The organism is Methylotenera oryzisoli (genome assembly GCF_004661485.1).
GTDB classification, from domain to species: Bacteria; Pseudomonadota; Gammaproteobacteria; order Burkholderiales; family Methylophilaceae; genus Methylotenera; species Methylotenera oryzisoli.
In genome coordinates this window covers 115,344-298,237 of record NZ_PQVH01000002.1, presented here as the reverse complement: position 1 = coordinate 298,237, position 182,894 = coordinate 115,344, and the positions used below count along the sequence as shown (strand labels likewise).

Below are 182,894 nucleotides of genomic sequence, written 5' to 3'. Positions count from 1 at the left end.
CAAGCACCTACACTGGCTTTAAGTGAAACCTATATGTAGCCTGATTTTACATACCCTTACTACAGCGATTTAGAGTAATTAAAATACAGGGAAAATTCTTTAACTAATGATAGTCGATAAAATTCCTAAAGTTTACGCAATGAATTGACGTTAAAGTTTAAATGATACAACTATAAAAACAATAACGCTTTCATCCAATACACACTTATCGGCAGCACTTTTGAAAACTTTAGGGTAATTTATAAAAATATTTAAAATAATTTTATAAAAAATTATAACTTATTGTTTTTATTATTTAATTTATTTTAAATATTTTTTAAAAATTTAAAATAAAAGCTAAAATTACAAATAAACATGCTCAGCTACTCTATTACCTGCAAGAAAGAAGGGTTTTCACCCCCTATTCTCAAGATGCAATGGTAAGGTTTCAATCAATAATTTAGTTATTGAAATAGTAATCACATTTGTATTAATAGATCTACTAGCAACACCAAACAACAGGACGCGTAATGGCTGAAGAAAGTGACTTAGAAAAGACGGAAGACGCCTCCCCCAAGCGCTTAGAAAAAGCGCGTGAGGAAGGCGATGTTCCGCGCTCTAGGGAGCTCGCAACGGTAACTGTGCTGTTAGCCGCAGGCTTTGCCATGCTAATGATGGGTGGGCAACTTGCAGATGCGTTAAAAACCTCCATGAGTTCTGGCCTCAGTTTTCAACGTGCGTATGCTTATGATCCGATGCTACTTCTGATGAAAATCTCAGATAACATTTATAATTTATTGCTGGCATTTTCGCCACTAGCGCTTATATTATTTTTTGTTGCAATTGCATCCCCAGCACTTATCGGCGGCTGGGTATTTAGCGAGAAAGCGCTTATACCAAAATTTGGAAAATTAAATCCAATTACAGGATTCAGCAACATGTTTTCCAAAAACTCCGTTGCTGAACTCGTTAAATCGATAGCCAAGGCCATATTAGTTGGCCTTGTTTCTTATGTGGTTATCTCACATGACATGGAGTCGATCCTTTCGCTATCACTGTTACCTCTGAACGAAAGTATTGCCGAAGTAAACCATTTACTGCTCACCAGCTTTTTGGCTATTGTGAGTGCGCTGGTGCTGATTGCGGCTATCGATGTGCCGTTTCAACTGTACCAGTATGCAGAAAAACTAAAAATGACCAAAGAGGAAATCAAGCGAGAGTCTAAAGAGTCAGACGGCAACCCTGAAATTAAATCAAGAATCCGCCAACAGCAGCGTGAGATGTCAAGGCGCAGAATGATGTCGGAAATTCCCAATGCGGATGTCGTGATTACCAACCCAACACATTACGCCGTAGCTATTAAATATAAAGAAGGTGGTATGCTAGCGCCTGTTGTTGTAGCTAAAGGTGCAGACGCTGTAGCGCTGAAAATTCGTGAAGTCGCGGATGAACACAAAGTTCTGATTGTAGAGTCACCAAAATTAGCACGTGCCATCTATACTCACACGGAGTTAGAGCATGAAATTCCTGAAGCGCTATATACAGCTGTTGCTGAGATATTGGCTTACGTCTTTCAGATGCGTATTTTCAATAAAAATGGTGGTTACCAACCTGAAGTACCAAGCACCCTTCCGGTGCCTGATGAGCTAGACCCCCACAGCCTGATACCGCTTCCGGGTGTGGAAGATGTATAAACTGAATCTGGAGCAATTGTTTAATGAATCCAATTAATTTACCAGCTTGGATGAACAATCTCGGTAGCCGCACAGTTGCAGCGCCGCTCATCATTGTTTTGCTTTTATCAATGATGATTTTGCCGCTGCCGGCTATCGCACTGGATGTGTTATTTAGCTTTAATATCGCCTTATCTATCATGGTATTGCTGATTGGTTTGCAAACCAAAAAAGCGCTGGATTTTATCGCGTTCCCTACCGTGTTATTAGTCACCACGATGCTGCGATTATCATTAAACGTAGCATCTACACGTGTAGTACTCACCGAAGGTCATACTGGCCCCGATGCGGCAGGCAAAGTAATTGAAGCGTTCGGGCACTTTTTGATTGGCGGCAATTACACGGTAGGTATCGTAGTATTTGTTATATTGACGATTATTAACTTCACTGTAGTTACAAAGGGCGCGGGCCGTATTGCTGAAGTTGGTGCACGGTTTACATTGGACGCAATGCCAGGCAAACAAATGGCGATTGACGCCGATTTGAATGCCGGCCTAATCGGTGAAGATGAAGCAAGAAAGCGCCGTACTGAAATTAGCCAAGAATCAGAGTTCTACGGCGCAATGGACGGTGCGAGTAAGTACGTACGCGGTGATGCAGTCGCAGGTATTTTAGTCACCATTATCAACATCGTAGGCGGCTTATTTGTTGGCATGATTCAACATGGTCTTGCCTTTGATGATGCAGTCAAAATTTACACGCTACTGGCGATTGGTGATGGTTTGGTTGCACAAATTCCTTCCCTAGTGATTTCTGTCGCAGCTGGTGTGGTGGTTTCTAGGGTAGCAAACAGTGAAGATATTGGTGGCCAGTTAACCACGCAACTGTTTTCCAACCCTAGAGTCATTTATGTCACGGCCGCGATTGTTGGCGGTATGGGCATTATTCCAGGTATGCCTAATGTTGCATTTTTAGCATTAGCTACCTTTTTAGCTGGTATTGCTTATCTGGTTGACGAGCGCCAGAAAATCACAAATGCAGAACCTCAGGTTGAAGAAGTACCAATTGCACCAGTAGAAGTAGAAGAAGCCAGTTGGGATGACGTAACGCCCGTAGATACTGTAGGATTAGAAGTTGGTTATCGCTTGATTCCACTGGTTGATAAGTTGCAAGGTGGTGATTTACTCAAGCGAATTAAAGGCCTACGTAAAAAGTTTGCCAATGAAATTGGCTTCCTCGCCCCTACTGTGCATATTCGCGACAATCTTGAACTAAAACCGTCGGGCTATCGCATCACCTTAAAAGGGGTTGAAATAGCGACTGGTGAGTCAAACTACGGTCAATTCTTAGCCATAGACCCTGGCATGGTCACAGGCCCACTTGCGGGGCAAATTACTACAGATCCGGCTTTTGGGTTACCTGCAGTATGGATTGACGCAGGTCTTCGTGATGAGGCGCAAAGTATGGGTTATACCGTAGTAGATGCTGGAACGGTGATTGCCACCCACATCAACCACATCATTTCTATGCATGCTGCCGAGTTATTAGGTCGTCAAGAAGTACAGCAACTACTAGACCACATTAGCAAAGAATCTCCAAAACTGATTGAAGACTTAGTACCTAAACTCATGCCACTGTCTGTAGTGCAAAAGGTGCTGCAAAACCTGCTGATGGAAGGCGTGCATATCCGCGATATGCGCACAATTATTGAAACCCTTTCAGAGCACGCAAGCCAAACTCAAGATACAAACGACCTAACTGCATTGGTACGTGTGCAGCTAGGACGCGCTATCGTCCAGCAACTATTCCCTACCGGCAATGAAGTAACGGTAATGTCTCTGGATAATAACTTAGAGCGTCTGCTGTTACAGGCAATGCAAAACAATACTGGCGGCTCCGCGATGGAGCCAGGCATGGCAGAAACTTTATCTAGACAAGCTGAGGAAGCCGCAAGGCAGCAAGAGCAAATGGGTTTAACACCAGTGTTACTGGTCTCTGCCCCATTAAGAGCTGCACTTGCCAAGTTTCTGCGCAGAGCTGTACCAAATTTACGTGTACTTTCACACGAAGAATTACCTGATTCAAAAACAATACGAGTTACTAGCCTGATTGGAGGTTCTGCATGAACATTAGACGATTCTTCGGCAAGAGTTCGCGTGAGGCACTGACTATAGTCCGTCAAGAACTTGGTGATGATGCGGTGATTCTATCCAACCGAGCGGTTGCTGGCGGTAATGAAATTATGGCGTTTAGAGAAGTAGAAATGAACGCTATGGTCAACGCTACCCCAGCACATACTACAAGTGAACTTTCTGACGCAACGCCATGGCTATCATTGCTAAATAAAAACGCTAGTGAACAACAGCAAAGCGTTACAGCTGACAGTATGGACAACACTATCAAGACAAGCAATCCTCGCCAAACACCCCTCAACCATGATGTGGATGCACACAACAATCTACAAGCCAATAAAAGTAATGCGGCAACCAGCAAACAAATGGTGTGGATGCTAAAAGAGATGCGCAGTATGCGCAATGTAATTGAATCACAGCTAGCGACCATTGCATGGGGTAACATTCAGCAGCGCGACCCTATTAAATCTGAAGTATTAAGTGGCTTGTTAGGTGCCCGATTTAGCCCGGCACTCTCAAGATATTTAGCAGAAAAATTACCGTCAAATTTAGACAGTAAAAAAGCGCAGGCATGGGTGAAATATATCCTGAGTAAAAATCTAAACACGATAGAAAATGAAGCTGAAATATTGGACCAAGGTGGTGTATTTGCGCTCATTGGCCCAACTGGTGTCGGCAAAACCACAACCACAGCAAAATTGGCAGCGCGTTATGTGATGAAGCACGGCACACAAAACCTAGGCTTGATTACAACTGATGCATATCGGGTTGGTGGGCATGAACAACTGAGAATTTACGGCAAAATTCTAGGCGTAGTAGTTTACGCCGTCAAAGATGAAACAGACCTTGCGCTTGCGCTCAATGAGTTGAAGAATAAGCACACAATTTTGATTGATACTGTTGGTGTCAGTCAGCGTGATCGCATGGTCACTGAACAAATCGCACTACTCTCAAGTAGCAAGGCCACCATTAAAAAATTGCTATGTTTGAACGCCACTAATACTGGTGAAACTTTAACTGATGTAATTAGTGCTTATAAGGGTAAAGGACTAGATGGTTGCATCATTACCAAACTGGATGAAGCTGTCACTATAGGTAATACACTTGATGTGATTATTCGTGAAAAATTAAAACTTTATTACACAGCTAATGGGCAGCGCGTTCCTGAAGATATCAATCTAGCTAATAAAATCGCGCTGATTGAGTTAGCACTCTACTCAAAATCACCTGCGAATCGCCCTTTTGAATTTTTAGAGGAAGAGTTGCCATTTGTAATGGGGAAAACCTACAACTCAGACCATATCTCTCAATTAGCGGAGATTTAATCATGTCTAATTATAAAAATGGCGTCATGCCTAACGACCAGGCTGCCGGGCTAAGACGTATTATGGCAAAACCGGAGCCTAGAATATTATCAGTACTATCAGCGTCCTCGACGCAAGCGCAACAACGCCTTATCACCAATCTTGCAGCCTCAATGGTTAATCAAGGCAGTGAGGTATTGGTTATGCATGCATCAGAACACACGCTGGAGCATCATTATGAGTTAGACCACTCCCCCACGCTACAGGATGTAATTGCTGACAAACACACCTTGGCGCAAGCAATCAAAGCGACTACACATGGTTTTTCTAGTGTGAAATTAATGCACAAAAACTTGTTAAATAAAACAAGTGATGACCATACGGCTAGCCAACTTAACCTTATGTTTAATCAATTAAGTCAGCAGTATGACATCGTGCTAGTGGATACCATGCTTAACTCAGCCAATGTACTGCCTTTACATAAACTCAACGAAAGTGAAATTATTATCCAGCTTTCACGCAAGCCAGAATCGATTACTGAGGCGTATTCATTGATTAAACAAGTTTGCAGTGAGCTTGGTCGGCGTTCTTTTGGTATCATTGTCGACGATTCAACTGAAGCACAGGCGCAAATAGTATTTGGTAATATAGCGCAGGTTGCAAAACGCTTTATGCAAATTGAATTAGAGTTTTTTGGTGCAATTCCTGCTGACAACCATATCAGCCGAGCTTCTAAATTAGGTCGTATAGTAATTGATGCCTTCCCGCTCGCAATCGCATCAACCGCATTAAAACAAATTGCACAACGCTTAGATTACAAGCATGATAATATTTTTAACAATAAGCAGGCACAACTAAGCTAAAGACGATTTATGTACACAGCGCTCGGGAAAAAAGATCAAAAAGACGTTTTGCTGGATCAGCACGCTATCTTAGTTAAAAAACTCGCCTATCAGTTAAAAGCCAAGCTCCCACCTAGTGTAGAACTTGATGACTTAATTCAAGCTGGCATGATGGGCTTGCTAGACGCAGTTAATCGCTATGAAGACACACATGGCGCCCAATTTGAAACTTATGCTGCACAGAGAATCCGTGGTGCGATGCTAGATGAGCTACGTAGCTCGGACTGGTTGCCGCGTAGCATCCGTAAAAACATGCGCGATGTTGAACATGCCATCAGCCAGCTTGAGCAGCAACTTGGCCAACCCCCTACAGAAAACGATGTAGCCAAAAAACTTAACTTATCACTGGCTGAATATCATGAAATGCTAGGGGACTGCAGCGGGCACCAACTGATTTATTACGAAGACTTTCATGAAGCAGACAGTGGTGAGCACTTTTTAGACCGCTTTCAAACAGATCATGATAGTGACCCCATTAAAGGCCTGCTCATCGGCGACTTTAAAGATGCGTTGATTTCCGCTATTGATTCACTACCTGAGCGAGAAAAGATCCTGCTAGGTTTATATTACGAACAAGAACTAAATTTAAAAGAAATTGGTGCGGTCATGAGTGTTTCAGAGTCCCGCGTATGTCAACTACATAGCCAGGCGGTTGCTAGGCTGCGTGCCAACTTAAGAGAGAAGTCATGGACTGGGGCAGCATAATCGGACTAATCCTTGCTCTTGCAGGGATTATACTAGGGCAAAAACTTGAAGGTGGTAACGTTGGCTCGCTGTTGCAATATGCAGCCTTCCTTATCGTGATGTTTGGTACTTTTGGTGCGGTACTTGTACAAACCCCACCAAAAACCTTCGCACAAGGTTTAAAAATGCTAAAACTAGTATTTAAAAAACCGGTTGATGACAAACAAGAACTAACTAAACGTATTTTAGTTTGGAGCAATTTTGCACGTAAAGAAGGCATTTTCATGCTGGAGCCTTTCTTAAAAAGGGAAACTGATCCTTTTATCATTAAAGGGATGCGCTTAATGATTGATGGCACACCACCAGAAAAAATTCGTGAGATATGCGCAATTGATATCTATTTTCATGAAGTTCAAATGCGCAATGCTGCAAAAATTTGGGATGCAGCCGGTGGCTATGCGCCAACTGTAGGTATTTTAGGTGCTGTGCTCGGCCTGATTCATGTGATGGAAAATTTATCTGACCCAAGCAAGCTAGGTAGCGGCATTGCTGTTGCATTCGTTGCCACAATTTATGGCGTTGGTTTTGCCAACTTGATATTCCTGCCCATTGCCAACAAATTAAAAACACACATTCAAGCAGAGCTAAAAACACGTGAAATGCTGCTGAATGCATGGGTGTCTATTGCCAATGGTGACCATCCTAGAATTGTTGAAGAGCGCTTAGATAGCTACTTAGATAAACCGCACTAATCACGCATCCATACAATAAAGCTATTTGAATATAGACCATGTCGAAACTCATCCGTAAGAGAGTAGAAGAAGATCAGGAGAACCACGAACGGTGGCTGGTCTCTTATGCTGACTTTATCACGCTTTTATTCGCATTTTTCGTGGTCATGTACTCGATTTCATCTGTAGAAATAGGCAAATACAAACAACTCACGAACTCTATTGGCACCGCATTTAGCGGCAACGGCAGTTCTGGTGTTAACCAGACAAGCACAGAAAAAGGCCTAGGTGCACGCGGCGTTACGGAAGCTAATACATCGATTGTCAAACCACTGCCACTCAGCCATTTATATTCAGAAAAAATGCGTAGAGAGCGTGACTCTATGGCTAAAACAGGTGCTGAAGTATCTAATAAGTTAGCGCCTATGATTACCGAAGGCAAGATTCAAGTCATACAAACCAGCCGTGGCATTCGTATTGATATACAGGATAATCTGCTATTCGGAGCTGGATCGGCTGATTTATCACCAACAGCCAATGCAATCATCAGTGAAATTGTGCCGCTCATTAAAGATAATCAACGGAAAATTCAAGTGGAAGGCCACACGGACAACACACCGATTCATACCGCCACGTTCTTCTCAAACTGGGAGCTTTCTGCGGTGCGCGCCAGCAGCGTTGTACGCTTACTGAGCAGCTTGGGTATCAGTGAGCAGCGCCTGAGTGCCACTGGCCTAGGTGCATCACAACCCATCAGCGAAAATGAAACAGAGGCCGGACGCGCAAAAAATAGACGGGTATCTATTATCATTACCTATGAAATGCCTGCGCAAGAAGACACCTCCAACGTGATTACACCGCAGGCATCCGCTCCACTGCCTAAAGCGCAAGCGGCACAGTAGGCTTAACTAATAGCATAGCTGCTTGAATCGATGACCTGCTCTATTTATGTTGATTCGCACGACAGTTATAAAATAAAAGCCAGCATATGCTGGCTTTTATTTTGTATAGTGTTTAATACACTTTTACGGATTACTCTTTACCGATTTGGTATTCTTCGTAGCTAACTTCAACAATCTTACCGGTAGTCGCATCAACCTCTACCTTAACCTCTTCTTTGTCTGCTTCTAAAATATCAAACTCATAAGATGCTTTACCATCAGACTCAAGTTCGTACTCTGTTTCAACAACTGTTCCAGGGTGTGCAGCTAGTGCCGTTGCCTTAGCATCTGCCTCTGACACTTTAGCTAGTGCTTTGAATCTAGCATCATCAGCTTTGACCTCTTCTTCAATTTCAGTCACTTTGCCTGTTTTAGCATTGCATTCTACATCCCACGCTTTGCCATCTGCAGTTTCAATATCAAACTCATAAACGCCCACTTTATTCTCTGACTTGAACTCTGCCTTTACGATGGTACCTTCGCGTTTAGTTAATGCCGCTTTAACGCATTTACCTAGGCTGTCATATGCTTTTGGTTTGATTGTTTCATGGCCTGCGATTGCAGCGTTTGCAAAAAATACCGTCGCGATTAAAGTTGATCCTAAAGATAAACGAAACATTGTTAACTCCTATTGTTGTTAGTGAAGTATAAAAATTAAGTAGCTAGATAAATCTATTACTTTTTTAATTCTACCAAAACAGCGCTAACCACTTGATTGTTTTACAAAATTATTACATTTCTGGTTGTAATCAACCAATACTTGGGACGATTACGGCACGATCAGTACTTATTACTAGCTAACTATCACTCAATCAAACCTGCACAATAAAAAACCCAGCACTTGGCTGGGTTTTTTATGACATCAATTACTCTTTTGATGCACGTTTACGCTCATGCTCTAGCAAGTAACGCTTACGGATACGGATGTTTTTAGGTGTAATTTCTACCAACTCGTCATCATCAATAAATTCAACTGCTGACTCTAAAGACAAAGCGACTGGTGGGATCAAACGCACTGCTTCATCAGTACCAGATGCACGCACGTTAGTTAATTGTTTACCTTTTACCGGGTTAACGATCAAATCGTTATCACGGCTATGGATACCAATCACCATACCTTCGTATAATTTATCACCAGGTACTGAGAACATACGACCACGGTCTTGTAGTTTCCACAGTGCATAAGCAACCGCTTCACCATGCTCAGCTGAAATCAATACGCCATTGCGACGACCAGGCATATCAGCTTTAACAGGTGCGTACTCATCAAAAATATGTGCCATTAAGCCAGTACCGCGCGTTAAGGTTAAGAACTCGCCTTGGAAGCCAATCAAACCACGTGCTGGAATCTTGTACTCTAAACGTGTACGGCCATTACCGTCTGATTCCATATTTTGCATCTCACCACGACGACGGCCTAACTCCTCCATCACGCCACCTTGGTTTTCATCTTCTACGTCTACCGTCAAGATTTCATATGGCTCACATTTTTCACCATTGATTTCACGGTAAACTACGCGTGGTTTACCTACAGCCATCTCGAAACCTTCACGACGCATATTTTCTAAAAGAATCGTCAAGTGCAACTCACCACGACCAGAAACGCGGAACACATCAGCATCTTGTGTATCTTCAACACGCAATGCCACGTTAACCAACAACTCTTTAGTTAAACGGTCACGGATTTGACGTGAAGTAACAAACTTACCTTCTGTACCAGCTAATGGTGAAGTGTTCACCATAAAGTCCATGGTCAAGGTTGGCTCATCCACGCCTAAGTGTGGCAAGCCTACTGGGTTCTCACGGTCACAAATAGTGAAACCGATACCAATGTCATCAAGGCCGGAAATAATCACGATATCGCCTGCTTCAGCTTCTTCCACTGGCACACGCTCAAGACCTCTAAAACCTAGCACCTGGTTAATACGACCTTGTGCAATTTGGTTGTTTTCGTTCATTACCACAACAACCTGACCAGGCTTGATTTTACCGTTACGCACACGGCCTACACCAAGGCGGCCAGTGTAAGTAGAATAATCTAGTGCAGAAATTTGCATTTGCAATGGTGCACTGCTGTCGCCAGATGGAGATTCCACGTGGCTTAAAATCGTTTCAAACAATGGACGCATATTATCGCTAGCAACCTTCATATCAAGGGTTGCAAAACCATTCAATGCAGAAGCAAACACTACTGGGAAGTCTAATTGTTCATCTGTTGCACCTAAATTAGCAAACAGATCAAATGTTTGGTCGATTACCCAGTCTGGACGGCTACCTGGACGGTCAACTTTATTGATTACTACAATAGGCTTCAAACCTAAAGCTAATGCTTTTTTCGTTACGAAGCGAGTTTGCGGCATTGGACCCTCTACAGCGTCCACTAGCAATACCACACCATCCACCATACCTAATACGCGCTCTACTTCACCACCGAAGTCAGCATGGCCTGGAGTATCCACGATATTAATATGTGTACCTTCGTAGTTCAGCGCTGTGTTTTTCGCCAAAATAGTAATGCCACGTTCTTTTTCAATATCGCCACTATCCATCACACGCTCAGACACTGCCTGATGAGATGAGAATGTGCCTGCTTGATGTAGAAGTTTATCAACCATAGTTGTTTTACCATGGTCAACGTGGGCAATAATTGCGATATTTCTTAAATTACGAGACATTGTCTTGCTACCAGTTCATTGAAAGGCGGCGATTTTAACACATTAACCCCCAAGAATGATTTAACAATATGCAAATATAGAAAAAACTCTTTGACAAAGTGTAATTAATGCATATAATGCGCACAACTTAGAACTTTAAATAGCTAAACAAATAGCTCTAAAAGTTTTAGATTCATCGCCCTGACCCTCAGTCACTCGTGAACTTTTGAAGTGACTATCTTTAGATTTAATATTAAATCTATCTTTACTGGTTAGCGGCTATGCCCGTGCGCTGGTAAATAAAGCATCTCGAAACTAAATATTTGAAACTTGCTTTTTGCGTTATGTTGTTTTTTACAACATCACTGTAAACATACATGTATTTGCTCGCGCCCTTTTATTGTTTTTATAAAACTGCTTTTGAAAGGGACTACCTTGTCTTTTGAATCATTAAACCTTAACCCTGCCATCCTTCGCGCTATTGAAGAAACAGGCTACACCACTCCTACTCCTATCCAAGCACAGGCAATTCCTGTGGTAATGGAAGGCCATGACTTGATGGCCTCTGCACAAACAGGTACTGGTAAAACAGCAGGCTTCATGCTGCCAGCACTTAACTTACTTGCAACTCCGCACGAATCAAAAAGCCGTGGTCCACGTATTTTGGTGTTAACTCCTACACGTGAGCTTGCTACACAAGTGAACGAGGCTGCGCGCAAATACGGTAAATTCCTACGTGCACGCACTGTAAGTATCGTAGGTGGCATGCCTTACCCACTACAAAACAAATTACTATCACAACCATTAGACATTCTAGTTGCTACACCAGGCCGCTTATTGGATCACATGGAACGTGGTCGTATTGACTTATCACGTTTACAAATGTTGATTTTGGACGAAGCTGATCGCATGCTGGACATGGGCTTCTTACCTGATGTTGAGCGTATTTGTGAGCAACTTTCTGCTGAGCGTCAAACACTATTGTTCTCAGCGACATTAGATGGTGACATCGCACGTATTGCAAACAAGATTCTTAAGAACCCTAAAACAGTGCAAGTAGCTGCACAACGTGAAAAACATGCCAACATTGAGCAACGCTTGCACTTTGTTGATGACATGACACACAAAAATAAACTACTTGAGCATTTATTGATTGCTCCAGAAGTGAACCAAGCCATCATTTTCACTAGCACTAAACGTCATGCTGATGTTCTGGCAGAAGATTTGTACGCTGCAGGCCATAAAACAGCTGCACTACACGGTGATATGACACAAGGCGCACGTAACCGTACATTGACTAAATTACGTCATGGCGATGTAAAAATCTTGGTAGCGACTGACGTTGCTGCACGTGGTATCGACGTACACGGCATTACACACGTCATCAATTACGACTTACCAAAATTTGCAGAAGACTATGTGCACCGTATCGGTCGTACTGGCCGTGCTAACAATACTGGTATCGCGATTTCTTTTGCATCAAATATGGATAGACATATTTTACGTAAAATTGAGCAATTCACTGGCAACCGTATGGAACCAGCAGTGATTGAAGGCTTTGAGCCAAAACGTGCGATGAAGATGGATGGCCCTAGCGGTAGCCGTCGTGACGGTCATAAACCAGGTGGTCGCGGTGGTTTTAAACCACGTGATGACCGTGGTGGCTATAAAGGCCGTGATGATCGCAATGGTGCTAGCCGTGATAGCGCTCCACGTAACGAAAACCGTTTTGAAAATCGTGGCAACCGTGATTCAGCACCGCGTGAAGTGAATGGCAACTCAGCTGGTTATGCTGGCAGATCTGATGCTAACCGCTCAGAAAGACCTGCAGGCGATCGCGCACGTAGCTTTGGTGACCGTCCAGCGTTTGATAAGAGCTCTGGTGACCGTAGCCGTGGCAGCAATGCAGGCGCGCCTAACCGCAGCTTTGGCGATAGCGTAGCTTTTGGTAAAAAACCATATGCACGCGACGGTCAGCGTAACGAAAGCCGTAACGATCGTGGCGCAGCACCGGCACGCCGTGATGGTGCTCGCAATGACAGCCGTAGCCCAGCACGTAGTGGCTTTGGCGGTGCAAACGCAGGCTCAGGCAATGGCGCACCACGTCGCTCACGTAGTTTTGCATAATTTAAGTAAAGACTTTAATTGAACAGTACCCAACAAATGACAGAAATCGTAACGACTGACAGCCCAAGTTTCAGCACATTAGGACTCGCACCTGAGCTCTTACGTGCATTAACTGAATCTGGTTACACTATTCCAACCCCAATTCAGGCACAGGCAATTCCTGTTGCCTTAGCGGGCGGGGATTTAATGGCAGGTGCACAAACAGGCACAGGTAAAACTGCGGCTTTTTCACTACCCCTGCTACAGAAGTTACTACCGCTAGCTAATAACAGCACCTCCCCAGCTAAGCACCCAGTGCGGGCGTTGATTTTGACGCCCACACGTGAGCTTGCGATTCAAGTGGAAGAGAGTGTAAAAGCCTATGCTAAACATACGCAATTACGCTCACTGGTGGTCTATGGCGGCGTAGATATCAAAACACAGACACCTCACCTTAAAACCGGGGTTGAAGTGTTGGTAGCGACGCCTGGCCGTTTGTTGGATCATATTGAACAAAAAACACTGCAACTTAATCAGGTACAAATGTTAGTACTTGATGAAGCAGATAGAATGCTGGACATGGGCTTTATGCCTGATTTGAAACGCATTTTGGCATTATTACCAAAACAGCGTCAGAACTTAATGTTTTCAGCAACATTCTCAAATGAGATTAAAAAATTAGCAGATGACTTTTTAACCAAGCCTCAACTGATTGAAGTGGCGCGCAGTAATGCAACCAATGACAATGTGACGCAAAAAGTATATCAAGTTGCGCAATCAGATAAAGAAGCTTTGCTGATTCAACTATTAAAAGATGCCGATGCAAAACAAGTCATCGTCTTCACCAAAACAAAATTAACCGCTAGCCGTTTAAGCCGCAGCCTAGTACGTGAAGGCATTGCCGCAGACGCGATTCATGGCGATAAAAATCAACAAGAACGTATTAAAGCTTTGGATGCGTTTAAAGCTGGTACAGTTTCAGCACTTATCGCTACTGACGTTGCTGCACGCGGTTTAGATATTAGTGAGTTACCAATGGTAATTAACTATGAGATTCCTAGCGCACCAGAAGATTATGTACACCGTATTGGCCGTACCGGACGTGCTGGCGCATTAGGTGTCGCGATTTCTTTTGTCAGCGATGATGAAGAAAAATATCTCGTTGAAATCGAGAAGTTAATTAAACGCCAAATTAGTAAAGAAACCGTCGCATTAGATAGACCAAGTTCACGCGCACGCAGTCACGGTGCTAGCCAAGTGAAAGAGCGTGAAACATCCACAGCTAGACGCATCCCGAGTAAGAAAAAGAGCGCTGACCCATGGTTTGACAAACCATACGAACCGAACACACAGCAGGACAAAAACGTTGTCGCTACTCGACAAATTAACACGAAGAAAGCACCGGTCGCAGCATTACTTGGTGGCTTATCTAGAAAATAATTGACGAGACAATCTGCAATTTAACGTTGCAACACAATGAAGGGCACGCAAGTGCCCTTTTTTAATGCCCCTGCTTGTTGCGCATAAAGTCAGCAACCCCATACAACTGGTTCGCCAACTTCTTCATCAGGTCGTCGTCATACGCCAGCTGATGCATGGCCTTAATCATGCAATACATCCATTGATCACGCGCAGACTCACCAATCTCAAAAGGCATATGCCGTTTACGTAGCATGGGATGACCATAGCGCTCGATATATAGCTGTGGCCCACCTGTCCATCCAGTTAGGAACATAAAGAGCTTCTCGCGTGCAGAAGTTAAATCTGGCTGATGCATATCACGCAAAGGCTTGGCCTTAGGGTCACTATCCATGATGTCGTAAAACGTTTCAACTAGCAGGCGTATATTTTGTGTCCCACTTTCCGCACCGCCAAGCAGTTCAAAAAAAGTACGTTTATCACTGCCTGCTTCTTCTATTTCATTCAACATTGTCTTAAAACCTTGATTGCAGGGCATTACCAGCCTCAATCACTAAAATCAAGGCTGCCAATTCTGCACTTAATATTTACATGCGTGTGGCTGTTACATCTCGACTGGTGTTACCAAGCTAGCCGCCAATTTTGCACGAGCTCTAGCTTCCGCAACATCTTTACCAGACGCTAACGCAACACCCATACGTCTTTTAGTAAATGACTCTGGCTTACCAAACAAACGAATATCTGCGTTAGTGACGGCCAAGGCTTTTTCCACGCCTTCAAAAGCCAGCTGCTTGGTGTTATGACCACCGTAAATCACAGCGCTGGCGCCCGCTTCACGTAAACTTACATCGACAGGCAAGCCTAAAATTGCACGCGCATGTAAATCAAACTCACTAAAGCGTTGTGTAGCCATCGTCACCATGCCTGTATCATGTGGACGCGGGCTAACTTCACTAAACCATACCTGGTCGCCCTTCACAAACAGTTCTACACCAAACAAGCCTAATCCGCCTAAGCTGTCAGTCACAGCTTTCGCAATACGTTTAGATTCTTCCAGTGCTTTGCTTGCCATTGGCTGCGGCTGCCAACTCTCTACATAGTCACCTTTTTCTTGCACATGACCAATTGGATCACAGAAATAAGTGTTAATTTCACCTTGCGCGTTTTTAGCACGTACGGTTAATAAAGTAATCTCGTAATCAAAATCAATTTGTCCTTCAACAATCACCACACCTTGATTAACGCGGCCCGCTGAAGCAGCATAACTCCACGCGGCAGGCACTTCACTGGCTTGTGTAAGACGCGACTGCCCCTTACCTGATGATGACATGGTTGGTTTAATAAAACACGGGTAGCCGATACCAGCATCAATAGCGGCCTGAAGTTCCGCTTCGCTGCGCGCAAATGCGTAAGGAGAGGTCGGCAAATTAAGCTCTTCAGCGGCAAGTCGGCGAATTCCCTCGCGATTCATCGTCAGCTGTACGGCTTTAACGGTAGGAATTACGGTTGCAATGCCTGACTTTTCAATATCAGCAAGGGTAGCCGTGTTCAAGGCTTCAATTTCAGGCACAATTAAATGCGGTTTTTCAAGCGCAATGAGCTGACGCAAGGCTTGATCATCTGTCATATCGATGACATGTGCGCGATGTGCAACTTGTTGGCCTGGCGCATTTTCGTAGCGATCAACCGCAATCACTTCCACACCTAAGCGCTGCAAAGCGATAATCACCTCTTTGCCAAGCTCACCACTACCCAAGAGCATGACACGGGTTGCATTAGGACTTAAGGGAGTTCCGATTCGCATAGGGATTCTTTCATTTGATGATTGCTCGAATCATACCACGCAGCTATTTTTAAGAAAATTGCAGATGTGTGTTAATTCACAAGAAAATCAGAAATAGAAGCGAATCTATGGCAAGTAGCTGTGCCGTGTAAGTAAGACCATCACGTAATGATACAGGGCTTATGATGCTAACCTTGGGCGTACTAAACTTTTGGCACAAAGCTCTAAGCGTAGCGAGCGTAGAATACACTAGGGTTTGATTTGATGCTTATCCATACGATAGCGCATAGTCATGCGTGTTATGCCTAGCTTTCTCGCCGCTTCAGAAACATTAAATTTAGTTTCTGTTAACACCTGTAGCAATATCGCCCGCTCTGCGGCATCCAAAGCAGATTGATGCGAGTCTAAAGACATCAACGGTAAAGGCTCTGCAGGTCGAGTGTTTGGCAATGCCAAATCTATATCCGTTAACTCACCGTTGTGGCAAAGTAACATGGCGCGCGTCACCTGATGTTTTAGCTCTCGCACATTGCCAGGCCATCTGTAAGCTTGCACAGTGCTAATCGCCTCACGTGTAAAATGCGGGCTAGTCAGGCCGTAACGCCTTGCAGTTTGCGCAGCAAAATGCTGTGCTAATAACATAATATCCTGCCCGCGATCACGCAACGGCGGCATAGAGATACTCATCATGTTCAGTCTGTAGTATAAATCCTGCCTAAAGCGCCCGCTCTGCGACATTTCATGCAGATTGCGATTGGTCGCAGCGACGAATCTAGCAGGTACAGCACGCTCTTTGGTTGAACCAATGCGCCTAACCACACGCCGCTCCAGTACATTAAGTAATTTGGCTTGTAAGGCTAATGGCAACTCACCGATTTCATCCAGAAACAAAGTGCCGTCTTCAGCTGCTTCAATCAAACCGGGCCTGGCGCCAACTGCACCAGTAAACGCGCCCTTCTCATGCCCAAACAGCTCACTCTCCATCAACTCAGCTGGTAATGATGCACAATCAACCTGTACGAAAGGCTTTTCACTATTGGCGCAGGATAAATGCAATAAACGTGCAGCCACATCTTTACCCGTACCAGTTTCACCACCAATGAGCACCGTGGGCGGCACACTGTCATTGGAAACCAGTTGTGCGATGCGTGTAATCTGCATTTTTACATTCTGCATGGCAGGGCTATCACCCAGCAACTCAACCCCTTCCGATGCGTGCGCATTGCGCTGACGTGAATAATCCAAACTCTTGCTCTGGTTCGCCGCGGTTTCAGCTTTTTGAATCGACAATAGCAACTCTTCTAGATCAATCGGTTTTTTAAGGTAATCAACTGCACCCTGTTTCATGGCGTTGACCGCATCGCTAATTTCACCATGCGCAGTCATCACAATCACCACAGCGCCTTTTGCGACAAACTCCGGCAGCAGATCTAGCCCATTACCGTCTGGCAGACGCATATCCAGCAACACAACATCTGGCGTAAACTGTCTCACGATATTACGTGCATCTTGCAAGCTTTCCACATGCGCACATTCATAACCGGATTTTTGTAGACGACGCACCACTGCACGTGCAAACAATGCCTCATCCTCAACAATCAGTACTTTTGACTGCTGTTTTCCTGTTATTAAGTTGTCGTTGATACCGAGGTGCCCTAATTGCAATGCTTACTCCTGAAATGCAGATATGTGGTTGTTATTTACCAGCCAACGTTAGCAAGAAACATTCCAAACAGTTTAAATATTGAAGTTCAGTTAAAATTTAACCTAGCCTTTACTATGCCAACTTATACAAAAATGCGCACGGCACGTTGCCTATTGCGCTCAAGTTAACAAACATTAAAAAGCATTCAGCTTACTTTTACCCAATAGTTTATTCATCACGCCACCACATATTCAACCAAAATATGGTTTATTACAACCACATTTTGGCTACCAACAACCAATTAATGGTTATTAACAACCAGCAATCGATGCTATCAAATGTAGCATTTGGTGATGAAAAATAAATATACGCTATAAAATTCAAATGGTTAAATAAACCACATTGCAATAAATGCAATATGGAATATTTATTGCATGTATATAGATAACAACCACATGACGATAAATGTAATTTTTTATTGAAAGTAGCAAAATGAAGAAACCAGTAATGAAACTCAGCGCTGTTGCCGTGATGCTTGCATTTGCAAACACATCAGCATTTGCAGACGATACACCAATGACACTTAAAAAAGTTGAGGTGTATGGAACAACACCACTGCCTGGCATTGGATTACCGTTAAACAGAGTGCCGGCTAATATTCAAATGGCATCACCTAAAGATGTTAAGAATCAATCTGGCGTGTCAATTGCCGACTACATGACAAATAATATGCAAGGCGTTACCGTGTCTGATATGTCAGGTAACCCATGGCAACCAGAGATTAACTTCCGCGGCTACTCTGCATCATCATTATTAGGCAATGCTCAAGGTTTATCTACTTATGTAGATGGCGTGCGTGTTAATGAACCATTTGGTGATGTGACCCTTTGGGACAAAATTCCTAGTTTTGCTATCGGTAATATGCAGATGGTACCGGGCTCAAATCCTTTGTTCGGCTTAAACACTTTAGGTGGTGCAATTGTAGTCCACACAAAAAGCGGGCGTGACAACCAAGGCATGGCGTTAGAGTACGAAGCTGGCTCATGGGGGCGCCAACGCGCTTTAATCGAAGCTGGTGGCGTATCAAAAGATGGTTCAGTTGACTACATGCTAGGCTATCAACATACAACAGAGGACGGCTGGAGAAAAAACTCACCATCTCACCTGAATCAGTTATTTGGTAAATTTGGCTGGCAGAATGAATCCACAAAATTAGATCTTACCTACATCGGTACAGATAACAATCTGATTGGTAACGGTTTTTCACCTGAAAACCTGTTGAGCGGTGATCGTGATCAGATTCACACTCGCCCAGACTTAACCAACAACTACTCACACTTTCTGGCACTGAACGGCTCACATTGGATAAATGAAGATACCATGTTCTCCGGTAACGTTTATTACAGAAAGTCTAATCGGCATACAAAAAATGGCGACTTGTGGGAAGGAGAATCTGATGGCACTGGCACAATAGGAAGTTTCGTTGGCCAATTTGATGCCGATGAGGAGTACACCGGTTCAGTGATGAATCGCAGTAAAACCACACAAGATACTTATGGTGCAACAGGCCAAGTAACGTTTGATCAAGACTGGATGGGCAAGAAAAACCAATTTGTTCTTGGTGCAGGTTATGACTACACATTAATGCGATTTAAGCAGTCAGCGCTAATTAACGTTTACGATGAAACTAACAATCCAGATGTGTTTAACTCTAGCCGTGCGCCAATTTTCAACAGCCCAGCTTATGACCCATCCAATGAGTTTGGTGTATTACCTAACACTCAAACCACGGGCCTCACCGGTAAGCAATATACAGCTCGCTTATTTGCCACAGACACATTATCGCTCAACGATAAATGGCATTTAACTGGTGGTGCCAGTTGGAACTTCACCCGTGTTGATAACGTAGATACACTAAGAGGTCCTCGCTCAGACACAAACCCTAATAGCCTCACAGCAAGAGATAGCTATACACGTTTAAATCCAAGTATCGGCCTGACCCATACGCCTAACGACAATTTAACGTTCTATACTTCTTATAGCGAGTCTAGCCGCGCGCCAACAGCTATTGAGCTTGGCTGTTCCAACCCAGCAGCACCATGCTTACTCCCATCAGCAATGGCGGATGACCCGCCATTAAACCAAGTGGTTGCAAAAACCTATGAGTTTGGTGGTCGTGGCTTACTCACAGAGAGCATCCGTTGGAATGCTGGTGTATATCAAGCCGTTAACCACGATGATATTCAATTTACTGCCGCAGGTTCATCAAACGGTGCAGGTTACTACAAAAACGTAGGTCGTACTAAACGCCAAGGCTTGGACATGGGTCTGGCTGGTGACGTAGATAAATTCAAATGGAGCGCTTCATATAGCTACGTGCGTGCCACTTATGACTCTGATGTATCATTTGTAAGCTCTTCAAACTCCTCAGAAGATGGTGAAGGTATTATTTATGTAAAACCTGGTGATCGTATTCCATCTATTCCAGCGCATCAGTTAAAACTACGTGCTCAATATGCTGTCACACCAGCATGGACAATTGGTACAAATGTGATTGGTTATTCAAGTGCTTATGTATGGGGCAATGAAAACAATAACCATCGTGCCAACACTGCTGCTTGCTCTGATACGGCGCAAGCTGACACCTGTGCTCTTGGCAATGGTAAAGTAAGCGGCTATTTCATTGTGAACTTAGACACGCAATACAACATTGGTAATGGTTGGAAAGCGTTTGCTAAAGCTACTAACATTTTTGATCGTGAATACAATGTAAGCGGTCGTTTAGCGGAAACAATGTTTGCAGCTGATGGTACATATGGTACTGAATCAAAACAACTTGGCCTGTTGCCTGGCGCACCGCGTGCGGCCTGGATTGGTGCTCGCTATGAGTTTGGCGGCCCAAAAACATCAGCAAGTAAATAAACAGTAATAAATATTGGCTTGGTCATTTTAACGAATGACCACTGATGAAAAAAAGGGGTTACAGTTCGCTGTAACCCCTTCTTTATATCAGTTTGTACTCATCAACATCTGGTTAACGCAATCCCCTGTGCCTTAAATGCTATTGAGTAATTGTCTTGGCGGGATATTCAAAAAGCCTCGTAAGCCTAGCCATGCAGCAGCTGGGATAACAACTGTAGCAATGACGATACCTATCAGCATCACACTCAGATTAAACTCAAACGGAATATCAAGTACACCCACGCTAATATAATAGGCTAAGAAATTTGCCGCAATAGAGGCCACTAATGCAGAAATAATGCCTATACAGGCAAATTCAGCAATGTAAGCGACACTCACTTGCTGGCGTGACGCACCAAACACACGCATTAGCGTTGCCTCCTTAACACGCTCCTCTCGAGTTGCAACCAGAGAAGCATACAACACAGCAACCCCAACCAACAGGCTAAAGGCAAATACATACTCAACGGCCTGACTCATTCTTTGCATAATGCTGCGCACTTGCTGCATCAAGGCTGCAATATCGATCACCGTTAAATTAGGGTACTGTTTAATCAGTTGATTGAGTGAGTTTTCGGCACCTATCGGCAAATGAAAACTACTGATATGGCTGGCAGTAAATTGATCCAGTACACCTGGTGGTGTTACAGCAAAAAAGTTAGCGCGCATGGTATCCCACTCTACTTTTCTGAGGCTGCTTACAGTCAATGTGAGCGGGCTTCCAGCCACATCAAATTGGAGTTCATCTCCAAGTTTAATATTAAGACTTTTTGCCAACCCCTCCTCTAATGATATCAATGGCCTGCCATAGTCCTGACTCGGCCACCAACGCCCTGCGATTAGTTTATTATCGCTTTGCATTTCCGCCGCCCAAGATAAATTAAACTCTCTTTCAGCAAGCCTTTTGGCACGCTCATCTTGCCACTCTACCGTTTTAATCAGCTGTTTATTTTTACTAACTAAGCGTGCCCGCACCATCGGGAAAATCGCCGCATCTTTAATGTGCTGGGCAGTAAAAAATTGACTTACGCTATCTATCTGGTCTGGCTGAATGTTAATGACAAATCGATTCGGCGCGTCTGCAGGCAAAGAGGCTTGCCAATTACGGATAAGATCACCACGTATCAATGTGAGCAGCATAATGACCATCAAACCCATACAAAAGCCTATCATTTGCACGGTAGATAAGCCTAGCCGCCGCTTTAAGTCTTGTATACCCAAGCTTACTGAAGCTAGCAGCTTGGTTCGGGGAGTTGATATCAAAAAACGCTGCACCAAAAATGTCAGAACGTAAATAAAGCCCAGCACAACCAAGCTCAATCCCAGCATTGCCACAATAGTGAATAGCGCAATATTCATATCATGTGCCTGCCAGAAAATCATCAGCACCATCATCAACGCAGCAGGCAAAAACTTGGCTTGGGCTGATAGTGGCAGCATCAACGTGTCTAGCCTCAGTATATTCATCGCGGACAGATTTCTCATTTGCCAAGCATGCGGCAACACCACGGCAATCATCATGCCTATACTCGCGCAAATACCTATCAGCACCGGCGCGAATGAAGTAGGCGGTAATGTTTCAACAAAAAGACTACCCGCCAATTGTGCCAAACCCATCTGCGCGATAAAGCCGAGTAAAGCACCAAGCAATGCACTGAGTAAGGCGATGATGAGGGTTTGAATTGTCAAGATTTGTAGCACAGTAGCTTGCTGGGCGCCAAAGCAGCGCATCAAGGCAAACGTAGTTAGGCTTTGCTTGATATAAGGCAGACTAGACAGCAACATGGCCACCATCGCCAGCACCACGCTCACCATGGCAGATAAGCCCAGAAACTGCTGCGCTTTATCCAATGCCGTTTTAATTTCCGGACGCGCATTACGTACATCATCGATGCTCTCCCCCCGACTCAACTTAGGTTTGGCTTGTACAGAATAGTCATTAATATTTTCAGGTGTAGATGCCAGCAATAGCTGATATTTCACGCGGCTACCGTATTGAATCAGCTTGGTGGTCGCTAAGTCCCTGGCGTTCATCATCAGGCGCGGTGCAAAGCTAAACATATTGCCGCCACGTGAAGGCTCGCGCAGTAATATTGCAGTAACAACTAAGCTACGTTCGCCAACCTCCAGTTGGTCACCTACTTTAACATCTAACAACGTGGCTAAACGTGGCTCTATCCAAACCTCACCGGATTGTGGTGCAGATTGCACAGACTGCCCTATATCACCGGCATGCTGAGCAATAGTTAAATGACCACGTAACGGAAAATTGGCCTCAATCGCCTTAATTTCAACTAACTGGCTAGACTCTCCACGCATTACCATACTAGGAAACTCATAGGTGCGCGTTGTTGAAATTTTCTGCGTTACTGCTGAGTCAATCAGTGCTTGCGGAATGGGATGATCTGACACAACCGCTAGGTCGCCGCCTATCAGTAAACTCCCCTGTTGATTTAAGGCAGATTCAATGCGCTGTGTAAAGAAACTCACGGCAGTAATGGCGGCAACTGCCAGCACTAGCGCAAACACCAGCACCCTTAAAGCGCCTGCTCGCCACAAACTGAGGGTCTGCGACCAAGCTAATTTAATAGCAAGCATCATGATGGTGTCACTTCACGTAGAACACCAGCATCCAGCTTAAACAGGCGCTTACAGCGATTTGCCAGTTGTATGTCATGAGTCACTAACACCAAAGTAGTACCGGCCTCTTGGTTCATATTAAACAGCAATTCGATAATCATTTGTCCAGTGGTACTATCCAAATTACCGGTAGGTTCATCTGCAAACAAAATACTAGGCTGTGTGGCAAAAGCACGCGCAATAGCTACACGTTGCTGCTCGCCGCCGGATAATTGTTTGGGATAGTGTTGCACACGATGGCTAAGACCCACTTTATCCAAGGCCTCTAAGCTTAGTCTTTCTGCCGCTGCATGGCTTTTTAATTGCAAAGGCAGCATCACGTTTTCCAGCGCGGTCAGTGCGGGCAATAATTGGAATGACTGAAACACAAAACCCATATCGGCAGCACGCACGGCGGCACGGCCATCTTCATTTAAGCTACTAAATGCGCTACCTCTAATTTGAACGCTTCCACTGGTTGGGATATCCAACCCTGCAAGCATACTGAGCAATGTTGATTTACCTGAGCCTGAGCTACCGATGATGGCGATTTGGTCGCCTTTTGCAACGCTGAGATTTAGGCCACTGAGTATGCGAATTTGGTTATCATGGTTAGTAATTTCGTAATGTAAATCTTGTGCTTGAATCAAAGGAGGCTGTTGCATTCATGTCGTTCCGTTTATTGTTGGTATTTAAAACCGTACTACTTAGTTTGTTGTTCTTGAATTTCGTTGCATGGTCTGCCCCGGTTTTTGCAGAAAATGCAAAAATCATGGTGTATGGAGATAGCTTATCTGCGGCATATGGCATTCCACAGCAACAAGGCTGGGCATCATTACTGCAAAAAAAATTAGATGCGGAACGCTATCAATATCAAGTCGTTAACACCAGCATAAGCGGAGAAACCACCAGTGGCGGAGTTAGTCGTATCCAGCACGCCCTCGACCAGACCAAACCCAATATCATTATCCTTGAACTTGGCGCCAATGACGGCCTTCGTGGTTTACCTATTCCGGAAATGACAGCCAATCTCAATACCATCATTCAGCAAAGTAAGAAATCTGGCGCGAAAATATTATTAGTAGGGATGAGAATCCCACCTAATTATGGGCCGCGATACACAACAAACTTTAGCCAAAGTTACGTAAATCTTAGCCAAAAACACAATATCCCGCTGGTGCCCTTTATGTTAGATAATATTGCGGCAAAGGCTAACCTCATTCAGGATGATGGACTACACCCAAACGCCATTGCGCAGCCATTGGTTTTGGATAACATTTGGCCGCACCTCAAGCAATTACTTAAGAAATAATTTGGCTTATCAGCCTTATGTCGCCTCAAAGTAGCCGGCCTAAACTAAGCCCGTGTCTGATGTGCTTCAAATGCAGCGGGTTGCCAGGTTACCTCTACGCCCAACTCGCCCACAGCGGCTTTTAGCTCGTGTGCAATGCCTATCCCTGGCACGCATGCCAGCGTGTCCTGCCAGTATATCAATGGCAAATGGTCACGCTGCCAAGGCGGAATATTGCCAGCTTGCAAAAGATGCTTCAATGTTCGTGTTGGCCTTGTAACATCTGGTTTAAAACGCTCGCCACCACGGCGATTAGTAATTCTAAGCCGGGCCATACCAAATTTAAGTGCTAAGCCAGCACCTTGCACTTGCTTGAATGTAAGTAAACCACCATCAGGCACCATCAATGTAGCCTCGCCATTCCACATCATATCAAATGACTCACTCACTTGTGGTATGCAAAGGTAAGCACGTTGCTGGTAGCGCCTTAGCGTGTAATGCTGAATGTTAATGCTCAACTCAGCATCTGGTTTAGCATTCAGCAGCTGCGTCAACATCTCGGCAAGGTGATCTGAAGTAGGCATCGCAAGCTTATGCTGGGCAAACCACCACCGTAATAAATTCTTGGCACGTACCATGCCTAACTGCGCTAGACCTTGCAAACAAATACTGTCGTTAACAACTAAATCTTGCGCATCTATTTCAGCTAACACCTCTAGTAATGTACTCGCCTCCGCAAGATGTGAAGCGGTGCGGGCAATGACAGATTGCACGCTAGGGTAACGCGCCTGCAAAACTGGCATGACATCATGACGTATAAAATTACGCTCATACTTAGTGTTGTCGTTACTCTCGTCATCACACCACGTCAGGTTATGCTGTATCGCATAATCAAAAAGTGACTGCCTAGCTACACCCAGCAACGGCCGCATCAGGCTACGTGTTTGATCCACGGTTGCCATACTACTCAGACCCTTCACACCGGCGCCCCTTAACAGTTGCAGGAGCAAGGTTTCTGCCTGATCATCCTGATGATGCGCAGTGACAACAAAATCTGCCTGAATGGCACGCAATTCATCAAACAAAGCCTGATAACGGAGCAAGCGCGCTGCCGCCTCAACCCCTAATTTACTGGCTTGATCCACCTTCACGTGGGTAATAGTGATAGGAACTTGAAGCAACTGGCACTGCTGCTCACATAAAGCGGCCCAAGCGTCTGCATTTGGACTCAAACCATGGTGTACATGCAAGGCGTGCAGTTCAAACCCAAGCGAGGGCATAAGTGTCGCCAATAAGTGTAGCAATACGGAAGAATCTAAACCGCCACTTAGTGCGAGCAACAGTTTAGGCGTTGCTGCTAGCGGCTGGATTAGTGAATGTGCATCAACAGCTAGGCACTTGCTCGAAAATAAGTGCTGGCTTAAAAAGGAGTGTAGTTCAGATAATACAGGATGAAGTGCATTAGAATCAGGCTGGCTTGCTAACGCTAGCTTACCAGCCCGTTTGACAGAAGCCTTACTTTTCAGCAACTTCTTTGAATTTGCCATAGCTCATTAAGCGCTCATAACGGCTCACTAATAATGTTTTAATTGATTTAGATTTAAAGCGAGTCAACTCTTCTTTCAGCGCTACCTTTAATGATGCCATCATCTCTTCAGGGGCACGATGCGCGCCACCCATAGGCTCCGGGACAATTTTATCGATTAAACCTAGTGTTTTAAGCTTATCAGCCGTAATAGCCAATGCTTCCGCAGCTACAGAAGCTTTATCAGCGCTCTTATATAAAATAGAAGCGCAGCCTTCTGGCGAGATTACTGAATAAGTACCATATTGCAACATCAGCAGTTGATCCACGACACCCAATGCCAATGCGCCACCAGAACCACCTTCACCGATAATCACACCGATGATAGGCGTTTTCAGCTCAGCCATCACATATAGGTTACGTGCAATCGCCTCAGACTGACCACGTTCCTCAGCACCAATACCAGGATAGGCACCCGGAGTATCGATAAACGTCACGATTGGTATATTAAACTTTTCAGCCAAGCGGAATAAACGTAACGCCTTGCGGTAGCCTTCAGGGCGTGGCATACCGAAGTTACGATACTGACGCTCTTTGATATCACGGCCTTTTTGGTGACCAATCACCATCACTGGCTGGCCTTCAAATCTAGCGATACCACCTACAATTGCAGGGTCGTCTGAAAATGCACGGTCGCCATGCAACTCTTCAAAATCAGTAAATAAAGCCTGAATATAATCTAATGTATATGGGCGCTGTGGATGGCGTGCCATTTGAGAAATCTGCCAAGCAGTCAAATTGCCATAAATATCTTCAGATAGCTTTTTGCTTTTCTTTTCTAGTGCGGTCAATTCTTTTGAGATATCCAAATTATCGTGGTCATCATGTGATGAGCGTAGGCTCTCGATTTTCGCTTCTAATTGAGCGATTGGCTGTTCAAAATCTAAATAAGTAATTTTCATATCGTTATGTTTTGTCTCAAATAATCTGATTCTATAATGCCTAAATTTACTGTCAGGTGCAGGTTTGCGTTAATCGCAAACCTATTAAAGAAACGTTAAGTTTGCATAAATCCGTCATTATCAGCGGTGTGACCACTTATATAGCATTATCCACAATGCGCTAATTATATAGGATTTTTACATTATTCTTACTCAACCATTCGCTTAAACTCGCAATCAGCTCATCATGCAAATCCACGCGCCAATCATTGCCTAGCATCAGCTCCACTTTGCTGGTTTGATTATGGTACTCAATTTTAATCGGGCAGCCACGCACCTCATCAGATGCACTCACACAGTACGGTTTTAATAATGTCTTTAACTTAACTGCGTCGGACTGGCCATTGCACATGATTTTTAGAAAACTAGCACGGGTATTTCTTAATGCAGAAAGGTCATATAGTTTGCGTGCATTCACGCGCACACCGCCAGAAAACTCATCATGGCTCACACGCCCTTCTACAATCACCAACTGGTCATCCTTCAGCAGTTGCTGCGATTGATTTAACAAATCATTGCCAACTACCACTTCAATCCTGGTTGTGCCATCATCCAAACCAACAATCGCCATTTTTCCACGCGCCGTCATGCGGTTACGTACGCCAGAGACGATACCCGCTAATAGTTGCGGCTGATCTTTTGGTGCTAAGTTCGCTAATGTTGTACTGATAAACTGGCTTAAATCTTTTTGGTAAGACCAATATGGATGACCGCTAAAATAAAAGCCCAATGCAACCTTTTCTTCTTGCAGGCGCTGCTGTTCCGGCCATGGTGCAACGCTAGGCAGTACATGTACCGATTGGTCTGACGCCTCGCCAAACAAACTATTTTGATTGCTGTTGGCATTGGTTTGCTCAGCGGCACTAATTGCCAAGGCAACCCCTGCTAATAAAGCATGCCGGTTAGGCTCAAGCTTATCAAATGCGCCGGCTCTAATCAGCGACTCAATAACACGTCTATTTACTTTACGTAAATCTAAACGGCTGCAAAAATCAAACAAACTAGTGAATGGGCCATCTTTGGCACGCGCTTGTAAAATCACATCAATCGCAGCTGAACCAGTCCCTTTGACGGCACCCAAGCCATACAAGATTTGATTCTTGCTCACAGGCTTGAACTTGAACTCACTTTCATTCACATCCGGTGGCAGCACTTCAACCTGATTCGGTGCGCAATCATCGTAAAAGATATGCACACTGTCCGTGTTATTCATATCAGCAGACATAGTGGCAGCCAAAAACGCCGCTGGATAATGCGTTTTAAGATAAGCGGTATGGTAGGCAACCAAAGCGTAAGCTGCCGCGTGAGATTTATTAAAACCATAACCTGCAAACTTTTCCAGCAAGTCAAACAAATCACTGGCCTGCTGCTCAGTCATGTTGTTTTTGGTCGCACCCTCGGTAAATATCTTACGCTGGGCATCCATCTCTTCTTTTTTCTTTTTACCCATCGCGCGACGGAGCAAGTCAGCGCCGCCTAGGCTATAGCCAGCCACCACCTGCGCAATCTGCATCACCTGCTCTTGATAAACGGCAATTCCATAGGTTTCTTTTAAAATTGGCTCGGTAAGCGGATGCGGGTACTCAACACGTTGCTTGCCATGCTTACGGCGGCAATAATCCGGAATCAAATCCATTGGGCCTGGGCGGTACAATGCCACCAAAGCAATAATATCCTCGAAGCAATCCGGCATCGCCTGTTTAAGCATATCCTTCATACCACGCGACTCCAACTGGAACACCGCTGTGGTATTGGCTGTTTTTAAGAGTTGAAAGGTTGGCTTATCATCGATCGGTAGGGTTTCAAACGATAGTGGCGGCAACTCACGCTCGGCACGCTGTTTATTCGCATTTTCCAATGCCATATCCAGAATAGTCAGCGTACGTAAGCCCAAAAAGTCGAACTTCACCAACCCTACGGCTTCAACATCATCCTTGTCGTACTGACTCACCAAGCTCGCGCCGTCTGGCTGACAGTACACGGGTGAAAAGTCTGCAATCTTGCTGGGGGAAATCAACACACCGCCCGCATGCATACCGATATTACGCACCAAGCCCTCTAGTCGTAGCGCAAGCTCTAGCAACTCTTTTACTTCTTCTTCATTTTCACGGCGTTCAGCTAGCTGCGGTTCTTTTTCTAGCGCATCGGATAAGGTAATACCCAACTCTAGCGGAATGAGTTTTGCAATGCCATCCACAAAGTTAAACGGCAAATCCAGCACACGTCCAACGTCTCGAATCACGGCCTTTGCCGCCATGGTACCGAAGGTTGCGATCTGTGAAACAGCATCAATCCCGTATTTTTGTTTTACGTAATCAATAACGCGATCCCGCCCCTCCTGACAGAAGTCAATATCGAAGTCAGGCATAGATACGCGGTCTGGGTTTAAGAAGCGCTCAAACAGTAAGTTATATTCCAGCGGATCCAAATCAGTAATGCCTAGGCTATAAGCAACCACAGAACCAGCACCAGAACCCCGCCCGGGTCCTACTGGAACACCATTATTTTTTGCCCAGTTAATGAAGTCTGCCACGATTAAGAAATAGCCGGCAAAACCCATCTGGTTAATCACATTGGTTTCAAAATCTAAGCGTGCGGCGTAGGCATCCTGCTTACTAGCTCGTACCTCTTCATTAGGAAACAACACCTCCAGACGCTTAGCCAGCCCTAGGCGCGCCTCGGAGATTAAGTAATCATTCAGGCTTTCATTATTAGGGGTAGGAAACTGCGGTAAGTAGTTTTTACCTAGCGTTAGGTTTAGGTTACAACGTTTTGCGATTTCCACAGTATTGGTAAGCGCTTCTGGCATATCGGCAAACAATGCTGCGATATCTGCCTGCGTTTTAAAATACTGCTCGGTAGTGAAGTTTTGCGGACGTCTTTTATCCGCCAGCACATAACCTTCAGCAATGCAGGTTCTTGCCTCATGTGCGCGGTAATCATCAGGTGAGGTAAACTGTATCGGGTGCGTGGCAACAACTGGTAGGTTTAGCTCGTGCGCAATACGGCGAACATGCTGAATATACTGCTCTTCACCTGCTTTGCCTGCATCAGTCGCAATGCGTTGTACTTCTAGATAAAAGCGGTCTGGGAATAACTGATGCCATTCATTTGCAAGCCTTTTCGCCAAACCTACATTGCCTTGTGTACAGGCCTGACCCACGTCACCGGCAAGTCCACCAGACAGCAGCAGCAAGCCTTCAGTCCCCATTTCAGAGAACCATGCACGCTTAAACTCGGCACGCCCGCGATATTGGTTGCTTAGATAGGCGCGACTCAACAAATGACATAGCGTTAAGTAGCCAGCGTGGGATTGGCACAGCAATAACAAACGTGAAGGCTGTTCTCGATTATCCGTATTTTCTAACCAGACATCACAACCTATGATAGGTTTAACACCCTTGCCGCGGGCAGTTTTATAGAACTTGATGGCACCGAACAAATTGCTCAAATCAGTCAATGCAAGCGCTGGCATTTTGTCATTCACCGCCTGTTTGACGTAGTCGTCTATGCGCACGATACCATCCACAATCGAATACTCGCTATGGCAGCGCAAATGGACAAAACTAGGAGAAACTGAAGGGGATGGTGTCGTTTGTAGCATAAGGTAATTTTACCTTATTGACGGGTATCGTTGTAGGCAATGTAGGTGTTTAACACTACAAATAAATTACTAAATACAGCATATTTTTGATGGTTTAAGGCTTGCTAAATCATGCATTTCAATAGTGAATACAAGGTAAGCACCTTACCAGCATAGGATATTACCCTATGCCAGCACTTGAGCTTAAAACTTCATGCTATAACGTGAGTATTATCAATGATTAAGCAAAGCATGCACTTGCTCAATCAGCACCTCATCTTGCACAGGCTTACCCAAGAAAGCATTCACGCCGATATCTGTTGCCACATTACGATGCTTCTCTGCTGTACGTGAGCTAATGATAATTAATGGCGTATGCGAGGTTTGTACGTTATCTCGCACATAGCGTGAGAACTCAAAACCATCCATGCGCGGCATTTCGATATCGGTCAGAATAATCGCTGGCGATATTAGCTGCAATTTCTGAATCGCATCCATACCATCATTTGCCGTCACCACTTCAAATCCATCACGCTCTAATACGCGTGACAGCACTTTACGCATCGTGAGGGAGTCATCCACCACTAGCGCTACTTTCTTCAATTTTTCCACTACTGGGGCTACATTGGTAACCTTAATCGAGCCGCTGGCTAATTCTTCCCTATTGGCTAACAACACTGGGTTAATCACCAAAATAATCGCGCCATCGCCCATCACAGTTGCACCAATCATGCCTGGCACATGGGAAAGCTGGGTACCCATAGGCTTCATCACCACCTCTTGGTTACCAATCAACTCATCTACATGCAACGCTGTGCGGTAAGCACCACTTCGCAGCAGCACGACAGGCGTATAAGTATGCGCTTGCGCAATATGATCAACATCGCCAACGAGTTTTGACAAGAAATGTAATGGGTACTCCCTGCCTGCCCAGCTAATTTTGTTTGCGTTATAGGCATCGCTTAAATCTAATGATTTAAGCTTTTGCACCTGCTCAACCATTACTGATGGAATTGCATAAATTTGAGTACCTACCCGTGCAAGCACCACTTGTGCAACAGACAGCGTTACGGGCAAGTAAATGTTAAACATTGCACCTAAACCAGATGCATTACTTACATCAATACGGCCACCCAGTGCGGCAATGTCGCTACGCACTGCATCCAAGCCCACACCGCGCCCTGCAATCTGTGAAACGGTGTCTGCCGTTGAGAATCCTGGCTCAAAAATAATCGTCATCAGCGCTTGGTCTGAAACTTCTTGATCTGCGCTAAACAGCCCCTTCTCAACCGCTTTCTGTTTAACTTTAGCCAAATTCACACCTGCGCCATCATCGGTAATTACCAGTGTAATTTCGTCGTTTTCCAAGCTGATTTTCAGCTTAATATGGCCAACCTCAGACTTACCTAACTTGACGCGCTCACTGGTTGACTCCAGCCCATGCGCAACAGCATTACGTAGCAAATGCTCTAACGGTGCACCCATTTTATCCAGCACACCACGATCCAGCTCAATGCTTTCACCTTCAATGGTCATTTCTACGCGTTTATTCAACTCTCTGGCAGTTTGGCGCACGATACGCTGCAAGCGCTCAGAAATAGTCGAGAACGGCAACATACGTACTGTCATCAAGCCTTGTTGCAACTCACGGTTCATGCGATTTTGTTGCTGCAACGCTGCATCTGTCTGATCCAGGTTAAGCAACAAACCATGTTGAATGGTAGCCACGTCGTTAACACTCTCGGCCATCATACGGGTCAGCTCTTGCAAGCGGGTAAATCGGTCAAACTCTAGCGGGTCAAACGTTTCATTGGCTTCTTGTAGCAAGCTCATACGAGATTGCAACTGTGTTTCTGCTTCAATTTCCAACTCACGCAGATAACTACGCAGCCTGCTAATACTGTCAGTCAAATCAGTAGAAGACTGTTTGAAGTTCTGCATTTCTCTATCCATACGAGAACGCATAATAGAAACTTCACCGGCCTCATTAATCAATCGGTCTAGCACATCGGCACGCATACGCAGGAACTGTGTTTTACGCTCACTCTGCCTGGTTGATTTTGGAGTCGCTGCTTTTACTTTGGCTTGTGCTGGCGTATCGCTCGTCACAGCGCTACTCATATCACCCACTATGTCTTCTAGCATGTAACCGATACGGTCAAACTCGACAAACATCGCATCAAAGTCATCTACCGTTACTTGATGCCTTAACGCGCGAATCACGTGGTCTTCCATCCCATGCACGCTATCGCCAATCGCGGCTTGTCCAGCCATACGCGCACTACCCTTCAGCGTATGCAGTGCACGCTGTAAGGAGTCTGGGTACTCAGCCTCTTTAGGGTTAATGCGCCAACCTCTTAAATCTTTACCAATTTGCGGAATAAGCTCACGCGCCTCTTCCACAAACAGTGCCAACAGCTCATCATTAACGATAGCATCTTTTCGCAGCAACGCTTGTTCTGCTGCCAGCAGTGCGCTCGGCTCCACTGGCAACTCAACCAATGGTTCAGCCGACACAAGTTCATCTTGAACAAGGTCAACTAGCGCAAGGTTAGCTGCTTCAAGGCCAATTTCTGGAGGCACATCCTCTTGTACAGCTTCCACAGGCACTTCCGCCGCTTTAGCTTTTGACTTGGATTTTTTCTTAGATTTCTCTGCACGCTCGATTTCAAGCACAGCAGCTTCTGCTTCTTGCGTAGCAGATGCCTGCATTGCAGCGGTGGATTCACTCAAGGCTAAAATCAACGCACGTGATGATCTTGGGTTTTTAAGCGCCTTGGCTTTTTCCAAACCATCTGCCAGCGCTTTAACTACATTGCCATACAGTGCAATGTGCTGCGCAGTCCAGGTACTATGATGCTCATCTAGCCAATGTTCTAAAGCGCGCGCCAAGTCACCAATCGCTTTAAATCCGGCGGTAAGCGCATTACTACCCAAGGTATGTGCGGCACGGCAGCTTTCTGGTGTAGGCAAATCGGTAGAGTTCTCCACTAAGGCCGCATGCGCATCAATCAATGCTTGTAAATGCTGTTGCGCTTCACCCAAGAATATATTAAAGAATGCTTTACTTAACTTGCGAGTGCCACCTATCAGTACTTCTTCTTTTTGAACGACAGGTTTAGCCTCGGCAGCATTCTGCTCGAGCTCACTAATCAAAGCCGCCGCTTGCTGCTGGAATGGCGCTGGATTAAGCGCAACTTTTTGCGCTTGCTGTAGTTCTGCTACCCAATTTGCAAATGCAGCGCTGACTTTCTCAACAAAAGCCAATATGGCCGACGTTGGAAAGGTTTTGCGCTCTAAAACCACATTAAGTAGATTCTCCACCGCCCAAGCCACTTCACCCAAGCCTAACAAACCAACCGTTCGCCCGCTACCTTTGAGTGTGTGATAAGAACGACGCACCTCAACAAATGCTTCACTATCAGTTGCATTAACACGTAATGCCTGTAAATTTTGCGCTAAGGCGGCAAGCACCTCTTCAGCCTCAGCTAAGAATATATCTAACAACTCAGCATCAAATGCCTGATCCAACACTTCGTCAGCAACATTTTCGGCTACCCTAGCTGGCATTGCTTCAGCTTGAGCCTCAGCATCATCGCTTAAATTCAAATCGATTGCTGACAGATCAACTGCCAGCACATCCTCTGTAGGGCTAGAATCTGCCAGCACTAGCGCTGGTGTAATGAGCGCTGACGAAGTAAGTCCAAGCCTATCTGCCGCTTGTTCTAAACGTAACAATGCATCCGCCAATGCGCGTTCAGCCTCGCTATGTACATTTGGCAATTCTTCCGCATACAAACCTAACATACTTAGGTTTTCAGCAATCAGCTCAAATACTGGCAAGTGACCTGTACTATCATGGTCTCTAAAGTGCTCAACGAAATTAACGCTCAATTGTGCAATGGATTTTGGCACAGGCATTTCTAACATATCAAACGCTGCGGAAATTTGCTGTAATGGTTTGCTGGCTTCTTCTAACTCAGCAGTGTTTTCTGGGTTTCTGAAGAAACTATCTAATGCTTTTTCAACAATTTCCAGCGCTGCCAACACTTGTTTAGCAACGGCCTCTACTAAAGTGGCGTCATGCTGTGCCTGCGCAAATTCATCCACAGCTGGTGCCAAGGTCTCGCCACGCATGACGGCATGCAGGCGTGAAATTTGCGTATTAATTTTCTGGTTAGCTTCTGCATCTAGCTGCTGGTAATGATCGCAGCTAGACTCTAGCAAATTCAACGAAGCGGCAACCTCGATAAATGCTACATCATTTAATTTAGCAGCATCATGCTGCAAGCCTTCTGTAGTTTGATACGTAGTATTAAATAAACTAACGACCCCCACATGATTGAGGCCTTGCTGGACAGTATTGAGAATATGTTCAAACTTATTGACCAATGTAGTCAAATCAAGTGCACTGGCTGCCACATCATTAACACTAATATTCGACCATAAATCTTTAAGTGTTGGGATATCTGCAATCAACTGCGCCAATGCTGCCTGCTCGGCTGCATTAGAGCTAACAGCCTCTGCTGCTTGCGTCACAGAAGGTAAAGCAGCGTCCAGCTCGAATGTATTTTTAACTGCCGCAATTGTGTCTGTGCTTCTATCACTAATCGCAACGTAATAGAGCAAATCCCGCAATAAGCGTGATGGGACTTTAGCATCACCCATCGCTACATTACGCAACTGACGATCCAGCTTGCTACACAGTTTCTTTGCACCGGGATTGTCGGCTACTTTTTCTTGTGCAAGTGCATCGGTAAAGGCAGAAGCAGTCCACCACAATGTTCTTGGTGCACTTTTAGATTGCACTTGTTGCACTTTGGCAACGGCATCACGCATCCCATCCAATGCCATCGCATCTTTAGTGCGTAACCAATCTAGTAAAGACTTTTGAAAAGCGGCTCTTTGTTCTGATACAAAAATCGGAATTGAAGACTCTTCAATCGGGTTGCTTGGTAAATCTTTAGGCGCACTATTATCTACATCTGGGAAGAACAATTCACTTTCATCCAGAGTCTCGCCTTGCGCTTCAACGATAGGCTTGAGTGGTTTATAGAGCCGGATGGGTTGGTCTGGTTGACCATTTAGCAAATCCTGCAAATATTTAGACAACGCCTCCACAGCGCTAATCAAGTGATCCATTACTTCTTGGCTCACTGCAGTTTGCTGCTTTGCCAAACGATCAGCAAGTTTTTCCAGCTCGTGACAATAGCGTTTGCAACCTTCTAAGCCAACCATATCGAGCGCACCGCTCACCTGATACAGATGCGCAATGGTAAACCTCAAGTTAGCGAACTCACTTGGGTTCTGATTGACCTCATTAAAGCTTTCCAGCACTTTTTGCAGTGACTGATCAATCTCATCTTTAACCCAAGACAACGGGCCAGTATCAAATGCTTCAGGCATTATTTACTTCCATTTTCGGTGTGTAGTTTTTCATGGCGGTTTATGTGTCTTATGCTAAAAATTAAACTTCTACGCAAAGCATTTCGTGTCTTAAAGTTTAAAACCAGCTACTGAGTCACGTAACTCTTCCGCCAATGAGGTGAGCTGACCTACAGACTCAGCAGTCAGTTTTGTACCTTCTGTTGTCTGCGTTGTAATCTCCTGAATCATCTGCATGTTGTTTGCCACGGTAGTGGCTGATTCAGTTTGCGCGTTGGTCGCGGTAGAGATTGATTGAATCAATCGTGCAAGATTGGTAGTAACAGACTCAATCTCGTTCAACGCTTGTCCTGCAGCATCCGCAACGCGTGCCCCTTCAACCACACCCTCGGTTGATTTCTCCATCGCCGCCACAGCGCCGTGGGTATCAGTCTGAATTGTCTTCACAATCGCACTAATCTGCTTAGTCGCCTCAGATGAACGTTCCGCAAGACGCTGAACCTCCTCCGCAACCACCGTAAAGCCTCGCCCTGCCTCACCAGCAGACGCAGCTTGAATCGCCGCGTTCAACGCCAGAATATTAGTTTGTTCGGTAATGTCGGAAATCAGCTCCACGATTTCACTAATCTCTTGTGAGCTCTCGCCCAAGCGTTTAATACGTTTAGAGGTTTCCTGAATCTGGGTACGAATCTCATTCATCCCTGAAATAGTGTTCTGTACCGCTTGTGAACCTTGAATTGCCGCCTCTAGTGAGCGCTGCGCCACCTGAGAAGCCTGTTCCGCATTGCTAGATACTTGCAAAATAGAACGAGTCATGTCGTTAACTGCTTGTGTTGTCTGTGTAATCTGTGCGGCTTGTGTTTCAGCAGCTGTTAGCAGCTGTTCAGAAGTACCTTGCGCAACAGAAGTTGCAGAAGTCACTTGCTCGGTAGCACGGTTAATCTCAACTACAAGGTCGCGCAAACTATCAATTGTATAGTTAATAGAGTCTGCAATCGCCCCTGCAATGTTATCGCGCACTTCCGCTTTTACCGTTAGGTCACCGTCCGCCAAGTCACCCATCTCATCTAGCAACTGTAATACCGCCTCTTGGTTTTCCTGGCCTTCTTTTGCAAGTTGGCTAGTTAAGGTAACTGACTGTACAGCCTGTTTCTTACCATAAAAATACATCAAACCTAGCAATACCAAACCCAGTAACAGCAAACCAACCAATACAAATCGGATAAAGCTGGTTTGTGACTCGATCAATGATTTATTCTCTTTGGCAATCATTTGGGTAAACGTATTACCGGCCTGTTTAGAAGCTTCAAAAGCAGCTGTTAACTCCAGCAATGGGGCTGATGCGGCCACAGTTCCTAAAGGTAATGCTGGAACATAGCGTTTATTTGCCACCTCAAAAAAGTTAGCACCGGCACTAATCACCTCTTCCAACGGTGCGGCCAATTTCTTATTACTTAAATTCTTACGCCAGTATTCTGAACGCTCCTTGAACATGGCTTCACTTTTAGCAGCATTTGCCAAGGCATTATCACGTTTTTGATTATTAAAACTGGTAGAAGCAACATAAGCTTCGTTATATGACGCAAAAGCATCCAACGGGAACATTGGTGGCGGATTAGTATCTGCCGTAAGTCGGTCATAAGTATCTAGAATATTATAAATAGGGCCGTTCACACGCACCTGATTAATTACCCAGAAACTCAGCAAGGCAAACAAAATAAACGCAACAATCTGCAAGAAAAGCTGACGGTAACCAGCACTCATGCTTCCGCTATCTGAGCTGGTTTTTTTAGCGATGGTTGAGTTAGAAATTTTTTCCTTAACGTTCGTCAAGAACCCACCCATCAACGAGCCTATTTGTGGTGGCAGGCCTTTTATAGCTGCAAGATTTAATGCCATTGTTAACCCCGATTTCTAAATTTATTTGCTTACTTAACCACTATTTGCTTACTTAATCACTAGGATATCAACACTAAGTTACCTTACTTATACATCACCAATTATATTGGCTGTACAAAGTTTTTGTTTTGCACTAGCGCCTCTATATCAAGCTCTAGCCAATCTCCACCTTCAGCATCTTTATACAAATTTAAGCTAAAAAAATCTGCTTCATCTTCTGCAGACTGAAGCTGCATGCCTTGAACGCTTCGCAAACCAATCAAACTATCAACTAGCAGCGCTACCTGCGCGGTAGATTCTGTACTGAGCAATAAAATACGATTATTGGTAGATTTAGATGTTGCAGGCATACCCATAAACTGCGCTAAATCTGAAATACTGTATAAGTTACCGCGGACGTTTGCAACGCCCAAAAACCATGGTTTTGTAAATGGCACCAATTGCATTGGAGGCACTGGTAATACTTCTTTTACGTCCTGCAAGTTGACTAGAAATCTTTTGTCACCGACAGTAACACCTAAACGGGACGAAGACTCACCTCCGACTTGGTTAGCGGCGTCTTTCAGCTTAGAAAGTATCGCTTCTTGAAACTCACGTAAATTAGAGGTTTGTGCCACGATTAATTATTAATCCTAATCAGAACCATATAAAAATATAAAAAAACGCATGATTAACATCGCAAACTCATCAAACTCAGGTTAATTAACCTATCGTTTTAATAATCGCCAGTAAATCCGCTTCTACTACAGGCTTAGTAACACAGGCTTTAGCACCCATCTTCAATGCCCAAGCCAAATCTGTTGCCTGCGATTTACCCGTACATAACACAACCGGAATATGTGCAGTTGCAGGGTTTTTTGTCAGCGTGCGCGTCACCTGAAAACCGGTCAAGCCAGGCATCACCACATCACACAACACTAGGTCAGGCGGATTAGCGCTCACTTTAGTTAAACACTCTTCGCCGCTTTCAGCCCCAATGACACGGTAGCCTGCTGTCTCCAGCATTTCGGTTAGAAAAAAACGGTCTGTTGCAGAATCATCAACGACTAAAATAGTTTGTATTGCCATATTCAATCCACCTCTTTTTGATTACTTTTAGCCTTTGCAGCATAGATTTGTACTGCTTCTATCAGTGTTTCTTGGGTAAAGGGTTTGGTAAGGTATTGGTCTGATCCGACCATGCGACCACGTGCCCGGTCAAACAAACCATCTTTGCTAGATAGCATAATGACAGGCGTTGCCTTGTAACGGGCGTTTCTTTTAATGAGAGAACAGGTCTGATAGCCATCAAGTCTGGGCATCATAATATCAACAAAAATCAAATCGGGATGTTCATTCGATATTTTTGCTAACGCATCAAAACCATCTTCAGCGAGTATCACTTCACAACCAGACGCCTTTAGGAAAATCTCCGCACTACGACGAATCGTATTGCTATCATCGATCACCATTACTTTGATTGTTGAGAGCTGATCTAATGTCAGCTTTTCTTGAAACGGCTTTTCCTGGCTCACCAGTAAGCTCCTTTATTTTGTATGCATCGCTACTTTAGTATCATTTCTGCACTTGTTATATTTCATTTTATATACAGTCTGTCTTAATAAGCAATACCATTATTATATTAATCAAAAAAATAATAATATTTATTTCAATCACTCTAAAGGGTAATCTATAATAAAATTACAATTTATTACAATTCATTACAATTGTCAGAATACAATAAAAATCTTAGACAGTAATAAATATTTTTAAAGATCGATGCAGGTCACCAAGGGATAAGCATGATAATTAGACAGGAATCATTAACAGCTAAAATGTCGCTCAAAGATTTAGCCTCCACTTCACCCTTACCATCCGCTAATTTGGTATTGGTATTTGGATCAGTCAAGCGCTTTAGTGAAGCAAAACTTCAAAGCACATTAAAAGCACGTTACCCAACAGCGCAAATCATTGGCTGTTCTACCTCTGGTGAAATCACCGCCACTGGCGTTTATGATGATAGCTTGCAAATCACTGCGATCTTATGGGAAAAGGCAGTACAGCGCGTTACCCATACCAAAATGACTGGCATGCAGAACTCGTTTGAAACCGCAGTCACTCTGGCAAAACAATTAAAATCTGACAGCTTAAAAGCCGTGCTTGTGTATTCTGATGGCTTAAATGTGAACGGCTCCGAGCTACTGGAAGGCTTTAAAAGCGAACTCGGCGAAACGCCAATTATGGGCGGCATGGCTGGAGATGGCTTTAACTTTACTAAAACCGTACAACTATTCAACGACACAGCTTCAGATGGCTTGGTGATTGCGGTAGGCTTGTATGGCAATAGCTTAATCGCCGCCACTGGCGTTGGCAGAGGTTGGAAGCCTTACGGCCCACCGCGCAAAGTGACTAAATCTGACAAGAACGTGGTGCTGGAGCTTGATGGCAAGCCTGCGCTACCACTTTACAATATGTATATAGGTGCCCACTCAGCCAAAGAACTGCCAGGCAGCGGCTTGAAATTTCCATTTGCGGTCATTGAAGAAGGCAAGCGTGATATTGAGAAGATTCGCACCCTGCTCGCAATTGACCCAAAAAACAACAGCCTGACCTTTGCCGGCAACGTAGATGAAGGTGAAACCGTGCGTTTATGCCAATCTACGCATGACCGCTTGGTAGAAGGCGCCGGCGATGCTGCACACTTGGTTTCTAGCCATGCTAATGTCAACCAAACAGGCTTAGCCATCTGTGTCAGCTGTGTTGGCCGCAAAGGTGTAATGGCAGAACTAGTGGCGGACGAAGTTAAACTAGTACAGCAAATTTTAGGTAACCAAACAGCTATTACTGGCTTTTATTCATACGGTGAATTTGCACCAAGACCAGACACTAACGACAGCGTACTGCATAACCAAACCATGACCATTGGTTATTTGAGCGAAGACCTACTGGCCTAAGCAAGCCCATAAAATTAATGAATCAGGTATGTAAACAGGCTACAGCAATAGTAAGCCTTTCACTAACCCACAATTAACTTATGGTTGATTGCTTTAACTATAAACGATAAAGTTAGCCACTTTAAACATAAGGAGAATTAAGCATGGCAACAGTGACCCTCAAAGGCGGCCCAGTTAACGTAGGCGGTAACCTGCCACAAGTAGGCCAAACAGCACCAAACTTTGAACTAGCCGATGCAAAACGCGTGACACAATCACTCGACGCATTCTCTGGTAAACGCAAAGTGTTAAACATTTTCCCAAGCATCGACACACCAACTTGCGCAACTTCTGTACGCACATTCAACCAAAAAGCCAGCAGCCTAGCTAACACAGTAGTGTTATGCATCTCTGCAGACTTACCTTTCGCACAAAGCCGTTTCTGCGGTGCAGAAGGCATTGAAAATGTAGTGACCTTATCTACATTCCGCAACACTGCTAAATTTGCAACAGACTACGGTGTATTCATCACTGACAGCAGCCTAGCTGGTTTAACAGCACGTGCAGTTGTAGTACTAGATGAACACAACAAAGTATTGCATAGCGAACTAGTGGCTGAAATCGCAGACGAGCCTAACTACGAAGCAGCTTTAGCTGTTTTATAATTGAGCAAGCTTTGAATGACTAAAGCCTAGCAGATTAATCTGCTAGGCTTTTTTGTTTAATCCTTCACTCATTTCTTTTATCGCTAAAAATGAGATTGGTTAACCCATAGAGCTGTTGCAACACTTTACTCAAATTAGCACTCTACTAGTAGCGATGAAGCAAAAAGAACATAATCTATCATTCAAACGAGATTAATATAGTGCACCCCTTATGCCAAACGTTGAGCACCGTTATAAATAAACTCTCTAGGATCATTTTGTGCATATGCCTACTTATACCGGCAACTCACTATGCGGCTGAAAATAAAGCAGAAATAAACTGGGATAAGTGTGCAGAACAAGCGGCAAACAGCACCCCACCAGAACTCGGGATTGCCGGAGGAAATGCAAGTGTTTCAACACAATGCGGAACAAGACCCACCGTAAAAACAGTTAACGGTACTCGCCTACTTCGTTCTGACTGTGATTGGTTATACAAACATCCATTGAATGAGTGCGCAAGTTACACACCCAAGAGTAAATGCAATATTGAAGCTGACAGTAACTTACTGCCTTTTGACTTAATCTCAATGTCATCTTATCGGAGCATGTTTGATTTATCAGAAAAAACTTTCTCAAAAGAAAAATTCACCGATTTATGCCGTAATTCATGTAATTCGGGAGCGGCCCCGTCTAGAGAACAATTTGGACGAGAGCTCTGTGGAGAATGACCTAAGCGCTATACGCAACCCATTCGCCAGATGATACGCCTAATGGTGCTTTAACCCTAAACCTCGACCTTAATAAACTCACCTTCATCAGCACCTGCAAATAAGGTCAATAAGGCATCGGCGTTAAGTGCAAGGGCATATCCCAACACCCCACTGCCTATGGCGACATGGTCATAATTGCGCACGCTTTTATCTACCAAGACACGCACTGTTTCTGGCAGTGCAATCGGCGGCACAGCACCCACCACATAGCCTGTGGCTTCTGGCACTTCGTCATATTCTGCCATTCGCAATTTACGCTCATTCAGGTGTTTGCGTAGCACACCCCAATCGGCACGGCCACCACCAGCCACCGCCAACAATACAAACTGCCCAGATTCACCCCTGAACACAACGCTGCGTACGACAGCATTGGGGTTTAACCCTTTGCTACTAAGTAGTTCTTCTAAGCTGCGTATTGGTTTTTTATCTTCACTTAAGGGGATTTCGATGACGTCAAAAGGAATGGCATGTTGCTCAAGGAGCGTGGCTACTGGAGATTGAATTGCATTGCTCATCTTTTGCTCCTAAAACAATCGTGCTAATCAATATGCTGGTTATTCATACGCGCTATATTTAGCGTTGCTGCCTTTGCACTTTTCTACTGGATATTTTTGCGCGTTCAGGTCTATTTTTTTATTGGCAGCTTCAATTAAATCAATACCGCAAACTTCGGCGATCCGTAACAAATAGACCAAAGTGTCAGAGAGCTCTTGCCCAACCTGCTCTTTAGTCTCGGCGTCTAGATTGCGGCTTTCGTCTTCTGTCATCCACTGAAAATGCTCTACCACCTCGCCCGCCTCTACGATCATGGCCATGGCGAGGTTTTTGGGTGAGTGAAACTGCGCCCAATCACGCTCAGTGACAAATGCATTGACGCGGGCTCTTAGTGCATCTAATGAGTCTGCCATTTGGTTTCCTTATGCCTCTGGTTTATCTTTTCGGTTAGACCCTGCCACCATTTTAATTTCAAATAAGCGGCACTCTAACGGGCCGTTAAAAAGCGGTGTTTTTTTACTTGGCGATAAGCGCATCAGCTTAGGCATCCGTAAATCATTGGTGAGGAAGTAAGTGTTCCAGCCCGCAAATTTGTGTTTAAGCGTTTCACCCATTTTTGGGTAGAGCAAGGTGAGTGCTTCATCTTCACCAATACGCACGCCGTAAGGCGGGTTAGCCACTAATACACCATGATCAGCTGGTGGAATCACGTTTAACATATCAACATGTGATACCTGTACGGCCTCTAACAAACCAGCGGCTTCTAGGTTTTGCTTGGTCACGCGGACTGCGCGTAAATCCATATCGGAACCGTATATTTTTTGGAAACTAACTTTTTTAACTTTGCTCAACGCTTGGTTTTTAATCTTTTTCCAAGTGTCTGATTCAAACGTTTTAAGTTTTTCAAAACCAAACTCACGCTTAATGCCTGGTGCCATATCGAGTGCTACCATAGCGGCTTCTAACAGGAAGGTACCGCTACCACACATTGGGTCTAGCAACGGCTGCCCTGCTTGCCAGCCTGTAAGCTTTAAAATGCCTGCTGCTAAGTTCTCACGCAATGGCGCTTCAATACTCGCGCCGCGGTTGCCACGCTGATATAGGGCTGCGCCCGAGGTATCAACATAATATTGATATTCATCTGTGGTGAGGTAAGCATGGATGCGCACACTTGGTGTTTTAGTATCAATGTAAGGACGGCTACCTACCGCCAACCTGAATTTATCGCAAACCGCGTCTTTAATTTTGAGTGTTGCAAATTCCAGACTCTTTAACGGGCACTTAACGCCTGTTACTTTCACCATAAAGTCATGCTTTACATCAAACCACTGCGGCCAGTTCATTTTGTAGGCGGCGTTGAATAAGTCTTCTTCATTCAGGTATTTACCACGTCCAACCTGCCACAAAATACGGGTGGCAATGCGTGAATGCAAATTAGCCGCATAGCACACTGACCAATCACCATCAAAGCTCACTCCGCCATCGGTCACGTTCACCACTTTAGCGCTGATTTGCTTAAGTTCATCCGCCAACAGTTGTTCCAAGCCGCGTGGACAGGTAGCAAAGTAGCGGTTAGGCGCTTGCCTGCTTGGCTGTGCCGGTCTATTTTGCTGCCCCTGAGGCTCACGTGGGCTTTGTTGATCACGCGAGTTGTTTGGATCACGTGGGTTGTTTTTATAAAGTGCCATAAATTAACGATCGCTTTTCATAAATATTCGGTTATTGCTACTATTGTTATTGTCTGCCAGTTTCTCTACAAACTGCATAAATTCAATTTTGTGTGTTTTTTCTAATACTTTTGCGCGGTCACGCAGGCTGCTTAGCCTTAAATCTGCAATACTTTGCTTAAAACCAAATACGGCAATATTGCCAGGTTTACCAGTACGCAATATCAATACGCGCTGATTAAAACTTTGTTCGATTCTAGCCAAATACACGTCAAACTTTTTATCACTACCCCAGAGGTTAATCACAAATACGCCATCATCTTTTAGCGTATTGGCACATTGGTCAAAAAAGTCCTGGCTACAAAAGTTTGGAGGAATGCCATTGCTATCAAAAGCATCAATAAACAGCACATCAGCGACTTCTGTATGTTCAGCCAAATAAACTAAGCCATCACCCTCGATTACCTCAAACTTTTCATCGTTATCTGGTACAAAGAACTGATTTTTAGCCACTTGGATGATTCTAGGGTTAATTTCAACGACGGTACCCATAATCTCTGGGCAATGTGCATAGACATACTTAGCAACAGAGCCGCCACCCAAACCTATCGTCAGCATGTGTTTAACGTTACTATGAAACAATAAAAAACACATAATGGCACGTGTATAGGTGAGCTCCAGCTCAAAAGGCTCTCTAATTCGCATAGCACTTTGTACGGTAGCCGAGCCTAAATGTAGTGCGCGCACCCCGTTTAGCTCACTGACGTCAACCGCTTCACTCAACGCCGCATGCGCAAAGCCTCTTAGCATTTTTTTTGCCGCAGTAAACACTTAAGCCGCCTCCACTTCAGTTCCCTCATCCTCGGCAGGTATTTCGGTAACGACAGCTTCATTCTCTAACACTTGAAGGAACTTAGTCCGCAGTTCCATCATTAGCGTATCTACCTCTTGCACTTGCAAGCTCACACGCGTACCGACCTTTAATTCCGGCAAGCCATAGACCTTGGTCATAAAAGGTAGATTATCCAAACGCACCAAGTTTTCGCGCCATACCGTGGCATGCACTTCTTGAATGTCTTCTTGAATCAAATACTGTAAGCACCAATAGCGCTCCATACGTATTTGAAACTCACTGTAAGCTTTGTAAGTAAGCTCAAAATTACGCATATGCGTGGTGAGTGCATCGCTATTTTGCGGATAAACCGGTGGTTGATTCTGTACCACACTGATAATTTGCCTTTGATTAATCAGGTCAACTGCGCGGCGTAAAGGCGATGTACTCCATGAGTATTGTGCAACACCCAAGCCTTGATGTGGCTCTGCTTTAGTGGTCATGTACACCTTGCCGCCCATTTGCGCACGGTATAAGCCCGGCACCTGGTGGCTTGCTAATAACGCTCCCCATTGGCTATTGGCTTCAATCATTAACTCGGCCACTAACTTATCCATAGGCGAACCACGATGGCGCCCTACTATGCTCACTTTGCCGTCATTCACGTAAAAGTTGTAATCTACCTGTGGCGGTTTTGTGGGGTCATACTTACCACGTGCTTTTTCCAAAGATTCTGCTAGGTTGAATAAGAACAATAATTTAGACCAATACGGGTGGCCACTATCTGCCGCCAGTGTAGTTTCGTTAAAGTATGGTTCCAGCGCATCATGTCGCAGGTTTTCTGCCACCTTAATCAACTCCACTTTACTGTGACGCTGCACAATCGTTAGATCAGGATTCACATGCAGATACATGGATAGTACTGGCTTAATCTGCCCTTCATCCAAGCTAAACGGACGAATAGCCGACTCCGGCAGCATGGTGATTTTATGACCAGGCATGTATACCGTAGATAAACGATGCATCGCAGCGAGGTCTAAAGGGCTATCGATATCAATACCCAGTGCCGGCGCTGCAATATGTATGCCTACGCATATTAGGCCATCGTCAAGCTGGCGGATAGAGAAAGCATCATCAATCTCCGTCGTAGTGCTATCGTCGATACTAAATGCTTCAGCTTCTGCCATGGGTAAATCAAAGCTGATACCTGCAGACAATGCCGATATTTGCTCATCGGTAAATGCCTCGCCTTTTGCAAAATACTCGCGTAAAAAAGCCCCCAAGTGATAATCATGCACAGAAGGAATTGCACCGCAGGCATGTAACAATTTCAGGTGGCTTAAATGCAGGGCAGCCGCCGCAGTATCTAGCACTTTATATTCAAATGCGTTCTTATCAGGTTCATACAGCAGCATATCGCGCTTTTGCATAATCTCCTCTGGCATCGTCAGCGCTTTTAGCTGCTCCACGTATCCAGCCATTTTTTCTGCTAATAAGCGCTTTTTTTCCAAACCGGCTAATGCTGCTTTTAAAATATCCGCCGGCGCAGCCTTATAACGACCTTTACCCTTTCGGTTAAAATAAACTGGGGCGCTGTGCAGACGAACAGCAATGGCAGCCGCCTCTAAGTGCGTTGGTTTTTTACCGTAATATTCCTGTGCGAAGTCTTCAAAGTTAAACTCAGCCTCGCCGCAGCACTCCCATAGGAAATCAAGCTCGAGTTTATCGGCTTCGGCTTGTGCGGTTTCTAAAAAGCCAGATAATGGCGCTTCAAAGCGAAGCAACACATTAGCCGCCTTGATTTTGCTACGTTTTCCGCTAATTGACTCAACTTGCATCGAGCTTTCAGCCTCGCTCATGATGCTGGCAACCCTAAAGTTGCCGTCTTCTTCGTAAAATACGTTCATTCCGTTTTTTCTATTTCCAATATAACCGCAATGATACATGAGGCAGCCTATGATTCACTGCAAAAAATTGTAACTTTAAGTAAGCCAAACCATCTAAAATGCAGGTATGAGAACACTTAATTTTGATAATCGCTTTTACAGAGAACTCCCCGGCGACGCAGTTACCGCCAACTACACACGCCAAGTAAAAGATGCACTCTGGTCTAGCGTTATGCCTACGCCGGTGAAAGCGCCCTCTCTGATGGCCTACTCAACGGATGTTGCTGAGATGCTAGGGCTATCCGATGAAGATATGCACGACCCAGCCATGGTAAGCGCTTTGGGCGGCAACCAGCTACTGGAGGGAATGCAACCTTACGCTACTTGTTACGGCGGACATCAGTTTGGCAATTGGGCCGGACAGTTAGGCGATGGACGTGCAATTTATTTAGGCGAGCTGATACACAATAACCAACGTTTTGAGTTGCAACTCAAAGGTGCCGGAGAAACACCGTATTCCCGCCGTGCCGATGGCCGTGCCGTATTGCGCTCTTCATTACGTGAGTTTTTATGCAGTGAAGCTATGTACTACTTAGGCGTGCCAACTACCCGCGCATTAAGCTTGGTAAGAACAGGCGACCAAGTCGTACGTGATATGTTTTATGACGGCAACCCCCAAATGGAGCAAGGCGCCATTGTTTGCCGTGTAGCATCATCATTTACGCGCTTTGGACATTTTGAGCTATTGGCCAGCCGTGGCAACCATGCGCTTTTAAAACAAATGATTAGCTTTACGATAGACCGCGACTTTAGCGACTGGCTAAAACAACAAACGCATACTTTAGCCAAAGAAGAGCCTTCTGCAGCACTCATTGAAGCATGGTTTACAGAAATAAGCGAACGTACAGCGCGCATGATTGCCCACTGGATGCGCGTAGGCTTTGTGCATGGTGTGATGAACACAGACAACATGTCGATTACCGGCCTCACCATTGACTATGGCCCTTACGGCTGGGTAGATAATTTCGATCCGGGCTGGACGCCTAACACAACAGATGCACAAGGCAGGCGCTATTGCTTTGGCCGGCAACATGATATTGGGCGCTGGAACTTAGAGCGCCTTGCCGACGCACTCTCGACCATTTTGCCAGATGCCGTTGGTTTAAATCACGCGCTTGACCAGTATGAGGCTGTATATAACCAAAGCTTGATAGACGCATTAGTCGGGAAGTTCGGGCTTGATGGTTGGCAAGAGACTGATGGTGAAATGATTAACCGCTGCTTTGAGTTGATGACTCGTGCCGAAGTGGATATGACCTTATTTTTCACCCATTTGCCGCATCTCAATTTAACTGCACCCAATATCGCAGATTTAAAAATCGCGTTTTATACCGAGCAAGGCTATACAAACTTTGAAGCAGACTTTAACGATTGGTTAGCACAATATGCAAAACGCATATTGCAAACTACGGAGTCAGTAATCGCAAGGCACGCACGCATGGCAAGCCACAACCCGCGTTATGTGTTGCGTAATTACCTCGCCCAAGAAGCGATTGATTTAGCCGAACAAGGCGACACCAGCATGATTGAAGCGCTGCTAAAATTGCTACGCAACCCCTACACCGAACAAGCTGGTATGGAAAGATTTGAACAAAAGCGTCCAGATTGGGCAAGGCATAAAGCAGGTTGTTCCATGCTCTCCTGTAGTTCATAATGCGCCCCTAACTCACTACAGTTGCTCATGAATACACAACAAATTTTTACTGATGCTGGCTTACGGTCAACCAAAGCGCGCCTTGCCGTACTAACAGTGCTTACCAGCGCGCGCACTGCACTAAGCCATTCTGAAATCTTAGAGCAAATGGCCAGCCAAAAAGAGTTTGATCGCGTCACTATTTACCGTGTGCTGGATTGGCTAACGGAACACCATCTAATTCATAAAATTTCAGGTGAAAACCGCGCATGGAAATTCCAGTTTTCACACAATACTTACACACGCAGTGAAGCCAATGCAAACAAAAAGCAGCTACTACCGAACGCGCACCAGCATGCACACCTGCACTGTACTTCGTGCGGTGAAGTAACCTGCATACATGAGTTGAAGCCACAGTTTCCAAAACAAGTACTGGAGCTGTATCATGTTGAATCTATTGATATTAACATCAAAGGCTTGTGTCAGCACTGCAACACGCAAACACGCTGACATTTAACTTGAGCAAGCCCCCAACAAACTCAACACCAGATAAATTGAATATTAAGATAAATCTCAACCTATGGATAAACGCATCCCCGTTACATTGCTCACAGGCTTTTTAGGCTCTGGTAAAACCACGCTACTCAACAAGCTGCTGAGTGACCCTAAAATGCATGACTCTGCCGTCATCATTAATGAACTCGGTGAAACAGGCCTAGACCACATTCTGGCCACACAGGTAGATAGTGAACACATTGCAGACAACACGGTATTATTGAACTCAGGCTGCGTCTGCTGCACCTTAAAAAACGAGCTAGCAGATACCATGCGCGATTTATTCTTTAAGCGTGCATTACAGGCGATTCCGCAATTTAATCGCTTGGTGATAGAAACCACCGGCATGGCTGACCCCGGCCCGATTTTGGGCAACTTAATGAATGAACCAGTGATTGAATCAACCTTCAGGTTAGATGCAGTTGTCGTCACAATTGATAGCGTTTATGGACTAAGTCAATTAGAAAACAATGTAGAAGCCCTCAAACAGGCAGCGGTAGCCGATGTTCTGTTACTGACTAAAACCGATATCGCAGCACCGGCACAGATACAGGCACTACAGGAAAAACTTGCAGAAATTAACCCGGGGGCTAATCAGCATTTGATTAAGCATGGCGAAATCAACCCGGATCACATCATTGATGTTGGCTTATTTGACCCCACAGGCAAAACTGCAGCACCGCAACGCTGGTTACGCACGCCAAGCAAAGCCAGCGCACCTAAGGGCACGTTGCCGCAAAAACCACATCAAGATGGTATTACCAGCTTTACCGTCACCATGCCCAAGCCCTTGAACTGGCGCGATCTAAAACCTGTAATTTTGAAGCTGTGCCAAACCCATGGCGCCAAACTATTACGCTTAAAAGGCATTATTCACGCAGAAGACCAGCCAGCACCGCTAGCGATTCATGCCGTGCACTTCACTCCCTATCCACCCACGTTGCTAGAGGGTTGGGATGAAGAAGATGCAATGTCGCGCATTGTCATTATTGGTAAAGATATTGATGAGGCTGAAGTGAGAAAGGCATTGATGCAGATGTAACCAACCGGCAATTCAAGCCATTACTTGAAGCTACCGAAGCCACGCAACATCTCAATCACTCAACATGCCCACGCTGGCTGGGCTTACGTTGTGTTGGGCGTACTACCAAATTTGGTTTTACTGGCGCAGTTTTCCAGCTAGGCTTAAGAGGCGTCATGCCTACCACGCGTTTTTTGGCCACAATAAAATATACGCCGCCAATTGCCGAGAGCCACTTTGCGCCAAGCTTATCCATAAAGCTAAAGCGGCGATGCCAGGACTCCTGCTCACACGGTGGCGTATGACAGCACATTTGTACCGAAATCACCTCAAACCCCAGCAATGCTAACCAGTCTTTTAATCGGCCTAGGCCAATAAAACTGGCATTCCACGGAAATGTCTTCGCAGCGGCATCATTGTTGTGCAGTAAATTTCTTAAAAATAACGCCATGCCCCATAAACTCAGCGGATTAAAACCTGATATCAACAAATGTCCTTCCGGCATCATCACGCGCTCTGCTTCACGCAGCGTTTGATGAGGGCGCTCACTAAATTCAAGCCGATGCGGTAAGATCAATAAATCCAAACTCGCATCTGCGACAGGTAGAAAGTCATCACAGCAATACAAATGTGGGAACTCTGCCGCGTTCATATACTCTGTAGATTTGTATCTGTTGGCGATACGTGAACTACGCAGCAAATCCATTTGCAAACAGCCAATTTGCAGTGCGTTAAACCCAAATAAATCGACCACCGCCTGGTCATACAGCACCTGCTCTTCCTGTTGCAAGTAACGACCAAGCGCTGAATTTAGCCATTGATGCTCTGGATGCAGCGGTGCTGATGTATTTAGTTGCTGGCTCATAGCGTTGATGTCACTTTAATGGAATTAAAACAAACTATATTTTAGTAAAGTAATATACTTAAGCAGATGATAGACGATATACAACATCCATTACAAATTATTCCAATCCCCGCTTTCAGCGACAATTACCTGTGGCTTATACATAACCAGCACAAAGCCATTGTCGTTGACCCTGGAGATGCTACACCTGTCATTAACACCCTAAGACAACTGGATTTAGATTTACAAACCATCCTAATTACTCACCACCATCAAGATCATATCGGTGGGGTCGATTTACTATTAAGAACATATCCTGATGCAGAAGTTTTTGCCCCAAAATTAGAGCAATACACATTTGCACACAAACCAGTAAGTGAGCCCGAGCAACTGTATTTGGGTGATTGGATCAGCAGTGCTAAAGTGATTGATGTACCTGGGCATACGCTCGGGCATATTGCTTACTACATTGAACATCAGGCACAACAATGGCTGTTTTGCGGTGACACCCTATTTGGCGCTGGCTGCGGCAGGCTGTTTGAAGGAACACCTGCACAAATGATGGCATCATTACAAAAACTGACAGCACTGCCGGCGAGCACGCAAGTGTACTGCACACATGAGTACACATTACACAACATTAACTTTGCGCTTGGTTTAGAACCCGGCAACATGTCGCTAGTTAAGCGTCAGCAGGATGCAAAAGTACAGCTTACATCAGGACAGCCGACCTTACCCTCTACCCTTGCTTTAGAGCTGGAAACTAATCCATTTTTACGCTGCCATATGCCTGAAATTCAAGCATCCTTACATACTAAAAATGCGAACCTCTTACAAACATTCAGCGCAATGAGAGCGCTTAGAAACTCATATTAATCATGAAGATAGACAATTTTTATAAAGTAATTTACGGTGATTTTAACTTGACTTTACGAACGCACGTTCGTTACTATGTTGCATTATGATGAACAAGAGCGTTTTTATGGGTACTCAATTTTTCTTACGCATTGGTCAATCCATCCAAACTCCTGTTAGCTTCGTGCGCACACTTCAGTCCACACTTTTCATCAGCCTAGCCACTGCTGGTATGATGTTTAGCAGTACATCGCAGGCAGAATCCAACACTATTTCCAATGTCGCTGGTGATGAGATTATTATTTTCTCAGACGACTCGTTTAAACCAGCCATGCGAGATTTGGGCAGCAAAACCGAAGCCACTAAAGAACTGCAAAGCCAAAAACCTTTACGAGGCGGCCGCCTAGCAGATAGCCTTGAAATCACGATCAAAGACAATAAAACCAACCCTAGCACTGAAACCAACACCGCAACATTAGATCAGTCTGCACCGCAGCACGATGACCTGTGGCAACGCATCAAAAATGGCTATGCCATGCCAGACTCAACCTCAGCCCTCACCACTAAACATGAGGAGTGGTACAGTTCACGCCCGGACTACGTACAACGCATGGTCGAGCGTAGCCAACGTTATTTGTTCCATATCGTTGAAGAAGTAGAAAAACGTGGCATGCCAACCGAGATTGCGCTATTGCCCATGATTGAGAGTGCATACAACCCTAAAGCTTACTCAAAAAGCAGTGCTTCCGGCATCTGGCAGTTTATTCCATCTACAGGCAAACACTTTGGCTTAAAGCAAAACTGGTGGGTAGACAACAGACGCAACATCACCATGGCGACCGACGCAGCGCTTACTTATCTGCAAAAGCTACATGCCATGTTTGGTGCCTGGGATTTAGCACTCGCCGCCTACAATGCAGGTGAAGGCACGGTTGGGCGAGCCATCGAGCGCAACCGTAAATTGGGCCTACCCACAGACTACGAAAGCCTAAACCTCTCTGACGAAACCAAGAACTATGTGCCTAAGCTACAGGCCGTCAAGAACTTGATGACAGACCCAAGTAACTACGGGCTAAAAATACCTACAATTGCTAACACGCCCTACTTTGCTAAAGTAAGCGCACCAGCGCGTATTGACACCCATTTGGTTGCAAAGCTTGCGGAAATTAATCATGAAGAGTTTCTTGCACTCAACCCAAGCTATGACCGCCCGCTGATTAATAGCGACCGTGAAAACCTAGAACTACTGCTGCCGATCATGGCCGCACAAACCTTTAGAACCAACCTGGCTAACTACGAAAAACCTCTAGTAAACTGGCAAACGTATCAGGCAAAACGCGGTGAGAGCATGGATAAAATCGCCAACAAGTTTGGGATGAATCTAGCCCAACTAAGAGACGTTAATGATTTGTCCGCGCAAGCTAAAATGAAAAAAAGCACTACCATATTGGTGCCCAAATCTGACGCCAATGACGATGCACCACTAACAGTGATTGAGGATCAGGAAGTAGAAAAAGAAGCGCCACAAAAACAAACCATCATGCACAAAGTAAAAAAAGGTGAGGTGATGCAATCGATTGCTAAATACTACGGCGTGAGCGTAAAACAAATATTGGCAGCTAACGCGCTACGTAATGGCAAACTAAAAACCGGACAAGTATTGAGCATTGATGTTTCAGACGCTAAAGACACGGTTGGTGCTAAAAAATCTGCAAGCAAAAGTAGCATTGCAGACAAAAAGCAAACTTATATCGTTAAACGTGGTGACACATTACACAGCATTGCTGATAAATTTGATGTGGCAGTGGCCGACCTTAAACGTTGGAACAAAAAATCATCCAGCCATATTACCCCTGGCGCCAAGCTGATTATCCAATAACAGCTAACGTTAATAGATAAATACTGCCTATGCCGCCACTATTCAGTCTACACAACTCAAGCATCCTGTTACTTACCTTACTGATTGCAGGGTGTGGTGCGCCTAGTGACCAACAAAATCAGATTGACTATAACGTCAGCGCACCGAAAGCCTCTGGTGGCACATTGATTAACGCAATGACTGGTGAGCCTAGTGGGCTCATTTCCATGATCGCAGGAGAGTCAGCATCCTCAGCAATCAGCAGCAACATTTTTAATAGCTTACTCAAATACGACAAGAACCTTGAGCTAGAAGGTGACCTGACTGAAAGCTGGCAAATATCTACTGACCAGAAAACAATCACTTTCAAGCTGAAGCCCAATCTAAAATGGGCAGACAACCAGCCACTCACCAGCGCAGACGTACTGTTTACTTGGCAAGCCGTGACCGATGAAAAAAACGCCAGCCCCTATGCTTCAGATTTCTTACTGGTAAAAAAGGCAGAGATACCGGATCCGCAGACGTTCCGTGTCACCTATGCGCAGGCCTATGCACCAGCCCTAGATAGCTGGGCCGGCCTGCAAATACTACCCAAACACCTGCTTGAGGGTAAAGACCTGCACACCACCGCATTCGCGCGCAAGCCAGTGGGCAGCAACTATTACAAACTAGACAACTGGAAGCACGGCGAGCACCTGATGCTTTCCAGAAATGCCAACTCTGTCCTTGGGCCCGCACAAATCGACAATCTGGTTACGCGCATTATTCCTGACAACTCCGCACAGTTTTTAGAGTTAATGGCAGACAACATCGACCTGATGGGTCTAGACCCGATCAAGTACTCGCGCATCATCCCTGCGCGTCCTGAATTGCTCAAAAAACTCGCCTTGTATAAAGAACTCGGCAACAGTTACACCTATATGGGCTTTAACCTCAAACACAAACCTTTTGATGATGTGCGTGTACGGCGCGCCATCAACTACGCCATCGACAAACAGGAAATCATAGACGGTGTTTACTTAGGGCTAGGTATTAACATTGCCTCGCCATACAAACCGGGTACGCGCTGGAGCAACCCTGCCCTGCAACCTTACCCTTACGATCCAGCCAAAGCGCGTGCTTTGCTGCAAGAGGCTGGCTTCAATGACAGCAACAGCGATGGCATATTAGAACGTGACGGCAAACCATTTAGCTTTGAAATTATCACCAACCAAAATAAAGAGCGTGAAAAATCAGCAGTACTGATCCAGCGCAGACTGAAAGAAGTTGGCATTGATGTCAGAATCCGCGCTATTGAATGGGCAAGCTTTATTAGTCGTTTCATTAAAACCGGTGATTTTGATGTAGTCGTATTAGGTTGGGGGCTGGGCTTAGATCCGGATCAATACAACATTTGGCACTCCAGCCAGCAAGCACCTGGCCAATTTAATTTTATCGGTTACAACAACCCTAAAATTGACGCACTGCTTGAGCAAGGACGGCTAGAACTTAACCCGGATAAGCGCATGGTGATTTACCATAAGTTCGCGGAAATACTGCTTGAAGACAGCCCAGTCATCTACCTCTCTGCAGGTTATGGTTTAACCGCAATACATAAACGCGTTAAAGGTATTGACGACCCTGCACCACCAGCCGGCATCGGCCATAACTCACAAGATTGGTATATTCCACAATCTTTAAGAAGAAATGAAATTAACACTCAATAACTATTATGATTAAATATCTAGTCAAACGTGTGTTGTGGATGATACCGATGCTCATAGGCATCAGCCTGATCTCATTTTTTATCATGCATCTGGCACCTGGTGATATCACCAACAATGAAGCCGCTTTTAACCCTAAAGCGAGCGAAGAGTCTAGGCAAAAACTACGTGAGATGTATCATTTAGATAAACCTGTCATCGTGCAGTATGGTTTATGGTTAAAGCGCATGGCCACATTGGATTTTGGCAATTCGTTTGCATCACACCAAAAACCTGTGTTTTGGCAAACCGTAGATGCTGATGGCAATGTGACTGAAGGCATGATTCAACAAGCTTTACCAATCACCTTAATGATTAATGTCATCGGCCTAGTTATCACCTTAGCGCTAGCAATACCATTGGGCATTATTGCCGCGCGTAAATATCAAGGCTGGCAAGACCGTTCAATCACCCTATTTAACTTTATCGGCTTCTCTATCCCTAGCTTTTGGCTATCTCTACTGCTGATGTACTGGCTGGGTGTAGTACATAACTGGTTTCCTATCTCCGGCCTGCACAGCCTCAATTACGACTCATTAGATACCTGGCATAAAATCAAAGACTCTTTCAGCCACTTATGGCTGCCTGTGATTATTCCATCAATCACAGGGCTTGCAGGCATCACCTTATTTGTGAAAAACGGCATGCTAGACGTGCTGCAGCAAGACTACATCACGACTGCACGCGCTAAAGGCTTAGGTGAACGTAAAGTAGTCTACACACACGCCTTACGCAACGCGTTGCTACCGCTCATTACCATTGTAGGCTTATCAATCCCAGGCCTTATTGGCGGCTCAGTGATTGCAGAAACTATTTTCGCCATCCCAGGCATGGGCAAATTGTTTTACGATGCAGTGCTGATGCGCGACTTCCCCGTGGTCATGGGCATACTCACGATAGGCTCCGCACTAACACTTATTGGCAATCTGCTTGCCGATGTTGCATATGCATGGGCAGACCCACGTGTGCGCCGCGGCGTAGCAAAGGCATAGCACTCATGAACATGCAGACCAGCCTAATTAAAAAAGCCTTATCTAACCCACTTTCTTTAGCGGGTTTCATCATCATTATGTTTGTGTTCGTATTATCGATGCTCGCCCCCGTAGTTGCACCATACGACCCTAATTACATAGATGTAAAAGCCATTCTATTACAGCCCTCTATGCAACACTGGATGGGCACCGATGGATTAGGGCGCGATGTACTGAGCCGTATGCTGTTCGGCGGCCGCATATCATTACTCGTCGGTCTGGTGGCTGTCGGTATATCAACGGCTATCGGCATATTACTTGGTGCGCTGGCTGGCTTTTATCGCGGCTGGGTAGATACATGTATCATGCGTATCGTTGACGTCATGCTATCTATCCCTAGCTTTTTCCTGATACTGGCCGTGATTGCATTTTTAACGCCCTCTATCATTAACATCATGATCGTGATCGGCCTTACTTCATGGATGGGTGTTACAAGGCTGGTACGTGCGGAGTTCTTGAGCTTAAATGAACGCGAGTTCGTCATGGCTTCGCGTACACTAGGCGCAAAAAACGCTAGACTCATCTTCACCCATTTACTGCCTAATAGCTTAACCCCTATTATCGTCAGTGCAGTCTTAGGGGTAGCTGGTGCCGTGCTCATGGAATCAGGCTTAAGCTTTTTAGGTTTAGGCGTACAAGCACCTCAAGCGTCATGGGGCAACATTCTTACCGATGGAAAAGAATACATTCAGTTTGCTTGGTGGCTATCGTTGTTTCCAGGATTAGCGATTTTAATTACCGTGTTAGGTTATAATCTGCTCGGTGAGGGTTTGCGTGATGCACTAGACCCACGAAGTGGAAGCAATCGATAGTTCCATATATCAATCTGAATCTAAGCTATCACGCAGCTATCGAGTTTAGCCGATGCTAAACCACCCCTTCCTCTAATGACAAGTAAATAGGAAATAACTATGGGATTCTTAGCTGGTAAAAAAGTACTCATCGCGGGCTTATTAAGTAACCGCTCAATCGCTTATGGCATTGCTGCCGCTATGAAAAGAGAAGGCGCAGAACTCGCATTCACTTATCAAATTGACAAACATGAAAAGCGCGTTGCAGATTTAGCCGCAGACTTTGACTCAAAAATCGTATTGCCATGCGATGTTGCTGAAGACGCACAAATCGACGCACTATTCCCTGCACTAGCTAAACACTGGGATGGTTTAGATGCATTGGTCCACTCTGTTGCCTTTGTACCTAAAGTCGCACTCGCTGGTGACTACCTAGAGGCAGTTAATCGCGAATATTTCCGCATTGCACACGACATTAGCTCATATAGCTTCTCAGCACTGGCCAAAGCAGCTTATCCGATGATGGAAGGCCGTAAAGGCAGCCTATTAACACTAAGCTATCTAGGTGCAGAACGCACGATGCCTAACTACAACGTAATGGGCTTAGCCAAAGCGAGTTTAGAGGCAAACGTACGTTATTTAGCGCAAAGCCTAGGCCCACGTGGCATCCGTGTTAATGCGGTGTCTGCAGGCCCGATTAAAACGCTTGCAGCATCAGGTATTGCAGATTTTGACAAAATGATTGGCTTTAACGAGAAGCACGCTGCATTACGTAGAAACGTCACGATTGAAGAAGTTGGTAATGCTTCAGCTTTCCTCTGTAGTGACTTGGCTTCTGGTATAACAGGCGAAATCACTTATGTAGACGGTGGTATGAATATCACTGCTGCAGGCAGCATTGATTAAGTTAAGCGATTAACGCGCAATAAAAAAGGCACCTAGGTGCCTTTTTTATTGCCTACTGAAAAGAATGACCTCATTCCGAGGCCATCCATATCATTAGTGGTTAGTATTTTCTAACAACAAACGTTGGTTAACAGTCACTTTAACTTTTTCACGTAGCGATTGTTTATACGCTGATAAGTACTCATCTGATAACACTTGGCTTAGCTCGCCTTTGGCCGTTTTCACAGACTCGGCATCAGCAACGCTAGCAGTATCTACTTCAATGATTTTTACAATCAAATAACCCAATTTGCTATCTGCCAAACCAGAGTAAGCCGGTAACTTGCTTACATCAGTTTTAAACACCTGTGTCATTGCAAGCTGTGTTAAGCCCTGTGCATTTTTACGGTCTACCTTCACCTCAGGGATCCAGTCTAAATTAGCAACTGAACCGCCAGCACGCAAGGTTTTCAGTGCCTCTTCACCTTTAGCAATTGCTAACTTTGAAGCCGCCTCAAGTTTAAGCAAATCTTCAATACCTGCTTTTACAGCATCAAATGATTTTGTTGCTGCTGGCTTGTACTCAAGCACACGCGCAGAAACCAGATTATTAGGTGAAATCTCAACAGCCTCAGTATTGCGGTGTTCTTTGATAGATTCTGGTGAGAAAATCAAACTAACGATTTTATCGTTCTTGAAGAACTTAGCCGCTTCTTCACGTGAAGTCCAACCAGAAAGCTGTAACTGACCACCAAACATTTTAGCAACCGGTGCCAAGCTTTCAGATTGCTCATAAACCGCATTACTGAAGCTCTCGGCTTTTTCAACAAACTCAGCTTGTGCCTTTTGGAAAATCAAGTCACCTTTAATTTGCGCTTTCAATGATTCAAAATCAGAGCCTTGACCAGTAATCTCTGTGACTTTAATGATGTGATAGCCAAATTCAGATTCCACTAAATCGCTAACCTCACCTACCTTCATTTTAAATGCTGCTTCTTCAAATGGCTTTACCATTGCGCCACGGCCAAAGCTGCCTAAATCACCACCTTTAGTTGCAGAGCCAGGGTCTTGTGAGTTCTTAATTGCTAACTCTTCAAAAGATTTTGGGTTCTTTTTGATAGTTGCTAACAAAGCTTGCGCTTTATTCTTAGCCTCTTCTTTTTGCTCAGGCGTTGCGTTCACACCAAAACCAATCAAGATATGGCTAGCGCGTCTTTGCTCATCACCTTTAAATTTAGCTGAATTCTCATCGTAATAACGCTTCACATCAGCATCATCGACTTTAATGCCAGGCACTAAACTACTTGCTGATAACAATAAGAATTCAATTTTCACCTGCTCAGGATCACGCAACTTATCCTTATGCTTATCGTAATAAGCTTTTACCTCTTCAGGAGATACTTTAACTTGGTCTAGATAGTCTTTAGTTTTAAGCTCAGACACTGTGACTACACGCTTTTGATTTAAAAGCTTTAAAGTCTTGTCAGCACGCGCGGTAGAAATAAAACCAAGCTTAGCAATGCCATCCTGTGCTTGCTGCGCTAATAAAGTTGCACGAATCTCGGCTTCAAATTTTTTCGGGGTATATCTGTTTTGCTGCAACAGTTCATCATACAACTCTTGTGAGAACTTACCGTCCTTTTGGAAAGATGGCATCGCAGTAATATAAGTGGCTAATTGTGCGTCGCTAATTTTATAGTTTGCGCGCTGAATTTCCTTTTCTAGCAACTGCTCATTAATCAACTGATCCAACACCATTGCTTTCACTTCTGGGCTGTCTAATTGCGCCTGGTCTGCTTTTCCTTCACTTTGCATCCGATTACGCAAATTCTGCATTGCATTTGAGTATGCTTGCACAGAGATTTCGCTACCATCAACTTTTGCAATTGCCGCATTATTACCGGCCTGACTCAAATAAGAGTCAATCCCAAATAAAGCAAAAGGAACTGTAATGAAAGCCAATATAGCTTTCCCTACCCAGCCTTTAGCTACAGAACGGATACCATCTAACATAAAGTTCTCTTCTTAAAAATATGCTGAAAAATCATTAAAAATGTAAAAGCTTACAATCAATATCAACCATAAGCCAAGGGTCATTAATATATCACAAGTTATAGTTGAAACATGACTTGAGTGAGTGATGACAATAGATTAAGGGAACAAGTTCGGATGAGGAAGGATAGGATTAACGCCTAATGAAAGTATTGGCGAGATAGAAATAAAAAAGCGAGCCTAGAGGCTCGCTTTTTTATTTGGCGGAGTGGACGGGACTCGAACCCGCGACCCCCGGCGTGACAGGCCGGTATTCTAACCAACTGAACTACCACTCCATAACTCAGTATATTATTAAATAACATACTTAAAAATTTGCGCTTCTAGTCACTGCAGTCATTAACTACTGCAGATTTTTTACAAAATAAAGAGCGCTTAAACTACCAGCACTCTGAATTTATAAAATTAGAAACGGCTTAGTCACATTATCGTTGGTTTTTGGTGGGTGCTAACGGGGTCGAACCGCTGACATTCGCCTTGTAAGGGCGACGCTCTACCAACTGAGCTAAGCACCCTGCATCACCAACGAAAACGCTAGTTTACAGCATCTTTAAGCGCTTTACCAGCCCTAAATTTAGGAGAATTTGCAGCTTGAATTTTAATTGTTTCGCCTGTGCGTGGGTTACGGCCGTTACGAGCCTCACGTTTACCTACATAAAACGTACCAAAGCCAATCAATGTTACTAGATCACCTTTTTTAATTGCTTTTGTAATTGCAGCAGTTGTTGCATCTAGCGCACGACCAGCAGCAGCTTTTGAAATACCTGCGGCACTAGCAATCTCGTCAATTAGTTCTGATTTATTCACGTGTAATCCCCTCTCAAGGTTTATTAAATAAAAAACTTCGGCAGACAGTCTGGGTAACAAACCACCCGTATCAACTTTATATCAAGCCAACAAAGGCTATGTCAAGCGTTAATACGGGTTAAAACGCACTTATTTTTTAATGCTTAGTTGTTTCTTGTGCAACGTCTGACTTTTCCTTTGAATTATCAGTAGGTTGTACATCTTTTGCGACGTCAGCCTCCTCAGAACGCGGCACTGGTTTTGAAGCTAAGGCTAGCGCCAACACGTCATCAATCCATTGTACCGGGTGTATATCCAGATGATTTTTAATGTTTTCCGGTATATCAGCCAAGTCTTTCACGTTTTGCTGTGGAATCAATACGGTTTTAATACCACCACGATGTGCAGCCAACAACTTCTCTTTCAAGCCGCCAATTGGTAACACTTCACCGCGCAAGGTAATCTCACCCGTCATCGCTACATCAGCACGCACAGGAATGCCCGTCAGAATTGAAACTAAGGCAGTAGTAATAGCAATACCTGCACTTGGTCCATCTTTAGGCGTAGCGCCCTCAGGGAAGTGGATGTGAATGTCATGTTCTTCGTAGAAGTTACCTTCTATACCTAAGCGCTCAGCTCTACTACGCACAACGCTCATCGCGGCTTGTGTAGACTCTTTCATGACATCCCCAAGCTTACCTGTAGTCGTAGTTTTACCTTTACCTGGTAACAACACTGCTTCAATAGTCAGCAACTCACCACCTACCGATGTCCAAGCAAGCCCAGTTACTTGTCCCACTTGGTTTTCTTTGGCTGCAACGCCAAAGTCATAGCGCTGAACACCTAAATATTTATCTAAGTTCTTCGGTGTCACATTAATCTTTTTAGGTGCTTTTGTGCCCTGCTTCGCTTTGGTCGTGAGTAGCTCTTTGACCACTTTACGGCAAACTTTTGCCACTTCTTGCTCTAATCTACGTACACCAGCCTCACGTGTGTAAAAGCGTACGATATCGCGAATCGCTGGCTCTGAAATATGTACCTCTAGCTCGTTGAGACCATGAGATTTAAGCTGTTTAGGCAGTAAATAGCGCATCGCGATATTTACTTTCTCATCTTCGGTATAACCGGAAAGATTAATGATTTCCATACGGTCCAACAAAGGCGCAGGAATATTCATCGAGTTAGCAGTCGCCACAAACATGACGTCTGACAAATCGTACTCAACCTCAATGTAATGATCGGCAAAGGTATGGTTTTGCTCAGGGTCTAGCACTTCTAGCAAGGCTGAAGAAGGGTCACCTCTAAAGTCTTGCCCTAATTTATCCACCTCATCCAGCAGGAACAATGGGTTTTTCACGCCAACTTTAGACATGCTTTGCAGAATTTTACCTGGCATAGAGCCAATATAAGTACGTCTGTGACCACGAATTTCAGACTCATCACGCACGCCACCCAACGCCATACGGATGAATTTTCTATTCACCGCCTTAGCAATACTTTGCCCTAACGAGGTCTTACCAACACCAGGTGGCCCCACCAAGCATAAAATTGGTGCTTTAATCTTATCGACACGTTGTTGCACCGCGAGGTACTCAACGATACGTTCTTTTACTTTCTCTAAACCAAAATGATCATCATCCAATATCGCTTCGGCCTTGACTAAATCTTTACTGATTTTAGTTTTTTTCTTCCAAGGTAAATTGATGAGGGTATCAATGTAATTACGTACAACAGAAGCCTCTGCTGACATTGGTGACATCAGTTTTAATTTTTTAAGTTCACTCGACACTTTGGCAAGCGCTTCTTTTGGCATGCGGGCTTCATCAATGCGCTTTTCGAGCTCATCCATTTCAGCATTTTCATCTTGCTCGCCCAATTCCTTCTGAATCGCCTTCACTTGCTCATTCAAATAATATTCGCGCTGTGTTTTTTCCATCTGGCGTTTTACACGACCGCGGATACGTTTTTCTACTTGCAGAATGTCAATTTCGCCTTCCATTAAGCGCAGCAAGTGCTCCAGACGCTCGGCAACATCAATCATTTCCAGAATTTTCTGTTTTTCTTCTAACTTTAATGTCAGGTGCGCAGCGATGGTGTCAGCTAAACGGCTAGCCTCATCAATGCTAGCGAGCGAAGTTAAAATCTCCGGCGGAATCTTTTTGTTCAACTTCACGTACTGATCAAACTGTGCAAACACCGTGCGCATTAGAGCCTGTATTTCTACGTCACTGACAGATTCAGCGATTAGCTCTGCACGAGCAGCAAAGCATTCGTCAGTTTCGGTAAACTCGCTGACGCGCGCACGCTGCACGCCCTCGACTAACACCTTTACCGTACCATCAGGTAACTTAAGCATTTGCAGTACAGTTGCTACCGTACCGACTTCATGCAAGTCGCTAGCTTCAGGGTCGTCTTTATTCGCTGACTTTTGCGCAACCAAAAGAATTTGCTTATTGCCTTCTGATGCAATCTCAAGGGCTTTAACAGACTTCGTGCGCCCAACAAAAAGAGGGATAACCAAGTGCGGATATACAACGACATCACGCAAAGGCAATAATGGCAATAAGCCACTATCTGGATTGTATGAAGGTAATGATTGTGCCATGTGTCAACTTCCAAAATTAAGCTAAGAGTTAAGCCCAAGTGAGCTTATATATTGATTGATGGGGATAACTATTAACAGTTCAAGTATTTATTAGTATTTAACACTAAATTTAACAAGTAATTGTAAAAAGTTTAAAGAAATTTATAGCTAGAGATCCAAATATAGTGAAACACCAATGCTACAGGGCTAGATTGATGGCAATACTGGGTGTAACTAACGTGGTATATGCGTTTGGTGAAAATATCTGTGCGCATGCAAATAACAAGTACACGGCACAAAAACTAAAAAGCCAGCAATTTTAAGTTGCTGGCTTTTTAGTTAAGCTGAGACCTCGTCGGCTGGTTTATCCGCATAAATTAATAGCGGCGGCGTATCGCCTCGAATCACACCCTCATCAATCACAACTTTACTCAAGTTCTTTAATGATGGTAATTCGTACATCACCTCTAGCAGCGAATGCTCCATGATAGAACGCAGACCACGCGCACCAGTCTTACGCTCTAATGCTTTCTTCGCAATTAGCAGCAGCGCTGATTCTCTGAACTCTAAATCAACACCTTCCATTTTAAACAATTTAATATATTGTTTAGTCAGTGCATTTTTTGGCTCGGTTAGGATCGTCATCAAAGCCGCCTCATCCAGCGACTCTAATGTAGCAACGACTGGTAAACGACCAATAAACTCAGGAATCAAACCAAATTTAATCAGGTCTTCTGGTTCTACATCACGCAGAACCTCACCCACAGCGCGAACATCTTCTTTGCTCTTCACTTCTGCGCCAAAACCAATACCACCTTTTTCAGAGCGCAAGCGAATCACTTTTTCCAAGCCATCAAACGCACCACCACAAATAAACAAGATGTTCGTAGTATCTAGCTGCACAAACTCTTGATTAGGATGTTTACGACCACCTTGTGGCGGGATTGAAGCAACGGTGCCTTCAATCAGTTTCAGCAAAGCTTGTTGTACACCTTCACCTGACACATCGCGTGTGATAGATGGATTGTCTGATTTACGTGAAATTTTGTCTACTTCATCGATATACACGATGCCGCGCTGCGCTTTTTCAGTGTCGTAATCGCACTTTTGCAACAGTTTCTGCATGATGTTTTCAACATCTTCACCCACATAACCTGCTTCAGTTAATGTAGTTGCGTCAGCCATCACAAACGGCACATCTAGTAATCTTGCCAATGTTTGTGCTAATAAAGTTTTACCTGAGCCAGTAGGCCCGATTAGCAGAATATTGCTTTTTGCAATTTCCACTTCATCTTTTTGGCCGCCGTTAGATAGGTTGTTATGACCAAGACGCTTGTAATGGTTGTAAACAGCAACCGCTAGATTTTTCTTCGCTTGTGTTTGACCAATCACATACTGGTCTAATATTTTACAAATTTCTTGTGGCGTAGGCAGGCTAGTGTCAGTGGATTTTAATCCATCTGAGTTTTGAATTTCTTCTTTAATGATGTCATTGCACAAGTCCACACATTCATTACAAATGAATACAGATGGACCTGCTATCAGTTTTTTTACTTCATGTTGGCTTTTGCCACAAAATGAGCAATAAAGTAATTTATCGTCGTCGGCTTTAGTCGCCATTTAGTATTTCCTAACGTAGTGTTACGCGTGGATTAACGGGCACCTAATTCGCTGAAATTAGGCGCCTATAATCAAATTAATAGTTTAAACAGCTTCGTTACGATTACCGATTACTTTATCGATTAATCCATAAGCGACAGATTGCTCTGCACTCATAAAATTATCGCGCTCAGTATCACGGTCAATTTCTTCAGCTGTTCTACCTGTATGATGGGCTAATATATCATTCAGTTTCGCACGTAAGTAAAGAATTTCTTTCGCGTGAATCTCGATATCTGATGACTGCCCTTGGAATCCACCAGAAGGCTGGTGAATCATAATGCGAGAGTTTGGCAAACTATAACGTTTATCTTTCGCCCCAGCCGCTAATAAAAATGCACCCATACTTGCCGCCTGGCCAATACATAAAGTGCTTACGTCTGGTTTGATGAACTGCATTGTGTCGTAGATAGACATACCAGCTGTTACTGAGCCGCCTGGTGAGTTAATGTAGAGCGAGATATCTTTATCTGGGTTTTCGGCCTCTAGGAACAATAACTGCGCAACCACTAGGTTTGCAGACATATCGTTCACAGGGCCAACCAAGAAAATCACGCGCTCTTTCAATAAGCGCGAGTAGATATCAAATGAACGCTCACCGCGACCACTTTGCTCAATCACCATAGGGATGTATCCCAACCCAGTGGTGATTAATTCAGATTGAGCTTGAGGTTGCAGGTGCTTATTCATTTACGCGTTTCCCATTAGATCATCAAATTTAACTTTTTTATCAGTCACTTTAGCTTGAGACAACACCCAGCTCACTGCGTTCTCTTCAGTTGCTAATGCAGCAGGTTCGTCTAAACGTTTGTGGTCAGCATAGTACCAAGTGACTACGTCAGCCGGACGCTCAAAACTTTGTGAGAACACATCTACCATTGCACGTACTTGATCTGCATTTGCATGCAGGCCATTGGTGTTAATCAACTCACCAAGCAACAGACGTAATTTAGTGCTACGTTTTGCTTGATCTTCGAACATGCCAGGCTCTAACTGGATATTAGCCAAATCTGCACCGCGTTGTTTCAGATTTTGCTCAGTAGTTTGCATCATGCGGTTGATTTCAGTTTCCAGCAAGATACGCGGAATATCAAAATCAGCTGATTCCACTAGTGCTTGGAATACTTGCTCTTTTAATTTTGCACTTACGCGCTTAGCAACTTCTTGCTTCAGGCTCTCTGCAACTTCTGCTTTCATTTTTTCAACATCACCATCTTCAACGCCTAGGCTTTTTGCAAAGTCCGCATCTACTTCTGGCAACACTGGTTGTGAAACAGAAACGAAGGTGACCTCGTAACCAACTGTTTTACCTGCCAATTGTGCAGGATTATGGTCTTCAGGGTAAGTGATGTCGAATTTCTTAGTTGCGCCGGTTTTACCGCCAATCAACTCATCATCAAACGCAGACATACGGCCAGCTTCACCAAGCACCAAATCGATACCATTGTCGCCAGTAGATTCTACTTCTTCACCGTCCATGAAGGCTTTTAACGTTACATTAACGCGATCGCCTTTTTTAGCTGCACGTTTTACTGGCTCAAACTTCACACGTTGCTTAACTAGCACGTCTAATGTTTTTTTCACATCAGCGTCGCCAACTTCAAGCACTGGACGCTCGATTTTAACTTTTGACAAATCACCCAACACAACTTCTGGAAACACTTCAAAAGTTGCTGTGTATTCTAGTGTTTCTGATGCAGCATCAAATGGTTTGTGCTGAATGTTAGGGAAGCCAGCAACACGCAATTTTGCTTCATCTACCGCTTCACCAAAGCTTTTTTCTACCGCTGCTGAGTAAACTTCATCACGCACTTGATTACCGTAATGTTGGTTAACCAAGCCCATAGGAGCCTTACCTGGTCTAAATCCAGAGAATTTTGCAGTACGTGCAACTTGATTTAATCTTTGTTTAATTTGCGCCTCTAGCGGTTGCAAAGGAACGCTAATAGTAATTCTACGTTCAAGGTTGCTGAGGGTTTCAACATTCAGAGCCATGCTGTCATTCCTAAATTCTTAACTGCACATCACAAATAAGCGCCCGTTATGAAGCGCTATCTACAATCATGCTATTTATAAAGTAAGTGGGGACGAAAAAGTTATCGTTTGCTATCACGCCATATGGCAACAAGATATCAAACTAGCCTTTAACGCCTACAACCTATTTGTCGCTTAATGTTTTAATAGACTCAGGTAGATTACCTGAAAAATTCAAAACCTTACTAAACAATTAAGGTTGAAAGACTGTGGATGTTACACAAGAAAACCCATGAAGTCTAGATGAAATAAGCAAGATAAAAACATATATAAACACAGGCATTAAACCTACTTAAGGAAATTGCTGCACACTGTGAATCCGTTTTGGCAAATCAGCAGTTTAAGTGCTGATTTTTGAGTTGTCGCCAGTGCATTTTGGCTGCAACATCGAGTATGCCTCTTGCCTAAGCATCATTTAAAGAACGCTGATATATACCTTTACACAACCTTACATAAGTTTACATTCATTTCAATAAGATACCATTTGTCGATATTACGGCCACAAACAATCTTAACTCATCACGCTGACTTAACAAGACTCAAGTTATTTTTGAGTAATTACTCAACGTAACCTGCTTTAAAAACCGATTATCGACATTGCTTCACGCCACTGATTAAACATGCATGCATTCATAACGCACAAGATTAAGCACTGCGATCTGTTTGATTTAGTACGAGTAGCATTTTTAAAATTTCATTTAATTAGGAGCGATTATTATGACAAGCATTAACAATGTTTCATCTACTAACAGTGTATACCAAACCTCTCAAGTGAGCTCAGGCACTACAGATGCGCGTTTTAAGCCAGAAGATGAATCACGCCATGGCAAAGATGGAGGTGGATTGCTAGGTGCAATTGACAGTGCACTCAAAGCAGCAGGCATTAGCGGTGGTCTTTCATCTATATTAAAAGATGCCGACAGTACGAACACCTCAACCAGCGACACAGAATCAAGCTCAGATACAACATCAACCACTGACGCTAGCTCTGCCCTAAGTGAGTTTATGGCCAACTTGATGGCAGCGCTGCAATCACAAAATGGCACAGGCGTGGATTCATCTGCAGAAGCCGGCAACATGCCACCGCCTCCACCAATGGGCATGGGCATGGGCGACATAGAAAGTAAACTGCAAAGCCTGATTGCGCAACTTAGTAACACGAGCAGCACATCTACTGACAGCACTGATGCAGAGAATGACGCTTTAAGCGCTAGCTTTAGCGAGCTAATGAGCGCATTGGGGAAGCAATCCTCTACCAGTAGCGATCTTGAGTCATTTTTACAAGCATTATCAAGTAAGCTATCAGGACAAGGGCCGTCTGGCAATGTGATTAACACAACAGCATAAAGCTGGTACTGCGCATTACTATGTTTTGTTTTAAATAAATATTGCATCTGGGTGCTTGGTGGATTGTTACTCCCCAGCAAACACCTAGATGCAGTCAACATCAGTCACGACCAGTTACAATCAAGAGTAAGCGTGATCGCTTTATTACTTACATGCTTAACTTACAGCAAGCGCTCTAGTTTTTTTGCTTGATCTGAGCCATGATGAAATCTGCTTCTGCTAAAACCATCAGCATGATGCGGCTTTATTTCAGCCAACTGCTTACGTTGCTCAGGGCTCAGAATCAAAAATATCTGATTATCTGTAGCTGCACGGTTAAACATTGCTTCTTGTTCAATGTCAGCTAATTTTTCTGTAATCTGCTTAGCTTTATCACTATCAAAAGAAGCAGAGCTTGAGAGGGCTTTAAGCTCAACCATTAACTGTTCACGCTGTTTCTCTGATTGCCTAATTTGTGGTACTTGCGGATAGATTAACTCGAACACTTTATCTTGCTGGCTATCTGATAGATTCAGAGCAGCCAGATGCCGCGGCAAGCCTCTTGTTGCAAACGCATCGTGCGAGAACCTTCCGGCACTATGTGATTTTGCAGCATGCTCGCAATGATCACGTTTTGCAGGCTCTGCATTTGAGGCGAATGGAATAGCGATTGCAGCCAATGCTAATACTAAAATTGGGGTGGTGATTTTCATTTACAGTCTCCAGATGAATAAATTAAGTATCATGGTTGGAAAATAACCAATCAAATGACAGTTGCATTTTGCCTTGGTCGCTTGTAAATGCAGGTTAAGCAATAGTAAAGTTAGGTAAATGTCCCGCGATGCTATTGTCGTGGACTTATTGTCATCGTTATGATGTCGCATCTATATAATCAAATCCCTATGTCACCATGCACAAAATATTACTGATTGATGATGATGTTGAACTCACAGCTATGCTTAAAGAGTTTTTATGCACTGAAGGGTTTGACGTGACAACAGCTAACGATGGCATTACCGGCGCACAACTAGCCCTTAGCAATCAATTTGACCTAGCAGTGCTGGACGTGATGATGCCTAAAATGAATGGCATTGAAACACTGGGACTCATTCGCAAAACAAGTCATATACCTGTCATTATGCTCACCGCCAGAGGGGATGAGTCTGATCGTTTTTTCGGCCTGGAATTAGGTGCAGATGACTATGTGCCTAAGCCGTGCACGCCGCGTGAACTCACCGCGCGCATTCGTGCAATCTTAAGGCGAGCCAAACCAGCGCAGGACAATTTACAGGTTGACAGCGAGCTCACCGTAGGTGACCTAACCATATGGCCAGAGCAGCGCCGCGTAGAGTTAGATGGAAACGAAATCAATCTGACCAGCACCGAGTTTAACCTGCTGGAAGTACTGGCTAAAAATGCCGGTCACGTTGTAAGCAAAAAGGAATTAGCTAAGCTCGGCATGGGCAAACCTCTAGCAAGGTTTGATCGCAGCATAGACGTACATATGAGTAGCATCAGGCAAAAAATTGGCACGCTAAAAGATGGTAGAGACTGTATTCAGACCGTCTACCGCATGGGTTACCAATTGATTAAAACACTGCCGATCAAATCATCATGAACAGGCTGTTTTGGAAGTTCTTTATGTTTCTCCTTGTGGCCCAACTCACTGCGGTTACAGGAGTCAGCGTTGCAATTTGGCTACAGCATCGCCATGAAGCTTTGCAAAGCACCGGTGTAGAGATATCACCGCCTGCACGCTCACTGGTTGAAGCTGCCGCATCCACATTACAATTTGGCGGGGTAGATGCGCTCAAGCACTTGCTACTAAACTGGCAAAAACGCCCAATGCCGCCGCTCATGGCAATCGATAGCCAAGGCAAAGAGCTGTTAGATCGCAGCTACAGCAAAGCAAGCTTTGACACAGCGCTGGAGTTAGTGCGCGACGACCAGTACCAACGGCATGTAAAACGAATAGCATTAGGCAACGGGCAATCATTTTTGCTTTTTGTACCGGACAATGGACGCAACTCTGCCCCTAGCCCTACCGCTAAATCTTCAGAGCGTAATCACAGCACGCCAAATGTAACAGGCAACGCACACTTGCCGCCGCCTGACAGCATAGCGCAATACAGAGGCACTCCGCGCAAACCACATGCGCGCTTCCCAACAATGCCGCTACTGGGCGGCGTGGTTGTCAGCTTTTTATTTGCGGCGTTATTAGCTTGGTATTTTTCAAAACCGATTAACATTTTGCGCAGCGCATTTGAGCAGGCGTCACATGGCAAGTTAGATGTACGTGTCGCCAATGCAATGGGTGGGCGACGTGATGAGCTCTCGGATTTGGGCCATGATTTTGATGCAATGGCATCGCGCCTGGAAAGTTTACTGCAAAGCCAAACCAAGTTACTGCATCATGTTTCACACGAGTTACGCTCTCCACTTGCCAGAATTCAAATGGCACTGGGGCTAGTCAAACAAACACCCAACAAAGTTAATGCGTTTATTGACCGCATCACGCTGGAAGCTAACCGCATGGATGGATTGATTGGGGAGCTATTAACACTATCCAGACTGGAATCCGGCGCAGTACAAATCAAAAAGGAAACACTGGCGTTAAATCAGCTTCTGCACAGCATTGTAGAGGATGCACAGTTTGAGGCAGCATCCAAAGATATCAAGCTGCGTATGGAGCTAGCACATGAACACAACCTAGAGGGGCAAGCTGACCTGTTATACAGAGCAATAGAGAACGTGGTGCGCAACGCCATTAAATATGGGCCTAACCGTAGCGCCATCAACATTAGCTGCTATAAAGACACGACTGACAACTGCCTGCATATTGTCGTTACAGATGAAGGCGCTGGTGTTGATGCGCTAGAGCTGGAAGATATATTCAAACCGTTTGTTAGAGGGATTTCGGGTAGTCAAACCGTGGGGCATGGCGTTGGGCTGGCAATTACAAAACAAGTGATTGAGGCACATGGCGGACATGTATGTGCACATAACCTTAACCCCACAGGCTTTTGTGTTGATATAACACTGCCCTGCTAGCGACGAAGCTACTTACCACTAAGTATGTAACTAACTACGCTAGACTTCTCATCAACACGCGTAATGCGATGATAATTTCAAGACTATCAATTCCAAGCCTAGAAATAAGAAAAACCCCATTACTAAATGACAAAAGTCACAAATATATGGGGTTTTAACTTTTACTGCTAATTCTGGTGCGAAAGGAGAGACTCGAACTCTCACGCCTCACGGCGCTGGAACCTAAATCCAGTGCGTCTACCAATTCCGCCACTCTCGCTAGGCATCTGAACAACGTTTAAATGCTGTCGTTCAAACAAGGACGCCATTGTATATCAAGTTATCCCATTCCGAAAAGGGATAATATAAAAAATATGCTAATTTATTTTCGAATTGTTATTTTCAGTCACTTTGAATATTGAATAACTAACAGTGCGGTCAATGATTGTGAGAAAATACACTTAGTACTATACTCAATTTATAAATAAAAGTTATTCAATATATGCCAAACACAATCAATCAAAACGAAATCAACATGCTGCGCACGGAGCTTGAGCTCTTAATGCGCGAGCGACAAGCTTTATTAAAGATTGCTGGCGTTGCTGCTGGGCTAATTGCTGAAATGGATAGTCATAACCTACCTATTTCTACTGTTGAAGCAGCTGATATTCTTGCAACATCCATCAATCAATTAAATGAAGAAACGCTACAGGATGCATTGGATGCAGTTCATGCAGAAATTGTAAGTTAGTTTTAAAAGTACGGCTAACGCAATCAGCGCATGCATTTAATCTCTAGCAAAGTTAGATTTCAGCTTATGCACACTAGACTTTGGCTGGTATGCCTGCCACTGGCACTATCTGCATGCGGCTTTCTGGAATACATCGCCAAGCCGATTGATCAGCAAGCGCTCATTCATAAGATTGAAAATAAGCATCCCGATAGCGCTCAGTTCAAGCAATATTTGGCTGACAATAATTACACCCCAAGTACATTTCCGATTACACAATGGAATTTAGATGAGCTCATCTATTGTGCACTGTTCTTTCACCCTAATTTAGACGTTGCTCGTGCACAATGGCATGCCGCAGAAACCGCGCAAGCAACTGCAGGTGCTAGGCCATTGCCCACATTAAGTGGCAATTATGGCAAAAGTGATAACGCCAATGGCGATATTAGTCCCTACACATACGGCTTAAGTATCGACATACCGGTTGTAACCGCTAATAAACGTAGCATTCGCATTGAGAATGCACAGCATTTGTCTGAATCCGCCAAGCTGGAAGTAGCACAAACCGCATGGAATTTACGCGCACAAGTTGCCACAACTTATTACGAGCTTCAATTTAACCAAGCGCAATTGCGTGCGCTAGCGCAAGAGCTGGCATACAGGCAAGATATTGTTGCTATGTATCAAAAGCGACAGGACTTAGGACTGGCTTCAAAAGTTGAATTAAGCCACGCCAAACTGTTGCTACAAACCACAAATACTGATTTAAACACGCAGCAACAAAATAAACTGGTGCTCACCACAAAGTTAGCCAGTAGCTTAGGTTTGCCGTTAAGCGTAGTGCAGCAAATGACATTTGCAGATGCACCTAACGCTGAAAAGATTATCGAGAGTGCGAACCCTAGCTTGGTAGCCAATCCACAATCAACTGCGTTATTAAACCGCTTGGATTTACGCATTGCACTAGAACGCTACGCAGTTGCAGAAGGCAAGCTCAAACTGGAAATCGCAAAGCAATACCCTGACATCACTGTCAGCCCTTCCTATACTTATGAGTTTGGTAGTCAAGTATGGTCATTAGGCTTGTCTAGCCTAATGACCATACTTAATAAAAATAAATACGCCATTGCTGAAGCAAACCAATTGCGTGAAGTCGAGGCAGCGCAGTTTGAGTCTTTACAGAGTCGCATCATTAGCGAAACACATGCGGCACAGGCTAAATTAACGCAAACCCAGCAATCGTTGGCGGATTACAAAAGGCTGTACACACTACAGCAAGACAATACCAACCGTATGCAACGCCTATTTGCGGGCGGTGAGATTGACAGACTTGAACTCACCATGGCAAAACTAGAAGACTTAATGTCTCAGAAAAGCCTAGCGCTAGCCAACTTCCAGCTATACGCATCCATTAACAATCTGGAAAACACATTACAGCACCCTTTGAATGAACGCGGTATTCAACCTAATGCTTTTAATGCTGTACGCAAGGATTGATAGGCTTTGCAGCGTAAAACTTAGCCGCATGATGGAGATAACCTGAATGAATCGTAAACTTGCCATTATTATTGGCTTACAAGCTTTTTTAATTATCATGCTGTTTTGGCTACTGGTCTTTTATGGAAAAGATGAGTTTGAAGCCATTTCCGAACAAACAGAAGAAGAGATTGAAACAATCAATCGTGTGGCCAATAAAGACGGGCTTGCAGTCGTTAGTATTAGCCCTGCCGCACAAAAGCAAAGCGACATTTTCACTGCGCCACTCAAAGCCAGCGCTCACCAAGCTAGCATCAGCACTTATGGCAACGTAGTGAACATCGATACCTTAATTGAACTACGCAATCGTTATCTGACAATAAAATCAGAAATCGATGTTTTAAAAGCTTCGTTTAACCATAATAAAAATGAATTAGAACGCTTCAAAACACTCAATCAAGATAACAAAAATGTTTCAGACAAAGTGGTGGCTAACGCAGCAGCCAATGCCAAAGCGGATGAAACGAGAATCGCTGCAGCTGAGTCCAACGCCAAAAACATTGCAGACAGCATGCGCCAACTATGGGGTGATACACTTGCACAACATGCTACCAATCCCAAAGCCAGTGATTTACTACAAGCGCTCATCTCAAACAAAAAAGTGCTGATTCAAACCACGCTGCCGTTTGATGCAGCTGAACCGCAATTAAACAGCAGCATTACCATTGCGCCAACCGCGGCACCTTCGCACACCATGCGTGCAGATTACATATCCCCTGCCCCTATCACCAACAGCACGATACAAGGCAAAACCTACTTCTATCACGCCGTTACTAATGAGTTACGTACTGGCATGCAGGTCAATGCCATTACTGCTACTTCCAGTAAAAAAAGTAGTGGTGTCGTGATCCCGAACAATGCCATCGTTTGGTACGCAGGAAAACCATGGGTTTATCAAAAAACTGGGGATGATGCGTTTAGACGTAAACCGATTCATACCGATATTGAAGTAGAAAACGGTTGGTTCTATCAAGGCAACCTAAAAGCTAATGATGAAGTAGTCGTCAGCGGTGCACAGCTATTGCTATCTGAAGAGTTTAAATCACAAATCATGAACGAGAATGATGATTAAAATAGCCTCTGCTAGCTACATTTAGATAAAAAATAATACAGCGCATCTAACCATAACGCTGAAAAAAACAAGGGACTAGCCATGCGAACAATTACTTCAGTTCACCGCTTCCATCATTTAGATTGCATCAAGACCTCACTAGAGGCTTGCTCACTATGATGCAAGCATTAGTTCGCTTCTCAATCCGTTTTAGTGGCGTCATTATTGGTTTAGCCACGCTGATTATTGTGTATGGCTTATTTAGCCTAACGCGCAGCAACCTTGATGTATTTCCTGAGTTTGCTCCAACCCAGATTATTATTCAAACCGAGTCGCCTGGCTTATCCGCAGAGTTAGTTGAAAGCTTGGTCACCCAGCCCATCGAGATTAGCGCTGCTGGCACAGTGGGCATTAAGAGTATGCGCTCGCAGTCAATTCCGGGCTTATCTATCGTCACGATTATCTTTGATGAATCAACCGATGTTTACCGTAATCGCCAAGTGATTGCGGAACGCCTTGCAACGCTAGCGAACAAATTACCGCAAGGCATCACGCCTAATATCACTCCGCTCACTTCCTCAGCGAGCACCGTACTAGGATTCGGCCTCACATCAAAAACGCGCTCACTTACAGAAATCCGCACCGTAGTGGATTGGACCATCGTGCCGCATTTGCTTGCGATTCCTGGGGTTGCAGACGTGAATGTGTTTGGCGGCAAGGTCAAGCAACTGCAAGTACAGGTTGACCCTGAAAAAATGATTCGTTACGGCATCTCGCTCCTGCAAGTGGAAGAGGCCGTTAAAAAAGCCACGGGGGTGCGCGGCAGTGGTTATATCGAGAACAAGAATCAGCGCATCGTCATTAACACCGAAGGTCAATCCACTACCCCAGAAAAACTGGCGCTCGTCACATTACTTCATAAAAACGGGCAAACCATCAGGCTAGGAGACATTGGCAAGGTGGTTGATGGCGCGGCGCCATCCATCAGTGCAGCAGCTATTAATGAAGAGAGCGGTGTTTACCTTTCAGTACAAGGCCAGCTTGGCGCCAATACACATGGCGTAACGCTAGCAGTCGAACGCGCATTGAAAGAACTAGAACCTAACCTAAGCGCTGAACACATCAAGCTACACCAAGGCTTATTCAGGCCAGCTAATTTTATTGAAGTAGCCATTAGCGGGGTACGTGCGGATATTTTAATTGGCTCAGTGCTGGTGATTACCATTCTTTTCTTATTCTTATTCAATGTGCGCACCGCTTTTATCTCTGCGACTGCTATCCCATTATCACTGCTCACTGCGATTGTGATCATGAGCTACTTTAATATTGGTTTAAATATTATGGTATTGGGCGGCCTTGCCATTGCGCTGGGTGAAGTGGTGGACGATGCGATTATTGATACCGAAAACATTTTTAGACGGTTGCGTGAAAACCGCTTGCTTGAGCAGCCGTTACCTACCTATCAAGTAGTATTCAATGCCTCAATGGAGGTGCGTACCTCCGTCGTCTATGCCACATTTATTGTGGCATTAGTATTCTTACCCTTACTCACCTTAGGTGGCGTTGCCGGAAAATTATTTGCACCACTTGGTTTGGCTTATATTGCAGCCATTATGGCTTCGCTGTTTGTTGCGCTCACATTGACCCCTGCACTGTGCTACCTGATGTTGGGCAATGCGGAACTGGATGAAAAAGATCCACCACTCATTCATATGTTCAAAAGCATGTATGTCAAAGTGCTGATGAAAGTTGATGCGCACTACAAAGTGGTGATTGCCACCAGTTTCATTTTAATTGCTATTGGCCTAGGCACTTTACCGTTATTTAAAAGCCAGTTTATTCCTGCATTGCATGAAGGCCACTACATTATGCATATGACAGCGGTACCTGGTACCTCGGAGCAAGAGTCGTTACGTATTGGTAAAAAAGTCTCCGAGACCATACGTAAAATTGACGGTGTGAAGTCAGTCACCCAATGGGTAGGCCGTGCACCGAATGCTGCAGACACTTTTGGCACACACTATAGCGAGTTTGAAATTGAAATCGGTGCAATCTCGGGCCAAGAACAGCGCCGCATCCTCACGGATATTAGGGAAGAGTTATCTGGCGAAGATATTGATCACGATGGTGACGGCGTGGCCGAAACTGGCTTTGTCGGGGTCAACTTTGCCATTAACACCTTTTTAACCGAGCGTATTGAAGAAACCATCTCTGGTTACGCTGCCAGTACAGTGATTAACATTTACGGACAAAATCTGGACGCTTTAGATAGCGATGCCAATAACATCGCGAGAATCCTAAATGATATTAAAGGTGCGGCTGATGTTACCGTACAGTCGCCGCCTGGCACCCCGCAATTAGTGGTGCGCCTGCGGCCCGAAAAAATGGCGCAACTGGGTTTATATCCAACAGACGTGCTGGATAACGTTCGCACAGCCTATGAAGGCGTACCTATTACTCAGGTTTATGAAGGCAACCGCGTGATTGGCGTTAGCGTAGTATTAGATTTAGAAGCGAGAGATGACGTACAAGAAGCTGGTAATCTGCCGCTATTTAATGCCGAAGGCAAACTATTCAGATTACGTGATGTTGCAGACATCGTACAAGAAAACGGCCGTTCTAAGATACTACACGCTGGGGCTAAACGCATCCAAACTGTGACGGCTAACGTCTCTGGCCGCGACATTGACTCATTCACCAGTGAGCTGAAAACGCGCTTAAACTCGGAACTCACGCTAAGCCCAGGTACTTATTTGGAGTTTACTGGTGCCGCGGAGGCCAATGCGAAATCTAGGGAGAAACTCATTCTGCAATCAGCACTGGCTGGCGTCAGTGTGTTTTTAATGCTGTATATCGCATTTGGACGTTTGCGCAACCTACTGCTCACGTTTGCCAACCTACCCTTTGCTCTAATTGGCGGCGTACTTGCCGTCATGCTAACAGGTGGATGGATTTCATTAGGCTCATTAGTTGGCTTTGTTACGCTGTTTGGCATTACCCTGCGGAACTCGATTATGATGGCATCGCATTTTCAGCACTTGGTCGATGAAGAGAATTGCGTATGGGGTCTAGAAACGTGCATCCGTGGCGCCTCTGAACGCCTGCCATCCATTTTGATGACAGCGCTAGTTACGGCCTTAGGCTTATTACCACTAGCAGTTGGCAGCGGCGAACCTGGCCGAGAGATTGAAGGTCCAATGGCCACGATTATCGTCGGCGGCTTGGTCACCTCGACGATACTTAACTTATTGATATTGCCAACGATTATGCTGCACTTTGGCAAATTTGAGCGTAGCGATAAGTTCTAAAAAGACAGAAAACTGGAGGACAGCAAAGCAGTTAAATACTATTTATCGTCGTATTTAATATATTTAAATCGCACATCATCGTTTGGTGTGCCTGTTAAAGCACCACCCTCTTTAGCTGGCTGCCATGCGATGACTGATTCAATCTTCTTTGCTAACTCAAAGTCTTTTTCGGTAATGCCTTTCGCATCATGCGTGCATAATTTCACGATAACAAACGCATAAGATACCGTTAAGTCTGGGTGATGCCACGCCGCCTCTGCTAAATGCCCAACCGTGTTTACCACCATGAGCGTGGCTTTCCAGCCGCTAGTTTTATACTTGCGTCGTATCCAGCCGTTTTCCAAATACCAGTGCGGCAGCTCCGCAGATAATCTTACTTCAACTTCTTGCGCAGAAAAAACAGGAGATGCAGACATAATACAACTTTCTTTTAACGACCAACTTAATAATCAACAAGCAGCACATGCTCTGAGGCAACACTAGCATCATCCATGCGGCGCTTACTCAATATCGGCTCAACAGCGGCATAATTGGTTTTATGTACCACATAGGTTTGAAATCGTTGCTCAAGGCAATAATCACTAAATGCAACATCCACCAACGCATCCTGCACCAAGGTTTGCAGTAGCACCGATGTTGAATTTGCGTAATCACTCAGGGGTTTAGATTTCACCAGAAGCAAACGTTCTGCGCCAATTTTATGGGCTAGCCATGCACTTAAACTATCAGATGTCACTTGCCAGTTTTTAGCAATCGCATCATCAGCCAAGACCATTTTACTCGGCAACCAGACAATCGCCCTATGCTGCCAGCCACGCTCGGCAAGCTCCAGTTCGCTACTTGCCGTAACCAAACCAGGGTTAATCCCAGTAAGTAGTAAGCCAAACTGGTCCATGGCTAGTAGCGCCAAGTGATGCGCAAGGGCATCACTCACCCCAGACCGCTGTTGCGCCACACGCACAGCATCGGCAAAAACACTACCCCCCGGCACGATAATGACTTTACCATCGCTAATCTTAACCAGCATTTCCAGCCAGCGCGACAACTCTGGCGAGCCCAGTAAACTACCCCCTAATTTTACTACCCACATAGGCGACCCCTTTTAAACTTAGGGCTTAAAGTTAATCAGCCTTACGGCTGAAACACCCCACTACTTTTAGCATACTGGAGGCTTTATCCCAAGTTTCCACGTACTCTTTTTCAACATCTGAATCTGCAACGATACCACCGCCAGCGTAAAAGCTGATTTCACCTTCGCCATTTTGTTTTTCCACATATACCGCTGTACGTATCGCAATATTGGTATCCATATTGCCATCAAAGCCGATATAACCAATCGCGCCACAATATACGCCACGTTGATGTGGTTCTAACTCTTCTATAATTTGCATGGCGCGTAATTTTGGTGCACCAGTTATTGAACCACCAGGAAAACAGCCACGTAATAAGTCGATTGCAGTTTTATCCTGCAACAACTCTCCCGTCACGATGCTCACCAAGTGATGCACATTGGCAAAACTTTGTAGTTGAAATAATTTATCGGCTTTAACCGAGCCGGTCTTACAGTTCTTGCTAATGTCATTGCGTAGCAAGTCTACAATCATCAGATTCTCTGCACGGTCTTTCAGACTGGTGAGTAGCTCATTTGCATACAGCGCATCCTGCGCTGCATCAGCAGCGCGCGGCCTAGTGCCTTTAATTGGCCGCGTCTCCACATACCCATCTACCACTTGCAAAAATCGCTCTGGCGACCCAGAAACCACCTGCATATGCCCAAAATTCATATATGCCATAAAGGGTGCCGGGCTTATTGCTCTTAGTTGCTGATAAAAAGTCCAGGCATCACCGCGCGCCATCGCCGAAAATCGCTGCGCCAAGTTAACCTGATAGCAATCGCCTTCATGAATATAGGTTTTGATTGCATTAAAAGCTGCGGCATAAGCCACTTTATCCATGTTGGAACGTACCGCAGACGTCACTTCAAAACTAGCCAACTTTGTAGTATCGCCTTCGCTAACGCCGTCAAATAATGTACATAGCGACTGCCAATCATCGCGAGTTTGGCGGTCAAAACCATTTGAAACCAAATGCGCTGTTTTGGCGCGGTGATCCACGATAACCGCCCAGTCATAAATACCGATTTGCATCTGTGGGATTAAGCCATCATCTGCTGCTGTATTTTCTAGTTTTTCCAGCCGCCTGGCTAAATCATAGCCAAAATAACCAACTGCTCCGCCGGTAAACGGCCACGCTGATTGATCAGCATGGCGCGGCGTTAAAGCATCATTCACTAACTTGAACGGATCCTCGAGCGATGTATGCTTATTATCTTTACTTACTACCTCTGTGAACTCACGATTGCTGGTGAATGTAATAAACGGCTTAGCCACCAGAATGTCGTAATGGCCATATTGGCTACCTGCTTTCCCCGTTACTGGGTCCGGTAACTGCCCACTATCTAAAAACATTGCCCAAGGCATGTGTGCAATACGTGCAAAATACTGTGCACTATCTGCGAGATAATGCAATTGATGCGTTAACAAACTCATCTGGACAGCCCCAGTGAAGCGACTGCAAAAGCCGGGAAACAAACCTTCGCCATATTCTTGATCAAACCACTTTCTGCACTAATAAAATCACTGGCTGAGCGATAGGGAACATCTAACTGCTGTGCAAGTGATGCAGTTAAAAACTCACCAGCACCTGCGCCTATCAATTGTAAAGTAGGCGCTGTATTTTGTTTAGATGACAACTTCGTTAATACAGCCTGCCGCACCAAATTAAGTTGTGCATGCTTAAACGCATGGGCTAGCGCTATCCAAGTAGCTAAGGGTGCGTCATGGGCATCCCAACCCACCATTCTGGCAATACGCCGTGCGCTGGACGCCACACTTCTATCTGTACCATCTGCTGTGTCTGCCATATTTTCATCTGCTGATAACTCACCAGTTAAGGTGTAAACATCAGCTGTGGTCGCAAAGTGCTCGGCAGCGACATTGACTAATTGCCCAGCAAACGGTATTTTTTGCGCCAAAGCCATCAGTGGCGTGCGCACAACCCCAGTATAAACCAACTCATCAAACTGCATGCGTGTTGCATCGGTTAAACCCAACACGTTTGGCTTACCGTCACTTAACAGTGCAATGTCTGTCGTGGTACTGCCAATATCAATAAAAATAGCTTGCGGTAATTTTTGTGCCAAATATTGCATGCTGGCTAACCAGTTCATCGAGGCAATATCACTTGTCACCTGTGCAACCTGCTCCAACACTACAAATCCCTGCTTGCCTGCAAAAAACCTCAGCTGCACTTCACAGTTAACGGCACTGAGCTTGCGCTGCATAGTCTGCGCAATCGCCAACACGCCGCTGTGCCGATCTGGAAATATGTCAGCCAATTCACCTGTCATGGTCACCACGTGCGACTCAGCCTGCATTTCAGGCAGAATCGCATCTATGGCTGACCCCAACTCGTCTAGCCCACGCCACAAAGGGCAATAGACCTGCTTGGCATTCAACACATGACCTTGCGCGTTGATTAACACCGCTTTCAGGTGTGCCCCGCCAACATCCCAACCTATGATACGTTGCTGATTCATAGTGGAATGAATACCTGCTTTCTGGCTAGATTCGGCATAGAGAATTTATCGCTTAATACACAATCCATGATTAATTGAGCAGGATTATAATCTATCGCCTGCTCCAACCCTACGTAGCTAGTAGTTAGGCGCGGATTAATTTCAATCACATAAATCTTATCGTCATGCTCAGTGTCAACAATCACATCCACGCCAACATAACCCAGTGCATCTGGCAGCATTTTGGCAATTTTTCTGGCAATCGTTTCAAAGCGTTGCCAATAGGCTGACATGCCATTAATCGTAATTCCAGACAACCTAAAATGATCGTCATCGCGTGTAATATGCTGCTCATTACAACTTAACAGCCAAGCCTTGCCATTACGGCACAACATAGAAAAGCTGGCAGCGACTCCAGCCTGATAAGGCTGTGCTAAATAGTTCAAATAGCGCTCATCTTGCTTAACCCAACGCGTTAAATCATCAATGGAATCAAATAAGCGAATACCATCGCAACCGGCGCCATCCTCTGGTTTAGCGACCCAAGAATTGATATTTTCCGTACTGAGTTGTTCACACTTGCCCGCAACCAGGTCTTCCCCTGCATATACTGGTAAGGTATAAATTTTAGCTTCGCGCAAGGCCTCAAAGCACAACGTCTTACTAGTGCCAATTAAGGTGGCATCAAAGCCACAGCCTAGAAATAAGGCACCTTTGTCATGGCTTGCGTAACATAACTCACTTAACTCCAGTAAAACACCATTAGTTTCCGGAGCAATCAGCCACACTTGCGCCACACTAGACAGCGCTTCGGTAAAAATATGATTAAATTGTCCAGCTGCTACTGCAATACTATGGCTCGCTAATGGCGACGGCGGAAGTCTGGCATCATGCAAGGTGACAATCTCAAATTGATTTATCTCAGCCAGATGACGCAGCAAAGCATCCCGCATCAGCGTGCCTTCTTTCACCAAAGAGTCAGAGAGTGCTTCGGTACCAAGGCCGCCACCGGTAATGTACTCACAAACTAGTATTTTTTTTAATGCTTCGATGATGAATATTCCTCTTAAATTACATAATTTGGCATATGGCACATATATGGCTTACAAATAGGAAAGCCGCCACGGTATTGCTTAGTTGTATGCCAAAGCACACAGAAGCTGAGATAATACGCGCTGAATCACCAATATCTATAGCCATTGAAAGTGTAGGCTAAGATATAGATTAAACAAAGTGGCTAGCACTAAAAACATATAAGCCAAGCATCCCAACCATTACGCCTCCTGAGATATTAATGCAAATAATTCCAGTGATTGATCTTTTAAACGGTACTGTCGTTCATGCAAAGAAAGGTGAGCGTCACAACTATCACCCAATCGCATCCGCACTTACCCCCTCAAGCCAACCTTTAGATATCGTTGCCGCATTGCTTGCGCTTTACCCTTTTGAGCAGCTCTACATTGCAGATCTGAACGCGATACAAAAACTTAGCAACACACAAGACTGCACACAAACTAACAACTTTAGTGTGATTACATCTATCGCGCAGCACTACCCTAACTTAACACTATGGTTAGATGCGGGCATCAGCAATACAAATGAACTTGATTTATGGTCGCAACTGCCTGCAAAACTCATTCTAGGCAGTGAAAACTTTTCAAGTATCGAGCAATACCTTGATATCTACCATGCCAGTAGCAGCAAAACCATACTCTCGCTTGATTTCATGCCAACTGGCTATCAAGGCCCAAAAGCCTTACTAGAAAGCACAAGGTATTGGCCGGAAGAGATTATTGTCATGTCGCTAGCGCATGTAGGCGCCAACCAAGGCGCCAACCAAGCACTACTATCAGACCTCAAAGCAATGGCAGGAGATTTTAACTTATATGCAGCCGGTGGCGTTAGAGATATAGCAGATTTAAATACGTTAAAGGCATTAGGCGTAAATGGCGCGCTGATGGCCACAGCCCTGCACGCAAAGCAGCTAACCCACCAACAGCTAGTATCACTCAAGTAATAAAAAAGCCCGACTAGTCGGGCTTTTTTAACAGATATAGCAACTACAGCTTGCGACTATTCCAAGTTTGCATGGATAGCGCGCATACCTTCTTCAGTTAAGCCTTTTGCAAAAATCAAATCTGCAATCGTAGCTTCCAAGAAAAGTAATGTTGAAAGCTCAAATTGTGAGCCCATTGGCATACCGTTAGTTAACGGGAAGCTGCTGTCATTACCAATTTGAATCGTTAAATCAGCTGCGTCAGCCATAAGTGAAGATTTCTTCATAGAAATCACTACTAATTTAGCACCAACTGATTTTGCTTTTTTCACGAATGGTAATAATGTTTCTGTACCGCCTGAACCTGAAACCAAAATCAACAAATCGCCTGCTTTAATTGCTGGCGTTACCACTTCACCGATCATGCTTACATTGTAACCAGCATGTACTAAACGCATCGCAAAGAAACGTGATACAAGTAAAGAACGGCCAGCGCCACCGATAAATGTACGGCCTGCGCCTTCAACCAGCTTCAATAGCTCAGCTGATTTAGAGTTGTCTGTTTCAGCTAGGATGCTTGTTAATTTGTCTAAAATTAATTTTTGACTACTACTCATGATATTTCCTTATCGAATCAATGATTTTAGAGAATACTTAAAATGCCAAAAAAAATCCCGACCCATTACTGAGTCAGGATTTTTTAATCGTTCATTTCAATAAAAACTTATTGAAAAGAGCTTAAATTAAGCGTGAACGATAGCTGTGATTTCAGCAGCAGCAGCAGCTGGGTCAGCAGCGCCGTAGATTGCAGCACCAGCAACGATGATTGTTGCGCCAGCGTCTTTAACTTGTTTAGCTGTAGCAGCTTTAACGCCACCAGCAACTGAGATTTCAACGCCTAGGTTCAAAGCAGCAACCAAAGCTAAGTCAGCAAATGGTGTTTGACCAGCAGCTTGTTGGTCTAAACCAGTGTGCACGCCAATGATGTGTGCGCCAGCAGCAGCAGCAGCTTTAGTAACAGCAGCTTTGTCAGCAACGTTGATCAAGTCGATTTGTGCTTTTTTGCCGTATTTGTTAGCAGCATCAATTACACCTTTGATTGTACCCATATCAGAAATACCTAATACAGTAACGATGTCAGCACCAGCTTTGTAGAATGGCTCAGCTTCGTAGAAACCAGCGTCAGCTGTTTTCAAGTCAACTAAGATTTTGTTGTTTGGGAATTTAGCACGTAATGTTTCAAGCAATTTGATACCGTTGTGCTTGATGCATGGTGTACCGATTTCAAGAATGTCCACGTGTGGAGCAACTGTTGTTGCTAATGCAACTGTTGCGTCGAAATCTAATGAATCTAATGCCATTTGTGTTAATGCCATGGTGTTTCTCCGTTTAATAATTTTAAGAATTACATTTTATTGCTATTTTGCGAAACTCGCTCCACATCACACTTAACTAACACTCGCAATTTATGACGAGATAATCAACTAAGATTGACTGTGCTTCGACTTTCACTAGTTCGAATTTAAGTGCCTAAATTCGGCCTCATAAAAAACTGGACACTTATGTTAAATGCCCAGCTAACTTATGTCAATTCTAAAGCGATACGATTACGCTTTAATTACAAAAATAATACCAAAGTATTAAAGTTTTTCGCTTAATGCTGCTTCAAGTTTGTTTTGGTCAACAACGAAACCACGAATACCTTCAGCAAGTTTTTCTGTTGCCATTGGATCTTGGTTTAATTCAAAGCGGAACTCAGCTTCAGTCATTTTTGCTGGAGCTGTTTTAGTCGCGCCTGTATCTTTCAACACTTGTGTCAATGTACCTTCTGTAGCAGCTAGGTCTTGCAACAAGTTTGGTGAAACTGTCAAACGATCACAACCAGCCAAAGCAACTAGCTCACCAGTGTTACGGAATGAAGCGCCCATTACCACTGTTTTATAGCCATGCTCTTTGTAGTATTGGTAGATAGCACGCACTGAAACCACGCCTGGGTCTGTTTCTTGTGTGTATTCTGTTGTTGGGTTTTTAGCTTTGTACCAGTCTAAGATACGGCCAACGAACGGAGAAATCAAGAACACACCAGCTTCAGCACATGCACGCGCTTGGCCGAAACCGAACAACAATGTTAGGTTACATTGGATGCCTTCTTTTTCTAAGATTTCGCCAGCTTTAATACCTTCCCATGTTGATGCTAATTTGATCAACACGCGATCTTTACTTACGCCTGCATCTTCGTAAAGTTTGATCAATTTACGGCCTTTAGCCACCATTGCATCCAAGTTGAAAGATAGACGTGCGTCAACTTCTGTTGAAATACGACCTGGTACTTCTTTAGTGATTTCTGTACCAATCAATACTGCCAATTTATCAGCTGCATTGTCAATTTGCTCAGCCTTAGTGCCGCCTTGTGCTTTTGCGTATGCAATAGCAGCGTCGATTAAAGGTGCGTATTGTGGCAATTGGCTTGCTTTTAGCACTAATGATGGGTTTGTTGTTGCGTCAACAGGCTTAACAGCCTTAATCGCTTCAACATCACCAGTATCTGCCACGATAGTGGTCATAGATTTTAATTGCTCTAACAAATTAGCCATTACTGCCTCCTAAAAAATTATCTGAATACAACTCATATACAAAATCAAGAGCAAGATTATATCTTAAAAGTAATGATGTTAAAAACTATATGGTGTCATTAAATGGCGACACATGATGCTTTCTGCGATCGTATTCAATAGGTCGATTAATTTTACGACGCTCCAACGGTAGCGAAACGATAAAAGTAGCTCCACGCCCTTCTTCACTATGAACAGAAACGCTGCCACGATGCTTCTTGATAGTGACACTCACAAAATATAAACCTAAACCACTGCCTTCCTGCGCCTGATGCTCGCCCTCTGCCCGACTAAAGCGTTTAAATACTTTGGCGATTTTTTTTGCAGGGATTCCAGGGCCCTGATCAATCACTTTCAGCACCATCGATTGCTCATTGCTGTTTAAGATTACACTGATCACGCCGCGCTCTGGTGAGTATTTAACTGCATTCAGCAGGATATTTGAAACCGCCCTCAACAGCAAACCAAAATCGCCTCTTACCCACACGCACTCTTCCGGGAAGTCTTTGTGCAGCTTAAGTTTCTTTGCCATCGATATTTCATACACATCATCAATCGCCTGCTGCGTGAGGCTCACCATATCCAGCTCATGGAACCTGTTCACATTTGCCATCTCCGCACGTGATGCCTGCAAAAATCCTTCAGCCATACTATGCGCGCGGATTAACATTTTGCTCATACGCTGTGAGTACTTATTGGCTTCGAACTTATCTAGCAACATCATTGCGGCACCGAGCGGTGCACGAATATCATGTGAAATGAATGCTAAGGTATCGTTTCTACTTTTGTGCAAATTTCGCAAGTGCTGTGCAGTTAAATTCACCTTTAAAATTCTTGATTGCAACGGGTCAACATTAGCCTCGTCTAAGCTATCCTCTGTCACCATCCCCAAGGCCGCCAACTCATCACGTAATCTTTGCAACTCTTTATCTAATGATAATTGAGCAGAATTAAGCTTGCGCCAACTCCAGATTGGATACGCCAACAATACAGCGGCTAATGCACCTGAAGCGGGAATCCATACACTCCACCAATGCATAATAGAAAGTGAAGCTAAGATAATCGTAGAAAAATATATTGCAATCAATGCAACAGATTTCAAAGGTGGCATTCTAGGCAGCCACAATAGAGGCAACATCGCCAATAATGCACATAGCATAGTGACGACCCAGCTTGGCGCATCCACCACCAATGAAGAGTCCTGCATGGCGGCTATTGCATTAGCATGAAACTCTATACCGGGCATTGGTTGTGAGTAGCTTGAAACTGGTGTGTACAATACATCACCGCCCCCTAATGCCGTCACACCGACCAGTACAATCTTATCCTTGAAAAAACCAGATGAATATTTATTGGCCAATACATCTACATAAGATATCTGATCAAAGTGTCTGGGTGGTCCGAAGAAATCAACTTTACGCGGCGAATAAGAAACCAAGCGTTGCGCAGCATCATCTAGAGCACTCAACTTCGATGGGTGAATAACAGGAGGAACCGTATTTATATAAGCAGGGAGTAGGTGAGCTACTTGCAATACTGATTGTGAAAAGTGTGGCAAGCCTACCGTGGATAAGTCAGCTGCAGACACACCTTCCCATAAGTAAAGGCTGCGTGCAACGCCATCGGCATCTAGCGAAACGTTCAGGCGACCTAAGCCAGCCACAGCAGAAGCCAACGGCGGAATAGGTAGACTTTGCTTAACGGCTCCGCCCACGTAAGGAGCCTCAAGCAAAACAGGCAAGACGACATTGCCGGCACGTTTAATCGCTTGCGCAAAAGCGTAGTCGACCTCTTTAGCATCGCGCTCTGGCTCAGAAAAGACAACACCAAAGCCTATTGCCTTAGGTTTCTGATTGATTAAATGATTGATAAGCTCAGTATGGAACCGCCTAGACCAAGGCAAGTTACCAATCGCATCGATACTCGCCTCATCAATTGCAACAATCACGATATTGTCTGGTGCATTTTTAAAACTTAGGCGCTGCCCTAAATCATAATAAAAATGATCAAACCGAACTAAAACTTCGCTTAAACTAAAGGTACAAGCTATGAGGGCAAGTGCAATGGCTGTAAAAAACCGATCGTTTATTTGCATAAATCATTTACAGATTTATAGTGATTGTGTGAATGAGTTGCAACAACGCAAGATTGAAATCTCTCATCCGCAACGGCAATACTTGCCAAGCCGAATGGCAAATCTACTATACAGTGGGAAAGTTTCTTTATTTTTATGGTTATCATGCAGGTTATTTTTCAAACTGTAACTGACGCACAAAATACCATGAACCATCCTATTTTTTTCAATATCTAGCAATACTGATTTGTTAAGTTTTGTAAATTGTCTGCATCTAACAATAGCAACTCGCTAACGATTACGCTCTAAGCGATAGCCCTGCTGGTAAATTGAAGTTAATCTCCAGCCATATTCTGACGTCAACTTTAGTTTCGTGCGTAAATGACTAATATGTACATCTACCTTGCGCGTCTCTACCTCAGAAGTGGCACCCCACACCACATTCATCAAATGCACCCTTGATAGCAAAGCGCCTTCATTTTTCAAGAAGTACAATGCCAAATCAAACTCTTTGTCAGTTAACCTTACCTCTTCTCCAGCAAGTGTTGCTACCCTCAACTTAGTATCAAATGTCAATGCACCGAATTCATAATTCGTTTTATCAACCAACTGATTGGATGTGCGTCTTAATAGTGCATGAATACGCGCCATTAAAAGAGGGCGACTGGCTGGCTTGACCACATAGTCGTCTGCGCCAGCTTCAATCACACGAACAATATCCTGCTCTTCAGACCTGCCAGTAAAAAAAATGATGGGGGGTAGCTTTTTAGCTCTAAGCTTAATGCTCACCATGACATCTGGTCCTTCCATGTCTGGCAAAGCCCAATCAAACACACATAAATCATATTGCTCATGTGAGAACTGGCGTAAGAAATCTAGCCCAGTTTTAAAATGATCCACCTCAAAATTATCTTGTTGTAGCCACTCTACCAACACCTCGGCAAATGCCAAATCATCTTCCAACAATGCAATTTTCATTTATATTTTTTATTCCGAATGGTTGATGTTTACTGCGTAAATACACTTAATTATCTGTAGCATCTGAGCAACGCCTGACAGTAAATAGCTAGAACGAGATAATTATGATGACGTGCTTTTTATGTTGCAAGTGCCAAATCACTCGCCAGCAAGGTAGCCACAGTTAAGTCTGCACTCGTACCCGGGTTGATTTTTCTTGCTTTAAGTGAGGCATCCCAAACAAGCAGTTGCTTCTGCATCAGTTTAGGATTGTGCGTAGCCCAATAGTTAGATTCCATCTCCTTAGCCTCCTGCATCAGGAGGTTAGCCATTTGCTCTCCATGCTTGCGTAACACATGCGTATCGGCATATCTGGTCAAAAAACCTAAATATAAGGCAGTGGTTGCCCAAGCCGCATTTTCCCACTTTAGTAAAGCATCGGCATATAAATTAACGCCAAAGTCCACTATATCCTGAAAGTAATTCGCATACTGCCAGGAAATGCGATCCTTATCCTGTGCTGAACGCATCATCTCCAACAGACTAATCTGAGGGGACTCATGTACGTCATGCTGATCAGAGGCACCCAAACCGCCTGGGTTTGCCAGCACAATCGCCTTAGCAACCCAAACTGCATCATCTACGCTCAGCTGATCTAACGTTTTGTGCAACTGCCCCCATAGCGATTGATTAGCTTGCAAACTAGAAGCCGCATGTAGCAACGGAGCGCATAGCAAAAGCATGCCTAAATTGGTATTTTGTCCGACTGCACTTTGGGTCGCTTCCACCGAGTAAAAAACACGCTCTCCTACAGAAAGTCCTACCCTAGCAATAGGCTCTGCCGTTACATCAGCACTTTGAATAAAGTCCTGAATCGTCATACCATGACCATCCGAGAACGCATGCACATTGCCAGGCTTTAATGCTTGCAGCTCACCCATACATGCGTTTTTATAGGCTTGCGCTAATTGCGCAGGTGTCAGCTGATTAGACATCACTCACCACCCTCGCTCAACTTTTGCAAAAAATCATCCACCAAAACTTCTGCAATATTAAAATTCGTCACGCTTTGCAGGCCGCGCCATGCCGGAATACTGTTGACCTCCAACACATAATATTCACCAGTCGCAGCTTGAATCACATCTACGCCGCAATAATCTATATCAACCGCTTTAGCGGCCTTCAAAGCAATCTCCGCCATTGCATCATCAGCCTCAACCGCCTCACAGCGCCCGCCGGCCGCAACGTTATTGACAAAGCCACTACCCAATCTGCGCATGGTAGAAACCACTTTACCAGCTACGACAAATACACGGTAATCGTGCGGCGCATCTGCTGTTTCGATGAACTCTTGGAAGTAATAGACACCATCCACGTATTGCTGCATCGGCACGGGCAAAGCTTCTTCTGCCTCTAATTTACGCACACCCTGCCCTTGCGAGCCGAACAGTGGCTTTAATACTAACTGTTGATTATTCCGCGCAGCCTGCTGACGTACGGTTTCAGCCTGCTGCCTAGACTCACATGCCCAAGTAGCCGGCGTCATTACCTGATGCTGACGCAACAGGAAGCTAGTCATGGCTTTATCTACAGTACGCTCAATTGCACGCGCTTGATTGTAAATGCGCACGCCTTGCATAGTTAAGAGGTGCAACACATTTAGGCGTGTAATTACCTGCTGTAGGCTACCGCCTGCCACACCACGCACGAAAGCTGCGCGTGGGTTGGTATCAAAACCTGGAATATGAATCTGCGAACGTGGTTGTGAAAGATCAATCACGCAATCTTGTAGTGACACAAAGCTGGCTTCAATCCCACGCTCTGCAAAGGCAAGCTTGAGCTGGTTGCCCTGCCAACCAGCATCATCGGTAAAAATAGGTATATTCAAGTGTGCGTAAAACTAATAATTAAAATGACTCAGGGTTCAATCCACACGCTAACACTTAACGAAACGAGATATTAATCAAATCCGCATTTAACTGACCAGCTTCAAACACATTGCCGGTATCAACGTTTGTAACAGCCACTTTAGCTGGGCTAAACAACATTGGGTCAATTTTATAAAAATCCATCTCGTAGAATTTAAATACCTCTGCAAAGGTTTTACCATAGTCTTTAGACGCACTACTTGGCAAATCTTGAGCCAACTTCGCAGCCGCAGCATCATCCCCCTTCACCTGCAAGCTCACAAAACCGCCAAACAAGATAGCATCGTTGGTTCGGCCCATGCCGGTCATGAAGTCATTCGCGACAGGTGGCAATACTGCTAAACCTGTACCGCTCACGATATTTTCAAGCGGGAAATGCAATGTGTGTGCTTTATGCAAAGCAACTTCCAATACACGGCCTACAATTTGCACCACACCTGCAACACTGGTGGTTGGCGTCAAAATAATCGTTAATTGCTCTGCAGACATTTTCGTGTCGCGCAAGATTTTTTCAATCACTTCAACTGGTGGTACCTTATCCGTTTCCAGCACGATGCATGTGCTGGTGCCGCTATCAACATAAGCCAGTTCTTTAAACAAATCTTCACGCTGTGCCAATGCTCGTGCCGGACCAGAGCCTAATGAAAAGAACTTCTCATGACTAAGCGCCCAACCCGCATATTGGCTAGCTAGACAGGCAAATACAGGTTGTGTTGAGCTTACAGCAATTGCGTCGTGCCAATCAGCAAAACGGTCATCCGCCTGCAAACTCACCTCACCTAAGCCACCCATACAAATTTCGGCAATTAAACGGCCTGCTTCAGCACAGCCTGGAAACTGGATACCAGCATCGACAATAGTACAACCAGAGGCGTGTTTAGAAACACCAACGTGCAAAGTTTCCGCTTGTTCTATTAGCTGTTTTACCAATGGTGCACTAAGCTGATTAACGCTAGGATTTGTCGCCAAGGTTTGGGTTGAAGAGGTATTTTGCATTTTTTTCCTTTGCACTACTCATTTGCCATTGAGGCAAATTTTTTAATAAGTAGATTGTAATAAATTTTTAATCTGCTGCACTCTAGCCAGCACTACTTTTTTTGCTGCTACTGCATTATCTGCATAGGCAAGCACACTGCAAACTGGAGCACCAGCCACAATCTTTAATGGGGTACTTAGCTGAACGGGGGTATCTGTTACCCAGTCTGGCCAAACCATCTCTGTATTTAACATTACATCAATATCGGTATACACAATAGCATGCGCTTTAGATACCGCTTCATACTTATCTCGAAGCTGGCTAGCACCTGCCAATTGCCGATATCTACACGCTTGCATATGACACTCAAACAAAACGCCATCACTATGATTGTACAAATCAACCGTTGCGCTTAGCCTCGGGTTAATTTCCAGCACGTACACCTGCTCTATGCCTGTGCCTGTTGTGCGCACAATGGCATCTAAACTATTTAGCCCTAGCAGGTCAAATTGAGTGGTTAACTGCCTAGCTGCATCCAACAATTGCTGTTGTACAGCAACAGATAACACCGCATGACTTACCGCACCGCCATAACGAAACGGCATGTCAGTACTAGCATTTACCCACTGCTCATTAAAACCCACCACCTCAATCTCTGTACCATTGGCTAAAAATAATAGCGAAACTGGTAAGCCTTCAAGTTTGCGTTGAAAGTAATGCTGCTCTAGCCAATCATTTTGCACCAACACTGCTGGCTTGATATGTACGCCACCACTACCGCCACAAAACTTATGTAGATACAAACTTGAATCAACATCGACAGGTAACTGTTCAAAAGTCTCAGGGTGCTCGATATTCAGTTTTTGCATGACTGCAAAAAACACACTTAAATCTTTGACCGCAGCTAAAGTGGCAGAGGAGTTGCCAATCACGGGAATTAACGCTGCCACTTGTTGCAGTAAATCTGGTTGCGCTTCAAAACCGCTACCGTAAACAAAACCTGCAAACTGATTTAGTTGCGAGTCGCCGCTATTTATACGCTCATTTTCTAACGTATGAAGCGCTTGCAACAGGTGTTCTGCATCAAACCCACCATTATCATATTTCACTATCAGCGCTGCCTCTGCCAACGCAATGGTTTGCGCATCGGAAAATGCATCAATCGCTACAACCCTATAGCCAGCATTGACCGCGGCCTCAACAAAAGGCCGCGCTGATAGGGCAATGATTAAGAGTGAACTTTTAATAACTCACGCGCCAACTTAAATGCCGCTGAAAATTCCAAGTATTTTGGTTTTTCAAATGGTTGGTCTGTTGGTAGCATTTGTTTAAGTAGTTGATGTTGTGTGTTGTATTTCAACTGACCTACAGCAATTGCACCAATGCCGTAGATGTTAGTACCTTCAATTTTCACGCCGTCATCACTTACACTCACGCCTTCCACGCCAAGCGGTGCAACAGCATTAACGTCTGCAACCACTTTTAAGTTCTTAGCAAGAGCCAACTGCGCCTTGCTAATCACTTGAATACCCGCAGCTGCTGAGCAAATCACGATATCAGATTGTGCAAGAATCTCTTCTTTTTTAGCTTCTGTTGTACCGTCAACCACCTTCATGCTGACTTGATACTTTTCATTCCATGCAGCAGCCTTAGGCTCTACAGAAGCCACTGAGCTATGCGCAACCATTTGCACATTAGCACCTTGTTGTGCTGCAATAATTGATGCACAGCTACCAACTGGGCCAGTAGAACCAAATACGCTTAATGTTTTGCCAGTCAAGCTCTCACCAAAGTTTTCTTTGAGGTGTGCTTCTACTTTTGCAATCATCGCTGCCGCAGTAGTAAACGCGCCTGATGGATCAGCAAATGCTGAACATGCAAAAGGTGCGAACATTGCTTTTTTAGCCGCGCTTAGCATATCCATTGCCAAATCAATATCGCGACCGCCAATAAAAATACCTTCACGTTTAACACCAGAGAGCCCGCGTGAGAAAATTGCATCTTGCGTTAAACCAGTTACCTCAGAGAGCTCAACATTGGTATACGGCACAATTTTATCAAAGCCAGCGTCAAAGGCCATATTGACATCGAACGGACTTGCGTTCTTAGCGGCCGTGAATACATGCAAAATGCTAGCTTTTTCCATTGTTACTTTCCTTAATTTTAGTTTGTTTGTGTTAATTTTCACTAACCTAACCATTGTCAATTTTATACGGTTACGTCGAATTTATTGAATTTTGCACCATGATTGCACGCACTGCAAATTTTCCATGAAAGTGCGCGATCGGTGAAAGTTGTTTTTAATTGCTGTAAATGCTGCTCTGCTTGGTTTTTATTCGCAAAAATAGCAAAACCGGTCGGCCCCCATGAGCTTTGCCCAAAACATGGAACCCCCATGGCTTCAAGGCGTTCAAGTACAGCACTGACCAATCGGCTTGCGTACCTGCCGCCTTGTACAGGTAAAAAGTAATCTCCCACATGCTGTTGAAGCACCTGGATACTTTGCCCAAAAGCAATTAGGTCACGCTCTACCAGTGCCGGCATGGCTTGCATTAGTACGTGCCTACACAAATGGGCTGCCAGACTTTCTGGGAAAGTTGGCAATTCATTAAACGCAACTTTCTCTTGATCTCCATGAATACCCGGCTCACTTGCATCAAAGATTAATAATATAGCCCACTCTTCAGGAAAATCATACCTTGCCAACATCGGTGGCGGGCTTGAATGTGAAGCAGACACTGCACGCCCACCATCCACCAGTAAACCACCATAATCAAATGCAGAGATACCAACGCCAGAACGCCTACCGCGTCCAGTTAATGTGGCTATCTGCATGCTCGTTAAATTAAGCTGATACAAATGACTAATAACAGAGCCAGTAGCCAGCGCCATTTGGGTACCAGAGCCTAAACCTGAATGTTCAGGCACAGCCTCGCTGATATTGACTTCAACTGACTCAGCAATATTCATTGCACTCAAAATCTGCTGAGACACTTTAGAAATTCTCGCAATCACAGACTCCGGCACATTGCTTACCCCTGATACCTGTAACGATTTAGAGCGCTTAGCACTTAGTATCAGGTTAGGCTCCGTAAGACTCAAGCCTATACTGCCGAATTTGCGCCCAAGCCCACCATGCAAATCAAAAAAACCCATGTGCAAGCGACCACTGGTTGACACCCCAACACTAGCGGTCATTAATCATTCCTACTGAACTGATTTTTAATGGAATGCGCTTAGTTACTGCGCTTTGTCCTGTGTAAGATTGCATAGTGATGTTCGTATTAATAATGATAATTAGTTTCTTATTTTATTTTAGCTTAGGCTAAGCAATTTTCCTACGGTATAACATTACATGTACCAATAATTTTAGTGTTAAAGCGCATTTAAAAAAGCAAAGATTTTATTCAATGTGCAGTTTTTCAGGTGACAACCCCAACATAATTAGGCAAAATGAGGGATTATTAAAATAATCTAACGCATTCACCTCCCCTTTTACCTACAAGGCATCACCCTAACGGGGTAACAAGCCTTAATTGAAGCGCGAGTATTGAGTAATATAGTTAGAAAATTAATCATTTGTTTGAAACTAAGGAACTATCATGTCAGCCCACGTTATTCCATTTGAAAATTTACGCAACGTAGACGTCCCTTCAGTCGGCGGTAAAAATGCATCGCTAGGCGAAATGATTTCTCAGCTGTCTGCAAAAGGAGTACGGGTCCCTACTGGCTTTGCTACTACAGCAGATGCCTATCGTGAATTTTTAGCTCAAAATGGCTTGGATGCCAAAATCAATGCTGAGCTTGATAAACTGAACGTCGATGACACGCAAGCTCTCGCCGCCTGTGGCAAACAAGTGCGCGAATGGATTATGGCTGCACCATTTCCAGTTGCACTGGAAAAAGCAATTGCAGAAAACTATGAAATCCTGATTGCTAAATCAGGCAACGGCGCCACATTTGCTGTTCGCTCATCTGCAACTGCAGAAGATCTGCCAGACGCATCATTTGCTGGCCAACAAGAGTCATTCCTTAACATCCATGGTTTAGATAACATTCTTCACGCAATTAAAGAAGTGTTTGCTTCTTTATACAACGACCGTGCAATTTCATACCGTGTGCATAAAGGCTTTGTCCACGCCGATGTTGCACTTTCAGCAGGCGTACAACAAATGGTACGTAGCGACATTGGTTGCGCAGGCGTCATGTTTACAATTGATACTGAGTCTGGCTTTAAAGATGTCGTGTTTATCACATCATCTTACGGCTTAGGTGAGACAGTGGTGCAAGGTGCGGTGAACCCTGATGAGTTCTACGTACACAAACCAACACTAGCACAGGGCAAACCTTCTATCGTACGTCGCACTATGGGTTCTAAACTCATTAAAATGGTATTCAGTGACGCAACACGTGCAGGTAAAAGTACACACACTGTGGAAGTGGATCAAGCAGATAGTGACCGCTACTCATTATCAAATGAAGACGTACTAGAACTAGCACGTTACGCAATGACAATTGAGGCGCACTATGGCTGTCCAATGGATATCGAGTGGGGCAAAAACGGTGTAGATAACAAACTCTACATTCTGCAAGCTCGTCCTGAAACTGTTAAGTCACAAGAAGCGGCCAACAATGTCACAGAGACATTTAAGCTCAACAAACACAGCGAAAAACCATTAGTGGTAGGCCGTGCTGTTACTCAAAAAGTAGGTGTAGGCCCAGTACGTATCGTGCTAGACCCAGCAGATATGCACCTAGTGCAACCAGGTGATGTATTAGTGGCTGACATGACAGACCCTAACTGGGAACCAGTGATGAAACGCGCGAGCGCTTTAGTTACCAACCGCGGTGGCCGTACCTGCCATGCAGCAATTATTGCGCGTGAATTGGGCATCCCGGCGATTGTTGGTGCAGTGAACGCAACCGATGTCTTACGCGAAGGTGAAATCGTTACCGTGTCATGTGCGGAAGGTGAATCAGGCTTTGTTTACCACGGTGAAATCGAGTATGACGTAAGCACACAAGCTGCTGCTGCACTTAAGACTGCACCATGCAAAATCATGATGAACGTTGGCAACCCAGACATGGCATTCAGCTTTGCCAAAACACCGAATGACGGCGTAGGCTTGGCACGTTTAGAGTTTGTGATCAACAACATGGTCGGCATCCATCCAAAAGCAATTTTAAATATGGATGCAATGCCAACCGCGATTCAAACCACAATTAAAAACCGTTCACGTGGCTACGCTACACCTAAACAGTTCTATATCGACAAAGTAGCAGAAGGCGTTGCAACCATTGCAGCAGCGTTCTATCCAAAACCAGTGATTGTGCGTACCTCTGATTTCAAATCAAATGAGTACAAAAAATTAGTTGGCGGCGAAATCTACGAGCCAGATGAAGAAAACCCAATGATTGGTTTCCGTGGTGCGGCACGTTACATGGCAGAAGACTTCAAAGAGTGTTTTGCGATGGAATGTATCGCCATGAAAAAAGTACGTGACGAAATGGGTTTGACCAACGTTGAACTGATGATTCCTTTCGTTCGCACTCTGGCTGAAGCCAAAGCGGTCACTGAGATTATGGCTGCCAATGGTCTTAAACGTGGTGAAAATGGCTTACGCCTGATCATGATGTGCGAGATTCCATCTAATGCATTACTTGCGGAGCAATTCTTGGCTTACTTTGACGGCTTCTCAATTGGCTCAAACGACCTTACCCAACTGACATTGGGTATGGACCGTGACTCAGGCATCCTTGCAGATGGCTTTGATGAGCGTAATGACGCGGTGAAAGTATTACTCAAAATGGCAATTAGCACCTGTAACCGTTTAGGCAAATATGTAGGTATTTGCGGTCAAGGCCCATCAGACCATCCGGATTTTGCAGAGTGGTTAGTAGCGGAAGGCATTCAGTCTGTATCACTTAATCCTGATACGGTTGTTGCAACTTGGCAGCGTCTTACAAAGTAGTCAACCAACAATAATGGATAGACTGTCATGATCAAGCGCACCGCATTCTTCGTTTCTGACGGCACAGGTATTACAGCAGGCGCATTAGGTAAGTTGCTGGAGCACTTCCCCAGCACTCACTTTACACAAGTGCGCTTACCGTTCACCAACACGCTAGAAAAGATTAAGCTAGCACAAGAAGCCATCGTCCATGCGACAGAAGAAGACGGCGGTCGCCCAGTTGTGATTATGACCTTAGGTGACATTGCTTTACGCAACTCGCTTAAGCAATGTAACGCCTACTTTATTGATCTATTCAATACGTTTATTGACCCTTTGGGCCTAGAGCTCGATCAAAAACCCCTGACTGGCGCAGGTATTGCGCATAGCGTCATGGGCAGTAGCTACAATGAGCGTATGGAAGCCATTAACTTTACGCTAAACCATGACGATGGCATGACCAACAACGGCCTGGAAGAAGCTGAAGTGATACTGGTGGGTGTATCTCGTTGTGGTAAAACCCCAACCAGCGTTTACCTCGCGATGCAGTTTGGTGTGAAGGCTGCGAACTACCCACTGATTCCTGAAGACTTTGAGCGTGGCACACTACCAGCAGTGCTTCATAAGCATATAGGTAAAATTTTTGGACTGACCATTAAAGCTGAACGCCTGCACGCGGTACGTAACGAGCGCAGGGCTGGCAGTTTTTATGCTTCATTGGATAATTGCCGTCAGGAAATTGCAACGGCCGAGACGCTCATGCGCAATGCAGGCATTACTTGGGCAGACTCGACAAGTCGCTCAGTAGAGGAGCTTTCTGCAATTATTCTAGAAAAAATGCGTCACCCCGCCATTAGCAAATAGTCAGTTTAACGTTAACACAACAATAAAAAAGGTGCTTATCGCACCTTTTTTTATTGCAGAAACACGACTACTTTAGACTAGGTTTAATCTTACTCAGAATCTCAGCTGCATTTGGCTTTACGTCACTACTAAAAGCGTAAACATCATTGCCACCAGGCAAAACAACATATTTGAAGAAATTCCAACTGGGCGCTTGCCCTGTTTTTGCAATCAACTGCTGATAAAATGGATTTGCTGTTTTACCACTCACTGAAGATTTACTCATCATTGGAAACTTAACTGAATAAGTTAACTTACAAAAATCACCGATTTGCTTGTCGTCACTCAACTCCTGCTTAAAATCATTGGATGGAAAGCCTATGACTAACAGCCCTTGATTTTTGTATTTACTATACAAGCCCTCAAGCGCTTCAAACTGTGGGGTAAAACCACACTTGCTAGCAGTATTCACCACTAGAATGGGTTTATCTTGATAATCACACAAGTTGATTTTTCCACCCTGCAAGGTAGAGAACTGATGGTTGTATAACGCAGAACAAGCAGCATTCGCCATATTTGTCACTGATAACATTCCTATTGAAAGTAACGCTAATAAGCCGGTTTTTAAAGCACTAGATGAAAAGTACATTTCTACTCACTTAACAATCAATAATATAGATGATACTGTGACTGGGCTTTTTATATTAAATTCCATCACTAATCCTTAATGCCTAAGATACTGCACAGCAGCAACACCTAATGCGGCCATTATAAGAGCGCCAAACATATGAGTAAATGCATGAAGCGCTGCTAAATAATAATCATGCCGGTGCAGCAAGGATAAACTTTCCCCGGTAAAGGCAGAAAACGTAGTCAAGCCGCCCAAAAAACCAGTCGTCACAAATAGACGTACACTTGGGTTATCCAGTTCACCTAACCCAATCAGCCCCATCGCAATTCCCATCAGCAAGCCACCACTCAGGTTAGCAATAAGCGTACCTAGCGGCAAGCTGGGCATGATTGCGTTAAAGGCAATTCCTAAGCCCCATCGGCACCAAGCACCCAGCGCTGCTCCTATGCCAACAGCAAACGTGTTCGTAAAATTTATTGTGGAATTCATATTCTTAAACCCAGATTTAGCATCGTCGTATAGTAAAATCTTTTTATCAGTTTTAGCCAATACTAAAATAAACATAAGAACTTTAGCGAGAAAATCATGGCAATGAAAGTGTTATTTGTGAGCTCTGAAGTTTTTCCACTGATTAAGACCGGTGGATTAGCAGATGTTAGCGGCTCCCTGCCCACTGCATTACAAGGACTAGGTGTTGATATTCGTATACTGGTCCCAGGCTACCCTGCTGTATTAGCAGCATTAAAAGACCTAAAAACCATTGCATGGGTAGACCATCTACCACATATTGACCAAGCTGAGATACAGCTTGGCACAATAGAGAGCACACAAGTCAAAGTATTGGTAATCAAAGCGCCTAGTATTTATGAACGTAATGGCGGGCCGTATGCAGACCCACAAGGATTGGAGTGGCAGGACAATCCGATTCGCTTTGGCGTGTTATCAAAAGTTGCGGCCATATTAGCTAGCGACCATTCACCGCTTAAAGATTGGCATCCAAACATTGTCCATTGCAATGACTGGCAAACAGGCTTAACGCCGGCCTATATGCAACTCACTGAACACGCCCGCGCTAAATCTATCATCAGCCTGCACAACATGGCATTTCAAGGATGTTATCCGCCACATTGGGTAACCAGTTTGGGCTTACCTAGCGCAAATTTCACGATAGAAGGCTTTGAATACCACAACCAACTCTCATTTTTAAAAGCAGGTATATTCTATGCCGATGCCATCTCAACAGTGAGCCCGCGTTATGCACAGGAAATCCAAACAACAGCTTTTGGCTTTGGCTTGGAAGGCCTGCTAAGCAAACGCGGCCATGAAATTAAGGGGATATTAAATGGTATTGAAACCGATGAATGGAATCCGGCAACTGATCAGTATTTAGCCAAGCATTACAGTGCTAACAAACTGGCAGGCAAGAAGCAAGTTAAAAAGGCATTACAACAACAACTTGGGCTCGATATCGATGCAGATGCACCATTATTGGGCGTGGTAAGTCGCCTCACTCACCAAAAAGGCTTGGATATGCTGTTACCTCATCTGCAAAGCCTAATCAATCAAGGCTGCCAGTTTGCATTGTTGGGTGGGGGTGAAACTGCGTTGGAATCAGCATTTTTAGAGATTGCAGCACAAAACCCTAGCCGTGCCAGCGTCACGATTGGCTATAACGAGCCACTATCTCACCAAATCATGGCTGGCTGCGATATGTTTGTGATGCCCTCACGTTTTGAGCCTTGTGGCTTGAATCAGTTATATGGCTTAGCCTATGGCACACCACCTATCGTTAACGCCACTGGCGGACTTGCAGACTCCATTATTGATGCAGATGCAACACACTTAAGCAGTAAAACTGCCAATGGTTTTGTAATGGTAGAAGCGAGTGCTGATGGCTTAATCGCAAGCATCCAACGTGCTTTAGATATGTTCAGAGCTGAACCGAAAGTTTGGAAACAGCTGCAAACAACGGGAATGTCTCAGGATTTAAGCTGGGATAAAAGCGCTCAAGAATACTTAGCTTTATACCAAACCCTCATTTAAATACACCTAAAAAAGAAGGGGTGAAAGTTGGCATGCTTGATGCTTATATAAAATCAAGCTTACATATCTCCTAAGCCGATTTCTCCCCTTCAGGCGCCTTTAGTTGGCGCCTTTTTTTATCTGCGTTTTCAGTGACGAATCAATTGAGTCATTAATCCGTTGACAGGCATTCGCCACTTAAACCCACATTACTTCACAATAAAGTGTTCGCGGTAGTATTTAAGCTCATCAATCGACTCATAAATATCAGCCAATGCCTCATGACGGCTTGCCTTTTTAAATCCTGAATAAATTTCTGGTTTCCATCTGCGTGCAAGCTCTTTAAACACACTTACATCTAAATTACGATAATGGAAGAAGCTCTCTAACTCTGGCATATATCGCGCCATGAATCGTCTGTCCTGACAGATTGAGTTACCGCACATCGGTGACTTGCCTGATGGCACATGCGCCTTAAGGAACTCTATCATTTGAGCTGAAGCTTCAGCTTCACTTAATGTAGATGCTTTTACTTTGTCGATCAGACCAGAGCGGCCATGCGCACCTTTATTCCAAGCATCCATGCCATCCAACACCTCATCAGTTTGATGCACAACAAACACAGGTGACTCTGCCAATACATTTAAATCTGCATCGGTTACCACCGCTGCCAATTCCAAAATACGGTCAGAATCTGGAAGTAAGCCACTCATTTCCATATCAAGCCAAATTAAATTATTCTGATTCGTCGTATTGTCTGCTGCTGCCATCATGATTTCCATTAAAATGAGTGTTATTGAGTAAACTGGGTGAACCATCACATATAAAATGCTTCACAATACGTATATTAACTTAATTCAATTCTTAAACGAACGATAAAATGGCTCACACTCTCACCATCACTTTTATTAGCTTGCTGATTGCAACCACATTTGTACGTATATGGCTGGGCAGACGTCATATTGCACATGTGCAATCTCATCGTAACCAAGTACCTCAAGCTTTTAGCGAAAATATAGCATTAGAAGCGCATCAAAAAGCGGCGGACTACTCTGCTGACAAAACAAAATTAGCCCTGCTGGAAGCCACAGTGCAAGCCGTCTTATTGGCAGCACTAACTATTGGCGGAGGCTTGCAATGGATAGATGATGCATGGCGCAATCTGATTTTAGATCATGAGATTGCACGTGGTGCACTTGTGATTGTGAGTGCAATGCTGGTGAGCAGCATGATTGATTTACCGTTTGAATACTATAAAACATTTGTCGTGGATGAAAAATTCGGCTTTAACAAAATGACGCCAGCGATGTTTTTTAGCGACTTAGTGAAACAAAGCGTTGTAGGAATCATTCTAGGGGCACCAATCCTGTTTGCTGCACTATGGTTGATGCAAGGGGCTGGTCAATACTGGTGGCTTTATCTTTGGATAATCTGGAGTGCTTTCAATTTGATTATGCTTGCGGTATACCCAACGTTTATCGCCCCATTTTTCAATAAATTCACACCACTAGAAGACCAAGCGCTAAAACAAAGAATCGAGTCACTCTTAACCAAATGCGGCTTTAAGTCTCAAGGCCTTTTTGTGATGGATGGCTCAGCACGCAGTAGCCATGGCAATGCTTACTTTACCGGTTTTGGTGCATCAAAACGTGTTGTATTTTTCGACACTTTATTAGACAGATTAAATGCGGATGAAATTGAAGCGGTATTAGCACATGAGCTTGGCCACTTTAAGCACCACCATGTGATTAAGCGTATTGCCATGATGTTCTTTGTAAGCTTTCTCGGTTTAGCGTTACTTGGCTGGCTGATGAATCAGGATTGGTTCTATATGGGTCTTGGTGTCAGCGAGGCAAGCAACCATATGGCGTTAGTACTATTTTTGCTTGTTTCACCGGTGTTCTTATTTATCTTAAGACCAATCATGGCGAGCTACTCGCGCAAAAATGAATTTGAGGCAGACAGCTATGCTGCGCAACATGCAAATGCTAAGTACTTGATTGAGGCTTTGGTCAAATTGTATCGTGACAACGCGTCTACTTTAACGCCGGATCCACTACACTCTGCGTTTTATGACTCACATCCACCAGCAAGTATACGAATTTCGAAATTAGCGGCGTATACTAGTTAGCATCCTCTTAAAAAAGGTGAGCGAAATGAAGTTACTGCGATATTTAGTGTTACTGTTCATTAGTTGCAGTGCGTTTGCCGAGCCTTTTCAAAATGCAGATGCAGCGGCAGGTCAATCACTGGTTAAACAGCATTGTATCCGCTGTCATGCCGCTAGCTTTGGTGGTGATGGCTCGGGCATTTACACACGTGAGTTTCGTAAAGTAAAAAATTCGAGCGCATTAGCTGCACAAATACGTAATTGCAACACCATGTTAGGCCTGAAATGGTTTGAAGATGAAGAGCTTAACGTTGCAAAATACCTTAACCAACAATACTATAAATTTACAGAATAGCGGGCACGTGAGTATCTCAATTAATACGCAAGATGAAACAGGCTTGCAAGGCACTGTGGTTGCCGCTTACGGCAAACGCTACCAAGTAGAACTCACGGATACCAAGCAGCGCATCAGTTGCGTTACTCGTGGTAAAAAAACCGATCTTGCTTGCGGTGATTTTGTTTTAGTTAAACTCACGGATAAACACGAAGGTGTGGTTGAGTCTACCTTGCCCCGCAAAACGCTGCTGTTTCGTAGCAACGCGTTTAAAAGCAAAATGCTGGCTGCCAACGTCACACAAATTATTATCGTATTAGCGACACAGCCTAGCTTTTACGAAGCCCTACTCAACCGCTGTTTGATTGCAGCAGAAGCGGCCGGCATTAAAGCACTGATTGTACTCAACAAGTGTGACCTGACCGATAACCATGATGCTCTGAACAAGTTGGAGCTGTATACCAAACTGGGCTATCAGGTATTACCGTTATCAGCAAAACAAGATATCTCTAGCCTGAGACCATATCTGCAAGATGAAATCAGTATTCTGGTCGGGCAATCGGGCATGGGCAAATCCACTATCATCAATGCACTATTACCATCCGAAGCCGTGCGCACGCAAGAGGTCAGCCAAGTGCTGGATAGTGGCAAACATACCACTACGGCAGCGCACTTATATCACCTAGACGCAAGCAGCCAGCTCATCGACTCGCCAGGTTTGCAAGAGTTTGGCTTACACCATTTGAGCACTGGTGAGCTGGAACATGCATTTATTGAATTCAGGCCATTTCTAGGAAAATGCAGGTTTAACAACTGCAAGCACCTGCAAGAGCCTGATTGTGCGATTACCGGAGCGCTGCAACAAGATAAAATATCGGCAGAGAGATTAGCGATTTATAAAATGTTACGTACTGAGATTTCTCACCAAATATAGCAATCAATCACAGGTATGGTATGACAACCGCTTTCATTACTCACCCTGACACTTTATTGCACATCATGGATGGCAACCATCCAGAATCGCCGGCGCGTATCACTGCCATTAAGAATGCACTGGTTAAGCAAGGCATTTACCAGCATTTAGCCGTATACGAAGCACCAGCTGCAAGCGATTCGCAATTGGCACGCGTTCACCATCCGGATTACATTAAGCACATTCGTGCACTGTCACCCAAGGCAGGCCTAGTGCGACTGGATGCAGATACCGCCATGGGCCCGATGAGTTTATCCGCTACCCTGCATGCCAGTGGCGCCGCAGTGCTTGCAACCGACTTAGTCATGCAAGGAAAAGTAGATAACGCTTTCTGCTGTGTTAGACCGCCAGGCCACCATGCGGGTCGTGCCAATAGCGCAGGATTCTGTATTTTTAACCACATTGCAGTTGGCGTTGCTCACGCCTTAGCCCTATATAAAGTGCAACGTGTTGCGATTATCGATTTTGATGTGCACCATGGAGATGGCACAGAAGATATTTTCAAAAGCAATCCACAAGTTATGCTTTGCTCAACATTCCAGCACCCGTTTTACCCTCACCGTGGGGCTGATACACGTACAGCAACCATGATTAACATACCTTTGGCAGCAAATGCAGATGGAAAACAATACCAACAAGCGTTTAACCACGAGTTTTTACCTGCACTCAACCAATTCAAGCCTGACATCATTTACGTTTCAGCGGGGTTTGACGCACATGTCGATGATCCACTGGCAGACATGCATTTAATTAATCAAGACTATGCGTGGATAACAACTTTTATTAAACAAGTGGCTAAACAGCATGCACAAGGACGAGTCGTTTCATTACTAGAGGGTGGCTATCATTTACCTGCATTAGGACAAGCCGCCAGCACGCACATCAGTGTTATGATGCAGCCATAAAATAAGACGTTGAATGATGCGTGGAATGAAACGATAATGTTTACTGTGCATCGAGTATGAGTATGTATTGCCAACAGCAATGCGTTAAAACTATGCGTACGCAGATTAAGGTAAACCATACAGTTCATGTATAAAACAACTTTCAGGACCTTATCAATTGAGTGACATTCGCAAAGAACAGACTCCAGTACATGCACTGGCAATTGGTATGTTTGTGTGCGAGCTTGACCGACCTTGGCTTGGCACGCCTTTTTTATTAGAAGGCCTATTAATCGAAAATGCAGAGCAGATTGCTACGCTGACGGCTTTGTGTGAGTTTGTTTATATAGACCGTACTGTTTCTCTTGGTGAGCACTATTTGGCACCGCAAAAGAAATCGATTGCAGTGCAACACCATGCTTCAAGCAACATATATCAATCAGCGGTATCAAGCCTGCCCACAGCAAGCGCTCGCCCACAAGGCAGTAAACTTAGCCAGAGCAAAGAGCAGCTTTCCTTTTTTAAGGTGATGCGTGAGATTCAAGACTTCAAACAGGATTTCAATCAGAGTGCAGCGCAAACGGCCAGCCACAACAGCACGAACGTCAACCTGAGCTATTTAAGCCAAGAAGCCGAACTTGATACTGAAGGCGCCCTCACGGACCTGACTTTATCCAAACAAATTAAAGCAGATTTATCACGCTTTGTATCTGGGCTAAAAGGCTGGCGACCAAATTTAAAAAGAAGGATGAACTCTCTTTCTACCCAAGCTGATCAAAATAAAACGCTTGCCGATTTAGACACCGCCACACACCTGCACTATACACTGCTTGAAGAAAAACACCCGGTAGAGCAAGAAATCAGCACAATCTACCCGACTTATGAGAAAACACAGCAAGTCACGCGCGAGTTCTTTAATGCAATGGCAGAGGGCCAATTGGTAGATTTAAATAAAGTGGATGAAACCCTCAATGAGATGGTCGATAGTATTGAGCGTAATTCAGATGCACTGTTGTGGTTGGCACGTTTAAAACAAACAGATGACTACTCTTACAACCATGCGCTCAATGTTTCTATTATGCTGATGGCGCTCGCCAACTTCATGGCCCTGCCCAAAAAGCAGATTAAAGACCTAGGCTTAGCCGGTCTATTACAAGATATCGGCAAAGTAAAAATTCCTAAAGACCTGCTACAAAAGAGAGAGAAAATCTCGGCAGAAGAATATGAAATATTTAAAAAACACGTAGATTACGCATTAGCATTATTGGAGGTTACTAGTAGTATTTCCAGCACCACCATGATTGCTATATCCCAGCACCATGAACGCATCGACGGCAGTGGATACCCATTTCAGCTGAAAGGTAAGCAAATCAGTCTACCAGGACAAATGGCCGGGCTGGTTGACACATATTGCGCACTCACTAGTAACAAGGCTTATGCCAAAGGCGTTTATAATCAATCTGCACTAGAAAAAATACATGCACTGCGCGACAGCAAATTTGACGGGCATTTAATTGATCAATTGGTGCAGTTCTTAGGTATGTATCCCGTAAGCTCCTTGGTTGAACTCAACTCAGGAGAAGTGGGCGTTGTGATTCAACAGAATAGTGTGCGCCGCCTGTTGCCCAAGGTGATGATTTTACTCAACCCAGATAAAACAAAAAACGAATATCCACCCACACTCAATTTAATCAATGCACCATTAACACCTAGCGGTGAACCATACAAAATCGTCAGGGGGCTACCTCCTGACAGTTATGGTCTCAATATCAATAATTATTTTAGCTAACCTATCACCGCCCAATGAAGAAATTACAAGAAGAAATCTACAGTTCAATAGATCATGAATTCACACTGAATATATCCCCTAATGATTTACTGAACATCATGCAGGCTTATGAATTAAGCCCTAATGACCTTGCTGGACCTTACCATTACACCTCGCCAACAGCAGCAGTTAGCTTCAACGTTAACGCTGTTGGTCTCATACAGCTATTGCAACAATGGCCAAGGCAATTAAATTGGTCTCAACTCAATCAAGCCATCGATGAACTACTACACCATTGGTTGCAGGATTACAAAACCGGAGCAAAGTTGGGGGATGCACTCATCCTTTGCCAATCCATAAAATTACACACAGAAGACGCAACGCTATCTCGATACGACCATCAGTTTCATCTGGTGCTGACACACTTATTAGCGCTTGCAACTAACGAGTTTGATCAATATCGGTATAACTATTCCAAGAGCTTTGATTTAACCACTGGCTTACCTAACCACCAGCTAATGCTTAAGCTGATTAAAAAGGCAGAGGCTGAACATATCAATCTGGGTCTGCTTTTACTTAACCTGAATATCAATGCAGATAAAGAAAGAAAGATAAATACTAATCAATCCACACTCGAACTTGCGGCCGTTGATCTCATTCAGCAACACCTGAGCAAAGATACCAGACTGTTTCATATTGGCCCCAATGAATTCGCAATTGTTATTGAAGACTTACACTTCCCAGCACAGCTCAACCTGATTGCCTCAGAGCTCATTCACGCTTTTGAGTCATCATTGCCACTGGTCAATAACAGCCTGATTGTAAAACCTTACTTTGGTGGCGTCACCACGTTTAAACATACCTCTAAAGTGCACTCGCTGTATGAATGCGCTAAATTGGCGTTGCACCATGCAATGATTAATCATTATCAGATTGAAATGTATGATCAACACATTACCAGCGTATTCTCCAGCACACACTCATTAGAGGAGGCGATTATTGAGGCCTTGCAGAATAATGAGTTAGAAGTCTATTTGCAGCCTATTGTAAGCCTGCCTAAGCATGACGCGGCCTACGCCACTTGTGTAAGTGCAGAGATGCTCTTACGTTGGCACAATGCAGAGTGGGTTGGTATTTCGCCGATGCGCCTTATCGACACCATCTACAAAAAAGGCTTTGGTAAAATATTTATCCGCTGGCTCATTAACACTGCATGCCAACGCATCGCCGAAATTATCGCCACGCACCAGAATAGCTTTGCATTGACAGTAAATCTGTCCTCGCCTGACCTGCTAGATGCAGACTTGCCAGAGTTGATTGCACAATCCATTGCACTGTGGGATATCCCGGCTAAATCATTGGTGATTGAAATCACAGAAAGTGATTTGCTATTGGATGAGAAAAAAGCGATGTCTGTGATCAATCGGATCTCGCAGCTGGGTTGCTCATTTGCGCTGGATGACTTTGGCACGGGTTATTCCTCTATGACCAGGCTGCGTAATATGCCGATTAGCCTGGTTAAAATTGATCAGTCCTTTGTGAAACAGATTGAGCAATCTCCGCAAGATAGAGAGATTGTGCTCTCTATTATCCAGTTGGCGCATAGCTTGGGTAAAACCGTAGTGGCTGAAGGCGTAGAAGAATTAAGTTGCCTAAACATACTCATGGAAATGCAATGCGACAAGATACAAGGTTATTACTATTCAAAATCAATGTCACTCAACGACTTTAATATATGGCTTTCCAACTTTCAAAATCAACATGCACTACTTACACGCAGACATGAATAATTGTTAGTCAATAATCACTGGTAAATAATCGCCTGCAACTCCCTAAGCCAATCATCTATCAGCCAACAACTCCACGGAGTGAGGGTATAATGACGATTGTTTATTACGTTCAGCATGTTTGAACGTGCTACTAAAATCACTCTTTGATGACATCAATATGCACATTACTACCCGCCTTGAATTTGACGCAGGCCACCGGATTCCTAACCATAAGAGCCAATGCAAAAACTTGCATGGTCATCGCTATGCAATCGAAATCACGCTATCTGGTGACATCATCACTGCAGAAAATACGTCCGATAACGGGATGGTGATGGATTTTTCTGATGTAAAAGCGATAGCAAAAGACGCTGTCGTTAACGTGTGGGATCATGCGTTTTTGGTGTACCAACATGACACAGACGTATTAAACTTCTTGAATACCCTGCCTAACCACAAGACCGTTGTATTCCCAACGGTGCCTACGGCAGAAAACATGGCGGCAGAGGCTTTTAGAATTCTAAAAGCGCGTTACCAAGATACTTACGGTAACCATCTCAAACTAGAAAAAGTACGCTTATATGAAACGCCTAACAGCTGGGCAGATGCTTTAGGCTAATCACTGATTTGGCAGTGCCTGAAACTCTGCCATTAATGCCTCACGCCAATCTGGCAGCTGCACTGAAAAATCTGCACTTAACTTTGTACAATCCAAGTATGAATTAGCGGGACGCACAGCAGGGGTTGGGTAGTCAGCGGTTGTAATCGCTTCAATATTGGCCACTAAGGCCTTAAGAGGCTGCCAGTGGTGTGTTAACTGCAATTGTGCATAAGCATCCACGATGGCCGTTGCAAAACCATGCCAGGTCGTGTGCCCGGCATTCACCAGATGATATACGCCAGAACGCTCGCCATCCCATCGCGCAAGCACCTGTAACACCGCTTGTGCAATACAAAGGCTACTCGTGGGCGCACCGACCTGATCAGCCACAATGCGTAACTGTTCACGCTCTTTAGCTAAACGCAGAATCGTATGCAAAAAATTCTTGCCGTAAGCCCCATATACCCAAGAGGTTCTAAAAATCAGCGATGGCAACCCCACCGAACGAATCGCCTCTTCACCGGCCAATTTAGACTTCCCATACACGCTCAACGGTGCTGTGGCATCATTTTCCACATAAGCACCCACTTTATTACCCGCGTATACGTAATCTGTAGAAAAATGTATTAACTTAGCCCCTAGCTTGGCCGCTTCTTCCGCGAGCACACCAGGCGCAATAGCGTTAATCGCATAAGCTAAGTCTGGTTCTGACTCCGCTTTATCAACGGCAGTATAAGCAGCCGGGTTAATAATCAAGTCGGGCTGTATCGCTTGTACTGCCCCGCGAATTGCCTGCGGATTAGATAAATCCAGTTTGTTTCTATCCAAACAAACCAGCTCACCAAACAAGGCTGGCTGCTTAGCCAAGGCTTGCTGTAATGCATGCCCAACCTGACCATTTACGCCGGTCAATAATATTTTTTTATAGTGAGGAGATTGCATTGCTAATGAGAAACCTTATTCAAATACATCCGCATCAGCCAAACTAGCGCCGAGCTGATCTTTAGCTGAAAGTACGGGCGCAGAATGGAGCGGCAAGCTAGCGGTTGGCCATTCAATTCCAATGTCAGCATCATCCCAACGAATGCAGCGCTCATGCTGCGGTGCGTAGTAATCCGTTGTTTTATATAAAAACTCCGTATTATCTTTCAGCACTAGGAAGCCGTGCGCAAACCCTTCTGGCACCCACATCTGGCGTTTATTATCTGAAGATAAAATCGCGCCAACCCATTGACCAAAGGTTTTAGACTGCTTACGTAAATCCACTGCAACGTCAAAAACCTCGCCAGCTACCACACGCACCAACTTCCCCTGCGGCTGCGCAATTTGATAGTGCAAACCGCGCAATACATTAGCCGCAGATTTAGAATGGTTATCCTGTACAAACTCTGTTTTAACGCCAGTTAACTGCTCAAACTTTTGCTGATTAAAGCTTTCGAAAAAGAAACCTCGTTCATCACCAAACACTTGAGGCTCTAATATGAGCACATCAGGAATTCGAGTTTTAATTACTTGCATTTAGTACACCTGTTCCGTCAGCAACATTTTTAAATATTGCCCATAGGCGTTTTTAATGTAACGATTAGCCAGTTGCTCTAACGCTGTAGCGTCAATATATTGCATACGATAAGCGACTTCTTCTGGACTAGCTACTTTTAAGCCCTGGCGTTTTTCTATGGTTTCAATAAACAATGAAGCCTCTAACAGCGACTCATGGGTTCCGGTATCCAGCCATGCAATACCGCGTCCCATCACCTCCACTTGTAAATCTCCACGCTCAAGATAAGCACGGTTCACATCCGTAATTTCCAATTCGCCTCGTGGCGATGGTTTTAACTGCTCTGCAATACGAATCACATCGTTATCATAGAAATACAAACCAGTAACCGCGTATCTAGATTTAGGCATGGTCGGCTTTTCTTCCAAGCTCACGGCTTGACCTTGCGCATTGAACTCAACTACACCATAACGCTCAGGGTCACTTACGGGATAGGCAAAAACGGTAGCCCCTTTATTTAGGGTTGCCGCAGCCTGCGTTTTAACTGCTAGCTCATGGCCGTAAAAAATGTTATCGCCAAGTACCAGTGCACAGCTATCTTTACCAATAAACGATTTACCAATAATAAACGCTTGCGCCAAACCATCAGGTGATGGCTGCACTGCAAATTGAATAGAAATCCCCCATTGACTACCATCGCCCAACAGTTGCTGAAAACGCGGTGTGTCTTCTGGCGTTGAAATCACTAAAATATCACGAATCCCGGCCAGCATCAGCGTGGTCAACGGATAGTAAATCATCGGTTTGTCGTAGACCGGCAATAACTGTTTAGAAACAACCTGTGTTACTGGATGCAAGCGCGTACCAGAGCCACCTGCTAAAATAATTCCCTTCATGCCATTTCCTCACCACGTTCTGAATAATGTGTTTGAATCCAATTGCGGTAATCGCCACTGGTAATATTATTAACCCAGTCTTGATGTGCCAAATACCAGTTCACTGTTTTCTCTATACCAGTTTCAAATGTCTCTGCTGGTTTCCAGCCTAACTCTGTTGCAATTTTTGTTGCATCAATTGCATAACGTATATCATGCCCAGGGCGATCAGCCACATAAGTAATGAGATTGGCGTAAGACTGCCCATCAGCGCGGGGCTGTTTAGCATCCAACATGCGGCACAGCATTCTGACAATATCAATATTGGTTTTCTCGTTCCAGCCGCCTACGTTATAAACCTCGCCAACCTTGCCAGCCTCAAGCACGCGCCTGATTGCCGCACAATGGTCTTCCACGTAAAGCCAATCACGCACTTGCAAGCCATTGCCATATACTGGTAGTGGTTTACCAGCTAAGGCATTATGAATGACTAGCGGGATTAACTTTTCAGGGAAATGGTAAGGCCCGTAGTTGTTTGAACAATTAGTCGTTAAGGTTGGCAAACCATAGGTGTGGTGGTAAGAACGGACTAAATGGTCTGAAGATGCTTTAGAGGCTGAGTAAGGACTATTCGGTGCATACGGCGTAGTTTCTGTAAATGCAGGGTCGTCTTTACCTAATGAGCCATAAACTTCATCGGTAGATACATGTAGGAAGCGGAAACTTGCTTTATCCGCAGTATTTAAAGCACCCCAGTAAGCACGCACTGCTTCTAACAAATGGAACGTGCCCACAATGTTGGTTTGAATAAAGTCTTCCGGTCCATGGATGGATCGGTCTACATGACTTTCTGCAGCAAAGTTAATTACCGCACGAGGCTTATGTTCATCTAGTAATTTAGCAACCAAATGCTGATCACCAATATCGCCATGCACAAACACATGATGTGCGCTATGCTCTAAACTCACTAAGTTGTCTAAATTACCGGCATAGGTCAATTTATCCAAATTGACCACAGTGCCTAAGCCTTGATTTACCCAAGCCAGTACAAAATTAGAGCCAATAAAACCAGCGCCGCCCGTCACAAGAACTGTATTATTCATTATTTGCTACTTTCCTAAATTTACCAATCATTTGTTTTGCTGGATAACTACTGATTAACCATTCCACACGCAGTTACCAGATTTTGCCAGACCCGCCAAATACGCCTCATGATCTGCAAGCTCAGCATCACTGGCATGCTTCACTAGCACTGGCGCATGGCTCACGGCAGTCATTTCCGCCATTTCATGATTAGGCTGATCCAATGAAATCATCAAGCTCTCTTGACCGCGCGTCATCGCCATATAGACATCTGCTAGCAACTCAGCATCCAGCAATGCACCGTGCAAGGTACGTTTTGAGTTATCTATCCCAAAATACTTACACAAAGCGTCTAGGTTATTACGCTGCCCCGGGCGCATCTCTTTTGCAATTTTAAGCGTGTCCGTGATTTTAGCAGTAATCGCCTCTACTTTTTTTTGCCCAATTAAACCGAGTTCGCAATTCAAGAAACCCACATCAAATGGTGCGTTATGCATAATGAGCTCTGCATCGGCAATAAACGCTATCAGTTCATTCGCAATATCAGCAAACCGAGGTTTATCTTGCAAGAACTCCAGCGAAATACCATGCACCTCTTGTGCACCTTGGTCAATTTCGCGGTCTGGATTTAAATAATAATGAAAATGATGTTTGGTTAAGCGCCTGTTTACCACTTCTACAGCTGCGATTTCAATCACACGGTGCCCTTGGGCATGATATAGCCCGGTAGTTTCCGTATCTAAAAAGATCTGTCTCATGATGCACTAACTCCCTTTTGCAATACTTGGTCCACACCTTTATTTGCCAACATATCCGCACGCTCATTGCCTACGTTTCCGGCATGTCCTTTTACCCATATCCACTCTACGGTGTGCTGCTGTGCCAATACATCCAGCACGCGCCATAAATCATCATTTTTAACAGGTTTTTTATCTGCAGTGCGCCAGTTACGAGCTTTCCAGCCGATAATCCATTCAGAAATACCCTTTTGTACATAGACAGAGTCAGTAAAAACTTTTGCATGGCAGGCACGCTTTAAAGCTTCCAGTGCTCGAATCACCGCCGTAAGCTCCATGCGATTATTAGTGGTCACTAGCTCTCCACCAAACAACTCTTTTTCATGCCCATCATAACTGATCCACGCCCCCCAGCCACCAGGGCCAGGATTACCTTTACATGCGCCATCTGCATAAATTTCTACGGTAGAACGTTTGGCTGCCACTTCTGTTGTCATCAATTAAATTTCACTTTACGCTAAATTAATGATGATTATAGAACATCACAGCGTCTAGCATGGTTAAAGCATTTAAATATTCATACAGCCAGCATAAATTTCAGTACCAAAACTTGTGCTACAAATTTGCATGGCAAAGATGTGTAATTTTTATTAAACAAATGCGTAATTCAGCCGTTAAATGAATATAGATAAACTTAATATCACTTTCAGCAATACTAAATCAGTGCCCAATTTAAGTTAAAAGCTAATCAACGATAGGCATTCATAATAAAGTCGGAACGTAATATGCAAAAAGCAGTCACTTACTTCACGCTATCTCTCGTTTGTTTTTTTATAAGCATCAGCACATGCTCGGCCGCCAATTGGGCAAAAGTTAATGAGAACAGCACCTCTAAATTAATGATAGACAAACAATCTATCTTAGAAAAAGATAAACTGAAGCGCGCCTGGGTGAAAATTGAATACAAAGCTGTTCAAAAAAACCTAGAATCACCAGATACACAATACAACCTTTCCAAATTACTCTGGTATTTTGACTGCCCGTCACAGAAGTCTGCGGCGACTCAGGTATTTCAATACTTTAATAATGAGCTTGTGCACTCGGCTGGCATCGATGATGTAAAGAAAGCTAAGTTCATTGAACCTGTTCCAGAATCAGACTTTGATCGCGCAATGCAGTATGTATGTGCAAGCCATAAAACCCCAACACCTAAAGCTGTGACGCCAGCGCCAGCCAAAGCGCCACCTACTACAGAAGCAAAGACCGAGGCCAACACGAGTGCCAAACCGGCAGATGCAGAAAGCAAAGCTACAGAAGCCAAACCAGCTGAAGCAAAGCCAATAGAAAAAAAACCAGCAAAACCTAATAACAAGGCTGAGGAAGCGAAAAAACCCGTAGCCTGGGGTTACGATGGTAAAGAAGGCCCAGAGCACTGGGGAAAGTTGAGTGAGGAATTTTCCATGTGCAGTGCTGGCAGCACCCAATCACCGATTGATATAGAAGAGAGTCTGGATGCCAATTTAAAACCATTGAAACTGCTGCAGAAATTTCCAGCAAAAGAAATATTGCAAACCAATCACTCAATACAGTTAAACTTTAGAGATGGCAATATTGTTGCTATCGATAACATCACTTTCAAGCTAAAACAGGCCAATTTCCATACGCCGAGCGAGCATAGCATCCAAGGCAAATCATTCCCGTTGGAAGCACAGTTTTTACATAGCGACATCAAAGGCAACACGGCAATTGTTGCCGTACTATTCAGAGAAGGCAGGCCTAACCCCGGTTTGGAAAAGGTTTTAAAACAACTACCTAACGAGAGCAACAAAGCCGTTACGTTAAAATCAAGATTGCTTGCAAGTGAAATGATGCCGAGTAATCAAGATTACTATCGCTTTAGTGGCTCGCTCACCTCCCCGCCTTGCACAGAAGGTATACGCTGGATATTGATTAAAACGCCAATGACCGCAAGCAAAGAGCAAATCGATGCATTAGCAGCGCTGACGCAGCATAACAACCGTCCGCTACAGGCGCTCAATGGTCGCCTGATTGTTGATTAAGCTACTTTAACCATTTACCAGACACCACGAGTTTAAAACAAAAAAGCACCTAGTGTTAGCTAGGTGCTTTTTTAAGTATTTACTGCTCACTTAAGTGCATTTAAGTGCATTACTAAATTTTAAAGAGTGATTAACATAGGCCCATCACTTTTTAAAATATCCACACTTAAATTTAGTGCCTACTTTTTATCTCTTAAATTTGCCGCGATACGCATTCTCAATGCATTTAGCTTAATAAAGCCACCTGCATCTTTTTGATCGTAAGCGCCTTTGTCATCTTCAAAGGTTGCAATGTTAGGGTCAAACAATGAGTTAGTTTTACTATCACGGCCTGTCACAATCACATTACCTTTGTATAGCTTCACGCGCACCCACCCGTTTACAGTTTTTTGCGTATGGTCAATCAGCGTTTGCAATGCAAGGCGCTCAGGACTCCACCAGTAACCGTTGTAAATCATGCTAGCGTAGCGTGGCATTAGGTCATCTTTTAAATGCGCCACTTCGCGGTCTAAAGTAATAGACTCAATCGCACGGTGTGCTTTAAGCAAAATCGTGCCGCCCGGTGTTTCATAGCAGCCGCGTGACTTCATGCCCACATAGCGGTTTTCAACCAAATCTAAACGACCTACTCCGTGCTTACCGCCAATTTTGTTTAAATGCGCAAGCAAGTCATGCGCTTTCATAGGCTGACCGTTCAAGCTCACTGGGTCACCGTTGACGTACTCAATATCTAAATACTCAGCAGCGTCTGGCGCCTTCTCTGGACTTACACTCCAACGCCACATAGAATCTTCAGCCTCTGCAGCTGGGTTCTCTAAATGACGGCCTTCATAAGAAATATGTAGCAAGTTCGCATCCATGCTATATGGGCTGCCACCTTGCTTATGCTTCATATCGACAGGGATACCGTGCTTTTCAGCGTATGCCATGAGTTTTTCACGGCTGAGTAAATCCCACTCACGCCATGGGGCAATAATTTGAATGTTAGGGTTTAATGCATAAGCACCAAGCTCAAAACGCACTTGGTCATTACCTTTACCTGTTGCGCCATGTGAAATTGCATCTGCATTGGTATCACGTGCCACTTCAATCAAACGTTTAGCAATGAGTGGACGTGCAATAGACGTACCTAATAAATACTCACCCTCATATACGGTGTTAGCGCGGAACATTGGGAATACAAAATCACGCACAAACTCTTCACGCACATCATCAATAAAAATCTCTTTTACACCAGCCGCTTTTGCTTTTGCACGTGCGGGCTCTAACTCTTCACCCTGACCCAAATCAGCTGTGTAAGTCACAACCTCACATTGATACTCGTCTTGCAGCCATTTCAAAATAACTGAGGTATCTAAACCGCCTGAATAGGCCAACACTACTTTATTTACTTTACTCATGATCTCTTTCTATCTATAGATATTTCGCAACTCACCAGCGATGGTTCAACCCCTATGCTTACAAACACAGCATTCAACACAACAGCCTGTCAATTGTTAACTAAAGTTTTCCTAACAACAAATATTCCATTAGTGCTTTTTGGGTATGCAGCCTGTTCTCCGCTTCATCCCACACTACACTTTGCACACCATCAATCACTTCGGCAGAAACCTCTTCACCACGATGTGCTGGCAAACAATGCATAAATAAAGCATCTTTCGCTGCTACGCGCATCATGTCGCTATCTACCTGCCAATCAGCAAAGTCACGCATACGCTCTTCGTTCTCAGCTTCAAAGCCCATGCTGGTCCACACATCAGTGGTCACCAAATCTGCACCGCGCGCGGCATCCATAGGGTCTGCAAACACTTCAAAGTGATCTGTACCGTACAAATTAGCACGCTCCGGCTCAACTTCATAACCTGGCGGCGTAGAAACATGTACGTTAAAATCCAGCAACTCAGCAGCTTGCAGCCATGTATGGCACATATTATTACTGTCACCAATCCAAGCCACGGTTTTACCTTTGATAGAGCCACGATGCTCAATGTAAGTAAAAATATCCGCCAAAATCTGACACGGATGATACTCATTGGTTAAACCATTAATCACTGGTACGCGTGAGTTGGCAGCAAAGCGCTCGATGATTTCTTGCTCAAAGGTGCGAATCATCACCAAGTCACTCATGCGCGAGATCACTTGTGCTGCGTCTTCCACCGGCTCGCCACGACCCAGCTGCGAGTCTCTGGTATTGAGGTAAATGGCAGAACCGCCCAGCTGCTGCATACCTGCCTCAAACGACAAGCGTGTGCGTGTACTGGCTTTTTCAAAGATCATCACCAACGTACGGTCTTGTAATGGCCAATATTGCTGATAATCCTTGAATTGGCTTTTGATCCAACGAGTACGCTCGAACACATACTCAAGCTCGTCACGGTTTAAATCATTAAATTGTAAAAAGTGTTTTATTGCCATCATCTTTGGTAGTTCAAGTTTTATTAAAACAGACTACAGTTAGTTATGTTGTAAATGATTTATTGTGATAAAAATGTTTTGATTAAGGCAGATAAGCGTTGCACCAGCTCTTTTGCCTCAGCTTCATTCATCACGAGCGGAGGTAACAAACGCACCACTTTATCTGCCGTCACATTGATCAGTAATTTAGCTGCCAAGGCCATTTTCACTAGGTCACCACATGGGCGATCGAACTCAATACCGATCATCATGCCTGCATTGCGCACAGTCACGACACCTGGAGTGCCTTTAAGCTCAGCAGTAAAGCCTTCACGAATCAAATTACCAATCTTCTCAGCATTCTCGCGTAATTTTTCTTCTTCAATAATATTGAGGGTCGCCAAACCAGCCGCTGTCGCTAAAGGATTACCACCAAAAGTTGAACCATGTTTGCCATAGGTGAAGACTTCTGCCGCCTTACCACTAGCAACACACGCGCCAATCGGCACACCAGAGCCCAGACCTTTAGCTAGGCTCATGACATCAGGTTTGATGTTCGTGTGCTGGAATGCAAACCAAGTACCAGTGCGTGCAATCCCTGTTTGTACTTCATCTAGCATTAACAGCCAACCATTGGCATCACATATCTCACGCAACTGTTCTAAATACGCACCAGCATCTTTAGGGATGTTGACGCCGCCTTCACCCTGCACCGGCTCCACAAGCACCGCAACCACATTAGGATTGTGTAATGCCACTTGCTTCACCGCATCAACATCATCATAAGGTACGCGAATAAAGCCGCTCACCAGCGGCTCAAAGCCGGCCTGTACTTTACGATTACCCGTTGCAGACAACGTGGCTAACGTACGTCCGTGGAAAGATTGATCCATCACAATAATTTCCGGGTTGTGGATCCCCTTATTATGCCCGTATAAACGTGCTAATTTAATTGCCGCTTCATTGGCTTCACAGCCAGAATTACAAAAGAACACTTTGTCCATGCCAGACACTTCACATAGCTTATCAGCCAGTGCTGATTGCTCGGCAATTTGATAGATGTTAGATACATGAATCAAATTAGCGGCTTGCTTGGCAATAGCATCTACCAATTTGGGGTGGGCATGGCCTAAGCCGTTTACCGCAACGCCTGACAATGCATCAAGATATTGTTCATTATGGTTATCCCATAGCCAAACGCCCTTACCTTTGACAAAAGTAACAGGCTGACGCATATAGGTATTCATTAAATGGTCTGACATTTTTTTTATTTACTCAAATACAAGTTATTTAGACGTACAAATTATTAGGCAATACAAAACCTCATATAGGCTGCATTGCTGAATCCTACAAAAAATAAAAATCCCGCAATTCATAAATTGATTAAGAATCGCGACAACATCTTCGGTTTATTTAATTTAAAAAGATGGTATTTAAATTTTAATTGAAGGGTAAAGAAACTCTCACGAGAGTAGCCGAAAACCTCACTATTGGCAAGTTTTACAGCACAAAACTTATAGATAATTATATAATAATGACTTGATAAAAATAGCAATTTAGGCAAAAATCGCCATCCCTAAAATTTTAACTGCCAATCATTTTTTCTTATGGCATCTTTAACTTTGGTTTCCCAACAAGACACAGCATCACAACTACCAGTCTCATGGTATGTTGATGAAAACACTTATGCCATTGAACAAAGGCAACTGTTCGCCCATGCGCCTCACTATCTTGGCCATGAGCTGATGGTGCCCAACGTTGGTGATTACCATGTATTAGACTGGATGGGGCAAGCGAAAAGCTTGGTGCGCCAGCAAGATGGAATTAACGTACTCAGTAATGTATGCAGGCATCGACAAGCATTAATGCTTAAAGGCCGCGGGCACACGAAAAACATTGTGTGTCCTCTGCACCGCTGGACTTATGACCTAGAAGGCAAGTTACTAGGTGCGCCACACTTTGAGCAAAACCCTTGCTTGAATCTTGATAAAAAAACCTTACAAAATTGGCAAGGTTTATTGTTTGACACCAAGCGTGATATTGCAAAAGATCTTGCAAACTTAGGTAGCAAGCAAGATTTTGATTTTACAGGCTATATGTTGGATCGCGTCGCGGTTGAAGAATATAACTTCAATTGGAAAACCTTTATTGAGGTGTACTTAGAAGACTACCATGTTGGCCCGTTTCACCCAGGCCTTAATCAATTTGTAAACTGTGACCAGCTCAACTGGGAGTTTGGCGCTAACTACAGTGTACAAACCGTAGGCTTCAAATCTTCCGTGAACAAAGCAGGCTCGCCAACTTATCAGGCATGGCAACAGCAAGTGGCACAATATCATGGCGACAAAACACCTAAGTACGGTGCTATCTGGATGGTGTACTACCCATTCTTGATGATTGAATGGTATCCCAACGTTTTAGTGGTGTCGCATATTATTCCACGTGGCGTTAACGCGTGTACCAACGTGGTTGAATTTTACTACCCGGAAGACATTGCTTTATTCGAACGCGAATACGTTGCCGCGCAACAAGCCGCTTATGATGAAACTGCAGTGGAAGACAATGACATTTGCCAGCGCATGCATGATGGCCGCCATGCGCTGTTTGCGCAAGGCATTGATGAGCGCGGACCATACCAGCACCCAATGGAAACCGGCATGGAGCACTTTCATCAATGGTATCGCAAACAAATGCAGCAACACCTCACGCCCGCTTAAGCATGACGCTATCCGGGCATATGCATGAAAAAGCTTAGCTTTAACCTACCTAATCTAGGTAGCTTATGGATGCTCGTTGCCGCATTAGGCTTTGCTATCATGGGGGCGCTGGTTAAGCTCGGCGCCCAAAAGTTCAGCAGCGCCGAGCTCGTGTTCTATCGTTCTTTATTTGGTTTGGTATTTATCGGCCTGTTCATTGCCTACAATAAACTGCCGCTTGCCACACCCGTAATGCGCAAACAAATGTCGCGTTCAGCGGTTGGCTTTACCGCCCTGATTTTATTTTTTTATGCGATCGCAAATTTACCATTAGCCACCGCTATCACTCTCAATTACACCTCCCCTTTGTTTTTGGCGGTACTTACGCCGATGTTACTTCATGAAAAACCCAAAAAAATACTATTCATCGCACTTGCCATTGGCTTTACTGGCGTGGCGTTGTTATTAAAACCCACCATTAACCAATCACAGTGGCTAGCTGGCTCTTTAGGTTTACTGTCAGGAGCCGGAGCCGCACTGGCTTACATTCACGTTAAGCAACTAGGCCAAGCAAATGAGCCTGATTGGCGCACGGTGTTTTATTTCACTTTAGTTTCTACAGTTTGTGCGGGCGCATGGATGCTGTTTGACCACTTTCACGCCTTAGCGTGGTCTGATGTAGCCACCTTGGCAGGCTTAGGTGCTTCAGCCACCATTGCGCAGCTTGCACTCACTCGAGCCTATCGCACTGGAGACACATTGGTGGTGGCTAGCCTTGCCTATGTGACGATTTTATTAGCAAGTATATTTGGTGTAATTTGGTGGCATGAGCACCTGAGTGTGGACGCATGGCTGGCCATCAGCCTGATTATACTGAGCGGCATTATTAGTATACGTGGCGGCCCCGCTAAGATTAAAACTGATTCTGCTTAAAACCAATTGCAGAGACTAGGGCAGGCTGCCGCCTTCACAATTTTTTATTTAATTAAGCGTCGAGCAAGCCGCTACGCATCGCGATTAAAGCGATTTCCGCCGAATTATTGGCATTTAACTTTTGCTTGATATTGTATAGATGCGTACCTACAGTACGTGGACTTAAAAACAAAGTCTCGGCGATTTCGTTGGTGGTTTTACCCTTAGCCAGCGCCATAAACACTTCAAACTCACGAGGCGAGAGTACGTCAACTGGATTTTGATCGCCAGAGAGTTGCTGAATCGCCATTTGCTGCGCAACACTAGCCTCTAGATACTTCTTACCGCCAGCGACTGTTCTGATTGCCTTGATTAGCTCTTCTGCCGCACTGCGCTTAGTGAGGTAACCCATCGCCCCTGCATTAAGCACACGTTTAGGATGTACAGAGTCCTCATGTGCAGACAGCACTAAAATTTTGGCTGTGCTATCTTTTGCCAAAATACGCTCTATCGCCTCTAGGCCACCAATACCAGGCATTGTAATATCCATCACAACCACATTAGGCTTGTGCTCAACATAACGCTGAATCGCTAGCTCACCACTTTCAGCCTCTGCCACGACCTTAATATCGACATCAGACTCAAGCAGCATTTTGAATCCCATACGAACAACTGCGTGATCATCGACTAACATCACATTAATTTGACTCATTGACTGACTTTCTGCCCTAGGGCACATAAATTACATTAACTTGCTGTACTTATTAACTCGCTGTGCTTGTTAAGTCGCCGCACTTGCAGGCACCTTGATTGTGATTGTGGTGCCCTGACTAGGCGCAGACGCTATCACAAAAGAGCCATGCAAAGCCTGCACGCGCTCGCGCATACCAAGCAAACCAAAATGGCTAGTTTGGTCAACAGCATCAATATCCATACCGATGCCGTTATCTTTGATGGTTAATTGCAACTCACCATCAGACATTTTGTTTAGCCGCACTTCTATTGTACTGGCCTTGGCATATTTTAAAGCGTTATTCAGCGACTCCTGCACTATTCGATACAGATTAATACTGATAGTTTCACCTAAGCTCTGCAAGTTGCCTGATTGCAAGTTTTCAGACAAATATAGCTGGATATGGAGTTTAGGATGCTGCACCTGATGGCTACTAACCAAATCTTTCAGCGTTTCTGCCAAGCCCAGGTTATCAAGTGCCCCAGGCCGCAATTGACGCACAATATTGTGCATACCATCATAAATTTGATTAGCTGCCGAAACAATCACCTGCGCACTAGATGCAATCTCTGCCATCCCAGTACCACTGCTATTTGCCTTGGCTTTATTGGAAATACCGACGGCAAAAGTTTTAATCGCAGTGACGTACTGACCAAGCTCATCATGCAGCTCACGCGCCAAACTACGACGCTCTTCTTCTATATGTTTTTGAATCAAATGGGTAAGCTGCCTATTCTCTTCCAACAAACGCTCGGCAGTTAACGACTCAGCCATGCGGTTCAGGCTATGGCCTATGGTGTCGAACTCAGGCAATGAGAAAGCAGGCAAACGCGTTGTTAAATCGCCCTGCTCTATGCGATTAATGGCACCTAAAATGCGGCCTATCGGCTTAAGTGAATGACTTAATAGCAAGTAAACCAACGTGTTCAGTATGATAAAAAACGCTAAGCCAACCCACATCAACTGATTAAATCCAGCCCACGCCTCACGTATAGAGCCTGCAGCGCTAGACTGCACAACCAAAGTACCGTAACGAATCCTGCGCTCCACCGTTTCAACCTTAGGCTGCACTAACTTCACAAACCATTGTGGTGGGACAACATCACTTTTAAAGGTAGATTCAGGTGAGCGATACAGCTCATAGCCACGATAGTCATAAAGCGTGATGTGACTACTGCGCACATAACCCAAAGAGGCCAAGAAACCCTGCAGCACAACGTGTGTAGGCCCCATTTCCGGATTTAACGTCGAGCTAATAATGACTGTATCCAGCAACTGCACCGTCACCCGGCTGGCAGCCTCAACGCGCTCACGGATTGAAATTCGGGTATCTGTTACCAAGATAGACCCTACCACCAAGATGAATGCCAACGACAATAAGGTAATCAGTAAATTTAAACGGAAACGTAAGCTCATGAGTTGAAATCACTTTATGACATGTGTAGAGTTTAACAACTTTAATCAATTCGCTATATAGTGTTATTCATGAAAACATCATTTATCTTATCTGCGTCTGAATCCATACGAGACGCCATTCTTAACCATGAATCAGAGCTAGAATCACTAGATCGCGCCATTGGAGATGGTGACCACTATATCAATATGAAGCGCGGTGCAGCAGCGATTACTGAACTACATGCAGAGCTTGCAGCGCTCACAGCCGATGCAGCGCTCAATAAAATAGGCCTTAAATTACTCAGCACCATAGGTGGCGCATCAGGCCCCCTACTGGCGAGCTTTTTTATGAGCATGGCTAAAGTACTCAAAGAAAAAAACGATGACACAACCACCACCTATGCCGCAGCTTTTGCCACAGGGGTAGAGGCGATTCAGCAACGCGGCAAAGCCGGCTTGGGGGAGAAAACCATGTTAGATGTACTGATCCCTGTGGCACAGCAATTTTCTACGCTAGCGTCAGCTAATACCGAAATCAATGCCATCTGCTATGCACTGATGCAAACTGCCGAAGAAGGCATGCTCGCAACAAAAACATTAATCGCCACTAAGGGCCGTGCCGCTGGCCTAGGTGAGCGTGCGATTGGACATATAGATCCAGGCGCAAAAAGCTGCCAGCTAATGATTAATGCAGTTTGTAACCAAGTACTATCGAGCCAACATTAAAAAGGTGCGTGATAAAAGGGGCATGTAATGAAAAAATTTATTAATAAAATTGACGATGTATTAATTGAAAGCCTCAGCGGCTTTGCCTCAGCACATCATGATTTGGTTGAGCTAAATACAGACCCGCTATTTTTAACACGTCAGCACAAAGCGCCCAACAAAGTTGCCATCATCTCCGGCGGCGGTTCAGGGCACGAACCATTACACGCAGGTTATATTGGTTATGGTATGTTGGATGCTGCCTGCCCTGGGCATGTATTCACCTCCCCCACCCCGGATCAAATGTTAGCAGCCGCCGAAGCGGTGCACGCAGACAAAGGGATTTTATTTATTGTGAAGAATTACGCAGGGGATGTGATGAATTTTGAAATGGCAGCAGAAATGCTGCCATTTGAATCGGCCACTGTACTTACCAGCGACGACTGCGCTGTGATTAATAGCACCTACACAACTGGTCGGCGTGGTGTAGCAGGCACTGTGATTGTAGAAAAATGTGTAGGTAGCCTAGCTGAATCTGGCGCCGATTTACAAACATGCAAAGCACTGGGAGATAAAGTAAACAGCCGCACTGCTAGCATGGGCGTTGCACTCACCAGCTGTACGGTACCAGCCGCGGGGCGCCCTACTTTTGATATTAGCGACAACGAGCTTGAAATGGGTGTGGGTATTCATGGGGAACCAGGCCGCAAACGCGAACCTATGCGTGAAGCTGATGCAATTGTTCAAGATGTAGTGAGCGCCATTCTGGATGCGTTAAAACCGGCATCGGACAGCGAAGCGCTGCTCCTGATCAACGGCTTTGGCGCCACCCCATTAATGGAGCTATACCTAATCTACAACACGGCCTCTAGGTTATTCACCGAACACGGCATTAAAATTACTCGCTCTTTAGTTGGCAATTACACAACCGCTCTTGATATGGCGGGCGCATCTATTACGCTATGCCTATTAGATGAAGAAATCAAACAATATTGGGATAGCCCAGTGCATACTGCAGCGTTAAGATGGGGGCGTTAAGGTCAGCAAAAAAACCGAAAACTATCATTTGCGACAATAAGTTACCACCCGAAAGGGTTAGGTGAAAAATTTATTTCATCATACTCACCAAGATGTCATTTACTTAAGCTCAGCAACGTGAAAAGTTATGATAGTATGAGCATCAATCAGTCATCAATTAACTTGATTATGATTAAGTTTTTAGGCATTTAATCACCAATATCAAATAAAAATCTTGCAAACATACTGCATCAATTCGTTATTGAGTAAGTTAGTAACACTCACAAAAGAGCGCGATGACCTATCCCTGCAAGTTGCGCTGATCAAGACACTCACAGACTTCATCAACTTCAACCATAACGAATCGAAAAGAATCGTCGTTATCTATCATGTGAGTGACTTAAAAAAACAATCCATCACCGCATTAACTGATGACAGCAACACAAGCAGCGTAGATATGCCTGCTGACTTTAAGCAGGCGATTCTCAATTGCCTGCAAACTGGCACCCCGCATACGTACAAAATTGATGCACAGCGCGCGATAAAACTTCACCCGATTACTGGCACCATGGGGCATGTGGACAGTGTGATTGCCATTGATGCCGACCATACCAATGAGCACTTATACAACTCCGTTTGTATGATATTGGATATTTATCAAAACTTCATTTTGCTCAACAATGAAAACGAGTGCGACACACTCACTGGTTTACTCAATCGCAAAACTTTTGACTTTAAAATCAATAAGATTCTTGCCCAAATGCATAGCGGCACTAATCGCAAGGAAGATAAAGCTAACCAAAAGTACTTTTTAGCGATTTTTGATATTGATCACTTTAAAAAAATTAACGACCAGTTTGGCCACTTAATTGGCGATGAAGTGCTGTTAATGTTCTCTCAGCTTATGCGTCAAAGCTTTAGGGAGGCTGACCCACTATTCCGCTTTGGCGGAGAAGAGTTTGTTGGCTTTTTTGAGTGCAGTAGCACGGTTGATATTCAAAATATTTTTGAGCGTTTTAAACAAAAAGTCGCCAATTTTGAGTTTCCACAGGTTGGCAAAGTTTCTGTCAGTGCTGGTTTCACCGAGATATCAACCTTTGACACCTCCAGCCAGATTATAGACCGTGCAGACACCGCACTGTATTACGCCAAGAATCATGGCCGCAATCGTGTGGATTCTTACGAGCTACTGATCGCCAATGGCAGTTTACAAGACAATAAAAAAGAAGGCGAAATCGAGCTATTCTAAGCCGATGCAGATCGCTTTTAGCCTAACACTACACTGCTTACCGCCCCATTTAAGTGAAACTTAACTCGCTAAAATCTAATTGCCAAAAACCCGATTCCATAACTCCGTGACTTTAGCGATTTGAACAGCAATCTCTTCTGCTTTAATGTTCAACTGTGTAGCACCTTGCAATTTAAGCCTGTGCTGCATGTGACGGTAATCTCTATAAGCTGTGGCCACACTTTCTGCTAACTCTGCATCGATAATTTTCAGGGTTGCCATCTGCTTAAGCAAACCGATGTTACCAATGTTACCCGTCAGTACTGGATAAGTAGGCGCATGCAATAACACTAAATACTGCACCAAAAACTCCACATCAATAATCCCGCCAATACCCTGCTTTAAATCAAACATGCCTGCGCTCACATGCTGGGCTTTGCGCATGCGCTCACGCATCGACAGCACTTCGGTTTTAAGTACCGTTGCATCGCGTGCCTGCGTCATGACCTCGGCACGAATTGCATCAAAAACTTGACCAATTGCGGCATCGCCAGCAACAAAGCGGGCGCGTGTCAGCGCCTGATGTTCCCATATCCAGGCTTTATTCAGCTGATAATCCCTAAAGGCATCTACCCTGCTCACTAACAACCCGCTGTTACCATCCGGGCGCAGCTGCAAGTCTGTTTCATACAGCAAACCGGCTGAAGTTAGGCTGTTAAACCAGTTATTGATGCGCTGTGCAAACCGTGCATAAGCCTCACTGGCTTCTGGAGCTTCATCATCATATAAAAATATGATATCTAAATCTGACGCGTAACCTAACTCCTTACCACCCAGCTTTCCATACCCAATCACTGCAAACTTAGGCACGTCTAAATGTTTGCCACGCACATTGGGCCATATAATTTCTAAAGCCACACTCAAAATCAAATCAGCCAATGCACTCAAGTAGTCTGATATGGTTTCTAACTGCAACTCGCCGTTAATGTCCTGTACCGCAAAGCGAAAAATATAAGCATGCTTGAAATGGCGCATCACATCCATTTGCCGCTCCACATCGCCAGTTACTTCAGCTAATCTTTGCAACAGCTCGCTACGCATGGCTGCAAAATCTGGCGCAGCATGCAATGTGCGGTCATCTAAAAGCTCATCCAGTAGTATAGGGTGGCTGGTTAAATAATTAGCAAGCCACGGGCTACTACTGCACAATTTAACCAGCAGCTGCATGGCTTGCGGATGCTCAGCCAACAGTGCCAAATAGCTTGCCCGCCTGCAGATACTTTCCAGCAAATCAGTGACCCGAGTTAAGGTAACATCTGGATTACTCACTTTTCCGGCCTGCGAGATAACATGCGGCATCACTGCATCAAAACGCTGGCGGCTAAGCTCAGGCAACTGTTTGTATCGGCTACTTTGGTGCAAAATATTTAAACGGCGATATGTTTCATGCGGCTCTGCAAACCCTATTTGATGCAAGCTCTCAACTGCTTCAGCCTCGCCCACTGATGCGTTCCAAACAGATTTTTCTGCCTCTAGTGTGTCATCAGCCGCCTCTGCATCATTAAACGTAGCATCAAAATGTTGCTGAACTTGGGCGCGATACTGGTCTAATTGATGTAAGAATGCGGACCAATTTTCATAATTCATGGCTTTGGCAATACGCGCTTTAGCATCATCTGACTTAGGGAGCTCTTGTGTTTGCACATCATCCACATACATTAAACGATGCTCTAGGTTTCTTAAGAACACATAAGCCTCGCTCAGCTCCGCCACAGTTTGCGCAGGGAGTAGCCCTTTATTGCTTAGTAAGCCAAGTACGGACAACGTTGGCTTGATTTGCAAACTCACATCTTGCCCACCACGTATCAATTGAAACACCTGCGCAATAAACTCAATCTCACGAATACCGCCACGCCCCAGCTTGATATTATCGTGCATGCCTTTGCTGTTTACATCGCGCTGAATCTGAATTTTCAAATCACGCATACTGGCAAATGCACCAAAATCCAAATACTTGCGGAACACGAATGGTTTTAATAAACGTGAAACTTCATCTCCGCCAGTCACCTCGCGGCCTTTAATCCATGCGTAACGCTCCCACTCTCGCCCATTGTTCTGATAATAATCTTCAAGCGCGTCGAGATTGCATACAATGGCGCCTTCTGAGCCAAATGGTCGCAAACGCATATCGACACGAAACACAAAACCATCCTCAGTGATTTCATCAATCGCGGCAATCAGCTTTTTTGCTAAGCGCGCAAAGAAATCTTGATTGCTGATTGATTTATCTCCCTGTGTTGCGCCGTCTGACTCATACGCAAAAATCAAATCAATATCAGATGAAACATTGAGCTCACCACCGCCTAGCTTACCCATACCAATCACAATCAGCTGCTGTAGCTTACCCTGCAAATCCACAGGCTGACCGTAAACGGCTGCCTGCCAATCATGCAGATAATTAATCGCAGTATTGATAACACATTCGGCCAACTCAGAGGTCGTGGTCATCACTTCTTGTAAATCAGTTAAACCGTTCAGATCTCTCACAATCATCCGTGCCATGACACGACTACGCAGCAAACGTAGGGATTTTTTTAAGCTAATTTCATCAACAATATGCTGTGTTGCTAAAAAATTTTGCATGTCACCCAACAGGTAGGGTTTCTGATGATTTTGTAACGAATCTTGCAGTAAAAGCGCATCTTTTCGAAACAATCTTTCGACAAATGGACTACAAGATACCGCATGCAGTACATAAGCCTCATCACTAGCATGGGCGCGGTTTAGAGATAATAAATTATCGAGTGTTAGCATAAGATTTTTCATGTAATATGGCGTAGTTACACATACGTAACTAACTTACTTTTAATGGTTATCTATCTTTTATAAGTTAGATGTCCTTGCACCAAATTATAAACGGGTCATAAAGATTTAAGGGGATTTTAAGCATGTCAATCGAATCAGTTCTTCACGAAAACCGTGTATTTGAGCCTAGCGCAGACTTTGTTAAAAATGCAAATGTCTCAGGCATGGCCGCTTACAACCAGCTCTGTGCAGAAGCTGCAGCAGATTACGAAGGTTTCTGGGCAAAGCTAGCGCGTGAATTACTGGTCTGGAACAAGCCCTTCACCAAAACCCTTAACCAAGAAAACGCACCTTTCTACAAATGGTTTGAGGATGGCGAGCTTAATGTCTCTGCCAACTGCTTAGATAAACACTTAAACACAATTCCAAACAAAGTTGCCATTATTTTTGAAGGCGATGATGGCGCCACACAAGAGGTAACTTATAAAGATTTATACCATCGCGTTTGCCAGTTTGCAAACGGCTTAAAAAAGCTGAATTTAAACGTAGGTGATCGCGTCATTATCTATTTACCAATGGGCATTGAAGCCGTGGTAGCGATGCAAGCCTGTGCACGTATCGGCCTAATTCACTCTGTAGTATTTGGTGGTTTCTCAGCTAAAAGTTTAAACGAGCGCATTATTGATGCTGGCGCCAAAGCAGTCATCACCTCTGACGGGCAATTCCGTGGTGGTAAAACACTGCCATTAAAGTCAGCCGTAGATGAAGGCATTGCCATGGGCGGCTGTGAGGTTATTGAAAAAGTAGTTGTGCTGAAAAAAACAGGGCTAGAGATTGCATGGAACAGTAATAACATTTGGTGGCATGACCTGATTGCAAACGTAGCTGACACATGCGAACCAGTAATGGTGAATGCAGAGCATCCGTTATTCTTACTCTATACATCAGGCTCTACTGGCAAGCCAAAAGGCGTGCAACACAGCTCAGCGGGTTATTTGCTACACGCTATGAACACTATGCGCTGGACATTTGATATTCATGAAAACGATGTATTCTGGTGTACGGCCGATGTGGGCTGGATTACCGGCCACTCCTACGTGACGTATGGCCCACTTGCGATGGGTGCAACACAAATTATTTTTGAAGGCATCCCAACCTATCCAAATGCTGGCCGCTTCTGGCAAATGATAGAAAAACACAAAGTTTCTATCTTTTACACTGCACCAACGGCAATTCGCTCACTGATTAAGGCTTCTGAAACTACGCCAGAAGTAGCGCCAAAAAATTACAACTTATCCAGCCTGCGCTTGCTTGGTTCGGTTGGTGAACCAATTAACCCAGAAGCTTGGATGTGGTACTTTGAACAGGTTGGCGGCAGCCGTTGCCCAATTGCCGATACCTTTTGGCAAACAGAAACAGGCGGCCATGTGATTACACCATTACCGGGTGCTACACCGTTAGTGCCGGGCTCTTGTACCCTGCCTTTCCCTGGCATTGATATTGATGTAGTGGATGAAACAGGTAAAGACGTCCCTTGGGGTACTGGCGGCCTGTTGGTGATTAAAAAGCCATGGCCATCTATGATACGCACTATTTACAACGACCCAGAGCGCTATAAAACCAGCTACTATCCTGTGGATTTAGGTGGCAAGATTTACCTAGCGGGCGATGGTGCAATACGCGATGCCAAAACAGGCAACTTCACCATTATGGGCCGCATTGATGACGTACTAAACGTGTCTGGTCACCGCTTAGGCACAATGGAGATTGAATCTGCCCTAGTTGCTAACCACCTAGTGGCTGAGGCCGCTGTAGTGGGCAAACCGCATGATGTGAAAGGTGAATCTGTTGTTGCCTATGTGGTACTAAAAGGCCCTCGCCCAGAGGGTGACGAAGCAAAAAAAATCGTTGCAGAACTACGCGAATGGGTAGGTAAAGAAATTGGCCCAATCGCCAAACCAGATGAAATCCGCTTTGGCGACAACCTACCTAAAACGCGCTCAGGCAAAATCATGCGCAGGCTGTTACGTACACTAGCAAGAGGTGAAGAAATTACTTCAGATATCTCAACACTAGATAACCCAGCGATTTTGGAGCAATTGAAAGAAGTGGTGAAGTAATAAAAGCTGGGCGGATGCTTTGCTGCATCCGCCTATGATCATGTTAGGCATTCACTCAAATGGAAATAGCAAAAGTATTCAGTCTGTTTATAGTTACGGCAATCGCTGAGATTGTAGGGTGCTATTTACCTTACCTATGGCTCAAGCAAGGTGGCTCTGCTTGGCTGCTCATTCCAGCCGGTCTCAGTCTTGCCATATTTGCTTGGTTACTCACACTACATCCTACTGCTGCTGGTCGCATTTATGCTGCTTATGGTGGCGTTTATATTGGGGTTGCTGTTGTGTGGCTTTGGCTGGTTGAGTCTATTAAGCCATCTATCACCGATTGTGTTGGTGTTTTAGTCTGTTTCATCGGCATGGCAATCATTATGTTTGGTGCTAAGCATGCCTAACCCCTCATTCAAGCGGGACGCCTAACGGCGCCTCTTAATTCAAACGTTAGCCATATTCAGATGAGCGCAAAAATAACCATCGAGAGAGCAACTGTGGGTGACTCCGATGAAGTCGCCGTAATGGTCGGTGAGTTACTGAGTGAAATTATGAATACTATAGGTGTTCAAGCATTTAGTTTCGATCTGGAAGAAACTACGAATAGGCTCAAAGACTTTCTCAACCTCGAAAAATACTTCGTATTTGTCGCACGCGCAGATGGTGGAAATTTAGTTGGATTCGTAGCGTTGTATGAAAGCTACGCTCTTTATGCTGAAGGCTCTTTTGGCACTATGCCAGAGCTTTATGTTCGTCCAGAGTTCCGCTCCAATCATGTTGGGCTTCGTCTGGTATCACAAGCAAAATCTTTCGGCACATCGAGAGGCTGGAAGCGGCTCGAAGTCACAACGCCACCCATACCGCAGTTCGATAAAACGTTAGCATTTTATGAACGTGAGGGTTTTGCTATTACAGGCGGTCGCAAATTAAAGATAGCTCTATGAGTATTCAACCTAACACACGTATCAAGCGAGGCACTTAATTACACCTCTTAACTCAAGCGGGTTAAATCTATACTAAAGGAAAATCATGCTTACCAAAATCGCCGCACTATCCCTTGCATCTTTACTAACTGCATGTGCTAGCCCGTTCTTTGACGTGAGGCGCACAGAAGCCGTCTTGCCATTGAGTCGGGCTTGGGTAGATAACCAAATCGTGGAGTATGTCACGACAGATATATCTGATCCCAATATGGCAAGAATGTTGGGGATAAATTATGTGCCTCGACTAGCTGGAGCCGTGCGCTCACAATCTAATCAATCTATTGTTGAGCGTGTTTACAAATTTCCTAACGAAGAGCAGATAAGCATTTTTCAATCTGCACCCAATCCTGTTGGCGCTAAAAATGATGACAAAAACTACAGCCCTCTTTGGCAAGTAATACAAGTGCGTTGGAAAAAGCCATCCGTCATTCAGGAACTCAAGTCTGAGGAGGCTTTGCTAGCCGCGCAGGAGCGTGAAGAGGTGGAGCTAGAAAATACCAATATTGTGGTAAATTGCCCAGTCATACGGAGTGCAACTGGCCATAAGCTCAAAGGTGTGCGTTGATGTCTAACCCGGCTGATGAGTGTCTACAAAATTAGTGGCGATTCATATGCCAAATAAAAATAGTACTTTAGGCGTTAAATTCTCGGTAATATTTTGTGCATTTTTAGCACTCTCGGTACTGGTAGGTTGGGCTCCATTAACGCTATTGTGGTTATACCTAGCGTTAAGTACGGTGACGTTTATTAATTACGCCTTGGATAAATCAGCCGCTAAGCATGGCCGCCGGAGAACACCAGAAAGCCAATTGCACTTATTGAGCTTGATTGGCGGATGGCCTGGTGCGGCAATTGCGCAAAGCATATTGCGCCACAAATCGGTTAAAAAAGAATTTCAGGTAATGTTCGGTGTTACCGTCATCATGAACTGTGCTGTTCTCGGCTGGTTAATGTTCTCAGAAACTGGCACTCACTTTATTAGCACCGTGGTCGGTGGGTAACTCATATTGTCGATTGTGGCGAACTCAATAATGTATTGAGTGCCTTATGAATAATTATTTGTGGCCTAATAACCACTTCAGGGGCGTGGGCGTAACGCGCACTACAAATCAAAGATAGATAGGCTTCACAATGAACTGGTTTTATTTAGCAATTGCAATAGTTTCAGAGGTTATTGCTACATCTGCACTTAAAGCGGCCGAAGGTTTTACACAATTAGTGCCATCAATCGTGGTGGTGGTCGGCTATGCTGCTGCATTTTACTTTCTATCGCTCACCCTGCGCACACTCCCTATTGGCATTGCTTATGCAGCATGGTCAGGTATCGGCATTGTTCTGGTTTCGCTGATTGGCTGGTTTGTGTATCGCCAGCCACTTGATGCGGCCGCTATCATTGGCATTAGCCTCATTATTATTGGAGTTGTGATACTGAACTTTTTTTCCAAATCTACGCCACATTAAGCGTATGCCTAAGCTGTTGCTCTAAGTTAGCGTGCGTCTAATTGTGACGTTAAAACTCAAAAGGAATGATTGTATGCGTAACAATGTTTGGTACTCTCGTTTTGCCAAGATTGCCGCACACTACTGCGGCCGTCCGCGTGTTTTTTCTATGGCGGTTGCCGTGATTTTAATTTGGGTGATAACCGGCCCGATATTTCACTTTAGCGATACTTGGCAGTTGGTAATTAATACCGGCACAACCATCATCACCTTTTTAATGGTATTTTTGATTCAGAATACTCAGAATCGCGATACTGAGGCGATTCAACTCAAGCTTGATGAGTTGATTAGGGCAACTAAAGGGGCTCATAACGCATTATTAGATCTAGAGGAACTTGAAGAAGAAAATCTGGATGCATTTAAGTTTAAATATCAAGCACTTGCAGCCACTGCACGCTCAGAGTTAGTTCATGGCAACCAAGATACCGGTACACCAGAACCATGAAACCAAAAAACATGAAAAAAAGCATGGTATTGCTAGCTGTCGGCTTATTGGTTTCGCTCGCCGCGTTGTCAGCACCCGCAGCTTGGTACAAATGGAAAAGCAAGCTAAACGGTGAAGTGTGGTGCACTCAAACCAGCCCCGGTGATGGCTGGATAAAGTCTAGTGGGCCATACAAAGATGCAAACTGCAAGGTTGATGGGCGCCCTGGTAAACAGTAGTAAAATACACGGGGGGTATTTGTATATGACATAGTCACCGCTTTGAAGCACTAGTCTTTAAAGCAATGACTATTATGATGATTAGCGTCGTTTGCTCTCTGTAATATCAAAGCTGCCACGAATATAAAAAGCTACTCGACCATACGCCACCAAAATACTAGTTTGGCGTGTTTATTTTTGCTGATGGCGACTAATTGCGTTTTAACCTCACCGTTATACTCAGCGCTAACAAGGTATTTACCTTGTGGTAAGTTTGCTAAAAAATATGGCCCTTGTGTATCAATATCCAGCACGCTATTTTTACTGCTGTCCTGAATCTGTAATTTAACCTCTGATAAATACTCTTCCAAGGCACCAGACTTTTCTACAAACACAATTTCTAGTGCATAGTTTTTTGCACTGCCGCGCATAGCAACTGATTCTGATTTACCTATACCGCCTGAGAGGTAAGTAACATCCCCTACAGTGACAGGGGCTACTGCACTCATATCTGGTTCTGCTGCGTCTTCAGGCACCATTTCTTCTGGCACTACTGTATAAGCGTATGTATGCATTGAAACTGATACAGCTAAAAGTGCACTGGCGGCTACGATGATATGCTTTAAATAGTTCATTAGTATTCTCCTTATTAACTTAAAAGCAATAAAACCTTACAACCCTTTATATCATAGATATTTGATTTATATATTATTTTTTAATTCAATTATCTTTCGCATAAAGACCATATATCATCATTATTCACAGAAAAAAGCATGGCTTTAATTAGCCATGCTTAAACCATGAATATGTTTTACAGAAAAAAATATACATCCGGTTTGATATGAGAACAACCTACAATATTATCAATAAATACTTATACAACTTATATGGGCTACTAGAGCAAAGAGTACTGAGGCTCAACCGGACGGAATATCACTCTTAAATAATGTTTACCGGAACACTCTATCTCATTAAAAAACAAGGCGCATGTAATGTGTGCGCCTTGCATGTCAATCACATCAAAATGATGACCGATGTGAGACAAGAACCTTAAGTTAGGGTTAATTTTTCCGCCCTTTGTAATTGCCATCTCTGATAATTGCGGAAGAAATATCGATATATGACGCCACCTGAGCTTATCTAAGGAACAACCGAGTAACTCACTGGCGACATTGCTGCAACTCCGAATGATGCCATTGTCATAAATGGTCAACTCTGGCAGATTTAACCCAGAATCTTCATATTGCGCATGACTAGCTAAAAGATTACTGGGCATCATGCCTTTAATTTGATGTGTGGTTGATGATGCATTCATTGCGCCACCTCAACTTCCGCCTCCAGCCAGTCTTGCAACTCATGCCCTGGTTCAAACCCTCTTGATTCAGCTTTGTAATACGCAGCCACCGCAATACGCAGTAATTTATCAGGGTTATCTGCTAGGTTTAATTCAGTATGCTGCTCCAATTTGCGAGGACGCACCGTCTTGATGGCTGGTTTGATAGCTTGGGCTAGTGATTCTATTGATTTTTTACCTTTAACCGTAGTTGTTTCAAGCACCATGAGTAACTCCTCATTGATAAATTGAAAAAACAGAAGCACCACTTGATGCGACATTGCGCTATCGACCATCAATTTGGAACTACTGAGATTGAGGTGACAATTTACCTTGATTAATGAATTCAGTACATCAGGGCTAGCCCTTATATCAACAAAATAGTATTGATGAGAGATGTTAAATAAACGCGACTAATCTTTATAAAAACAACTACACTACTGACTAATAATTTATTAATTATCAATAAGATAAATACAAATTAACATCTAAACACACATACTAGCATTTGCTATATCATGCTTTTTATTAAAATCAATTATTTAGTCAAACGTAATATCTCACTTGCAATTTTACTAAAGGCATCATCACACTGTGCAATGGTTGCTGCTGAAACATAAATACCAGTAGGTTGCGCTGCATTATAGGAGGTAGAGTCTGTGGTGTTTGCCAAACGTTTCAGAATGGTCACCCCAACCTCACTGTTAGTGCTACAGCCTCCACTAAAGTTAGTTTCAGGGTTATTAACAGCAGCACCTAATGCCGCGGAGTGTACATATATACCCTGGTTGCGTGCTGTATTGGCCGCATTTTCCACCATGTTTCTTGCCGCTTTATTAACATTGCACCGCGTATTGGTAATTGGGCTACCGGTTAAGGTACGCGCACCATTGTAGCTAGCAAGTGGAATATCCCCCACCCCGGTAATATTAAAACCAGTATTTCTCAATACGTTAATATTGTTGTAACTGGCTCGTAAAGTATCGCGCCTATCTTCACGATACAACTCTGTTGCACGCGCAGTTGCAACTCCGCTTGTTTCAGACTCTAAGTCGCCGGAAACTGGGTTGGGAGTGCCTGATAGGCGATCAAAAGTGGCAGGTAATGCATTAGGTGCACCATCACTAAAAAACACGATGACTCGCAAGCTAGAGCGAAGTGATGGCGGAATTGCATTAATCTCATTAAGCGCCCTACGCATGCCCTCCGCAGAACCTGTCCAGCCGCTAGAGGTAAATGCATCAATCGCGTTATTCATCTGGGTTTTACTGAACCCTCTTGTTACGTCTTTGTTGATTGGTACATCTAGTACAGCTCCTGATGCAAAGCTAACCAAACCTAACCTATCACCACCTGGACCTTCAATAAACTTATTCACGAAAGAGTTTTTGGCGCAATTTTTAAGACCAGCCATCGCAGACCCTATAGAGCCTGAAGTATCCATGACTAAGACAATATCGACATCTCGCCTGACAACCTCTCCAGCAGCGTTAAGAGTTAATTCATTCTGACCGAGTACTCGCATAAATGTGGTGGGCATATTTGCAGTCGCAGTGACATTGACCTGCCAGTAACCATCGACTTTATGTACAGCTGTGGTGCTAAGCGAAGTAGGTGTTGAGCCCAAATAATTATTAGGGAAATTACCATTAAAGAACTTTTGTGCGGCGACTTGCGCATTAGCAATACGCTCGGCGTCATCATCCCCTACCGTTAAACCACGTGCAGCTGCAATGGCAGCAGCATCCACAGCGGCACTTAACTTGGCTTTTACCCCATAACCACGACCTGAATCTACAGCAAGACCAACCATACCAATCAACACAACAAGCGTTATCGCGACAATAATCGCAATCTGGCCTTTGTTGCTATGTGGATAATAGAGTTTCATATTACCTCCTACAGTCGGCAGCGTGTTACAGCACCGTCAGCGAATAAAGTTTTGGTCCTGTTTGCATCACATAGTTGACGATCACGTTATAGTCATAGAGCGTTTCTACTGCAAACACCTCTTCACCGTCACTGAGAGTCATCGGAATAACTGCACTAGCGTTAGCTGGTACAAAAGTACAGTTGCCACTACCGTTCCAACCTGCTGCACAAGACCATACTTTACTTGTGAGCGCTGCAGCACCAGAAACAGCTCTAGTCTGAGCTTCTACATTAGCAAAGGTTGTACAGAAAGTTGGCGGCGCATCCACACAGGTTGGCACTACTTTTTTACCGATAATGCGCGTAATGAATATGCGCCCCCGGGTGTTCATCACCAAAGGGTCTGCAGTGACATTTAATGCACGAATAATATCTTGAGGTAGCGCACTTGTTCTGGATGCTAAATTAGCGCCCTCACGACTCATTGCTACAAGAATATTGTTAAATTGAATCGCTCGTGCATAATCAATAACACCAAACACTAACATTAATAGCAAGGGTAACAGTATTGCCAGCTCAATGAGGCTCTGCCCTTGCGATGCTATTTTAATTTTACATTTAGAATAGTTAATCATTTGAATGCCTCGTTTCTCATCGCAGCACTAACAGAAAAATGATAATTACCATCTGTGAAGGTACTCGTGCCTAACACGGCTAACAACTGAGTAAACGGAGTAATCAGCGGAAGCGTACAGTCAATATGCGTAACAACAATTTGCTGAGCGGCACCACAACCGCTCCCAATGTTAACTACGTTTCCAGCGGCATCGACCGTTTTAAACGTCACCACAGGTGAAACACGGGCATAAAATCCCATTGAGTTATCTTCAGTATATTGAACCACTCTGTCACAGCGTTCTTGTATCGGGTCCGGCTGCGTTGGGTCAAAGCCTGCAACTGCCGCAAAACGCGCACCTTCTCGCACGGCATGCTGCATACTCAAGTTTCCCCAAAAAAGATAGCCAAACTCTATGATAGAGAACAGTATGGTAAAGAACATCACCGCTACTAGCGCAAACTCGACTAGAGCCGTTCCTTTCTCTTTAATGTTCATAGCATCATCCTTTTTGGATGGTTAATCTGTGATACAAATCAACTCATTAAACGTCAAACATGCATCGCAACAAATTACCAAACTATGATTTACGATAGATAATCCAGCTTTAAATTTATCTAAGCTTAAACAAGCAATCCAAAACTGGCCCCATTAAACATAAACACACCAACTGATAACACGCTAACTTCCTTAATTAATTTCTAAATTCAGCACATTCAAAAATGTCTCTGCCCAATAAACCGTTGCTAAACAACATCAAAAAAACTAGATAATTCCCCATATACCATATGACTTAAATCACCAAAATAAGTGCTTTAACACTACTTTTCAGACCAGCATCTATGCTGTATCGGTAGATTCAACATGTGCTGAAAATATTGCTTGTTGGTAACTTTTCTGCACATGTTGAATAACCAAACCACAGGTTGATGACTACTCCTGTACTGCTGCAGATTCTGCTGGTGCAGCAGCTGCGGCTGGCGGTGCTTTGCCTGCTTCTAGTGCCTCAATTTTACTGTGAATTAATAGTAGCTCCGTTTGCGTCATGTACATCAAATCATTATTACGAGTAACTCCAACAATTGCGATGACTAATGCGAGTAACGCAAGAATGAAAGTTGCCGCAACCCAGATACCTTGTCTGTCCGGTTCTATAATATTGTCCATATTAGCCATTTCACGCTCCCTTTAAATTAAAGAATTAAACAACCCATCGACTTACTACACCACACTACAAAAACAGTTTAAAAAGTCCTCAAGCAAAATTTATCTAATATGCAATACCATGTTTAGGCTCATCTACTACCAACGCTAATTGCGTTTTCTGTTGTTGAGTACCAAAGTATGCTAAGTGTGTGCTCATATCTTTTCCAAGTACTAAACGCACACTAATATCCGCACGCATGTCACTGCGCTGAATTAGCTCGGTAGATGCTGGCAAACTATCTTTGATGAGCTGAGCTTCTGCATAGTGACCATCTCTATACTGAATTTGTGATCGCCTCACAGTAAAAGGCTTTTGATTAGTGAACCGCGTTGCCGGGTATCCTTGCCCAACTAAGTATTTTCCCACTTTACCTGCCATACCAGTCACGCCATTACCGTTAGCAACCTCAACGCGAGATTGCGCCCAGCTCATTACTGCAGGCTGTTCAGATGCGTGCATAGGCATTGCAGTCAACTGCTGAGATTGCAGCTCAAACACATTAGATGTCAATTGTACTAACTTAACGCTGCTACTAACCACTGGAACAGCCCCGGGTAAAGATGCGGGTCTAATTACCCCCTCACTTTTAGGAAGTTGTAGCTCCTGTAAATTAACCTGTGGAGTAGCAACCTTAGCAGTAAAAATTTCAGTCATATTGGCAGGCTTCACCTCGGCTGAGTCAGCAGAATTTTCTTGTGATAATGCATTTTGTGCAGGCACAGCTATATTGGCAGCCTTAGCCTCCACACTAATCGCCTGAGTAAAGGCCTGAATGGACTCACCCTGACTACCAGCTTTAGCATAGGCCATACCTAAATTATTAAGTGCGCGTTGATTTGATGGATCCAGATTCGTTGCTTGTTTTAGTGTAGAAACAGCCTCTGCATACTGCCCTTGCAAATAATAGGCATAGCCCATATTGCTGTACAAATGGGCTGCTGCTGGTGAATAACTGAGCGCAGACTTAAATGCCTCAATAGCTTTTTGATATTTGCCTTGCCTTGCATAAACCACACCTAAGCCGTTGTAGGACTCTACGTAACTTGCATCTGCATAAATAGATTTTTGGTAAGCCTCTATCGCCAAGTCATCACGCCGCTGACCCTGATAATATCGGCCTAACTTGTACATCGCGCTAGCGCTGGCTTGTGCGTTGCTTGTTTTAATATTGGGGCTAATCATCCATGACGGTACTTCTACTGCCTTCTGATTAGATGCACATGCACTCAGCACAGCAACGCAACATGCCATAGATAATATTTTGCGTTTGCTTTTCATCATTCACCTCCTTACTGCTATTTAAGCTACAACTTAACTAACGTGGCTTATCAACTTACTGCCCTGCGAGTGTTGGTAACAAAACGTTGTGTATGCTAATAAAGGCTGGCCCCAACAAGACCAATAACATCGACGGGAAAATAAAGAAAATAAGTGGAAATAACAATTTAACTGCAATTTTTGCCGCGGCCTCTTCAGCCAATAAACGGCGTTTAGTACGTAAACTATCAGCATGCACTCTTAATGAGTCTGAAATATTGGTACCAAAACGATCAGACTGCACCAACATGGCTACTAGCGTATCAATTTCTTCTACCCCTGTGCGCAAAGCCAAATTACGTAATGCGCGTTCACGTGAGCTACCGGCGCGCAGCTCCAGATTAATTAAATGCAACTCCTCCCCTAGTATCGGGCTTCTTACATGCATTTCTTCACCCACCCTCGCCAATGCTGCGTCCAATCCTAATCCGGCCTCTACACACACAATAATCAGGTCTAATGCGTCTGGAAAGCTCTCGAAAATTTCACGTTTACGTTTATCAATACGATGCGACAACACTGCGTTTGGCAGGAAATAACCAATCGCCGCCAGTAAGATTAGCAACATCATTAAATCATCCGGCCTAATAACAGCACCAGAAATAACGGTGTATAAGACAAACAAGCTTGGCAATGCAAAGGTAAGAATAGTTTTAGCCGCAAAGAACAAGATTGGCACACTTGGGCTACGTAGCCCAGCGTTCATAAAGCGAATACGTAGCTGTGATTTCTCCCACCCCTCTTTAGGCAAAGATAGCTTGGCAATTGGGCCCGTTAACTTAACAATACGGCTCACCCAAGCAGGATAATCCTCTGTTGACTCTGCATTATCATCTTTTAAAATTTGCAACCTGGCCTCTAAGGGGCTGGCGCTAAACTGTCCGAAGATGACCATCGCAACAACAAACACTGTAATAAAAATAAGAACCAGATAAATTATTTGAATTGTGTTCATGATGTTCTCACTTATTTAATATGTATCAGACCCTAATTTTGATAATCCGCCACATCACAAAAATACCAAAAACCATCAAGATTAGAGCGATCACCACCATTCTCAGACCGTTGGGATCTGTCCACAGCACGCTCACAAACTCAGGATTAACCAGTTGCAGCACGGCACCCAACACAAATGGTAGCAGTGTTAGAATCCAAGCCGATAAGCGCCCCTCCGCAGATAAAACACGCACAGTTCCTAACAGTTTCAAGCGAGCTCGAATCAACTCACTAATATTCCCCAAGAGCTCCGCTAAATTACCGCCTGTTTCACGTTGTATCAGCACCGCAATCACGAAATAACTCACATCAGTGCTGGGAACACGCTGAATTAAGTTCATTAATGCCTCTGATGTTGGAATACCGTAGTTAATTTCATCAAACACAATGCGGAACTCGGAAGCAATCGGCTCTGGCATTTCAGTGCCAACCATCTGCAAGGCGCTAGGAAAAGCATGCCCAGCCACCATCGCCCTCCCCATTAAATCAAGTGAACTTGGTAATTGCTGCTCAATCGTAGCAATGCGTTTTTGCTTGGCGCTCAACATATAAAGAAATGGCAAGCATGCCAAGACAGCTGCAATAACAACTGCCACCTTGAAATTTAATCCAAACAACATCGCAACTAAAAAACCTGCAGTTGCTAGTATCAAGCAAACTCCCAGAAACCTTGCCACACTATAATTAAGCCCAGACTGCAAAAGCACTTTATCTATCTGATTAATCCTAGGGAATTTTTGCAAAAAGCTAGCAATCCCGGGTGATTTGGCAAGCACGCGCTGCTTAACCAAGGTGCTTTCATGTTCTTTACCTAGTGTCATCGCCTCCAAGCGTCTTTCAATGCGTTTTGCTTCCGGCCCCTTGTAAGCGTTCCAAGCCATGTACGCGCCTTCTAAAAATAGCACTACCGCCAAAAACGCTAATACTGCAAATAGATAGTAGAGATAGTCCATATTAAGCTCCTACTCATACAGTTTTGTTGGGTCAAACAGGCTGTCAGATATTTGCACACCATGCACCCGCAAACGCTCAACAAATTTCGGCCGAATTCCTGTTGCTTTGAGATGTCCTTGGACCACGCCTTTATCAGATACACCGGTTTGCTCGTAAACAAAAATGTCCTGCATGGTGATAATTTCGCTTTCCATGCCGGTAATTTCTTTAATGTTGGTCACTTTACGCTGACCATCACTTAAACGAGTAATATGAACAATGGCAGTCAGTGCAGAGCTAATTTGCTCACGCATTGCCTTGGTTGGCAGATTGAAACCAGCCATACCCATCATATTTTCTAGGCGAGTTAAGGCATCACGCGGTGTGTTGGCATGCACAGTTGCCATTGAGCCTTCATGGCCGGTGTTCATCGCCTGCAACATATCAACTACTTCAGGACCACGCACCTCACCGACGATGATACGGTCAGGACGCATCCGCAAGCTGTTTCTCACCAGCATGCGGGGTGTTACCTCACCCTTACCTTCAATGTTGGGTGGACGTATCTCTAGGCGTACGACATGAGGCTGTTGTAATTGCAACTCGGCTGCATCTTCAATAGTGATAATGCGCTCGCTTTCTGGAATATAGCCAGACAGCACATTAAGCAATGTTGTTTTACCGGTACCGGTACCGCCGGATATCAAAATATTCACTTTTGCTTTGACTAAACCTTCAAGTACTTCTGCCATTTCTGGTGTTAAGCTTTTATAGTGCAAAAGATCTTTCATCATCAATGGTGTGATGGCAAAACGACGAATGGATAAAATAGCGCCATCGACAGCCAAAGGTGGAATAATCGCATTCACACGAGAGCCGTCAGGTAAGCGCGCATCAACCATCGGGCTAGACTCATCCACCCGCCGACCTACGCCTGAAACAATCTTATCGATAATTTTCAGCAAATGCGCTTCACTCTCAAAACGCACATCACTCAGCTCTAACTTACCTTTACGCTCTATGTAAATCTGGTTGTAGGTATTGACCAAAATATCTGAGATCGTTGGGTCTGCCATCAGAATTTCCAATGGACCTAATCCTAGTACTTCATGTTGAATATCGCGCACAAGATTCATGCGCTCCACATCATTAATTGCCACCGCCTCTTCTGTAAGCAGGCGCTCCACCAACACTTTCAATTCGGTGGTTAATAGCTCCGGTGCCATGTTTTCCATCATGGACAGGTCAACGCGATCTAACAACTTACGGTGAATACGTGACCTTAACTCCTGATACACTTTATTACCCATCAGACCATTAGCTTGGTTGCCCTGCGGTTCAAGCACGGCATCATTTTTTACATCTTCTAATCGATCACGTAATGACATAATTAAATTCCTTCCTTAATTCAGCATTTATTCTTATCCACATCCCGTCAATCGTGTATGCCGCAACCTCGTTCAAAATAATGACGCATGGTGTAGTAAATTTTCTAACCAGCCAGTTTTTTTGGCTTTGGAGACTTCTACCAAGCTTTCTGCAACTTCCTGCAAGGCTTTAGTCACCGCATCATTCTTAGCAACTTTCATGATAGGGACACCTTGGTTAACAGAGGCTGAAACTGCAAGATAGCTATTTGGTATAGTTTTATAGACCTTCATGCCTAGCGCAGTTTCCACATCAATTAATCGGATGTCCCCACCTTTCTCATGCCGATTAAGCATGATATTAATTTTTTCTTTTGCGTAACCCAATGAGCGAAAAGCATGTAACAGCCGTTTTGAATCACGTATAAAAGGCAATGTTTCTTGCAGTACGATAAATATCAAATCTGCATAATCCAGAGCTTTAACCCCTGTGGCATTGAGCGTTCTGCCAATATCCATCACGATAAAGTCATACTCAGATGCGGTCAGTTTAAGTAGCGCATCTATATGCTCTGGTTTCACATCCTGTGCTGATTCAGCATCTTCCGGCGCGGCCAACACACTAAAGTTTGGCAAGATATGCACCATAGAAGACTTCAACAATGAGGCATCTAACCGCCTGATATTTTTGGCGACGTCTGCGAGCGTATTGGGTGGAACATGATCATTCACAAACAGTACGGCATCACCAAACTGTAGGTTCAAATCTAACAATGCCACCTTGGCACTGCTGATTTCTGCCAATATATAAGCTAGGTTACATGCAAGAAACGTCGCACCGCTGCCACCTTTACTGCCCACAAACGCAATGACCTTACCTTTTTTACTTTTTTGTGAGGACTGCTTCAACTTAAGCTCAACTCGCCCCACTGCCGCTTGCAAATCATTCGCCTGCAATGGCAAACTCAACACGTCTTTCACGCCGCTACGCATGGCCGACATCAAGAACTCTGATGAGGCATTTTGCGATAACAGAATGATTGATATCTGGTGGGAACGCAGACTAATCCCCTCTAAAATACTGAGGTTACCGTTCTCTACACAAACACTATCAATAATCATTAAATCTGGGCGCTCGGTATCCACCATTTGCCCCAAGTGACTAAACCCATCCCCAAATACCAAATCATGCCCAGACGCATCCATCCCTTTAATGCTAAGTAGAACCTCTTCTCTCAACACCTTGTTAGGCGAAATTACGATTATTTTCATTTTTTTGCCGCCATTCTATTTAACCGGTATAACCTAAACTTTCCGCTGGCATCGTAACTGTAGATGCCGGAATCGGTAAATTTAGAAACGGGAACAACCCAACCATTGGCACATAACTTGCGCCAACGATAGAAACCTGAACTAATGCAATACAGCCCGCGGGGCCAGTTAAACAGGCCGCGATATTATCAGACGCACTTAATGGAAACGGGCTAGGCACGCTACCACTGGCAGTTAAGTATTGAATATCAATATTAGCTGCTGTAATTTCAGCGCCAGCTGGTAGTGAGGCCCCTCCAAACAGTGCCAATACTTTTGCCGGGCTAGTGCTGGAGTTATCAACCCATCTCACCACAGCCTCACGCGCGGCATGGCGCGTAACTTCCTGCACCGTGTTATAGATATAAAACAGACGTCCAAACTCTAAAATGCCAAACAGTAAGATAAATAGCAGTAAGGCAATAATCGCAAACTCAACCGCTGCCGCGCCTTGCTGCTGCCTTTGATGTCTGCTGTAATTTTTCATCATGTTAAGCATCATCAATTCCCTTCAGCGCATGTACCGCATAGCAGTAGAAGGCGATAGCGTAGTAACCCAAGTTGCTGTACCGACTGGCAGGAAGATTGGAACCCATCCACCAATCGTAAGGGGGTACGCATTAATCGCAACTTTTACATAAAGTGGCGCGTCACAATTTGGCTCGCAAGTAACTGCAACTTGTGCTGTGGTAAAACTTGGCACTTGCGCCTGCGTAGCTGCATTAACCACCATTTGTTTGGCCTGATCTTGTGTTGCAGCATCAAGCGCCACTAAAGCACTGACTCTAATATTAGAAAGGTATCTCGCGCCGTCACGTGTGGCCTTGGTTAAGGCATCGTTGTACCAAAAGGCTCGACCAAACTCCACAACACCTGTCACAAACATCAGCAATAGCACCAATAGCAAGGCAAGCTCAATTGCAGCAGCGCCTTGCTGCTTAACATGCCATAACTTACTTTTAAATTTTAGTTGTGTGGTTTTCATGATTATCTGTAAAGCTTAATATCACTGGTTGGTAAAGGAGTTGGCAATAAACCGCCAAACTCTACGAAAACATCACGATCACCCGCCACATCAGATCTGCGCTGCATCAAAAACCGGCCAACCGCCAACACTGGCGCTGGCCTGCAAACACCGCCTGCCGTTGTACAGTCGACAATCACCATATTGAGCACCCGGCGCCCAGCTTTGCCTGGTTGAGCAGACGCAGGTGGCGCTGTATAGAAGCTTCCACTTGCTTGCGCATATGGTGATGGTTCAGGATAAGAGGTCGCAGTGTTTCCGCTATATAAGGTTGGCCACTGTGAAACAACTGCACCAGTTTTTCTATACCCTGACCATAAAACACCGTAATTTCCCACTGTTCTTAAGCCATATGGCTTAGACATACAAGGGCGACTTGGTGGTCCGCAAAGATTGTTAACGTTGGTTCGCTGAACAAACGTTACCGTTTGTTGTACAGGGTCTGTGCCCATCCAGTTTCTAGGTGAGCCAACCCCTGCATTGTTATACCTATACTCTTTGACATTGGTATCAGGTGGGGCGGTAGATACATCACATTTATTTTGAGGTGTATAGTCACCAAACCTTGAATCAAGCGCAGATAATTGTGGAACAGATATCCCCGTGTTGGTGTTAACGGTACCGCCAACAATTGGTGTAAACCCAACTTTACCTGCACACACATAGGGAAGTGTGTCGTTCGTGCTGGTTGCAGGGCAAACCCCAGGTGTATTTGACTCAGGGTCTATCCAAAACATGGTACCAGGGCCAATTGGGTTAGCCTCGCTTACTTTGTATGACACACCACGTTCATAGCCAAACTCATGCGTTGTGCCTGGGTCTGGCAACTCACAGATAGCTATAGGTGTAATATCAACGGCATATTTACCGGCTACCGCCAAGCCGAAGGTCTGTGTGGTATTAGCAACACTTGGCAACACCTGAATAAACCAGGTGTTGATAGTGCGTAAACCTGTATCTACTTTTAAAAAAGTCTTATCACCAGCTAAGGCATCACTGGTGACCGAGCTAATCGGCACCATACAGCCATCACTTGGGCAGCTACCTACCCACATATTGCTGGCAGTCACGGTTACCGCAGTGCTATTCAGGTTGTATTTATTTTTACCTGCGGCTTCAATTGCTCTGGTAATCGCGTTATTAATGCCGGTTACTTTACCGTTAAGCTCTTTAGCACCACTAAGCGAAGAAGAGTCTGCTGCGTTTTGTAGTTCAGTTCTAGTCACATAAAGGTGGCCTAAATCTAATACCAAACCCAGCATACCTACGAGAGACACTAAGCAGATTGCAACGATTAACGCTACTGCACCTTGCTGGCGTTGCATGCCATACAGATTACATTTTATATGCTTGCTCATGTGGCTCTCCTTCGTTGCCCAGTGGGCGCCAAAGCCTTACCTTGTCCCACTACTACTGCTACTTCCAGTTCCGCCGCCAGTATTACCAACCCCAATGTTAAACACATTAGTGGTGGCTGGTGGCTGCGTAAAGGATTTATGGTACGTGTCTACCGCGGCATCTGCGGCTGCCCCATCTACACCAAAGACAGCTTCATTAGTCGTTGATGCATCGGGGTTGATCGTCTGCTGCGCTTTCGCAGCATTCACTGCCTCACCAAAATGATCATCCAGCATTGGCGTTTTAGTGGCGCAACCAGCCATGGCGACAGATGCGATCAAGGCAGATAGAATGTATTTAAATGTTGAGGTGTGCATGACTATCTCCTTATTTCAATTCAAAGCCATCTTTAGCACCACTTTGATCAGGCGCTGCCGTATTAGGCTGAGATGCAGGTGCTCTTTGTGTTGGGTTGTCATCTGCAGCTGGCTCAGCTGGTTTACCTTCTAACTTACCATTCAAGAAGAACTCTGTTTTACTTGGTGGGGTAAAGTGATCAGTAGGTAATGCAAAGTCAGGTGGTAGTGGTTTAACCAAGCGTGGTGTGACTACGAATAACAGCTCAGTTTTATCTTCTTGAAAAGAACTACTACGGAACAGTGCCCCAATAATTGGAATCTCTCCTAAAATTGGGAAGCGACGGATGTTCTCTGTCACATTGTTTTTGATCAAACCAGCAATCGCAAAGCTTTGACCATCACGCAATTGCACTGTGGTAGATACACGTCTCACCGTAAATGATGGGAATACACTACCGCCCACTGTGGTGCCACCCTGATTAAGCTCTGATACCTCTGGTGCTACCCTTAAGTTAATCATCCCTTCTTCGAGCACGGTAGGTGTAAATTTTAGACCTACACCAAAATCACGCTCTTCTAAGGTAAGTACAGAAGCGCCGCCACCTGTATTATTTTGTGGCACTGGAATAAATATTTTACCGCCTGCCAAAAAGCTGCCTTCTTGACCACTAATGGCGATAATATTAGGCTCCGCTAAAATCTTAACGATACCATCTTTATTTTCAGCATCAATTTTAATGGCTGTATTGCCCTTGGTAATCGTCAACAAACCACCGGGAGATAATGGATCAGCGCTGGTAAGGCTTAAAAAACCAGATGCAATCGCATAAGCCACGCCACCATTAGCACGGGAGGCGCCAAAAGATGCACCTAGTTTATCTAATATGTTTTTCGAAACCTCAGCCATTTTCACTTCAAGCATTACCTGTTGCGGCGCTGCTACCTGAAGCATATTAATAACTTTTTTGTCCTTATCTTTGCTGCCATATGCCTCTGCCAGCGCCATGGCCCTATCTGCTTTCACTGCATCAGTCACGGTGCCGCTCAGTACTAAAGAGTCTGCTGCGGTGCTCACCTTAATGCCTTTTTCATTAGGCATGATTTGCTGCAATTTTGTTTGCAAGGATGCAGCATCCATCATTGTGGTCACTGCAACCACCCTTACATCCATCACAGCAGACTGACCAGACTTATCCAAGATAATCACCATGGTTGAGCCTAGTGCTTTAGCATGCAGCACCACCTCTCGAGGACTGGTGACGTCTACCTGTACAATTTTCTCATCATCTACCTTAACACGTTGCAAGTTCACACCTGCAGGTAACCTCACTAAATGCGATTGCCCTAAAGATAACTCAACGCTAGGCACAATCTCAGTAGAGGATGGCGTAGGTTTAGCTGCCTTTTTAGGCGTGACCGCAGCGACCAAGATATTCTGCATATTTGCTTGAGGCTCAGCTGCATGTACAGGTACCATTGAAAGTAGCGTCATGCCTAGCATAGCAGCCAGAAGATTACTGACACAGAACCTTAATTGGCTGTGTAAAAACTGATCACGTTTGATCTTGTGCTTGTTCATCTCATTTCTCCCTGACAATATGCCGTTTCTCTTTCAAATTTCGATACGAGCTAGGTTTTGCTTAAGTCTGGACTTAACTCATCACCGCTTTCTCGATCTCACTATCCTTTGAAACTAAGCGCTTTCATTCGTAGATGCTTCATTAATTACACTGACTACATTCACGGTTTTACTGAACCGATGGCTTAAACTCCTCTACGGTTTTGGTCGCGCCTCGCACAACCTCAACCTGCTCGTAGCTTTCTCTTTGCATTGATGGTTTACGTGCCGCAGATTTTTTCACCACATGTTTAACCTCGGTTTTAACAACAGGCTGTTGTGTCGCTGCTGCCATTACTGGAGGCTCATCTACACGATTAAGCAAGTTTTTCTTGGTTGACCCTTCTGTAGTCACCACGCTCTTATCAACCTGATTACGCAACACCAATGACAAAGTACCAACACTGCGTGCCAAATCTAATTTTTCAGCCTGTGCTGGTGTTACCTCAAGGGTTACTGCATTCACCACTTTTGGTTTTGTTTCATCTCGGTTCTGCTCTTGCGCTACAGCCAACACCATAATGTGCTCAAGTACAATTTTTGAAATACTCTTGTTCACATTTTCAGCCTTCACGCTTTCATCTTCGGTATTCACTACAATGTCTACATAGTTACCTGGTAAGGCAAAGCCTGCCACACCCACCACATCATTCACCCTGACAGTCATTGCGCGGTTTCCCTCAGCAATTACTGCAGATAGACCACCGGTTGCGCCAAGTGGAGCTAATTTAGACTCCAGCACAGGCTCACCTTGTAATAAACTGGTTTTTACTACCCTCGCATCTAAAGTTTTAATATCATCAGCCGCACCAGCAGGTACGCTGCCTCTTGGCCAATCTGCCAACTTAAGCATTTGCGGTGTAAGCGGTGTGCCTAAATCAATATTGATGGCAGCCACAACCACCTTGCTAGAAGCTACCGAAGCAGCTTGTTGAGAGATCCAGCGTGAGGCTAACACTACAGCACCTAAGCCTATGCCGACTGAAACCACAATCATCAAAAATGCTCTTGGATTTTTCATCTGTCATCCCCTTTATTTTCTGTTCTCATCAACATATCGTGATGCATTCAAACATTAATCGTGGGCAAAATAATTATTCCAGGCCCAATCCAGCAACTCTCTACTCATAATTGCCGGTTTACCTTCATATCGTGCAATATCTCTAAGCTGCTCCAATATATCTCTAGGAATACAGGCAAAAAGTGGTCTGCCTGTCTTGTAGTGATGTTCATGCAACAAATAATTAAAACCATCCTCACTGAAAGGAATATTAATTTCCTCGCAAACCTGTTGAGCGATTACGCGATACTCATCTTCGCTTAATGGCCCAACATAAATCTTGTAGCCAAGCCGACGCAAAAATGCTTCATCGGTTAGTTTGCTAGGAGCTAAGTTAGTGGAGAACACCACAATCACATCAAATGGCAACATGAATTTTTTGCCGGTATGTAACGCTAAGTAGTCCACATGGCGATCTAGCGGTACAATCCAGCGATTCATAATATCCACGGCAGGTGTCAACTGGCGACCCAAGTCGTCAATAATCAATAACCCATTATTGGCCTTGACTTGTGGCGGCGCCTGATAGAAGCGAGCGCTCTCATCAAAATCTAAATCCAGCATGGAGAGCGTCAATTCACCGCCGGTTTTAATCACTGGACGGTGACATGTCACCCAACGTTGGTCAGACATTACCCGACGATCCAATCCCAACCCACCAACTTCATCGGCTGGTACGGATGGGCGATGGGTCAGAGGATCAAATACCTGTATTACCTCATTATCTACGACGATGGCATGTGGTATCGCTACGTCGCCAGATAACAATTTGGCTAAATGCTCTGCGATAAATGTTTTACCGCTACCAGCTGGCCCATATACAAAGATTGCTCGGCCGGAGTTCATGGCTGCACCAAACTGTTTGAGTAAGCCTTCTTTAATCACTAATCCATCAAAAATTCTTAATAGATTCGGCCGAGTCACATGCATATTGACGATAGACTGTTGACGCACTTGCTTGATATAGGCCAATAAACTGACAGGCGCTGCGCCTACATATTGATTTTTACGTAAATAATCTTCTGCACGTAATCTGCCTAACTCTGTCAGATTGTAGGCAATCGCAGTTTCAGCCTCACTATTACGCACAGCCTCACACATGCGCTCTGTACGCATAAAGGCGAGCAATGGCTCTAGGACTGCTACTGGAAGTTTTGCGTAAGAAACCAGATCCATCAATCGCATCTGGCCACGCAAGAATAATGCTTTTGTTAAAAGCTCTACAATAAACTGAAAACCTAGGCCCGTTTCTTCAATAGTACTAGGCTGCATGGGAACCAGTGTATGACGGCGTTCTTCATGCGCTTCTCTCTTATATTCTGCCATGCCTATTGTCATGATTTCATTCACTTTTTCGGTTAATTTTATTTATTTGTATTATCTTTATTCTTTCGGGGTTACACCCACACTTAACCAATACGTAAACTTACATCAGTAGCGCTTATTTACTCTCCATGAACTTCACTCATGAACACTCCGCTCTAACAAACACAACCCATTACTACAAGCGCTGCCAAATCAGGTAAGTAAAGGTACCTAAAGTAATTGCTACTGCGTAAGGTAACTTTCCTACCGAAACTGGTAAATCATTCATCAACGGCGCTTCTCCAGCACTCAATTTAACCGCACTACCATAAAGAATCAGTTTGACGTTCTGCAACATAGGCTTGAGCTGTTTTGACCACATCACCACCAATAACGCCATCACACCACCCACTACAAATATTGACAAAATAGCGCCTAAAACATCATCCGGCCCCAAAAACGCACCTACCATACCAATCATTTTCACATCGCCAGCACCCATCGCACGTAACCAATAAATTGGTAAAAACACGCCCATACCGACTGCTAACCCTTTCAGTGAAACCCACCATCCTAATGCACCTGGTATCTGTGAATTAAATCCCCAGCCCTCAGGTAACACTCCGTTTAAAACGACCCCAATCACTATGCCAATTAACACTATTTTGTTAGGGATCCGATTGCTGCTAACATCATGCCTCGTTGCCAACAACATCAACACACCTAGTGGCAGTAACGCTAAGAATCCCATTAGCCGCGGCGTCATTTTGCTACCTCTTCCTTGCTATGTTTTTATAATATCAACACTGCTAGCAATCGTAGTCTTGACTGGCGTTACCTAATACCCCTTGAAAATTCCAAGCAACATTGGTTTATTGCTACTCATCAAGACTGCGACTGCTTGCCCGTATCGTCTTAACAAGCTGCAGGTGTGCCACCAAGCGCAGTTGCAACACTTCTGAAAGTTTCACAAACACGGGTACCTGTTGTTCTTACGGCGGCAATAATCACCACAGCAATAAGCGCTGCAATCAATGCATACTCAATAGCAGTAACGCCTTCTTCATCGTTAATAAAACGCTGCATACCTAAATATAGATTTTTCATTTTAAAACTCCTTTTTATTGAAAATCACGTCATACAAAATTACAATTGATTACTGCTCTTGTGTCTTTCACTTTAGGGCAAACCTCCCTAGTGCTTATTGTTCTTTTATCAGCTTGATTTCTTTGCCGATATGCGTAATCTACTGCAATTGATTGACGACTAATATACGAGCGAACCCTTAATCTGTTAGGGGTATATATCCCCTCTATTTTCTAGCATGCTCATAAGCTTGCGCATATTTTCAATTGCATAACTTCCCCCTTAAAATGCGGGATGAACATGCACAATTCGTGCACTCAAGAATCAATCCACCTATACCAACATATCAGCGCATATCAACGCTAATCATGCCCCTCGCGTAACTCTCTACTAAGGACAAGCTGCTGGGGTACCACCTAGCCTCGTTTCAAGATCTCTGAAAGTCTCACAAACACGAGCACCTGTAGCCTCGACCGCTAGGATAATGACCAACGCAATCAGTAAGGCAATCAAGGAATACTCGATAGAAGTCACGCCTTCTTCATCGTTAATAAAACGCTGCATACCTAGATATAGCTTTTTCATTTTAGATCTCCTCTTAATCAAAAAAACAAAGCTGCGTTGATTGGCAACTGCTTCAGTTTTATTATTAAAAGTACTTGTTATTTAGCTTCTTATCCAACCTAGCTGCCAAATGTTCAATCTACTGCAATCAAATTACTACTTATATACGAGCGAACCCTTAGTCTATTAGAGGGTATTTAAGTGGCACACACCCTTTTATTTTTAATCTATAATCATTGATGTAGCCGTACTAGATGTGTCTTGTTAAAGGACTTTTCTTGGCCTATCCATTACAAAGTTTAAGTTTTCAAACACTGTTTGATGCAGTTGCAGATGCCATGTTGCTCATTAGCGACACTGGCAAAGTTACAGAGGCAAACACGGCCGCACTCTCCCTACTAGGCTACACAGCCCAGGAGATTATTGGCCTCCCAGTTGAAGCACTCGTCCCCCAGCGCTATCAAGCGCAGCACATTAAACACCGAACAAAATTCGCAAAAAATCCAGAAAAGCGGCCGATGGGTAGTGGCAACGAGCTTGCTGTTCTAACGAAAGAAGGCAAAGAGCTAGAAGTCGACATTGGCCTGAGTCCGATCAGCTATCAAGAAAAGCCCTATACATTAGTCACCTTTTATACGGTGGCTAAGCGCAAAAGCGTAGAACAAGCCTTACGGATTAGTGAAGAAAGCTTAAGGCTGGCAAAAAAAGCAGCAGGTCTCGTTGTGTTTGATTTTGATGCTGACCTTAAAATGCGTGATGCAAATAAACAGTTACTCACATATTGGGGAGCAGAACCAGATCAGACCGAACAAAACACAGAAAAAAACAGTAGCACTGTTTTACCTCAGATTCACCCAGATGACAGCGCGATTAGAGCATCTGCCCTCCGTCATGCGACAGACCCGTTAGGTAATGGTGAGCTTAAAGTGGAGTACCGCATTATTAACCCGACTACTGGTGATTTGCGTTGGATATCAGCCACAGGACGCGCCCACTTTAGAGATGGGCGTGCGACTAGGCTATTAGGCGTAGTAAGAGATATTACTGAGCAAAAAATAATAGAAAAAAAACTACAAGACCAACATGCTGAAACCGAAACACTTTTCGCTAAAGAAGTAGCCACACAAACTGCATCAGCCATTGCACATGAAATCAACCAGCCACTAACTGCCATTTCAGCTTACAGCGAAGTGGCATTACACGCATTAAAACAAAAGGTCATAGACTCAGCCAGTCTCAAACGCGCACTTGAAGGCTGTGTAGCACAAGCACAGCGTGCAGGTAGTAGCCTGCATGAGCTACTTTCGTTTCTGCATAAAGGCGAGATGACTCGGGAGCAGTTAGATATTAACAATGTGGTCAAAGAGGCGCTCGTGGTCGCAAAAAGTTATGGTTACTCTGATTTTCATCCTGTACTACAATTAGAAAACAATATAAGGCTCGTGCTCGGCAACAAAACACAAGTGCTCAAGATAATTGTCAACCTGCTTAGAAACGCTGTAGAAGCAATGCGCGAGGCAGAAATAGCACCCTCTGAAATCAGCATTACCGTACGGACTAATGCAAATATCAACATGGCGCACGTGTCGGTGCAGGATGTGGGGCCAGGTCTCAACCATGAAGTTGCAAAACATATTTTTGAGCCATTTTTCACTACTAAATCCAAAGGCATTGGCATGGGGCTTGCCATTAGCCGATCCTTAGCAGAGGCAAATGGCGGGCAGCTCTGGTTAGATCCTGATTTCAAATTAGGCGCAACCTTTCACTTCACACTTCCATTCTCACCATGAAAACTACTCCTCCTACCGTTTATATTATTGATGACGAACATGCGATTCGTGACTCATTAGCCCTCATGATTGCGCAAGAGAATATTCCTGTCATGGCATTTGAAAGTGCACAGGCATTTTTAGAGGTTTGCCCGCAGGAGTGTTCCGGCTGTGCAATTATTGATTATAGAATGCCAGAAATGGATGGGCTCGAACTGCAGGCTGAGTTAGCTAAACGTGACATCACGCTACCCATTATCTTTTTAACAGGCCATGGCAATATTCCTACCAGCGTTAAAGCGGTGAAAGCTGGTGCGATTGATTTTTTAACCAAGCCGGTACGACGTGAAAAACTCATCAGCGTGGTGGTTGCCGCCATGATGGAATCAGAAAAGATACTCGCAGAAAATGCCAGTTACAAAGAGGCGGTAAAATGTATAGCAAGCCTGACCGAGCGAGAATACGATGTCATGCTACTAGCGATTCAAGGCTACCATAACAAAGACATTGCACGTCAGCTTGGCATTAGTCACCGCACTGTAGAAATCCACAAGTCAAATATCATGCATAAAACCGGTGCTAGCCATGTGCTAGATTTAGCACGCATCGCCCACAAAAGTGGTTTAAAAGAATAAGCTTTTATTGCAACCCGGCGGCTAAATAGCAGCCATTTTCTAGCACGTAAACTTAAGAAGTTAAGCCGCTAGGGTAAGTAGAGGATTATTTAGGCTACATTCTGCCCCCTCTGCCAGTATTAACTCAAACTCATTTATTGGTAGAGGTTTACTAAAATAATACCCTTGATAATGATCACAACCATAATTCCGCAGGAAAGCAAGCTGTGCGTCAGTTTCCACCCCTTCAGCAATAATGTCTAGGTTCAACGCACGCGCCATCGCAATAATCGTCAGTATAATTGTCCGATCACTACCATCACTCGACATATCGTTTATAAAAGACTGATCAATCTTAAGTTGTGAGAGTGGTAGTTTTTTTAGATATTGCAATGATGAATAACCCGTACCAAAATCATCTAATGAAAAGCGAATCTTCATGGCATTCAGCTCACTCATTTTAGTAATGATGTCATTAATGTTATCGACCAACATGCTTTCGGTAAGCTCAATCTTAAGCATAGATGGATTGATGTGATGGCGCGCGATAGATTGACGCACTTGCTCCACGAAATTGACTTGATTGAACTGTTTTGCACTAACGTTAACAGCCAGCTCAATATGACTGGTGAATGATTTTTTTTGCCAAAGCGCCAGTTGAGCACAGGCTGTATCTAGCACCCACGCTCCTATCGGTATGATGAGTCCGGTTTCTTCAGCCAAAGGAATAAAGTGGGCTGGCGAGATCATGCCACGCTCCGGATGTCTCCAACGAATCAATGCCTCAGCGCCTACTGGGAGGCCTGTACTGTCAACTTGAACTTGATAATGCAACTGGAACTGCTTTTCATTCAGTGCTTTGCGCAAATCTCTTTCTAGTGCTACCCGGCTGTTAATCGTGTCTTGCATTACTGGATCAAAAAATCTAACCATATTCCGGCCAGCCTTTTTGGCTTGATACATTGCAATATCTGCCTGTTTCAGCAAGTCCTCTTCCGTCTGTGTTTGACTATCCAACATCGCCACACCAATACTGAGCGTACTGATATATTCATTACCATTCAGCAGATAAGGCTGATTGAGTATATTTAACAATTTTTCCCCAACCACTTCAGTTTGACCGGCAGCCTCAATAATGTCCTCATTAAGCTCGTCCAGTAACACAACAAACTCGTCCCCACCGATTCGCGCAACGGTATCGCCTTCCCGTATGGCACTCTTCAGCCGGCTTGCCACCTGTTGCAACAGCATGTCGCCAATATGATGACCTTGCGTGTCATTGAGCGTTTTAAAGTAATCTAGATCAAGAAACAATAGCGCGCTTTTACGCCCGAAACGTTTACTAGCGGTGACAGCCTTGGATAATCTATCCACAAAATAGCGTCTGTTAGGCAATGTGGTAAGCGGATCATAAAAAGCCAACAGGTGATTCTTCTCATCCACCGCCTTACGCTGGGTAATATCGGTACGAATGGAAATGTAACTTTCAGGTTTACCATTGTCATTCATAAAGGGGACGATTGTCGTATCCATCCAATACAACTGCCCGTCTTTCGTGCGATTGCATATTTCGTTATGCCACGTCTCGCCTTTGGCGATAATACGGTACATTTCCTTAAAGAAACCTTTAGGATGCTGACCAGAATTCATGATGGAATGATTCTGACCAATTAACTCATCTTGGGCATAACCGCTAATTTCACAGAACTTAGCATTAGCATATTGAATGCGCCCCTGAGTATCAGTGACGACTACATGGGCATGCTTATCTAATGCAAATTTCTGATACTTGAGTTCCGTTAGTGCAGACTTCCAGTACTCCTCTGCCCGCTGACGTAGAGAAACCTCTTTACGTAAACCCTTATGTGTCTTCAAGAAAATAGACACCCCAAGTAGCAAACTGACCAACATGATAATTTCAGAAGCCAAGCCACTGAGACTGGCATACTTTTGCTGCTGCTGAGAAGACTTCTGTAGTCCGCTATCAAATTCACGCAATCGTTCAATCATGACGGCATATAACTGGTTAATTTCACCATCAGACACTATCGATATAGTAGGGCCTAATAAGTTTAGCCCCCCCTTATTGATCAACGACTTATTAGACTCATGAATAAATGTTTCTAAAGCAGTACGTACCTCCACTACTTGCTTCTGCTGAGCTGGATTATCAGCAGTAATCTTTTGCATCTGGATGAGGTTATCTAACATACGCTCAAGTGTATTATCCACCGCTTTTGCAACGCCTTCATTGCCTGGCAGCAGGCGAGACTTAAAACTATCATTTTGGATAATTGGTATCGTTTGAATATTTTTTGATAGATTCAGTAAGGTATACGTTCGCTTTAGCATTGCGCTATCGGCTTTACTTTTATTGATGCTATGCACCATTGCTACGATTGAGATACACACTAGCGCTAGTGGCAATAAAGTGCTGCTCTTAAAATTAATTATTTTGTGCATCGTTTATTAAAACCTTTCAAACTCCATCACTCATTATTTAATACTGTTCCAGCTTTATCGAAACACTCTCTAACTTCACTACTGCCTATTAGTCAACCAGTGACTTGCCATTACCGCCTGCGCGATGCTACATGCTGTTTATTTCAATAAAATGAATGAATTAGCTTTTTTATGAATACTTTTGGCAAATAAAAAAAAGGCGTCTGATAACAAACCAACTCCCGATCCATCAGAAATTAATTCAATTATCAAGACACCTTTGCCTTGTGCTACCTATAAATACGAGCCAGCGTTGACTCTAAACTTAAACTTTATCTCACAGTATTCTTAAATCATCAGCCTTTTGTTCGCCTTATATACAATTACCTAACATCCTGATTAACTCACTTAACAAAAAGATAATTTTTCAGAATTTAAAAATATAAAAGCAATCAACATGCCAACCTTAAACATGCCAATGATTACAACGAATTTATTCAAAAAGCCTCAATATCGATAGGGAATATCTGTCATTGAATAGGTCTTGAATGCACACCCTGTATGCGCCTACATTATCTAAAGCACCAAAAAAGTGCGGTCTATGACCGCGCAGTAACGCCCAATATCTGCATTTCAAGTTTTCAATTTCCACTATCACCTAGAGCGGGATATCAACAGACAATCTGGAGTGGCACGATTTATTCTGTTGATTTATACGTGCTCGCGCGGATTACTTAATGAATTTATTCTTGGTAGTGTGTTAGAACAAAAGCTAAAACAAAAAATATCCGAATGATTATTGGGAGTATGTAGAGATGGCAGTGCTCGAAGTGGAAATGAGCCTTTACGAAGCCATATTAGCTAGGCGTTCCGTACGTAGCTACTCAACACAAAAGCTAGATAAGGAAACGATTCCTAGCTTACTGGAAGCAGCTATACGTGCGCCTACGGCCATGCATGGAGAGCCTTGGGCTTTTGTCATCATACAAGACAAGAAAATACTGAAAGAACTCTCTGATCAGGCCAAAACCATGTTAATGACCAGCACATACTCGGACCAACAGCAGCCATCAGTTAAGTTCTTTGAGCAATTAATTAATCAGGATTTTAATATTTTCTACAACGCAGGCACGCTCATCTTAATTTGCAGTAACACCAATTTAACGGCGTCTGAAGCGGACTGCTGGTTAGCAGCTGAAAACCTGATTTTGGCAGCATGTGCCATGGGCTTGGGCACATGCATTATTGGCTGCGCTTCCCCTATTTTAAATTTAGCTGAGGTCAAAACCAAGCTAGGCATTTCTAGTGAATTTACAGTGGTTGCACCGATTATTGTTGGCTACCCCAGCGACACGCCAGTACGCAGCTCACGTAAGCATCCAAGAGTTTTGGCAAATATTCAAACTAACTAAATGCATAGAATGTTGTTACCAAGTTAGGCCATGAATAATAGTAATGGAGAGGATGTAAATAAAAATGTACAAACAAATTCTCTGCCCGATAGATGGAAGCAACACTTCAAACTGTGGCATGACAGAAGCGATTAACCTTGCCAAAATCCATCATGCAAAGCTTAGGTTCTTACATGTGGTTGACACCTATTTCCCCATTTTAGATGCTAATGGAGACCTTAATGTCTTGTACCTCGCCGACATTCAACGTAGCCAAGGCGAGAAAATACTCAAAGCCGCTGAAGATAACGCGCTTCAATCTGGCGTATCTGCCGATAGAAAAATCGCAGAAAGCATAGGCGATCGGGTCTCAACACTGATTATTAAGCAAGCAGAAGAATGGCCCGCAGATTTAATCGTCATGGGCACGCACGGCTTACGCGGGTTTGCACGTTTTATGATGGGAAGTGACGCTGATGCGGTTGTGAAACAAAGTCATGTACCCGTGCTTTTGGTTAAAACGCATAGTTAAAATAATCTTTAACAAAAAAAGGAAACCATCATGTCAATAAGCACAATTTGTAATCACGAAGTGGTGACAGTTAGAGCTGATGCCACCGTTTTTGAAGCAGCCAAATTAATGCGTAATCACCATGTTGGCGATGTTGTGGTGGTCAAAGAAAGTCAAGAGCAAACCATACCATTAGGCATCGTCACAGACCGCGATTTAGTCATAGAGGTTGTAGCAACTGAATTGGATTGTAAAGTCATTACGGTAAGTGACATTATGGTCAGGCATTTATCGGTAGTCACAGAAAGTGCTGGGGTATTTGAAACGATTAAAATGATGACCTCAAAAGGTGTCCGGAGACTACCTGTTGTGGACAAACATGGCATGCTTACTGGCATTGTAACGCTAGATGATTTATTAATACTGCTCTCCAACGAGATTGGCTCATTAACCAAACTAGTGACGCGCGAACTTAAAAATGAAGCGTCATCAAGACGTTAATACCATGGTTGATTTTGAGCTAACCATCTCAAATATAAACCATGCGTCATCAACTGACAGCAAAGCCTGCTCAGCCGATACCCGTTTTTACGAGTTAAGCCATATTTCAGGTAAAATAGCGCTTTTAAATCAAATCCATTAAAACATGTCATCGCTTCAAGACGAAATCTCCCGCCGCCGTACTTTTGCTATTATTTCTCACCCCGATGCTGGTAAAACCACACTGACCGAAAAACTGCTTTGGTTCGGTGGTGCAATTCAGGTCGCTGGTGAGGTACGTGGCCGTAAAGCAGCACGTCATGCGACATCAGACTGGATGGAGTTAGAGAAACAACGCGGCATTTCCGTCACGTCGTCTGTCATGCAGTTCCCTTACCGCGAGCACATGATTAACCTGCTGGACACCCCGGGCCATGATGACTTTTCGGAAGATACTTACCGCACATTAACCGCTGTAGACTCTGCAGTGATGGTGATTGACTCTGTAAACGGCGTGGAAGCGCAAACCATTAAACTGTTAAACGTGTGCCGTATGCGCGACACACCTATTATCACATTCATTAATAAACTAGACCGTGAAAGCCGCCCGCCCATTGAGTTGCTGGATGAAATTGAAACCACACTAGGCATGGAATGTGCGCCAATGACCTGGCCGATCGGCATGGGTAAAACTTTCCGCGGTGTGTACCATCTGTATAACGATGAAATCTCATTCTTTGACCCGCGTGCAGAAAAAGGCACCTCAGAAACCATCAAAGGTTTGGATAACCCACGCGTTGATGAGCTATTAGGCCGTCAAGCCGAGGAACTGCGTATTGATATTGAGTTGGTGCGTGGTGCATCCCATGAGTTTGATAAAGAGCGCTATCTAAACGGTAAACAAACACCAGTATTTTTTGGCTCTGCAATTAACAACTTTGGCGTGCAGTCATTGCTGGATGCTGTGGTAGATTTATCTCCGCCGCCACAATCTCGTAACACGGCAAGCCGCCCTGTAGAGGCTAATGAAGGTAAGTTTTCAGGCTTTGTGTTCAAAATTCAAGCGAATATGGACCCGAAACACCGTGACCGTATCGCGTTCTTGCGTGTATGTTCTGGCCGTTTTGAACGTGGCATGAAAGTGAAGCAAGTGGCCACCGGCAAAACCTTGAGCGTGAACAACGCCATCACCTTTATGGCACAAGACCGTACCACCATGGATGAAGCTTACTCTGGCGACATTATTGGTATTCCGAACCACGGCACTGTGAAATTGGGCGATACATTCTCTGAAGGCGAGAACCTTAAATTTACTGGGATTCCATCATTTGCACCTGAGTTTTTCCGCCGTGCGCGCATTAAAAACCCAATGAAAATGAAGCAACTGCAAATTGGCCTAAAGCAGTTGGCAGAAGAAGGTGCCGCACAACTGTTCCGTCCTCTACTTTCTAACGATCTGATTTTAGGTGCGGTTGGTATGCTGCAGTTTGAGGTGGTCGCCCATCGTCTGGAGCATGAATATAGCGTGGATATGGTGTTTGAGCCATACGACTGCTACACCGCACGCTGGTTACGTGGCTCTGATGCCGATTTGAAGGCCATTGCAGATAAATACGGCTTTAACGTGGCATTAGATGGTGCCGATGATTATGTGTACTTGGCGCCTAACCGCGTTAATCTGCAAATGGCACAAGAACGTTATCCAGATATTCAATTTTTAGAAACACGTGAAATTGCCTAACTTTAGCCTCAAGACAGCCTGACAATAATGAGGTGATGCATCAAGCATCATCTCATCTCAGGCAGAGGCCAATTAGCCTTGAGGCTATCCTAGAAAGCATACAATCATGACACCGTGCCCATGCGATAGTGGCAAACCATATCATTTATGCTGCGAGATTTACCACCTAGGCACGCCGGCCCCCACTGCGGAAGCGCTCATGCGTTCACGTTACAGCGCCTATGCGCTTGCAAGCAGCAAGCCTGATTTAAAAGATTACCTGCTACGCACTTGGCACTCGAACTCCAGACCACAAGACCTGAATTTAGAAGGTCAAGAGGCAATCAAATGGTTAGGCTTGCAGGTGAAGCAGTATCAAAATATAGATGCAGACAATGCAACGGTCGAGTTCGTTGCGCGTTATAAGTATGCCAACAATTTGGGTGGAAAAGCAGAAAAACTACAGGAAACCAGCCGTTTTAAACGAGTTGATCATTGCTGGTTTTATCTGGATGGCGATTACCAGTAGTCAACGCAAATGCGCGATGTTTGGCAGTCACTACTTAACTAAGCAGCACGCAATCTAAATGACAACCGTTTTAATTCACACAATCGTCATTAATGTGAAATAAAAACATCACCTTAACTTCACATTCACACACTAAGATGCACCTCATTACGCGCTTACCCCATTGTATGTCGATGGCGGCGCTCACATGAGATCAACATCATGGTGTATGAAAAATCCACGCGTGGTTTTAACGAGTTTGCCAGCAATCAACGCACATTGAGTGTGCGCGAACGCCAAGTGTTATTACTGGTGAATGGCGTACGCAATCTGGATGATCTGAACAAGTTTTTTAAGCAGGACCAACTGCTAGACACGATTAAAAAGCTGGAGTCCGAAGGTTATATCCAACGCCCACGGGGTCAGCAAGCCATATCAGCCGCCACACAAACATCTCCAATCACAATCTCTTTACTCGAAACGACAGATCAAGTAACGCCAATCTGCCCGACGAAGCTCGCTACAGTGAAAAGCATACTGATTGAAGCCACCGATGACTATCTGGGCATGATGGGGCGCGGCATTAAAACTAAAATTGAAAGCTGCGAGAATGAAACCAGCTTAAGGCAGTGCATTTCAAGCTGGCATATGGCAATGCGCGAATCTAAACTTGGGCGTGAATCCGCCAGTTTTTTAATGGAGCAGATTCACCAAACTCTAGAAGGCAATATCATCGATACGATAAGCAGCGCGCAACCCCAGCATTAATATGACAGAGGCACGCTGCTTATAAGGCACTGTGAGTCAGCGCGCTCATTGCACGATAATCAGGCGCCTTCAAATGCCTCACATAATTGGCTTAGCAACTGACCAAAGATTGGCAACACATCTTCCACACCATGCGGGCTATCATCGTCCGTACCAGCGACAACCAATGCAATCACCAACTTATCGACATTTTCTCTAAATTGCGTCCAGTGCTCTACTTCTGCATCGGCAATTAACTGAAACTTATTAAGCCCAGATTCCACAATCTCAACCAGTTCTGCATCAGGCAAGCCTGCAAACAACGTTTTCGCAATGGTAATTTGCGCGGTTGAAAAATCAGGTTTTATATCTTCCTGCACGAGTGGCGCTGTAAAGAATGCATAACTTAGTAACGCAAACGCTTGATATACGCTCAGCATATCAAAATTGTCACTGCGCTCAGCTAAAGGTGAACGGTCAGCAGATTGAATCGCCTTAAATGTCACATAGCAGCTCAAGTAATCGGCTGCGTTCAATGCATCGTATTCATCTAAATTAGTATTAGGTGTTTCGTCATCGCGATGCGTTGCCGCCAAGCACAATGCATGCATCAGCTTTAAGCGTTGTGAATACGTCATTTCCATTTGGGGTCCTTATTAATCTTAAACAAAATAAACTGCCATTTAAACTGATAATTAATCATACTGCTGTTAATCAAGTGCAGGTATTGCCTCTAGCATTTCATGCAACACCAACCATCGCTCTTCTGCGGTTTCTAACTGCTGAGTTAAAGCCGCTTGCTTTTTCAACAAAGCTTGCAAAGCAGACTTATCGGCACTGGTGTAAAGCTCGCTATCATTCAACTGCTCATCACACACTTTTTTATCTGCCTGCCACTGTGCCATATTGCGCTCAATTTGCTCAAGCTCTTTCAGCAATGGGCGGCGCTCAGCAATTCTGGCCTGACGCTCCGCTTTATTCAGCGCACGGTCATTTTTATTAGGTTTATCAGTGGCAACCGCCTGCGTGGCTTGCTTTTCTTTTAGGCGCTGCTCATTTAACCATTGACTGTAATCTTCTAAATCACCATCAAATGGCGCCGCTTTGCCATCTGCAACTAAAACAAACTCATCGCATGTCGCACGTAACAAAGCACGATCATGCGACACAAGTATCACACCACCTTCAAAATCCTGTAAGGCAAGCGTGAGTGCGTGGCGCATTTCAAGGTCTAAATGGTTGGTCGGCTCATCGAGCAATAGTAAGTTCGGGCGAGTCCAAATCAATAAAGCCAATGCTAGTCGTGACTTTTCACCACCAGAAAAATTAGCGCAAGGTGACCTTGCCATATCGCCTTTAAAGTCAAAACCGCCTAAATAGTTAAGGTGCTCCTGCTCGCGCGTAAGCGGGTCTAATTTCATCATGTGCTGTAACGGTGAGTCATCCGGGCGTAATTGCTCCAGCTGATGCTGTGCAAAATAACCAATATTCAGGTCTTTGCCTTCTACCCGCTTGCCGCTTAACGGCGCCAGTTCATGGGCCAATAGTTTAATCAGTGTGGTTTTACCTGCGCCGTTTTTACCTAGCAAGCCAATACGTTCACCTGGCCTGATGGCTAATTCAATATTGCTGATTAAAGGCTTATCGTGATAACCGACACTCATACCATCCAGCACGAGCAAAGGATCTGGCGCAGCAATCGGTGCTCTAAACTCAAACCCAAACTGTGAGTCCACATGTGCAGCAGATATCATCTCCATACGTTCAAGTGCTTTAATGCGGCTTTGTGCCTGACGTGCCTTAGTAGCCTGCACACGGAAACGGTCAATATAACTTTGTAAATGAGCAACCTTACGCTGCTGCTTCTCAAACATGGCTTGCTGCAATGCAAGCTTCTCCGCACGTTGGCGCTCGAAATCTGAGTATCCGCCACGGTACAGGGTCAGTGTTTGCTGCTCAATATGCGCAATGTGATTCACAATCGCATCTAAAAAATCCCTATCGTGAGAGATAAGCAATAAAGTACCACGATAGCTCTGCAACCAGCCTTCCAGCCAAATCACCGCATCCAGATCCAAGTGGTTAGTAGGCTCATCCAGTAATAGCAAGTCTGAGCGGCACATTAATGCACGCGCTAAATTCAAGCGCACACGCCAGCCACCAGAAAACGTAGATACGGGCTGCTGAAGCGCAGCTTGGCTAAAGCCCAAACCATTGAGCAGTTCAGAAGCTCGCGCTCTTGCGCTGTAGCCCTCAATATCGGTAAGGCGTTGATGCAACTCTGCAATCAGCTCACCTTGATGGTTAGCCTCTGCGGCAACTAAAGCGGCCTCAATTTCACGCAACTCAACATCGCCATCCAGCACAAACTCAATGGCAGGCATGGCTAACGCAGGAGTCTCCTGCGCAACATGCGCCACCACCCAACTTGCTGGCATTTCCAAATCGCCCTGCTCAGGATGCACTTCGCCGCGCAACATAGCAAATAGAGAAGACTTACCAGCGCCATTGGCACCAGTCAAACCAACTTTATGGCCTGGGTGCAGTTGCATGGATGCACCTTGAATTAAAATTTTAAGGCCGCGTGTTAATGTAAGTTGTTTAAATTGAATCAAGTGATAACCAATGAATTAAATTGAGCCCCACCGGTCAACATGCGGTTGGCTTAATGTATGTATTTAAGGTAGCGAAAATGTGACTATTAATAATCGCTAACCGACTAAACCCGTTATTCTAAATGATTAACGTGCATAGTCTTAAACACTCTTTTATTTTTAAGCTAGATTTGTATCAATTTACCTAGTTTTACAACTGCATGGCCTTGAATATCAATTAATACTGTCAATATTCAAGTAAAATGTGCGGTCTAAACATTTAACAATAAAACCCACATAATCAATGGTTAAAAAATCTCTACTTTGGGTTTATCGAGCGCTACTTTGGCTAGTTGGCATTTCAGCCGTGATTGTGACGGCTATCGCACTCACGATTCATTTCTGGCTGATGCCAAATATCGGCCAGCATAAAGATGAAATCGCCGGTTTTGCAAGTAAGTCTGCCAAGCAAAAAGTCACTATCGGCGATATCAAAGCTGACTGGCAAGGAATCAATCCGCACTTACTGCTGAATAAGATTGATATCTTTGACACAGAAAACCGCATCGCTCTACAGTTAAAAACCATTGATGTTCGTTTGTCTTGGTTAAGCGTACCATTACTAGAGCCACATTTAGCCGAGCTCATTATTCGCGAGCCAGCACTCACGGTACGCCGCACCGCCAATGGCGAAATCTTTGTGGCAGGCATCAGCATGGCTGGGGAGTCCAACCCTGACCTAACCAACTGGTTATTAAGGCAGAATAAATTAGCCATCACTAATGCAAAAGTATTATGGCTGGACGAACTTAAACGCGCACCAGAGCTAAGCCTAAACCAACTAAATGTAGAAGTGCTCAGCCCGCCGTGGAGAAGTTTAGTCCGAAACCATAGTTTCACGGCAAATGCATTGCCATCGACTGGTAGCCGCCACCCGCTGCAAGTCAGCGGCAGTTTTTATGGTAGCGATGTCCGCCAAACCCAAAACTGGCATGGCAACTTACACTTAGAACTCAAGAATGCAGACCTAGCCGCTTACAAAGCCTGGGTAGATTACCCGGTTGACCTTAAGTCTGGCATCGGTAGCACCAATGTTGATATTGATTTCTCACATCATCAGGTGCAATCCATCAATAGCCATGTTGCACTAGAAAACATCCAGCTACAAACTAAGCATCATCTTGCACCACTGGTACTAGACAAGTTATCAGGGAATATTATTTGGAAAAATCTAAGCAAAAACCAGCTACTCGGCACTCCTGCCAAATTTGGTCAGTCGCTAAGCGTGAGTGAGCTCAACGCCAGCGCAATGAATGGCCTCAACCTGAAAGATGTAAAAGCCAACTACACACAAACCATTGACGGTAAACAAGATTTTAATTTAGCCATGCCTAACTTGGGTCTGACTAACATTCAGACAAGCTTGTCGCAATTACCACTCCCTGAACAGCTCATTGCGCCTATCAGCGCGATTAATCCGCAAGGCGAGCTGACAGACCTGAATGTGATATGGCAGGCTCAAAACAACATCACCAAAAGTTACCAAGTAACGACCAAATTTAACCGCTTGACCACCAACGCTTACCAACAAATACCAGGCTTTAGCAATTTATCCGGTGAGTTTAAGGCAAATCAAAAATCAGGATCCTTGTTACTAGATAGCAAACAAGCACACGTGGATGCAAAAGACACATTACGCTGGCCTATCCCTTTCGATACACTGGAGGGAAAAATCACATGGAACATCAACCCCAATAACACCAAAATTGACGTTAACGCACTGACGGTGAGCAGTCCGCATTTATCAGGCACGCTAAATGCAAGCTATCTGATGGATGGTAAAAAAGGTGGTTACTTGGATTTAAAGGGTAAGTTCAATAACGGCAATGCTAAATATGCTAAATTTTATTACCCTAATATGCTGGGTGAAGCCACGATCAACTGGTTAGATACTTCAATTCTAGAGGGCAAGGCTAACGATATTAATGTAACCGTTAAAGGCAGGTTAGCAGACTTCCCGTTTGTAGATAGTAAAAACCACCCAGACCCAAAACTGGGGATATTCCGAGTTACCGCCAAGGTGAGCGATGCGCTTTTAGAATACGGGACAGACTGGCCCGTGATTGAAAAACTAGGCCTGGACCTGCTGTTTGAAGGCAACCGCATGGAACTCAATACACATAGCGGACATATATTTGGCAACCAAATTATTAAGAGTAAAACCACCATCGCACAACTGGATGCTGACTATCCTATTCTCAATGTACAATCCGAGCTACAAGGCCCGGTGAGCGAAGGCATTGTTTTTGTAAATAAAAGCCCGGTACACACGCTTACAGAAGGCTTTACCGATACACTTAAAACCAGCGGCACAGGCAAACTTGGCTTAGGCTTAAGTATCCCGCTTGCGGACATAGATGCATCTAAATATAAAGGCATTTACCAAATTACCAACGGCAAAATGGAAAGTGAAGACATTCCGACACTGACGCAAATTAACGGTAACTTGGAATTCACAGAAGCGAGCCTGAGCGCTAAAAACATGAAGGCTTACGCCTTTGGCTCCCCGCTTGCATTTAATTTAAGCTCAGGGAAAGACAAGTCCGTACGTGTACAGGTAAGAGGCAGACTGAGCGACAGTAGCGTCAAACAGATGCTAACTGACCACTCATTGGCAAAAGCTAATGATTACATCAGCGGCGGCACCGAATGGTTAGGCGATATATTGATTCAAAAGCCGCGTGTCAGCATAGGCATTCGCTCTGATTTAGTCGGCATCACCTCAGCCTTACCTGCACCATTTGATAAAAATGCCAACCAGCCACTCAGCTTACGTGTTGATAAAAAAATAGACACAAACACCAGCTATATTTTTGTCAATATTGGCAATAAAGCTGGCGCTAAAATCACCAGTATTTTAAAAGATGGTAAGTTTGAGCTGAATAATGCCAACATTCAGCTTGGCAGCGACATTAAAGTAGAGCCTGCCGTGAGCAACGACTCTGGTAGAGCGGCTGGCATTGCTTTAAACGGTAACCTAGATTATCTCAATGCAGATGCATGGCGTTATGTTGCGAAGAATCTCGCAGACTCATCCAGTCAGTCAATGAAGCTGCCAATTCAAAAAGTAGCAGTCACGATTAAAGCGCTCGATATTTTCAACCGACGTCTTAATCAGGTAAACATTACCGAACTGAACAACGAGGATAACTTACGCATTACACTGCAAAGCAAAGAGATTACGGGCAACTTACAATGGATTGATCAAAAAAATGGTAAGTTAATTGCACGATTAAGTAACTTTACGATTCCAGAAGCGGCGCCAGACCAACTATCATCTGCCAGCAATACGACGGACAATAAAAACTTAAAACAATTTACCAAGTTAGCGCAGGATTATCCTGCGCTAGATATTACCGCGGATAACTTTGTGTTTCAGAAAAAAAATCTGGGTAGTTTAGAGTTGATTGCTTACCCTCAGAATGACAACTGGGATATTCAAAAAATCAAGTTCAGCACACCAGAAGGCACCATTAATGCAGAAGGACAGTGGAATAACTGGGTAAGAAACGCTAACACCTCACTTAATGTGCGCTGGGACATTAAAGATTTGGGCCAAACGCTAGCGCGACTTGGCTATGCAGAAACGATTATGGACGGAGAAGGCAAACTCACTGGACAACTACGTTGGCCAGGCAGCCCACATCAATTTGACACTACCCGCCTGAGTGGTGAGCTGAAATTTGATGTGCGTAAAGGCCAGATTTTACAAGTGCAGCCAGGCGTAGGCCGATTACTAGGCTTGCTCAGCTTGCAAAGTTTACCACGGCGCCTGACGTTAGATTTTAGAGACTTGTTTAGCAATGGCTTTGCTTTTGACAAAATCAATGCAACCGTTAAAATTGACCAAGGCATGATGCGAAGCGACAACTTTAAAATGGCTGGTCCGGCTGCGGATGTGCGCATTAAAGGTGAAATCAGTATCCCCAAAGAAACACAACATCTTTTTGTTAACGTTTCGCCAAGGATTAGTGATAGCATTTCGCTTGCTGCATTGGCTGGTGGGCCACTAGTAGGGGCCGTCGCATTTTTAGCTCAAAAGGTATTGAAAGACCCTTTAAATAAAATTGCATCAACTGATTATGAAATCATTGGCACTTGGGACAACCCACAGGAAGTGAAGCCTGAAGATGAGTCGAAAAAGAGTCAGAGCAACCCGCTCATTAATTAGTTAATAAACAAGCCAGCCCATCGGCTTTAAGAAGAATTTAAAACTATTTGGATATTACATGGCTATCACCTCTCGCGTTACAACAACCAAAGCAAAACTCAGCAGTCAAAATGCCGCTAAAGGCATTATCAAAATGGCAGCGATTCAAATGGCATCAGGCCCTCATGTCAGCGCCAATTTGAGCGAGGCTGAGCGTCTTATTGAAATTGCCGCTAACCAAGGTGCCAAATTAATTGTACTGCCTGAGTACTTTGCCATCATGGGTTTAAAAGAGTCTGACAAAGTCACTGCGCGTGAAGAAGAAGGCAAAGGCCCAATTCAAGACTTTTTAAGCAAAACTGCAAAAAAACATAAAATCTGGTTGATTGGCGGCTCTGTGCCTTTAGTCAGCAATGTGCCGAATAAAGTACGTAATAGCTGTTTGGTGTTTGACGACAAAGGCAAGCAAGTGGCGCGCTACGATAAAATCCATCTGTTTGGTCTAAAACTAGGCAATGAGCATTACACTGAAGAAAAAACGATTGAAGCTGGCGATACGGTCAAAGTGATTGACAGCCCATTTGGCAAAATTGGCCTATCGATTTGCTACGACCTGCGTTTCCCTGAGTTATATAGAGCCATGGGTGAAGTAAATATCATTGTGGTACCTTCCGCATTCACCGACACCACAGGTAAAGCTCACTGGGAAAGCTTAATCCGCGCACGCGCAATTGAAAACTTAAGCTATGTCATTGCGCCAGCACAAGGTGGCTACCATATATCAGGCCGCGAAACGCACGGTAACAGCATGATTGTCGATCCATGGGGTGTAGTGCTGGATAGATTACCGCGTGGTTCAGGTGTGGTCATGGCTACCATGAACCCAACCTATCAAGAAAGTTTAAGAAAAAGTTTACCTGCACTGAAACATCGCACTATTAAGGTTGTCGGACAACAATAGCGCTAAGTATCAAGCTGACCCGTTACGTTACAAATGAATATCGCTTGTAACGTAACGCTAGGGATTAAAATAACTAGCGTCATGTAACACCCTGCCCCAATTGTGATGATGGCCGCATGGTGCATATCCATTAGCTAACAAACCTAATAGCTTATTGCCATATAAGCTCAAGTATTTACCGAGTTCTTTTTGAAAAGAAACCCATGAAAACGCAAGAAACACAACCAAACGCCCAGTTAACTAAAGGCTCGCATTTCGATGCCGCAACAGAGGCGCTACTTGCACCGGCTAATCTGGATGTAGCGAAACTGCAAAACGTGCTCGCCGATATGATGTCTCATCAAATCGACTATGCCGACTTGTACTTTCAATATAGCCGTAGCGAAAGCTGGGGGCTGGAAGAAGGCCAGGTTAAATCGGGTAATTTCTCCATAGACCAGGGCGTAGGTGTGCGTGCGGTAAGTGGTGAAAAAACTGCTTTTGCTTATTCGGATGATATTAATTTAAAAGCCTTGGTAGAGGCAGCGAAGGCCACTAAATCCATTTCTAGCTTGGGTAATGAGCAAACCGCCAGCGCTATCATCAAGCCACAAACTCCACAGTTATATTTACCGCAAGACCCGATTGCATCGCTCTCGGCAGATGCAAAAGTAAAACTATTAGAACATTTGGAGTCAATCGCAAGAAAACTAGACCCACGCATCACACAAGTCACTGCATCTATTGCCGGCGAATATGAAGTAGTGATGGTGGCTCGCCATGATGGTGTGATGGCGGCAGATATTCGTCCATTAGTCCGTGTAGGTATTAACGTGATTGCCGAAAGCAATGGCCGTCGTGAACAAGGCTCTGCTGGTGGTGGTGGCCGTTTTGATTACAGCTACTTTACCGATGAAATCTTGCATGAGTATGCACAAAAAGCTGTGCATCAGGCACTGGTTAACTTAGAGGCGCGCCCTGCCCCCGCTGGCAGCATGACGGTAGTTTTAGGCGCTGGCTGGCCTGGCATTTTGTTGCATGAGGCGATAGGTCACGGTTTAGAAGGCGACTTTAATCGCAAAGGCAGTTCTGCATTTAGTAATATGATTGGGCAGCAAGTAGCTGCCAAAGGCATCACCATTGTGGATGATGGCACGATTGCGGATCGCCGCGGCTCCCTCAGCGTAGATGATGAAGGCAACCCTACCAATAAAACCGTATTGATTGAAGACGGCATCTTGCGTGGCTATATTCAAGACACGCTCAATGCACGCCTGATGAATATGCCATTAACAGGCAATGCACGCCGCGAAAGTTACGCGCATGTACCAATGCCTCGTATGACTAACACCTATATGCTCAATGGCACACTACCACCTGAGGAAATCATCAAATCAGTTAAAAAAGGTTTATACGCAGCCAACTTTGGTGGCGGCCAAGTTGACATCACTAGCGGCAAATTTGTATTTAGTGCCGCAGAAGCTTATATGATTGAAGATGGCAAAATCACCTACCCAGTGAAAGGCGCAACCTTGATTGGCAATGGCCCAGAAGTGTTAAAAAGAGTATCGATGATCGGTAATGATATGGCCTTGGATTCAGGGGTTGGCACTTGTGGCAAAGAGGGGCAAAGCGTACCGGTTGGTGTTGGACAGCCAACCCTGAAAATTGACGGCTTAACGGTCGGCGGTACTGCCTAAATTAACGCAGATTTTATAACGGTTACCCGCTAACAGCCGTTATAATCTGCCCTTTTCCATCGCAACAAAATCATAAGCTCATGACGCAGAATACCCTGCCAATTCCCAATAAAGGCCAAGCCAACCGACTAACACTCGCAAACAGTGGCGAAGATGCGTTTGCACTAGCGATGTTAGCAACCGCGTCAAAAGCGCAAAAACCGCACCAGCCATTAGTGATTATCACGGCTGGCGGCTTTGATGCACAAAGGCTGCTAGAAGAGATTCCGTATTTTGCGCCTGATTTATCCGTACATTTATTACCGGATTGGGAAACGCTGCCTTATGACCAATTTTCACCACACCCAGATTTAATTTCTGACCGCCTCACTACGCTCTATCATATTGCGCAGAACGCTTTTGATGTTGTGATTGTGCCATTGGCAACCGCACTGATTCGCTTAAGCCCTAAAGCTTATTTAAGCGCCAATACTTTTATGCTCAAAAAAGGGCAGACATTAGATATTGAAGCACTGAGGCTGCAGTGCGCAGAAGCAGGCTATCACCATGTAACTCAGGTAATCTCACACGGCGAGTTCAGTGTGCGTGGTGGCTTAGTGGACTTATTCCCAATGGGCTCAGCCCTGCCCTACCGTATTGATTTGTTTGATGATGAAATTGAAACGATCCGTACTTTTGATGTAGATACGCAGCGTAGCCTCTACCCAGTACCAGAAATCAGGTTGCTGCCAGCACGCGAGTTTCCATTAGATGAAGCCGGCATTGCGCTATTCCGTAGCCAGTTCCGCGAAGCGTTTGAAGGTGACCCACAACGCGCAAAAATCTATAAAGACGTGAGCAAAGGCATCGCATCCGGCGGTATTGAATGGTATTTACCTTTGTTCTTTGAACAAACTGCCACATTGCTAGACTACCTAGCGCCAGATAGCCTGTTGTGCCTGCATGGTGACCTTGACTCAAGTGCACAGCAGTTTTGGCGAGAGGCGCAATCGCGCTACCGCACCTTAGCACATGATGCGGAGCGCCCGTTACTGCCGCCAGAAAATCTACTGATTAAAACTGAAGACTTCTTCAGTGCTACGCATACATTTGCCAGAGTGGTACTCACCACAGGTAATCTAGACGTTGGTAAGACAACAATCAACTTACCAGCACTCGATATCGAGCGCCGCGCAGAGCAACCTTTACATAAGCTGACCGAATTCATCAGTCAATTTAAGGGGCGTATCCTGATTGTGGCAGAAAGCCTAGGGCGTCGAGAAACCATGACGCAACTATTTGCAGAGCATGGTTTAAAAGTCGCCATTTGTGAAACCTGGGCTGATTTCCAAGCCAGCGATGCGCACGTGATGTTGGGCGTCAGCACGCTGCATCGCGGTGTGGTGTTTAGCGACAACCATGCGCAAACCATTGCCATTATTACCGAAGCCGAGCTCTACGCGGCAACCGTGCGCCAACAGCGCCGCCGTGAGAAAGAAAAAGCCCGTAGCACAGAAGGCATGCTCAAAGACTTATCTGAGCTACGCATCAACGACCCAGTCGTGCACGAGCAGCATGGGGTAGGCCGTTATAAAGGTTTGATGAACCTTGACCTAGGCGAAGGTGAAACAGAGTTCTTGCTATTAGAGTATTACGGTGACGACAAACTGTATGTACCGGTTTCACAGCTATTTCTTATCTCACGCTACTCAGGTGGCCCACCGGAATCTGCACCATTACACCGCTTAGGCAGCGGCAGCTGGGAAAAAGCAAAGAAAAAAGCGCTTAAACAAATCCGCGATACGGCGGCAGAGTTACTTAACCTGTATGCGCAGCGTGCGGCCAGACGCGGCCATGCGTTTACCTTAAGCCTGCAAGACTACGAAGCGTTCTGCGAAGGCTTTCCTTTTGAGGAAACCGCAGACCAGCTGGAAGCGATTGAAAACGTCATCAAAGACATGCAGTCTGGCCGGCCGATGGACAGGCTGGTATGTGGCGATGTTGGCTTTGGTAAAACTGAGGTTGCGCTACGTGCGGCATTTGTTGCCGTCATGGGTGGGCGTCAGGTTGCCGTATTGGTGCCAACCACCTTACTTGCCGAACAGCACTTTAATAACTTTAGTGACCGCTTTGCCGAATGGCCGATCAAAATTGCTGAAATCTCACGTTTCAGAACTGCAAAAGAACAAGCAGAAGCTCTGCGTGGGTTAGAAGCGGGAGAAATCGACATTATTATCGGGACTCATCGCCTGATTCAAAAAGACGTGAAGTTTAAAAACTTAGGTCTAGTGATTCTGGATGAAGAACACCGCTTTGGCGTACGCCAAAAAGAGCAGCTCAAGGCGCTGCGTGCTGAGGTGGATGTACTCACACTCACGGCCACCCCGATTCCACGCACATTAAGCATGGCAATGGAGGGCTTACGCGAGTTTAGTGTGATTGCCACCCCGCCGCAGAAGCGCTTAAGCATTAAAACATTCCATACCGAATACTCAGAAGGCATTATCCGCGAAGCGGTGACCCGTGAGTTTAAACGTGGTGGTCAGGTGTACTTCCTGCACAATGAAGTAGATACGATACACTCCATGCGCGAGAAACTTGAGCGTATTCTGCCCGATGCACGTATTGCCGTTGCACACGGTCAATTACGCGAACGCGAGCTAGAGCATGTGATGCGTGATTTTTACCACCAGCGCTATAATCTGTTGCTATGCACCACTATTATTGAAACCGGTATTGATGTACCCACCGCCAACACCATTATCATGAACAAGGCTGACATGTTTGGCCTAGCACAGATGCACCAACTACGCGGCCGTGTCGGGCGCTCGCACCATCAGGCTTATGCTTACCTGCTCACAGAAGCCGGCCGTAAAATCACGGTTCAGGCGCAAAAACGCTTGGATGCGATTCAGCTAATGGAGGATTTGGGCGCAGGTTTCCACTTAGCAATGCATGACTTAGAGATTCGTGGCGCAGGTGAATTGCTAGGCGATTCACAAAGCGGTGAAATGCAGGAAATCGGCTTTAATTTATATGCCGATATGTTGAACCATGCAGTAAAACAGCTGAAAGCTGGCAAAGAGCCGGACCTGAATGCACCACTGGGCGTCACCACAGAAATTAATCTGCACACCCCTGCACTACTCACTAACGATTACTGCCCGGATGTACACGAGCGCCTAGTGATTTATAAACGGTTGGCGAATTGCAACGATGACGACACCTTAGATAACCTGCAAGAGGAGCTGATTGATCGTTTTGGCTTGCTACCCGAGCAAGGTGAGGCTTTAATGGCTTGCCATCGCCTACGCATCGCCGCTAAACCGCTGGGGATTATTAAAATTGATGCGTCGGATGCAGCGATTCAACTACAGTTTAACCCTAGAGCCGATATAGACCCGTTAAAACTAATTAACTTACTGCAACGCGATAAACGATGCCGCATGAATGGACCAGATAAACTAAGAGTTGCTATCGCACTAGAAGCCATCAACCTACGGGCCGACTTTGTGAAAAGCCTACTGAAAGAGTTTGTATAAAAAACTTGGCGCGCTTGTGTCAATGCACAAAAGCGCGCCAATGGTTCAGCAGTAATCCGTCTTAGTTGTAATCGTCTTAGTGATAATCAAACATAACCTAATCTGTCGAGGCACACCACCCACATCGAACTTAAAACTGTCATATAAACTTCATTTAATCAGGCCTCTATCTGATGATAATAGCGACTCAAAATCGCCATAGAAACATACAACTAAATCTTGTATCTATATCAAATCGCTTTACAATGCTTGCATATGTTGGCAAAGGCTTAATGCAGTGAACCAGTTTTTCCGTAAAAGAATCTCCAAATTAGATTTGATTGTATTACGCATTGTCTGCATTTACCTTGCATTTGGTTTGATTTGGATTTTTGGTACAGACTCCGCCCTATTTAGCCTGATTTCCAGTTATGAAGAGTTTTCGATACTAAACACCTATAAGGGTGTCGCCTTTATTTTCATCACTGCCTTGCTGCTGTATTCGCTTGTTCGCAGAACCCTAAAACAGCAACAATCCATAGAACAATCGCTACAAGCAAGTGAAGAGCGCTGGAAGTTTGCGCTGGAAGGTTCTGGCGATGGGGTGTGGGACTGGGACCTGCCGAGCGACCATGTGTACCGCTCTCCCCGTTGGAGCCAAATTTACGGCTATGCTGAAAATGAAATCGCCCCGACTGCGGCTGCTGGTAGGCAATTAGTACACCCTAATGACTTGGCAATACTGATTAGTGATGTTCAAAATTACCTCTCAGGCAATAGTGATGTGTACATTTCTGAGTTTCGCCTACGTTGCAAAGATGGCTCATGGAAATGGACATTAGCACGCGGCATGACGGTGAGCAGGTCTGCGGATGGAAAACCACTAAGAATGATTGGTACTCACTCCGACATTACCAACCGCAAGACCTCAGAAGCACAAGTCACCCATTTAGCGCACTATGACCAGTTAACCGGCTTACCCAACCGCGTGCTGTTTCTTGATCGATTTAAACAAGATATAAAAAAAGCACAGCGCACCGGGCAAATTGTGACGCTGATGTTTTTAGATTTGGATAAGTTCAAAGAAGTAAACGATTCCCTTGGGCACGATATTGGCGATATGCTGCTGAAAGATGTAGCGCGGCGCCTAGAAAGCTGCGTGCGCGAGTCTGACACTGTGGCGCGCATGGGTGGTGATGAGTTCACCATTATTCTTAACGATATTAACAGCCAAGTGAATATCGAGCGCATTGCCCAAGACATTTTAAATCAACTGACAACCCCATTTCATCTCGGCGATGAAGTCATCCACGTAAGCACCAGCATTGGGATTAGCAACTATCCAAAAGATGGCACCGAGGTGGAGCTACTGCTCAAAAATGCTGACCAAGCCATGTACGTGGCAAAAGAGCAAGGACGTAATCGCTACCAATACTTCACACCGATGATGCAGGAAGAAGCTCTAAAACGTATGCGTCTCATCAGTGATTTATGGGGCGCATTAAATGACAATCAGTTCCGCGTTTACTACCAGCCGATTGTAGAGCTGGCAACAGGTGCAATTTTTAAAGCGGAAGCCCTTATCCGCTGGCAGCACCCAACGCGTGGATTGGTGAGTCCTAATGACTTTATCCCTGTGGCTGAAGATACAGGCCTAATTGTAGATATTGGTGACTGGCTGTTTAATGAAGTTGCCAATCAAATGACGAAATGGAAGCAGCACTACCCTAATCTGCAAATAAGCGTCAATAAATCACCGGTGCAGTTTAGAAGCGTGCACGACAACTGTTCTAATTGGATAGAACGCTTAGAGCAGCTAGGATTATCTGGTGAAAATTTTATTGTCGAGATTACTGAAGGTTTGCTGTTAGATGCCAGAGACTCTGTGGTAAGTCAGTTAAATGCATTTAGAGAAGCTGGAATGAAAATCGCGATTGATGACTTTGGCACCGGTTATTCATCTCTGGCTTACCTCAGAAAGTTCGATATTGATTTTGTGAAAATTGATCGCTCTTTTACTTCTAATATCATCCCGAACTCAAGCGACATGGTACTCTGTGAGGCGATTATCGAAATGTCACACAAACTAGGTATGAAGGTGATTGCTGAAGGGGTTGAAACTGATCAGCAACGCGATTTGTTACGCAACGCCGACTGCGACTTTGGACAAGGTTACTTGTACTCAAAACCAGTTACTGTCGATCAGTTCGAACAGCTACTCAACGCCACACAAACTAACTTCACGTTAAACTAATTTCACGCTTTCGCTCAGTTTCTTAACGGCGTCCACTTCACCACGCACTTTAAAAAACGCACCTGTATGATCAGAGGTCTCCGCCAATACCTGACAAGTTGCATAGATATCCTTACGCAACTGCTGCGCATCCCACGGTATAAATAGCTCTGCTTCAATTTGATCCTGCTGATAAAACGTGACTATCTTTTTATGTAGCTGCGCTACATCATCAGGCCGCTTCGCACTCATCACCACACAATCTGGGTAGCGGCTTTGCAGCGTGAGTATCATCTCAGCCTGCGCTGCCTCATCGCCGACATAATCAATTTTATTAAAAACACGGATACGCGGCACATCATCTGCGCCAATCTCGCTAAGCACCTCGTTGGTGACTTCAAGCTGGCGCTCAAAACCAGGATCACTGGCATCAATCACGTGCAGCAACAGCGATGCATCTAACGCCTCGTCTAGGGTCGATTTAAATGACGCAACCAAACCATGCGGCAGATTTTTAATAAAGCCTACCGTATCGCTCACCAGAATACGGGGGATGCTCTCCGGATAGAGCGCGCGCACTGTGGTATCCAGTGTTGCAAACAGCTTATTGGCGACCAGCACTTCACTACCTGTTAGCGCTCGCATCAAGGTAGATTTACCTGCGTTGGTGTAACCAACCAGTGCCACGCCTGCCATCCCTTGGCGCCCTTGCCTGCGCGCACGTTGCGTTTTACGCTCTGCTTCCATCGCGAGAATATCTTGCTGCAGTTCAGCAATGCGGTCGCGGATTTTACGTCTATCTAATTCAGTATGTGACTCACCGGCACCACGGCCGCCTTCACCACTACGCTGCCTGCCTTGTGGGCCAGCCAGCTTAGCTGCCTCACGCAAACGTGGTGCCATATAACCTAAACGTGCAATTTCAACTTGTGCACGTGCGGCACGTGAGCGTGCATTACGGTGAAAAATCTCCAGAATCACCATGGTGCGGTCCATCACCTCACAGCCTACTTCTTTTTCAAGATTACGCGCCTGTGATGGTGAGATTTCATGGTCAACCAGTACGGTGTCAATTTCCCAATCATTGAGATTGGCCGGTGCTTTATCAAACTCAATATCATATGACTCATGGTTCACAAAAGCGCGAATCTCTTCTCGTTTGCCTTCGCCTAGATAGGCTTTGATATCAAACCCGGCACGCTTCTGCACAAAGGTTTTCACCACTTCATAGCCTAAGGTTTTTGCAAGTTCGCGCAGCTCGGTTAACGAGGCTTCAAACTCAGCATCACTCACGTTAGGTAATTGAACAGCGGCGACTAGCGCGAGATTTGAGCGCTCTTTAACTTCTTTTTGCATTAGGAGACAGATTGATTAATTGATTGAGGACAGATAGTACCTGAAAAGTATCATTTGTCCTTGTTGAGTTTGCAGTTAAGTACTATAAATTGTAATTAAAACAAAGCAGTGAGATGCACACTACGAGCATCAATTTAGGCGGCCATCGATTTAGCACATCCCTAATGCCTCTGCTGGCTCGGTAAAGGCAAAACCTAAGGCGCTGGCCACTGGGAGATTGGTCACTTTACCTTGATGAATATTCAAGCCGTTTCTCAAGTCTTCATCATCACGCAGCGCTTGCAAGCCGTTATCTGCCAGTGCAATCACATAAGGCAATGTTGCATTATTAAGTGCATAAGCTGAAGTCCGCGGCACCGAGCCCGGCATGTTTGCCACACAATAATGAATCACGCCATCTACGATATAAGTAGGTGCATCATGTGTAGTGGGGTGAGCGGTTTCACAGCAACCACCCTGATCAATAGCCACATCAACAATCACACTGCCGGGCTTCATGCGCGCCACCATTTCACGCGTAATCAGTTTGGGTGCAGATGCGCCTGGAATCAAAACCGCGCCAATCAATAAATCAGCCATGAGGCAGTGTTGCTCAATCGCAGCTGCCGTTGAGCATACCGTATGCAAACGATGGCCAAATTGTTTTTGTAGTTTACGCAGCACCTCAATATTGCGATCTAGCACTGTCACGTTAGCGCC

General features: G+C 44.5%; 153 protein-coding genes and 3 tRNA genes (1 of these 156 only partly in view). 67 read left to right on the top strand and 89 right to left on the bottom strand.

Features of this window, described 5'->3' with window-relative positions; all coding sequences use genetic code 11:
* Positions 1-509 precede the first annotated feature (509 nt).
* From flhB to motD, 7 genes are read left to right on the top strand one after another with little or no spacing between them, the layout of a single operon-like run.
* Positions 510-1,673: a flagellar biosynthesis protein FlhB gene (flhB, locus tag C3Y98_RS02210; RefSeq protein WP_135276494.1), complete on the top strand. Its 1,164-nt coding sequence runs from the start codon at positions 510-512 to the stop codon at positions 1,671-1,673.
* A 23-nt stretch (positions 1,674-1,696) separates the two neighbouring features.
* A complete protein-coding gene (gene flhA, locus C3Y98_RS02205; protein WP_135276493.1) occupies positions 1,697-3,778 on the top strand; it encodes a flagellar biosynthesis protein FlhA in 2,082 nt (693 codons plus the stop codon).
* Positions 3,775-5,109, top strand: coding sequence for a flagellar biosynthesis GTPase FlhF (gene flhF, locus C3Y98_RS02200; RefSeq protein WP_135276492.1), 1,335 nt, complete (start codon positions 3,775-3,777; stop codon positions 5,107-5,109). The genes flhA and flhF overlap by 4 nt, the downstream gene beginning before the upstream one ends.
* Positions 5,110-5,111: 2 nt before the next feature.
* Positions 5,112-5,951 carry a MinD/ParA family ATP-binding protein gene (locus C3Y98_RS02195; RefSeq protein ID WP_135276491.1) on the top strand — a complete coding sequence of 280 codons (840 nt, stop codon included), beginning with the start codon at positions 5,112-5,114 and terminating at the stop codon, positions 5,949-5,951.
* A gap of 9 nt (positions 5,952-5,960) precedes the next feature.
* Positions 5,961-6,695, top strand: a complete 735-nt coding sequence (locus C3Y98_RS02190; RefSeq protein WP_135276490.1) for an RNA polymerase sigma factor FliA — start codon at positions 5,961-5,963, stop codon at positions 6,693-6,695.
* Positions 6,677-7,426 (top strand): flagellar motor protein, encoded by a 750-nt coding sequence (locus C3Y98_RS02185; RefSeq protein WP_135276489.1) that lies wholly within the window; start codon positions 6,677-6,679, stop codon positions 7,424-7,426. The genes C3Y98_RS02190 and C3Y98_RS02185 overlap by 19 nt, the downstream gene beginning before the upstream one ends.
* Positions 7,427-7,464: 38 nt before the next feature.
* Positions 7,465-8,307, top strand: a complete 843-nt coding sequence (gene motD / locus C3Y98_RS02180) for a flagellar motor protein MotD (protein ID WP_135276488.1) — start codon at positions 7,465-7,467, stop codon at positions 8,305-8,307.
* Positions 8,308-8,437: 130 nt separating this feature from the next.
* Here motD and C3Y98_RS02175 read toward each other — a convergent pair whose 3' ends face one another.
* Positions 8,438-8,965 carry a PepSY domain-containing protein gene (locus C3Y98_RS02175; RefSeq protein WP_135276487.1) on the bottom strand — a complete coding sequence of 176 codons (528 nt, stop codon included), beginning with the start codon at positions 8,963-8,965 and terminating at the stop codon, positions 8,438-8,440.
* A 247-nt stretch (positions 8,966-9,212) separates the two neighbouring features.
* Positions 9,213-11,021, bottom strand: a complete 1,809-nt coding sequence (gene typA / locus C3Y98_RS02170; RefSeq protein ID WP_135276486.1) for a translational GTPase TypA — start codon at positions 11,019-11,021, stop codon at positions 9,213-9,215.
* A gap of 414 nt (positions 11,022-11,435) precedes the next feature.
* Here typA and C3Y98_RS02165 point away from each other — a divergent pair, with 414 nt between their 5' ends.
* Together C3Y98_RS02165 and C3Y98_RS02160 are read left to right on the top strand one after the other, a co-directional pair.
* Positions 11,436-13,127, top strand: coding sequence for a DEAD/DEAH box helicase (locus C3Y98_RS02165; protein WP_135276485.1), 1,692 nt, complete (start codon positions 11,436-11,438; stop codon positions 13,125-13,127).
* 36 nt (positions 13,128-13,163) lie between these two features.
* Positions 13,164-14,546, top strand: coding sequence for a DEAD/DEAH box helicase (locus C3Y98_RS02160; RefSeq protein ID WP_135276514.1), 1,383 nt, complete (start codon positions 13,164-13,166; stop codon positions 14,544-14,546).
* Between the two features lie 61 nt (positions 14,547-14,607).
* Here C3Y98_RS02160 and C3Y98_RS02155 read toward each other — a convergent pair whose 3' ends face one another.
* From C3Y98_RS02155 to C3Y98_RS02145, 3 genes are all read right to left on the bottom strand, one after another.
* The gene (locus C3Y98_RS02155) at positions 14,608-15,036 is read right to left on the bottom strand and encodes a group II truncated hemoglobin (protein WP_135276484.1); all 429 of its coding nucleotides are present in this window, start codon (positions 15,034-15,036) and stop codon (positions 14,608-14,610) included.
* Positions 15,037-15,129: 93 nt separating this feature from the next.
* Positions 15,130-16,329 (bottom strand): formate-dependent phosphoribosylglycinamide formyltransferase, encoded by a 1,200-nt coding sequence (gene purT / locus C3Y98_RS02150; protein WP_135276483.1) that lies wholly within the window; start codon positions 16,327-16,329, stop codon positions 15,130-15,132.
* Positions 16,330-16,557: 228 nt separating this feature from the next.
* Positions 16,558-17,973 carry a sigma-54-dependent transcriptional regulator gene (locus tag C3Y98_RS02145; protein ID WP_135276482.1) on the bottom strand — a complete coding sequence of 472 codons (1,416 nt, stop codon included), beginning with the start codon at positions 17,971-17,973 and terminating at the stop codon, positions 16,558-16,560.
* A 472-nt stretch (positions 17,974-18,445) separates the two neighbouring features.
* Between C3Y98_RS02145 and C3Y98_RS02140 the strand changes: the two genes are divergently transcribed.
* Complete coding sequence (locus tag C3Y98_RS02140; RefSeq protein WP_135276481.1) at positions 18,446-20,875, top strand: TonB-dependent receptor; 2,430 nt, start codon at positions 18,446-18,448, stop codon at positions 20,873-20,875.
* Positions 20,876-21,007: 132 nt separating this feature from the next.
* On the opposite strand, the gene C3Y98_RS02135 is transcribed toward C3Y98_RS02140, so the two are convergent.
* Complete coding sequence (locus C3Y98_RS02135; RefSeq protein ID WP_135276480.1) at positions 21,008-23,515, bottom strand: ABC transporter permease; 2,508 nt, start codon at positions 23,513-23,515, stop codon at positions 21,008-21,010.
* Positions 23,512-24,198, bottom strand: a complete 687-nt coding sequence (locus tag C3Y98_RS02130) for an ABC transporter ATP-binding protein (RefSeq protein WP_135276479.1) — start codon at positions 24,196-24,198, stop codon at positions 23,512-23,514. The genes C3Y98_RS02135 and C3Y98_RS02130 overlap by 4 nt, the downstream gene beginning before the upstream one ends.
* A 2-nt stretch (positions 24,199-24,200) precedes the next feature.
* Here C3Y98_RS02130 and C3Y98_RS02125 point away from each other — a divergent pair, with 2 nt between their 5' ends.
* Positions 24,201-24,845 carry an arylesterase gene (locus C3Y98_RS02125; RefSeq protein WP_135276478.1) on the top strand — a complete coding sequence of 215 codons (645 nt, stop codon included), beginning with the start codon at positions 24,201-24,203 and terminating at the stop codon, positions 24,843-24,845.
* A 44-nt stretch (positions 24,846-24,889) separates the two neighbouring features.
* Here C3Y98_RS02125 and tilS read toward each other — a convergent pair whose 3' ends face one another.
* The 8 genes from tilS to C3Y98_RS02085 all read right to left on the bottom strand — a co-directional run bounded on the left by tilS (position 24,890) and on the right by C3Y98_RS02085 (position 39,668).
* A complete protein-coding gene (gene tilS / locus C3Y98_RS02120) occupies positions 24,890-26,371 on the bottom strand; it encodes a tRNA lysidine(34) synthetase TilS (RefSeq protein WP_135276477.1) in 1,482 nt (493 codons plus the stop codon).
* Positions 26,340-27,311, bottom strand: a complete 972-nt coding sequence (locus C3Y98_RS02115) for an acetyl-CoA carboxylase carboxyltransferase subunit alpha (RefSeq protein ID WP_135276476.1) — start codon at positions 27,309-27,311, stop codon at positions 26,340-26,342. The genes tilS and C3Y98_RS02115 overlap by 32 nt, the downstream gene beginning before the upstream one ends.
* Before the next feature lie 160 nt (positions 27,312-27,471).
* Entirely contained in the window at positions 27,472-30,954 is a 3,483-nt protein-coding gene (dnaE, locus tag C3Y98_RS02110) for a DNA polymerase III subunit alpha (protein WP_135276475.1), read from the bottom strand.
* A 213-nt stretch (positions 30,955-31,167) separates the two neighbouring features.
* Positions 31,168-36,339: a hybrid sensor histidine kinase/response regulator gene (locus C3Y98_RS02105; protein ID WP_135276474.1), complete on the bottom strand. Its 5,172-nt coding sequence runs from the start codon at positions 36,337-36,339 to the stop codon at positions 31,168-31,170.
* 90 nt (positions 36,340-36,429) lie between these two features.
* The gene (locus C3Y98_RS02100) at positions 36,430-38,217 is read right to left on the bottom strand and encodes a methyl-accepting chemotaxis protein (RefSeq protein ID WP_135276473.1); all 1,788 of its coding nucleotides are present in this window, start codon (positions 38,215-38,217) and stop codon (positions 36,430-36,432) included.
* A 101-nt stretch (positions 38,218-38,318) separates the two neighbouring features.
* Positions 38,319-38,834 (bottom strand): chemotaxis protein CheW, encoded by a 516-nt coding sequence (locus C3Y98_RS02095; protein ID WP_135276472.1) that lies wholly within the window; start codon positions 38,832-38,834, stop codon positions 38,319-38,321.
* Between the two features lie 85 nt (positions 38,835-38,919).
* Entirely contained in the window at positions 38,920-39,285 is a 366-nt protein-coding gene (locus C3Y98_RS02090; protein WP_135276471.1) for a response regulator, read from the bottom strand.
* 2 nt (positions 39,286-39,287) lie between these two features.
* Positions 39,288-39,668 (bottom strand): response regulator, encoded by a 381-nt coding sequence (locus C3Y98_RS02085; RefSeq protein WP_135276513.1) that lies wholly within the window; start codon positions 39,666-39,668, stop codon positions 39,288-39,290.
* A gap of 330 nt (positions 39,669-39,998) precedes the next feature.
* On the opposite strand from C3Y98_RS02085, the gene C3Y98_RS02080 reads away from it, so the two are divergent.
* Together C3Y98_RS02080 and tpx are read left to right on the top strand one after the other, a co-directional pair.
* The gene (locus C3Y98_RS02080) at positions 39,999-41,150 is read left to right on the top strand and encodes an FIST signal transduction protein (RefSeq protein WP_135276470.1); all 1,152 of its coding nucleotides are present in this window, start codon (positions 39,999-40,001) and stop codon (positions 41,148-41,150) included.
* 143 nt (positions 41,151-41,293) lie between these two features.
* Positions 41,294-41,794 carry a thiol peroxidase gene (tpx, locus tag C3Y98_RS02075; RefSeq protein ID WP_135276469.1) on the top strand — a complete coding sequence of 167 codons (501 nt, stop codon included), beginning with the start codon at positions 41,294-41,296 and terminating at the stop codon, positions 41,792-41,794.
* A 766-nt stretch (positions 41,795-42,560) separates the two neighbouring features.
* Here tpx and C3Y98_RS02070 read toward each other — a convergent pair.
* From C3Y98_RS02070 to C3Y98_RS02050, 5 genes are read right to left on the bottom strand one after another with little or no spacing between them, the layout of a single operon-like run.
* A complete protein-coding gene (locus tag C3Y98_RS02070) occupies positions 42,561-43,061 on the bottom strand; it encodes an aminoacyl-tRNA deacylase (protein ID WP_135276468.1) in 501 nt (166 codons plus the stop codon).
* Between the two features lie 39 nt (positions 43,062-43,100).
* Positions 43,101-43,454 carry a nucleotide pyrophosphohydrolase gene (locus C3Y98_RS02065; RefSeq protein WP_135276467.1) on the bottom strand — a complete coding sequence of 118 codons (354 nt, stop codon included), beginning with the start codon at positions 43,452-43,454 and terminating at the stop codon, positions 43,101-43,103.
* A gap of 9 nt (positions 43,455-43,463) precedes the next feature.
* Entirely contained in the window at positions 43,464-44,729 is a 1,266-nt protein-coding gene (locus C3Y98_RS02060) for a THUMP domain-containing class I SAM-dependent RNA methyltransferase (RefSeq protein WP_245234291.1), read from the bottom strand.
* A gap of 3 nt (positions 44,730-44,732) precedes the next feature.
* Positions 44,733-45,539 (bottom strand): polyamine aminopropyltransferase, encoded by an 807-nt coding sequence (locus tag C3Y98_RS02055; RefSeq protein ID WP_135276466.1) that lies wholly within the window; start codon positions 45,537-45,539, stop codon positions 44,733-44,735.
* A complete protein-coding gene (locus tag C3Y98_RS02050) occupies positions 45,540-47,447 on the bottom strand; it encodes a ribonuclease catalytic domain-containing protein (protein ID WP_135276465.1) in 1,908 nt (635 codons plus the stop codon).
* A gap of 106 nt (positions 47,448-47,553) precedes the next feature.
* Here C3Y98_RS02050 and C3Y98_RS02045 point away from each other — a divergent pair, with 106 nt between their 5' ends.
* From C3Y98_RS02045 to C3Y98_RS02035, 3 genes are all read left to right on the top strand, one after another.
* The gene (locus C3Y98_RS02045) at positions 47,554-49,140 is read left to right on the top strand and encodes a protein adenylyltransferase SelO (RefSeq protein WP_135276464.1); all 1,587 of its coding nucleotides are present in this window, start codon (positions 47,554-47,556) and stop codon (positions 49,138-49,140) included.
* A 27-nt stretch (positions 49,141-49,167) separates the two neighbouring features.
* Positions 49,168-49,629 carry a Fur family transcriptional regulator gene (locus tag C3Y98_RS02040; RefSeq protein WP_135276463.1) on the top strand — a complete coding sequence of 154 codons (462 nt, stop codon included), beginning with the start codon at positions 49,168-49,170 and terminating at the stop codon, positions 49,627-49,629.
* A 70-nt stretch (positions 49,630-49,699) separates the two neighbouring features.
* Positions 49,700-50,716 carry a CobW family GTP-binding protein gene (locus C3Y98_RS02035; RefSeq protein ID WP_135276462.1) on the top strand — a complete coding sequence of 339 codons (1,017 nt, stop codon included), beginning with the start codon at positions 49,700-49,702 and terminating at the stop codon, positions 50,714-50,716.
* Between the two features lie 55 nt (positions 50,717-50,771).
* Here C3Y98_RS02035 and C3Y98_RS02030 read toward each other — a convergent pair whose 3' ends face one another.
* Positions 50,772-51,560, bottom strand: a complete 789-nt coding sequence (locus C3Y98_RS02030) for a class I SAM-dependent methyltransferase (RefSeq protein ID WP_135276461.1) — start codon at positions 51,558-51,560, stop codon at positions 50,772-50,774.
* Positions 51,561-51,626: 66 nt separating this feature from the next.
* On the opposite strand from C3Y98_RS02030, the gene gloB reads away from it, so the two are divergent.
* From gloB to C3Y98_RS02000, 6 genes are all read left to right on the top strand, one after another.
* Entirely contained in the window at positions 51,627-52,415 is a 789-nt protein-coding gene (gene gloB, locus C3Y98_RS02025) for a hydroxyacylglutathione hydrolase (RefSeq protein WP_135276460.1), read from the top strand.
* 106 nt (positions 52,416-52,521) lie between these two features.
* Complete coding sequence (locus C3Y98_RS02020; protein ID WP_135276459.1) at positions 52,522-54,273, top strand: LysM peptidoglycan-binding domain-containing protein; 1,752 nt, start codon at positions 52,522-52,524, stop codon at positions 54,271-54,273.
* A 29-nt stretch (positions 54,274-54,302) separates the two neighbouring features.
* Positions 54,303-55,958, top strand: a complete 1,656-nt coding sequence (locus tag C3Y98_RS02015; RefSeq protein ID WP_135276458.1) for a peptide-binding protein — start codon at positions 54,303-54,305, stop codon at positions 55,956-55,958.
* Between the two features lie 5 nt (positions 55,959-55,963).
* Positions 55,964-56,986 (top strand): ABC transporter permease, encoded by a 1,023-nt coding sequence (locus C3Y98_RS02010; RefSeq protein ID WP_135276457.1) that lies wholly within the window; start codon positions 55,964-55,966, stop codon positions 56,984-56,986.
* A gap of 11 nt (positions 56,987-56,997) precedes the next feature.
* A complete protein-coding gene (locus C3Y98_RS02005) occupies positions 56,998-57,837 on the top strand; it encodes an ABC transporter permease (protein WP_135276511.1) in 840 nt (279 codons plus the stop codon).
* Positions 57,838-57,936: 99 nt separating this feature from the next.
* Positions 57,937-58,722, top strand: coding sequence for an enoyl-ACP reductase FabI (locus tag C3Y98_RS02000; RefSeq protein ID WP_135276456.1), 786 nt, complete (start codon positions 57,937-57,939; stop codon positions 58,720-58,722).
* A gap of 93 nt (positions 58,723-58,815) precedes the next feature.
* On the opposite strand, the gene C3Y98_RS01995 is transcribed toward C3Y98_RS02000, so the two are convergent.
* From C3Y98_RS01995 to tig, 8 genes are all read right to left on the bottom strand, one after another.
* The gene (locus tag C3Y98_RS01995) at positions 58,816-60,714 is read right to left on the bottom strand and encodes a SurA N-terminal domain-containing protein (protein ID WP_135276455.1); all 1,899 of its coding nucleotides are present in this window, start codon (positions 60,712-60,714) and stop codon (positions 58,816-58,818) included.
* Positions 60,715-60,954: 240 nt separating this feature from the next.
* A tRNA-Asp gene (locus C3Y98_RS01990) sits at positions 60,955-61,031 on the bottom strand.
* Between the two features lie 161 nt (positions 61,032-61,192).
* A tRNA-Val gene (locus C3Y98_RS01985) sits at positions 61,193-61,268 on the bottom strand.
* Between the two features lie 19 nt (positions 61,269-61,287).
* Positions 61,288-61,560: an HU family DNA-binding protein gene (locus C3Y98_RS01980; RefSeq protein WP_015832259.1), complete on the bottom strand. Its 273-nt coding sequence runs from the start codon at positions 61,558-61,560 to the stop codon at positions 61,288-61,290.
* Positions 61,561-61,696: 136 nt separating this feature from the next.
* The gene (lon, locus tag C3Y98_RS01975; RefSeq protein ID WP_135276454.1) at positions 61,697-64,144 is read right to left on the bottom strand and encodes an endopeptidase La; all 2,448 of its coding nucleotides are present in this window, start codon (positions 64,142-64,144) and stop codon (positions 61,697-61,699) included.
* 318 nt (positions 64,145-64,462) lie between these two features.
* Positions 64,463-65,743, bottom strand: a complete 1,281-nt coding sequence (clpX, locus tag C3Y98_RS01970) for an ATP-dependent Clp protease ATP-binding subunit ClpX (RefSeq protein WP_135276453.1) — start codon at positions 65,741-65,743, stop codon at positions 64,463-64,465.
* A gap of 84 nt (positions 65,744-65,827) precedes the next feature.
* On the bottom strand, positions 65,828-66,472 hold the full coding sequence (clpP, locus tag C3Y98_RS01965; protein ID WP_135276452.1) for an ATP-dependent Clp endopeptidase proteolytic subunit ClpP: 645 nt from the start codon (positions 66,470-66,472) through the stop codon (positions 65,828-65,830).
* Entirely contained in the window at positions 66,473-67,777 is a 1,305-nt protein-coding gene (tig, locus tag C3Y98_RS01960; RefSeq protein WP_135276451.1) for a trigger factor, read from the bottom strand.
* A gap of 756 nt (positions 67,778-68,533) precedes the next feature.
* Between tig and C3Y98_RS01955 the strand changes: the two genes are divergently transcribed.
* The gene (locus tag C3Y98_RS01955; protein ID WP_135276450.1) at positions 68,534-69,163 is read left to right on the top strand and encodes a hypothetical protein; all 630 of its coding nucleotides are present in this window, start codon (positions 68,534-68,536) and stop codon (positions 69,161-69,163) included.
* A 161-nt stretch (positions 69,164-69,324) separates the two neighbouring features.
* On the opposite strand, the gene C3Y98_RS01950 is transcribed toward C3Y98_RS01955, so the two are convergent.
* Entirely contained in the window at positions 69,325-69,855 is a 531-nt protein-coding gene (locus tag C3Y98_RS01950; RefSeq protein WP_135276449.1) for a Spy/CpxP family protein refolding chaperone, read from the bottom strand.
* Positions 69,856-70,052: 197 nt separating this feature from the next.
* Here C3Y98_RS01950 and C3Y98_RS01945 point away from each other — a divergent pair, with 197 nt between their 5' ends.
* Positions 70,053-70,760 carry a response regulator transcription factor gene (locus C3Y98_RS01945; RefSeq protein WP_135276448.1) on the top strand — a complete coding sequence of 236 codons (708 nt, stop codon included), beginning with the start codon at positions 70,053-70,055 and terminating at the stop codon, positions 70,758-70,760.
* A 23-nt stretch (positions 70,761-70,783) separates the two neighbouring features.
* The gene (locus C3Y98_RS01940; protein ID WP_135276510.1) at positions 70,784-72,193 is read left to right on the top strand and encodes a sensor histidine kinase; all 1,410 of its coding nucleotides are present in this window, start codon (positions 70,784-70,786) and stop codon (positions 72,191-72,193) included.
* A gap of 174 nt (positions 72,194-72,367) precedes the next feature.
* Here the strand turns inward: C3Y98_RS01940 and C3Y98_RS01935 are convergent.
* Positions 72,368-72,452: transfer RNA gene (locus C3Y98_RS01935), tRNA-Leu, on the bottom strand.
* Between the two features lie 222 nt (positions 72,453-72,674).
* Here C3Y98_RS01935 and C3Y98_RS01930 point away from each other — a divergent pair.
* The 4 genes from C3Y98_RS01930 (at position 72,675) to C3Y98_RS01915 (ending at position 78,797) form a co-directional block, all read left to right on the top strand.
* A complete protein-coding gene (locus C3Y98_RS01930; RefSeq protein ID WP_135276447.1) occupies positions 72,675-72,923 on the top strand; it encodes a hypothetical protein in 249 nt (82 codons plus the stop codon).
* 66 nt (positions 72,924-72,989) lie between these two features.
* Positions 72,990-74,399, top strand: coding sequence for a TolC family protein (locus C3Y98_RS01925; protein ID WP_245234290.1), 1,410 nt, complete (start codon positions 72,990-72,992; stop codon positions 74,397-74,399).
* Positions 74,400-74,445: 46 nt separating this feature from the next.
* Complete coding sequence (locus tag C3Y98_RS01920) at positions 74,446-75,510, top strand: efflux RND transporter periplasmic adaptor subunit (protein WP_135276445.1); 1,065 nt, start codon at positions 74,446-74,448, stop codon at positions 75,508-75,510.
* A 155-nt stretch (positions 75,511-75,665) separates the two neighbouring features.
* Positions 75,666-78,797: an efflux RND transporter permease subunit gene (locus C3Y98_RS01915; RefSeq protein ID WP_135276444.1), complete on the top strand. Its 3,132-nt coding sequence runs from the start codon at positions 75,666-75,668 to the stop codon at positions 78,795-78,797.
* A gap of 38 nt (positions 78,798-78,835) precedes the next feature.
* Here the strand turns inward: C3Y98_RS01915 and C3Y98_RS01910 are convergent, their stop codons facing one another.
* Genes C3Y98_RS01910 through C3Y98_RS01890 form a run of 5 tightly spaced genes read right to left on the bottom strand, consistent with a single transcriptional unit; the run spans position 78,836 to position 83,468 of the window.
* A complete protein-coding gene (locus tag C3Y98_RS01910) occupies positions 78,836-79,213 on the bottom strand; it encodes a 4a-hydroxytetrahydrobiopterin dehydratase (protein ID WP_135276443.1) in 378 nt (125 codons plus the stop codon).
* A 26-nt stretch (positions 79,214-79,239) separates the two neighbouring features.
* A complete protein-coding gene (locus C3Y98_RS01905; RefSeq protein WP_135276442.1) occupies positions 79,240-79,887 on the bottom strand; it encodes an amino acid kinase family protein in 648 nt (215 codons plus the stop codon).
* Between the two features lie 31 nt (positions 79,888-79,918).
* Entirely contained in the window at positions 79,919-81,346 is a 1,428-nt protein-coding gene (gene pabB, locus C3Y98_RS01900) for an aminodeoxychorismate synthase component I (RefSeq protein ID WP_135276441.1), read from the bottom strand.
* Positions 81,343-82,395: a hydantoinase/oxoprolinase family protein gene (locus C3Y98_RS01895; RefSeq protein ID WP_135276440.1), complete on the bottom strand. Its 1,053-nt coding sequence runs from the start codon at positions 82,393-82,395 to the stop codon at positions 81,343-81,345. Before C3Y98_RS01895 ends, pabB begins: the two co-directional genes overlap by 4 nt.
* Complete coding sequence (locus tag C3Y98_RS01890; protein ID WP_245234289.1) at positions 82,392-83,468, bottom strand: ATP-grasp domain-containing protein; 1,077 nt, start codon at positions 83,466-83,468, stop codon at positions 82,392-82,394. The genes C3Y98_RS01895 and C3Y98_RS01890 overlap by 4 nt, the downstream gene beginning before the upstream one ends.
* 200 nt (positions 83,469-83,668) lie before the next feature.
* Here C3Y98_RS01890 and C3Y98_RS01885 point away from each other — a divergent pair, with 200 nt between their 5' ends.
* Positions 83,669-84,391 (top strand): HisA/HisF-related TIM barrel protein, encoded by a 723-nt coding sequence (locus tag C3Y98_RS01885; protein WP_135276439.1) that lies wholly within the window; start codon positions 83,669-83,671, stop codon positions 84,389-84,391.
* Between the two features lie 56 nt (positions 84,392-84,447).
* Here the strand turns inward: C3Y98_RS01885 and hxlB are convergent, their stop codons facing one another.
* The 11 genes from hxlB to C3Y98_RS01830 form a co-directional block, all read right to left on the bottom strand.
* A complete protein-coding gene (hxlB, locus tag C3Y98_RS01880; protein ID WP_135276438.1) occupies positions 84,448-84,987 on the bottom strand; it encodes a 6-phospho-3-hexuloisomerase in 540 nt (179 codons plus the stop codon).
* A gap of 126 nt (positions 84,988-85,113) precedes the next feature.
* Entirely contained in the window at positions 85,114-85,746 is a 633-nt protein-coding gene (gene hxlA, locus C3Y98_RS01875) for a 3-hexulose-6-phosphate synthase (protein WP_036302738.1), read from the bottom strand.
* Between the two features lie 264 nt (positions 85,747-86,010).
* Positions 86,011-86,964, bottom strand: coding sequence for a transaldolase (gene tal, locus C3Y98_RS01870; protein ID WP_135276437.1), 954 nt, complete (start codon positions 86,962-86,964; stop codon positions 86,011-86,013).
* A gap of 85 nt (positions 86,965-87,049) precedes the next feature.
* Positions 87,050-89,077, bottom strand: a complete 2,028-nt coding sequence (locus C3Y98_RS01865; RefSeq protein WP_135276436.1) for a CHASE2 domain-containing protein — start codon at positions 89,075-89,077, stop codon at positions 87,050-87,052.
* 270 nt (positions 89,078-89,347) lie between these two features.
* Complete coding sequence (locus C3Y98_RS01860) at positions 89,348-90,034, bottom strand: response regulator transcription factor (protein ID WP_135276435.1); 687 nt, start codon at positions 90,032-90,034, stop codon at positions 89,348-89,350.
* Positions 90,035-90,153: 119 nt separating this feature from the next.
* A complete protein-coding gene (locus C3Y98_RS01855; protein ID WP_135276434.1) occupies positions 90,154-91,008 on the bottom strand; it encodes a triphosphoribosyl-dephospho-CoA synthase in 855 nt (284 codons plus the stop codon).
* Positions 91,008-91,901: an ATP-grasp domain-containing protein gene (locus C3Y98_RS01850; RefSeq protein ID WP_135276433.1), complete on the bottom strand. Its 894-nt coding sequence runs from the start codon at positions 91,899-91,901 to the stop codon at positions 91,008-91,010. The genes C3Y98_RS01855 and C3Y98_RS01850 overlap by 1 nt, the downstream gene beginning before the upstream one ends.
* Positions 91,902-91,956: 55 nt before the next feature.
* Positions 91,957-92,937: a methenyltetrahydromethanopterin cyclohydrolase gene (gene mch / locus C3Y98_RS01845; protein WP_135276432.1), complete on the bottom strand. Its 981-nt coding sequence runs from the start codon at positions 92,935-92,937 to the stop codon at positions 91,957-91,959.
* Positions 92,938-92,979: 42 nt separating this feature from the next.
* Positions 92,980-94,026 carry an ATP-grasp domain-containing protein gene (locus tag C3Y98_RS01840; protein ID WP_245234288.1) on the bottom strand — a complete coding sequence of 349 codons (1,047 nt, stop codon included), beginning with the start codon at positions 94,024-94,026 and terminating at the stop codon, positions 92,980-92,982.
* A gap of 119 nt (positions 94,027-94,145) precedes the next feature.
* Complete coding sequence (locus tag C3Y98_RS01835) at positions 94,146-95,063, bottom strand: NAD(P)-dependent methylenetetrahydromethanopterin dehydrogenase (RefSeq protein ID WP_135276430.1); 918 nt, start codon at positions 95,061-95,063, stop codon at positions 94,146-94,148.
* A 62-nt stretch (positions 95,064-95,125) separates the two neighbouring features.
* Positions 95,126-96,115 carry a beta-ribofuranosylaminobenzene 5'-phosphate synthase family protein gene (locus tag C3Y98_RS01830; RefSeq protein ID WP_135276429.1) on the bottom strand — a complete coding sequence of 330 codons (990 nt, stop codon included), beginning with the start codon at positions 96,113-96,115 and terminating at the stop codon, positions 95,126-95,128.
* A gap of 404 nt (positions 96,116-96,519) precedes the next feature.
* On the opposite strand from C3Y98_RS01830, the gene ppsA reads away from it, so the two are divergent.
* Positions 96,520-98,889, top strand: a complete 2,370-nt coding sequence (ppsA, locus tag C3Y98_RS01825) for a phosphoenolpyruvate synthase (RefSeq protein ID WP_135276428.1) — start codon at positions 96,520-96,522, stop codon at positions 98,887-98,889.
* A 27-nt stretch (positions 98,890-98,916) separates the two neighbouring features.
* Positions 98,917-99,732, top strand: a complete 816-nt coding sequence (locus C3Y98_RS01820; RefSeq protein WP_135276427.1) for a pyruvate, water dikinase regulatory protein — start codon at positions 98,917-98,919, stop codon at positions 99,730-99,732.
* Positions 99,733-99,799: 67 nt separating this feature from the next.
* On the opposite strand, the gene C3Y98_RS01815 is transcribed toward C3Y98_RS01820, so the two are convergent.
* The gene (locus tag C3Y98_RS01815) at positions 99,800-100,360 is read right to left on the bottom strand and encodes a glutathione peroxidase (protein WP_209308724.1); all 561 of its coding nucleotides are present in this window, start codon (positions 100,358-100,360) and stop codon (positions 99,800-99,802) included.
* 75 nt (positions 100,361-100,435) lie between these two features.
* Positions 100,436-100,831 (bottom strand): fluoride efflux transporter CrcB, encoded by a 396-nt coding sequence (crcB, locus tag C3Y98_RS01810; protein ID WP_135276507.1) that lies wholly within the window; start codon positions 100,829-100,831, stop codon positions 100,436-100,438.
* Between the two features lie 96 nt (positions 100,832-100,927).
* Here crcB and glgA point away from each other — a divergent pair, with 96 nt between their 5' ends.
* Positions 100,928-102,385 (top strand): glycogen synthase GlgA, encoded by a 1,458-nt coding sequence (glgA, locus tag C3Y98_RS01805; protein WP_209308723.1) that lies wholly within the window; start codon positions 100,928-100,930, stop codon positions 102,383-102,385.
* Positions 102,386-102,573: 188 nt separating this feature from the next.
* Here glgA and orn read toward each other — a convergent pair whose 3' ends face one another.
* Positions 102,574-103,134 carry an oligoribonuclease gene (orn, locus tag C3Y98_RS01800; protein WP_209308726.1) on the bottom strand — a complete coding sequence of 187 codons (561 nt, stop codon included), beginning with the start codon at positions 103,132-103,134 and terminating at the stop codon, positions 102,574-102,576.
* A 110-nt stretch (positions 103,135-103,244) separates the two neighbouring features.
* On the opposite strand from orn, the gene C3Y98_RS01795 reads away from it, so the two are divergent.
* The 7 genes from C3Y98_RS01795 (at position 103,245) to queD (ending at position 110,821) form a co-directional block, all read left to right on the top strand.
* Positions 103,245-104,495, top strand: a complete 1,251-nt coding sequence (locus C3Y98_RS01795) for a M48 family metallopeptidase (protein WP_135276426.1) — start codon at positions 103,245-103,247, stop codon at positions 104,493-104,495.
* 25 nt (positions 104,496-104,520) lie between these two features.
* Complete coding sequence (locus tag C3Y98_RS01790; RefSeq protein ID WP_135276425.1) at positions 104,521-104,829, top strand: cytochrome c; 309 nt, start codon at positions 104,521-104,523, stop codon at positions 104,827-104,829.
* Positions 104,771-105,742 (top strand): ribosome small subunit-dependent GTPase A, encoded by a 972-nt coding sequence (gene rsgA / locus C3Y98_RS01785; protein ID WP_245234287.1) that lies wholly within the window; start codon positions 104,771-104,773, stop codon positions 105,740-105,742. Before C3Y98_RS01790 ends, rsgA begins: the two co-directional genes overlap by 59 nt.
* A 20-nt stretch (positions 105,743-105,762) precedes the next feature.
* A complete protein-coding gene (locus C3Y98_RS01780) occupies positions 105,763-106,686 on the top strand; it encodes a histone deacetylase family protein (protein ID WP_135276424.1) in 924 nt (307 codons plus the stop codon).
* Between the two features lie 157 nt (positions 106,687-106,843).
* Positions 106,844-108,454: a cyclic di-GMP phosphodiesterase gene (locus tag C3Y98_RS01775; protein ID WP_135276423.1), complete on the top strand. Its 1,611-nt coding sequence runs from the start codon at positions 106,844-106,846 to the stop codon at positions 108,452-108,454.
* Positions 108,455-108,468: 14 nt separating this feature from the next.
* The gene (locus C3Y98_RS01770) at positions 108,469-110,223 is read left to right on the top strand and encodes a GGDEF domain-containing phosphodiesterase (RefSeq protein WP_135276422.1); all 1,755 of its coding nucleotides are present in this window, start codon (positions 108,469-108,471) and stop codon (positions 110,221-110,223) included.
* Between the two features lie 157 nt (positions 110,224-110,380).
* Positions 110,381-110,821 (top strand): 6-carboxytetrahydropterin synthase QueD, encoded by a 441-nt coding sequence (gene queD / locus C3Y98_RS01765; RefSeq protein WP_135276421.1) that lies wholly within the window; start codon positions 110,381-110,383, stop codon positions 110,819-110,821.
* On the opposite strand, the gene rfbD is transcribed toward queD, so the two are convergent.
* Genes rfbD through rnhA form a run of 6 tightly spaced genes read right to left on the bottom strand, consistent with a single transcriptional unit; the run spans position 110,822 to position 115,493 of the window.
* On the bottom strand, positions 110,822-111,745 hold the full coding sequence (gene rfbD, locus C3Y98_RS01760) for a dTDP-4-dehydrorhamnose reductase (RefSeq protein WP_135276420.1): 924 nt from the start codon (positions 111,743-111,745) through the stop codon (positions 110,822-110,824).
* 15 nt (positions 111,746-111,760) lie between these two features.
* Positions 111,761-112,321 carry a dTDP-4-dehydrorhamnose 3,5-epimerase gene (rfbC, locus tag C3Y98_RS01755; protein WP_135276419.1) on the bottom strand — a complete coding sequence of 187 codons (561 nt, stop codon included), beginning with the start codon at positions 112,319-112,321 and terminating at the stop codon, positions 111,761-111,763.
* Complete coding sequence (gene rfbA / locus C3Y98_RS01750) at positions 112,322-113,197, bottom strand: glucose-1-phosphate thymidylyltransferase RfbA (protein WP_135276418.1); 876 nt, start codon at positions 113,195-113,197, stop codon at positions 112,322-112,324.
* A complete protein-coding gene (gene rfbB / locus C3Y98_RS01745; RefSeq protein WP_135276417.1) occupies positions 113,194-114,279 on the bottom strand; it encodes a dTDP-glucose 4,6-dehydratase in 1,086 nt (361 codons plus the stop codon). The genes rfbA and rfbB overlap by 4 nt, the downstream gene beginning before the upstream one ends.
* A 54-nt stretch (positions 114,280-114,333) precedes the next feature.
* Positions 114,334-115,017 carry a DNA polymerase III subunit epsilon gene (dnaQ, locus tag C3Y98_RS01740; protein ID WP_135276416.1) on the bottom strand — a complete coding sequence of 228 codons (684 nt, stop codon included), beginning with the start codon at positions 115,015-115,017 and terminating at the stop codon, positions 114,334-114,336.
* The gene (rnhA, locus tag C3Y98_RS01735; RefSeq protein ID WP_135276415.1) at positions 115,014-115,493 is read right to left on the bottom strand and encodes a ribonuclease HI; all 480 of its coding nucleotides are present in this window, start codon (positions 115,491-115,493) and stop codon (positions 115,014-115,016) included. The genes dnaQ and rnhA overlap by 4 nt, the downstream gene beginning before the upstream one ends.
* 288 nt (positions 115,494-115,781) lie before the next feature.
* Here rnhA and C3Y98_RS01730 point away from each other — a divergent pair, with 288 nt between their 5' ends.
* Entirely contained in the window at positions 115,782-117,056 is a 1,275-nt protein-coding gene (locus tag C3Y98_RS01730) for a surface-adhesin E family protein (RefSeq protein WP_135276414.1), read from the top strand.
* Positions 117,057-117,235: 179 nt separating this feature from the next.
* On the opposite strand, the gene C3Y98_RS01725 is transcribed toward C3Y98_RS01730, so the two are convergent.
* From C3Y98_RS01725 to C3Y98_RS01715, 3 genes are all read right to left on the bottom strand, one after another.
* Entirely contained in the window at positions 117,236-118,456 is a 1,221-nt protein-coding gene (locus C3Y98_RS01725) for an argininosuccinate synthase (protein WP_135276413.1), read from the bottom strand.
* Positions 118,457-118,556: 100 nt separating this feature from the next.
* Complete coding sequence (gene argF / locus C3Y98_RS01720) at positions 118,557-119,471, bottom strand: ornithine carbamoyltransferase (protein ID WP_135276503.1); 915 nt, start codon at positions 119,469-119,471, stop codon at positions 118,557-118,559.
* A gap of 59 nt (positions 119,472-119,530) precedes the next feature.
* The gene (locus tag C3Y98_RS01715; RefSeq protein WP_135276412.1) at positions 119,531-120,712 is read right to left on the bottom strand and encodes an aspartate aminotransferase family protein; all 1,182 of its coding nucleotides are present in this window, start codon (positions 120,710-120,712) and stop codon (positions 119,531-119,533) included.
* A gap of 345 nt (positions 120,713-121,057) precedes the next feature.
* Here C3Y98_RS01715 and C3Y98_RS01710 point away from each other — a divergent pair, with 345 nt between their 5' ends.
* Positions 121,058-122,167: an aromatic ring-hydroxylating oxygenase subunit alpha gene (locus tag C3Y98_RS01710; RefSeq protein WP_135276411.1), complete on the top strand. Its 1,110-nt coding sequence runs from the start codon at positions 121,058-121,060 to the stop codon at positions 122,165-122,167.
* 24 nt (positions 122,168-122,191) lie between these two features.
* Positions 122,192-123,079: a DMT family transporter gene (locus C3Y98_RS01705; RefSeq protein WP_209308722.1), complete on the top strand. Its 888-nt coding sequence runs from the start codon at positions 122,192-122,194 to the stop codon at positions 123,077-123,079.
* A 52-nt stretch (positions 123,080-123,131) separates the two neighbouring features.
* On the opposite strand, the gene C3Y98_RS01700 is transcribed toward C3Y98_RS01705, so the two are convergent.
* A complete protein-coding gene (locus tag C3Y98_RS01700; RefSeq protein ID WP_135276410.1) occupies positions 123,132-123,770 on the bottom strand; it encodes a response regulator in 639 nt (212 codons plus the stop codon).
* A 69-nt stretch (positions 123,771-123,839) separates the two neighbouring features.
* Positions 123,840-125,207: a HAMP domain-containing sensor histidine kinase gene (locus tag C3Y98_RS01695; RefSeq protein WP_135276409.1), complete on the bottom strand. Its 1,368-nt coding sequence runs from the start codon at positions 125,205-125,207 to the stop codon at positions 123,840-123,842.
* Positions 125,208-125,276: 69 nt separating this feature from the next.
* On the opposite strand from C3Y98_RS01695, the gene dhaL reads away from it, so the two are divergent.
* The 3 genes from dhaL (at position 125,277) to C3Y98_RS01680 (ending at position 128,157) form a co-directional block, all read left to right on the top strand.
* The gene (gene dhaL / locus C3Y98_RS01690; protein WP_135276408.1) at positions 125,277-125,912 is read left to right on the top strand and encodes a dihydroxyacetone kinase subunit DhaL; all 636 of its coding nucleotides are present in this window, start codon (positions 125,277-125,279) and stop codon (positions 125,910-125,912) included.
* A 27-nt stretch (positions 125,913-125,939) separates the two neighbouring features.
* Complete coding sequence (gene dhaK, locus C3Y98_RS01685) at positions 125,940-126,929, top strand: dihydroxyacetone kinase subunit DhaK (RefSeq protein ID WP_135276407.1); 990 nt, start codon at positions 125,940-125,942, stop codon at positions 126,927-126,929.
* Positions 126,930-127,170: 241 nt separating this feature from the next.
* Positions 127,171-128,157: a GGDEF domain-containing protein gene (locus C3Y98_RS01680; protein WP_135276406.1), complete on the top strand. Its 987-nt coding sequence runs from the start codon at positions 127,171-127,173 to the stop codon at positions 128,155-128,157.
* 75 nt (positions 128,158-128,232) lie between these two features.
* Here C3Y98_RS01680 and glnE read toward each other — a convergent pair whose 3' ends face one another.
* Positions 128,233-130,950 (bottom strand): bifunctional [glutamate--ammonia ligase]-adenylyl-L-tyrosine phosphorylase/[glutamate--ammonia-ligase] adenylyltransferase, encoded by a 2,718-nt coding sequence (gene glnE / locus C3Y98_RS01675; protein WP_135276405.1) that lies wholly within the window; start codon positions 130,948-130,950, stop codon positions 128,233-128,235.
* 134 nt (positions 130,951-131,084) lie between these two features.
* Between glnE and acs the strand changes: the two genes are divergently transcribed.
* The 8 genes from acs to C3Y98_RS01635 all read left to right on the top strand — a co-directional run bounded on the left by acs (position 131,085) and on the right by C3Y98_RS01635 (position 136,195).
* A complete protein-coding gene (gene acs, locus C3Y98_RS01670; RefSeq protein WP_135276404.1) occupies positions 131,085-133,061 on the top strand; it encodes an acetate--CoA ligase in 1,977 nt (658 codons plus the stop codon).
* Between the two features lie 59 nt (positions 133,062-133,120).
* The gene (locus C3Y98_RS01665; RefSeq protein ID WP_135276403.1) at positions 133,121-133,453 is read left to right on the top strand and encodes a YnfA family protein; all 333 of its coding nucleotides are present in this window, start codon (positions 133,121-133,123) and stop codon (positions 133,451-133,453) included.
* A 60-nt stretch (positions 133,454-133,513) separates the two neighbouring features.
* Positions 133,514-133,993 (top strand): GNAT family N-acetyltransferase, encoded by a 480-nt coding sequence (locus tag C3Y98_RS01660; RefSeq protein ID WP_135276402.1) that lies wholly within the window; start codon positions 133,514-133,516, stop codon positions 133,991-133,993.
* A gap of 85 nt (positions 133,994-134,078) precedes the next feature.
* Positions 134,079-134,597, top strand: coding sequence for a DUF7482 domain-containing protein (locus C3Y98_RS01655; RefSeq protein ID WP_135276401.1), 519 nt, complete (start codon positions 134,079-134,081; stop codon positions 134,595-134,597).
* 19 nt (positions 134,598-134,616) lie between these two features.
* Positions 134,617-135,033 carry a DUF1294 domain-containing protein gene (locus C3Y98_RS01650; RefSeq protein WP_245234285.1) on the top strand — a complete coding sequence of 139 codons (417 nt, stop codon included), beginning with the start codon at positions 134,617-134,619 and terminating at the stop codon, positions 135,031-135,033.
* Positions 135,034-135,163: 130 nt separating this feature from the next.
* A complete protein-coding gene (locus C3Y98_RS01645; protein ID WP_135276399.1) occupies positions 135,164-135,493 on the top strand; it encodes a DMT family transporter in 330 nt (109 codons plus the stop codon).
* Positions 135,494-135,566: 73 nt separating this feature from the next.
* Positions 135,567-135,977: a low affinity iron permease family protein gene (locus C3Y98_RS01640; protein ID WP_135276398.1), complete on the top strand. Its 411-nt coding sequence runs from the start codon at positions 135,567-135,569 to the stop codon at positions 135,975-135,977.
* Between the two features lie 11 nt (positions 135,978-135,988).
* Positions 135,989-136,195 (top strand): hypothetical protein, encoded by a 207-nt coding sequence (locus C3Y98_RS01635; protein ID WP_135276397.1) that lies wholly within the window; start codon positions 135,989-135,991, stop codon positions 136,193-136,195.
* A 131-nt stretch (positions 136,196-136,326) separates the two neighbouring features.
* Here the strand turns inward: C3Y98_RS01635 and C3Y98_RS01630 are convergent, their stop codons facing one another.
* The 22 genes from C3Y98_RS01630 to C3Y98_RS01525 all read right to left on the bottom strand — a co-directional run bounded on the left by C3Y98_RS01630 (position 136,327) and on the right by C3Y98_RS01525 (position 155,501).
* Positions 136,327-136,809, bottom strand: coding sequence for a hypothetical protein (locus tag C3Y98_RS01630; RefSeq protein ID WP_135276396.1), 483 nt, complete (start codon positions 136,807-136,809; stop codon positions 136,327-136,329).
* 260 nt (positions 136,810-137,069) lie between these two features.
* Positions 137,070-137,489, bottom strand: coding sequence for a hypothetical protein (locus tag C3Y98_RS01625; RefSeq protein ID WP_135276395.1), 420 nt, complete (start codon positions 137,487-137,489; stop codon positions 137,070-137,072).
* Positions 137,486-137,734, bottom strand: a complete 249-nt coding sequence (locus C3Y98_RS01620) for a DUF2934 domain-containing protein (RefSeq protein WP_209308721.1) — start codon at positions 137,732-137,734, stop codon at positions 137,486-137,488. Before C3Y98_RS01620 ends, C3Y98_RS01625 begins: the two co-directional genes overlap by 4 nt.
* A 311-nt stretch (positions 137,735-138,045) precedes the next feature.
* On the bottom strand, positions 138,046-139,398 hold the full coding sequence (locus C3Y98_RS01615; RefSeq protein WP_135276394.1) for a vWA domain-containing protein: 1,353 nt from the start codon (positions 139,396-139,398) through the stop codon (positions 138,046-138,048).
* Positions 139,399-139,423: 25 nt separating this feature from the next.
* The gene (locus C3Y98_RS01610; RefSeq protein WP_135276393.1) at positions 139,424-140,014 is read right to left on the bottom strand and encodes a TadE/TadG family type IV pilus assembly protein; all 591 of its coding nucleotides are present in this window, start codon (positions 140,012-140,014) and stop codon (positions 139,424-139,426) included.
* Positions 140,011-140,493 carry a TadE/TadG family type IV pilus assembly protein gene (locus tag C3Y98_RS01605; RefSeq protein WP_135276392.1) on the bottom strand — a complete coding sequence of 161 codons (483 nt, stop codon included), beginning with the start codon at positions 140,491-140,493 and terminating at the stop codon, positions 140,011-140,013. The genes C3Y98_RS01610 and C3Y98_RS01605 overlap by 4 nt, the downstream gene beginning before the upstream one ends.
* Before the next feature lie 435 nt (positions 140,494-140,928).
* Positions 140,929-141,171: a hypothetical protein gene (locus tag C3Y98_RS01600; RefSeq protein ID WP_167759882.1), complete on the bottom strand. Its 243-nt coding sequence runs from the start codon at positions 141,169-141,171 to the stop codon at positions 140,929-140,931.
* Positions 141,172-141,265: 94 nt separating this feature from the next.
* Entirely contained in the window at positions 141,266-142,483 is a 1,218-nt protein-coding gene (locus C3Y98_RS01595) for a LytR C-terminal domain-containing protein (protein WP_135276390.1), read from the bottom strand.
* Positions 142,484-142,535: 52 nt separating this feature from the next.
* Entirely contained in the window at positions 142,536-143,474 is a 939-nt protein-coding gene (locus C3Y98_RS01590) for a type II secretion system F family protein (protein WP_135276389.1), read from the bottom strand.
* A 25-nt stretch (positions 143,475-143,499) separates the two neighbouring features.
* Positions 143,500-144,468, bottom strand: coding sequence for a type II secretion system F family protein (locus C3Y98_RS01585; RefSeq protein ID WP_135276388.1), 969 nt, complete (start codon positions 144,466-144,468; stop codon positions 143,500-143,502).
* 9 nt (positions 144,469-144,477) lie between these two features.
* Positions 144,478-145,836, bottom strand: coding sequence for a TadA family conjugal transfer-associated ATPase (locus C3Y98_RS01580; protein ID WP_135276387.1), 1,359 nt, complete (start codon positions 145,834-145,836; stop codon positions 144,478-144,480).
* Between the two features lie 72 nt (positions 145,837-145,908).
* Positions 145,909-147,087 (bottom strand): CpaE/TadZ family protein, encoded by a 1,179-nt coding sequence (locus C3Y98_RS01575; protein ID WP_135276386.1) that lies wholly within the window; start codon positions 147,085-147,087, stop codon positions 145,909-145,911.
* A gap of 19 nt (positions 147,088-147,106) precedes the next feature.
* Positions 147,107-147,616, bottom strand: coding sequence for a TadE/TadG family type IV pilus assembly protein (locus C3Y98_RS01570; protein ID WP_245234284.1), 510 nt, complete (start codon positions 147,614-147,616; stop codon positions 147,107-147,109).
* Between the two features lie 21 nt (positions 147,617-147,637).
* Positions 147,638-148,111: a TadE/TadG family type IV pilus assembly protein gene (locus C3Y98_RS01565; RefSeq protein WP_135276384.1), complete on the bottom strand. Its 474-nt coding sequence runs from the start codon at positions 148,109-148,111 to the stop codon at positions 147,638-147,640.
* 2 nt (positions 148,112-148,113) lie between these two features.
* On the bottom strand, positions 148,114-149,508 hold the full coding sequence (locus C3Y98_RS01560) for a TadE/TadG family type IV pilus assembly protein (RefSeq protein WP_135276383.1): 1,395 nt from the start codon (positions 149,506-149,508) through the stop codon (positions 148,114-148,116).
* Between the two features lie 36 nt (positions 149,509-149,544).
* Positions 149,545-149,865, bottom strand: coding sequence for a hypothetical protein (locus C3Y98_RS01555; protein ID WP_135276382.1), 321 nt, complete (start codon positions 149,863-149,865; stop codon positions 149,545-149,547).
* Positions 149,866-149,875: 10 nt separating this feature from the next.
* Positions 149,876-151,426: a type II and III secretion system protein family protein gene (locus C3Y98_RS01550; RefSeq protein ID WP_135276381.1), complete on the bottom strand. Its 1,551-nt coding sequence runs from the start codon at positions 151,424-151,426 to the stop codon at positions 149,876-149,878.
* Between the two features lie 169 nt (positions 151,427-151,595).
* Complete coding sequence (gene cpaB / locus C3Y98_RS01545) at positions 151,596-152,486, bottom strand: Flp pilus assembly protein CpaB (RefSeq protein WP_135276380.1); 891 nt, start codon at positions 152,484-152,486, stop codon at positions 151,596-151,598.
* 54 nt (positions 152,487-152,540) lie between these two features.
* Positions 152,541-153,863 carry an ATP-binding protein gene (locus C3Y98_RS01540; RefSeq protein ID WP_135276379.1) on the bottom strand — a complete coding sequence of 441 codons (1,323 nt, stop codon included), beginning with the start codon at positions 153,861-153,863 and terminating at the stop codon, positions 152,541-152,543.
* A 163-nt stretch (positions 153,864-154,026) separates the two neighbouring features.
* Complete coding sequence (locus tag C3Y98_RS01535) at positions 154,027-154,596, bottom strand: A24 family peptidase (protein ID WP_135276378.1); 570 nt, start codon at positions 154,594-154,596, stop codon at positions 154,027-154,029.
* A 149-nt stretch (positions 154,597-154,745) separates the two neighbouring features.
* On the bottom strand, positions 154,746-154,937 hold the full coding sequence (locus C3Y98_RS01530) for a Flp family type IVb pilin (protein WP_135276377.1): 192 nt from the start codon (positions 154,935-154,937) through the stop codon (positions 154,746-154,748).
* A 369-nt stretch (positions 154,938-155,306) separates the two neighbouring features.
* The gene (locus C3Y98_RS01525) at positions 155,307-155,501 is read right to left on the bottom strand and encodes a Flp family type IVb pilin (RefSeq protein ID WP_135276376.1); all 195 of its coding nucleotides are present in this window, start codon (positions 155,499-155,501) and stop codon (positions 155,307-155,309) included.
* 257 nt (positions 155,502-155,758) lie between these two features.
* Between C3Y98_RS01525 and C3Y98_RS01520 the strand changes: the two genes are divergently transcribed.
* Positions 155,759-157,270, top strand: a complete 1,512-nt coding sequence (locus C3Y98_RS01520) for a PAS domain-containing sensor histidine kinase (RefSeq protein ID WP_135276375.1) — start codon at positions 155,759-155,761, stop codon at positions 157,268-157,270.
* Positions 157,267-157,884, top strand: coding sequence for a response regulator transcription factor (locus tag C3Y98_RS01515; RefSeq protein ID WP_135276374.1), 618 nt, complete (start codon positions 157,267-157,269; stop codon positions 157,882-157,884). Before C3Y98_RS01520 ends, C3Y98_RS01515 begins: the two co-directional genes overlap by 4 nt.
* 60 nt (positions 157,885-157,944) lie before the next feature.
* Here C3Y98_RS01515 and C3Y98_RS01510 read toward each other — a convergent pair whose 3' ends face one another.
* Positions 157,945-160,215 (bottom strand): EAL domain-containing protein, encoded by a 2,271-nt coding sequence (locus C3Y98_RS01510; RefSeq protein ID WP_245234283.1) that lies wholly within the window; start codon positions 160,213-160,215, stop codon positions 157,945-157,947.
* A 905-nt stretch (positions 160,216-161,120) separates the two neighbouring features.
* Here C3Y98_RS01510 and C3Y98_RS01505 point away from each other — a divergent pair.
* The 6 genes from C3Y98_RS01505 to C3Y98_RS01480 all read left to right on the top strand — a co-directional run bounded on the left by C3Y98_RS01505 (position 161,121) and on the right by C3Y98_RS01480 (position 165,683).
* Entirely contained in the window at positions 161,121-161,717 is a 597-nt protein-coding gene (locus tag C3Y98_RS01505) for a nitroreductase family protein (protein WP_135276372.1), read from the top strand.
* A gap of 64 nt (positions 161,718-161,781) precedes the next feature.
* A complete protein-coding gene (locus C3Y98_RS01500) occupies positions 161,782-162,228 on the top strand; it encodes a universal stress protein (RefSeq protein ID WP_135276371.1) in 447 nt (148 codons plus the stop codon).
* Between the two features lie 30 nt (positions 162,229-162,258).
* Entirely contained in the window at positions 162,259-162,708 is a 450-nt protein-coding gene (locus C3Y98_RS01495) for a CBS domain-containing protein (RefSeq protein ID WP_135276370.1), read from the top strand.
* Between the two features lie 145 nt (positions 162,709-162,853).
* Entirely contained in the window at positions 162,854-164,428 is a 1,575-nt protein-coding gene (locus C3Y98_RS01490) for a peptide chain release factor 3 (protein WP_135276369.1), read from the top strand.
* Between the two features lie 106 nt (positions 164,429-164,534).
* The gene (locus C3Y98_RS01485; RefSeq protein ID WP_135276368.1) at positions 164,535-164,936 is read left to right on the top strand and encodes a YchJ family protein; all 402 of its coding nucleotides are present in this window, start codon (positions 164,535-164,537) and stop codon (positions 164,934-164,936) included.
* Positions 164,937-165,137: 201 nt separating this feature from the next.
* Positions 165,138-165,683, top strand: a complete 546-nt coding sequence (locus C3Y98_RS01480) for a hypothetical protein (RefSeq protein WP_135276367.1) — start codon at positions 165,138-165,140, stop codon at positions 165,681-165,683.
* Between the two features lie 59 nt (positions 165,684-165,742).
* Here C3Y98_RS01480 and C3Y98_RS01475 read toward each other — a convergent pair whose 3' ends face one another.
* Both C3Y98_RS01475 and C3Y98_RS01470 read right to left on the bottom strand, forming a co-directional pair.
* Complete coding sequence (locus C3Y98_RS01475) at positions 165,743-166,306, bottom strand: hypothetical protein (protein WP_209308720.1); 564 nt, start codon at positions 166,304-166,306, stop codon at positions 165,743-165,745.
* Between the two features lie 66 nt (positions 166,307-166,372).
* A complete protein-coding gene (locus tag C3Y98_RS01470; RefSeq protein ID WP_135276365.1) occupies positions 166,373-168,277 on the bottom strand; it encodes an ATP-binding cassette domain-containing protein in 1,905 nt (634 codons plus the stop codon).
* Between the two features lie 283 nt (positions 168,278-168,560).
* On the opposite strand from C3Y98_RS01470, the gene C3Y98_RS01465 reads away from it, so the two are divergent.
* The 5 genes from C3Y98_RS01465 (at position 168,561) to C3Y98_RS01445 (ending at position 180,860) form a co-directional block, all read left to right on the top strand.
* Positions 168,561-172,487 carry a YhdP family protein gene (locus C3Y98_RS01465; protein WP_135276364.1) on the top strand — a complete coding sequence of 1,309 codons (3,927 nt, stop codon included), beginning with the start codon at positions 168,561-168,563 and terminating at the stop codon, positions 172,485-172,487.
* Positions 172,488-172,545: 58 nt separating this feature from the next.
* Entirely contained in the window at positions 172,546-173,427 is an 882-nt protein-coding gene (locus tag C3Y98_RS01460) for a carbon-nitrogen hydrolase family protein (RefSeq protein ID WP_135276363.1), read from the top strand.
* Positions 173,428-173,630: 203 nt separating this feature from the next.
* Positions 173,631-175,106: a metalloprotease TldD gene (tldD, locus tag C3Y98_RS01455; RefSeq protein ID WP_135276362.1), complete on the top strand. Its 1,476-nt coding sequence runs from the start codon at positions 173,631-173,633 to the stop codon at positions 175,104-175,106.
* An 80-nt stretch (positions 175,107-175,186) separates the two neighbouring features.
* Positions 175,187-178,627: a transcription-repair coupling factor gene (mfd, locus tag C3Y98_RS01450; protein ID WP_135276361.1), complete on the top strand. Its 3,441-nt coding sequence runs from the start codon at positions 175,187-175,189 to the stop codon at positions 178,625-178,627.
* Positions 178,628-178,904: 277 nt separating this feature from the next.
* Positions 178,905-180,860: a putative bifunctional diguanylate cyclase/phosphodiesterase gene (locus tag C3Y98_RS01445; RefSeq protein WP_135276360.1), complete on the top strand. Its 1,956-nt coding sequence runs from the start codon at positions 178,905-178,907 to the stop codon at positions 180,858-180,860.
* On the opposite strand, the gene hflX is transcribed toward C3Y98_RS01445, so the two are convergent.
* Together hflX and ald are read right to left on the bottom strand one after the other, a co-directional pair.
* Entirely contained in the window at positions 180,852-182,195 is a 1,344-nt protein-coding gene (hflX, locus tag C3Y98_RS01440; RefSeq protein ID WP_135276359.1) for a GTPase HflX, read from the bottom strand. The genes C3Y98_RS01445 and hflX overlap by 9 nt on opposite strands.
* Positions 182,196-182,345: 150 nt before the next feature.
* Positions 182,346-182,894, bottom strand: partial view of an alanine dehydrogenase gene (gene ald, locus C3Y98_RS01435; RefSeq protein ID WP_135276358.1) — the end only. 567 nt of this gene lie beyond the right edge of the window; 549 of the gene's 1,116 nt are visible here — the last part of the coding sequence; its start codon lies off the right edge, out of view; its stop codon occupies positions 182,346-182,348.

What these genes read in the sequence shown, in the direction of transcription:
- ppsA (WP_135276428.1), top strand. Translation starts at nt 96,520, where the DNA reads ATGTCAGCCCACGTTATTCCATTTGAAAATTTACGCAACGTAGACGTC.
- C3Y98_RS01710 (WP_135276411.1), top strand. Translation starts at nt 121,058, where the DNA reads ATGGCATCTTTAACTTTGGTTTCCCAACAAGACACAGCATCACAACTA.
- C3Y98_RS02195 (WP_135276491.1), top strand. Translation starts at nt 5,112, where the DNA reads ATGTCTAATTATAAAAATGGCGTCATGCCTAACGACCAGGCTGCCGGG.
- C3Y98_RS01820 (WP_135276427.1), top strand. Translation starts at nt 98,917, where the DNA reads ATGATCAAGCGCACCGCATTCTTCGTTTCTGACGGCACAGGTATTACA.
- C3Y98_RS01565 (WP_135276384.1), bottom strand. Translation starts at nt 148,111, where the DNA reads ATGAAAACCACACAACTAAAATTTAAAAGTAAGTTATGGCATGTTAAG.
- C3Y98_RS01780 (WP_135276424.1), top strand. Translation starts at nt 105,763, where the DNA reads ATGACAACCGCTTTCATTACTCACCCTGACACTTTATTGCACATCATG.
- C3Y98_RS01715 (WP_135276412.1), bottom strand. Translation starts at nt 120,712, where the DNA reads ATGTCAGACCATTTAATGAATACCTATATGCGTCAGCCTGTTACTTTT.
- C3Y98_RS02125 (WP_135276478.1), top strand. Translation starts at nt 24,201, where the DNA reads ATGTCGTTCCGTTTATTGTTGGTATTTAAAACCGTACTACTTAGTTTG.
- C3Y98_RS02030 (WP_135276461.1), bottom strand. Translation starts at nt 51,560, where the DNA reads ATGAGCCAGCAACTAAATACATCAGCACCGCTGCATCCAGAGCATCAA.
- C3Y98_RS02040 (WP_135276463.1), top strand. Translation starts at nt 49,168, where the DNA reads ATGAATACACAACAAATTTTTACTGATGCTGGCTTACGGTCAACCAAA.
- glgA (WP_209308723.1), top strand. Translation starts at nt 100,928, where the DNA reads ATGGCAATGAAAGTGTTATTTGTGAGCTCTGAAGTTTTTCCACTGATT.
- C3Y98_RS01770 (WP_135276422.1), top strand. Translation starts at nt 108,469, where the DNA reads ATGAAGAAATTACAAGAAGAAATCTACAGTTCAATAGATCATGAATTC.
- C3Y98_RS01500 (WP_135276371.1), top strand. Translation starts at nt 161,782, where the DNA reads ATGTACAAACAAATTCTCTGCCCGATAGATGGAAGCAACACTTCAAAC.
- mch (WP_135276432.1), bottom strand. Translation starts at nt 92,937, where the DNA reads ATGCAAAATACCTCTTCAACCCAAACCTTGGCGACAAATCCTAGCGTT.
- C3Y98_RS02065 (WP_135276467.1), bottom strand. Translation starts at nt 43,454, where the DNA reads ATGGCAGACTCATTAGATGCACTAAGAGCCCGCGTCAATGCATTTGTC.
- C3Y98_RS01950 (WP_135276449.1), bottom strand. Translation starts at nt 69,855, where the DNA reads ATGAAAATCACCACCCCAATTTTAGTATTAGCATTGGCTGCAATCGCT.
- flhA (WP_135276493.1), top strand. Translation starts at nt 1,697, where the DNA reads ATGAATCCAATTAATTTACCAGCTTGGATGAACAATCTCGGTAGCCGC.
- clpP (WP_135276452.1), bottom strand. Translation starts at nt 66,472, where the DNA reads ATGAATAAGCACCTGCAACCTCAAGCTCAATCTGAATTAATCACCACT.
- rfbD (WP_135276420.1), bottom strand. Translation starts at nt 111,745, where the DNA reads ATGCAATCTCCTCACTATAAAAAAATATTATTGACCGGCGTAAATGGT.
- C3Y98_RS01885 (WP_135276439.1), top strand. Translation starts at nt 83,669, where the DNA reads ATGCAAATAATTCCAGTGATTGATCTTTTAAACGGTACTGTCGTTCAT.
- C3Y98_RS01945 (WP_135276448.1), top strand. Translation starts at nt 70,053, where the DNA reads ATGCACAAAATATTACTGATTGATGATGATGTTGAACTCACAGCTATG.
- C3Y98_RS01895 (WP_135276440.1), bottom strand. Translation starts at nt 82,395, where the DNA reads ATGAATCAGCAACGTATCATAGGTTGGGATGTTGGCGGGGCACACCTG.
- C3Y98_RS01655 (WP_135276401.1), top strand. Translation starts at nt 134,079, where the DNA reads ATGCTTACCAAAATCGCCGCACTATCCCTTGCATCTTTACTAACTGCA.
- rfbA (WP_135276418.1), bottom strand. Translation starts at nt 113,197, where the DNA reads ATGAAGGGAATTATTTTAGCAGGTGGCTCTGGTACGCGCTTGCATCCA.
- C3Y98_RS01790 (WP_135276425.1), top strand. Translation starts at nt 104,521, where the DNA reads ATGAAGTTACTGCGATATTTAGTGTTACTGTTCATTAGTTGCAGTGCG.
- C3Y98_RS01540 (WP_135276379.1), bottom strand. Translation starts at nt 153,863, where the DNA reads ATGACAATAGGCATGGCAGAATATAAGAGAGAAGCGCATGAAGAACGC.
- hflX (WP_135276359.1), bottom strand. Translation starts at nt 182,195, where the DNA reads ATGCAAAAAGAAGTTAAAGAGCGCTCAAATCTCGCGCTAGTCGCCGCT.
- C3Y98_RS01905 (WP_135276442.1), bottom strand. Translation starts at nt 79,887, where the DNA reads ATGTGGGTAGTAAAATTAGGGGGTAGTTTACTGGGCTCGCCAGAGTTG.
- C3Y98_RS01505 (WP_135276372.1), top strand. Translation starts at nt 161,121, where the DNA reads ATGGCAGTGCTCGAAGTGGAAATGAGCCTTTACGAAGCCATATTAGCT.
- C3Y98_RS01920 (WP_135276445.1), top strand. Translation starts at nt 74,446, where the DNA reads ATGAATCGTAAACTTGCCATTATTATTGGCTTACAAGCTTTTTTAATT.
- C3Y98_RS01490 (WP_135276369.1), top strand. Translation starts at nt 162,854, where the DNA reads ATGTCATCGCTTCAAGACGAAATCTCCCGCCGCCGTACTTTTGCTATT.
- C3Y98_RS02155 (WP_135276484.1), bottom strand. Translation starts at nt 15,036, where the DNA reads ATGTTGAATGAAATAGAAGAAGCAGGCAGTGATAAACGTACTTTTTTT.
- tig (WP_135276451.1), bottom strand. Translation starts at nt 67,777, where the DNA reads ATGGCTCTGAATGTTGAAACCCTCAGCAACCTTGAACGTAGAATTACT.
- C3Y98_RS02100 (WP_135276473.1), bottom strand. Translation starts at nt 38,217, where the DNA reads ATGGCATTAAATCTTGCAGCTATAAAAGGCCTGCCACCACAAATAGGC.
- pabB (WP_135276441.1), bottom strand. Translation starts at nt 81,346, where the DNA reads ATGAGTTTGTTAACGCATCAATTGCATTATCTCGCAGATAGTGCACAG.
- C3Y98_RS01535 (WP_135276378.1), bottom strand. Translation starts at nt 154,596, where the DNA reads ATGACGCCGCGGCTAATGGGATTCTTAGCGTTACTGCCACTAGGTGTG.
- tal (WP_135276437.1), bottom strand. Translation starts at nt 86,964, where the DNA reads ATGGCTAATTTGTTAGAGCAATTAAAATCTATGACCACTATCGTGGCA.
- C3Y98_RS01795 (WP_135276426.1), top strand. Translation starts at nt 103,245, where the DNA reads ATGGCTCACACTCTCACCATCACTTTTATTAGCTTGCTGATTGCAACC.
- C3Y98_RS02035 (WP_135276462.1), top strand. Translation starts at nt 49,700, where the DNA reads ATGGATAAACGCATCCCCGTTACATTGCTCACAGGCTTTTTAGGCTCT.
- C3Y98_RS01725 (WP_135276413.1), bottom strand. Translation starts at nt 118,456, where the DNA reads ATGAGTAAAGTAAATAAAGTAGTGTTGGCCTATTCAGGCGGTTTAGAT.
- C3Y98_RS01865 (WP_135276436.1), bottom strand. Translation starts at nt 89,077, where the DNA reads ATGCAAATAAACGATCGGTTTTTTACAGCCATTGCACTTGCCCTCATA.
- cpaB (WP_135276380.1), bottom strand. Translation starts at nt 152,486, where the DNA reads ATGAAAAATCCAAGAGCATTTTTGATGATTGTGGTTTCAGTCGGCATA.
- C3Y98_RS02160 (WP_135276514.1), top strand. Translation starts at nt 13,164, where the DNA reads ATGACAGAAATCGTAACGACTGACAGCCCAAGTTTCAGCACATTAGGA.
- hxlA (WP_036302738.1), bottom strand. Translation starts at nt 85,746, where the DNA reads ATGGCATTAACACAAATGGCATTAGATTCATTAGATTTCGACGCAACA.
- C3Y98_RS01700 (WP_135276410.1), bottom strand. Translation starts at nt 123,770, where the DNA reads ATGAGTCAAATTAATGTGATGTTAGTCGATGATCACGCAGTTGTTCGT.
- C3Y98_RS01585 (WP_135276388.1), bottom strand. Translation starts at nt 144,468, where the DNA reads ATGGACTATCTCTACTATCTATTTGCAGTATTAGCGTTTTTGGCGGTA.
- clpX (WP_135276453.1), bottom strand. Translation starts at nt 65,743, where the DNA reads ATGGCGACTAAAGCCGACGACGATAAATTACTTTATTGCTCATTTTGT.
- C3Y98_RS01860 (WP_135276435.1), bottom strand. Translation starts at nt 90,034, where the DNA reads ATGAAAATTGCATTGTTGGAAGATGATTTGGCATTTGCCGAGGTGTTG.
- dnaQ (WP_135276416.1), bottom strand. Translation starts at nt 115,017, where the DNA reads ATGAGACAGATCTTTTTAGATACGGAAACTACCGGGCTATATCATGCC.
- C3Y98_RS02045 (WP_135276464.1), top strand. Translation starts at nt 47,554, where the DNA reads ATGAGAACACTTAATTTTGATAATCGCTTTTACAGAGAACTCCCCGGC.
- C3Y98_RS02175 (WP_135276487.1), bottom strand. Translation starts at nt 8,965, where the DNA reads ATGTTTCGTTTATCTTTAGGATCAACTTTAATCGCGACGGTATTTTTT.
- C3Y98_RS02090 (WP_135276471.1), bottom strand. Translation starts at nt 39,285, where the DNA reads ATGGCAATACAAACTATTTTAGTCGTTGATGATTCTGCAACAGACCGT.
- dnaE (WP_135276475.1), bottom strand. Translation starts at nt 30,954, where the DNA reads ATGCTACAAACGACACCATCCCCTTCAGTTTCTCCTAGTTTTGTCCAT.
- C3Y98_RS01460 (WP_135276363.1), top strand. Translation starts at nt 172,546, where the DNA reads ATGGCTATCACCTCTCGCGTTACAACAACCAAAGCAAAACTCAGCAGT.
- C3Y98_RS02070 (WP_135276468.1), bottom strand. Translation starts at nt 43,061, where the DNA reads ATGAGCAATGCAATTCAATCTCCAGTAGCCACGCTCCTTGAGCAACAT.
- C3Y98_RS01645 (WP_135276399.1), top strand. Translation starts at nt 135,164, where the DNA reads ATGAACTGGTTTTATTTAGCAATTGCAATAGTTTCAGAGGTTATTGCT.
- flhB (WP_135276494.1), top strand. Translation starts at nt 510, where the DNA reads ATGGCTGAAGAAAGTGACTTAGAAAAGACGGAAGACGCCTCCCCCAAG.
- C3Y98_RS01955 (WP_135276450.1), top strand. Translation starts at nt 68,534, where the DNA reads ATGACAAGCATTAACAATGTTTCATCTACTAACAGTGTATACCAAACC.
- C3Y98_RS01550 (WP_135276381.1), bottom strand. Translation starts at nt 151,426, where the DNA reads ATGAACAAGCACAAGATCAAACGTGATCAGTTTTTACACAGCCAATTA.
- C3Y98_RS01515 (WP_135276374.1), top strand. Translation starts at nt 157,267, where the DNA reads ATGAAAACTACTCCTCCTACCGTTTATATTATTGATGACGAACATGCG.
- C3Y98_RS01835 (WP_135276430.1), bottom strand. Translation starts at nt 95,063, where the DNA reads ATGGAAAAAGCTAGCATTTTGCATGTATTCACGGCCGCTAAGAACGCA.
- mfd (WP_135276361.1), top strand. Translation starts at nt 175,187, where the DNA reads ATGACGCAGAATACCCTGCCAATTCCCAATAAAGGCCAAGCCAACCGA.
- C3Y98_RS01555 (WP_135276382.1), bottom strand. Translation starts at nt 149,865, where the DNA reads ATGCACACCTCAACATTTAAATACATTCTATCTGCCTTGATCGCATCT.
- motD (WP_135276488.1), top strand. Translation starts at nt 7,465, where the DNA reads ATGTCGAAACTCATCCGTAAGAGAGTAGAAGAAGATCAGGAGAACCAC.
- C3Y98_RS02020 (WP_135276459.1), top strand. Translation starts at nt 52,522, where the DNA reads ATGGGTACTCAATTTTTCTTACGCATTGGTCAATCCATCCAAACTCCT.
- C3Y98_RS01465 (WP_135276364.1), top strand. Translation starts at nt 168,561, where the DNA reads ATGGTTAAAAAATCTCTACTTTGGGTTTATCGAGCGCTACTTTGGCTA.
- C3Y98_RS02080 (WP_135276470.1), top strand. Translation starts at nt 39,999, where the DNA reads ATGATAATTAGACAGGAATCATTAACAGCTAAAATGTCGCTCAAAGAT.
- C3Y98_RS01530 (WP_135276377.1), bottom strand. Translation starts at nt 154,937, where the DNA reads ATGAAAAATCTATATTTAGGTATGCAGCGTTTTATTAACGATGAAGAA.
- rsgA (WP_245234287.1), top strand. Translation starts at nt 104,771, where the DNA reads ATGAAGAGCTTAACGTTGCAAAATACCTTAACCAACAATACTATAAAT.
- argF (WP_135276503.1), bottom strand. Translation starts at nt 119,471, where the DNA reads ATGGCAATAAAACACTTTTTACAATTTAATGATTTAAACCGTGACGAG.
- C3Y98_RS01495 (WP_135276370.1), top strand. Translation starts at nt 162,259, where the DNA reads ATGTCAATAAGCACAATTTGTAATCACGAAGTGGTGACAGTTAGAGCT.
- dhaL (WP_135276408.1), top strand. Translation starts at nt 125,277, where the DNA reads ATGAAAACATCATTTATCTTATCTGCGTCTGAATCCATACGAGACGCC.
- flhF (WP_135276492.1), top strand. Translation starts at nt 3,775, where the DNA reads ATGAACATTAGACGATTCTTCGGCAAGAGTTCGCGTGAGGCACTGACT.
- acs (WP_135276404.1), top strand. Translation starts at nt 131,085, where the DNA reads ATGTCAATCGAATCAGTTCTTCACGAAAACCGTGTATTTGAGCCTAGC.
- crcB (WP_135276507.1), bottom strand. Translation starts at nt 100,831, where the DNA reads ATGAATTCCACAATAAATTTTACGAACACGTTTGCTGTTGGCATAGGA.
- C3Y98_RS01635 (WP_135276397.1), top strand. Translation starts at nt 135,989, where the DNA reads ATGAAAAAAAGCATGGTATTGCTAGCTGTCGGCTTATTGGTTTCGCTC.
- C3Y98_RS01995 (WP_135276455.1), bottom strand. Translation starts at nt 60,714, where the DNA reads ATGTTAGATGGTATCCGTTCTGTAGCTAAAGGCTGGGTAGGGAAAGCT.
- C3Y98_RS02010 (WP_135276457.1), top strand. Translation starts at nt 55,964, where the DNA reads ATGATTAAATATCTAGTCAAACGTGTGTTGTGGATGATACCGATGCTC.
- C3Y98_RS01830 (WP_135276429.1), bottom strand. Translation starts at nt 96,115, where the DNA reads ATGACCGCTAGTGTTGGGGTGTCAACCAGTGGTCGCTTGCACATGGGT.
- C3Y98_RS02085 (WP_135276513.1), bottom strand. Translation starts at nt 39,668, where the DNA reads ATGGTGATCGATGATAGCAATACGATTCGTCGTAGTGCGGAGATTTTC.
- C3Y98_RS02130 (WP_135276479.1), bottom strand. Translation starts at nt 24,198, where the DNA reads ATGCAACAGCCTCCTTTGATTCAAGCACAAGATTTACATTACGAAATT.
- C3Y98_RS01940 (WP_135276510.1), top strand. Translation starts at nt 70,784, where the DNA reads ATGTTTCTCCTTGTGGCCCAACTCACTGCGGTTACAGGAGTCAGCGTT.
- C3Y98_RS01575 (WP_135276386.1), bottom strand. Translation starts at nt 147,087, where the DNA reads ATGAAAATAATCGTAATTTCGCCTAACAAGGTGTTGAGAGAAGAGGTT.
- C3Y98_RS02000 (WP_135276456.1), top strand. Translation starts at nt 57,937, where the DNA reads ATGGGATTCTTAGCTGGTAAAAAAGTACTCATCGCGGGCTTATTAAGT.
- C3Y98_RS01640 (WP_135276398.1), top strand. Translation starts at nt 135,567, where the DNA reads ATGCGTAACAATGTTTGGTACTCTCGTTTTGCCAAGATTGCCGCACAC.
- C3Y98_RS01625 (WP_135276395.1), bottom strand. Translation starts at nt 137,489, where the DNA reads ATGAATGCATCATCAACCACACATCAAATTAAAGGCATGATGCCCAGT.
- C3Y98_RS01855 (WP_135276434.1), bottom strand. Translation starts at nt 91,008, where the DNA reads ATGTCTAATCAGCTGACACCTGCGCAATTAGCGCAAGCCTATAAAAAC.
- dhaK (WP_135276407.1), top strand. Translation starts at nt 125,940, where the DNA reads ATGAAAAAATTTATTAATAAAATTGACGATGTATTAATTGAAAGCCTC.
- C3Y98_RS01930 (WP_135276447.1), top strand. Translation starts at nt 72,675, where the DNA reads ATGCCAAACACAATCAATCAAAACGAAATCAACATGCTGCGCACGGAG.
- queD (WP_135276421.1), top strand. Translation starts at nt 110,381, where the DNA reads ATGCACATTACTACCCGCCTTGAATTTGACGCAGGCCACCGGATTCCT.
- hxlB (WP_135276438.1), bottom strand. Translation starts at nt 84,987, where the DNA reads ATGAGTAGTAGTCAAAAATTAATTTTAGACAAATTAACAAGCATCCTA.
- C3Y98_RS01620 (WP_209308721.1), bottom strand. Translation starts at nt 137,734, where the DNA reads ATGGTGCTTGAAACAACTACGGTTAAAGGTAAAAAATCAATAGAATCA.
- lon (WP_135276454.1), bottom strand. Translation starts at nt 64,144, where the DNA reads ATGGCACAATCATTACCTTCATACAATCCAGATAGTGGCTTATTGCCA.
- C3Y98_RS01660 (WP_135276402.1), top strand. Translation starts at nt 133,514, where the DNA reads ATGAGCGCAAAAATAACCATCGAGAGAGCAACTGTGGGTGACTCCGAT.
- C3Y98_RS02115 (WP_135276476.1), bottom strand. Translation starts at nt 27,311, where the DNA reads ATGAAAATTACTTATTTAGATTTTGAACAGCCAATCGCTCAATTAGAA.
- C3Y98_RS01525 (WP_135276376.1), bottom strand. Translation starts at nt 155,501, where the DNA reads ATGAAAAAGCTATATCTAGGTATGCAGCGTTTTATTAACGATGAAGAA.
- C3Y98_RS01910 (WP_135276443.1), bottom strand. Translation starts at nt 79,213, where the DNA reads ATGTCTGCATCTCCTGTTTTTTCTGCGCAAGAAGTTGAAGTAAGATTA.
- glnE (WP_135276405.1), bottom strand. Translation starts at nt 130,950, where the DNA reads ATGCTAACACTCGATAATTTATTATCTCTAAACCGCGCCCATGCTAGT.
- tldD (WP_135276362.1), top strand. Translation starts at nt 173,631, where the DNA reads ATGAAAACGCAAGAAACACAACCAAACGCCCAGTTAACTAAAGGCTCG.
- rnhA (WP_135276415.1), bottom strand. Translation starts at nt 115,493, where the DNA reads ATGACAACAGAAGTGGCAGCCAAACGTTCTACCGTAGAAATTTATGCA.
- C3Y98_RS01630 (WP_135276396.1), bottom strand. Translation starts at nt 136,809, where the DNA reads ATGAACTATTTAAAGCATATCATCGTAGCCGCCAGTGCACTTTTAGCT.
- C3Y98_RS02005 (WP_135276511.1), top strand. Translation starts at nt 56,998, where the DNA reads ATGCAGACCAGCCTAATTAAAAAAGCCTTATCTAACCCACTTTCTTTA.
- C3Y98_RS01605 (WP_135276392.1), bottom strand. Translation starts at nt 140,493, where the DNA reads ATGAACATTAAAGAGAAAGGAACGGCTCTAGTCGAGTTTGCGCTAGTA.
- C3Y98_RS01925 (WP_245234290.1), top strand. Translation starts at nt 72,990, where the DNA reads ATGCACACTAGACTTTGGCTGGTATGCCTGCCACTGGCACTATCTGCA.
- rfbC (WP_135276419.1), bottom strand. Translation starts at nt 112,321, where the DNA reads ATGCAAGTAATTAAAACTCGAATTCCTGATGTGCTCATATTAGAGCCT.
- tpx (WP_135276469.1), top strand. Translation starts at nt 41,294, where the DNA reads ATGGCAACAGTGACCCTCAAAGGCGGCCCAGTTAACGTAGGCGGTAAC.
- C3Y98_RS01590 (WP_135276389.1), bottom strand. Translation starts at nt 143,474, where the DNA reads ATGAACACAATTCAAATAATTTATCTGGTTCTTATTTTTATTACAGTG.
- C3Y98_RS02050 (WP_135276465.1), bottom strand. Translation starts at nt 47,447, where the DNA reads ATGAACGTATTTTACGAAGAAGACGGCAACTTTAGGGTTGCCAGCATC.
- C3Y98_RS01560 (WP_135276383.1), bottom strand. Translation starts at nt 149,508, where the DNA reads ATGAGCAAGCATATAAAATGTAATCTGTATGGCATGCAACGCCAGCAA.
- rfbB (WP_135276417.1), bottom strand. Translation starts at nt 114,279, where the DNA reads ATGAATAATACAGTTCTTGTGACGGGCGGCGCTGGTTTTATTGGCTCT.
- C3Y98_RS01580 (WP_135276387.1), bottom strand. Translation starts at nt 145,836, where the DNA reads ATGTCATTACGTGATCGATTAGAAGATGTAAAAAATGATGCCGTGCTT.
- C3Y98_RS01915 (WP_135276444.1), top strand. Translation starts at nt 75,666, where the DNA reads ATGATGCAAGCATTAGTTCGCTTCTCAATCCGTTTTAGTGGCGTCATT.
- C3Y98_RS01665 (WP_135276403.1), top strand. Translation starts at nt 133,121, where the DNA reads ATGGAAATAGCAAAAGTATTCAGTCTGTTTATAGTTACGGCAATCGCT.
- C3Y98_RS01485 (WP_135276368.1), top strand. Translation starts at nt 164,535, where the DNA reads ATGACACCGTGCCCATGCGATAGTGGCAAACCATATCATTTATGCTGC.
- purT (WP_135276483.1), bottom strand. Translation starts at nt 16,329, where the DNA reads ATGCGAATCGGAACTCCCTTAAGTCCTAATGCAACCCGTGTCATGCTC.
- C3Y98_RS01705 (WP_209308722.1), top strand. Translation starts at nt 122,192, where the DNA reads ATGAAAAAGCTTAGCTTTAACCTACCTAATCTAGGTAGCTTATGGATG.
- C3Y98_RS02105 (WP_135276474.1), bottom strand. Translation starts at nt 36,339, where the DNA reads ATGCCTGAAGCATTTGATACTGGCCCGTTGTCTTGGGTTAAAGATGAG.
- C3Y98_RS01475 (WP_209308720.1), bottom strand. Translation starts at nt 166,306, where the DNA reads ATGGAAATGACGTATTCACAACGCTTAAAGCTGATGCATGCATTGTGC.
- C3Y98_RS01480 (WP_135276367.1), top strand. Translation starts at nt 165,138, where the DNA reads ATGGTGTATGAAAAATCCACGCGTGGTTTTAACGAGTTTGCCAGCAAT.
- C3Y98_RS02140 (WP_135276481.1), top strand. Translation starts at nt 18,446, where the DNA reads ATGAAGAAACCAGTAATGAAACTCAGCGCTGTTGCCGTGATGCTTGCA.
- C3Y98_RS02185 (WP_135276489.1), top strand. Translation starts at nt 6,677, where the DNA reads ATGGACTGGGGCAGCATAATCGGACTAATCCTTGCTCTTGCAGGGATT.
- C3Y98_RS01600 (WP_167759882.1), bottom strand. Translation starts at nt 141,171, where the DNA reads ATGGCTAATATGGACAATATTATAGAACCGGACAGACAAGGTATCTGG.
- orn (WP_209308726.1), bottom strand. Translation starts at nt 103,134, where the DNA reads ATGGCAGCAGCAGACAATACGACGAATCAGAATAATTTAATTTGGCTT.
- typA (WP_135276486.1), bottom strand. Translation starts at nt 11,021, where the DNA reads ATGTCTCGTAATTTAAGAAATATCGCAATTATTGCCCACGTTGACCAT.
- C3Y98_RS01510 (WP_245234283.1), bottom strand. Translation starts at nt 160,215, where the DNA reads ATGCTAAAGCGAACGTATACCTTACTGAATCTATCAAAAAATATTCAA.
- C3Y98_RS01695 (WP_135276409.1), bottom strand. Translation starts at nt 125,207, where the DNA reads ATGAGCTTACGTTTCCGTTTAAATTTACTGATTACCTTATTGTCGTTG.
- C3Y98_RS02015 (WP_135276458.1), top strand. Translation starts at nt 54,303, where the DNA reads ATGCCGCCACTATTCAGTCTACACAACTCAAGCATCCTGTTACTTACC.
- C3Y98_RS01730 (WP_135276414.1), top strand. Translation starts at nt 115,782, where the DNA reads ATGCAAAAAGCAGTCACTTACTTCACGCTATCTCTCGTTTGTTTTTTT.
- gloB (WP_135276460.1), top strand. Translation starts at nt 51,627, where the DNA reads ATGATAGACGATATACAACATCCATTACAAATTATTCCAATCCCCGCT.
- C3Y98_RS02190 (WP_135276490.1), top strand. Translation starts at nt 5,961, where the DNA reads ATGTACACAGCGCTCGGGAAAAAAGATCAAAAAGACGTTTTGCTGGAT.
- tilS (WP_135276477.1), bottom strand. Translation starts at nt 26,371, where the DNA reads ATGGCAAATTCAAAGAAGTTGCTGAAAAGTAAGGCTTCTGTCAAACGG.
- C3Y98_RS02060 (WP_245234291.1), bottom strand. Translation starts at nt 44,729, where the DNA reads ATGGCACTTTATAAAAACAACCCACGTGATCCAAACAACTCGCGTGAT.
- C3Y98_RS02135 (WP_135276480.1), bottom strand. Translation starts at nt 23,515, where the DNA reads ATGATGCTTGCTATTAAATTAGCTTGGTCGCAGACCCTCAGTTTGTGG.
- C3Y98_RS01610 (WP_135276393.1), bottom strand. Translation starts at nt 140,014, where the DNA reads ATGATTAACTATTCTAAATGTAAAATTAAAATAGCATCGCAAGGGCAG.
- C3Y98_RS01570 (WP_245234284.1), bottom strand. Translation starts at nt 147,616, where the DNA reads ATGATGAAAAATTACAGCAGACATCAAAGGCAGCAGCAAGGCGCGGCA.
- C3Y98_RS01815 (WP_209308724.1), bottom strand. Translation starts at nt 100,360, where the DNA reads ATGTACTTTTCATCTAGTGCTTTAAAAACCGGCTTATTAGCGTTACTT.
- C3Y98_RS01595 (WP_135276390.1), bottom strand. Translation starts at nt 142,483, where the DNA reads ATGATGAAAAGCAAACGCAAAATATTATCTATGGCATGTTGCGTTGCT.
- C3Y98_RS01615 (WP_135276394.1), bottom strand. Translation starts at nt 139,398, where the DNA reads ATGAAACTCTATTATCCACATAGCAACAAAGGCCAGATTGCGATTATT.